Source organism: Xanthomonas arboricola pv. populi, assembly GCF_002939945.1.
In the GTDB taxonomy this organism is placed as follows: Bacteria; Pseudomonadota; Gammaproteobacteria; order Xanthomonadales; family Xanthomonadaceae; genus Xanthomonas; species Xanthomonas arboricola_A.
Map to the genome: position 1 here is coordinate 109917 of NZ_MDEB01000004.1, position 227205 is coordinate 337121.

A 227205-nucleotide genomic window follows, 5' to 3' on the forward strand; every position below is an offset into this window, starting at 1 on the left:
GCATGCCCGGCATCGCGCAATGCCTGCACCAGCGCCGGATCAAAGCGGTCTTCCAGCTTCAGTGACGTGCTGTCTTCGCCCCATGTGCGGCCGAGCAACCAGCGCGGTGCACTGATGGCCTGTTGCAGCGGCATGCCGAAACGCGCGTAGCGGGAGAAGATGGCGGCCTGGGTTTGTGGTTGGCCTTCGCCGCCCATGGTGCCGTAGGCCATGACGCGGCCATCGTCGAAGGTGGCCAGGGCCGGGTTGAGGGTGTGGAAGGGTTTGCGGCCCGGGGCGAGCGCGTTCCAGCCGTCGGGAGCGAGGCGGAAGCTGCAGCCACGGTTCTGCCAGGTGATGCCGGTACGCGGCAGCACCAGGCCGGAACCGAATTCGAAATAGGTGGACTGGATGCAGCTGACCGCGCGGCCGTGCGTGTCGATCGCGCCGAACCAGACGGTGTCGCCGGCCTGCGAGGGCTGCGGCCAGGGCAGTGCGCTGCGCATGTCGATACGTGCGGCGAGCGCGTCGAGTGCGGCGCTGTCGTCGAGTAGCGCCTGTGCGTCCAGCGTCATCCAGGCGGGGTCGCCGAGGTGTGCGTCGCGGATCAGAAAGGCGTGTTTGGTCGCTTCGATCAGGCCGTGGAGGTGCGCGTAGCTATCGGGGTGTTCGGCATGCAGGCGATCGAACAAAGCGAGAATCAACAGAGATGCCAATCCTTGCGTGGGCGGCGCGTGGTTGTAGAGGCGCGCGCCGTGGATGGCGACCGAGAGCGGCACGCTGGCTTGGGCATGATGGCTTGCGAGGTCGTGTGCGTTGAGCGGGCTGCCGAGCGCCTGCAGGTCGGCGGCGATGTCGTCGGCCAGTGCGCCGCGATAGAAACCGTCCAGGCCCTGGTCGGCCAGCCGCTGCAGGGTGCGTGCGAGTTGCGCTTGTTGCAAGAGTGCGCCTTCTTGCAGCGGCGCGCCGTGCGGTTCGAAGATGTCGGCGTAGGCGCCGGGTTGCGCGCGTAGTTCGGCACTCTTGCTGGCGGCGATGTGCGCACCGCCCAGCGTGACCGGCACGCCGGCGCTTGCGTGGTGGATGGCGTCCTGCAATACGCGCTGCAGCGACACGCTGCCGCCTGCGTGCTGCAGCGCGAGCGCCCAGCCGGAGACGGTGCCGGCGACGGTATTGGCCGCGCCCGGGCCGCGCCACGGAATGCTGGCGTGGCCGCGATAGAAGTCCAGGGTTGCGGCCTGGGCGGCGCGGCCGCAGGCGTCGATGGCGTGCACGCGGCCGTCCGGGTCGTGGATCAGCCAGAAGCCGTCGCCACCGATGCCGGTCATGTGCGGGTAGACCACGGCCAGACAGGCGGCGGTGGCGACGGCCGCTTCGATGGCGTTGCCGCCGTCGCGCAGGACATCGCGCCCGGCCTGCGCGGCAAGGTGGTGCGGGGCCACGACCATGCCGCGGCGTGCGCGCAAGGTATGCAGCATCAGCGTGTCTCCGCCGGTGGGCTGAAGGCGAGCAGCCCGTCGCGTTCGAGTTGCGCGGCGAGCGCGAACAGGCGGTCTTCGCGGCCGGGCGCGGCGATCAGCTGCACGCCCAGCGGTAGGCGGCCGGGGCGCGGCAACGGCGCGGCCAGCACCGGGCAGGCGGCCAGGCCGAGCGGCTGGGTGAAGACGCCTAAGTTGGCGCGTGCGGACACCGGCAGGCCATCGATCTGGATGGTGTCCTGGTCGATGCGTGGTGCCACGCACGGTGTGGCCGGCGCGATCAACACATCCACCGCGTCCCAGAGGCGTTGCATGGCGGTGCCAAACCACTGCGCGAAGCGATGCGCATCGGCCACTGCGCTGGCGGGCAGCTGCAGGCCGGCGAGCAGGCGGTCGCGGGTGGCCGGGTCGAACTGCTCGGCCTGCGTGCTCAGGCCGGCGCGATGGCGGTGGCCGCCCTCGGCAGCGGTGAGCACGAAGGCGGCGGCGCGGGCGCGCTGCGCGTCGGGCAGGTCGATGCTGGTGAGGCTGTTGCAGGCGGTCAGCAGCGTGCTGAGGCCGGCGTCCAGTTCGGGATCCAGGTTGCGCTGGAACCAGCCGCCCAGGCGCGCGATGCGCAAGCTGCCGGCGTTGCAGGACGCCAGCGGGCGACCAAGCATGACTTCATGGACACGGCGCAGATCGGCGATGGAGGTGGCGAACGGGCCGACCACATCCAGCGCATCGACGAAGCCGAACACGCCATCCAGCGGCAACGCGCCGTGCGTGGGGCGCAGGCCGTACACGCCGCACAGCGCGGCCGGGACGCGGATGGAGCCGTTGGTGTCCGAGCCCAGCGCGAACGGCACCAGCCCGGCGGCCACCGCGGCGGCCGAGCCGCCCGACGAGCCACCGGCCAGATGCCGGTGATCGTGCGGGTTGGCGGTGGTGCCGTAGTGCGCGTTGACGGTGGCGAAGCCGTAGGCGAATTCGTCCATGTTGGCGGTGCCCACCAGCACCGCGCCGGCGTCGCTCAGCCGTTGCACCACGGCCGCGTCGCGGCCGGCGGGCGCGCACTGCGCGCGCACGACGGCGCCGGCGGTGGTGACCTGGCCGGCGACGTCGAACAGATCCTTGACCACGAACGGCACGCCGGCCAACGCACCGCCGTCGCTGCCACCGGCCAGCGCGGCCTGCACGCGCGCGGCGTCGGCGGCGGCGCGTGCGGGCAGCAGGCGGGTGATCGCGCGCAGGCTGTCGTTGGCCTGATGGATGCGCGTCAGCGTCTGGGTGGCATGGCGTGCGGCCAGCGTGGGCTGGCTGCGGGTGGTGCTGACGATGGAGGCGATCAGCCCGCGCGGGGTGGTGGTGTCCGGCGCGGCGGGATGCGGGGCGTTGAAGCTGGCGAGCAGCTGCGCGTGGCCGCGCAGCACCTCGGTATTGTGATCGATGCCGGCCTGCCACTGCGCTGGGAGTTGCATGGGGTCACCTTGTTGGGAGCTGGGATTCGTTATTCGGGATTTGGGAGTCGGGATTCGATGTCGCGGCCTGCGGGTGGTGCGAATGCGCCGCTGCTGAACCGGCTAGTGGGCTGCGGCGGACCTGGCAGGATGCACAGACGCGTCAAGTGAGCTGCGGTTGGTGCTACGACCAAGGTGGATGACAGGCGCGGCGTTTCAGCATTGCCAGTCAATCGCCATGGCTCGGGGGCGCAGCCTCATCCGCGCCTTGGGCATCTTCTCCCGAGGGGAGACGGGGGAGCGGCACCCCGACTGCTGGCGGTTGCGGCGCAGTGAGGTGATCGATCAACAACTGCTCGAACGCCGGTACGTCCACCGCGTGCACCACGGTCTGCGCCTGCTCGCCCAGCCCCGGCTGGTACCCCGGTGCCCACGACAGGATGTCGCCGTAGCCGGCATCGAAGGCGGTGTTGGTATCGACGTAGAGCGTCTCGGTCCGTGTCGCCAGCTCGGGGCGCAGCCATACCGCGGTGGCCAGCTCGTCCCACAGCGGAAGACCCGGTTCGCGGCGCCGCAAGGCATGGCCGATGCTGGTATCGGCCGCGCTCATGCGCGCCAGCAGGTCGGGCGTGAGTTCGGTCGCTGTCGACGGATCCACCGGCACCATGGTGATCTTGCGCCAGGGCGCGCGCATGACGATGCTGGCCGCTTCCGGATCCCAGCGGATATTGAATTCGCGGCGTGGCGAGTTGACGAACTCGCGTGCGAACTGCTGCGCGCTGACGCTGTTGCGTTGCTGCCGCGGGTTGAGGCTGCCGCCCATGTAGACCAGCTCGCGTGCCAGCGTGGCGAAGGCCGGATCCAGCGATTGCGCGAGTGCCAGGTTGGTCAACGGGCCTGTGGCAATGATGCTCACCTCGCCCGGATACTGGCGCACCATGCGCAGCATAAATAACGCGGCCGGCTCGTCGCACGCGCGCACCACGCTGGGGTTGCCCAACGCCAACTCGGGCACCACGTCGTGCGCGTGATAACGCGGCGCGCTCTGCACGGTGTCGCCATCCACCCAGTGCTTGGTCCACGCACCTTTCCAGACCAGCTTGCCGTACAGCGCTTCCCAACGCTCGGTGGCGAGCTCGCTGTTGAGCAGCGGATGCACCGGGCCGGGTAGCACCGGAATCTGCGGCTGGCCGGCCAGTTCCAGCAGACGGCAGCTATGCGCCAGCACTTCGTCGCGCCAGATGTTGCCGCTGACCGCGCTGATGCCCAGCACCTCGACCTCGGGCGACTGCAACAGCAACAGCTGTGCAGGCGTGAAGCCATCGATGTCGTCTTCGAGAATGACGCGGCGTCTGGATGAGGTGGGGTGCGGGTCGGTCATTGCGCTTTGGTCAGGGAGGGAAGGGAATGCATTGCAGCGGAAGTCGCATTTGTAGGAGCGTGCCTGCGCGCGACAGGGCGTTACCGGGAAAGCCCGTTCGCGCTCGGGCGCGCTCCTACATGCAACAGCGTGCGCTCGTATTGGGCCAGGTCGGTTTCCAGCTGCCATTGCAGCCGTGCCTTCTCGCTGCCCTGGCGGAATGCCCGACAGGCAGCATCATCGGTGTCGCGCTGCAATGCGGTGGCGCAGGCCTGCGCAGCTTTACCGTCGGTATCCCACAGGCTGGCGCCCGGCAGGAAGCTGTAGGTCAGGCCGTTGCGGGCCAGCTGCTTGAGCGTGGGGTAATCGAGGCCTTGTTCCTGCATCGCGCGTTGATATTCGTGGGTCATGTCCGCGCGGGAGACGCCGGCATCGTCGGTGGACAGCACCACCGGTACACCGGCGCGCAGATACATCGCCAGCGGATGTGCGGGGCCTTTGATGCCGAGGATCACATCGTTGCTGGTGAGGTTGATCTCCACCGCGACCTGCTGGCGGCGCATGCGCTGCAGCAGCCCATCGGCGTCGTCTTCATAAGGCAAGTCCACGCCATGACCGATGCGGCGTGCCCCGGCGTCCACCGCCTGGCGGATATGCGAGCGCAGTTGTGCCGGCGGCACCAGACCCAATGCCAGCTCGCCGGCATGCAGGGACAGCGGCACAGCGGGATAGCGCGCGGCGAAGAAGCGGAACATCGCCATATGCCGCGCGTAATCGGCCAGCGCCACCGGGTTGTCTTCGGGCGCGACGATGTTCAACGCCACCGCGTGGCTGCCACCGGCGGCGATCAGCGCATGCGCCAGCGCCATCTGCCCGAACACCATCGGCTGCGGCAACACGCGCAGCACATAAGGCACGTACCGATACGTCACCTGGCAGCCGGGACGCGCCGTGGGCTGGTCGCATTGCAGCACGCGGCGCACCTGCGCATCGGTGTCGGCAAGCGCGCGTTGTGCGGCCTGCACCAGCGGCGGCAAGGCATCCTGCAAGGCGCGCAGGTTGGCCGCGTCGTCGTCGCCCTTCCAGGGCAGGGACTGCATCTGTTTTGCCGCCTGATCCATCTGCGGCGGGTTGGCGATGATTTCCACATAGGGCACGCGGTCGCGTGCGGCCTGTTCCAGCACTGCGGCCACGGTGTCGGCAACGTGCGCGCGCACCACCGCGTCGAACTTGCCGAAGGTGCTGAAGAACTGATCGTGTCCGGTGGGCTGCGACTGGCTGGGCAGGAACTTGCGCATCGACAAGGCATCCACCACCCGGTCATACAGCGCGGCATTGCGCGTCGCCAGGTCGCGTGCGGGCTCCTGGTCCTTTCCGCACGGCGGTGCGCGCAGGCTCAGGTCGTCCAGTTGCACGCAGGCGCCATCTTCGCTGGCCCACTGCAGGTAATCCTCGGCATACACCGAGCCGGACAGATGGTTGTGCAGGTCGCCGCCCTTGGGCATGGCCTGCAGCCAGGCGCGCAATTGCGCAGGTTGCGCGGCCGCGTCGTGAAACAGCTGCGCCACCTGCTGCTCGCGTTGTTGCGCAGGCGCCTGCGCCGGGCGTGCGAGCGTCATGCCCGGTAACAAGGTGCACAAGCTGAGGATCAGACAGCGATAACGATGTGGCATGTGGTGAGCTCTGAGAATGAGACAGCACGTGGCGCTGCCGGTTGCGGTGCAGCTTGCCGCGCGACGCGGTGGGTGACCAGGGGGCAGGAGATGAAATAGCTGCGGCGACTCGCTCACTCCAAGGCATAGCGCAGCACGAACAGGCCGGCAATCGCCCAGGTGGCCGGATGCACGGCGCGCCAGCGGCCGCTGCCCAGCTTGAGTGCCGCATAGGTGATGAAGCCGAAGGCAAGGCCGGTGGCGATGGAATAGGTGAGCGGCATGGCCAGCATGCAGATCGCAGCCGGTAGCGCGTCGCCGACATCGTCCCACTGGATCTGCGTGCACTCGCGCAGCATCACCGATGCCAGGTAGATCAGCGCTGGTGCGGTGGCATACGCCGGCACCATCGCCGCCAATGGCGAGAACAGCAGCGCCAGCAGAAACAGCGCTGCCACCACCAGCGCGGTGAGCCCGGTACGCCCACCCACCTGTACACCGGCAGCGCTTTCCACGTATGCGGTGGTGCTGGAAGTGCCAAGCAGCGAGCCGGCCAGGATGGCGGTGCTGTCGGCGAGCAGGGCGCGGTCGAACTGGCGACGGTGCGCCTGTGTGTGCAACAGGCCGGCGCGCTGGGCCACGCCCATCAAGGTGCCGGTGGCATCGAACATTTCCACCAGCACGAACACCAGCACCACGTGCAGGACGGCGGTCAGTGCGCCGCTGCCACCATGGCCTTGCAAGGCGCCGGCAATATCCAGCTGCAGCAGCGTAGGCGCCAGGCTCGGCGGCAGCGACAGCACGCCCTGATAGTGCACCAGACCCAGCGCCAGCGCAGCGACGGTGACCGCCAGGATGCCCAGCAACATCGCCCCGCGCACGCGGCGCACCTCCAGTACGCCGATCAGCAGCAGCCCAGCCAACGCAAGCAATGGCTCGGGCCGATGCAAGTCGCCCAGGGTCACCAGCGTCTGCGGATGCGCCACCACCAGCCCGGCTTTTTGCAAGCCGATCAACGCCAGGAACAGGCCGATGCCCGCTGCAATCGCACTGCGCAAGGTGGGTGGGATGCCATCCACCAGCCAGCGTCGCGCGCCGGTGACGCTGAGCAGCAGGAACACGCAGCCGGACACGAACACCAGCCCCAGCGTCTGCTGCCAGCTGTAACCCAGCGTGCCCACCACAGAGAAAGCGAAAAACGCATTCAAGCCCATGCCCGGTGCCATGCCGATGGGATAGTTGGCCAGCACGCCCATCAACAGCGAGCCAAGCGCGGCGGCCAGACAGGTCGCCACGAACACCGCGCCGTGGTCCATGCCGGTGGTGGCCAGGATGTCGGGGTTGACGAAGACGATGTAGGCCATCGTCAGGAAGGTGGTGGCACCGGCCAGGACCTCGGTACGCACGCTGCTGCCATTGTCGGACAGCGCAAATCCGGGCCAGCGCATCAGCGTGCGCCCCGGCACGGGCGGGCGAAGGCGATCACACAAACAACCATCGGCAGGCATCTCATCGGCACAGAGGGGCACGCGCGATTGAGGTGGACGCGCGCGGGCCAAATATCTTGCACTGTGCGACGGCGGTTGCCACGGACCCTTCGCACGGATTGCGCTGCAAGTGCAATGCGTGTTGCGCGGTGTAATGGCATAACCGCAGGCTTTGTCTGTATCTGCGCCGGCGGCGCCTTGTGCACCCATCGATCAAACCGTGAAAGAAGATGCGGGGCTCACGTCCGTCCACAGGTGTCGTGCGACGTTGGCCGCCGCTTCGCGCTGCAGCGTGACCGGCGTCAGCCACCTGCGCGCCCGCTGTCGTCCTGTCTGCGCAGGCGCACGACATACGGAGCGCTCAAAGATCCAGCACCAGCCGCGGCGAGCGGCTACGCGAACAACACAGCGTGATCTGGGTATTGGCGGCGTGCGCGCTGTCGCTGAGCACACTGTCGCGGTGATCCGGCGTCCCGGCAATCACGCCGGTCAGGCAGGCGCCGCACATGCCTTGCTCGCAGGACAGCGGCACCTCGATGCCGGCATCCAGCAGGGCGCTGGCGATGCTGCAGTCGGCCGGCACCTGCACCACGCGACCGCTGGCGGCCAGCTCCACTTCGAAGGCGCTGTCGGCATCGTGGGCCAGGCTGGGTGCGGCGGCGGCGAAGTGTTCGCGGTGCAGTCGCTCCGCGGTCCAGCCATGCGCGTCGGCAAGCAGCGTGAAGTGGTCCATGAAGGCGGCCGGTCCGCACAGGTACAGCTGGTCGTGCGCACGCGCCTGTGCCAGTTCGTCCGGCACATGCACGCGTGGGCTTTCGCCGCCGTCGCTCAGGTGCACCTGCACCTGGCCATGCGTGAAGCCCTGCTGCAGCCGCTGCCCGAACGCCACATCGGCGTGCCGGCGTGCGTAGTAATGCAGCACGAAGGGTTCGCCGCGCGCTTCCAGCGCTTCGGCCATCGACAGCAGCGGGGTGATGCCGATGCCGGCGGCCAGTAAGACGTGGCGCTCGCCCGGATGCAGGGGAAACAGGTTGCGTGGTGTGGAGATGCGCAGGCGGTCGCCGGTGCTCAGCTGCTCGCACAGGTGCCGCGAGCCGCCGCGCGAGGCATCGGCCAGTTTCACGCACAGCAGATAGTGGTCGCGCACATGCGGTGCGCTGGCGATCGAATACTGGCGGATCATGCCGTCTGGCAGGTGCAGGTCCACGTGCGCGCCGGCCTCGAAGGCCGGCAATTCCGCGCCGACCGGCTCCAGCCGGATCGCGCGCTGGCGATGGCCCTGGTCGACGACCTCGGCAACGCGGACCTCGTGCAACTGCATGGCGTGCTCCTTGGCGGTCAGCGCAGGAAGAAGTCGCTATAGCCCTGGCTGCGCAGGCCACGGCGATAGGCGATGGAACTGCGGTCGGCCGGGATATGCACTTCCAGCAGCGGGTCCAGCGGCAGGTATTCGGGGCGCTGCGCCTCGACCATCGCGCGGTCTTCCTCGAATACGCGCAGGTTGAAGGCGTGCACGTCCTCCACTGGCAGATGGGTGTCGAAATTGCGCGCGATCGGCACCAGCAGGCGCGTCTTGTGCTTGGACACCGGGCTGGCCGCGTTCATGATCACCAGCCGCTTGCCCGGTACCGGGAAATGGATGGTGAGGGTGGCGGTGAACGGCAGGTGCACCTCGAAATGGCGCAGCCATTGGAAGTTGGGGTCCACGTCCGGCAGCGGCATGTCCACCGAATAATTGGCCACCGAGCTCAGATAGTCGGCATTGAAGCCGGTCGGCGTTTCGGTGGTGGTGTAGGCCGGCACCTCGCGCTTGTCCGGCTGGGCGAAGGTCGCGGTGTGCACGAAGGCGAAATGCGCCACGTCGATGAAGCCTTCCAGCTGGCGCGCAGCACTGCCGCCGATATCGAAGGCCGGGCAGACGATCTGCTGAAAACCTTCCTCGTCCCAGCCGGGCATCGGCGGGATCTGCACCTCGGCCGCGCTGACGCCGGCCGGTTTGGTCAGGCACACCCAGATCAACCCGTAGCGCTCGGCCGCCGCGTAGGTGTGCAGACGCATCTTGGCCGGAATGTTCTGATTGGGACTGGCGGGGATATGGTTGCAGCGCCCGCCCGCGCCGAAGCGCAGCCCATGGTAGGCGCAGACCACGCCGCCGCCATCGGCGGTGCCCATGCTCAGCGGCACGCCACGGTGCGGGCAGACATCGCGCGCGGCCACCAGCTCCTCGCCCAGCCGGTACAGCACCAGCGGCTCGTCCAGCAGGGTGGCCTTGAATGGCGCCTCGCCCACCTCGCTGCTCAGCGCCACCGCGTGCCAGTGCTGGGCCAGGCGCTGCCAGTCGGCGGCGGCGAAGGTGCAGTGCAGCGGCAGGGCGGGGACGGCGACATCCATGGGTCCAGTCTCTGGCGGAGGGCGGGAGCGGTGCCGGATTGACTCTAGGAAGCCGGGGGTGTGTTATCAAACATCGATTTTCAGCCAAGCCATTGCAAAAAATGCAACGCCAACCGAGCCCCGCCGCATGCTGACCTTTTCCCGCTTCACCCGTTACTTCATCGAAGTGGCCCGCTGCGGCAGCATCCGCAAGGCCTCCGACGTGCTGCACGTGTCGGCCTCGGCGATCGACCGGCAGATCCTCAAGGCCGAAGAAGAGCTGGGCGCGCAGTTGTTCGAGCGCCTGCCCGGCCGGTTGCGGCTGACCGCCGCCGGTGAGCTGCTGCTGGTGGACGTGCGCGGCTGGGAGAAGGCCTACGCGCGCACGCTGGAGCGCTTCGACGAGCTCAAGGGACTGCGCCGCGGGCATGTGGAGATCGCCATGATCGACGCGCTCAGCGAGGGCGTGGTGCCGGCGGCGGTGGCGGCGCTGGTGCAGGAGTACCCCGGCATCACCTTCAACCTGTCCACCGCGCGCAACCAGCGGGTGATGGAAATGGTGACCTCGGCCGATGTGGACATCGGCCTGCTGCTGGACCCGGTGAGCAGCGTGGACCTGGAGGTGCGCGCATTTGCCGACATCCCGTTGGGGATTGCGATGCCGGTCGGCCACCCGCTCAGCACCCGCACCGAGCTGCAGCTGAGCGAGACGCTGGAGCATCGCCTGCTGCTGCCGGCCGCCCCGTTGATCGTCGGCGAGCACGCCAAGGTGCTGTACCAACGCCAGCACATCGACGTGAAGCGGCTGACGCATTGCAACGATGTGCGCACCCTACGCGGGCTGGTGCGTGCCGGTGCCGGCGTGGGCCTGATGTCCTGGCTGGACGCGGCACCGGATGTGGCCGACGGCCGGCTGGCGTTCGTGCCGTTCCGCCGCCACCTGACCAAGCCGATGACGCTGGCGGTGTGCGTGGCCCCGCAGCGGCAACTCTCGCGCTCGGCGCAACTGGCGATCCAGGCACTGGCGGCGAAGATCGATGCGATGGTGGTGCCGGTGGTGGGGTGAGTGTGCTGCGCAAGCGGCCCTCACCCCTGCCCCTCTCCCGCGGGCGGGAGAGGGGAAAGGCCGTGCGTTCGTGCAGGCCGATGGCATGCAGGTACTGCCATTCGCATGCAGGTACCGCCGATACACGCAGCTGGCGCCGTGCGTTTCCCTTCTCCCGCCTGCGGAAGAAGGTGCCCGCAGGGTGGATGGGGGCATACCGGTACTGCCATTCGCATGCAGGTACGCCGATAACACGCAGTTGACGCCGTGTGTCTCCCTTCTCCCGCCTGCGGGAGAAGGTGCCCGCAGGGCGGATGAGGGCAACGTCCACCCAGTACAATTACATCTGCTCTTTCAGGCGGCACCCGTAGCATGCAGTTGATCGATATCGGCGCCAACCTGACCCACGACTCCTTCGACCGCGACCGCGACGCAGTGCTGCAACGTGCACGCGAGGCGGGCGTTGCGCAGCTGGTGATCACCGGCGCCAGCCGCGAGCATTCGCCGCTTGCACTTCAGCTGGCCCAGCAGCACCCCGGATTCCTCTACGCCACCGCCGGTGTGCACCCGCACCACGCAGTGGAATTCACCGTCGAATGCGAGGCCGAAATGCGCACGCTGCACGCGCATCCGCAGGTGGTGGCAGTGGGTGAATGCGGGCTGGATTATTTCCGCGATTTCGCCCCGCGCCCGGCCCAGCACAAGGCCTTCGAGCGCCAGCTGCAAGTGGCTGCCGATAACGGCAAGCCCCTGTTCCTGCACCAACGCGAGGCGCACGACGATTTCATGTCGATCATGCGCAGCTTCGATGGCCGGCTCGGCCCGGCCGTGGTGCATTGCTTCACCGGCACACGCGAAGAACTGTTCGACTACCTGGACCGCGATTACTACATCGGCATCACCGGCTGGCTGTGCGATGAGCGCCGCGGCGTGCATCTGCGCGAGCTGGTGCGCAACATCCCGGCCAACCGGTTGATGATCGAAACCGATGCACCCTACCTGCTGCCGCGCACGCTCAAGCCGATGCCCAAGGACCGCCGCAACGAGCCGATGTTCCTGTCGCATATCGTGGAAGAACTCGCGCGCGATCGTGGCGAGGACGTGGCGCTGACCGCGGCCAACAGCACGGCGGCCGCGCGGGCATTTTTCCGTCTGCCCGCGCCTGCAGCCGCGGCATGACGTGTGCGGCGTGGGCGATCACGCCGCCAGCAACTCCCAGCCCTGCGCATCGCGCAGGCGCAGCCCCGGTTGCGGTGCATCCACGCTGACCCGTACACCACTGGCCCACGGCAACTGCCGTTGCTGCGGAAACCAGCGCCGCGCCTGATCGACGACGATCAACAGGCCATCATCGTCGCCCAGCGCGGCAAAGCCTTCGACCGTCGGCGCAAACGGGCGCACGCCGAAGTGATGGGCGACGCTGCTGGTCACCGCCGCGACATCGTTGCTGGGTAATCCGATTTCGCTGACACACAGCAACTCTTCGCCGTGAAACGCACCGTCGCCGGTGACCACGTCCTGCAGCGCCCGACGCGCGATCAACTCGAGTACCGCGCCATCGGGGCCGGCGAAATACACCGAGTGCGATTGCCATACGCCGTCCAGTTGGAACTGCCGACGGCCGTGTGGATCGGCAAGCAGGTTGCTGCGTGCGCCGATCCATTGCGCAGCGGCGTCGAAGCGCGACGGCGCCACGTTGAACGCCAGATGCACGCTGCCCACCGGCTGCTGTGTCTGCACGCATTCCAGGGTGCTCCAGCCGATGCGAACGCTGTTGCCGTGTTGCGGCAGCTTCAGCACGTCGCGATAGAAGCGCAGGCTGATGTCGGGATCGAGGCAGGGCAACAACAGATGGCGAAGATGCATGGCAGGCGCACGTGGTGGAAGGAGCAGGCATTGAACGACCTCAACCGCGGTTGAGGTCAAGCCATGTGTTCGGATTCGGCAGGGCACTTGCGCGCGCTGGCAACGGGCATGATGTCTGCAGCGGAGGCCTTCGCCGCGACGAGGCCGCCACGCAAGCATCGCGGGCATGTGCGCTTCCACACGACCAACGGCTTCTGGTGTGGCTGACAGGGTGCGTTGATCAGACCTCGGCTCAAAAAGACAGCGCCATCGCTGGTTGCGGGCAAAGCAATCCAACATCTTTCAGCTTGTTGGCAGGTAGGAGCGCACTCGTGCGCGAGGGCGTTACCGGGACAGCCACATCGCGCACGAGTGCGCTCCTACAGCAACCGTGGTGCCGTCGGCTCAAGATCACCCTCGCTCAAAGCACTTCCGCCAGCGCCCACAGATGCCGCACCAACGGCGCGGTGTCCAATGCGCCTGGCGCTACCGCCAGGGCGAGCCGGGCCAGCGGCATCTGCCCTTCGATATCCAGATAGCGCACGCCGGGCAGCTGCAGCTGCGCGGTGGAGGCCGGCACCACCGACACGCCCAGTTCGGCGGCGACCAGATTGACGATGGACGACATCTGCGGCGCCTCCTGGGTGATGCGCAGGGTCACGCCGGATTGCCGGCAGGCGGCGAGGATCTCGTCGTACAGGCTGGAACCGAAGCTGCGCGGGAACAGGATGAACGGCTCGCCCGCCAGCGCCGCCAGTGGCGCGCTGTTGCGTTCGGCCAGACGATGCGCGGTCGGCACGGCGATCTTCATCGGTTCGTCGGCAAAGCGCAGCAGTTGCAGGTCGGGCGGCGTGCTCAGGCCGTAGCGCACGAAGGCCGCGTCCAGGCGGCCATCGGCCAGGGCCACCAGCAGTCCGGCGGTGTTGGTTTCTTCCAGCAACAGCTCGACCTGCGGCCATTGCCGGCGAAAGTCGCGGATCAGGTGCGGCACCACCGGGTTGAACGCGGCCGAGGCGGTGAAGCCCAGGCGCAGCCGGCCGGATTCGCCACGCGCCACCCGCCGTGCGGTTTCCGCGGCGCGCTCCACATCGGCAAGCACGCGGCGCACCTCGACCAGGAAGGCCTCGCCGGCCGGGGTCAGCTCGGCGCCGCTGTGGGTGCGCCGGAACAGCGGGGTGTCCAGATCGCGCTCCAGCGCCTGGATCTGCTGGCTCAAAGGCGGCTGGCCGATGCCGACCCGTGCCGCAGCGCGGGTGAAGTTGCCCTCCTCGGCGACGGCCAGGAAGTAGCGCAAATGGCGAAGTTCCATGCTATCTGTTCTGCATATGGCAACTGCCAGAATCATATATTGGACAGGGGGTCATGGCGGGCGAATACTCGCCGTCCCATGTCTCGATGCTGCTCCCTTGTCTTCTCCTGATCACCGCGCCGGCAGCTTGCCGGGCACCACCGACGGCCTTGCCAACAACGCACCCGCTGCCGACGCGCCCGCCAGCGGCCGCATCCGGTTGGCGCTGTTCCTGGCCGGCTTTGCCACCTTCTCGCTGCTGTACAGCGTGCAGCCGGTACTGCCCGAGTTTGCGCGCGCCTTCGGCGTGGACGCGGCCACCGCTTCGCTGCCATTGTCGCTGGCTACCGGCGCGCTGGCCCTGGCGATCTTCTGCGCCGGCGCAGTGTCGGAGAACCTGGGCCGGCGCGGGCTGATGTTCGTGTCGATCGCGCTGGCCGCGCTGCTCAATCTGATCGCCGCATTCCTGCCGCACTGGGGCGCGCTGGTGCTGGTGCGCACCTTGTCCGGTATCGCGCTGGGCGGAGTGCCGGCGGTGGCGATGGTGTATCTGGGCGAGGAACTGCCGGCCAACAAGATGGGCGCGGCCACCGGGTTGTATGTGGCCGGCAATGCCTTTGGCGGCATGAGCGGACGCATCGTGATGAGCGTGCTGACCGATCACTACGACTGGCGCACCGCACTGGCGATGCTGAGCGTGTTCGACCTGCTGTGCGCGCTGGCGTTCTTCTGGTTGCTGCCGCCGTCGCGCAACTTCGTGCGCCGGCACGGCATCAACCTGCGCTTCCATCTGCGCGCCTGGGCCGGGCATCTGCGCGATCGCAACCTGCCGTTCCTGTTCGCGCTGCCGTTCCTGTTGATGGGCGTGTTCGTCTGCCTCTACAACTATGCCGGCTTTCGACTGGGCGGGCCGGAATTCGGCTTGAGCCAGAGCCAGATCGGCATGATCTTCAGCGCCTATGTGTTCGGCATCGTCAGTTCGTCGGTGGCCGGTGCGGCGTCGGATCGCTTCGGGCGCGGCCCGGTGGTCACTACCGGCATCGTGCTGTGCGTACTCGGCGTGGCGCTGACCCTGGCGCATGTGCTGGCGCTGGTGGTGGGCGGCATCGTGTTGCTGACGATCGGCTTTTTCATTGCGCATTCGGCGGCCAGCGCGTGGGTGAGCCGGCTCGGCGGTGCGCATCGCAGTCACGCCGCGTCGCTGTATCTGCTGGCGTATTACGCCGGCTCCAGCGTGATCGGCGCGCTCGGCGGCTGGTTCTGGCAACACGGTGGCTGGGGCGCGTTGGTCGGCATGTGCCTGACCTTGCTGGCGCTCGCCTTTGCGGCGGCCTACGTGCTGCGCCAACGCGCCGACAACGCGCGGCCGTACGGTCGCTTTGCGCCGCATCCTGCACGCGGCGAGTGACGCAGATCGACCGACGCGGCGGGCTAAGGGGCGTGCTTGCGGCGCTTGCTTGGAATCACCAAGAAGGCCCCCAGACTATGTGCCAACCATCCGTGTGTACATTCGCATTCGTGAGCACCTCATTCCCCCTGCCAGCACCGCGCAAGGCCCCGCAGCAAGCGCGCTCGCGCGCCACCGTGGAGGTCATCCGCCAGGCCAGCATTCAGGTGCTGGTGGCCGACGGATTGCAGGGCTGCACCACCACGCGGGTGGCCGAGCGTGCCGGCGTGTCGGTCGGCAGCGTGTACCAGTACTACCCCAATCGTCAGGCGATGTTGATCGCGTTGCTGCAATGGCATCTGCAGACGGTGATCGATGCGGTGGAACGGGCCTGCGCACAACAGCACGGGCGCGCCCTGGCGCAGCAGTGCGAGGCCATGGTGCATGCCTTCGTGCAGGCCAAGCTGCAGCACGTGGATGTCGCGCGCGCGCTGTACGCCATTGCCGAACTGCATGGTGGCGCCGCGCTGGGGTCGCAGGCGCGCAAGCGCTCGCAGCAGGCGTTTGCCGCCGCGCTCGCCACCGCCGCCGATGTGCGCTTCGACGATTGCGAGGCGGTGGCCGAGATCGGCATGGCGGCCATCACCGGGCCGGTGAAGAGCCTGCTCGACGATGGCGCGCCTGCTGCGCGGATTGCGCCGCTACAGGCGCAACTGGTGGTGTTGCTGCACAGCTACCTCATGGCCACCGGAGTTGCCCGATGACGGCGGCACCGGTTCAGGACGGCAACGCGCTACAGGACTTCATCGAACGTCATCGGCGCCTGTTCGTGCTCACCGGCGCCGGCTGCAGCACCGATTCGGGCATTCCCGATTACCGCGATCTGCAAGGTGGCTGGAAGCGTCCGCAGCCAGTGACGTTTCAGGCCTTCATGGGCGAGCTGTCCACGCGGCAGCGCTATTGGGCGCGCAGCCTGGTCGGCTGGCCGCGTTTCGGCTTGGCGCAGCCCAATGCCACCCACCACGCACTGGCCGCACTGGAAGCGCGCGGCCAGCTGGAACTGCTGCTGACGCAAAATGTCGACCGCCTGCATCAGGCGGCCGGCAGTGGTGCGGTGATCGATCTGCATGGCCGGCTCGATGTGGTGCGCTGCATGGGGTGCGAGCGGCGCATGCCACGTACCGAGTTCCAGCTGCTGCTCGAACAGGCCAATCCCGGCTGGGCCGACCTGGACGCCGCGCAGGCGCCCGATGGCGATGCGGATCTGGACGAGGTGGCCTTCGACAGTTTTGCAGTGCCGCCGTGCCCGGTCTGCGGCGGCGTGCTGAAGCCGGATGTGGTGTTCTTTGGCGAGAACGTGCCGCGCGAGCGCGTGGAGCGTGCGTTTGCGCATCTGCAGGCGGCCGATGCGGTGTTGGTGGTGGGTTCGTCGCTGATGGTGTATTCGGGCTTTCGTTTCGTGCAGGCCGCTGCACGCAACGGCCTGCCGATCGCCGCACTCAACTTCGGGCGCACCCGTGCGGACGAATTGCTCAGCCTGAAGGTCGAACAGTCGTGCGCGCAGGCGTTGGCCTTCCTGCACGCGCCGTTCGATCCGGTGCGTGCACGCAGCATCAATGACGCCAGTGCGCGCTCGGCATGACGCAGTGATCCATCGCAGCGGTTGTACTCACGCGCGTGGCGCAGTGCAATGGGCCTCCCCGTGTCATCTGTGGATGCCCCCTTGAGCCAGCTGTTCTCCCCCATCCGCTTCGGTCCGCTTGCGCTCGCCAACCGGATCGTCGTCGCCCCGATGTGCCAGTACTCCGCACAGGACGGCCGCGCCAGCGACTGGCACCGCATCCATCTGGGCACCTTGTCGCAATCCGGTGCCGGCCTGCTGATCCTGGAAGCGGCCGCAGTGCAGCCGCAGGGGCGCATCTCCTACGCCGACCTTGGCCTGTACGACGATGCCACCGAGCAGGCGCTGGATGAGGTACTGCAATCGGTGCGGCGCTGGTCGCCGATGCCGATCGGCATTCAACTGGCACACGCCGGACGCAAGGCCTCCACCGATCTGCCGTGGAACGGCGGCGAGGCGATTGCGCCGGATCATACGCATGGCTGGCAGACCGTGTCCGCATCGGCGCTGGCGTTCCGTGACGGTCAGCCGTTGCCGCAGGCACTGGACGAGGCCGGCATCTATGCGGTGGTGCAGGCCTTTGTCGATGCGGCACAGCGCGCCGAGCGCCTGGGCCTGGCGCTGGTCGAGCTGCATGCCGCGCATGGCTATCTGATGCATCAGTTCCTGTCGCCGCTCAGCAATCAGCGCAGCGATGCGTATGGCGGCTCGCTGGAAAACCGTATGCGGCTGACGCTGCGCATCTTCGACGCGGTGCGCGCGGCGGTGTCGGACAGGATCGCCATCGGCGTACGCATCTCGGCCACCGATTGGGTGGAGGGCGGCTGGGATCTTGCGCAGAGCATCGCCTTGTCCAAGGCGTTGGATGCGCGCGGTGCGCACTACATCCATGTCTCCAGCGGCGGGCTGGATCCGCGCCAGCAGATTCCGGTGCAGGCGGGCTATCAGATTCCGTTTGCGCAGCAGATCAAGGCGCAGGTCAACACGCCGGTGATCGGTGTGGGACTGATCACCGAGCCGGCGCAGGCCGAGGCGATCCTGCAGGACGGCCAGGCCGATGCGATCGCCCTGGCGCGCGGCATCCTGTACGACCCGCGCTGGCCGTGGCATGCCGCCGCCGCACTGGGCGCCTCGGTCACGCCTGCGCCGCAATACCTGCGCTGCGAGCCGCGTGAGGCGCGCGGCGTGTTCGCCAGCTGATTGACGCTGGGAGTGGTAAAGAAGCAGAGCGGGCCGGTGTTTGGATTGCCGCTCTTGACGCAAGATCGAATAAGGAAAACAGATGCCGATAGGATTTCTGGGCTTGGGCACGATGGGCCTGCCGATGGCGCACAACCTGCTGCGCGGCGGTTTCGAGCTGAGCGTGTGGAATCGCTCGCCCGGGCGCGCGCAGTCGCTGCGGCAGGCCGGCGCCACGGTGGTGGATGCACCGCGCGACGCCGCACACGGCCCGTTGCTGTTTTCGATGCTGGCCGACGACAACGCGGTGCGCGCGACCGTGCTGGAGCAAGGTGTGCTGGACGCGCTGCCGGCCGGCAGCGTGCACGTCAACATGGCCACCATCTCGGTGGCATTGGCGCACGAGTTGACCGCCCTGCATGCCGAGCGCGGTGTGGCCTACGTGGCCGCACCGGTGCTCGGCCGCGTCGATGTGGCCGAAGCCGGCAAGCTCAACATTCTGGCCGCCGGCGACGAGGCGGCGTTGGCGCGCGTGCAACCGATGTTCGATGTGCTCGGCCAGCGCACCTGGGAGATCGGCCGCACCCCCGAGCAGGCCAATGCGGTCAAGCTGGCGGCCAACTTCTGCCTGGCCAGCGCGATCGGCGCCATGGCCGAAGCCAGCGCGCTGGCACGCGGCCACGGCGTGGATGCCACCCAGTTCCTGGGCATGCTCACCAGCACCTTGTTCGCCGCGCCCGCGTACCAGGGCTACGGCCGCCTGATCATGCAGCGCGAATACCTGCCGGCCGGCTTCACCGCCACCCTGGGTCGCAAGGACGTGGATCTGGCGATCCAGGCCGGCGCCGACAAGCAGGTACCGATGCCGCTGGGCGAGTTGCTGCGCGTCGGCCTGGACGAGGCGATCGCGCATGGCGACGGCAACGCTGACTGGGCCGTGCTGGCAGAGGTGTCGGCGCGGCGGGCAGGGCAGGTGGCCTGATCGCAACGCAGGGGCGCGTGTGGGTTGCGCGCATCGCGCTTCGCTTGAAGACGACGCGCGATGCGTCTTGCTCACCTCAACATGCGGCAGACCTTCTAAAATGCCGGCTCGTGACAGCCGCCGCTCCAGGGAGGATGCGATGCGACACCTGCATATCACGCTCGGTTCGACCGAGCGCACACCGCGCGCACTGACCTGCGCCGGTGGTACACGATGACCGCCGTACCGGTCGTCGACCAGGGCCCGGTGGGCCCGGACCATCCCGAGCATCCGGACCACTATCTGTTCGCGCAGATCCGCGAAGCGGTGGCCGTGCTCGATGCCGAATTGAACAAACCCACTGACGAGGCCAGCGTCCGCATGGCTGCGCGCCTGCTGCCGCTGGCCAAGCAGCATGGCTTTGACCAGGTGGATTACGTGGTGCTCAGCCGGCACGTCGGCGAGATGGGCGAAAACGTGTTTCTGGTGCGTGGCGAACTGGCCGACCCCGCGCATCTGCGTGCGCACATCACCACCCAGGAAGCGATGGAGACCTCGGTGGAGGCATCGATGGCGCAACTGGACGAGATCAATCGGCGACTGATGCTGCGCCTGCCGCCGCGCTGAGTCGCACCGGAAAGTTACGGGCGCAAGCACTGCGCCCGCAGCCGGGCGCATTGGCTATCATTGTGCCGATGCGCTCCGACTACATTCTTACCCTGTCCTGCCCCGACCGCACCGGCATCGTCTATCGCGTGACCGGGCTGCTGTTCGATCTGGCCTGCAACATCCTCGACGCACAGCAGTTCGGCGACGACGAAAGTGGCCGCTTCTTTCTGCGCGTGCACTTCGACAAACCGCCGGGCACCGACATTGCCGTGCTGGAACGCCGCTTTGCGCTGTTGGCCGATGAATTCCAGATGGACTGGCAGCTGCACGATGCGCGCCGTCGTGCGCGGCTGCTGGTGCTGGTGAGCAAGCAGGGGCATTGCCTCAACGATCTGCTGTTCCGCATGCACAGCCGGCAATTGCCGGTGGATATCGCGGCGGTGGTGTCCAACCACGCCGACTTCGCGCCGCTGGCCGCCTCCTATGGCATCGCCTTCCACCATCTGCCGGTGAGCGCTGACACGCGCGCTGCGCAGGAAGCGCAGCTGCTTGCCCTGGTCGAGGCGCTGCAGGTCGATCTGGTGGTGCTGGCGCGCTACATGCAGATTCTTTCGCCCGAGTTGTGCCGCGCATTGGCAGGGCGGGCGATCAATATCCATCACAGCTTCCTGCCCAGCTTCAAGGGCGCGCAGCCGTATCACCAGGCGCACGCACGCGGGGTCAAGATCATCGGTGCCACCGCGCACTACGTCACCGAAGACCTGGACGAAGGCCCGATCATCGAACAGGACGTGGCGCGCGTGGATCATGCGATGACGCCGCGCGATCTGGTGCGGCTGGGCAGCGATACCGAATCGCTGGTACTCGCGCGTGCGGTGCGTCGCCATGTCGAGCACCGTATCGTGCTCAATGGCCATCGCACGGTGGTGTTTCGCTAGCGATCGCCGTCGCGCATTCCCAGGGACGGTTGCGGCACGCGCAGTGGAGCAGTGGTCGGGCCACGTCCTGCCAGCGAGCGCGCCGGCCTGGCGCCCCTGTCGCACTCTCCTCGCCGCTCCCTCCCGGAATTGTTTGCATGTCGCTAATCCCCGGCTCCAGCGCTCGCGCGCAACAGCACGCCACCCGCGCGGCGTTCTTCATTCCCGGCTTTGCTGCCGCGGTCTGGGCGGTGCTGGTGCCGTTCGCCAAATCCAGGACCGGCGTGGACGATGGCGCGCTCGGCCTGATCCTGCTGTGCCTGGGGGCAGGCTCGTTTCTGGCGATGCCGCTGGCGGGGGCCTTGTCGGCGCGCTTCGGCTTCCGTGCGGTCATGGCGGTAACAGCGGTGCTGATCTGCATCAGCCTGCCGTTGCTGGCCGTTGTCGCCAATCCGTGGATGCTGGGCGCGGTGCTGTTCGTGTTCGGCGCCGGCGTGGGCGCGATGGATTGCGCGATGAACATGCAGGCGGTGGTGGTCGAGCGCGATGCCGGGCGCGCGATGATGTCGGGATTCCACGCGTTTTTCAGCATCGGCGGTTTTGTCGGTGCCGGCGCGATGACCTTGCTGCTGTCGGCGCAGGTTTCCCCGCCGGGCGCGGCGGTCGCCGGGGTGATCGCCATGCTCGTTGTCGGCGTGCTGTCGGTGCGCCACTGGCGGACCGAGCGCGTGGCGCAACAGGGGCCGTTGCTGGCGCTGCCCAGGGGCATCGTGCTGTTCATCGGCATCCTGGCGTTTGTGGTGTTTCTGGCCGAAGGCACCATTCTGGACTGGAGCTCGGTGTTCCTGGCCGATGTGCACCAGGTCGCCCCGAGCACCGCCGGCATGGGCTATGTGGTATTTGCATTGACCATGACGGTGACGCGTCTGCTGGGCGATGCGGTGGTGGAGCGCCTGGGGCGCATCCGTTCGATCGTGCTGGGCGCGCTGCTGGCCGGCGCGGGCTTCTGCGTGCTCACGCTGGTGAGCCCGTGGCAGGCCTCGTTGGCCGGCTACGTGTTGGTCGGCCTGGGCTGCGCCAACATCGTGCCGGCCCTGTTCTCGTTGGCCGGCAACCAGACGCGCATGCCGGAGAGCATCGCCATCACTGCGGTCACCACACTGGGCTATGCCGGCATCCTGGCCGGGCCGGCCCTGATCGGTTTCGCCGCGCATGGCATCGGCCTGGTCGGCGCCTTGCTCGGTGTTGCGGTGCTGATGGTGGGTGTGGCGATTTCGACGCGTTGGTTGAAGGTGTGAGTGTTGGGGATCGCGCCTGTGGTTGCTGGGGTGTCGGGAGTGCGTCGCGCGCAGGCACGCTCCTACGAGTGGATATTGATTACGCTTCGGTGGGTAGATACTCGAAGCGATAGCCCACGCCGTACACCGAGCGCACCCATTCTTCGCCGCCCACCTCGGCCAGCTTGCGGCGCAGGTTCTTGATGTGGCTGTCCACGGTACGGTCGGTGACGATGCGGTGGTCCACATATACGTGGTCCATCAACTGTTCGCGCGAGTAGACACGCCCCGGAGCCGCGCACAGCGTGCGCAGCAGGCGGAACTCGACCTGGGTCAGATCCAGGTCGCGCCCGGCCACGCTGGCGCGGCAGGCGGCATCGTCGATCAGCAATCCGTGCGTGGGCACCGCGTTGGGATCGTGCCGGTGGCGGCGCAGCACCGCACGCACCCGTGCGATCACCTCGCGCGGGCTGAAGGGCTTGCAGATGTAGTCGTCGGCACCGATCTCCAGCCCGAGCAGGCGGTCGATCTCTTCGGCGCGCGCGGTCACCATGATCACCGGCACCGCGCCGAGGCTGCGCAGCTCGCGGCAGATGTCCATGCCGTCGCGATTGGGCAGCATCAGGTCCAGCAACACCAGGTCCGGCGACTGCGCGCGAAACGCAGCGATCGCCTGCGCACCATCGGCCACCCAATGATGCGAATAGCCGGCCGCGTGCAGGTACTCGCCCAGCACCGCGGCCAGGCGCGGTTCGTCTTCGACGATCAGCACGTGCGCGTTCGGTGCTGCGGTGGTGGCGGCGTCGTCCATCAGGCCTCCAGGGCCGGCAGCCGCAGCGTCACGCGCAGGCCGCCCAAGGGCGAAGGTGTGGCGTGGATCTCGCCGTCGTGCGCGCCGACGATATTGCGGCAGATCGCCAGGCCCAGCCCGCTGCCGCCGCTGGCGCGATTGCGCGAGCCTTCCACGCGATAGAAGCGCTCGAACAGGCGATCGAGCTTGTCTGCCGGCACGCCGGGCGCGCTGTCTTCGATCACGATCTCCACCAGGTGCGCGCGCCGTGCGCACTGCACCCGCAACTGGCCGCCGGCATCGGTGTAGCGCAAGGCGTTTTCCAGCAGGTTGGACAGCAGCTGCTGCAGGCGACGCTCGTCGCCGTCGACATGCACCGGCGCGGTGATGCCGTGGGCCTGCAGCGTGAGCCCGGCTGCGGCAATGCGCGTGCGCATGCCGGCCAGCGTGGACTGCAGCACCACGCTCAGATCGATCGGCGCGCGCCGGTAGGCCAGCGCGCCGACATCGGTCAGCGACAGATCGTAGAGATCCTCGATCAGCTTGCCGAGCTGGCCGACCTCCTGGTGCAACGAGGTCAGCGACTCGCGCGTCATCGGCCGGATGCCGTCCTGCAGCGCTTCCAGCTCGGCGCGCAGCACCGCCAGCGGCGTGCGCAACTCGTGCGAGACATCGGCCATGAAATCGCGGCGCGCGCGTTCGTTGTTGTCCAGCGCCTGCGCCAGTTGGTTGAAGTCGCGCGCGAGCTGGTCGAGCTCATCGCGCATGCCGGCCTCCAGGCGCGTGCCGTAGTCGCCGGCCGCCAGGCGATGGGTTGCCGCGGTCAGGCTGCGCACGCGGCGCAGCAAGGTGCGCGACAGCAGCCAGCCGAACAGCGCGGCCACCATGATGGATGCCGCGCCGACGGTCCACCACAGACGTTGCTGGGCCTGGTAGAAACGCGCGTCGTTGGCGGTCAGCACCTTCTCGAAGGGCAGCATGCCCATCCAGCCCACCGTCTGCCCGTGCACCACCACCGGGCGCAGCGTGTCGGTGCGGCTGACGTCGGGGTTGCCGATGATCACCCGGTAGTCGCGATCCAGCAGCGCGAAACGAAACACCGCGCCGGTCTGATCGGAGATCGGTGGGGCGCGCAGCGGCAGGTTCTGCGGCAGCTCCGGGCGCATCAGCACGAACCAGGCATCGGGATTGTCGCGGATGAAGTTCCAGTCGCCGTGCTTGGCGTAGTCGGCCTGCACGCGCGGCAACACTTCCAGCATCCGCTCGATGCCCTGCTCGCTGAGATAGTCGAGAAACTGCTTTTTGAGCAGCAGCTGCCCGGCCAGGCCATTGATCAGCAGCACTGCAATGCAGGCGCTGAGGATGGCGAGGAAGAGTTTGGCGGTGATTCCGAGTTTCATCGACGTGGGGAAAACCTTGTTGCGAATGAGGTCATGCACGCGCGCCTGCTGCAATGACTGCCTGCATCGACTGGGTAGTGGGGCGCCGGCGGCTGCCGGCACGGATGCGGCGCCGGTCTTGCACAACCGTATTGGGACTTCATTAAACCCCGAAAGCAAGCGCCTGCTGTCTGTCGATGCGAATCTTCAAATTTGCTCCATATTCGCGGCGTAGCGTGCGCATCCTCCGATCACTCCCGAGTGCGCCGTATGCGTTGCGTTGCTTCCTCCCGTTCTGCCGTGGTGCCGCGTCAATGGCTGCTGGCCGCCATGATCACCGTCGTGCTGGCGGCGTGTTCGCCTGCGCAAGCGCCGCAGCAGCGGCAAGTGGAAGTGGGCGTGCAACGCGTGGACGTGCAGCGCCTGGCGCTGGACCAGACACTGCCCGGGCGCACCGTGGCCTATCAAAGTGCGCAGGTGCGCCCGCAAGTGGGCGGCATCCTGCGCAAGCGGCTGTTCACCGAAGGCGAGCAGGTGCAAGCCGGGCAGGTGCTGTACCAGATCGAGCCCGCACCGTTCCAGGCCGCCTACGCGTCCGCGCAAGGCGAACTGGCGCAGGCCGAAGCGGCGGTGCTGTCGGCCAGGCCCAAGGCGCAGCGGTATCAGACGCTGGTCAAGCTCGATGCGGTCAGCCAGCAGGACGGCGACGACGCCGCCGCCACCTTGCGCCAGAACGAAGCCGCAGTCACCGCGGCCAGGGCGGCGTTGCAGACCGCAAAGCTCAATCTGGATTTCACCCGCATCACCGCGCCGATCAGCGGCCGTATCGGCACTTCGAGCTTCACCCCGGGCGCGCTGGTCACCGCCGACCAGACCGATGTGCTGACCACCATCAACCAGCTCGATCCGATCTATGTGGATGTCAGCCAGTCCAGCGCGCAGCTGCTGCAGCTGCGGCGCAAGCTCGCTGCCGGTCAGCTCAAGGCGGTCGATGGCAAGGCCGAGGTCAAGCTGTTGCTGGAAGACGGCACTGCCTACGCGCGCACCGGCACGCTGGAAGTGGTGGACACCGCAGTGGATGCCACCACCGGCACGGTGAAACTGCGTGCAGTGATTCCGAACCCCGATCATCTGCTGCTGCCCGGCATGTACGTCAAGGCGGTGCTGTCGATGGCGGTCAACGAGCAGGCGATCCTGGTGCCGCAACAGGCCGTCACCCGCAACAGCAAGGGCGAGGCGGTGGCGATGGTGGTCGGCGCCGACGGCAAGGTGGCGCAGCGCGTGCTCAAGACCGGCGATGCGGTCGGCGACCGCTGGGTGGTCAGCGAAGGATTGTCCGCAGGCGAGAGCGTGATTGTGCAGGGCCTGCAGAAGATCCAGGTCGGCATGCCGGTGAAGACGCGCGAGGTGAGCGCAGCTGCAGCAACGCCGGCGGCAGCTGTGCCCAGTGCAGCTGCTGCAGTCGCACCGAGCGCACCCGCCGCCGCTACGCCTGAGGCCATGCCGACGCCTGCAGCGCCGGCCAGCGCCACGCCCAAGGCCGACTGAGGAACTCCCATGGCTCGTTTCTTCATCGACCGCCCCATCTTCGCCTGGGTCATCGCCATCGTCATCACGCTGGCCGGCGCGATCTCGATCTTCTCGCTGCCGCTGGAGCAGTACCCGGACATCGCACCGCCCTCGGTCACGGTCAGTGCGACCTATACCGGCGCCTCCGCAGAGACCGTGCAGAACTCGGTCACGCAGATCCTAGAACAGCAGATGACAGGCCTGGACAATCTGCTCTACATGTCCTCCAGCAGCAGCTCGGCAGGCACTGCGCAGATCACGCTGACCTTCGACTCCGGCACCGACCCGGATACCGCGCAGGTACAGGTGCAGAACAAGGTGTCGCAAGGCGAGGCGCTGCTGCCCGACGAGGTCAAGACCAACGGCGTGACCGTGACCAAGTCGGCCAGCGGCAGCATGTTCATGGTGCTGGCCTTCACTTCCGAAGACGGCAGCATGGACAGCACCGACATCGGCGACTACATGGTGTCCGCGTTGCAGGACCCGATCAGCCGCCTCAACGGCATCGGCAGCGTCAACGTGTTCGGGGCCGAGTACGCGATGCGCGTCTGGCTGGATCCGGAGAAACTGCACACCTACGCACTGATGCCCTCGGATGTCAGCACCGCGATCGCCGCGCAGAACGCCGATGTCTCGTCCGGCGCGCTGGGTGCATTGCCAGCGCTGCAGGGCCAGCAGTTGAATGCCACGGTGACCTCGCGCAGCAAGCTGCGCACGCCGGCGCAGTTCGAGAACATCGTGCTCAAGTCCGATGCCGGCGGCGCCACGGTCTACCTGCGCGATGTTGCGCGGGTGGAGCTGGGCTCGGAATCCTACGGCTCCAGTTCCAAGTTCAACGGCAAGGCCGCCTCGGGCATGGGCCTGCAGCTGGCAACCGGCGCCAATGCGCTGGATGCGGCCAAACTGGTGGAGGCCAAGCTGGATGCGCTCAAGCCGTACTTCCCGGCCGGCCTGAAATACGAGGTGGCCTACGACACCACGCCGTTCGTGCGCATCTCCATCGAGGAAGTGGTCAAGACCCTGATCGAAGCGATCGTGCTGGTGGTCGTGGTGATGTACCTGTTCCTGCAGAACTGGCGTGCCACGCTGGTGCCGGTGATCGCGGTGCCGGTGGTGCTGATGGGCACGTTCGGGGTGTTGTCGCTGCTGGGCTTTTCGATCAACACGCTGACCATGTTTGCCATGGTGCTGGCGATCGGCCTGCTGGTGGACGATGCCATCGTGGTGGTGGAAAACGTCGAGCGGCTGATGGCCGAGCAGGGCATGTCGCCGCGCGAAGCCACGCACACCTCGATGGGCCAGATCACCGGCGCCCTGGTCGGTATCGCGCTGGTGCTTACTGCGGTGTTCCTGCCGATGGCCTTCTTCGGCGGCGCCACCGGCGAGATCTATCGGCAGTTTTCGGTGACCATTGCCGCGGCGATGATCCTGTCGCTGGTGGTCGCACTGACCCTGAGTCCGGCGCTGTGCGCCACCTTGCTCAAGCCCATCGACAAGGGCGGCCATGTCTCGCGCAAGGGCGTGCTGGGCAGGTTCTTCACCTGGTTCAACACGCGCTTCGATCGCGGCACCGAGCGCTATGGGCGTGGCGTGGAGCGCATCGTCGGCCATCGCAAGCTCGGCTCGCTGATCTATGCGGTGCTGCTGGTGGTGCTGGGCCTGCTGTTCTGGCGTCTGCCCAGCGCGTTCCTGCCCGAAGAAGACCAGGGCATGCTGATGGTGATGTTCAGCGCGCCGGCCGGTGCCACCCAGCAGCGCACCCAGCAGTCGATCGACCAGGCCACCGCGTTCATCCTCAAGCAGCCGGAAGTGCAGGGCATCATGACCATCTCCGGTTTCAGCCTGGCCGGCAGCAGCCAGAACTCGGGCATGGGCTTCATCCGCCTGAAGGATTGGGCCGACCGCGAAGGCTCGGCGCAGGAGGTGGCCCAGCGCATCACCGGCGCGATGATGATGACGCTGCCCGACGCGCAGGTGTTTGCGCTGACCCCGCCGGCGATCAACGGGCTGGGCACCAGTTCCGGTTTCACCCTGCAGTTGCAGGATGCCGCCGGCAACGGACACGAGGCGCTGGTGGAAGCACGCAAGCGGTTGCTGCAGCTGGCCAACGGCAACCAGAGCCTGAGTGCGGTGCGCTTCAACGGCCTGGACGATGCGCCGATCTACCGCGTGCAGATCGACGATGCCAAGGCCGGTGCGTTGGGCGTGGCCGCAGCCGACATCAACACCACGCTCTCCACGGTGATGGGCGGGCGTTACGTCAACGACTTCCTCAACAACAACCGGGTCAAGCGCGTGTACGTGCAGGGCGAAGCGTCCGCACGCATGTTGCCCGGCGATATCGACCGCTGGTACGTGCGCAACAGCGACGCCGCGATGGTGCCGTTCTCGGCGTTCGCCAGCAGCGCCTGGGCCTATGCGCCGCAGGTGTTGACCCGCTTCAACGGCAGCGAATCGATGGAAATTACCGGCAGCGCCGCATCCGGCATCAGCTCGGGCGATGCGATGACCGCAGTTGCCGGCGAAGTGGACGGCATGGGCAAGGGCGTGGGCTACGCCTGGTCGGGCATGTCGTATCAGGAACAGGCCGCCGGCACCCAGACCTGGATGTTGTATGCGGTGTCGCTGGTATTCGTGTTCCTGTGCCTGGCCGCGTTGTACGAGAGTTGGTCGATCCCGATCTCGGTGATGCTGGCGGTGCCGGTGGGCATCGTCGGCGCACTGCTGGCGACCTGGATGCGCGGGCTGTCCAACGACATCTACTTCCAGGTCGGCCTGCTGGCGACAATGGGCCTGGCCGCCAAGAACGGCATCCTGATCGTGGAGTTCGCCAAGGAGCTGGAAGAAAAAGGTCAGCCGCTGATCGAGGCCACCCTGCACGCCGCACGCATGCGCCTGCGCCCGATCCTGATGACCTCGCTGGCCTTCATGCTCGGCGTGCTGCCGATGGTGATCAGCAGCGGCGCCGGCTCCGGCGGACGCCACTCGCTGGGCACCGGCGTGTTGGGCGGCACGCTGGCCTCCACCGTGCTGGGCATCTTCTTCGTGCCGTTGTTCTACGTGATGGTGCGCAGCCTTTTTCCCGGCAAGGCTGCCGCGCACACCACCGTCGTTTCCACCTCCGAGGTGACTCCATGATGCGCACGACATCCCTCAGCCTGGCGGTGGCCTGCGCCATCGCCTTGAGCGGCTGCGTCAGCATGGCGCCGCAGTACGCGCGCCCGGATGCACCGGTGCCCGGCGTAGTCGGCGACACCGGCAGCGTGACCCATGGCGACAGTGCCGATGGCCGCACTACCGCTGCGGCCCAGCTGGATTGGCGGCAGGTGCTGGTCGATGCGCGCCTGCAGCAGGTGGTCGCACTGGCGCTGGACAACAACCGCGACCTGCGTGTGGCCGTGCTCAATATCGAGCAGGCGCGCGCGCAGTACCGCATCCAGCGTGCGGACCTGTTTCCCGCGGTGGATGCCACCGTCTCGCACACGGCGCAACGTGCTGCAGCGGCGACCAGTTTCACCGGCGCGCCGCAGATCATCCGCAGCGCCACCGGGCAGGTGGGGATCAGCAGCTGGGAGCTGGACCTGTTCGGGCGCATCCGCAGCCTCAAGAACGAAGCGCTGGAAACCTATCTGGCCAGCGAGCAGACCCAGCGCAGCACGCGCCTGAGCCTGGTGGCCGAAGTGGCCAGCGACTGGCTCACCGTGGCCGCCGATCAGCAGCGGCTGGCACTTGCCCAGCAGACCCTGGAGAGCCAGCGCAAGACGCTGCGCCTGACCGAAATGCAGCACGACAACGGCATCGTCTCCGGGCTGGATCTGGCGCAGATCCAGACCAGCGTGGAAAGCGCGCGCGCCGATGTCGCCAACTTCACCACCCAGCTTGCGCAGTCGCGCAATGCGCTGAACCTGGTCGTGGGCACGTCGATACCGGCAGCGTTATTGCCGGCTGCCGATGCGATCGAGAGCGGCGTTGCATTGGCACCGTTGCCGGCGCAGCTGGAATCGCGCGTGCTGTTGCAGCGCCCGGACGTAGTGTCGGCCGAGCACACGCTCAAGGCAGCCAACGCCGACATCGGCGCGGCGCGTGCGGCGTTCTTCCCCACCATCTCGTTGACCGGCAATGTCGGGCGCGGCAGCGATGCCTTGTCCAGCCTGTTCGGTGGCGACCACACCTGGTCGTTCACGCCCAGCGTGAGCCTGCCGATCTTCCGCGCCGGCGCGCTGAAGGCCGAACTGGATGTGGCCAAGCTGCAGAAGGACATCACCATCGCCCAATACGAACTGGCGATCCAGACCGCCTTCAGCGAAGTGGCCGACGCGCTGGCCGAGCGCACCCAGCTGGACGAACGCATGGACGCGCAGCGCGCCCTGGTGGATGCGGCACAACGCGGTTTCACCCTGTCGGATGCGCGCTACCGCAATGGCGTGGACAGTTATCTGGTGGCACTGGACGCGCAGCGTTCGCTCTACAGCGCACAACAGACCTTGATCAGCCTGCGGCTGACCGAAGCAAGCAACCGGGTGACCTTGTACAAGGTGCTCGGCGGCGGCGCCGATGCGCAGTCGCAACCACTGGCGCAACAGTAGCCCTGCACGGATGCGCGAGCGCAAGCACATCCGCCAGATCCGCAATGGCAGTGACAGTGCCAGGATCAAAAGAAGCTGACCAGATCGCACCTCATCGGACAGCGCGTAGCGTGCTGCTCGCAATCATGCACCCACCATCCCGACTGGTCCTTGCCCGTCCACCGTCGCGGGACCTTACGCGGCATGGATGCCGCGTAAGAGCTACAGGGACGTACTTGCGGCGTGTCCTGCGATGGTGGGCGGGCAAAGGCCTTGCAGCCCAGCCGCAGATCATCCGCCTTACAACCGACGCATACGCACGTTTGACCAGCTTCATGCCGCCAAGTGTCCCGCAAGCGCGAAGGACATCGCGCCGGCCAAGGTGGTCGTGTGCGGGCGGGAAACACAAAAAAGGCCGCACCCACCGATCGGTGAGCGCAGCAGTTTCTCCGCAGCTCTGACTGCAGGCAATAGGCAGGTGTTCCCATCCATGTTGCGATGGCCGACGCAGACGCCGGTCATCGCATTACACACCGCTAAAATCGCATCACTTCGCCGCGTTGGCGTTCATCACCGCATTGCGGTTTGCGTCCAGATACTGCGCCGGGTCGCGCATGCCGGTGGTGTGGCATTGCCCGGTGGTGTGGCCGCGGTTCACGCCGCCTGGCAGCTGCGCGTTGACCTGCTCCACGGTGCCGTCTTCCGGATCGTTCAAGACCAGGTCCGAAGCGGCGTTGCAGTAGTCGTTGGTGTACCAGTTGGTCTTGGCGAACGAGGTGGTGTAGTAGTTGACCTTGGCGCGCGCATCGGCCGGAATACCGGCCAGCCAGGCCTTGGCGCCGTCATAGGTCATGTCGGTATTGGTGCCGCAACCTACGCCGAACCACGAGCCCACAGCCGCCAGAATGCCCGACAGGTTGGTGCCCTGGTACGGCGTGCCCACCGACTGCATCACCCGCCCACCCGTGGCGTTATCCAGCCCGCTCCAGTAGTAGGTGTACAGATGCAGCGCGGCCATGCCACCCTGGCTGTGCGCCACCGTCGCGAACGAGGACCACTGACTGGCAAACTGCGCCAGCCGCTGTGCGAACTGGTCGTTGCTGCGGTTCTGTTTGGCATCGATAAACGAGGACGCATTGGTGAACTGCGCCTGCGGCCACACGCCGTTGGAGCAATAGCCGTGCACCAGCACCAATTGCGAGCCAACCGCCTGCGGTTGCGTCATCGCACTGGCACTGGCCAGCGCGGTTGGGCGCGGCCCCATGCGCATGCTTTCGTCGATCGCAGCGGCAGATCGCGCGATGCTGGCACGTCGCAACGCGGGCAGCTGCAACGGCAGCGTGTCGGCCTGCACCAGCGGGATGTAATGGTCCGGGTCTTCGATACGCAACCCGCGCAGCGTAAATGGCGCACGCGCACCGGCACGCGCGATCCAGCGTTCGTCCAGGCTCAGCGGCAGCTGGCCTTGCTGCGGCGTCAGCATGCCGCCGATCCACGCCACCGGCACCTGCTTGCCCTTGGCATCGGTGCCCCAGACCTGGCCGAACACGCGGTAATGCGATGGTGCCTTGCCGCGCGCGGCGACCGGCAAGGCAATGCTGAGCCGGGTGCCGTCGGCAGCGCGTGCGCTGAGCGCGTTGCCGAGCAGACGCAGGGAGGTATCCAGCACCGGCAACACATGCTCGCTGGTGCGCACGAACGGCTGCCCGGCCTGATCGCGACCGTGCACGATCACCTGCGCGATCCAGGTGCCTTCGGCTGTCGGTTGGAACGTGCCGCCATACACGCCATCGCCGGCAGCACCATCGTCGTGCTGCCCGTCATCGGCCATCGGCAGCGTGCGGATGCCGCCTTGCGGGTCGATCACACGCAGGCTCGCTGTTTCGATCTGCCCCGCCTGCGCGGCCAGCAAGCTCGCGCCGCCTGCATCGTTGCCGCTGAGCAAGGCGTTGAGCGTCAGCGACTGGCCGACCTGCTGCCGACGATGGCCCGGGTACGAGGCCAGCTGCGTGCGTGCATCGCCTTCCATCAATACATAGCCGCGTTGCGCCACTGGCGATGCCGACTGCAGGGTCAGCGACCATGTGCCGTTCTGTGCCGATTCCACCGCGTAACGCATGCCGCTGGTGCCATTCTCTGCGGTGCCCAGCAGTGTGCGTTGTGCCTGCAGTTGCGGTGCAACGGCCGCTGCGCGCGTGCCGGCAACGCGTGGTGCAGTCACCGCCGCCTCCCACGGCTGATCGCCGGCCAGCACCATGAAACGCAGGTGGCCGTTTTCCACCGGCAAGGTGCCTTGCCAACGCGCGGAGTGACCCGCCGGCGCCAACTCCACCGGCAGCAAGGCGCTCTTGGACAGGATGGCCGACTCGGCCGGATCGGGTGCGCGCATCTGCACGAACTCCTCCGGTGGGCCAGCCAGTTGTTTGGGCTGCAGCTCGGCCGCCGCAAGCGGCATCGACACGAGCGACAGGGTGCACAGCAATGACAGCAGCGACGGCTTCGGCATGGCGACATCTCTCCTTGAACGTTGCAGAAGCGATGCCGCTGCGCATGGCAACGACATCGGATGCAGCGCCCCCCCGCCGCGATTCGCCGATGGTTATACCTCGCGCGTGTGACAGGTCTGCTGTGCGCTGCAGCACCTCACGCGCAGCAAACAAAACGCCAGCAATAAACAATACAGACTGTGATCGGGGTCGTGGACATGGCGAGGCCCGCAACGCATTGCTTGATAAAAGTCAGAGGTCTACGGTCGATGTGCAGCGCCGAAGTCGGCGCGTCTCAGCCCACCCAGTGGCGCGCCGAACGGGAGCGGTATTGCTCCACCCAAGCGACAGTCTGTGCGATGCCGCCGAAGGGATAGAAGTGCATGCTGACCTCACCATGCGCTTCGGTGAGGCCAGTGGCGAGGCGATCCACAAAACGATCCGGCCCCGCGCTGCCCAACAGCTTGCCGAGGGAGATGCCGTACTTGGACAGCATTGACGCGCATGCGCCGACGCCGCAGCTGGCGGCATAGCGTGCAAGCACCGCCACGCCTGCAGGGCCGGGAACGCCCACACGCACGGGATGTTCAATGCCGTGCGCGCGCAGCGCTTTCAGCCACGTCAACACGATGTCGGCATCGAAGGCGAATTGGGTGACGATCAGCGGCGCCATGCCGCGCTCGGCGATGCTGCGACACTTGCGTTCCAGCACCTCCCATCGATCGGTTGCAGACATGCTCTGGTGCCCTTCCGGATGCCCCGCCACGGCGATGGTCTGGATGCCGGAGCGCTCGAAAACCCCGGTGTCGATCAGCGACAAGCTGTCCGAAAACGGCCCGAGCGGAGCAGGCGGATCGCCCGCAATCACCAGGCAGCGCTCGACGCCGGTTTCTTCGACGGCGCGCCTGACGAAGGTGTGGAGCTCCTCGCGCGAGGCGATGCGGCGCGCGGACAGGTGCGGCATCGGCTGAAAGCCGAGTGTGCGCACCATCCGTGCCGCGGCCAGCCGCGCGTCGTTGTCCTGGCTGGGCAGGTAGGGGATGGCAATGGTTGAGCCACGCATGATCCCAGGCGCCGCTGCCGCCAGCCCGGCCATGTCCTTTGCGCTGACCTCCAGCGAATAGGCGTCGGTGATGGTGCTGGCGAGGCTGGGCGTCTCCGGACCAATCAAAGGTGTTTCCGTCCTGTGGTGGTGATTGGGCGGCGCCGTTACGTCAGCCCTGATCGAGCGGAAAGGGAGGCAGGGAGCACATTGAGATCCCGGCCGCGTCACACGACCGGACGGCACTCAATCGTCCTGTTGCCCATCGCCGTAGAATTTCACGCCCAGTTGAATGCGATTGCGCCCGCTTTCCACGCGGTGCCGATTGGTGTCGCGTAGCGAGTAGACGCAGCCGCAGTATTCCTGCTGATAGAAGTTCTCGCGCTTGCTGATCTCGACCATGCGCGAGGAACCACCGCCCTTGCGCCAGTTGTACTCCCAGTACATCAGGCCGGGATACCTGGCCGCAGCGCGGACGCCGCAGTCGTTGATCTGCTGCATGTTCTTCCAGCGCGAGATGCCCAGGGAGCTGGTGATCACCGGGAAGCCGTGCTCGTGGGCATACAGCGCGGTGCGTTCGAACCGCATGTCGAAGCACATGGTGCAACGCACGCCGCGCTCCGGCTCGTTTTCCATCCCGCGTGCCCGCTCGAACCAGTTGTCCCGATCGTAGTCGGCATCGACGAAGGGCACGCCGCACTGCTCGGCAAAGCGGATGTTCTCGTCCTTGCGCAGCTCGTATTCCTTGCGCGGATGGATGTTGGGGTTGTAGAAAAAGATGGTGTAGTCGACCCCGGACGCCAGCATGGCCTCCATCACCTCGCCGGAGCACGGCGCGCAGCAGGAATGCAGCAAGACCTTGTCGTGGCCGGCAGGCAGGGGAAGTGGCGTGCGCGTGGCGGTGGTGTCCATCAGTGGGCTCCCGGCGTATTGGAATGTGGGTTGGCGGTGCCATTGGCAGGCTGGCGGGCCAGTTCGATGAAGGCACGCAGGTAGTCGACGGCGATATCTGCCTCGCGTGCGCCCAGGAAGATCTGCTTGGGGATGCCGCGTGCACCCAGCCGCACCGGCACCACGTCCATCCTGGCGGCGTATTCCTCCACCAGCCAGCGTGGCATGGCGGCGACGCCGCGGCCACTGGCCACCATCTGCATCATGATATCCGTGGTTTCGATGGCCTTGTGGCGCCTGGGCGTGACACCGGCCGGCAGCAGGAACTGGCTGTAGATGTCCAGGCGCTCGAGGTCCACCGGATAGCTGATGAGCACCTCCCGCGTCAGCTGCTGGGGCTTGACGTAGGCCGCCGACGCCAGCGCATGGCCGCTGGCCACGACCAGCACCTGCTCGTAGTCGAACACCGGCTCGAACCGCAGCCCGGGCTTGTACAGCGGGTCGGGCGTGACCAGCAGATCGATCTCGTAACCGAACAGCGCGCCGATGCCGCCGAACTGGAACTTCTGCTTGACGTCCACATCCACATCCGGCCAGGTGGCCAGATAGGGCGCCACCAGCTTGAGCAGCCACTGGTAGCAGGGATGGCATTCCATGCCGATGCGCAGCGCGCCGCGTTCGCCCTGCGCGAACTGCCCCAGGCGCTCTTCGGCCAGATCCAGTTGCGGCAGCACCCGGTTCGCCACCGCCAGCAGGTACTGGCCGGCCTGGGTCAGGCGCAGGCTGCGCCCCTCGCGCAGCCACACGTCGGTGCCCAGCTGTTGCTCCAACTTTCTCATGCTGTGGCTCAGCGCCGACTGGGTCAGGTTCAGCACGCCGGCGGCGGCAGTCAGCGAGCCTTGCTGCTCGACCTGCTGGACGATGGTGAGATGGATGCGCTCAAGCATTCAGATGATCCGAATTCATGGATTGTTGAAATAACACCATTTTACTTCATTGAATGCGAGCCCTAGCATCGGGGTTCGTCGTTTCAGGTCGACCCGCATGACTGTCAACGTGCCACACCCACTCCGCGTCGTCGCGGTCTCCGGCGGGCTGCAGCGCCCCTCCAAGGCCGTCGCCCTGGCCGAACACCTGCTGGCCCTGATCGCCGATGCCGTGCCGTGCGAGCAACGGCTGGTCGAACTCGGGGCGTTGGCACCGCAGTTCGCCGGTGCGGTCTGGCGCTCCCAGCTTCCCGCAACGGTGGAGCAGGAACTTGCGGCCGTGGAGCAGGCGGACGTCGTGGTGGTGACCACGCCGGTCTATCGCGGCTCCTTCACCGGGCTGTTCAAGCACTTCTTCGACTTCATCCATCAGGATGCCCTGATCGACACGCCGGTCCTGCTGGCGGCGACCGGCGGCAGCGAGCGCCATGCGCTGGTGATCGATCACCAGTTGCGGCCGCTTTTCAGTTTCTTCCAGGCACGCACGTTGCCGCTGGGCGTCTACGCGACCGACCGCGACTTCCTGGACTACCGCGTGCACAACGAAGCCCTGGCCGAGCGGGCCAGGCTGGCGGTGCAGCGGGCACTGCCGCTGATCGCGTTGACGCGGCATGCAAGTGCCATCGCCGCAGAAAACGTGGCCGCAGCCTGATGGCCACCCAGCCACGGTTGCTCGGCGGCCACCGCCGCGCGCCCGCCACAGGATCCGTTGGCGACCTCCCGCCGATCCGGAGCTCCGGCTTCCATCCAGCAGGCATCCACACCTGCGCTGAGACGAGCGCTCGTATTCAATCTCGGAAACAAGGCGTCAGCTTGCAATGACTCAAGACTTTACCTTCAGCATCAAAAGCCTTCGGTTCGATGAGGACTACCGTCCCGCGGCCAATACGCGCAACACGACGAACTTTGCCAACCTGGCCAGAGGGCAGCGTCGGCAGGAAAATCTGCGCAACACGCTTGCGATGATCGACAACCGCTGCAACGACCTGGCGCATTGGGACAACCCCGAGCGCGTCCGCTACGCTGTCGAACTGGACATCATCTCTGTCGAGATGAACATCGACGGGAGCGAAAAGGACGATGCATTTCCGCTGATCGAGATATTGAAAACCAGCATCCTCGACAAGACGACCGGCGCGCGCATCGATGGCATCGCAGGGAATAATTTTTCCTCCTACGTGCGCGACTACGATTTCAGCGTGCTGCTGCCAGCGCACAATCAGGATACGTCCGGCTTCAGCATCCCGAATGATTTCGGCACCCTGCACGGAAAGCTGTTCAAGCACTTCGTGGACTCGGACGCTTACAAAGCGCGTTTCGCCAAGCCGCCGGTCATCTGCATCAGCGTCTCCAGCAGCAGGGTCTATCACCGAACCGGCAACCGGCACCCCGTCCTGGGCATCGAATACAGGCAGGACGAGTTTTCCCTGACCGATCGCTACTTCGAGAAGATGGGCCTGCAGGTGCGCTATTTCATGCCTCCGAACAGCGTCGCCCCGCTGGCGTTTTACTTCCTAGGCGACCTGCTGAACGACTACACCAATCTGGAGCTGATCGGCACCATCAGCACCATGGAGACGTTCCAGAAGATTTACCGGCCGGAAATCTACAACGCCAATTCCGCGGCGGGGGCCATTTATCAGCCGAGCCTGAAGCATCAGGATTATTCCTCTACCCAGATCGTCTACGACCGCGAAGAGCGCAGTCAGCTCGCGGTGACGCAGGGGAAATTCACCGAGGAACACTTCATCAGGCCCTACGGCAAGATTCTCGCGCAGTGGGCCTCCCACCACGCTGTCTAATCAACAAGAACGCAAGACACCACTCATCATGAAAAAGCTGCTCCCTACCTCCACCGCCGGTAGCCTGCCCAAGCCGTCCTGGCTCGCGCAGCCGGAGAAACTCTGGTCTCCCTGGAAGCTGCAGGACGAGGAACTGATCGAAGGCAAGCAGGACGCATTGCGCCTGTCGCTGCAGGAACAGCAGCACGCCGGCATCGATATCGTCAGCGACGGCGAGCAGACCCGCCAGCATTTCGTCACCACGTTCATCGAACACCTCAGCGGCGTCGATTTCGAAAAGCGCGAGACCGTCAGGATCCGCGATCGCTATGACGCCAGCGTCCCGACCGTCGTTGGCGCGGTGAGCCGCCCCAAACCTGTCTTCGTGGACGATGCCAGGTTTTTGCGCCAGCAGACCCGGCAGCCGATCAAGTGGGCGCTGCCCGGTCCCATGACGATGATCGATACCCTTTACGATGCGCACTATAAAAGCCGCGAAAAGCTGGCATGGGAATTTGCCGGGATCCTCAACCAGGAAGCCAGGGAGCTCGAAGCAGCCGGCGTGGATATCATCCAGTTCGACGAGCCGGCCTTCAATGTCTTCTTCGACGAGGTCAACGACTGGGGTGTTGCCACCCTCGAACGCGCGGTCGAAGGGCTCAAGTGCGAGACCGCCGTCCATATCTGCTATGGCTACGGCATCAAGGCCAATACCGACTGGAAGCAGACCCTGGGGTCGGAGTGGCGTCAGTACGAAGAGTCGTTTCCCAAGCTGCAGACATCCACGCTCGACATCATCTCGCTGGAGTGCCACAACTCGCACGTGCCGATCGACCTGATCGAACTGGTGCGTGGCAAGAAGGTGATGGTCGGAGCCATCGACGTGGCGAGCAATACGATCGAAACAGCGGAGGAGGTGGCCGATACGCTGCGCAAGGCGCTTCGCTTCGTCGATGCCGACAAGCTCTACCCGTCCACCAACTGCGGGATGGCGCCTCTGGCCCGGGACGTCGCAAGAGGCAAACTCAAGGCGCTCAGTGCAGGCGCAGACATCATTCGTGCAGAACTGGCCGCCCGCTAGCGCGCCGGTACTGGCGCTGGATCGTCGGCCGACGCAATAGGGCCGACACGCGCTCCATCCTGCCGTCGCCACGGCTGACCACGACCGGTGCCGCAATCACAAACAAGCCCCCGCACGCGGGGGCTTGTCAGTTTTCCATCGTGGTGCAGGGATCAGTAATTGACCTGCAGCTGCAGCCGCAGCAGATCGCCTTCCACCACCGGATACGGCGCAGTGGTGACGTCGGTGCGCTTCATCTTCGAATAGGCGAATACCAGTTCCAGCGCATCCATCGGCTGCCACTCGACGCCGGCTTCCACTTCGTCCAGCCGCATGCGCGGTGCATTGGTGTCGAACTTGGAGCCGCCGCGGTAGGTCTGCCACTTCAGGTACGGCAGCAAGGTGCCGTAGCTGCCATCGTGCTTGTACATCGCCTGCACGTAACCGCCGCTCAGCGAACGGGTCCGGATGCGCCGCTGTGCGACATCCAGCTCCGGGCCGCGGCCCACCGTCCACTCGGCCTGCAGGCCGAACGGTTGTGGGTAGTAAATGATGTGCGCGGCCACGCGTTGGTCGGTGTAGCCGTTCGGGTCGGTGATGGCCGGGGTGAAGCTGCGTCCGCCGATGTTGACCGCCGCCGCCGTCGGCACGAAGCGGCCGCTGTAGGCGTCGGCACCCACTTCCAGATACTGGCCGTTGGCGAATTTGAACGGGTAGGTGGCGTGCACCACCGCATGCATGCCGTCGTTGCGCTCGGTGCGGTTGGCGCCCTGGCCGTTGTACACGCCGGCACCGATCACGCCGTAGTCGCCCGAGCCCTTCAAACCCGACTTGACCAGGTCCTGGAAGCGGCCCTTGGCCACGGTGGGGCTGTAATAGAACACCGCACCGATATCGCGTTCGTCGCGCAGGCCGGAGTTGAGTGCGTCGGCGCGGTCCAGGGTGAGACGGTTCTGGCTGGACTGCAGGTTCTCCCAGCCGTACGGCATCTTCGACTGGCCCACACGCACGCGGTATTCGCGCTTCTTGTCGAAATAGATGTCGGCATACGCATCGCGCAGCTGCGCGAAGTTGGAGGTGGTCGAACCGGTCGGCGTGCTCGCAAAGTCCGGCTGGAAGTACAGCGACACGTGCTCGTTGAGATCGCCGCTCAGCACCAGGCGCGCGCGGCGGATGCCCAGGCTCTGGTCGTTGCCGATAAAGCGGTCGCCCGGTGCGCGCAGATCCTGCGCGTCGCCGCCGATGCCCTGGTTGTAGCGGATCTGCGTGTAGCCGCGCAGGCTCAGCTTGTCGTACCACTTCTTGCCGGCTTCCCCGGCCTTGGCCGGTGCAGCTGCCGGTACGGGCGCAGGTGCGGCCTGGGCGATGGCGGTGTCGGTTGGCACCGACGCCGCGGGGGCGGGTGGCAGCGCCGGTGCGGCCGGCATCGCCGACGCCGGCAGCTTGCCGTTCTCGTCCACCTGCACGAACTTGCCCAGCTTGTCGCGCCCCGGTGCCGGCTCGGCGAAGATCTGCTTGGTCTTGCGATCGACGTACAGCTCCAGCTCGGCGGCCAGCGTGCTGCCGCTGGCGGTTGCGCTGAGGGCGCACAGGACGGTGGCGAGATTGCGTTTTTTCATTGGTCCGGCTCGTGCAAGGGAAACGGGTCGGCGGCAGCATCAGGACGGCGCTGCCTGGCGGGGCGGCGAACACGGCGCCGGCGCGCCCGCCGAGGCGCCCGGTCGTCCTGACGGTGCGGCAGTGCGTGCAGTTATATTTAGATTTGATGTCAGTTTGGTGACATCGGCAGTCCCGCGCAGCGCAACGCCGTGTCAGCTGCATGTCCGGCGCGCAGAAGGCGCGCCCATCTGAGCGCGGACGGGGCAGGGGGCGCCTATGTACCACCTTGGTTGCTGCCGCCCGCCATCGGGCTGTGGTGCCATGCGGAGATAGTGCTGACAGATGGCAAGTGCCGACGCAAGGCCGAAGGCGCGTGCCGTGCCACAGCGCGACTGTCGCCGTCTCCGACGAGTGGGCGGGGGACGATTGGAAGAATGAGGCGAAGGCGGGTCATTGCCCGCCTTCGCCGGATCACGCACCGCGTGGCGTATCGTCGGGCCGGCGCTGCCGCAGGTTGTCGAGCGGCACGGTGCCAGGGTTCGCCTCAGCCGGCCGGCGTCGCCTGCAATGCCGCAGCCACCGCATGGCGCAGCGGCGTGGTCGGGCGGCCGATCAGCTGGCCCAGCGTGTGGCTGTCGTCGAACAGGCTGCCGCCGCGCGAGGATGCCGAGCACTGCGCCAGCACCTGTGCGAATGCGGCCGGCAGGCCGATCTGCACCAACGCCGCCGCGTAGTCGGCTTCGGGCAGGTCGTGATAGGCCACCGGCCTGCCCGACTGCTGCGCCACCTCGGCGGCATACTCGGCCATCGTGAAGGCGGTATCGCCGGCCAGCTCGTAGACCTTGCCTGCCTGCGGCGTGTCGGCGGCCAGCACCGCTGCAGCGGCCTCGGCGTAGTCGGCGCGCGTGGCCGCACTGATCCTGCCCTCGCCGGCGCTGCCGATCACCGCGCCATGCGCTACCTCGGCCGCGATCGAGCCGGTGTAGTTCTCGGTGTACCAGCCATTGCGCAGCAGCACGTGCGGCACGCCGCTCTCGCGCAGCAGCGCTTCGGTGGCGACATGCTCGTCGGCCAGCGACAGCGTGCTGGTGTCGGCGTGCAGCACGCTGGTATAGGCCAGCAGATCCACGCCGGCGCGCTTGGCCGCCTCGATCGCGTTGCGGTGCTGCGGCACGCGTTCACCCACCGCATTGGACGACACCAGCAGCACCCGGCCCACGCCCGCGAAGGCCCGATCCAGGCTCTGCGGGTCCGCGTAGTCGGCGCGACGCACAGCGATGTCGCGTTTTGCGAACTGCGCGAGTGACGCGGTATCGCGGGCGGTTGCTACGATCCGTACAGCCGGCACACGCGTCAGCAGTGCTTCGACCACCAATGCGCCCAGCTGCCCGCTGGCGCCGGTGACGAGAATCAGGGGGGAGGCGTGTGCCATGGTGAACTCCAGTAGGTATTGATAAGAGGTGTGGTCTACTATCTAGACTATTGGTCCGCGTCCCTATTGTCAGGCCCGTTCGAACCTCCGCAAGGAGGCAGTTTTCCACCCCCTGGTTACCGCGAGATATCCCAGTGAACGCGATTGCTCTGTTTCCACCGCCGCCGTCCCTGCAAGGCATGCCATTCGACGCCACCAAGTGCCCGGTGCGCGACGTGCTCGATCAGATCGGCGACAAATGGACCATGCTGATTCTGCTGACGCTGATCCCTGGCCCCTCCCGCTTCAGCGCCATCCAGCGCGCCGTGCCGGACATCTCCAAGCGCATGCTGACCCAGACCCTGCGCAACCTCGAGCGTAACGGCATGATCACCCGCAAGGTCTACGCGACCAAGCCGCCCAGCGTGGAATACGCCTTGTCCAAGCTCGGCGTGGCGCTGCTCGGCCCGATCTCGCAACTGCTCAACTGGGCAGGCGAAAACCATGCGGCCATTCGCTCCGCACGCGAACGCTTCGATCATGCCCAGCAGGCGGCGGTTGCGCTGGACGCCGACGAAGCGATGGCGTAGGCGTCCGCTTGCAGCGTTGCTGAGGGAGCCGATGGCGCTGGCTGCCAGGTGGTCCAGTCAGCGCGTTGGCCGATCGCGTGGTCATGTGAACGCGTGCTCACAAAATCCCGTGCCGGATAAACGCCAGGTAGCGCAATCGCGGCGGCCGTAGCCGCAAACCCTTGCGGGATAACGCACGTGCCGCGCGCTATCGCGGCCATCGCAAATTTCAATCGCAAGCCGGCTCAAGCGTCTGCAGCGGCATCCGATAAGGGCTCACCTGATCTCGCGAATCCGCTGCGCCATGCCCGTCTTCGGCACCTTGTCCGCCTCAACGCGACGCACCCTGGGCGCTGCCCTGCTTGCGCTGTGGTGCGGCTGGATCGCCGTGGCCTGGACCACGCCACCTGCGCAAGCCAGCGATGTGGCCGCTGCGTGGACACAGGTCCAGGCCAGCCTGCCGGCTGCGCAGCAGACGCCGACGCTGATCGGCGTCGCAGGTGCCTGCGCCTGCACCGATCTGGCCGCCGATCGCGCCTGGGCATTGCTCAGCAGCGCGGTACGTGCGCGTGGCGGCCAGGTGCGCATGCTCGACACCCCCGCGTTGCGTGGCAGCGGCTATGCCGTGTGGCTGCTCGGCGCCGACGGCCAACCGCGCTATGCCGGCCCCGCAGATGGCGGCGCCGTGTGCGGCACGGCCGGCGCGGCGGAGTGGTCGCGCTGGTTACCCGATGTCCTGGCGCGCACCCCCGGTGCCGCGCTGGTGTCCCCTTGTTCGTGTGCCGTGGAGTCGCTGTCATGATGGAACTGTCCGCATCGGCACCGCCGACCTCCACCTACGCTACCCGCCTGGCGATCAAGGCCGACCGGCTGTTTCTGTGGCTGGCCGTGCTGCAGAGCGTCGGCTCGCTGGGCCTGGCCTGGTACCAGGGCCAATGGACCACGTTCTTGGCCGTCACGCTGCCCAGCCTGTTGCTGATGGCTTGGCAAGTGCAGGCCAACCCGGGCACGCGCCTGACGCGCATCACCAGTGCGCTGGTGCTGATGGCCCTGGTCGCCGCCACCATCCAGCAGGCGCATGGCCTGGTGGAAATGCACTTCGGCGTATTCGTGATCCTGGCGCTGCTGCTGTACTACCGCGACTGGCTGCCGGTGGTGGTCGCCGCAGGCGCCATCGCCGTGCATCACCTGGCGTTCTACTGGCTGCAATCGCGTGGCATGCCGGTGCAGGCGTTCACCGTCGGCAGCGGCTTCGGCATCGTGGTGCTGCACGCCGGTTATGTCGTCGTCGAAACCGCCTTCGTCTGCGTGATGGCCATCCAGCTGCGCCGCCAGGTCGATGCCCTCGACCACGAGGCAGAAGCATTGGTCGAACTGGCCGACACCCTGGCCACCGGCGCCACCTTGCCGCCAGCCATCCTGCAGCAGCCCTTCCGCAGCGGCTCGCTGGCGCAGGCGCTGGTGCGCATGAGCGTGCAGGTGGAAGAGCGCATCGCGCAACAGCAGCAACTGCTGCTGGAAAATCGCCGCATCCGTCTGGCGCTGGATGCATCGGCAATGGCCGTTGCCATCGTCGACGGCCAGGGCGCTGCCATCTATCGCAATCAGTCGTTCCAGCAACTGAGTACGCAGGTCGACGCAAAGGTGCTGCACAGCGCACTGGCCGATGCGGTGCAGGCCGGGCATGCCGCCGGCACCAGCAGGACACGCGCGCTGGCGGCGCTGCAGCTGCAGGAAAACATCACCCCCGTCCGCGATCACGACGGCGCCTCGCTGGGCGTGGTGGTGGAGTGGCAGGACCGCACCCAGGACCTGGCGCTGGAAGAGCAGCTGGCCACGGTCATTGCACAGGCGACGCGTGGCGAGCTCGGCGCCCGTCTGCAGGGGCACGCCAGCGGCGGCACGCTCGGCCAGCTGGCCGAGGGCGTTAACCAGTTCCTCGCCATCACCGACGACAGCCTGCAGGACATGCGTCGCATGCTGGCGGCGATGTCGCGTGGCGATCTGACCCAGCGCATCGATCGCCACTGCGAAGGCGTGTTCGAGCAGATGAAGCGCGACGCCAATGCCACCGCCGACGAGCTGGCGCGCATCATCGCGCAGATCCGCAGCTCCAGTACCGCCATCAATCGCGCCGCCGGGCACATCCTCACCCGCAACGATGCGCTGGAGCAGCAGGTGCAGCGGCAGTCGGCCACCCTGGGCCGTACCGCCACCCAGATGCAGGCCGTGCTCGGCACCATGCAGCAGCACACCGCGCAGGCGGCCGACGCCGACAAGCTCACCGCCGCCGCATCCGAGGCCGCGCGCAGTGGTGGCGACACCATGCATCAGGCGATGGGCACCATGCAGCAAATGGAACAGGCCTCGCGGCGCATCCAGGACATCGTCTCGGTCATCGACAGCATCGCGTTCCAGACCAATATCCTGGCCCTGAATGCCGCCGTCGAAGCCGCACGCGCCGGCGACGAAGGCCGCGGCTTTTCCGTCGTCGCCAGCGAGGTGCGCGCGCTGGCATTGCGCTCGTCCACCGCCGCCAGCCAGATCAAGATCCTGATCGGCGAATCGGTCACGCATATGCAGGCCGGCGTGCAGCAGGTGCGCCACGCCGGCGAGGGCATGCAGCACATCGTCGCTACCATCGGCCAGGTCAGCAGCACGCTCAGCAGGATTGCGGTGGCCTCACAACAGGAAGCCGGCAGCATCGCGCAGGTGCATCACACCCTCGCCGGTGTGGATACGGACATGCGCGACGGCGTCACCCGCATGCAGGACGCCAGCGCCGCCGCACGCGCCATGGGCGACCATGCCGCGCAGCTGCAGGATGCAGTGAGCGCGTTCGTGGCGGATGAACGCGTTGGCAGCGCTAAGGCAGTGCAGAGGCTGCGCGTCGCCTGATCAACGCTGGCCTATCTTTGGCGCGCGATAATGCCTCGGGCGATCTTGCCCGATCGCTGGAACTGACGCCGGGTTTTCCAAAGCCGATCGTGCAGCCATCGCTTCGACCCGCCGGGTCACAGAAGCTGTCCAGCGGCAGTTGCCAACGCCTACATCCGACGACGCTGCAAAGCAGATGCAGCGCAGACCTGGTGCTGACGCCCGCCGATTACTTGCGCAGCTCCCGCAGCTCCCGCAGCTTGCCAGTGAACCAGGATTGGCTCGATACCGGCGCAGCACCGCCGCAACGCACCTGATACGGCGTGCCCGACATGCTGCTCTTTGTGGCAGCAAGCTCAATGAATGACTCGGTGGAGGTCACCAGCCCTTTCTTCTGCAGGTACGCGTACTTGCGCTGCAAATGTTCGCTGGCTTTCGGCGCCGCGTACCACGACCCATTGCGCGAAAACTCGCAGTTGGATTGCGCAAGGACCTTGAAAAGCTGACCGACCTCTCGCGTGCTGGCGGGCGAAACACCTTGGGCTGAAACCGATGCACAGGCACCGAGCAGGAACACCGCAAGAAAAGATCTAACGTTCATCGACCCAATGGTAACGCATGACAGCGCCTTGCCGACCGGCATCGAGTGGCGGTACCGAGACAACTGCGGATCCGCTGCCAAGGCTGCATTTCACAGCTGTCACAAGGCGGCATCAGAGTCGGCCCCGGCGAAAAAGCGCAGTCGGCCGAGCGACATGCGCGTGTCACGTCATGCAGGAGTCAGATGGCACCACGCCGGCGCGCCAAGGCAATGCCGAACACGGAACCAAGCGACAGACCCAGGCCGATGCCTTGAGGCAGGTTGCCCATTGCTATCCCGAGGGCCGACCCCACGCCTGCGCCGATGGCAATGCTGGTGCCGACCAACTTGGAATAGAGCTTGGTATCTGCTGGCTTCAACATGAGCATTCCTTCGTTGATAGTTGAACCGATCCACCTGGCGATAGCGTTGGACTGCGCAGGCGGGAACTGACGCGCACTACGGCCCTGATTTTAATGTCTTGGGCTTGCGTTGCAACTCCGGAACTCCGCGCTGCATCGGCAGTAGCGTGACATCACGACCACAGAAATGGCTGATTTTCAGCACATGAGACGGCAATGGACGTTTGCTCAAGCGCACTCACATTCGTTATAAAAGTGTTGCTTTGCGACCTGGGACAGACCAGCGTCAACGTAACAATGGAGTTATGAAGAAGGATGCTGAACATCGGGCGGCGCGTATCGCAGCAGCGTCGAACCCTCGAAGTAATTCCCGTAGTACTCGCTCGCCCTCAACCCCGGGCTCGCTTCAAAATCGATGTAAGACTTGGAACAATGCGGGCAGCGAAAGGGATTGAGATAGGCGTAGCGGGACCCATCCGGCGCCAACGGCAGTGCGTCTTCCAGCGCAGCAAGCGCTTCGGCATCGGGCTCGGACAGCGCTGCAGGGCTGCCGGGCAGATGGCTATCGACGGTGATGGTGTACTTGCCGGACCCCGAGTAGAAGTATCCCGCGTTGCTGAAACCCGCGTGATAGGAGCGGATCAGGAATGAACGCTTGCAATGGTCGCATTCGCAGGAAAGCACCACGTTGCTATTTGTGACCAAGCCGTTGAAGTGCAGACCCCTGGCAAATAGGCCCTTGCCTGCAAGGGCGGAACTGCTGACGCTGGCGCCCGGCAGGAAGAACGGCTGAAACCTGATCCCGGACGCCTTGCCGGTCGCAAACGCCTCTGGATCGAGCTGCTCGGTCTGCGAAATGACGCAGTCCGCCTGGCACCCGAGGTTGGGATGTACGCGAACCGAGAAGTGGAACCACCCGGTCGCAGCACCAAGGTCATGCCGGTGTACCTCTCCCGCCGAGTCGGCAAACTCCAGGATGCTATCGGCTTTCAACCACGCAGAAGGCTTGATCTCACACGGAGCATCGCTCTGGTCAACGCGACACAACTCCTGTCCATTGGCTCGAACGATCAGTAACGGAGCGGCTTTCTTCTTGAAGATGGAGAACATGCTTTCCTTGGCGGTAAGGCGTGAGTGACGGATGGAGCGCTGAGCGCGAGCGCAGCAGAACAATGGTAGCTCTACCGAAGGTTCGGCGCCGCGCTCGCGCTCGACGTGTTCCTCCTGAAAGCCATGCCTACACTGGCAGGCGCAGTCAACACGAAACCGAACTGCTGATAGAGCCTGTACGCCTGACCATCTGCAATCAGGCTGACATACGCGGACGCGGGTACTTCCCGTTCTATGTAGCCTGCGATCTCACCCATGACAGCCTTACCCAGACCACGGCCCTGATGCTCTGGCAAAACGGCAATGTCCACCACCTGATAAAAACAGCCACCATCGCCGATGACACGCCCCATCGCCACCGGCTCGCCATCGCAAAGCACCTGCACGCTGAAGAGCGAGTTGGGCAGCCCGCGCTCGGCGGCTTCCAGTGCCTTGGGGCTCAAGCCGCTTGCTTGCCTAAGATGCCGATACGCTTCGACAGTCGGTGTTTGATGCACAACGCGATAAGGCGTTGAATGAGTCATTGCAAAGTTTCCTGTCGCACTGAATGCCTGTGCTCATGCTAGCCGCGATGTCGATGTCGATGTCGATGTAGACGAAGCGTTGCGCGGGGACGGTGAGCGGGCACTGTGTGGGAATAAATGCGATGCGTGCGTGCTGCGTGGCATACCTGCTAGTCCTTGGGCGCCACGGTCACGACCAGCTCACCGTTGCGCATGCGGATGTTGAGTTTGCTGCCGATGGTGAAGCCGAGTTGTTCCAGCCAGCGGCCGCGTAGGCGCAGCGTGGGGATGCGTTGGTGGCTGTCGGGGTAGTAGCCGTAGCCGACGGTGCAGTGTTGCGGGGCGCGCGGGTGGCCTGGGCGGCGCGGCTTGGTGGGATCGGGGCGGGGCTCCGGGATGGAGGGGCGATCGAGATAGGGCCGCGGCGTGATCGTTGGGTCGAGCGAGCGCCAGACGATCTCGGTGGGCGGTGGCACCGTGGCGCGCTTGCGCGCGGGCTTGGGACGGGACGTGGATCGACGCATGGCAAAGCCCTCCTTGACGAACAGGCCCCGCCACCGGGTGGCGACGGGATGTCGGGAGGTTAGAAACCGCTAACAGTCGGCGGGCGTATTTCCCCGAAGGGTGTTGTATTAGCCGCCCTCCCGACGCAGGCATCGCGTCGGCTGCGCCAGCAGGAAGCTGCAGGCACAAAAAACCCACCGGTTTGACGGAGGTGGGTACCGCTGTTAGGGGAGTTTCTACGCTCCTTGCCGAGGAGACTGCTACGCGCTGCGTGACATGTCAACCGGTTGATGATGGCGCTCTGGATAGCGTCGATAGAAGATCTGCGCGTTGGCGCTTCACTCGGCAAAGTCAGAGCAGGGCATTGGTCAAGAGCGAGTTAGTCGATGCACATCCGCCACACTCCGATAAAGGATCTTCCAGCTGCACAACCGATGGTCTTAGATTTTGTCCAAGGTTCAGTAGCTGCTTCGTGGGTGCCGGATGGCTGATGATAGGTCTTTGGTTTGCAGTCACTGCGACTCAGGCCGTACCGCAATCACATGTCAGATTTCCCCTACCCCCATTAGCAGCATTCTTTTGTTTGCGGTGACAGAGAGCAGTGGGTCGCTGTGGATGGTCGGGGTGTGATAGAAATTTTAATTTCACTGTGCCAAAGTCCTTAAAAATCTCCTTAAATTTTCACGAAACTTATGACGCAGCAGGTCCCCTGGCATCGCAAACTTTGGCGTCGGTCCACGCGGATGCTCATGTCCCCCAAAAGCTGCCTTCCGGCAGGTCGTTCGCTCCCAACTCTAAACGCGCAGGACACCGAGGTGGCATGAACGTGTATTTCAAAATCAAGATTGTCGGATGTCTTTTCCTAGTTCTTTTGACAGGGTGCAACCCAATGAATGCTGCGTCTGAGAAGTACGAAAAAAACGGCGAGACCACGGCTGACGGAGACCCGGTCTATCGGAAAAATCAACATCCGACGGAAGCCTACAAGCTCACCATGACGATCGAGGATGCGCCGGGTCCGTTTGAGTGGATATCGGGCACCGCCTTTTATCAAATGACGAACCATGAGCAATGCACGCCGATAGAGCCTATTGCGGGTGTTTGGAGTAAGTCAAAGGAAGATGGGATACCCATCAATTTTCAAAAAATAGATCCGACGACATATGTGGCGACAATCTATGCAGACGGCATGGTCGATGCGGATTATTACGGAAAGGGTGTGTGTAATTTTGAACTCAATGGTGTTGGTATCTCGCTGAAAGCAACCGGAAAAAAAGAAGAGACGCGTTTCCAGCCGGCGCTCTTTAAGGCGCAAATATACGATTCAGCACCCGTTAAATTTTATTTTTGGAAAGGAGGCTATCCGCGAAGTCAGATGGATAACTATCCCGACACCGGTGAATACAGTGTGGATAAATATGCTGAGTCAAATCGTGGAAGTTTATTTAAGGTAACGCTAAAGTCTGAGAAGGTGTCCAAATGAGCCTGACCGAACAGCAAAATGCCTTTCTCGCAAATGATGTGTATGCGCGACCTGGCGAGACTGGGTTCGACAGTAAGCCAGTCAATATGGGTGGCGTCTCTTTCAGGCGTCTGGAATATATGGACCGCCCGTCTGGCTATCAGGGGATCATCTACGAGGAAATAGGAACAGGCGAAATTATCGTCGCCCATCGCGGTACCGAGTTTGATCGTCAACCAAAGCAAGATGGTGCTTATGCTGACGGTGGCATGGTTGCAGCACGTCACAATCGTCAGGTCGATGATGCGATCGAATTGACTCAGACTGCATTGAAGTACGCAGAACAAAAGCACCTCAAGACCGGCCAACCTGCTCCTGATGTCACCGTCACCGGTCATTCTCTGGGCGGCAACCTCGCCCAGGTCACTGCCCACCACTTCGGCCTCAAGGGAGAGACCTTTAACGCCTATGGTGCAGTCAGCCTGGATCGGCGCATTCCGGAAGGTGGCACCGACGTGATCAATCACGTGATGGCAGGCGATGCCGTGAGTGCTGCAAGTAAGCACTATGGGCAGGTGAAGGTATATGCCGCGTCGCATGAGATCACTGCGTTGGATAGGGCTGGTTACGCAAACGACAGCAGTCTTTTCGATTCACGTAATCCGATGGTCGAAACGGACTTGGGAGATTCGCATCGCATCCACAACTTCCTGCCGTTGGACGCCAACGGCAAACCGGACCACTCGGTATTGGAAGATCCTCAAACGCAGCTGCTGGCCCGGCAACATGCGCCGATGATCGACAAGTATCGCGGCGATGTCGAGACGTTGAGGATGGGCGTGACCTTCAATGCGAGGGGCACCCAAGGGATGAGCCTGGCGGACGGCATCGATCACTTGCGCGATCCGCTTCCCCCAGGTGCTGGACGCACGGAAATGGCTGCGACACGGTGGCAGGAGGTGATGCAGCGCATGCAAAGCGAGGATGCGCCAGCGTATGTGCCGCCGGGCTGGAAGATGCCAATGGGTGGGTCGTTGGAGCGCTGCGTTGCGCCTGCACCTGCGATGGTCTCAAGCGATCCTCTGTATCGATCGATTCACAGCAAGCTGCCAGAGGGCACCTCTGATGAGGTTGCAATGCATGCCACCGTCGAAGCCAAGCGCGCGGGCATCCTTCGTGACGATCAGCTGCAGAGCGTGACCCTACACCAAGGAAGCATTTTTATTTTTGGCCAGACGCCGGGCTTCCGGGCCAAGGTGGATCTGTCTGAGGCCGTGCCTCCACTGCAGGAAAGCGCCCGCCAGTCTCAGGCCTTGGATGCGCAGCGGTCGCAGCAGGAGACGGTTGAGCAAGCACCTACACGATCAATGTAAAAGTCAAGCAGCGACGTGGCTTCGGCTTGAATGAATGGTTAGGCCGCGTCCGCGACAATCTTGATTGCAAAGCAAGATTCATCTGGAACACACCTAAGTAGTTTGATGTGTGACATTGCGCTGTTGCCGGAAATTGCCAGCCGGGCTTGATCTGCAAGTGTGGTTGATACCCTTGCGCCAAGAATAACCGCCTTAATTGAGTCGGGCGGCAACTGGAATAGATGAATTTCCTCGCCGTTTGCATTAACCATGTTGTGCGCATCTTTGAGCGGGCGAAGAACCCTCCACTCTCGCTCATACGACCACTCTTTGCTTTTGACCAAGAACATCTCTGTCCCGTCCAGGTCGATGAGAGACGCACTAGGGCGGATATCTCGATAGCGAACCTGGCGCAGGTGGCCAAACTCATCTTGATCTGTTCGGCGGGCGTTGAAGTATGGATGTCCTGGATCTAGCTCCAACACAAACCCTGTATGGCTCATTCCGTAGTGAGCCCACATGAGAAGGCTATCCGAAATCTCACACAGTGAAAGGACGCCCAAGACTTCATCCATCTTGACAGGGATCGTCGGGATGAGTTGGTTTGATACAGCGCCGAGCATGGCCAGAAACTGTCCTTGCTGCTGTTGCATCAATGGGGTTGCAAACTGCACCCACTGCTGAAGGGAAAATTGGGCCCTCAGTGCCGCGGGGAGGCTGCTATATGCGACCTCAAGTTCACCGGGAATTGCTGCAGTAAAAGAGGCAAGTGCTGCTTCCTTCGAGGCAAGCCCCGTAATCTCGGGTCTTCCTTCGAACGGGTCGTTGAATGCCCCTAATGGCGTGTAGCGAACCAGTCGGTCGGACAGAATTCCGATGCGGGTTGGCGAAAGGTACTTGAATAGCCTTTCTGGTGCGCCGTGATCTTTCATAGCCGCCTAACGCCTGAGTTAAGCCGCCCCGCAGCGGGGCGGCGACTGCATGTTAGCGTAGCGTATAGCACCCTGGCACCGCCACGATGAGGGGTCGGCTTGAACGAATTGTTAGGCCTGTGCCTGCGAGTTGACCGCTAGCTCGCATCCGGCTAAATTATCAGTAGGTGCTGAACACACCTTCTCGAAGCGGCAACCGCGCCCGAAAGCCATGCGGTTTTTTTGTGCCCATTGTTTTCATGGCCGGGCGGCGCGCAGCTATACAACACCCGAAAGGGGAAATCTGCGGGCCGTCTTCGAGCGGTGTTCAAGCGCCCGGCCGCCTCTCTGAACAGGAGGCGAAAATTGGACAATCTCGAAGGATGCCATCATGGCTAAGCAACACCGGACAGCGCCGAAGCCGCGCTTTTTGACAATTGGCTATCAGTATTACGAAAGCCAGCACAAAGACATAGAGCGTCGCACCCAGCCGCGACAAGTTCCGTTTTTACGCTTGAGCGGAGATTGGTTGCAAGCGGCAGGGTTTAGGGTGGGCCAGAAAGCACGAGTTCAAGTTACTAAACGTGGCATCACGATCGTTGCCGAAGAGTAATGCGAACGATGCTGTGAGTGGACAAACATCCGCTCACGGCATTCTGATTTTTACGGGCCTAACGCCTGAATTAAGCCGACACGCGAAGCGTGTTCGGCTTGAATGAATTGTTAGACGTGCGCATTGACGGCGCTACCGGGAGACGCAACGGAACGTGATGTCTACTCGCGGAAAGTTGCCGAGTACGAAAGGTGGTTTTGCATCAACTGTGTCCGTGACCTCGACGGACTGGCCGCTTTTCTTGCACTGGGCGAAAGCGTCTCTCATGGCCTCACCTCTAAGGCTTCCTAGTCCGGTGAAGCCTGTCGCGGCTTGCTTGGAGATGAAGTAAGTGTCATTGCCCATCTCTACGACGCCCGAATTGGATGCGCATGAAGTAAGAGCAAGTAGGGAAAGCGCAGCAACCACTAGGCTTTTCATCTCAGATCCCCAAAGAGTGTATTGCACGTCTAACTACTATTGGACCGCCTAAATGCGGTGTTGCACGGAGTATCTTCGATCGCTGGCGCTTTGTGAATGGGGTAACTCTTATCCCAAGTCAAGGGATCGCACGATAGTAAGCGGCCGCGAGCAAGCGGATGCTTGCGGTGTTATCCAGCAAGGACGCAGGCGTATGAAATACACACCCCGACACGACGGCGTAACAGCACGTCCACCGGTCCGGTTGCTCGATCAGGTGCGCGACCGCCTGCGGGTACGGCATTACAGCCTGCGCACCGAGCAGGCCTATCTCAGTTGGATACGGCGCTTCATCCTCGCCAGCGGCAAGCGCCATCCGGCGCAGATGGGGCAGGCGGAGGTCGAGGCGTTCCTGACGCGGCTGGCCACCGATGGGCAGGTGTCTGCGGGCACACAGAACCAGGCGCTGGCAGCGTTGCTGTTTCTCTACCGCGAGGTCTTGCGCATCGAGCTGCCGTGGATGGAAAACCTGGTGCGTGCCAAGCGGCCGAGGCGCATTCCGGTGGTGCTCGCGCGCGCGGAAGTTGCACGGCTGCTGGCAGTGCTGGAGGGTCCGTGTTGGTTGATGGCCAGCCTGTTGTATGGCAGCGGGGTGCGGTTGATGGAATGCCTGCGGCTGCGCATCAAGGACGTGGACGCCGCGCGCGGCGAGATCGTGGTGCGCGATGGCAAAGGCGGCAAAGACCGCCGGGTGCCGCTACCGCTCAGCCTGCGAGAGGCGCTGCAACGGCAACGCGAACGGGCGCTGGTGGTGCATGCCGCCGATCTGGCGGCCGGTACCGGACGGGTCTTCCTGCCGCATGCCCTGGCACGCAAGTATCCCAATGCCGACGCCGAGCCCGGGTGGCAATACCTGTTTCCGTCGGCGTGCCAGTCGCGCGATCCGCGCAGTGGCCGGGTCGGTCGCCATCACGTGTCCGAGGAAGTCCTGCAGCGTGCGGTGCAGGTGGCGCGGCGGCGTGCCGGCATCGCCAAACCTGCCACCTGCCACACGTTGCGGCATTCGTTCGCCACCCATCTGCTGGAGGATGGCCACGACATCCGCACGGTGCAGGAGCTATTGGGTCACAAGGACGTGGCCACCACGCAGATCTATACGCATGTCCTGGGCCGCGGTGCGTCTGCGGTGCGCAGTCCGCTGGATGGGCTCGGCCGCGTGGTTGGTGAGGAGTGAGGCTGCCATGCCGGTGATAGGCGCTTGCCGCTTTGGCTTGCAAACGCCGCTCCGCTGCCGGTGCGTTTCACGCATGCGGCGACAGGTGCCGCCGCCGGTGCAACGCTGCAACAGCTCAGCCGTCCAACAACGCCTTATCCCGCACCGCACCCTTATCCGCACTGGTCGCCAGCAACGCGTACGCCTTCAACGCCGTGGTGACCTTGCGCGGGCGCACTTCCACCGGCTTCCAGCCCTTGGCATCCTGCTCTGCGCGACGAAGAGCAAGTTCCTCGTCCGAGATCAGCAGGTTGATCGAGCGGTTGGGGATGTCGATCAGGATCTTGTCGCCGTCGCGCACCAGGCCGATCGCGCCGCCTGCGGCGGCTTCCGGCGAGGCGTGGCCGATCGACAGGCCCGAGGTGCCGCCGGAGAAGCGGCCGTCGGTGAGCAGGGCGCATTGCTTGCCCAGGCCCTTGGATTTGAGATAGCTGGTGGGGTAGAGCATTTCCTGCATGCCGGGGCCGCCCTTGGGGCCTTCGTAGCGGATCACCACGATATCGCCGGCTTTCACTTCATCGGCGAGGATGCCCTTGACCGCCGAATCCTGGCTCTCAAAGACACGCACATTGCCTTCGAACACGTGGATGGATTCGTCCACGCCTGCGGTCTTCACCACACAGCCGTCGCGGGCGATATTGCCGTACAGCACGGCCAGGCCGCCTTCCTGCGAGAACGCATGCGCGACATCGCGGATGCAGCCTTCGCTGCGGTCCGTGTCCAGGGTGTCCCAGCGCGTGGCCTGGCTGAAGGCGATCTGCGTGGGGATGCCGGCCGGGCCGGCCTTGTAGAACGTGTGCACGGCTTCGGTGTCGGTTTGGGTGACGTCCCACTGCGCGATGGCGTCGGCCAGCGTGCGTGCGTGCACCGTGGCGGCGTTGGTGTGCAGCAAACCGCCGCGTGCCAGCTCACCAAGGATGGCCATGATGCCGCCGGCGCGATGCACGTCTTCGATGTGGTACTTCGGCGTGTTCGGCGCGACCTTGCACAGCTGCGGCACGCGCTTGGACAGGCGGTCGATGTCGCGCATGCCGAATGGCACGTCGCCTTCCTGCGCCGCTGCAAGCAGATGCAGGATGGTGTTGGTGGAGCCGCCCATGGCGATGTCCAGCGTCATTGCATTCTCGAACGCTTCGAAGGTGGCGATGCCGCGCGGCAGGGCGGTGGGGTCTTCGCCGCCGTACCACCGGTGACACAGCTCCACCGCCACGCGGCCGGCGCGCAGGAACAGCTGCTCGCGGTCGGCATGCGTGGCCACCACGGTGCCGTTGCCCGGCAGCGACAGGCCCAGCGCCTCGGTCAGGCAGTTCATCGAGTTGGCGGTGAACATGCCCGAGCACGAGCCGCAGGTGGGGCAGGCGCTGCGCTCGAACTCGGCCACCTTTTCATCGGAGGCGCTGTCGTCGGCGGCAATCACCATGGCGTCGATCAGGTCGAGCTTGTGTTCGGCCAGCTTGGTCTTGCCGGCTTCCATCGGCCCGCCGGAGACGAACACGGTGGGGATGTTGAGCCGCAGCGCGGCCATCAACATGCCGGGGGTGATCTTGTCGCAATTGGAAATGCACACCAGCGCGTCGGCGCAATGCGCGTTGACCATGTATTCGACCGAGTCGGCGATGATCTCGCGGCTGGGCAGTGAATACAGCATGCCGTCGTGGCCCATGGCGATGCCGTCGTCCACGGCGATGGTGTCGAACTCCTTGGCCACGCCGCCGACGCGTTCGATCTCGCGCGCGACCAGCTGGCCGAGATCCTTCAGGTGCACGTGCCCGGGCACGAATTGGGTGAACGAGTTGGCGATGGCGATGATGGGCTTGTGGAAGTCGCCATCGCGCATGCCGGTGGCGCGCCACAGTGCGCGGGCGCCGGCCATATTGCGGCCGTGGGTGGAGGTCTTGGAGCGGTACTCGGGCATGGCGATGTCGACGGCTGATCAGCGAGCGGTGGCTGGCAATTAGACCGCGTCGTGACTGTTGCTGCTGCAACGGTCGCGGCGCGCTCCGGTGATCCGGCACGGTAGCATGCAGCCGCTCGGCGCGTTCCTCACTGCCGCGTGCGTGTTGATCGGGGACCAGGTCTGCAACGGCCCAGCTTCCGGCGGGCGTGGAGCGGGGAGCGCGCGGTTGGCGGCGCTTCCGGGCACGAAGCCAGGCGCGCAGGGCTCTTTCGCCAGCATCGGGCCTGCGCCGCGCCGCTACACTGTGCCGATGTCTTCCGCGCTCTCATGCCGCCTGGGCTGCGCCGCCTGCTGCATCGCGCCCTCGATCAGTTCGCCGATCCCCGGCATGCCCAACGGCAAGCCGGCCGGGGTGCCCTGCGTCCAGCTGGATGCGCAGCTGGGTTGCCGCCTGTTCGGCGCACCGACGCGCCCGGCGGTGTGCGGCAGCTTGCGCCCGTCGCTGGAGATGTGCGGGTCATCGCGTGAGCAGGCATTGGGCATGCTCGCGGCGCTGGAGCGTGCGACCCAGCCTTGAGTGCCGCACCGTCGGGTGGCGCTCAGCCGCCGTTGGGCACACCCAGATACTGATCCTTTAGCCGCACGTAATGCTGTGCGGAGTAATGCAAGCTCTCGATCTCCTTGTCGCTGAGGGTGCGCGCCAGGCGCGCGGGATTGCCCAGCCACAATTCGCCTTCGCCGACGATCTTGCCGGGGCCGACCACCGCCCCGGCACCGACAAAGCCGTAGCGCTTGACGGTGGCGCCGTCGAGCACGCAGGCGCCCATGCCGATCAGGCACAGGTCTTCGATGGTGCAGGCATGCAGGATGGTGCCGTGGCCGACCGTGACGTCGCCGCCGATCATCGTCGGGTAGCCGGCCTTGTTGAACGGGCTGTGGTGGCTGACGTGGATGATGGTGCCGTCCTGCACGTTGGTGCGTGCGCCGATCTGCACATGATTGACGTCGCCGCGAATCACCGTGCCCGGCCACACCGATACGTCGTCGCCCAGGCTCACCTTGCCGATGATGGTGCAGGCAGGATCGACATAGACGCGTGCGCCCAGTTGCGGGGTGTGTTCCAGGAACGAGCGAATCGGGGTCACGATGATCTCCGGCATGTCGGCGTGCCGCCCGGTGCGGGCACTGCCTGCATGATAGCGGGCGACCGTGGGCATGCGGCAGGCGCTGACGTGGCAGATGACATATCTGGCTGTGGCCGTGCATGACGCAGCGGCTATGCGTGTTGAAACAGCCGACGCCAGAACCTGTGGGGCTGCCTCTGCGCTTTCGCCGCTGCTTCGACTGGATCGAGTTGCGGCACTGCGCGTCGAGGCGTGCAGTCGTACGCATGCTGCGTCGTTCAACCTCGCTGCCACCACATGTTGCATCCATGCCTGCACTGCGAGTGCGGCATTGCGCTTCGCAAGCCGGACCAGACGAAACTTGATGGTTGCCCGCTCCGATCGCACTGCAGGTCACGCACTGCAGCGATACGCGCGAGGTCGATCGCTTCCGCGCAGGCAATGCGCACACCCCAGATGCGGCCATGCAGACACGTCAACGAATGCATGGAGAGCCAGGCGAAGTGCTCTGCCGGTTTGTTCGATAAGCGCACGCCCGTGCAGCCCATCGTCTTGAAAGCCCCCTGCGATCGGCCTAGCGTGCCGGTGACGTTTTGCAACGCGGCAGTCGTTGCTGCGTTGCAGTGCCGGTGCGCTGTCGAATGCCGTCGCAGGTTCGAGCGTGCTCGCGTCTTCGTCGTGGTGGCGCTGCGTGGTCGCATGACCACCCGTGAGGCTGCCGACGCACCTGCCATCCCTACAACAGGATCGTCCGATGACCCATGGCGCCATGACACCTGCAGGCTTCGTGCTGGAGCGCATGACGCCGTTCCAGTGGAGAGCGGTGGCGGTGTGCGTGTTGCTGACCATGCTCGACGGCTTCGATGTGATGGCGATGGCCTTCACCGCCCCGCATGTGTCGGCGCAGTGGCAGTTGTCGGGCAAGCTGCTCGGGGCCTTGTTCAGTGCCGGCCTGGTGGGTATGGCGGTGGGGTCGTTGGTGTTGGCGCCGTTGGCCGACCGCATCGGGCGGCGCGCGACGATCCTGGCATGCCTGGCGATATTGACCGTGGGCATGGGCGCCTCGGCACTGGCCACCGGCGTGTGGCAGCTCGGCGCGTTGCGTGCCTTCACCGGCATCGGCATCGGCGGCATGCTGGCCTGCGTGGCAGTCATCGCTGCTGAATATTCCACCGCCCATTGGCGCAGCACGGCACTGGCGTTGCAGGCCACCGGTTATCCGATTGGCGCGACGCTGGGCGGTGCGATCGCGGCAGTGGTGTTGCAGCATTGGTCATGGCACGCGGTGTTTGTCCTTGGTGCGCTCGGGTCGCTGCTGTGCGTGCCGTTGGTGCTGGCGTTCCTGCCCGAGTCGTTGGAATTTCTGATCGCGCGTCGCCCGCCCGCAGCAAGCGCGCGCTTCAACGCGGTGCTCGCGCGCATGGGCATGCCGCCGCATGCGGTACTGCCGTCACCGCCGCCGCATGGCTCCGATCGGGCGCAGGGCTATGCGGCCCTGTTCGTGCCGGCATTGCGGCGGCAGTCGCTGTTGATCGCACTGGCGTTCTTTCTGCTGATGTTCGCGTTCTATTTCGTGCTCAGCTGGACCCCGAAGCTGCTGGTCGTGGCCGGGTTGTCGGCGGAGCAGGGTGTGACCGGGGGCGTCTTGTTGAATCTGGGCGGCATTGCCGGCGGCGCGATCTTCAGCGCGCTGGCCGCGCGTGCGCGCCTGTCGCGGCTGACCGCCGGCGCGATGGGAGTGTCGGCGCTGGCGCTGCTGGCATTTGGTCTCTACAGCACGGTGCTGAGTTGGGCGTTCGTCATCGCGGCGCTGAGCGGCGCGGCGCTGTTTGCCGCCATCGCCGGGCTGTATGCGGTGGCGCCGGTCGTCTTCACGGCGGCGGTGCGTTCCACCGGCATGGGCTGGGCGATCGGGGTGGGCCGTTTCGGCGCGATCGCCTCGCCGCTGTGCGTGGGCGTGCTGGTGGACGCGGGCTGGTCGCCGGCAGCCCTCTATCTGGCCTGCAGCGTGCCGCTGCTGCTTGCGGCCATCGCCGTGCTGGGCATGCGCCTGCCGGCGCGCTGAACTGCTGAGCGGGCGGTCGCCGCGCGGCGCTAGCGAGGTCGACCGGACCAAAGAAATCCTGCGCACTGCCGATACCTCGACAGACCCACCATCGTCGTGGCGGGCTCTTCCGCGGACCATTTGCAGATCAGCGCCGGCATGCTCAGAACCATCGACTCAGATCAGCTCCGCCCCGGCATGTATGTCTACAAGCTGCTGGGTGCGTGGGTGCACCATCCGTTCTGGAAGACCTCGTTCCTGGTCGATTCGGACGACGTGGAGAAGATCCATGGCAGCCGGATCGAGCAACTGGTGATCGACACCGCGCGTGGCCTGGACCTGGACACGGCGGCGCCGAACGCCCCCGATCCGGAGCCCGGGCCGGCGGTATCGCCGCCGCCGCCCGAACCACGCGAACCGGCCGTCACCGCGCGCACCAATAGCGTCACCGCGCAGGTCGGCATCGAGTCCGAAGTGGTGCGCGCACGCAAGATCTTCGAAGACGGCCGCGACATGGTCGAGGCGATGTTCCGCGATGTGCGGCTTGGACGCACCGTCGATACCGAGGCGGTGATGCCGCTGGTGGAAGCCATCAACGATTCGGTCCTGCGTCATCCGCAGGCCTTGATCAGCGTGGCAAGGCTCAAGACCGCCGACGACTACACCTATCTGCATTCGATGGCGGTGGCCGGCCTGATGAGCGGGCTGGCGCGCCAGCTCGGTCTGCCCGAAGAGCTGGTCGTCGAGGCGGCCATGGGCGGCCTGCTGCACGACATGGGCAAGGCGGTGACGCCGCTGGACATCCTCAACAAGCCCGGCAAGCTCACCGACGAAGAAATGGAGATCATGCGCCAGCACCCACTGGACGGTCATCGCCTGCTGGTGGCCGGCGGCGTGCAAAACGCGGTGGTGCTGGAGATCGCGTTGCACCATCACGAGAAAATGGACGGCAGCGGCTATCCGAATCGGTTGGCGGGCGAGAACATCTCGCTGATGTCGCGGATGGGCGCGGTGTGCGATGTGTACGACGCCATCAGTTCGGACCGTCCCTACAAGCGTGGCTGGGATCCGGCCGAATCGCTCAAGCGCATGGCGTCGTGGCAGGGGCATTTCGATCCGGCGGTGTTCCAGGCCTTCGTGCGCCGGCTGGGTATCTATCCGGTCGGCTCGTTGGTGCGCCTGGAGTCGCAGAAACTGGCGGTGGTGATCGAGCAGACCCCCGATGCGCTGCTCAAGCCCAAAGTGCGCGTGTTCTATTCGGCCAAGCTGCGCAGCCATGTGCTGGTGCAGGACATCGATCTGTCGCGTCCGGACTGCCAGGACCGCATCGCGCAGATGGAAAGCCCCACCGACTGGGGCTTCCGCGATCTTGAGAAGCTCTGGTTGCCGTAATCCGCAGGCTGCAAGCGTGCACGCGGCCTACGTGGCACGGATTTTCTGCTGGGCGAGTGGGATGGATGCGCAAGCGTCGTGCGACGACAACCGCAGCCGTGTCGTGCTGGTTGCCACTATCGCTGCCAGGTCCGGCATGCCGCGCGCGCCTCTGCCCGGCTTGCCGGTCACAAGCAGTTGCCGTCACGACCACCAGGCCCATCGGCCCCCTAGTCAGCCTGGCGAGCGCGGCCATGCTGCGCTGCAGCTTGGCAATGTAGTTATGATCAATAACTATTCCGGAACGCAATCACTTGCCCACCCCGGATCCCATGTCCCAACCGTGCCTGGATGACCATCGCTTCCCACGCCTGCCTGCCGCGGCCTGCCTGCGCGTGCACGGCGGGGCCACGCCGTTGGCGGCCACGCGCACATCGGCATGCCTGACCGCGTCTACAATGCAGCTCACGCCGCGGACCGGCGTTGCGGGCGGTGAGCGCTGCGCGCCCCGGTCCGCCCGTCGTCTTCGCTGCGAGAACCGTCATGTCCGTCACTGCCACTGCCGTACCGCTGCCGGATGCCGTCACCACGGTGGATCAGGCGCGCCTGCTGCAGCTGCTGGGCTACCGCATCACCCGCACCGAGTTGCTGGTGCGGCGGATGTTTCAGGACTGCGTGGCGGCGTTCGATCTCAAGCCGGTCGACTTCTCGTTGCTGATGCTGGTGGACGGCAATCCGGGCATCAACCAGCGCCAGATCGGCGACGTGCTGCACGTATCGGCGCCCAACCTGGCGATCGTGGTGGCACGCCTGGTCAAGCGCCGCCTGCTGCGGCAGGTGCGGGGACGCCAGGACCGACGCATGCAGCATCTGTCGCTGACCGCCGCCGGCGTGACCCTGCTGAGCGCCGCCGAGGCCGAAGTGCTGCGCATGGAACAGCAACTCAGCGCGGTGCTTGGCAGCAGCGAGGCGCCGTTGCTGCGCGCACTCGACCGGCTGGACCGTCTGGACAACGCGTAATCCGCAGCTGCCGTGCCGGCGCACGGACAGCTTTCCACCTGACCTGCGCACGCGCCGTCGCCGGCGTGTCGATCGCGCCTGCCCGACCGTTGTCCCGCCGCAGTTCCCGCTGTCCCTCCCAATGCCGGAGATGTTTGCAGTGAACTATCGATCGGTCCTGTCTGGGGTGTCTTCCCGTGCGTCGGCGCTGCGCCGCGCAGCGCTTGGTATGGTGTCGCTGCTTGCTGTCGGCACGGCCGGCGCACAAAACCTGCCGCAGAGTACGACGCTGACCAACGGCATCAATACCGGCGGTACCAGCTATCTGGATGGCTTCACGCGCACCACGCCCGGCTGGGCGGTGATCACCTATCTGCGTCAGAGCTCACTGGATGCGATCAAGGATTCCCGCGGCAACGACGTGCCGGTGTTCGACCGCCCACGCATCGATTCGACGCTGCTGCTGACCCAGGTCGCCTATGTCACGCCGTACAAGCTTTTTGGCGGCGCACTGGGCATCAACACGCTGCTACCGCTGATCAATCTGGATGCCTCGTTCGGGCCCAACAGCATTGCCACCTTGCGCGACAACGGCGCCGGCGTGGGCGACCTGACCTTTGGGCCTTATCTGCAGATGCTGCCGGTGATCCGCAATGGCAGGCCGGTGTTTTCGCAGCGCTTCGAAATCGATGCGATCGCGCCGATCGGCAAGTTCGACCGCGATCGCGATCTCAATCAGGGCGCCGGCTACTGGTCGCTGGTGCCGCAATATGCATTCACCGTGTTCCCGACGGCCAACTGGGAAGTCAGCGCACGCATCAACTACATCTACAACTTCCGCAGCGAGCGGCGTCCAAACCTGCCGCCGGGTGTTGAGTTCCGCAACGGCCAGGCCGGCGATGCGGGCTGGATCAACGTCGCCACCTCCTGGGACGTGGCACCCGCCATCCGCCTCGGCGTGAATGCCTATTACCTCACCCAGTTCCGCGACAACCGCACCAATGGGCAGCGCGTGGCCGACACCCGCCAACGCGTGTTCTATGCCGGCCCCGGCGGTGTGTGGCGGATGGATGCCAACAACATGCTGTTTGCCAATGTGTATCTGCCGGTGGAGGTCAAGAACGCGGCCTCCGGCACCAATGTCAACCTGCAGTACGTCCATGTGTTCTAGCGCCGGCGCAGTCGGCCTCTTCGGAGAGTGGCAATGAATTTGCAGAACAAGACGATCGTGGTCACCGGCGTGGCGTCGGGCATCGGTGCCGAAGTCGCGCGCCTGGCCCGTTTCCATGGCGCCAAGGTGATCGGCATCGATCGCACGCCGGTGCAGATGTCGCTGCATGGGTTCCACCAGGCCGATCTGGGCGATCCGGCGTCCATCGATGTGCTGGTAAAGGCATTGCCCGAGCGCATCGACGCGCTGGCCAACGTGGCTGGCGTACCCGGTACCGCACCGCTGGAACTGGTGGCACGCGTCAACTATCTGGGCCTGCGTCATTTAAGCCAGGCGCTGCTGCCGCGCATGACTCCCGGCGGGTCCATCATCAACGTGGCCTCCATTCTGGGTGCCGAATGGCCGCAGCGCCTGGAGCTGCACAAGCAACTGGCCGCTACCGACAGCTTCGCGGCCGGCACTGCATGGTTGCAGGCGCATCCGGTGACGCACGACACCTGCTACCAATACTTCAAGGAAGCCTTGATCGTGTGGACCCTGCTGCAGTCGCGGCCCTGGTTTGCCGAGCACGGCGTGCGCGTCAACAACGTTTCGCCGGGACCGGTGTTTACGCCGATTCTTGGCGATTTCGTCACCATGCTCGGCGAGGAGCGCGTCAAGGACGATGCCACGCGCATGACACGACCGGCGTACGCCGACGAAGTGGCCGAGGCCATCGTCTTTCTCGCCTCCGATGCTGCGCGCTGGATCAACGGCATCACCCTGCCGGTCGACGGTGGGCTGGCATCCACCACGCTATAAACCCCCACAACTGTCCTTAGCAGGAGGCTAGACCATGAATGCTCTCCCCACCACCGCAGTATCCGCGCCCACGACTCCGGCGTGGCATGGCTGCATCTTCAATGGCGAATGGGTGCCCGGCAATGGCGGCACCCTGGAAATCGTCGAGCCGGCCACTGGCCGGTTGCTGCACGAGGTCGGCAAAGCCGACTTGGCCGATGTCGCCGTAGCGGTGGCGCAGGCCAAAAAAGCGCAGCGTGCGTGGGCCGCCACCGGGCCGCGCGAACGTGCCGCCGTCTTCCACCGTGCCGCGCAGTTGATGCAGGCGCGCAGTGCGGAAGCGGCCTTGCTGATTGCGCGCGAGACCGGCGGCATCCTGCCCAAGGCCGAGCGCGAAGTGAACGAGGCCGTGGTGTTGTATCAGCAGGCTGCCGGCATGCCGCTGCAGGCGATGGGACAGGCGCTGCCGACGGCAGCCGGGCAACTCAGCCTGGCGCGGCATTTGCCACTGGGTGTGATCGCGGTGATTTCCCCGTTCAATTTTCCATTGATTCTGTCGCTGCGCTCGGTCGCACCGGCGCTGGCCATGGGCAATGCGGTGGTGATCAAGCCCGATCCACGTACGCCGTACACCGGTGGCGTGGTCATCGCGCAGGTGCTGGAAGAAGCCGGCCTGCCCAAGGGCTTGCTGCATGTGCTGCACGGCGACGCAGCCATCGGTCAGGCGCTGGTCGAATCACCGGATGTACCGATGATTGCCTTTACCGGTTCAACCGCCGCGGGCCGGCGCATCGGCGAGATCGCTGGCCGGCACTTGAAGAAGGTCTCGCTTGAGCTGGGCGGCAACAACGCGGTGATCGTGCTCGACGACGCCGATCTGGACAAGGCGGCATCTGCAGTAGCTTTCGGCGCCTACATGCATCAAGGACAGATCTGCATGGCCACCGGCCGCGTGCTGGTCCAGCGCGGGATTGCCGATGCATTCACCCAGCGGCTGGCCGAAAAAGCCAGGCACCTGCCGGTCGGCGATCCGGTCAGCGGTACGGTGGCACTGGGTCCGATCATCGACCAGCGCCAGCTGCAGCGCGTGATCGATATCGTGGACGACAGCGTCGCTGCCGGTGCGGTGGTGGAAGCCGGTGCCAGCAACGAAGGCCTGTTCTATGCGCCGACGGTGTTGTCCAACGTGCGTCCGGGCATGCGTGCATTCGACGAGGAAGTCTTCGGCCCGGTGATCAACATCAGCGTGTTCGACACCGACGAAGAAGCTGCGGAACTGGCCAACCACGGTGAGTACGGTCTGGCTGCAGGCATCCTGTCGGCGTCGGTGTCGCGCGCGATGAGCTTGGGCGACAAGCTCCATATCGGCCTGTTGCACATCAACGATCAGACCGTGGTCGATGAAGTCATCAATCCCTTCGGCGGTACCGGTGCGTCGGGCAACGGCACCAGTGTCGGCGGACCGGCCGATTGGGAGCAGTACACCCACTGGCAGTGGTTGACCATCAAGAACGAAGTGCCGCAGTACCCGTTCTGACCGACGTGGGGCAATCGACTGAGCCAATGGCCCTGCAGCAAACCTCGCAGCGTCGAGTGCGCGGTGCCCTCACCGCTTGCGGGACACGCCGTGAACCCGTCCCCGGGGGCTCGGTGGCGGCATCCATGCCGCCACACGGTCCCGCAACCGGCAAGGACACCGCATCAGACAGTGTGCTGGTTGCTTTGTTGAAAACCATGCATACCGACCATCCCGACTGGCTCTTGCCCGCGCGCCGTCGCGGGACCTTACGCGGCATGGATGCCGCAACAGGGACGTACTTGCGGCGTTTCCCGCGATGGTGGGTGGGCAGGGGCCCTGCAACCGAGTCACAGATCTGCCACTCTGCGACCGACGCATCCGCACCTTTCATCACTTTTCAAGGCGATCGAGGGCTTGAGCTTCAGGAGTTTTTGTCAGCCGCTCTTACTCGCCAGCGCGGAATTGCGTCGGCGAGCAGCCTGCGTGGCGGGCGAAGTAGCGGCTGAAGTACGCAGCGTCGAAAAATCCAAGGCTGGCGGCGATCTGCTGCACGCTCAGGCCGGTGTAGCGCAGGCTGCGTCGTGCTTCGAGCATGATCCGGCGCTGCAGTAATTGCAGTGCCGAGGCGCCGGCCAGTCGCTGGCACAACGCGTTGAGATGGCCCGGAGTCAGGCCCAGGCGTTCGGCATAGCGGGAGATTGGCCAATGCGCACGGTAGTGCTGGTCGATCAAGGCCTGATAGCCGCGGAGATGGCGCAATGCCGGATCGGCCTGTGGGCTTACCGCAGCTGCATCTTGTGCGCGTTCCAGTGCGGTGCGGGCGGTCCAGATCAACAGCTGCGTCGCAGCCGCCTGCAGCGCGGCCTCGTGGCCGATGCGCTGGCGCGCGTGATCGATGGCGATGGTGGCGAACAACACGTCGAGCAATGCGCGTGATCGATTGACTTGCAATACCAAAGGCGCCGCCAATGCGCGCTGCAGCAAGGGTGCACAGCTCAGCGCACTGCGCACCAACGGCATGCACAAGGTGATGATGTGTCCGCGCACCTGTGGATCGAATCCGAAGCCGTGCACGCATAACGGTGGCAGCCACACCACGGTTGCGCCGCGCACGCGCTGGCTGCGGCCATCCAGCTGCAGCGTCGCCGGCCCGCGCTGCACGTAGAGCAGCTGCGCCAGGTCTTCGTGGCGGTGCGGCACGATATGCCAATCATGCAACCGGCTACGTGCGGCGATCGACTCCCAGTGCAATAACTCCGGCGCGTCGGCATCGTGCTCGCCGTACAGACCGAAGGCCGGAACATGGGTGGCTGCAGCAATGTCGGTTGTGTGTGGGGGCATCGTTGAAAAGTCCAAGCACTGCGCGCAATCATCCCTTCAAAGCGCAGGCTTGGCTACCGACACTGGCTGTATCAGCCGGCTGAGGCAGGAGCAGTGCATGCGAACCCAGATTGCGATCATCGGCGCAGGTCCCTCCGGCCTGCTACTTGGCGAGTTGTTGCTGCGCGCCGGTATCGACACCGTCATGATCGAGCGGCAGACACCGGAGCATGTGCTCGGCCGCATTCGTGCCGGCGTGCTGGAGCAGGGCAGTGTGGAGCTGCTGCAGCGCGCAGGCGTCGGCGAGCGCCTGCAGCGCGAAGGCTTGCCGCATCACGGCTTCGAACTGTCGCTGGACGGCCAGCGTGAGCGCATCGATCTGTTGCGCGGCTGCGGGCGTGGCGTCACCGTCTACGGCCAGACCGAGGTCACCGCCGATCTGATGCAGGCACGTGCGCGCAGCGCTGCGCCGACGTACTACAGCGCGCAGGACGTGACGCTGTGCGGAGTCGACAGCGACGCACCCGCGGTGGAATTCAGCCACGACGGCGGGTGTCAGCGCATCGACTGCGACTATATCGTCGGCTGCGACGGCTTCCATGGCATCAGCCGCGCGAGCATCCCGCCCGAGCGGCTGCGCCTGTTCGAGCGTGTGTATCCGTTCGGATGGCTGGGCGTGCTTGCCGACACACCGCCAGTGCACGATGAGCTGATCTACGCACGTCATCCGCGCGGGTTTGCGCTGTGTTCGATGCGCTCGCCCACACGCACGCGCTATTACGTGCAGGTGCCGGCCGATGCGCAGGTACAGGCATGGAGCGATCAGGCGTTCTGGGATGAGTTGCGTGCGCGGCTGCCCGAGACGTTGGCTGCGCAACTGGTCACCGGGCCATCGATCGAAAAGAGCATTGCGCCGTTGCGTAGCTTCGTCGCCGAACCCATGCAGTACGGGCGCCTGTTCCTGGCCGGCGATGCGGCGCATATCGTGCCGCCGACCGGTGCCAAGGGCTTGAATCTGGCACTTGCCGATGTCGGTCTGCTCGCGCAATTGTTCGAGCGCTGGAACGTACGTGGCGATGCCGAGGTGCTGCAACAGTACTCGGCGCTGGCGCTGCGGCGCGTCTGGAAGGCCGAACGGTTTTCATGGTGGATGACCACCTTGCTGCATACCTTCGACGACCAGGACGCGTTCACCGCACGCATTCATGCCGCTGAACTGGATTATCTGCTGGGCAGCGACGCAGGGCGCACCACCCTGGCCGAAAACTATGCCGGCCTGCCGCTGGTGGAGCTGCCTGATTGAGCGCAGCCATGGACGCTGCCGGACATGCCTCGTGCGTGCGCGAGAGAACATCGACTTCAGCGGTTACCTGCCGATTACCACCAATGCCGGAAGTGCCCTGGTTCACTCCAGGGCGGCTAGCGGGCGAGCGGACCCGGTCGGTAGGCTGGCGGCGACGCGTAGAAATCGTTGTGTGCAAGGACGCGTCATCCCCCAATCAGCGGCGCATCGTGCTGGCGTCCTCAGCGAGCGCAGTGCCCGTCTCCACCCAGGAGTGCTCCATGAAAACCCTGTTCTCCCGCGCCTTGCTACTGGTCATGCTGGTGGCGCCGGTGGCTGCGTTCGCGCAGACCGCAGTAACTGAAAATCCCAACCACCAGAAGATGCTGCTCGGCTCCACCTGGTATGAAACCGCCAACAAGCGGCTGGTCTACGATTTCTGGCGCACCGTGTTCGAAGCAGGCCAGGTGCAGTACGCGCCGATGTACATGGACAAGAACTACATCCAGCACAACCCGAATGTGGCGAACGGCCGCGATGCGTTCATTGCCTTCCTGACCGCGTTCGTGAAGCCGACGCCGGTGCAGCCGCGCGTGCAGTTGCCGTTGGTGGCCATTACGGCCGACGGCGATCTTGTGACGCTGGTGTCGGTGCGCACCTTGCCCAATCCGAACAAGCCGGGCACCACCTACACCACCACGTGGTTCGACATGTTCCGTATCGAAAAAGGCCTGATCAAGGAACACTGGGATCCGGACACGATTGCCGGCCGCGCCAATACCGGCGGCCAGTAATTGCGGCATCACTGCAGGGCTGCACAGTGCCGTCCTGCGTGCGTCGTCCATGCGCGTAGCTGTCATAACCTTGCGCCCACCGGATGGTGGGCGCAGTCGTTTGAGCGCAGCTGTCAGCTGATGCGGAAGCCCATCGTCGCTTCCACCGCCTGCTGCCAGCCGGCATAGAGCTGCTCGCGCTTGTCGTCGGCCATGGTCGGCGCGAAGCGCCGATCCACTGCCCACTGCTTAGCGATCTCTTCGCGGCTGCTCCAGAACCCGGTTGCCAGACCGGCCAGATAAGCCGCGCCGAGCGCGGTGGTTTCGGCCACTTCCGGGCGCAGTACCGGCACGTTGAGCATGTCGCTCTGGAACTGCGCCATGAAGTCGTTGGCGATCGCGCCGCCGTCGGCGCGCAGTTCCTTCAGCTCGATGCCCGAATCGGCCTGCATCGCAGTGAACACGTCGCGGGTCTGGTACGCCATCGATTCGACCGCTGCGCGCACGAAGTGTTCCTTGGTGGTGCCGCGGGTCAGTCCGAACACTGCACCACGGATATCGCTGCGCCAATACGGCGCGCCCAGGCCGACGAAGGCCGGTACCAGATACACCCCATCGTTGTCGCCGGCACGTTCGGCATAGGCCTGCGAGTCGCTGGCCTTGCCGAACATGCGCAGGCCGTCGCGCAGCCATTGCACCACCGAGCCGGCAACGAAGATCGAGCCTTCCAGCGCATATTCGACCTTGCCGTCGATACCCCAGGCGATCGTGGTCAACAGGCCTGCCTTGGACGCAACCGCCTTGTCGCCGGTATTCATCAGCGCAAAGCAGCCGGTGCCGTAGGTGTTCTTGGCCATGCCCGGCTCGAAGCAGGCCTGGCCGAACAGGGCGGCCTGCTGATCGCCGGCGATCCCCGCGATCGGCACCTGCTCGCCGTAGAAATACTGGGTCTGGGTCATGCCGTAGATTTCGCTGGACGAGCGCACCTCCGGCAGCATCTCCTTCGGCACGTCGAGCATCGCCAGCAGTTCGGCGTCCCATTCCAGCGTGTGGATGTTGTACATCAACGTGCGCGAGGCATTGGTGTAGTCGGTGACGTGCACCTTGCCGCCGGTGAGATTCCAGATCAGCCAGCTGTCGATGGTGCCGAAGGCCAGCTCTCCCTTGCGTGCGCGTTCGCGTGCGCCTTCGACGTGATCGAGAATCCACTTGACCTTGGTGCCGGAAAAATACGCATCGATGAGTAACCCGGTCTTGTCGCGCACCATCTGCTCGTGCCCGGCTTCCTTGAGCTGGGTGCAGATGTCCTTGGTCTGCCGCGATTGCCACACGATGGCGTTGTAGATCGGCTGGCCGGTGGCCCTGTCCCACACCACTGCGGTTTCGCGCTGGTTGGTGATGCCGATGCCGGCGATCGAACGCGCATCGATCTGCGCATTGTTGAGCAGCTCGGTGATGGTGGTGTAGACGCTGGTCATGATCTCGCGCGGATTGTGTTCCACCCAGCCCGGCTGCGGAAAAATCTGGCCGAACTCGCGCTGGGCCACGCCAGCCACTTTGCCGTTGCGGTCGAACAGCATCGCGCGCGAGCTGGTGGTGCCTTGATCGATCGCAAGGACGTATTGCTTTTCCATCGGATATTCCTTCAGCAAGGCCGGCGCTGGCGCACGGCGAGAAAGTGGGCAGTGCACGCCCCTGCTCTACAGGCCGATGGAACTCAAGGCCTGCCCGGCAGCGGCGCTGTGCTGTCAGTCGTGCAGCAGTGCGATCAGCGCGGATCGAGCGGTGGTTTGCCGCCCTGCAGATGGCGCACGCGCGCCGGCAGGAACGGCAGGATCAACCACTGGTAGGCGAGCGCGCCGATGGGACCGCCGATCAACGGGCCGACGATGGGAATCCACCAGTAATTGTCCTTGGCCGGCAACGCGGCCTCGCCCCAACCGGCAAGGTAGGCGAACAAACGCGGGCCGAAGTCGCGCGCCGGATTCATCGCCCAGGCTTCCAGATACCCCATCGATGCGCCCAGCGTCGCCACCAGCAGGCCGATCATCAGCGCGCCGGAGTTGGCGGTCGGCGCGGCTTCGTTGAACTGTTCGGTGATGGCGAAGATGCCGAAGATCAGGAACGCGGCGATGATGATCTGGTCGACCAGCGCATGCATCGGCGTGACCGCAAGGCCGGGTGCGGTGAAGAACACCCCGGCGGCGCCGCCGGCTTCGCGGGTGAGCTGCTGCACCTGGTTGTAGTGGTCGATGACCGGGCCGTACATCTGGTAGACGATGGCCGCGCCCAGAAACGCACCGATCACCTGCGCGCCCCAGTACGGCAGCACCTTCTTCCAGGAGAAACCGCGGAACAGCGCCAGCGCCAGCGTCACCGCCGGATTGGCATGCGTGCCTGACACCGACCCGGTGACATAGATCGCCAGCGTCACCGCCAGGCCCCAGGCGATGCACACGCCCCAATAGGCGTTCTGATATGGGCTGGGATCGTAGAGGATGTACATCGCCGCGACCGAATCGCCGAGCGCGATGATGATGAACATCGCTACCGCTTCGGAGATCAGCTCACCCACGAGTTGGCGACTCATGCGCGCGACCTCGTGCCGATGGCGACGACGCAGACAGGGGGATGCGAGGCGCGCATCGGCGCGCAGGGGTCTTCGGTAATACTCATCAGGGGTGCCCTCCACGTGACTCAGGATGATGCGGCGAATGCGCCAGGATACGTTGCCGCGCGACCCGTCCTCGCCGGCAACGCGGTTCGATCAGGCCGACACGACGTCCGCCTGCCGGCTCGATTGCGTCTGCAGATACGCCTCCAGGCGCTCGCGCCCGGCCGCGTCGATGCGCAGGCCGAGTTTGCTGCGGCGCCACAGGATGTCGTCGGCGGTCACGGCCCACTCATGTGCGCGCAGGTAATCCACCTCGGCCTGATACAGATCGGCACCGAAGTGCGTGCCCAAGGCGGCGATGTCCTGCGCCTGGCCCAGCAGTTGCTCCGCACAGGTGCCGTAGTTGCGCACCAGCCGGTGTGCGGTGGGCGCCGGCAGCCACGGGCGCGCGTCGCGCACGCGCTCGAGCAGGCTGGCGATATCGCGTTGTTCGCCGCCGGGCAATGCATCGCCACGCGCGGTCCATGCCGGCTTGCGCGCGCCCAAGGCCTGGGTCAGGCGATCGACCCCTTCTTCGGCCAGCTTGCGATACGTGGTCAGCTTGCCGCCGAACACGTTGAGCAACGGTGCGCCTTCGTTGAGCACTTCCAGCTGATAGTCGCGGGTGACTTCGGCGGCGTTGTCTTCGGCATCGTCGAGCAGCGGGCGCACGCCGCTATAGCTCCACACCACATCGGCGGGGCTGATCTGCTGCTGGAAATACAGGTTCACCGCCTCGCACAGGTACTGCACCTCGGCCGCATCGATGCTGGGCGCGGCGGGGTCGGCCTGGTAATCCACGTCGGTGGTGCCGATCAGGGTGAAGTCGTGCTCGTAGGGGATGGCGAACACAATGCGCCGATCCGGTTGCTGGAAGATGTACGCGTGATCGTGGTCGAACAATTTGGGCACCACGATGTGGCTGCCCTTGACCAGGCGCAGCGCATGTTTGTGCGGCACCGCGGCGACCTTGTCCAGGAACGACACCGCCCACGGGCCGGCCGCATTGGCCAGCGCGCGCGCCTGCACGGTGCGACGGTGGCCATCGCGGTGTTCCAGTTCGGCATACCAGAAGCCCGCATCGCGCCAGGCACCGACGCAGCGCGTGCGGGTATGGATGTGCGCGCCACGCCTGGCGGCATCCATCGCATTGAGCACCACCAGGCGCGCGTCCTGCACCCAGGCATCGGAGTAGACGAAGCCGGTGCGCAGCGATTCCTGCAGCGGCTGGCCGACCGGGTGCGTGCGCAGCGACAGCCGGCGCGAGCGCGGCAGACTGCGCTTGCTGCCGCCGAGATGGTCGTACAGGAACAGGCCGGCGCGGATCATCCAGGCAGGGCGCAGGTGCGGCTGGTGCGGCAGCAGGAAGCGTAACGGCCAGATGATGTGAGGGGCCAGCCGCAGCAGCACTTCGCGCTCGGCAAGCGCCTTGCCGACCAGCGCGAACTCGTATTGCTCCAGGTAGCGCAGGCCGCCGTGAATGAGCTTGGTGCTGGCGCTACTGGTATGTGCGGCCAGATCGTCCTGCTCGCACAGGCACACCGACAGGCCGCGCCCGGCCGCATCGCGGGCGATGCCGACCCCGTTGATGCCGCCGCCTATCACCAGAAGATCGTATGTCTCGCCCATCGGTGTCTCCGTCCGGGCGCGCCTAGAGCGAACCCAAGTTGTCATGTTCGAACATATTCGAACATCACACCTTTTCGGAACGTGAAGAGCCGTGAGTCCTGAGCTTCAAGCGTCTGCGACGTTGAAAAGCTATTGAAGCCAGGATTTCGATCGCCTGAGTAGATCGTTTGAGGCGATCCAAATGGTCTGTTCGCACCGTAAACGCACAAAAACGAACAATCGGCTCAGCCGGCGTCGCCAGGCTTGGCCAGATGCACGCGGGTGCCGGCCTCGGCCAGCACTGCAGCCAGCTCCTGCGGCGGCGGCCGGTCGGTGAACCAGTCGTGCACCTGGGCGATCGCGCCCAGTCGCACCATGGCGTTGCGGCCGAACTTGCTGTGATCGGCGGCCAGCAGCACCTGCCGCGAGTGCTCGATGATGGCCTGCGCCACACGCACTTCCTGGTAGTCGAAATCCAGCAAGGTGCCGTCCAGATCGATGCCGGAAATGCCGATCACCCCGAAGTCCACCTTGAACTGCCGGATCAGCTCCACCGTCGCCTCGCCGGTTACGCCCTGGTCGCGCCCGCGCACCACGCCGCCGGCCACGATCACCTCGAAGCTGGGGTTGGCGCTGAGCATCACCGCCACGTTGAGGTTGTTGGTGATCACGCGCAGGCCGCGATGCTGCAGCAAGGCACGCGCGACCTCTTCGTTGGTGGTGCCCAGGTTGATGAATAACGAGGCATCGTCGGGAATGAAGCGGGCGACCTGCGCGGCGATATGCTGCTTCTCGCGCGCCTGCAGCGCCTTGCGCGCGGTGTAGGCCAGGTTTTCCACGCTCGAAGGCATGCTGACGCCGCCGTGGTAGCGGCGCAGCACGCCGGCATCGCACAGCAGGGTCAGATCGCGACGGATGGTCTGCGGCGTCACCTCGAAGCGCGTCGCCAGCCCTTCCACCTCGGCGAAGCCCTGCTGCCGCACCAATGCCACCAATTGTTCCTGACGCGGGTTGAGCGCCGGCGCCGGGATCGTCCTGTAGTGAGTCGACTCCATGCGCAGATGATCGCGCATGTGCGTGAGGATGCAAACACGGCTGCTTGCAAGCCGTAGCGAGCAGTCGTCAGATGGGCGTGGACGGCACGCGCAGAAACCGCAGTGTGCGAGTGGCACACGCCGCAGCGAGCGCCGGCCGCGCCTGCCTGATGGTTGGCGTAGCAGTTTTGACGCGCTCTCAGCCCAGCTCGCCGCGGTAGCCGGTATCGATGCTGATGCTGCCGCCCACTGCGCGCGAGACGCAGGCGCACAGCTTGCGGTTCTCGCGGCGCTGTTCGTCGCTGAGGAACACATCGCGGTGATCGATATCGGCGGCGCTGTCCAGTACCTCGACCGCGCACAGCCCGCATTCGCCACGCCGGCATTCGGCGATCAGTTCCACCCCGGCATCGGCCAGGGCATCCAGCATCGATTCGTTCTCGGCCACCGGCACTTCCAGGCCGAGCCCGGGCAGCTTGACCACGAACGCCTGCGCCGGCACCCGCCCGCTATTGCCGAAGGTTTCGAAATGCAGTCGCGCACGCGAACGCCCGGCGGCGTGCCAGTGCTGACGCACCGCTTCGAGCATGCCCAGCGGCCCGCACACATACACCTCGGCATTGGGCGACAGGCGTGCCAGCTCGGCGGCAAGATCCGGCGGGCCAGCGCTGTCGTCGCATTGCAGTTGCAAACGCTCGCCGAGCAGCGCTTCCAGTTCGTCGACATAGGCCATCGCACTGCGCGTGCGGCCGGCATAGAGCAGGCGGAACGCGCGGTGGCGGCGCGCCAGCCGCTGCGCCATGCCGATGATCGGGGTGATGCCGATCCCGCCGGCAATCAGCAGGATCTCCTCGCCGCCTTCATCCAGCGCGAAGTTATTGCTGGGCGGGGAGATCTCCACCACATCGCCGGGCTGCAGCGTCCACATATGCCGCGAGCCGCCGCGGCTGTCGGGCATTTGCCGCACCGCGATCTGGTAATGGCCATCGGCACGCGGTTCGCCCACCAGCGAGTACGAGCGCACATCGGCGCGGCCATGCAACTGCACGCGAAAATCCAGATGGCTGCCGACCTCGAAGCCGCGCGCCGCGGTGCCGGGATCCAGCACGATTTCGCGTACGCCTTCGCAGGCATCGGCAATGCTGACGACGTGGGCGCGGTGCCACTGGGTGTCTTTACGCATGGGGAACTCCGGGCAGAAGGGTGTGCTGGCTGCTGCCAGCGTTGGATGTATGGGCGCGGCCGATCAAGGCGCCACCGCGCACCTGGGTGATCGCCGCCGGGGTTTGCAGCGCGTGGCGCAGATTGCGATGGGCCAGCCGTGCGTGTTCGCGCATCAGCGCTTCGGCACGCGTGCCCTGGCGGTCTTCGATGGCGGCGATGATCTCGCGGTGCTGGTCCTGCGCCAGGGTCAGGATCAGTCGCGCCTCGGCGCTGGTGGTCTGCGCCATGACCAGACTGTTGGGCGAGGCGAACGGCAGCTGCAGCACGCGGGTGAGCTCACGGCCCAGGACATCGCTGCCGGCCATGGCCACCAGCAACGCGTGGAACTGCGCGTTGGCCTGCACGTACGCGCTGAAGTCGATGGCGTGCAGCGGCGAGCCGACGATGCGGTCGAGGGTGTCCAGCAACTGGCGTGCCTGGGCCAGCGACGCGGCGGACGCTCCGCGTTCGGCCGCCATGCGCGCGGCCAGGCCTTCGAGCGTGCCGCGCAGTTCGATCGCATCGTGCACATCGCGTTCGCTGAAGGCCTGCACCGCATAGCCGCCGCCCGGCAATGCGCTGGCCAGGCCTTCTTCGCACAGCCGCTGCAACGCGGCGCGCACAGGGGTGCGCGACATGCCCAGCCGCTGCACGACCGCCAGCTCGGACAGCCGCGCGCCGGCCGGCAGGGTACCGTCGAGTATCAGTTCGCGTAGCGACAGCAGCGCGCGCGTGGTCTGCGCGGCACTGCTGCGAAACGGGGTGGTGGGTGACATGCGGACCTCCGGCGCGGTGCCTAGCCCACCATGCGCAGCGACAGTTCCTGCGCGCGCTGCTCTTGTGTGATCAGCCGATCGATCACACGGCGCGCCCACATCCCGCCGGCATCGACATTGAGGTTGTAGAAGGTGTGATCCGGATGCGCGTCGATGGCGCGCTGCTGCGCTTCCAGCACCGCCTCGTCCTCGCCGAACACGCCGGTGACGCCTGCACGGGTCAGCGTGGTCAGGGACTGATCGTGCAGCGCGTAGTTGCGCATGAACGCCCAGAAGTAGTGACAGGTGGTGTCGGTTTCGGGCGTGATGGTATTGAGCACGTAGCCGTTGACGCCCTGGCTGCGATCGCCCTCCGGCGCACCGGTGCCGGCGATGGCCACACCCACGTCGATGGCGATGGTGCCGGGCGCTTCGAAGCGGATGATCTGCCAGCGATCGACCTTGCCGCGGTAATCCAGATGGCGCGCGATCTGGCTGGCCCAGAACGGCGGCGCGTCGATATTGCGCATCCAGCGCGACACCACCACCGAGCGGTCGCCATGCATCACCTCGAACGGCGCTTCGGCGATCTCGTCCTGGCCGATGCTGGAGCCATGCACGAAGGTCTCGTGGGTCAGGTCCATCAGGTTGTCCAGCACCAGCCGGTAGTCGCACTTGGCATAGATGGTGCGGCCATCGCCGGCCCAGGCCGGGTCGTGCGCCCAATGCAGATCGGGAATCAGGCGGGTGTCGGCCTGCGCCGGGTCGCCTGGCCAGATCCACACATAGCGATGCTTCTCGGCCACCGGAAAATTGCGCACGCACGCGGAGGGATTGATGGTCTCCTGCGAGGGCATGTGCACGCAGCGGCCCTGGCTGTTGTAGACCAGCCCGTGATAACCGCACACCAGATCGTCGCCGCGCAGCTTGCCCATCGACAGCGGCACCAGGCGATGCCAACACGCATCTTCGAGCGCGATCACCGCCCCGGCAGTGGTGCGATAGACCACCACATCCAGGTTGCAGACCTTGCGCGGGGTCAGCGCGTGCTTGATCTCGTGGTCCCAGGCGACGGCGTACCACGCGTTGAGGGGAAACAGCTGCTTGGACTGGGACATGACCGTGGCTCCTGGGGTTTGTATACAACCTGGGGTGCGGACCGGCAGCGGTGTGCCGGCTGGCGACCAGTTGACGCGCATGCCGGCGCTGGCGTCTGCTTGCAAGCGAAGTTATGTATACACCGGAGACAATGTTGAAGCGTCAGTCGCCTATCGAAATTGTGCGATTATCGAATGTGTACACCGATAATCGCATTGACCGGGCTGTGCAGCTGCGCCTAACGTGACGGCACGCTCGCTGCGCAGGACCCTAAGCCATGGCCCAGATCGTCTCCCTTTCAGAAGCGGTGTCCCAGTTGATCTCAGACGGCGACTGCGTCGCGATGGAAGGCTTCACCCATCTGATTCCGCATGCGGCCGGCCATGAGGTGATCCGCCAGCGCAAGCGCGGCCTGCACCTGGTGCGCATGACCCCGGACCTGATCTACGACCAGCTGATCGGCGCCGGCTGCGCGTCGGCATTGCGGTTTTCCTGGGGCGGCAATCCCGGCGTCGGCTCGTTGCACCGGCTGCGCGATGCGGTCGAACATGCCTGGCCGCAACCGCTGCAGATCCGCGAACACAGCCATGCCGACATGGCCAATGCATACGTGGCCGGGGCATCGGGCCTGCCGTTTGCGGTGCTGCGCGGTTATGTCGGCTCGGACCTGCCGCGCGTCAACGACAGCATCAAGTTCCTGCAATGCCCGTACACCGGCGAGACGCTGGCCACCACGCCGGCAGTCAACCCCGATGTCACCGTGATCCATGCGCAACAGGCCGACCGCCGCGGCAACGTGCTGCTGTGGGGCATCCTGGGCGTGCAAAAAGAGGCCGCGCTGGCCGCGCGCAAGGTGATCGTGACAGTGGAAGAGATCGTCGACACGCTGGAGGCGCCGCCCAACGCCTGCATCCTGCCGCGCTGGGTGGTCGATGCGGTCTGCCACGTGCCCGGTGGCGCGGCGCCGTCGTACGCGCATGGCTATTACGCCCGCGACAATCGCTTCTATCTAGCCTGGGATGCGATCGCCCGCGACCGCGCACGCTTCCAGGCCTGGATCCAGGCGCACATTCTCGACACCGAGGACTTTGCAGCCTTCCAGCGCGTGCACGCGCACTCGCTGCTGCAGGTGGCCGCATGAGCGACTACAGCACCAACGAGATGATGACCGTGGCGGCTGCGCGTCGCCTGCCCGATGGCGCGGTGTGTTTCGTCGGCATCGGCCTGCCATCCACCGCCGCCAACCTGGCGCGGCTGACGCATGCGCCGGATGTCACCCTGATCTACGAATCCGGGCCGATCGGCGCGCGTCCGGAGGTGCTGCCGTTGTCGATCGGCGACGGCGAACTGGCCGAAACCGCCGACACCGTGGTCTCCACGCCGGAGATCTTCCGCTACTGGCTGCAGGGTGGTCGCGTGGACGTGGGCTTTCTGGGCGCGGCGCAGATCGATCGCCATGCCAACCTCAACACCACGGTGATCGGCCCGTACGACGCGCCAAAAACGCGGCTACCCGGCGCCGGCGGTGCGCCGGAGATCGCGGCCAGCGCCAGACAGGTGTTCATCATCATTCGCCAATCCACACGCAGCTTCGTGCCCACGCTGGACTTCGTCACCACGGTCGGGCATCTGGACGGTGGCGACGCGCGGCAACGTGCCGGCCTGCCCGGTGCCGGCCCCACCGTGGTCGTCACCGACCTGTGCGTGATGGAGCCCGACCCCCTGACCCGTGAACTCACCGTCACCACCTTGCATCCAGGCACCACCCGCGAACAGGTGAGCGCGGCCACTGGCTGGCCGATCCGCTTCGCCGACGATCTGGCGCAGACCACCCCGCCCAGCGCTGCGGAATTGCAGGCACTGCGCGCGCTGCAGGCACGTACCGACGCAGCGCATGGCAAGCAGGCAGCCGGAGCCGAGGCATGAGCGAGGTCTATCTGGTCGACGGCATCCGCACGCCGATCGGCCGCTACGGCGGTGCACTGGCCGGCGTGCGTGCCGACGACCTGGGCGCGATACCGATCGCCGCGTTGATGGCACGTAATCCGCAACTGGATCCGGCGCTGATCGAAGACGTGTATCTGGGCTGCGCAAACCAGGCCGGCGAAGACAATCGCAATGTCGCGCGCATGAGTCTGCTGCTGGCGGGGTTGCCCAGTTCGGTGCCGGGCAGCACGCTCAATCGCCTGTGCGGTTCCGGGCTGGATGCAATCGGCACGGTGGCGCGCGGCATCCGTGCAGACGAACTGGGGCTTGCGATTGCAGGCGGTGTCGAATCGATGTCACGTGCGCCGTGGGTGATGGGCAAGGCCGAAAGCGCCTTCGCACGTACCCAGCAGCTGGAAGACACCACCATGGGCTGGCGCTTCGTCAATCCGCGCATGCAAGCCCAGTACGGCGTGGAACTGATGGGCGAAACTGCCGAAAACGTTGCGCAGCGTCATGCCGTCGCGCGCCAGGATCAAGATGCTTTTGCACTGCGCAGCCAGCAACGCACAGCCGTTGCACAGGCAGCTGGTTTCTTCGATGGAGAAATCGTCCCGGTGACCGTGCCTGGACGCAAGGGGGGCGAGGCGCTCATTGTCGATCGCGACGAGCACCCGCGCGCCAACACCACCGCCGAGATGCTGGCCAAGCTCAAGCCGGTGTTCCGCCAGCCCGGCACGGTGACGGCCGGCAATGCGTCCGGTCTCAACGATGGTGCTGCCGCCGTGCTGCTGGCCTCCGCTCAGGCGGTACGGACGCACGGGTTGACGCCACGCGCACGCGTGCTCGGTTTCGCCTCTGCCGGTGTGGAGCCGGCCTACATGGGCATTGGCCCGGTGCCAGCCACGCAGCGCCTGTTGGCGCGGCTGGGCCTGACCATCGAGCAGTTCGATGCGATCGAACTCAACGAAGCCTTCGCCGCGCAGGCGCTGGCCTGCACGCGCGCGTTCGGCCTGGCCGACGATGCCGCACACGTCAACGCCAATGGCGGCGCCATCGCGCTGGGTCATCCCCTGGGCATGAGTGGCGCGCGGCTGGCGTTGACCTTGTTGCGGCAACTGGAAGCGGGCAACGGGCGGCTTGGTCTGGCCAGCATGTGCATCGGGGTCGGGCAGGGCGTGGCGCTGGCGATCGAGCGCGTGTAATGCGCCTGGTGCAACCACTACTGCCGTTACCGCACGCCCACAGTGTTCTCGCCCCCGCCGTAGAGCGACCGATGGAGATGCAGCATGCGCGATCCCACGTCTGACACGCCAATCGATCCGCTGCTCGGCTATCGCCGGCCGCGGATCGGCTCGCAGCCGGCCTACCTGCATCTGCCCTACGCATCCACCGCATTGCGCGGCCCCACGCGCGCGCCGATCGATATCCCGGCCACGCTGTCGGAAGTCACCGGACCGCAATTGAATCGGCTCACCCTGGGCGAGCATGCCGCCGATCTCACTGCCGGCTTTGCGGGCGAGCCGTTGGGCGAGCGCATCATCGTGTCCGGGCGCGTGCTCGACGAAAACGGCAAGCCGGTGCGCAACAGCGTGGTGGAAGTGTGGCAATGCAATGCCGCCGGCCGTTATCAACATGCCGGCGATCGGCATGATGCACCGCTGGACCCCAACTTCCGCGGCACCGGCCAGGTGCTCACCGACGACCACGGCCGCTACGCGTTCAAGACCATCAAGCCGGGCGCGTACCCGTGGCGCAATCACTACAACGCCTGGCGGCCGGCGCATATCCATTTTTCGCTGCATGGCGATGGCATCGGACAGCGGCTGATCACCCAGATGTACTTCCCCGGCGACCCGTTGCTGGCGCACGACCCGATCTACAACTGCGTGGACGATGCGCAGGCGCGCGAACGCATGGTGTCCAGCTTCGACTGGGAAAACGCGGTGAGCGAATATGCGCTGGCCTACCGCTTCGACATCGTGTTGCGCGGTCGCAAGCAAACGGTCTGGGAGTGAATCGATGAGCCTGTACACGACACCGTCGCAAACCGTCGGCCCTTACTACCGGCTGGGGCTGGAGCCGCTGTATCGCGAGCAACTGGCTCCTGCACAGGCTGCGGGAACCCACGTGCGGGTCAGTGGCTGCGTCTTCGACGGCGCCGGCAGCCCAGTGGCCGACGCGGTGCTGGAACTGTGGCAGGCCGATGCGGCCGGCATCTATGCGCATGCCGCCGATGCCCGCTGCCAGGCGCACGATCCCGGCTTCGATGGCTGGGGCCGCGTGCCGACCGACGCGCAGGGGCGTTTTTCCTTCAGCACCGTCAAGCCAGGCCAGGTCGCCGGCCCGGATGGCAAGCTGCAGGCAGCGCATCTGACCGTGCTGGTCTTCATGCGCGGGCTGTTGCGCGGTGTGTCGACGCGGCTGTACTTCGCCGACGATCCGCAGCTGGGCAGCGACCCCCTCCTGGCCCTGGTGCCTGCCGAGCGCCGCAGCACGCTGCTGGCCCAATCGCGCGGTGGCGGCGACTACGTGTGGGACATCCATATGCAGGGCGATGCGGAAACCGTGTTCTTCAACTATTGAGCGCATCGTCAGTGCTGGGGTTGCCATGCATGGATGTGTCCGCGTGAGCAGCACGCCTGTACCTGCGTGCAGATGCTGCGCACCTATCGCCGCGCGCCGAGCAAGCACATGCCGGCGCGCGATGCCATCGGCGATCCATCGTGAGTGCGTGGTACCCGTGTGCGATGCCGTGACCCGCAGCGACACGCGCAGGGGCGAAACATGCACTACACCGCGCATGGCCAATCCCGGCCCCGATGACCGCGTGTGCGGACCACGCGCCATGGCAGACACCAGTTGGCACTCCCGCACATCGGTGCCATGCTGCCGGCACGCCACCAGAGGCCATGCATGACTGCGACGTCTTCCCTGTTGGGATCCTTGTTTGGCGAGCCCGCCTGCGACGCGTTGTTCGATGACGCGGCGCGCGTGCAAGCGATGCTGCAATTCGAATCCGCGCTCGCCCGCGCACAGGCGCAGTGCGGCGTGATTCCCGCCGGGGCCGCGCATGCCATTGCCATTGCCTGCGATGTGCAGCATTACGATCTGGCCGCGTTGGCCCAGGCCACCGCACTCGCCGGCAATCCCGCCATTCCACTGGTCAAGGCGCTGACCGCACGCGTGGCCGCCCACGATGCGCAGGCCGCGCGCTGGGTGCACTGGGGTGCCACCAGCCAGGACGTCATCGATACCGGCACGGTGCTGCAGCTGCGCGCCGCGCTCGACCTGCTGCTGCCGCGCCTGCAAGGCCTGTGCGCCGCGCTGGCCGCGCTGGCCGCGCGCGAACGCAACACCGGCTTGCCTGGGCGTACCCTGTTGCAGCAGGCGGTGCCGGTCACCCTTGGGCTCAAGGTCGCCGGTTGGCTGGATGCGCTGCAGCGCGCGCAACACCGCCTGCAGGCCTTGCGGCGGGATGGGCTGGTGCTGCAGTTCGGGGGTGCGGCCGGCACGCTGGCGTCGTTGCAGGAGCGCGGCCTCGATGTCGCCCAAGCACTGGCAACGACGCTGGCGTTGCCGTTGCCCGCGTTGCCGTGGCATACCGCACGCGATCGCTTCGTCGAGGTCGGCTGTGCGTTTGGCCTGCTGGCCGGCACCCTGGGCAAGATCGGTGGCGACGTGGTGCTGCTGATGCAGTCGGAAGTCGGCGAAGTGTTCGAGCCGGCCGCGGACGGCAAGGGCGGCTCCTCGGCGATGCCGCACAAGCGCAATCCGGTGTCCAGCGTCGCCGCGGTTGCTGCTGCCACACGCGTGCCCGGCCTGGTCGCGACCTTGTTCAGCGCGATGGCGCAGCCGCATGAACGCGCCGCCGGGCAATGGCATGCCGAATGGGAGACATTGCCGCAGATCGTGTGCCTGACTGCCGGCAGCCTGGCGCAGATGCAAGGCTGCCTGGCCGACCTGCAGCTGGATCGCGAGGCCATGCGCGCGCACCTGCACAGCCATGGCGGCGTGCTGTATGCCGAAGCGGCGGTGTTGGCGCTCGCAGCGCAGCTCGGCAAGCCGCAGGCGCATGCGCTGGTCGAACAGGCGGTGGTGCGCGCACAGGCGCAGCAACGCCATCTGCGGGAGGTGCTGGGCGATGACGCGCAGGTGAGCGCGGTACTCACGCAGGCGCAACTGCAGGCGGTGTTCGATGTGGACAGCTGGCGCGGCATGTCCTCGGTCTGGATCGACCGCGTGCTGGCCGATTCTTCATCTCGCTAACGGTGCTCCGATGGCTTATCTCCAGTTGCCCACGCATCGCCTGCATTACCGCCTCGACGGCACCGAAGGTCGCCCCTGGTTGACCTTCTGCAACTCGCTGGGCACCGACCTGCACATGTGGGACGTGCAGATCGCCGCGTTTGCGCCGCATTACCGCATCCTGCGCTACGACCGCCGCGGCCATGGCGATTCGGATACGCCGTCGGGCCCGTATCGCGTTGCCGACCTGGGCCAGGACGTGCTGGCGCTGTGGGATGCATTGCAGATCGCGCAAAGCGACTTCTGCGGTCTGTCGATCGGCGGGCTCACCGGGCAATGGCTGGGCCTGCATGCGCCGCAGCGCCTGCGCCGGCTGGTGGTGTGCGCCACTGCGCAGAAGATCGGCAGCGTCGACAACTGGAACGCGCGCATCGAACAGGTGCGCAGCGAAGGCTTGCAGGAGCTGGTCGATGCCACCTTGCAGCGCTGGTTCACGCCGGCATTTGCGATCAGCCATGCGCAGCGCCTGGACATGATCGTGGCCGCCTTCGTATCGACATCGCCGCAGGGCTATATCGCCTGCTGTCAGGCGGTGGCCGACGCCGACTTCCGTGGCGCGCTGGACGCGCTGGAACTGCCGCTGCTCGCACTGGCCGGCGACGACGACCCGGTCTGTCCGCCGGCCGATCTGCGCGAGATCGCCTACGCGGCCCCGCACGGCCACTACGCACAGGTGCCGGGCCGGCATATCTGCAACCTGGAGTCGCCGGCCGCGTTCAACGACAGCGTGCTGGGCTTTCTGCAGGCCGACCACGTGTGATCCTCCACCCGGCCAGGCAGCTGCCGGGTGCGTGGAGCCGGTACCTCGATCCGGCACGCACGGCGCTCGGCATTACCGCTCATGCGCTGTATCTGCGCCCCGCTGGCCACGGCCGCCTGCCTGTTGTCGGCGATGTCAATCGCGACCAATGCACCTGATCCCAGCGCTTGTCCTGCGATCGCCGCCAGCACCCGATTCCCGATTCCCGATTCCCCATTCCCCATTCCCCATTCCCACTCAGGAGAGATTCCGATGCAGGAAGACGAGCGTTACCAGGCGGGTTTGCGCGAGCGCCGACGCGTCCTGGGCGATGCGCATGTCGAGCGCTCGCTGGCCGCACGTACCGAGTTCACCGACGAGTTCCAGGCGCTGATCACCCGCTATGCCTGGGGCACCATCTGGACCCGCGATGGACTGCCCGCGCACACCCGCTCGCTGCTCACCCTGGCGATGATGGTGGCGCTGGGCCACGACGAGGAATTCAAGCTGCACGTGCGCGCCGCGCGCAACAACGGCGTCGCGCCCGAGCAAATCAAGGAAGTGTTGCTGCAAGCCGCGGTCTATTGCGGCGTGCCTGCCGCCAACCATGCCTTTGCGCTGGCCAAACCCATCCTCGAAGAGCAGGCAGGCGAAGAAGAGCCGGTGCGCGAAGGCTGACGGCCACGGCTGCACACGAATGCAGCAGGCGCGCTGCGCTGACGCGCCATGCGGCAATGCAATGCGACCGGTTAGGTAGGCACGCCCTGGTCGTCCAGCATCGCATGCGGCGGCAAGAATGCAGACGCAATGCCCCTGGTTGCAAGCCGGCGGCGCCGTATGCACGCCAGCCGGTGATGACATCATCCAGCGACGGCGGGATGATGGACGTGCGTCAACGGACAACCGGTTCCGTTCGCATACGACATTCCCCACGAGGTTGCCGATGCCGCTGCGTAACGTCTGTGTGCTTTTGCTGCTGCTCACCGCATCCGGGCTGCAGGCACAACCGCATCCCGGCCCCGGCACCCAGCTGGCGCAGGTGCGCAGCGACGATGGCCAGACGCTGGCAGTGTGGTCGCGCGTCCCGGCGCAGCCGCGCGGCGCGATCCTGCTGGTGCATGGGCGTACTTGGAGTGCGTTGCCCAATTTCGATCTGCAGGTTCCCGACGAACCGCGCGATGCGCGCTCGGTGCTGGCGGCATTGGCGCAGGCCGGTTATGCGGCCTATGCGGTCGATCTGCGCGGCTACGGCGGCAGCGCGCGCGATCGCAGCGGCTGGAACACGCCCGCGCGCGCAGTGGCCGATGTCAGTGCGGTGCTGAGCTGGGTCGCCCGCCAGCACCCGCAGCTGCCGCCGCCGGCGTTGCTCGGTTATTCCAATGGCGCGCGGGTGGCGCTGCTGCTCGGCCAGCAACATCCGCAGGCGCTGTCGGCGCTGGTGCTGTACGGCTTCCCGGACGATGTCGACGCAGCTGCCGACGCCACCCCGGCGCCCGCGCAGCCATTGCGCGCGCGCACCACGGCCGCAGCGGCCGGCGAGGATTTCATCACCGCCAACGCCGCACCGCCCGGCGTGCGTGCGGCCTATGTGGCACAGGCGGTGTCGGCCGACCCGGTGCGCACCGACTGGCGCGCGATGGAGCAGTTCGCCTTCCAGCCCGAGCAGGTGACGACGCTGCCGGTATTGCTGCTGCGTGGTGTCGACGATCCCATCGCGACCCAGTCGGACAACGCCCACCTGTACGCACGTCTGCGCAGCGAAGATCGCAGCTGGGTCACGCTGCCGCACGCCGATCACGTGGCGCACGTCGAGGACACCCATGCGGCCTGGGTGGATGCGGTGGTGAGCTTCCTGCGCCGGCCGCGCTGAGCACGCCCGCCACCCACTAACTCAACAACGCACCCAGCCGCTGCGCCGCCTGCTTCAACGGCTCCAGCAGCGTCTGCATCGTCTGCAGGCTCACGCGCCCGGCCTGGGCGCCGATGTTGAGCGCGGCGATCACCTCGCCGCGCAGGTTGCGCACCGGCACCGCGATCGAGCGCAGGCCGATTTCCAGTTCCTGGTCGGTCAGGCACATGCCTTCGCGGCGCGTGCGTGCCAGCACTTCCAGCAGTGCAGAGGCCTGGGTCACGGTGCGGTCGGTACGCGGGCGCAGCGTGGTGCGCTCCAGGTACGCCTGCAAGGTGTCGCCGGGCAGGGCGGCCAACAGGACGCGGCCCATCGAGGTGCAGTAGGCCGGCAGGCGTGTGCCCGGGCGCAGCCCGATCGACATGATGCGCACCGTCTCCGCGCGTGCCACGTACAGCAGGTCGTCGCCGTCCAGCACACCCAGCGAACAGGATTCGTGCAACTGGTCGCGCAGGCCGTCCAGCACCGGCTGCGCCGCCGCAGTCATCGACGAAGACGCCGCATAGGCGCCGCCGATCCCCAGCACGCGCGGCAGCAGTACGTAGCCGCGGCCCTGCTCGCCGACATAGCCCAGCCTGGCCAGGGTATGCAGCACCCGCCGCACCGCCGCGCGCGAGATGCCGGTCTCCAGGCTGATCTGCGACATCGTCACCTCGCGCGCGTGCTGGGCGAACACGCTCAGCACCACCAGCCCGCGGCCCAGCGAGGTCATGAAGTCCGGGTCGCCCTGGGCCGCGGCGATCTGCTGCATCAACTCATGCGGCAGGCCGCGTTCGCTACCGGTGGTGGCCACGGCGGCGGGGCGTTTGCGGCGGCTGGAGGCGGGCTCGGGCATCGGATCGCGGGCTGGACGGGTCCATGCATGGTAAGCGCTCACGCCGATGCATGCGCCCGGTCGCAGCTTGTGCCCGGACATGTAAGCGCTTCACCCTGGTTGCCGCATAATCGCTGCTGGTTTGTTTCGGATCGGTCCCCTTAGTCCATGAAAACCCCCAAGGGCCTGCAACCGCTGATCGACGACGGCATCATCGACGAAGTGTTGCGACCACTGAAGAGCGGCAAGGAAGCATCCGTCTACGTGGTCAGCACAGGCGCCGACATCCTGTGCGCCAAGGTCTACAAGGACATGGCGCAACGTAGCTTCCAGGCGCGCGTGCAATATCAGGAAGGCCGTAAAGTGCGTGGCAGCCGCCAGGCGCGCGCGATGGGCAAGGCCACCAAGTTCGGCCGGCGCGAAGCCGAGACCGCGTGGAAGAACACCGAAGCCGAGGTGCTCTACCAACTGATGGACGCCAGCGTGCATGTGCCCAAGCCGCGCGGCTATTTCCACGGCGTGCTGCTGATGGACCTGGTCACCGACGAGGCCGGCCACAGCGCGCCGCGGCTGGGCGAAGTGGACCTGGAGCCGGAGCAGGCACGCAGCTTCCACACCAGCCTGATCGGCGATGTGGTCAAGATGCTGTCGCTGGGCCTGGTGCATGGCGATCTGTCCGAATACAACGTACTGGTCTCGCCCGAGGGCCCGGTGTTGATCGATTTCCCGCAGGTGGTCAGTGCTGCCGGCAACAATGCCGCGCGCGACATGCTGCTGCGCGACGTGCACAACCTGCGCGACTGTCTCGGCCGCTTCGCCCCGGAGTTGCTGGAAACCCATTACGGCGAAGAGATGTGGGCACTGTTCGAAAAGGGCGAGCTGCGCCCGGACAGCGTGCTGAGCGGACGCTTCAAGTTCGACACCCGCCGCGCCGACGTGCGTGCCATCCGTGCCTCGATCGAGGACTCACGTCAGGAAAACCTGATCCGTCAGCAAGGCCGCGAGGCCGCTGCCGAGGACGAAGACTAGACCGCCGTTGCGGTTCGTGCGCTATTCGGCGCGACAGCAGCGCCACGCCTGGAGCGCTGCCGGCATGCACCGCTCATGGTCGTCAGACAGTTGCGCGCGGATGCAAGCACGCAGACGCGATGCAGCGCAGCAAAAAACAAACGGATGCCGTTTGCGCAACTGTTCGCCAAGCGCGCGTCAGGCATCGCCGCTGCAACCGCACGCATCGGCAGCACCGGTTTCTGCGGTGCTGTGGCGCAAATCCGCAACGTCATTGAAATGATTGATGACATTTAATGGTGATTGATCATCAGTATCTGGCAGGCTCAGCCATCGTCTTCCGGAGCGTCCGTCATGTCGTTTGATCCCGATGTCGTGCGCCTGTTTGCCCAGCTCCAACACGCCGCTCAACCACCGATGGAAACCCTGCCGATCGAGGGCGCACGCGCAATGATGCGTGCACTCGGCGCGCAGCTGGGTTTCCCACGTGTAGAGATGGCCGAAGTGCGCGATCTGCAGGCCGGCACCGCTGCCGGCACGGTGCGCCTGCGCCTGTATCGCCCGTCCGGGCTGGCCGCCGGTCCGGCCCCGACCTGCCTGTTCGTGCACGGCGGCGGTGGTGTGGTGGGCGACCTCGACTCCCATGACGACGTCTGCCGGCAACTGGCGGCGCGCGCCGGCTGCCAGCTGCTGGCGATCGACTATCGCCTGGCACCGGAACATCCCGCGCCGGCCGGCGTGGAGGACGTGATTGCGACCCTGCACTGGCTGGTTGCCCGACCCGACGCGGTCAATGCCGATGTACAGCGCCTGGCAGTGGCTGGCGACAGTATCGGCGGGGCCATGGCCGCGCGCGACGCCGGGATCGCGTTGCGCTGCCAGGTGCTGGTGTATCCACGCACCGATGCGCGCGAGGACAACGGGCAGTATCCGTCGCGATTGCACAATGCGGGCGTGCCGCCGCTGACGATAGAGGCGGTGCGCTTCTTCAAAAGTCATCTGTTGCCCGACCCCGCCGTTGCACAGGACTGGCGCGTCTCGCCGATGCTGGCGCCGGAGGTGGCCGGGGTTGCGTCCGCGCTGATCATCGTGGGCGATCGCGACATGCTCTACGACGAAGGACGCAGCTATGCCGAACGTCTGCGCGCCGCTGGCGTGGAAGTCACCCTGCACAGCTTTCCCGGCATGATCCACGGCTTCATCAATATGGGCGGGGTCCTGCGCGCCGCCGGCGAAACGCTGGAGATGGCGGCACTGGTGCTGCGTCAGCGCTTGCTGCCCGCCATCGAGCGCAGGGCGGCGTAAGGGCGTGCGGCAGGCGTGTGCCATGCGCGGCTGCCGCAGCGCTGCAGCCATGGCCTCATGCAGGTCACCGACGCCGGGAAACGACGATCAAGGCCCGCACTCACCGCACGACCGCTCGCTACGTGTTGTTAGCCGCTCTCAGAAGTTGAAGCGGAACGTGGTCATCAGCACGTGGTTTTCGCGGTCCACCGTGCGGGTATTGACGAACTGATTCAGATAGCCGATGTCGACATTGGCGATGTCGTTGAACTTCCAGTTGATGCCGACGAAGACGCGGTTCTGGTCGAGACCGCGACGCGCCCCCCATTCGGTCTGATCGAGATTGACGAACAGTTCGTTGAACGCCACCCACGACAGTTGCGGAGACAAGGCACTGGGCCGGACGGCCCTGATCATCTGGCGCACCCGATACCCTTCGTCGCTGAAACCTTCGCGGTGACGCTGCTCCAGACGCGTGCGACTGGTCATGGTGATATTTGCAATCGGATCGAACTGATATTGAAACTGTCCCCACCAGCGATTCTCGCGGTTGGAGGATTGCCCGGCCGGGTGGCTGATGATGGTGTCGTAGCCCATCCAAACACTGGCCTTGGGATTGAGCCGGTAAAACACCGCAGGGCGCAGGATCAATTGATCGAACTGTTCGCCCTCTTCGCGCCAGCGTGGATGCACATCCATGCTCCAGTACAGGTTTTCGACCGGCAGCTTGCCCTGGGCATACACGCTCAGCCAGTAACGCCCGTCTTCTTCGGTCTGCGCGGCCGCGTGCGAGGTGCCGCCCAGCATCAGCAGGAGGGCGGGACAGGCGATTCGGCAGGTTGGCCTCAGCAGGGCGCGCAGTGGGTTCATGAACAGGACGTCGTCAGTGGTGCCGGAGCATACCAACTCTGTCGCGACCTCCATCAAACTTCCCGGCATCGCCCATGCGATGCCGACGTGTGGGTTCGCATGCGGCGACATGGCGTCGCGCTGTGACATCTGCTGACAATCAGCCACGCGTTTTCAGCGTGTAACCGCAGGGGTTCGAACAGACCGCCGACATTCACCTGCCCGCGCCTGGGCGGGCGCTTACGCCACCTGGCTGCGGCGCGCCCGTTCCAGATGCACCAGCAGCAGCGAGATCGCCGCCGGCGTCATGCCGGGAATGCGTTGCGCCTGGCCGATGCTTTGCGGGCGCACGCGTTCGAGTTTCTGCTGCACTTCGTTCGACAACCCGCGCACGCCGGCATAATCGAATCCTTCCGGGATCGGCGTGGTTTCATGGCGCTGCTGACGCGCGATGTCGCCGCGTTGGCGATCCAGGTAACCGGCGTACTTGACGCTGATCTCCACTTGCTCGGCTACCTGCGCATCGTCCACGCCCGGCCCCAGCGTCGGCACGCGCATCAAGGTGGCGTAGTTGAGTTCGGGGCGCTTGATCAGGTCCAGCGCGTTGGTTTCGCGGCTCACCGACACGCCCAGGGTCTGGGCCACGTCGCGGCCCAGCGCATTGCCCGGGGTCGCCCATAGCGCCGACAAGCGCGCGCTTTCGCGCTGCACCGCCTCCTGCTTGGCGGAAAACCGCGCCCAGCGCGCATCGTCGACCAGACCCATCGCGCGGCCGACGCCGGTCAGGCGCGCATCGGCGTTGTCCTCGCGCAGCTGCAGCCGGTATTCGGCGCGGCTGGTGAACATGCGATACGGCTCGGTGGTGCCGTGGGTGATCAGATCGTCCACCAGCACGCCCAGGTAGGCCTCGTCGCGGCGCGGCGACCATGCCGGTAATCCCTGCACATGCCGCGCGGCATTGAGCCCGGCCAGCAGGCCCTGTGCGGCGGCCTCCTCGTAACCGGTGGTGCCGTTGATCTGGCCGGCGAAGAACAGCCCGCCCACCGCCTTGGTTTCCAGCGAGGCCTTGAGCCCGCGCGGGTCGAAGAAGTCGTATTCGATCGCGTAGCCGGGGCGGGTGATATGCGCCTGCGCAAACCCGTGGATCGAGCGCACCAGCGCCAGCTGCACGTCGAACGGCAGCGAGGTGGAGATGCCGTTGGGATAGATCTCGGCCACCTCCAGGCCTTCGGGCTCGACGAAGATCTGGTGGCTGGTCTTCTCGGCAAAGCGCACCACCTTGTCTTCGATCGACGGGCAGTAACGCGGGCCGATGCCTTCGATCTGCCCCGAATACAGCGGCGAGCGATGCAGCGCGCTGCGGATGATGTCGTGGGTCTGCTCGGTGGTCTGGGTGATCCAGCAGCTGACCTGGCGCGGGTGATCGCTGAGCTGGCCCATGAACGACATCACCGGCAGCGGATCGTCGCCGGGTTGTTCGGCCATCACGCCGTAGTCGAGCGTGCGCCCGTCGATGCGCGGCGGGGTACCGGTCTTGAGTCGGTCGATCGCGAACGGCCGCTCGCGCAGCCGCGCGGCCAGCGTGGTGGCCGGCGGGTCGCCCATGCGTCCGGCCGCGTACTGGGTTTCGCCGACATGGATCTTGCCGGCCAGGAAGGTGCCGGCGGTCAGCACCACCGCCGGCGCTTCGAAGCGCAGCCCGGTCTGGGTGATCACGCCGCGCACGCTGTCGGCTTCGGCAGCGCCGTGGTGGATGATCAGGTCGTCCACCGCCGCCTGGAACACGGTCAGGTTGGGCTGCGCCTCGACGATGCTGCGGATCGCGTTGCGGTAGAGGTTGCGGTCGGCCTGGCAACGGGTGGCGCGCACCGCCGGCCCCTTGGAGGCATTGAGCGTGCGCCACTGGATGCCGGCCTGATCCGCCGCGCGTGCCATCGCCCCGCCCAGCGCGTCGATCTCCTTGACCAGATGGCCCTTGCCGATCCCGCCAATGGCCGGGTTGCAGCTCATCGCGCCCACTGTCTCGATGTTGTGGGTCAACAGCAACGTGCGTGCACCGGCGCGCGCGGAGGCCAGCGCCGCTTCGGTGCCGGCATGGCCGCCGCCGATCACGATGACGTCGTAGCGATAGAAGGTATCGGACATGGGCGTGGACCAGGAGCAGAAGGAAGTTGGCGGCCGCGAAAGTATCGGCTGAAGGGCGGGTTAGGTCACGAAACCACTAAAATTGTGACGTGTATCACATTATTGAACAGTGGCACTCAAGTTGGCATGTTCCGTGCGGATATCCCTACTGCACCCGTCGTGGCATTGCGACATGGGCGCAAGGCTGGAATTGGAACAGGGGCCAGCCACGCGTGCGATGGGGTAGCGTAAGGGTCGGTAGTCGGGGGACTGCCGACCCTTATTTTTTTCTGCGATCCAATGCCAGCACGGCCCAGCCTGCTCGCACGGGTATCCCCAGCTGCGGCACGGCAGACCAGACGACAAAACATAAAGCCCCGGCATGCCGGGGCTTTATGTTTTGGAGGCGCCGATATCCGACAGGGCCGGAACAGGGGGGATCCAGATTTCCCTGTCGGACATCGACATAAGTCGGTCAGTGAAACGGGTCAGGTCAAAAAATGACGTGGCAGGTCACACAGAGCACCTAGCTTGCAACCAAGTGCCGGCTGAACGCAAGCCCCCAACATCCCCATTTGTGGGCCACGTCGCAGTCAGCACCTCAGGGAATCTGCTCACGCGTGTTGCGTGGCGCGGTCTGCCGTTGAATCTCCCGGATCACCCGCGGCGGAGCACCGATGCGGGGCGGCGGCCGCGACGGCGGAGCGCCGGTCGCCGGTGGGCGGTTGGGCTGTTGCGGGCGCGGCCCGTTGGGACGCGGGCCATTGTTGAACGAGCCATTTGGACGTGGTGGCCGGTACTGCGGGCGCCGATCGTTCTGGCGATAGTAATAGCCACCGCCGCCGCGGTAGACCGGATACACCGGGTAGTCGTACAGCCCGATCGACCCTGCGCCATACGGGTTGCCGTACGGGTTGCCGTAGGAATACGGCGAGTACCCCGGCGGGTAGCGATACTGCACCGCAGGCGCGCCGCGGTAATAGCCGCCCGACCCAGCGCCGGTGTAGTCGTAGGTTGCGCAGCCGCCCAGGGCCAACAGCCCGGCGGCGAAGATCAGACGGAATTTCATCGATGGTGCCCTCCTGCAACCATGGTGTCACTTTCGAGCCGATGCATTGAATCGGTCCTTAACTGTGCCGCAATGTGGCGCTTCTGCATCGATCCAGCATGCGCGGGCACTGCGCCTGCAGCCGTGAAGGCGGGGGCGATACGTTAATCTTGCAGGCATGATCGAGACGATCCCTCTTGCCCATTCCGACGTCCTGCAAGCCGCCGCGCGCATCGCGCCGCAGTGTGCGCCGACGCCGCTGCTGACCTCGCACAGCCTGGACGCCCTCTGCGGTGCGCAGCTGTTCTTCAAGGCCGAACACCTGCAGCGCAGCGGCGCATTCAAGTTCCGTGGCGCCTGCAACGCGGTGTGGTCGTTGCCGGCAGAGCTTGCCGCGCGCGGCGTGGTCACCCATTCGTCCGGCAATCACGGCGCTGCGTTGGCACTCGCCGCGCGCACCCGCGGGATCGGCTGCCACGTGGTGGTGCCCGAAGGCGCGGTGGCCGCCAAGCTGGCCAATATTTCCCGTCACGGCGCCACGCTGTGGCGCTGCGCGCCCACCATCGCGGCGCGCGAGCAGATGTGTGCCGAGGTCCAGGCCGGCAGCGGCGCGACGCTGGTGCATCCATATACCGACCCGGCGGTGATTGCCGGGCAGGGCACCGCCGCGCTGGAACTGCTGCGGCAAAGCGGCGGGCTGGATGTGCTGGTGGCACCGGTCGGCGGCGGCGGGCTGGCCGCCGGCACTGCGCTGGCGCTGCGATCGGCGCCGGGCTGCGCGCTGGTGCTTGCCGAGCCGAGCGGGGCGGCCGACACCGCGCGCTCGTTGGCCGCCGGCGAGCGCCTGGTCGACTTCGTGCCCGACACGCTCTGCGACGGCCTGCGCGGCACCCTGGGTGCGCCGAATTTCGCGCTGTTGCAGGCCGCCGACGCGCAGGTGATCACCGTGGACGATGCAGCGGTGGTGCAGGCGATGCGGCTGATCTGGCAGATCCTCAAACATGTCGTGGAGCCGTCCTCGGCGATTGCGCTGGCGGCGGTGCTGGCCGACCCGGCACGCTTTGCCGGGCGGCGGATCGGGCTGATCCTGTCCGGCGGCAATGTCGATCTGGACGTGCTGCCCTGGGCCGCGGCGTGAGCAGGCGGTCGCGCGGGATGGGTCTGTGGGGCTGGTGCTGGCGCCTGTGCATGCTGACGTTGATCTGGCTGGTGGGCGTGGCCGGCTGGATCGTCTGGGTCGGCGATCGCGACCAGGCCGCGCCGGCCGACGTGATCATCGTGCTGGGCGCGGCCGCCTACGACGCGCGCCCCTCGCCGGTGTTCGAAGAGCGCATCCGGCATGCGCTGGACCTGTACGCGCAGGGCTACGCGCCGCGGCTGCTGTTCACCGGCGGCTTCGGCAATGGCGCGCGCTTTGCCGAGTCGCAGGTGGCGCGGCGCTATGCGCTACGCCACGGCGTACCGCCGGAGGCGATCGTGATCGAGACGGTCTCGCGCACCACCCGGCAGAATCTGCAGCAGGCACGCGCGCTGATGGACCGGCACGGCATGCACCGGGCGATCATCGTCAGCGACCCGTTGCACATGGCGCGCGCGCTGCGGCTGAGCGATGAGCTGGGGGTGGACGCGCTGGCCTCTTCCACGCCCAGCACGCGCTTTCGCAGCTTCCACACCAGCTGGCGCTTCCTGCTGCAGGAGGTCTATTACTTCCATCGCGATCTGGTGGTGCAGGGCGCCTGACGCCGGGTGTGCCGCGAGGCAGGCGTGTTGAAGCGCACAACGCGCTCTATGATGCGGCTTTCCCAGCGGCAGGTGCGAGCATGAGCGAGAGCAATCGGCAACACGCCACCGGCCTGGTCCAGGCTTACTACGCGGCATTCAACCGCGGCGATTGGGACGCCATGCTGGCGTTCCTGGCCGACGACGTCGCGCACGATCTCAATCAGGGGCCGCGCGAGATCGGCCGGGCGGAATTTGCCGCCTTCCTGCAGCGCATGAACGACAGTTACCGCGAGCAGCTGCGCGACATCGTGATCACCGCGAACGAGGACGGCACGCGGGTGGGTGCCGAGTACGTGGTGCACGGGGTCTACCACACCACCGACGAAGGCCTGCCGGAAGCCAACGGGCAAACCTATGTGCTGCCGGGCGGTGCGTTCTTCGCTGTGCGCGACGGCACCATCACCCGTGTGACCAACTACTACAACCTGCAGGAGTGGATCGCGCAGGTCTCGCGCTGAGCGCATCGACCGGCACTGCGTAGGAGCGCACCCGGGCGCGATAACGCGTCACCGGTAACGCCTCATCGCGCCCGGGTGCGCTCCTACGTGATTGATGCGGTATTGCGGCCGGACCTCTGCCTATGTAGGAGCGCGCTTGCGCGCGATTGAGCGTCACCGGTAACGCCTCATCGCGCCCGGGTGCGCTCCTACGCTGCGGTCGGGGTTACAGCAACACGATCCCGACCACCACCAGGATGAAGATGCCCCACTTGAGCGTCTGGTACAGCGGATTGTTGCGTTCCTTCAGCGCCTTGGCCTTCAGGCGTGCGGCATAGAAATAGCGGAACACGCGGTTGATGCCGCCGGTCTTGTCGCCTTCCTGATTGGGCGAGGCGCCGGCCGAGAGCAGGCTGCGGCCGACGAAGCGGTTCACCGCCGCCGCCCAGCGCCAGCGCATCGGGCGCTCGATGTCGCAGAACAGGATGATGCGGTCCTGGCCGGTGTCGTTGCGCGCGTAGTGGATGTAGGTCTCGTCGAACATCGTCCACTCGCCATCGCGCCAGCTATGGCGCTGCCCGTCGACATCGATGAAGCAGCGGTCGTCGTTAGGCGTGGCCAGCCCCAGGTGCAGGCGCATGGACCCGGCGAACGGGTCGCGGTGCGGGCGCAGTTCGCTGCCTGGCGGCAACTCGGCGAACATCGCCGCCTTGACCGTGGGGATGGACTTCAGCAGCGCGGTGGTCTGCGGACACAGCTCGGACGCCGACGGGTGCGCGGTGCCGTACCACTTCAGATAGAAGCGCTTCCAGCCGCGGCGGAAGAACGAGTTGAAGCCGATGTCGGTGTAGCCGTCGGCGGCGCGGATCTTCTGCATCTGCTGCAGCGCCACCGCTTCATCGCGGATCAGCGGCCAGTTGGCGCGCAACGGCGCCAGCTCCGGGAACTCCTTGCCGGGATCGATGAACGGTGTGGTCGGCACCCGCGAACACAGATACATCAGCGTGTTGATCGGTGCCATGAAGGTGGAATGGTCCAGCAGCTGCCGGCTGAGCCGGTGCCGCACGCGACCGCGGTAATGGATGTACAGCGCCGATGCGATGAACAGCGCGATGATGAGCCACTTCAACATTGGGAAGGCCGATTGGGGGACGGGGGCCGCAAACCTAAGAGCGGCTATCGAAACGACAGTGCAGCGGCCGGGCGGGGCGCTGCCGGTGCTCGGAACCTGCATGTACCACGTGTACACAGCGGTTCCTGCGCGCCGTCTGCAGCCACCTGACGACTGCTTGCTGCGTCTTGCTAGCCACGCCGGTTGAGGCGTCGAAAAGGCAAACCGCAACAGGAACATGCGGCCGTTGACTGCTGAATTCTACCGGGTGTCGCGACCGAGCCTGACAGGTCCGCATTGGTGTCGTCGCAAAACTGTGTGTCTCGCCGGCAGCGGCTGCGGTGCTGCCGGCGATCTGCACGCGGCTAGTCGATGCGGCGGCGGATCGGGATCGAGGCCACCGGCACGCTGGCGACGTCGTGCCCCTGTTCGCGGATGGGCGCGCCCGGTGCCGGTGCCCAGGCATGGGCGTAGATCACTTCCCAGGAGCTGGGCAAGCTGCCGTCCGGCCGCCGCAAGGGCTCGTAGGCGGCGCTGGCGGCGGCAAAGCGGCCGCGCCCGGTCAGGGTGGCGCGGCGATTGCTGAGTGCGTTGGTGGCGCCCATCGCGCGCAGCTCGCGCATCAAAGCGGGCAGGTCGCTATAGGTCAGCGTGAACAGGTCGCGGTCCAGCACCGGGTCGCGGAAGCCGGACATCAGCAAGGCATCGCCGAATTGGGCGATCGGCGGAAACCGGCTGACGTGCGGGGCCGGGTCGGCCTGGGCGAAGGCCTCGCGCAATTCGATCAGCGTTTCCGGACCGAAGGTGGAGCACAGCAACAAGCCGCCCGGTCGCAGCGCACGGCGGAAACCGGCGAACACCGCTGGCAGGTCTTCCACCCACTGCAGGCACAGGTTGCTGAAGATCACGTCCACGCTGCCGTCGGCCACCGGCAAGGCGCGTGCATCGGCGCAGACCTGTGCGAACGGCTTCCACCAGCCCGCCGCCTTGCGCGCCTGGCGCAGCATCGGCATGGCCTGATCCAGCGCGATCACCTGCGCCTTGGGCCAGCGCTTCTTGATCGCGCCGCTGGCATGGCCGGGGCCGGCGCCGACATCCAGCACCACCTTGGGCACCTGGTCGCCCAGGTAGTCGAGCGATTCGAGCAGGCGCGTTTCCGCTTCGCGCTGTAGCGCGGCGGCGGCGGCATAGCTGCTGGCGGCACGCGCAAAGGCGCGCCGGACGTGGCGGGGGTCGAAAGTACTGTTCATGAGCGGCGCTATTGTCGCCTGTGGCCGGGGCGGAGGGAATCGATGTGTGGCCTGGCATCGGCCTGGAGAGCTCAGCGGTCGGTCGGTCTGCCAGCGGCTGCGCGGCGACCGGCAACGGGTTTCGACGTGCCGAGTCGTGGCCGAACACGAACGGATGCCCGCGGTCGCCACAACCCGCCGCGTGGCCGGCGCGCTCTAGAACGTGCCGGGATAGCTGCCGCCGTCGATCAGCAGGTTCTGCCCGGTGATGTAGCCGGCCTGTGCGCTGCACAGGAACGCGCAGGCCGCACCGAATTCGTCCGGCTCGCCGAAGCGCCCGGCCGGAATGCCCGCGCGCTTGCGCTCGGCGACATCCTCGGCGCCGAGGCCGTGCTGTTGCGCGATCGCCGCGAAGTTGCCGCGCAGGCGGTCGGTGGCGAACTGGCCGGGCAGCAGATTGTTGATGGTGACGTTGTCGGCGACCGTGCTGCGCGCCAGCCCGGCGACGAAGCCGGTAAGGCCGGCGCGCGCGCCATTGGACAGGCCGAGGATGTCGATCGGCGCCTTCACTGCACTGGAGGTGATGTTGACGATGCGGCCGAAGCGCCGCGCGCGCATCGCATCGACGCTGGCGCGGATCAGTTCGATCGGCGCCAGCATGTTGGCGTCCAGTGCGCGCAGCCAGTCGTCGCGGTCCCACTGACGAAAATCGCCGGGCGGTGGGCCACCGGCGTTGTTGACGAGGATATCCACCTGCGGGCAGGCGGCGAGCGCATCGTTGCGTCCTTGCGGAGTGGCGATATCGGCCACCACGCTGCGCACTTCGCCGGCGCCCGGCAATGCGCGCAACGCCTCGGCGGACTGCTCCAGGGCATCGCGGCCGCGCGCGACGATCACCACGTTGGCGCCTTCGCTAACCAGTGCGCGTGCGCAGCCCAACCCCAAGCCTTTGCTGGCGGCGCACACCAGTGCCCAGCGCCCGGCGATTCCCAGATCCATGCGTATTTCCTCTATCAGCGATGCCGCATGATCGACGATCCGCTCACGGCACGGACGCAACGAAGCGTTGCAGCGCCTCGGCGACCTGATCGGCATGGCCAAGAAACGGTGCGTGCCCGCCACCGGCAATGGTCAGCGCCTGCGCGTGCGGCGCCAGCGCCGCGGCGGCCTGCATGCCTGCCGCCGGTACCAGCCGGTCGCGTTGGCCGGCAATCCACAGGCTGGGGCGTGCGAGCTGCGGCAGCGCGCGGCGCAGGTCGCTGCGTTCCAGCAGGTTCAGGCCTTGCTGCAGTGCTTCGGCGGCAGGTTCGCCGCGCGCCACCAGCGTCTCGCGCAGGCTGCGCAACTCGGCGCGGGCATGCGCCGAGCCCAGCGTATCCAGCGCCAGAAACCGCTCCAGCGTGCCGCGATAGTCGCGCGCCAAGTCCTGGCCGAATTGCACGAACACCTCGCGCTCGACTGCGTCGGGCCACTCGTTGCCACGCACGAAGCGCGGCGTGGCCGCGATCATCGCCAGCCCGCGCAGCTTGGGCTGGGTGGCCGCGGCATGCAGCGCGAACAGCCCGCCCAACGACCAGCCGACCCACACCGCCGGCGGCGTGGCGGCGGCGATGCCGGCGACCACGTCCGGCAGCGCCAGCGGCGTGCCGTCGTCGCGGCTGAAACCGTGCCCGGGCAGATCCACCAGATGCAGTTGATGGTGCGCGGCCAGGCGTTCCACCAACGGCGCAAACACGCCGCCGTGCAACGCCCAACCGTGCAGAAGAACCAGTGCAGGCCCGTGGCCGATGACATCGATATGCATGCGGGGATTGTCGCTGATGGCGTTGACCGGCGCATGGGTCGGCGCGTGCGGCGCGAAGTGTCTTGCGCCAGCATGCGCTGCGCGTGCAGCTGATCTGCACTGCGCGCCAGGCCCGTTGCGGGCGTGCATGAGCGCGCCAACACCGGCGATCCGGCGACATCAATGACGCTGCCTCGTCGCGCAGCGGCTGCCGCCGCGCGGCTACTGCGCAATCGTCTTGAGCGCGGCCCTCAAGCAGACGCACGCAACGGCTGCCGACTGACCACATCGCGCGCCTGCACGATGGCCTCGATCAAGGCCTGCACCTGCTGCGGCGTATGCAGGGCGGACAAGGTCACACGCAGACGCGCCTTGCCTTCGGGCACGGTGGGCGGGCGGATCGCGCCGACCAGAAAGCCGGCCTGTTCCAGCGCCACGGACATCGCCATCACCGTGGCTTCTTCGCCGCACAGCAGGGGCTGGATCGGCGTATCGGAGGCCATCAGTTCGAAGCCATGGCGGCGTGCGCCATCGCGGAAACTGCCGATCGACTCGGCCAGCTTGGCACGCCGCCAATCGTCGCGACGCGCCAGGCGCACGGCCGCCAGGGTCGCAGCGACCTGCGCCGGCGGCAATGCGGTGGTGTAGATGTAGGGGCGCGCGGTTTCGGCCAGGTGGCGCACCAGCGTTTCTTCGCCGACAACGACGGCGCCATAGCCACCGAGCGCTTTGCCCAGGGTCACCAGTTGCAGCGGCACCTCGGCCACGCCCAGTCCGGCATCGGCCACGCAGCCGCGCCCCTGCGGCCCGAGCACGCCCACGCCATGTGCGTCGTCGACATAGAACAGCGCCTGCTGCATGCGCGCGACCAGGCTCAGCGCGCGCAGCGGCGCGACATCGCCATCCATGCTGAAGACGCCATCGCTGGCCAGCATCGCCGCGCCCTCGGGCGCGCCCTTGAGCTGACGCATCGCGCCTTCCACATCCAGATGTGGATAGCGGCGCAGCCGGCAGCCGGCCAGGCGCGTGGCATCGAGCAGGCTGGCGTGGTTGAGCCGGTCCTGCACGCAGACATCGTCCTCTTCGCTGAGCAAGGCCTGCTGCACCGCCAGGTTGGCGATGAAGCCGCTGCCGAACAGCAGCGCCGACGGATAGCCGAGCCACTGCGCGATCTCGCGCTCCAGCGTCTCGTGCGCGGTGTGGTGGCCGCAGATCAGGTGCGAGGCGGTGGCGCCGGCCCCATCGCGCGCGGCGGCGTCCTGCAACGCGGCGACCACTCCGAACTGCTGCGACAGGCCCAGATAATCGTTGGAGCAGAAACCGGTCAGCCAGCGGCCATCGACTTCCAGCCGCACGCCATCGCGACGCCCCACCAGCCGCCGCACCCGCACCCGTTCCTGGGCCACACGCAATGTGCGCAGCGACGAAATCCGTTCGTGCAGATCGGGGCGAGCCATGGGGGCATTCAACGGCAGAAGGGGCCGTTAGCGTAGCCTGCCGCGCTCGGCGCGCCCAGCCGGCACCGACGATCGGTGCCGGGCGCTCGATTCGCGGTTAGGCGGCGTGCTCGCAGGCCGGGCTGCGGGTAATCTCCGCATGCACGGTGCCGGGGTGGTCGTGGTCGGCGGCGTCGACGGTGATCTGCATCGGGCGCAGGCCCAGGCGCTGGAACAGGGCCTGGTCGCGTTCGGTGTCCGGGTTGCCGGTGGTCAGCAGTTTTTCGCCGTAGAAGATCGAGTTGGCGCCGGCCAGGAAGCACAGCGCCTGCAGTTCGTCGCTCATCGCTTCGCGGCCGGCGGACAGGCGCACCATCGAATGCGGCATCGTGATGCGGGCGACCGCGATCATGCGTACGAACTCGAACGGATCCAGTTGCTGGGTGCCGTGCAGCGGGGTGCCGGCGACCTGGACCAGCTGGTTGATCGGGACCGAATCCGGATGCGCCGGCAGCGTGGCCAGCGCCAGCAGCAGGCCGATGCGGTGCTCGCGGGTTTCGCCCATGCCGACGATGCCGCCGCAGCAGGTCTTCAGGCCGACATCGCGCACATGCTCCAGCGTGTTCAGGCGGTCCTGATACTGGCGGGTGTGGATGATCGAGTCGTAGTAATCCGGCGCGGTGTCCAGATTGTGGTTGTAGTAGTCCAGCCCGGCGTCCTTGAGCGCGCGCGCCTGGCCGGCGTCGAGCATGCCGAGCGTGGCGCAGGTTTCCAGGCCCATCGCCTTGACCTCGCGGATCATCGCCGCGACCTTGGGGATGTCGCGCTCCTTGGGCGAGCGCCAGGCCGCGCCCATGCAGAAGCGCGAGGCGCCGGCGGCCTTGGCCTGGCGTGCCTTGGCGACGACCTCTTCGGTCTCCATCAGCTTTTGCGCGGTCACGCCGGTGTCGTAGCGCTGCGCCTGCGGGCAGTACGCGCAGTCTTCCGGGCAGCCGCCGGTTTTGACCGACAACAGCGTGGAGACCTGCACCTGCGCCGGATCGAAATGGGCGCGATGCACGCTGGCGGCGCGGTGCAGCAGCTCCGGAAACGGCAGATCGAACAGCGCCTGCAGCTCATTGCGATCCCAGTCATGGCGTACGACAACAGACATCGGGGTTTCCTGACAGTCAGCGGCTTGGAAGCCAGGCAGTCTGGTGAGCATGGAAGAGGCTGTCAACTTCGATGAGGTGCGTTCGGTTTACAGGTGGCCGCGACGGGTGTTGCGGCTGCTGCTGCCGAGCCTGTGCCTGGTGTGCGCTGAAGCAGGCAGCGCCGATTGCGATCTGTGCCCGTCGTGTCGCGCCGCATTGCCGGATCACGGGCACGCCTGCCTGTGTTGCGCAACGCCGGTGTACGCCTCCGATGGCGCGCTGCCATGCGGGCAATGCCTGCAGCATCCGCCACCGCTGCAGCGCGCGCATGCGTGCTTCACCTATCGCTGGCCGGTGGACGGTCTGCTGCGGCGTTTCAAGTTTCACCAGGATCTGGCCGCCGGGCGTCTGCTCAGCGAGTTGATGGCCACAGGTTGTGCGGGCCTGCCGCGTCCGCAGGCGCTGGTGCCGGTGAGTCTGCATCCGCAGCGCTTGCGCCAGCGGGGTTACGATCAGGCCCTGGAGCTGGCCAGACCGCTTGGCCGCGCGCTGCGGTTGCCCTGCCTGCCGTTGCTGCGCCGGGTCCGCGCGACCGCGCCGCAATCGGAGCTGGATGCGGCCGAGCGCCAGCGCAATCTGCGCCAGGCCTTTGTCGCGCGTGGCACCTTGCCGGCGCATGTGGCCTTGGTGGATGACGTGATGACCACCGGTGCGACGCTGCATGCGGCGGCGCAGGCCTTGCGTCGGGCCGGTGTGCAGCGGGTGGATGCGTGGGTATGCGCGCGGGTGCCGTGACGCTTGGTGGGTTGTGAGCTGCACCATGGGGCTTCGCCCGTACCCTCACCCGACCCATCTCCCCCGGGGAGAGGGGCGTAAGCCGAGGCGATTTGCCTGTCTGCGGGTCAGCGCACTGCCAGGGCCGCGGCGATGCCGACGAAGATCGCCAGGCCCACCCAGTTGTTGTGCAGGAAGGCGCGGAAGCAGGGGCCGCGTTCGCGATGGCGGGCGAGGCGGAATTCGTAGGCCACCAGCAGCACTGCAACGCCCAGTCCTGCCCAATATGCGATGCCGAGATCGACGCGCAGGCCGACCAGTGCCAGTGCCGCAAACATCGCTGCGTACAGCAGGCCCTGCGCGATCAGGTCGAACCTGCCGAACAGGATGGCGGTGGACTTGCTGCCCATGCGGATGTCGTCCTCGCGGTCGACCATGGCATACCAGGTGTCGTAGGCCGTCGCCCAGAGGATGTTGGCCGCGTACAGCAGCCAGGCCAGCCATGGCACGCTGCCGTGCACCGCGGCAAAGGCCATCGGGATGCCCCAGCCGAAGGCCATGCCTAGATAGACCTGGGGCAGGTGGGTGTGGCGTTTGAGATAGGGGTAGCTGGCGGCCAGCAACACGCCCGGCACGCTCAATGCCACGGTCAGCCAGTTGAGCGTGAGCACCAGCGCGAACGCCACCAGCATCAGCGCCACGAACACCCACAGCGCCTCGCGCCCGGACACCGCGCCGGTGGCCAGCGGACGCGACTTGGTGCGCTCCACATGCGGGTCCAGCCAGCGGTCGGCATAGTCGTTGATCACGCAGCCGGCCGAGCGGGTCAGCCAGACCCCGGCGGTGAATACGAACAGCGTCCACAGCGGCGGCAGGCCACCTGCAGCCAACCACAATGCCCACCAGGTAGGCCACAGCAATAACAGGCTGCCGATCGGACGATCGCCGCGGACCAACGTCCAGTACTGCCCCAATCGCTGCGGCCAGGTCAGCGCGGGCGCTGCCGGCAGCTGTTCAACACCATGCTTGTTCATGCTGCAAAGGGTAGCAGCGCGGCTCGGCTGCGGTCATGCGCTGGGTGATGCTCGAGCCAGGCATCGTCCAACCTTTCGGGCGGCTGCGCGACGCCGTGCCAACCCGGTTCGCGCGGGCGGTGGATCCGGGCTGGCCCGGCCGGCAACGCGGCGGTGCCCAGCCGTTCGACAGGCTCGCGCTGCGGGGTGTCACGCGCGCGGCAGCGGTTCTGGCATAATGCCCGACCAGGCGCTCGTAGCTCAGCCGGATAGAGTAGTGGCTTCCGAAGCCATTGGTCGGGGGTTCGAATCCCTCCGGGCGCACCAGATCAAAACCCATCGGCCCGCTGCAGTGATACTGCAGCGGGCCGATTGCGTTTCTGGATCAGGGTATGGATGGCGCCTTGAGTGTCGACGCGTCGTGGGCATTGCAACGCCATCAAGGGATCGGTTGTCAGTTGGCAGGGGGCGCCGAGCGCCGCCCTGCCCAGGCCCGGATCAGAGCACTTCCGGCGGCGGTGCGGTGGCCTTGGCGTGCTGCTTGCCACGTGCGTGTTCGATGGCGGTGCGCAGCTTGCGCGCGGCGCCGGTGACGGCCGAAGCGGTGGTTTCGGCGCTATTGGTGGCCGCGATCGGTGGCAGGCCGGCGACGTGCGCCTCGATGCTGCAGGTCCGATCCGCCGCGCCGCCGCGTTGGCCGTTTTCATCGCGCAAATGCACGTCGACGCGGGTGATGTCGTTGGCGAAATGCGCCAGCTGGGCGGAGCAGGTCTTCTCGACATGCTGCACGACAGAAGGGTCATGCGGCACGTGCTTGTCGGTCTGGATCTGAATCTGCATAGAGTGTCTCCTTCGCGGTCATCCGCTGCGTCTGCCGTAGCGGTGACCCGATTCTGCGACAGCGTACCGTTGCCACAAAGTGACAAGCTGCACCGCGTTCATGCGCAGGTCGGGATGGCCGACAGGCGCATCCACTGCGGCGGATGGCGCTGTCACCGCGATCGAAAAAAACTCCAATCGTGCAGCACCAGGCGCTCCCGGCGAGCTCTGCCAGGCTGAACCCTCACGGCAGCTTTGATCCGCCTGGCTGGAAGCAGTGGATTAAGATGCCGGCACCGCGCTGGTGTGCGCCTGTCCGATGTCCGCCTGTGTCCGAATTCCGAGTTGCCCTGGGTGCCCGTCGCGGCGTGTTGCAGCGTGTGCTGTTGTTGGCCGCCTTGTGGGTGGTGTGTGTGGGCACCGCCGTGGCGCAGGACGACGACACGCTGCTGGAGAACGCACAGACGCAGCTCGACAGCATGCAGAAGGTGCTGACCCAGGCCGATGCGGGCATGGAGAAGGCCGACACCGAGCAGCTCGGCAAGCTGACCGATGACGTCACCGGCGCGCAGCGGCAGGCGCAGGATCTGGTCCGCACGCTGGAGCAACCGCTCAAAGAGCTCAACGGGCGATTGGAGGGGCTCGGTGTCGCGGCGCAAAACGAACCGACCGACCTGGCAAAGCAGCGCCGGGCGCTGACCAAGGAGCGCGATCAGCTCAATGCCGAGTTCATCCGGGCCACGCTGCTGGTCTCCAACGCCAAGGACCTGGCCGACCGGCTCGAACGCGAGCGGGTGCAACGCTTCAGCGTAAAGCTCTCCATGCGGGTGGCCTCGCCGTTGTCGCCGGCGTTGTGGAATCAGATCGGCCAACAATGGCCCGACGATCGTGCCCGCCTGCAGGCATTGTCCGACAAGACGGTGCAGATGGTGCAGGCAGGCGTCGCAGCCAACGGTGTGGGCGGGCTGATCACCGCTGCGGTGGTCGCGCTGCTGTTGGCACTCCCGCTACGCATCTTCCTGCGCCACCTGGGGCGTCGCTATGCGGCCTCGCGTGCGCCCGGCGGACGCCTGCGACGCTCGGGGCTGGCACTGTGGTTTCTGCTGGTCGGCACGCTGAGCCTGGGGATTGCGGCATTCGTGCTGGTCGAAGGCATCCGCGCGCTCGGCGAGCTGCCCGACGATCTGGACCAACTGCTGACCGGGTTTATCGCCATCAGTGTGGTGGCTGCCTTCGTCGGTTCGCTCAGTGCCAGCCTGTTGATGAAACACCAGCCCAGCTGGCGCCTGTTTCCGCTGGACGATGCCACCGTCAACCGCCTGCGCGTGCATTGCCTGGCCACCGCGGCGGTGATCTGGTTCAGCGGCATGGCGATGAAGATCAACGAGGTGGCCGGCAGCAGCCCGGCGCTGACCACCGCCACCGATGCGGTGGCGGCGTTGCTGTACGCGGGGCTGATCCTGTCGGCATTGGCCGGGCTTAGTCTGTCCTTGCGCGCGCATGCGGCAAATGCCGGCGTGGCCGATCCGGACAGCGATGCGCCGCCGCCGGTGGTTTCGCGCGGTGGCGGCTTCATCGTGCTGATCCGCCTGTTGGGCCATCTGGCGGTGATCTTCGCGCTGATCGCGGCCTTGTTCGGCTATCTCAATCTGGCCTTGTTCGTGGAGCGGCAGATCATCTGGATCACCCTGGTGTGCAGTCTGCTCGGCCTGCTGGTGGTCTTTACCGACGATCTGATGACCTGGCTGTTCAAGCCCGACGGGCGCTTCAGCCGGGCGTTGTCGCATGCGCTCAGCATCGGCAGCGGACGCCTGGTGCAGCTCGGGCTGCTGATATCGGCGGCGACACGGGTGCTGCTGGTGCTGCTGGGCATCGCGGTGCTGCTGACGCCGTATGGCGCCAACATCAGCGTGGTCACCGACTGGGCGGAGAACATCGCTCACGGCATCACCATCGGCAAGGAACTGGTGATCACCCCGGGCGATGTGTTCAGGGCGCTGTGCGTGTTCCTGCTCGGCATGGGGCTGGTGCACGTGGTGCAGCAGTGGTTGCTCAACACCTATCTGCCCAAGACCGAGCTCGATGACGGTGCGCGCAATTCCATCAGCACGGTGGCGCGCTATCTGGGCTGGCTGATCGTGGTGGTGTGGGGCCTGACCGCATTGGGCCTGGATCTGAAGCGGCTTGCGCTGGTGTTGAGTGCGCTGTCGGTGGGTATCGGTTTCGGTCTGCAGGCGATCACGCAGAACTTCGTGTCGGGTCTGATCCTGCTGGCCGAGCGGCCGGTGAAGATCGGCGATTGGGTGCGCATCGGCGATCAGGAGGGCGACGTGCGCAAGATCAGCGTGCGTGCGACCGAGATCCAGGTCGGCGACCGCTCCACCCTGATCGTGCCCAACTCGGAATTGATCACCAAGAGCGTGCGCAACATGACGCTGTCCAACCCGATGGGCCGGGTGCAGCTGCAGTTCTCGGTGCCGCTGGAAACCGACGTGGCAAAGGTGCGCAACATGCTGCTGGACCTGTTCGCCGAGCACACCAAGGTGCTGGCCGACCCGGCACCCTCGGTGTTCATCGATTCGCTGGCCGGCGGGCACGTCAACTTCAATTCGTTCGCCTACGTGCGCAGCCCGCGCGATTCGTATGGGGTGCGCAGCGAACTGTTCTTCGCGCTGTTGCAGCGGATGGAAACGGCGGGAATTGCGCTGCAGTCGCCGCAGGAAATCCGCTTCAGCCGTGCAGGCGCTGCGGTGGCGCGTGATCCAGCCGATGGTACCCCTGCAGCGGAAGATTGAGTCGACGCGTGCATGTAGTGCGCGGGAAGGGGCGCTGCAGTAGGGCTTCGGATCTGCCACGCTACAACTGAGTTATCCGAACCGTCCAATTGTTCCAAACAACCGAGATTTCGGGTGTTGGCGTTGTTTAGATACGTTCAAACGCCTAGGTCAAAAGCTGGTTGGTCGAGCGTGCGGTGCCCTCACCGCTTGCGGGACACGCCGTGAATCCGTCCATGGAGGCTCTTACGCGGCATCCATGCCGCGTAAGAGCCCGCGAGGGTGGGCGGGCAAGGGCCCTGCAGCCAGACCGCAGATCGCACGCTTCGACGTTGCTCTTAAAGCTTTGCCTTTGCCTCATCCACATCGCCCGTCCCCGGAACAGGACGACGGCCAGACTCAGGAGCGATCCGCGACCTGGGTCTGTTTCACCAGGGCCAGATCGTCCACGCTGACGTCTTCGGTGTAGTCCAGCCAGGCACGGATCTCCAGATCGTCCACCGCATGCTCCAGGCCCACCGGCATGCGGATGCGACCGGCCGCATCGGGCACCACCCATTTCTGGGCCAGCACCACCTTGCGCTCTGACGAGACGGCTTCCACCCAGAACGCCCGCGTCGGCCGGCGCTTGGCGTACAGCTCCAGCATGTAACGACCGGCCTCGGTCTTGCGGGCAGTCTGGGTGAGCATGATCGGTTGGCGCACGCGTGGGCGCGGGCCTTGCTGGCTGGCCTCCAGTGGCGCGTCCACGGCGATGCCGCGGGTCAGGTCAGGATCGCGATACAGCTTCATGCTCTGGTGGCGGTCGACCACCAGCGCGCACCAGTCGCCGTCGGCCGAGCCGTCTTCGAACGCCGTGCAGCGATCCACGTACGCCAGCGTGCCTTCGGTGCGGGTGCGATCGAACTGGCGCGAGGTGTTTTCCAGATAGACCGTCTTCAGATTGGTGTCGTCGTCGTATTCCAGCAGCACCGGCGGGCGCACCTGTTGCACGCCTACCACCACATCGCCATTGCCGTTGATACGCAGCATGCGTGTGCTGCGCCCGGTCCACAGCGTGCGTGCGTAAGCGAGATAGCGCGGGTAGTCCTTGCCGCTGTCGCGGCTGGCCGCGACGCTGGCGCTGGGTGGCGCATCGCTGGTCAGCAGCGAGCGGCCGAAGCCCAGCGAGCGCATGCCCGGTTCCAGCAACTGCAACAGCGTTGCACCCGAATCCAGCGTGCTGCCGGCGCGCGTGACCACCTGCTGTGGCGCGATGTCCTTGCCCAGGAACAGCAGCAGGTTTTCGCGCTTCTGTTTGGCGAGCACGTCGCTGAGATCGTTGGGCATCGCCAGGTGATCGGAAGCGATCACGATGATGGTGTTCTTGCCGTAGCGGCTGTTGCGAATGCGCGCGACCAGCTCGCCGATCAACCGATCGCTGCACTTGATCGCATGCAGCAGACCGATGTCGCCCAATGCGCTGTCGTAGTGCTGGCCCTTGCACGCCAGCGGCAGATGGCCGGCAGGATGGTGGGTGTCCATGGTCAGCGTGGTGAGCATGAACGGCTGGCCGGCGCGCGACAGCGTCTGGAAGCTGTCCCAGGCATCGTCCAGCAGCACATCGTCGTGCACGCCCCAGGCGGAAAAGTGTTTCGGCGCCACGCCCTTGTCGCGGAAGTAGCCGACGTCGTGCACCACATCGAAACCATGGCTGGACAGAAAGCTGCCCTTGCCGGCAAAGCTGGCATCGGCGCCGCCGACATAGTGATTGCGGTAGCCCTGATCCTTGAGATAGTCGCCCAAACAGCGCGCTTCGGGCAGGAACAGGCCCATGCGGCCCATGCTGTTCTCGTCGCCGGGCGCGGTGGTCAGCGGCACGCCGCACATCGAGGCGACCATGCCGGCGATGGTCCAGCCGCTGCCTTCGGTGGAGGTGAGGTTGCGCACATCCACCGCCTCGCTGGCGAGCGCGCGCAGGTTCGGCATCAGGCCGGGGAAGACGTCTTCATCGAAATAGGTGCGCTCCAGGCTCTCACCGTAGATCCACACGATGTTCTTGCGCTTCTGCAAGGGCTGCTGCGGCACCAGATATTCCGGTACCACAGTGGCGTAATCCACCGGGCGTAACTGGTAGTACAGGCGCTTGCCGTCGCGGTACAACGGGCTGACCGCGATGCTCACCAGCAACATCACCACGAAGGCGCCGAACACCGCGGTGCCCCCGCGCGGGCGACGGAAGCGTCGCACCTTGAGCAACACCAGTGGGCTGAGCGACAGCAGCACCATGCCGGTAAACACGGCGATATAGCTGGAGAAATCGCTGACGCCGGCACCGTCCATGTCCGCGCGCAGGTGATACAGCGTGGCGGCGTTGATGCCGTCGCCGCTGAGCCGGTCCACCAGGCCCCAGGCGCTGAGCAACAGCAGCAGCAACGACAACAGTCCGGCCTTCAGCCACGCCAGACGCGGCGAGGCGACCAACAGCCAAAGCAGGAGCAACAGCGAAAACAACAACATCCAATGCATGCGGCAGCGTCCGTGGGGGAATGATGCGAGCGCGTACCGGACGCCTTGCTCGCCATGTCCTGTGCGCCACACCCAATGTGACACCCGGATGACTGACTATGCCGCGCTGAAGCTGACTGAAATGTTTGTTCGAGTCGAGCGCTTGCCGCAGCGCGGCGGATCGCGCGCGCTGCCGATCATCTGGTCGCGGTGGCGCTGGCTAGAGATCTGCGGTATCTGCATTCCGCATTTGGCGCGCCTCTCGCATACCAGCGACGTCGCAATAACCCTGCACCGCCCGATTCACTTTGACAGTTTGACGCGGCTGTCCTGGCAAGCGACGCCGCGTGAAGCGATGTCGCGCCCGGGTGCGCTCCTACGCGGGGGTGTGGGCTGCGTGTAGCGCTATCGATGCCCGCGTTCTTCGCGCGCGCGCACACGGCGGTCGAACAGCAGGGCGCTGAGCACGATGCCCAGGCCCAGCACGACGCCGAGCAGGAACAGCACCATTGCGATCGCCGGATAGCCCCACAGCTTCAAGCCGGTTTCGATGCGCATCATCTGCGCCGAGGCCATGATCAGCGCCGCAGTCACGATGCCGGCCGCCACGCGGTTGGCGATCTTCTGCAGGCTTTCCATCAGATGCGATTCTTCCAGCCCGGTGACGCGCATCTGCAGGCGGTTTTCCGCCGCCAGCGACAGGATCTCGGACATGCGGCGCGGTCCTTCGCGCACCAGATGCTGCAGTTCCATCGCCTCGCTGGCCAGGTTGGCGGCCGACAGCGACTTTTTCAGCCGCGCGCGCATCACATGCTGCAGATGACGTTCGACGATGCGGCGTGTGTCCAGGTGCGGCGACAGCGCGCGGCACACCCCTTCCAGGTTCAACAAGGTCTTGCCGAGCAGGCTCAGCTCCGGCGGCGTGCGCAGGCCGTTGGAGGTGGCGATGCGCACCAGATCCAGCACCACGCGGCCCTCGGAGGTGGTGTCGTGCGCGGCATACCGGGCGATCATCTGCCCGGTTTCGCGCTGGTAGCGGTCCTCGTCGTAGTCCTCCAGGCGGGTGCTGAGCGCGATGGTCTCTTCGGCGACTTCTTCGCCACGCCCGTCGACGGCGGCGAACAGCAGCTTGAGCAAACGCTCGCGCAGGCGCGGCGGCACGTGCGCGACCATGCCCAGGTCGAAGATCGCCAGGCGCCCGTCCTGCAGCACGCGCAGGTTGCCCGGATGCGGGTCGGCATGGATTTCGCCATGCACGAACATCTGATCTAGGTAGCCCTTGACCAGCTCTGCGGCCAGCGTGTCCATCGGCTGCTCGGTGCGGCGCAGGCCGGAGATCTTGTCCACGCGCACGCCTTCGGCCAGCTGCATGGTCAGCACCTTGCGGCTGCTCAGGTCCCACACCGGTTGCGGGATCCACAGCAGCGGAAACGGCTTGAGATGCTTGCCGAAGCGCACCAGCGTCTCGGCCTCGTCTTCGTAATTGAGTTCGGCGCGCAGGGTCTTGCCGAATTCGCCCAGCCAGTCGGCAAAGCGCACGCGCCGGCCGATGCCGGTCAGGCGGTCTGCGGCGGTGGCAAAGCTCTTGAGCACGTCCAGGTCCGAACGGACCTGGGCGGCGACTTCGGGCTTTTGCACCTTGATCGCCACCGGGGTGCCGTCGCGCAAGGCCGCGCGGTGCACCTGCGCCAGCGAGGCGCAGCCCAGCGGCATCGGATCGAAAAACGAGAACGCCTTGTTGACCGACACGCCGAGTTCTTCTTCGATGATCTGGCGGATGCGCTCCACCGGCACCGAGCTGGTGTTCTCCTGCATGCGCTCCAGCGCCGTGGCGAACTCCGGCGGAACGATGTCCGGGCGCGTGGACAGCATCTGGCCGAGCTTGACGAAGGTGGGGCCGAGCGCTTCCAGGTCGGAGACGAACTGGTCGGGCGTGCCTTCGGCGGGCACTTCGTACTCGTTGATCGCGGCCGGATCCAGGTTCATGCCGGCGAACACGCCCGACCCGCGATACCGCAGCAACAGGCGCAGGATCTGGGTGCGACGGCTCATGCCGCCCACCACGGCGGTGTCGGCCGGGATCGCGGCCTGGGCCGGTGTGCGGTACGGGTCGTTCGGACTCAAGGCCATCTCCGGCGGTCGTGCAGGGGGGCGAGTGTGGCCAGCGGCGGGTCGTCAGGCGGTGAATCCAGGCGCGTCGCTACGCCACAGTGGTGTGCCGCTCGAGCCCGGCGGGCACGACCGGATCGCCTGGCCGGCGGGCGTCGGCATCGCACGCCAACGGTCGCCAAGAGCCTGCAACGGTCTGCCATCACCCCACACGGGCGCAGGATCGGCGAGAATTCACCGCCCCTCACCAAGGACCTCCGCATGGCCGGTGCCAGCCTGTTCACCCTGCTCGACGACATCGCCACGCTGCTGGACGACGTTTCCATCCTGACCAAGGTCGCGGCCAAGAAGACCGCTGGCGTCCTCGGCGACGACCTGGCGCTCAATGCGCAGCAGGTCACCGGCGTCACCGCCGACCGCGAGCTGCCGGTGGTGTGGGCAGTGGCCAAGGGGTCGCTGATGAACAAGGTGATCCTGGTGCCGGCGGCGCTGGCGATCAGCGCCCTGGAGGCCTGGTTGCGCGGGCGCGGTTACAACGTGCCGCTGGTGATGCCGCTGATGATGATCGGCGGTGCCTATCTGTGCTTCGAGGGCGTGGAGAAGCTGGCGCACAAGTTCCTGCACAACGAGGAAGACGAAGCGCAGCGGCACGCCGAGCGCACCCGCGCGCTGGCCGACCAGAACGTGGACGTGGTGGCGCTGGAAAAGGACAAGGTCAAGGGCGCGATCCGCACCGATTTCATTTTGTCGGCGGAGATCATCGTGCTGTCGCTGGGCGTGGTGGCCGGGGTGTCGTTCGGACAGCAGGTGGCGGTGCTGGTGGCGATCGCGCTGGCGATGACCATCGGCGTGTACGGCCTGGTCGCGGCCATCGTCAAGCTGGACGACCTGGGCCTGTACCTGAGCAAGAAGGGCGCAGGGTTGGCGGCGCTGGGTCGCGGCATCCTGGTGGCGGCGCCGTGGCTGATGAAGTTCCTGTCGGTGGCCGGCACGCTGGCGATGTTCCTGGTCGGCGGCGGCATCCTGGTGCACAACATCCCGGCGCTGCACCACACCGTGCAGAACCTGGCCAAGTCGGCCGGTAGCATGGGTTGGCTGGTCGATGCGTTGGGCAACATGCTGGTCGGCGTGGTGGCCGGTGCGATCGTGCTGGGCGCGGTGACGCTGTTCCAGAAGCTGCGCGGGAAGAAGCCGGCGCATTGATGCCGCGTCGCGGCCGCCGGGTTGGGAGGGGACTGGGCAACCGGTGTGGCGTCGTCAGCTGACGTCGGTCGAGCGCAAGGGCGATGGCGGTGGCTGCCAACGATCCGCCAGTGATTGTGGGCCGTCTGCGAGCGCCCATCTGCGCAATGGCGCCGCCGTTTCGGGCATTGCGTCACGGCGTCTGCGTACCTGACGAAGCGAGGTGTGTGATTCCGATGTTGCGCGCGCGTTCCGGCGATCGCCATTGCTAGGGTGTACCTCGTGGGTTGTATCGGACTGTGCTGCATGACGGCAGCCGGGCCTGGCGCAGAGACCAGGCCACGACTGCAGCAGCGCGATGCAGGAGGGATGCGTGAAGAAGACGGCTGAAGAACAAGACAGCACGCGTGCGGCGCGGCCTGCCGTGCAGCAGACGGATCAAGCGCCCCGGGCAATGTCTGCAGCGGACCGGGATGCGGCACCGGCCGGCGGCTCCCCCGCGATCGGTCGGCGGCGCTTTCTCGGTTTGGGTTCGGCAGCAATGGCCGCGGCCATGGTGGGGGTTCCAGCCAGCGCAGCCACGCCCTCGAGCGTTCAGATGCGCGCAACCTGGATCACCAGCGTGTTCAATCTCGACTGGCCAAGCGCCGCGTCCGCACGGATCGTCGACCCTGCCGAGCGCGTCGAGGTACAGCAGCGGGAATTGCTGGCACTCGTCGATCAGGCCCAGGCGCTGCATCTGAATACCTTGGTCTTTCAGGTCAAGCCCTGTGCCGATGCGCTGTACCGCTCGCACATCCTGCCATGGTCGCCGGTCATGACCGGCGTTCTAGGCAAAGACCCGGGTTTCGACCCGCTGGCATTCTTGCTGCGGCATGCACATGCGCGGGGCATCCAGGTGCATGCCTGGCTCAATCCCTATCGTGTTTCGACCGGCCTGGACCAGGCCACGCTCGATGCGTTTGCCACTGCGTCGACCGATTCGCCCCAGAGCGTGTATCTGCGCCACCCCGACTGGGTGGGCGTGGCGGCCAATCGGCTGGTGCTCGATCCAGGCATTCCGGCCGTGCGTCGCTGGATCTGTGGTGTGGTCGCGGAACTGGTGGCCTTCTACCACGTGGATGGGGTGCAGTTCGATGATTACTTCTACACCGAATCGGCGCAGTCTCCCCTCGACGACGCACAGAGCTATGCCGCCCATGGGGCCGGATTTGCCGACAAAGGGGATTGGCGCCGCGACAACACCTATCGATTGATGCGAGAGGTGGCCAGGACCATTCGGGCGATCAGGCCAGGGGTGGCATTTGGGGTCAGCCCGGCCGGGGTGTGGCGCAATCGTCGGGATGATCCCTTGGGTTCGGACACACAGGCCGGGGCGCCCGCATTCGATACCAGTTACGCCGACACCCGCCGTTGGGTTCGCGAAGAACTCGTGGACTACATCGTGCCGCAGATTTATTGGCCGCTGGCACGCCAGACAGTGCGCTACGACACCATCGCACGCTGGTGGGCGGACACTGTGCGCGGTCGGCGCGTGCAACTCTATATCGGCATGGCGTTGTACAAGGTCGGCACTGCCAACGCGCTGGAGCCGGATTGGACAGTGGACGGCGGTGTGCCCGAGATCGCTCGCCAGCTGGACGTGAATGCATCGCTGCCTGAGGTTGGCGGCTGCATGTTGTTTCGCCACGGATTTCTCGCTGCGGCCCAGACGCAACAGGTGGTGGACTATCTCACGCTGCGTTGGCAGAGCCCTTGAAGCGATTGGCAAGACGCCTGCCCAGCCAATGAGCCGATGGAGTGCATGGAGTGCGCCGACGCTGCCCGTCCCACGCAGGCGTCCGATCCGGTGCGGGGACGCACCGGTCGGCACGTGCCGCTAATCGGCGCTGATCACGCGATTCTTGCCGGCCGACTTGGCGTCGTACATGGCGCGGTCGGCACGGCGGATGACATCGTCCTGGGCTTCGTCCAGATGGCGCAGCGCCACGCCGCCGCTGAAGCTGATGAACACGCGTACGTCCTCGTGCAGCAGCGAGCGTTGCGCCAATGCGCGCTGCAGGCGGATCACCGCTGCGCTGGCTTCGAAGATGGTGGAGTCCGGCAACAGCAGCACGAACTCCTCGCCGCCGAAGCGGGCGATGGCATCGGTAGTACGCAGCACCGACTTGGCCACGTCCACGGTATGGCGCAGCGCGGCGTCGCCACCGGCGTGGCCATGGGTCTCGTTGAGACGGCGGAAGTCGTCCAGATCCAGCATCGCCACGCATAACGGTTGCCCGCCGCGCTGGGTACGGGCGGCTTCGCGCTGGAACAGTTCCTCGAAACCGCGGCGGTTCAGCGCGCCGGTCAGCTGGTCTTCGCGCACCAGCCCGGCCACGTCCTTGAGTTCCTGTTCGAGCGAGGCGATGCGCTGCTCGGCGTCTTCGACCTGGCGACGTGCGGCGAGCAGCTCGTCGCGCGCGGCCAGCGCTTGCGCCTGCACGCCGGCGGTGTCCTGCAACACGTCCTGCAGCAGGCGACTGAGGTCGGGAATGCTGCGAGCGTCGCCGATCGCCTGCGAATAGCCGGCAACGCGATCGTGGTACTCGGCGGTGCTGGTGGCCATGCCATCGAGCCGGTCGACGAAGGACACCATCATCTCGCGCATGGCCGTCTTGGAGTCGGCAATGCCTTGCTTGAGCAGGCCCTGCTTGTAGATGACCTCGCGCAGGGTGCCGCGTGCCTGTTCGATTGAGCCGACATCCAGCGGCCCGGAGATCAGCTGCCGCACCACCGAGATCTGTCCCTGCAGCCAGCTGCGATCGTCGAGCAGTTCGCCGACGTTCTCCAGCAACAGATCGAACAGGCCGAGCAACAGGTTCTGCTGCTCGCTGGCATCTTCGGCACGCAGGCCGATCTGATGGCTCAGCTCGCGTAAGCGCTGTTCCAGGGTGACCAGCTCATGGCCGGGGCGCCAATGGCGCAGTGCCGATGCCAGGGTCTGCGCTTCTTCGGCCAGCTCCGGGCTACGCTGCAGCAGCGTGGCCAAGGCATTGCCCAGCGCGTGACGCAGCAGGTCGCGCAGTTGCTCGGCTTCAGTGCGCCCTTCGGCCAGCGAATCGCCGGTATCGATGGTGCGGATGTACTTGTCGATCAATTGCCGCAAGGCGCGGCCGTAGCCAGGCCAGTCGCCGGCCGCATAGGCCGCGCTCAGGCGCACGCCCATGTCGCCGAGTTCGCCATGCAGGCTGGTGATGCCTTCGGCAAAGGCCAGCAACAAGGCCTCCGGATGCGCGGCATGCGAGAACAGGCGCATCAGCAGGGCGGTGGCGGCCGCCGGGTCGTGCGCGCCGGACTTGTTCTTGGCCGGCACCAGCTGATGCGCGGCCAGGCCTTGCCCAACGCGCTCGCTGCCGATCACGCTGGGCAGGGCGGCGGCCGGGCGTGCGCTGTCCGCGCCGCCCCAGGGCAGCAGGCGGCGCAGCCCGCCACGCGGGCGGCTTGGAAGTTCAGGCTGGTCTGCCATGCGCCGGGATCTCGAAAAGTCTTGGTGCCATCGCTGGTTATCGGCGCGCAGGCGTTGCGCTTAAGCGGTCTGGACGGGTCTGCGCAGTTCCATCATGCGCGCTCGATGCCGGGCGATGGGCGAAAGCCGATGTAAATGTGTGGCTGAACAAGTCAGGCGGATGATGGCGGGCGCCGCCGCCATCGCCCGCTTTCGGTGCGTTTCAACAACCGCGCACCACGACAGGGATGTCATCGCACGGCAAGGCGCCGCTTATACCAGTAGGCATGCGCGACCATGCGCAGGGGAATGGCGGTGTCGCAGAAAAGTCAGCACGTATTCACGCATATTTTATTTGCCCGGGGTGTAGATTCATCTCAAGGACAACGTGGAGTACGCGCGTTGGCCCCGCTCCTCATTCGTAGCAGGTCGTCTGGCCGAGTCGGCAGATGATGGTTGTCGCTTCGCTGTTTTCCGTCTCCACCCACTTTACGACGGACGTTTAGATGGTTGCCATGATGCCGCTTCACGCCACTACCGCACGTTTCGAGCGCAGCACGATGCTCCCCACTCTGAAGAAGAGCGGGCGACCGCGTGATGCACGCGGCCGCTTCATTCGCCATCACGAGCGTCTGCCGGTGTCGCCGGTCGATACCCGTGGGGCCTTGTTTGTGGTGTCGGAGATGGCGGACTTCATCAAGGCGGGCGGTCTGGGCGACGTGGCTGCGGCGCTGCCACGCGCGCTGCGCCATCGCTACGACGTCCGGGTGCTGATCCCCGGCTACCGCGCAGTGCTGGCGCGCGCGGGCAAGGTGGAGATCGTCGGCCGGGTATTGGCGCATGCGGCACTGCCGGCCTGCGACATCGGCCGCATCGTGCAATCGGACGGTCTGCCGATCTACATCCTGCTGTCCAAGGAATTGTTCGAACGCGACGGCTCGCCCTACGTGAGCACCAGCGGCTCGGAGTTCGAAGACAACGCGATTCGCTTCGCCACCCTGTCGCATGCCGCCGCGCAGATCGCCGCCGGCCATGCCGGACTGGGCTGGAAGCCGCGCCTGCTGCACCTCAACGACTGGCCGTGTGCACTGGCGGCCGCCTATGTGCGCTGGTCCGGCGGCACCACGCCGTGCCTGTTGACCATCCATAACCTGGCCTACCAGGGCCTGGTGCCGTATTCGATGGCCGCTGCGCTGGGCATCCCCGCCGAGCGTGTGGCCGAGCTGGAATTTTATGGGCAGATGTCGTTCCTGCGTGGCGGCATCGTGCATGCCGACCACGTCAACACGGTCAGCGTCAGCTATGCCCAGCAGATCACCGGCCCGGCGCAGGGCTGTGGCCTGGACCGCCTGCTGGCCGGTCGCGCCGCCAAGGGCGCGCTGACCGGCATCGTCAACGGCATCGACGCCAGCTGGGACCCGCGCACCGACGCACATCTGGACACGCATTTCAGCGTGAACCAGTGGCAGGGCCGTCAGGCCAACGCTGCGCAGGTGCGCAAGGCCTTCGGGCTGCGCGAGAACACCGGCCCGCTGTTTGCGGTGGTATCGCGGCTGGTGCACCAGAAGGGCCTGGACCTGATTTGCGAGGTCGCCCCGCAGATCGTGGCGGCCGGCGGCCAGATCGCGGTGATCGGCGGCGGCGAGCCGGAGATCGAGCAGCAGGTCGCCGAGCTGACCCGGCGCTATCCCGGCCAGGTCGGTGCCTTCATCGGTTTCGAGGAAGGCCTGGCGCGGCGCATGTTTGCCGGCGCCGATTTCCTGCTGATGCCGTCGCGCTTCGAGCCCTGCGGCCTGAGCCAGATGTACGCGCAGCGCTTTGGCTGCCTGCCGATCGCGCACGCCACTGGTGGTCTGATCGACACGGTGGATGACGGCGTCACCGGTTTCCTGTTCCAGCATGCCAGCGTCGAGGCGTTGCGCCGTTGCCTGGAGCGCGCATTCCGCACCTTCCGCCTGCCCAGCCTGCTGTCGGCAATGCGCCGCGCGGCGATGTTGCGTCCCAGTGGCTGGGATGTGGCGGGCAAGAAGTACCTCTCGCTGTACGAACGCACCGCCGCAACCGCCCCGGCGCTTGCGACGGTGTCGTGAGCGAACGGTTGGGCGTGCAGGGGCAGGAGACGGAAGCGTCGGCGGTGACCATGGACGGGATGTCGGATTCAGCGCAAAGCGTGCAGGCGCTGGCCGATGGCCTGCCTGCCGATGCATTCGCGGTATTGGGCCCGCATTCCCAGGCCGGCGGCCGCCGGCTGGTGCGCGTATTGGCGCCCGGTGCCGAGGCGATGGGCCTGATCGATCCGCGCGGCAAGTTGCTGGCGCGCATGCAGGCCGGCCCGGTCGATGGTGTGTTCGAGGGCACGCTGGCGGTCGAAGGCCCGTATCGGCTGCGCATCGTGTGGCCGGACGTGGTGCAGGAGATCGAAGACCCTTACGCCTTTGCCGCCACGCTGGACGAATCCATCCTGCTGCAGATCGCTGCCGGCGACGGCCAGGCGTTGCGTTGCGCCCTGGGTGCCCGGCACCTGCGCTGCGACGATGTGCCTGGGGTGCGCTTTGCGGTGTGGGCGCCGCATGCGCAGCGCGTGGCGGTGGTGGGCGATTTCAATGGCTGGGACGTGCGCCGGCACCCGATGCGCCCGCGCATCGGCGGGTTCTGGGAGCTGTTCCTGCCGCGTGTGGAAGCCGGCACGCGTTACAAGTACGCCATCACCGCTGCCGATGGCCGCGTGCTGCTCAAGGCCGACCCGGTGGCGCGCCAGAGCGAATTGCCGCCGGCCACCGCCTCGGTGGTGCCGGGTGCGGCAGCGTTCGGCTGGACCGACGCCGCCTGGATGGCCGCGCGCGATGCCAGTGCCGCACCGGCGCCGCTGTCCATCTATGAAGTGCATGCCGCGTCCTGGCGGCGCGATGGGCACAACCAGCCGCTGGACTGGCCAGGGCTGGCCGCACAACTGATTCCCTACGTGCAGCAGCTCGGCTTCACCCATATCGAGTTGCTGCCGATCACCGAACATCCGTTCGGCGGCTCCTGGGGCTACCAACCGCTGGGGCTGTACGCGCCGACGGCGCGCCACGGCAGCCCGGACGGGTTTGCCCAGTTCGTCGACGCCTGTCATCGCGCCGGCATCGGCGTGATCCTGGACTGGGTCAGCGCGCACTTCCCCGATGACGCCCACGGCCTGGCGCAGTTCGACGGCGCGGCGGTGTACGAGCATGCCGACCCGCGCGAGGGCATGCATCGCGACTGGAATACGCTGATCTACAACTACGGCCGGCCCGAAGTGACCGCCTACCTGCTGGGCAGCGCGCTGGAGTGGATCGACCACTACCATCTCGACGGCCTGCGCGTGGATGCAGTGGCCTCGATGCTGTACCGCGACTACGGCCGTGCCGAGGGCGAGTGGGTGCCCAACGCGCATGGCGGCCGCGAGAATCTGGAAGCGGTCGCCTTCCTGCGCCAGCTCAACAGCGAGATCGCCACGCGCTTTCCCGGTGTGCTGACCATCGCCGAAGAGTCCACCGCCTGGCCGGGCGTGACCGCGCCGATCAGCGCTGGCGGCCTGGGCTTCACCCACAAATGGAACATGGGCTGGATGCACGACACGCTGAGCTACATGCAGCGCGATCCGGCCGAGCGTGCGCAGCACCATAGCCAGCTCACCTTCGGTCTGGTATACGCGTTCTCCGAGCGTTTCGTACTGCCGATCTCGCATGACGAAGTGGTGCACGGCACCGGTGGCCTGCTCGGGCAGATGCCCGGCGACGACTGGCGGCGCTTTGCCAACCTGCGCGCGTATCTGGCGCTGATGTGGGCGCATCCGGGCGACAAACTGCTGTTCATGGGCGCCGAATTCGGCCAGTGGAACGACTGGAATCACGATCAATCGCTGGACTGGCATCTGCTCGACGGGGCCGCGCATCGCGGCGTGCAGCAACTGGTCGGCGATCTCAATGCCGCATTGCGACGGGTGCCGGCGCTGTATCGCGGCACGCATCGTGCCGACGGCTTCGACTGGAGCGTGGCCGACGACGCGCGCAACAGCGTGCTGGCGTTCATCCGCCACGATCCCGAGGGCGGCGCACCCTTGCTGGCGGTGAGCAACCTCACTCCGCAACCGCACCACGACTATTGCGTCGGCGTGCCGCGTGCCGGCGGCTGGCGCGAAATCCTCAACACCGACAGTGCCCATTACGGTGGCAGCAACCTCGGCAACAGCGGTCGCCTGGCGACCGAGCCGATGGGCATGCACGGGCACGCACAACGCCTGCGCCTGACCCTACCGCCGCTGGCCACGATCTATCTGCAAGCGGAGAAATAGCAATGAACGAGCGCAATGACACCACGCCGGCATGGGGCGCATGGCCAGCGGGTGAGGGACAGGTGCGCTTCGCGCTCTGGGCACCGGATGCCAGCAGCGTGGAGGTGGTCTTCGACGACGGCGCGCGCGTCGCGCTGCAGGCCGCGCAGGATGGCTTCTTCAGCGCGGCGATCGCCTGCGCGGCGGATGCGCGCTATCGCTACAGTGTCGATGGCGGCGAACCGGTACCGGATCCGGCCTCGCGCTGGCAGCCCGAGGGCGTGCATGGCCCCAGCGCCGTGCAGCCAACCGATGGCTACGCCTGGCAGAACACCCAGTGGCAGGGACGGCCATGGGACGAGGCGGTGATCTACGAACTGCATGTCGGCACCTGCGGCGGCTATGCCGGCGTGCAGGCGCAATTGCCGCAGCTGGCGGCGATGGGCATCACCGCGATCGAGCTGATGCCGCTGAGCGCATTTCCGGGCGCGCACAACTGGGGCTACGACGGCGTGCTGCCGTACGCGCCGGTGGAAGCCTATGGCACGCCGGACCAGTTGAAGGCGCTGATCGACGCCGCGCACGGACACGGCCTGATGGTGTTGCTGGATGTGGTCTACAACCACTTCGGCCCGGACGGCAATTATCTGCACAGCTATGCCGCCCCGTTCTTCAACGAGGACAAGCCCACTCCGTGGGGCGCGGCGATCGATTTCCGCAAGCCGCAGGTGCAGCGTTACTTTCTCGACAATGCGCTGATGTGGCTGCACGAATACGGTTTTGACGGCCTGCGCCTGGACGCGGTGCATGCGATCACGCCGAACGCGTTCCTGGATACCCTGCGCGAGACCGTGCAGGCCAGCCTGCCGGCCGGCCGCCACGTGCACCTGGTGCTGGAAAACGAGGCCAACCAGGCCTCGCAGCTGCAACGCGGCTACACCGCGCAATGGGACGACGATTTCCACAACGCCCTGCATGTGCTGCTGACCGGCGAGGAGGAAGGCTATTACGCGGCCTTCGCCGACAAGCCCACCGAGCACCTGGCGCGTGTGCTCGGCGAAGGCTTCGCCTACCAGGGCGAGCCGGACCCGCGCGGGCATGTGCGTGGCGAGCCGAGCGGGGCGCTGCCGCCGCACAAGTTCGTGGTCTTCGCGCAGAACCACGACCAGATCGGCAACCGTGCGCGCGGCGAGCGGCTGAGCGTGCTGGTCTCGCCGCAACGCCTGCGCGCTGCGCTGGCACTGACGGCGCTGACGCCGATGATTCCGCTGTTCTTCATGGGCGAGCCGTGGGGCGCCACGCAGCCATTTCTGTTCTTCACCGACTTCGGCCCGCCGCTGGACGATGCGGTGCGCGAAGGGCGGCGTCGCGAATTCGCGCACTTCGCCGCATTCGCCGACGAAGCGCAGCGCGCCACCATTCCCGATCCGAACAGCCACGACACCTTTGCCGCCTCGCGCTCGCCGATCGAAGACGCCGCGCAAGGCGACGGCGCGCAGTGGACAGCCTGGTTCACCGCGCTGCTGGGCGTGCGCCGCCAGTGGCTGGTACCGGCGCTGGCACAGGCGCGCGCCGTGGGCGCCAAGGTGCTGGCCGACGGTGCAGTGACCGCCAGCTGGGAATTGCCTGGCGGGCTGTGGCATATCGCCTTCAACGTCGGGGCCTCTGCGGTGCCGATGCCGCCGCTGCGCGGACGCGTGGCGCATGTCGAAAACGTCGCTGCCGACGCGCAGCAGTTGCCGGTCGATGGCTTCATCGCCTGGCACGAGGCGCGCGCATGAGTACGCACGATCCGAGCAGAAGCGATCTGCATGCGCTGGCCGGCGCGGCCGGGGTGCTGGTGGACTGGGTGGATGCCAGCGACCAGCCACGTCAGGTGTCCGATCAATCGCTGCATGCAGTGCTCACCGCGCTGGAGCTGCCTGCCGGCACCGCTGCGCAACGCGAAGACAGCCTGCGTCGCTGCAAGGCGCAGGCCACCGCGCCGGCGCCGCTGCTGACCGTGCAGGTCGCCGAGCTGTTGCCGGTGTCTGTTGCCGCCAATGCCAGCGGCCGTTGGGTGGACGACAGCGGCGCCACTGAGCCGGCGCGTGCCGATGCGCAGGGCCAGGTGCGTGCGCCGCAGCGTTTCGGCTACTGGACGCTGCAGATCGGCAGCCTGACCCAGCAGGTTGCGGTCGCCCCGCAACGCTGCTTCAGCGTGGCCGATGCCTGTGGCCTGCCGGCACCGCGTGCCTGGGGCATGGCGCTGCAGGTGTATTCGGCACGCAGCATCGACGACGCCGGCATCGGCGACGCAGCGGGCACGGTGGAATGGGTGCGGCATGCCGCACTGGCCGGCGCCGATGCCCTGGCCCTGAGCCCGGTGCATGCCGCGCGCCCGGTCACCGGCGGCTACAGCCCGTATTCGCCCAGCGACCGGCGTTTTCTCGATCCCCTGCATGCCGCACCGGTGCGCGTGCTGGGCGAGCTGGCGCTGGAGGCGATCAACGAGGTGCCCGGCCTGCGCGAGCGCTTCGAGACGCTGCACCGCAGCGCCTTGATCGACTGGCGGGCCTCCGCGCAGGCCAAGTGGCAACTGCTGCGTCATCTCTACACACGCGTCCCCGCCGATCATCCCGATCTGCTTGCCTTCCGCAGCGAGGGCGGTGCTGCGCTGGAAGGCTTTGCACGGTTTGCCGCGCAGGATTTCGGCGATGGCGATCCGCAGCTGCATGTATTCACCCAATGGCTGGCGGCGCGCAGCTGGTCCGATGCGCAACGCCAGGCGTACGAGCGCGGCATGAAGATCGGCTTGATCGCCGATCTGGCGGTCGGCTTCGATCCCAATGGTGCCGAAGCGGCGGCCGCCGCAGACACTGTCCTGCGTGGCCTGGTGCTGGGCGCGCCGCCGGACGCCTTCAATGCGGACGGTCAGCATTGGGGCATCGGTGCGTATTCGCCCACCGCGTTGCGGCGTAGCGGCTATGCGCCATACATCGCGCTGCTGCGCGCGGTGCTGCGCGATCGCGGCGGCATTCGCATCGACCATATTCTGGGCTTGTTGCGGCTATGGGTGGTGCCCGAAGGTGCCAGCTCCAACGAAGGCGCGTATCTGGCCTATCCGCTGCACGACCTGCTCAATCTGCTCGCGCTGGAATCGTGGCGGCATCGCGCGATCGTGATCGGCGAAGACCTCGGGGTGGTGCCGCCGGGCATCCGCGAGGAACTGTCGCGGCGCGGGGTGATGGGGATCGATGTGTTGATGTTCACCCGCGACGAGAGCGGCGCCTTCATGTCGCCGGCGTTGTGGCGGCCGGATGCGCTGGCCACCACCACCACGCACGATCTGCCCACGCTGACCGGCTGGCGCGAAGGCGGCGATATCGACTGGCGACGCAAGCTGGAACTGATCCAGCCCGCGCAGGCCAAGGACGATGCCACGGCCCGCATCCAGGATGTGACGCGTCTGGATGCGGCGGTCGAACACGCCGGCCTCAGCGTTGCGGACGACCCGCTGCTGGGCGCGCTGCGCTTCACCGCCACCAGCGTGTCGCCACTGGCCTTGCTGCCGGTGGAAGACGCGCTGGCGCTGCCAGAACAACCCAATCTGCCGGGCACCGTCGAGGTCCATCCCAACTGGCGTCGACGCCTGCCCGATCCCTTGCCGCATGCGCGCCTGAGTACGGCGCTGCAGGGCTTTGCCGAGGCGCGTCGCGCCGCGGCCGTTTCGGAACCGCATCCATGATCGAGCTTCGCGCCACCGCCCGCCTGCAGCTGCATGTCGGCTTCACCCTGCACGATGCGCTCGCGCAGGTGCCGTACTACGCCGGGCTGGGCATCAGCCATCTGTACCTGTCGCCGATCGGCACTGCGGTGCCCGGCTCGACGCACGGCTACGACAATATCGACCCGACCGTGGTCAATCCCGAACTCGGTGGCGAAGACGCGCTCATCGCCCTGTCGCAGGCCGCGCGCGAACACGGCATGGGCCTGATCGCCGACATCGTCCCCAACCACATGGCCACGCATGCGGATAACGCGTGGTGGTGGGATGTGCTGCGCAACGGCCGCAGCGCAAAGCATGCCGACTGGTTCGATATCGACTGGCGCGCCCCGGGGCGCGACGGCAAGTTGTGGCTGGCGGTACTGGACCGCCCGTATGCCACCGCGCTGGCCGAAGGCCTGATCACCCTGGTGGTCGAGGACGACGGCAGCGCGGCACTGGCGCATTACGACCAGCGTTACCCGATCCGCCCGCAGACGCTGGACGTGCCGGAAAAGGCCGCGCGTACGCAGTGGCTGCGCGACTACAACGACGGCGCCAAGCGCGGCGATGGCCGTCTGCACAAGCTGATCGAACGCCAGCCGTATCGCTTGAACTGGTGGCGCGTGGGCAACGACATGCTCAACTACCGTCGCTTCTTCGACATCACCTCGCTGGTGGCATTGCGGGTGGAGCTGCCGGCGGTGTTCGACGCAGTGCATGCGCTGCCGCTGCGGCTGGTGGCCGAGGGCCATCTGGATGGCTTGCGCATCGACCATGTGGACGGGCTCACCGACCCCACCGGCTACGTGCGCAAGCTGCGCAGCCGGCTGGATGCGGCCGGCCGCACCCGTGGCCTCAAGCCCGGCACGCTGGGCCTGTATCTGGAAAAGATCCTGGCGCCCGGCGAAGCCTTGCCGGCCGACTGGCCCTGCGATGGCACCACCGGCTACGACTTCATGGACCAGGTCGGCGGCGTGCTGCATGACGCCGCCGGCTTCAAGCCGCTGGCGCGTGCCTGGCAGAAGGTGAGCGGGCGCAGTGGCGACTTCGCACAGGAAGAGCGCGCCGCTCGCGACGAGATCCTGCGCGGCCCGCTGCAGACCGAATTCAATCGCGCCGTCGGTGCGTTGTCGGCATTGGCGCGGCTGGACCCGCCCACGCGCGAGTTCAGCCCGCAGATGCTGGCGCGCGGCCTGTGCGTGTTGCTGCGCTGGTTCCCGGTGTACCGCACCTATGCCGGTGCCAAGGGCGTGACCGGCAGCGAAGCCGAGCGCCTGCGCGCCACTGCCGCGCGCGCGCGCGCGGGCATGCCGGAGTCCATCGTTGCGGCCGTCGATGCGATCGAGCGCTGGCTGGTCGACGATGCCGGCGCCGATCGCGCGCAGATCGCCCTGCGGCGCATCCTGCGTCGTCGCGTGGAGCAGTTGTCCGCACCGCTCAATGCCAAGTCGGTGGAAGACACCGCGTTCTACCGGCACGGCGTGTTGTTGTCGCGCAACGAGGTCGGCAGCCATCCGACCCACTTCGCCAACGACCCGGCCGACTTCCACGCGCAGAATCTCGAACGCGCCAAGCACTTCCCGCGTGCGTTGCTGGCCACCGCCACGCACGACCACAAGCGCGGCGAAGACCTGCGCATGCGGCTGGCGGTGCTGTCCGAGCAACCGCGCTGGTGGATCGAGCAGAGCACCCGGTTCGATGCCTTGGCCGAGACGCTGGAGGCGCCGGCATTGGCCGGCGGCGATCAACAGATGCTCTGGCAGACCCTGGTGGCCGCTTGGCCGATCGGCCTGGGCGCCGACCAGACCGAGCCGCTGGCCGAGTACGCCGAGCGCATTGCGCAATGGCTGCTCAAGGCGGTGCGCGAGGCCAAGCTGCACACCAGCTGGACCGACGGCTCGCCGGCCTACGAACAGGCCGTGCAAGCGACCGTGGAGCAGGTGCTGTGCAGCCGCGCCGGGCTTCCGCTGCGGCGGGCGCTGCTACGCGCCAGCAACCACATCGCCGCGGCCGGTGCGCGTAATGCGCTGGTGCAGACCACGCTGCGCCTGACCGTGCCCGGTGTGCCCGATCTGTATCAGGGCACGGAGGGGTGGGATCTGTCACTGGTGGACCCGGACAACCGCCGCCCGGTCGACTACGCGCAGCGCCAGCAGTGGCTGGCGCAGGCGCGCGACTGGAACACGCTGCTGCGCAGCTGGCGCGATGGCGCGGTCAAGGCACGTCTCACCGCGCTGCTGCTGCAGCTGCGTGCCGACCATCCGTCGCTGTTTGCGAAGGGCGACTATCAGCCGTTGAGCGTGGCCGCCAATGGCAATGCGCAGGTGCTGGCGTTCCGGCGTCAGTACCGTGGCCAGTCGCTGGTGGTGGCTGTGACGCGGCTGGGTGCCGGCAACGCGGGCGATGGCGATCTGCCGCTGCTGGTGCCGCCGGCCAGCTGGGGTCAGGCGTCGTTGGCGTTGCCACAGGCCACTTACCGTAATGTGCTCGATGGCAGCACGCTGCAGCCGCAGCACGGCCGCGTGGCGATATCCACGCTGTTTGCACGTGCGCCAGTGGCAGTGTTGTTGACCCCCTAAGAGAACGTACGCAATGAACGACACGGAACGGCAAGCGCGGCTTCGCCAGTTGGCACAGGAGATCTGGGAGGCCGAAGGCCGCCCGGACGGCCACGCAGATCGGCATTGGGCCATGGCCGAGCGCCTGGTGGATGCCGAAGAACGCGCCGCCGAGCAGGCTGGCCCGTCGGCGACTGCACGCCAGTAACGGTGCCTCTGGCACCTTGCATGGTTCACTCTGCAGGCTGCGCCGTGTCAGGGTGAGCCTGCGCAGGCACGCAGGCACCCGCATTCGCTCAGCGTTTTGAGTTCACCGTTCTCAGGAGTTACCGATGGCCACCCGCAAGTTCACTCAGCGCTCGCGCATCCGCGAAGGCCGTCCCAACCCGCTCGGCGCCACCTGGGATGGCCTGGGAGTCAACTTCGCGCTGTACTCGCGCAACGCCACCCGGGTGGAACTGTGCCTGTTCGACGAGCGTGGCCGCGAGCAGGAGCGCTTGGCGCTGCCCGAATACACCGACGAGGTCTGGCACGGCTATCTGCCCGACGCACGCCCCGGCCAGCTGTACGGCTACCGCGTGCACGGACCCTACGCACCCGAGGCCGGGCATCGCTTCAACCACAACAAGCTGCTGCTGGACCCGTACGCCAAGCAGATCGTCGGCGAGCTCAAATGGGCGCCGCATCTGTTCGGCTACACCATCGGCCATCGCGACAAGGATCTGAGCTTCGATCGCCGCGACAGCGCCGCGTTCATGCCCAAATCCGCCGTGATCGATCCGGCCTTCACCTGGGGCCAGGATCGTCCGCCGCAGACGCCGTGGAACCGCACGGTGATCTACGAAGCGCACGTGCGCGGCCTGAGCATGCTGCACCCGGCAGTGCCGCCGGAAAACCGCGGCACCTTCTCGGCCCTGAAGACCGACGAGCTGATCGACCACATCAGCTCGCTCGGCGTCACTGCGGTGGAGCTGCTCCCGGTTCACGCCTTCGTCGACGACCAATACCTGCTGGAAAAAGGCCTGCGCAACTACTGGGGCTACAACACGCTGGGGTTCTTCGCACCGCAGGCGCGCTACATGTCCACGCGCACCGTGGCCGAGTTCAAGCAGATGGTGGCGCGGCTGCATCACGCCGGGCTGGAAGTGCTGCTGGACGTGGTCTACAACCACACCGCCGAAGGCAACGAGCTGGGGCCGACGCTGTCGTTCAAGGGCATCGACAACGCCAGCTACTACCGCCTGGCCGACGATCGCCGCTTCTACATCAACGACACCGGCACCGGGAACACCTTCGACCTGACCAACGTCGGCGCGCTGCGCATGGTGATGGACTCGTTGCGGTACTGGGTGCAGGAAATGCATGTCGATGGTTTCCGCTTCGATCTGGCCACCATCCTCGGGCGCGAGCGTTACGGCTTCGATCCATCGGGCAGCTTTCTCGATGCGGTGCGCCAGGATCCGGTGCTGAGCCAGACCAAGCTGATCGCCGAGCCATGGGACATCGGCCCGGGCGGGTACCAGGTCGGCAATTTCCCGCCGGGTTGGGTGGAATGGAACGACAAGTTCCGCGACAACGTGCGCGCGTTCTGGCGTGGCGAAGGCGGCCAGCTGGCCGAACTGGCCACGCGTTTGACCGGTTCGGCGGATCTGTTCAACCACAGTGGTCGTCGCCCCACCGCATCGGTCAACTTCGTCACTGCGCACGATGGCTTCACCCTGCGCGATCTGGTCAGCTACGAAGGCAAGCACAACTTCGCCAACGGCGAGGAGGGCAGGGACGGCAGCGACCACAATATCTCGGCCAATTATGGCGTCGAGGGCGACACCAACGACCCGGCCATCAAGCAGCTGCGCCGTCAGCAGATGCGCAACCTGCTGGCCACGTTGCTGCTGTCGCAGGGCACGCCGATGCTGCTGGCCGGCGATGAGTTCGGCCATAGTCAGAACGGTAACAATAATGCGTATTGCCAGGACAACGAACTGACCTGGATCGACTGGACTGCCGCCACCAAGGCCGCCGCCGCCGATCAGGCTGCGTTCGTGCGGCGGTTGATCCGCATCCGTCAGCGTTATCCGTTGCTGCATCGTGCACGTTTCTTCGACGGCAAGTTCGACGAAGCGCTGGGCTTGAAGGATCTCACCTGGTTGGCACCGGACGGCCACGAGATGGACGAAGCCAGTTGGCACGACCCGGAAGCGCGCGCGCTGATGTTGCGGCTGGACGGCCGCTCGCCGACCACCGGTCTGCGCGAGATCGCCGCCAACGTGACCTTGCTGATGCTGATCAATGCCGCCTCCACCAGCGTGTCGTTCACGCTGCCGGCGATGCACGACGAGCACTGGCGCGTACTGATCGACACCGCACGTCATGGCGGCCGCGTGGTGGCCGGCGGCAGCGAATGGAAGGCGCCGGCGCACTCGCTGACCTTGCTCGCAGTGGAGCGCGATCGCATCGCCAGCAGCGCGCGTATCGTCTCCGAGGGCGCACGCTGATGGCGGGGGCGGTCTGATGGACGTGTTGTTGGCAGGGGCCACCGGTCTGGTCGGCAGACATGTCCTGCAACAACTGCTGGCCGACGCGCGCTGTACCGGCGTTATGGCGATTACACGCCGGCCGTTGTCGCAGATCCATCCAAAGCTGCGCAACCAGGTGATCGATTTCGAGCGCCTGGACCACTGGACCGCACCGCGCATGGAAGCGGCCATCTGCGCCCTGGGCAGCACCATGAAACAGGCCGGCTCGCGCGAGGCGTTCTATCGCATCGATCACGACTACCCGATGGCGCTGGCACGCGCCGCCTGCGCGCAGGGCACCTCGGTGTTCGTGCTGAATTCGGCCGCCAGCGCCGATGCGCATTCGCGCATCTTCTACAACCGCGTCAAGGGCGAACTGGAACGCGATCTGCGCGCGGTCGGCTTCCCCTCGCTCACCTTCGTGCGCCCGGGCCTGATTGGCGGCGAACGCGAGCAGCGGCGCACCGGCGAACACATCGGCAGCCTCGTGCTGGGCGCACTCGGCCCACTGCTGCCACGCCGCTTCCGCATCAATCCAGCCGAACGCATCGCCGCCGCCATGGTGAGCGCCGCGCTGGCACCGGCGCGTGGGGAGCACAGTGTCGAGGCGGCGGAGTTGGCCGGCTAACGCTGTCTCGTCGCCTCGTCACGAGGAAGTCGGATAGATGTGAGGAGCAGCCGTGTCGTAGGAGCGTGCCTGCGCGAGATGGGGTGTTACCGATAGAGCCTCGTCGCGCGCAGGCACGCTCCTACAGGTTCGCGCGCAGCGGATTGCCATCTACGTCAGCATAAATGTCGTGCTCACACCCCCAACGACTGCCCGCCATCCACCGCCAGCACCTGCCCGGTGATCCAGCGCGCTTGCGGCGAGGCGAGAAACAACGCCGCATCGGCGATGTGCTGCACCTGACCGAATCCGCCGAACGGAATGCTGTCGCGGATGCGGGCATATAGCTCCGGTTCTTCATCGCGGCGCCGGGCCCATAGCCCGTCGGGAAACTCGATCGAACCGGGCGCGATCGCGTTGACACGGATGCACTCACGCGCGAGTTCGGCGGCCAGCGTGGTGGTGTAGTAATTCAGTGCCGCCTTGGCGGTGGAATAGGCGATTGCGCGTGGCGTGGGGCGTTGCGCATTGATCGAGCTGATGTTGAGGATCACCGCCGCAGCGCTGTTGCGCAGGTACGGCAGCGCGGCGCGATTGCAGCGCACGGCGGCCATCAGGTCGACGTCCAGACCGGCCTGCCAGCTGGCATCGTCGTTGCCGTGCCCATAGCCGGAGGCGTTGTTGATCACCACGTCCAGGCCATCCAGCGCCTGTGCTGCGGCCTGCACGTAGGCCTCGATCTGCCCAGCATCCGACAGGTCGCAGGCGAAGGTATGGACCGGTGTGCCATGTGGTGCCAACGCCTGTGCGGCCTGTGCCAGGCCATCGGCATTGCGTGCGCACAGCGAGACCTGCGCGCCGTTGCGCACGAACGCTTCGGCAATGGCCAGGCCGATGCCACGGCTGCCGCCTGCGATCAGCACGCGTTGATTGCGCGGCGAGATTTGCGTGGGTGCTGCGGAAATGGACATGGCGGACACTCGATCGGAAACCGACATTATCGAGCAGCCCGGTCATGACGCGGTGCTCGGTGCCGTTGCAGTGTTGAACGCATCATCGCAATGTCTGCTGTCAGTTCCACTCTTCCACCGCTTCTGCCAACGGCGCGCCGGCCACCGCGCATAGCGGGCTGGCGATCTACTGCGCTCATCCCCAGGCGCGCGCGGCCGGTGCTCGGAATTGCCATGTGCCACTCGTACACTCAGGTTTTGAGCGCGCCGTCCACACGCCCCGAGCGATTGCTCGCCACGTTTTGTCAGTCACCCTAAGTCGCGGCGCGCAGCGCTGCGCTACGCGCCAGGTTGGGAGCCATGCACCGGCACCTGTCTGCGCTCGCGTGCGCTGTCATCTCCCTGCAATGCAGCGCGCGCGCGGCTTGCGACGCAGGCCTCATCACCAAGCATGATCAGCTCATGCGTTTTCGGTTGCTCGCTACTAACCATTTGTTTACACGCTTGCATCGCGCTGCGGGCAAAACGTGCGGGTCATTCAGTGGGAGTTGCACATGGAAACCCATATCACCGTCATCGGTGCCGGCTTTTGCGGCACCGCGCTGGTCCGTGCACTGGCGCAGACGGCCGATGCGCAGGTGCGCATCACCCTGGTCGGCGTGGCCGAGACCTTCGGCAGCGGCATCGCCTATGGCGCCGCACGGCCGGAGCACTTGCTCAACGTACGCGCCAAGGACCTGGGAATCGATGCGCAGGCGCCTGGCGCCTTCGCCGACACCCTGCATCTGGGCGACAGCGGGCGACTGGAATTCCTGCCGCGGCTTGCCTATGGCGACTATCTGCGCAGCGAGCTGGATACTGCGGTCAGTGGCGCGCAGGCGTCGATCGTGCGGCTGTCGCAGGAAGCGGTGGCGGTGGAGCGTGCACGCAAGGGCTTCCGCGTGTTCCTGGCCAATGGTGACGCCTTCCACAGCGATCGTGTGGTGCTGGCGGTGGGCGCATTGCAGCCGCAGGCGCTGGCCGGCATCGGCCCGCGCCTGAGCGTGCATCCGCGCTATATCGGCTGGCCGTGGCAGGGCGATGCCCTGGCGCGCCTGGCGCCGGACGACGACGTGCTGATCGTCGGCACCGGGCTGACCATGGTGGATGTGGCATTGACCCTGCACACGCGCGGGCATCGCGGCCGTCTGCTGGCGATCTCGCGACGCGGCCTGGCGCCGCAGGCGCATCTGCGCCAGCCGGGCGCGGCGCTGGAGTTGCCGCCACATCTGCAGCGCGCGCTCAAGGATGCCGACCTGCGCGGCCTGCTGCGCGGCGTGCGCCAGCTGAGCGCCGTGGTCGACGACTGGCGACGCGTGGTGGATGCCTTGCGCGCGCATCTGCAACCGCTGTGGCAGCGGCTGGAATTGCCGCAGCGTGCACGTTTCCTGCGCCATCTGCGCCCGTATTGGGAAGTGGCGCGGCATCGGGTTGCGCCGGGCGCGGCGGAACAACTGGCGCAATTGCAGCAATCGGGGCAGCTGCAGATCGTCGCAGCGCGGCTGCTGCGTGCGCGTTGGGTACCCGACGGCGTGGAGGCGGTGATCCGCCCGCGTGGATCGGCCGACGCGCAGACCGCTCATTACGATGCGGTGATCCGCGCCACAGGGTTGGATACCGATATCGACCGCACCAGTGACCCGCTGATCGCCGGCATGCGCGAAGCCGGGCTGTTGCGTGCCGACCCGCTGGGCCTAGGCGTGGACACCGATGCGCAACTGCGCGTGCGCGATGGCACCGGGCAGATCGTGCCGGGGCTGTATTGCGTGGGTCCGCTGCTGCGCGGGCGTTATTGGGAAATCACCGCCGTGCCGGAGTTACGCGTGGCCACGCGTGCATTGGCAGAACGCCTGTTGCTGGGTGCGATGCCGGCGTTACAGCCAGAGCCGGAACAGGTGCCGCGCGAGGTCAATGGGCGTTTGTAGCGAGATGTGCGGTCATTCCGACGTCTTTACTGACGGTCGGGCGTTGAAGCTTCGGAGATCGTGGGTTCGAGCCCTTCTCCCATCGGGAGAAGGTGGCGCGCCCGCGCCGGATGAGAGTGCGCGCGCAGCCTGGTGGGGCTGGATGATTCTTTGAAAAAAGTGGTTCCGGTCGACGCGCCAGTCGTAGGAGCGGACCTGGCCGCGACTGGGGCGTGACCTGCACCCCTCGCAGCGCTTTACGCGTGCATCGGACACTTGCGTGATGCGCATATCGTCTGCCGTCTGCCGTCTTTCCCCTGTCATTTTTTCTGGCGCGGAAGACGCCCGATCACGCTGCGAGCAGCCTCTGCGCGCGCAGGCATAGCCCGCATCCGGCAATTTCGTGCGGACTTCGCCAAACAGCGCAATCATGCAGCGTGATGCGTAGCGCAGCGCGCCGGTGCAGACAGGACTAGGTCATGTTGATCGCCCTGGGCTGCGTACAGTCCAGGTCGCTTCATTCCCTCGTCCTGGAGTTCGCCATGCCCCGTCTTGCTCCCGCCACCTTGCTCGCCACGCTGTGCGCCTGTGCGCTGCCCGCCTGGGCCAGCGAATCGCTCAATACCCGTGCTGAAGTGCTTGCAGCCCTGGAATCCGGTTACGACGTCAGCCTGACCACCGACCTTGGCCGCTGCACACCCGAAGAAGGCACGCCGGTCACGCAGACCCGTGGCGGCCGCCATATCGATGCGTATCGCATCACCGAAGACGGCACCGCCGCGTTCTCCGGTTCGCACTTCACCGTGGCCAACGACGGCAAGCCGATCCAGCAGTTCATGCGCTACCAGCTGCGTCCGGATGGCAGCGTGCGTTTCACCACCTACATGTACGACCTGCCGGGTCTGCAGCAACGCGGGCCGGTGCTGGCGTATCAATGCACGATCAATCAAGGCATCCGCTTCCACGCCGATTGAGCGCGTTGCATGTACTGCGCGATGCCACGGGATGCGTGGCATCGCATTGATGGATTCTTCGGTCGACGCGACGACGCGTTTTCCCCAAGGTGCATGACCTTATCGAAGGTGTCCGATCGAACCGGGCATATATCGCAGATCCGACCGTGCGGGCGTGGGCCAGACAGGTGCGCAGCACAGCCGGTATGGCAGCTCTCCCCGGCGGTGCTGGTGCCGGTCAACGCGGCCCCAGCCGATGGCTGCGCTGTCCGGAAGATGCCCCAGCGCCGCCGATTCGCCCAGAACGGCCGTGTGGCCTCACAATAGGCGGCCAGCTCCCAACCGATGTCGCCATGCGCAAGACCTATCAGCTCAACCTCGAAGGCAAGAACCGCGATCGTCTGCTGGAGTCCAGCAAGCACGATATCCGCAAGTACATCCGCCGCGAGCGCCGCAAGGATTTGCCCGAAGGCGCGGATTACTGGGACTTCGCCATGCGCTTCGGGGTGGACGAGGCCAGCGCTACGCCGCTGCCGCCGGCCGAGCTGATCCGCTCGATCAATGCGCTCACCAGTGAGGGCGGCGAGCAGTTCTTCGTGGAAATCCTGCGCAAGCCCGGCAAGCGTACCCCGCGTGCAGATGGCGACAGCGCGCCGGGCGGCGAGCTGGATTTCGAACAGGACTGAGGCTGCGTTTTACTGTGCACCTCGGCGTGACGACAGCGCGTTACGTGTAACTCTCCGCTGTCAGTCCGGCTTGTCTGCCTGTGTCGCCGCCGCTGCGCGTCGCTTGTCCTTCTTGCTCGGCCGTTTGCCCTTGATGCCGCCGTTGTCGTCGGGAGCGCGCGTGCCGGCGTTTGGCATCTGCGTCGCCGGCGCCGCTGTCGTCGGGCTCGGCTCGAACCCGGCAACCACGCTGGTCGGTACGCGCAGGCCCTGGCGTTTTTCGATCAGGCGCCATTGCGGCTGGCTCTCTGCGGTGACGAAGCTGATCGCAAGGCCGCTGGCGCCTGCGCGTGCGGTGCGGCCGATGCGGTGGATGTAGTCCACTGTTGAACGCGGCAGGTCGTAATTGACCACTGCCGGCAGCGCATCGATATCGATGCCGCGCCCGGCCAGGTCGGTGGCTACCAGCACCTGCACCTGGCGCTGCCTGAAGGCATGCAACGTACGCTCGCGGCGGCCCTGGCTCAGGTCGCCATGCAGCGGCTGGGCGTTGATGCCGGTCTTGCCGAGTTTTTCGGCGACTTTCTCGGCGGTGTGCCGGCTGGCGACGAATACCAGCACATGCGACCAGCCGTGTTCCTGCAGCAGGTGGCGCAGCAGTTGCGTGCGTTGGCCGGCATCGACGGCGATCGCGCGTTGTTCGATCGCAGGCGCGGCTTCCGGGGTGGCGGCAACGGTGATGCGTAGTGGGTCGCGCAGGCGACGCTTGGCCAGCGAGGCGATGCCGGGCGGAAACGTGGCCGAAAACAGCACGCTCTGGCGCCGCGCCGGCAGCAGGACCAGGATGCGATCGAGCTCCGCGCCGAAGCCCAGCTCGAGCAGGCGGTCGGCTTCGTCCAGTACGAGCGTGGCGACCTCGCTCAGGCGCAGCGCGTTGTGATCGACCAGATCCAGCAACCGGCCAGGCGTGGCGACCACGATATCGGCACCACCGCGCAGGGCAAGCAGCTGCGGATTGATCGAACTACCGCCGGTGGCCGCAACGATCTTGAGCCGCCGCGGCAGATGCGCGGCCAGCTGGCGCAGCGTGTCGTCGACCTGCGCGGCGAGTTCGCGCGTGGGCACCAGCACCAGCGCACCGAGCACGCGCGGGGCAACATCCGGCGCCAGGCAGCGTTGCTGCAGCAGCGGCAGCGCATAGGCCAGCGTCTTGCCAGAGCCGGTCTGCGCCATCGCAATCAGATCGCGACCCTGCAGCATCGGCGCAATCGCCTGCTGCTGGATCGGCGTGGGCGTGTGGTGGCCGGCGCGCGCCAGCGCGGTGTCGAAGAATGGCTGCAACTGCGGCGACAGCGAAAGATGGGCAAATGACATGGTCCGATTATCCAGGCATTTGCACTGCAATGGTCGGTGAGACTCACGCGGGGTCGTCGCTGGCACTGCGTCGGTGGGCGGGCAGGGGCCCTGCAGCCAAGCCCCAGCGTCGAGGGCGCGGTGTCCTCACCGCTCGCGGGACACGCCGTGAACCCATCCCTGGGGGCTCGGTGGCGGCATCCATGCCGCCACACGGTCCCGCAAGCGGCGAGGCCACCGCACCAGACAGTTGGTCGGCAGCTTTCCTGAAGGTGTGCTCGGCTTGCGTGGCAGACAAGACGTTTGCAGGTTGCGTGTTGGGGCCGGTCTGCCGCTCGGCTTGCGACGGAGCAATGATGGGAATTGAGCGAACGCCTGGTGATCCAACCAGTGCACGTCGTGCGCATCATGTGCTGCTTGCAACTAAACACACCGACCATCTCGATAGGTCCTTGCCCGCTCACCGTCGCGGGACCTTACGCGGCATGGATGCCGCGTAAGAGCCTCCATGGACGGATTCACGGCGTGTCCTGCGATGGTGGGCGGGCGAGGGCCCTGTAGAAAACCCGCAGATCGGCTGCTCTGCAACTGATCCATCCGCAGTGTTCAAGTCTCATCGCGGCATAACGCATAAAGCGGCCAATACTTCGACCAAGGCGCTATTCAGCCGCGGTCAGATGCTTGAAACAAAAAAACGGTGGGTCGACTGCGCGATGCTCTCACCAATCGTGTGACACGTCGCGACTCGATTCCTTGATGGCGACATCGTGGGATGTCGCTATCCGCTCTGGTCCCCAAGCAGCGAGTGCACTGCAACCGCCGACCGGTCGCGTGTGGATGTGATCGACAAGGCCGGCCTGCCTACCTGGCGATAGGTGCGGTCGTCTTGCTGTCCGCGCGTTAGTTGGCCAGCGCCAGATCGTCCAGCAGCGCGCGCAGGAAACGCGCGGCTTCGCCGCCGGTGGCGGCGCGGTGGTCGAAGGTCAGCGACAGCGGCATCACCTTGTGGGTTTCCACCCCGCCCATGACCGGGGTGAGCTGGTAGCGTGCACGGCCGGCGGCGACGATGGCCACGCACGGCGGCACTACCACCGGGGTAGCGTAGCGGCCGGCGAACATGCCGAAATTGGACAGCGAGATGGTGTAGCCGCTGAGTTCCGATGCGGCGATGCTGCGGTTTTCCACCTGCTGGCGCAGCCGGTTGACGCTCTCGCGGATGCCGTGCGCGTCCAGCATGTCGGCATTGCGCAGCGCGGGCACGAACAGGCCTTCTTCGGTATCCACCGCAATGCCGATATCGACCTGGGGGTGCAGGGTACGGCTGAGTGCCTCGCCGTCGAACCAGGCGTTGAGCGCCGGCACCGCCTGGCAGGCACGCACGATGCCGCGCACCAGGCGCACGGTGACGTCGTTGCCGGGCTGCCAGGCGTGGATGTCGGCATCGTCGTTGAGCGTGGTTGGCACCACCTTGCTGTGCGCATCGGCCATGACCCGCGCCATGTTGCGACGCACGCCCTTGAGCTGTTCGGGTTGGCCCTTGACGCTGGTGCCGGGCGATTGGGTGCGCATCGGCTTGCCGCTGGCCGACAGCGGCGAGCGGGCAGTGGTGCCCTCATCCGCCTTGCGGGCACCTTCTCCCGCAGGCGGGAGAAGGGGACGCGCGTTGCCGTCCGAATGGTTCGCGCTGTTGTCCGAATGATGCACGCTGCCGTCCGAGTGGTGCACGTTGTTGCCTGCGGTCGCTCCGCCGCCAGCGACGTTCCCTCGGCCACTGGCCGGAGACGTCGGCACGCTCTGCGCGCCGGCTGAAGACCGCGCGGTGCCCGCGGCTGCGGCCTGCTTCACATCCGCCATCGTCGCCGTGCCGTCCGGGCCGGTGGCGCGCACCTGTGCCAGGTCCACCCGCAGCTTGCGCGCGAGCGCACGCACCGCCGGCATCGCGCGCACGCCGCCCACGGCAATCGCCTGTTCGCTCTGCACGGCGTTGGAGCTCTGCATCGCACCGACCACCGTGCCGGCGTCGTCGCGCTCGCTCTCGCCAGTGGCGTCGGCGTCGGCAATCTCGCCACCGTTGTCGGAGGCGACCACGCGCGCGGTCGGGCCGGCCGCGCTGTCGCCGGTGCTGGGCGTATGCGTGGGTGCAGGGCCATGCGAGTGCCCGGTGTCCTGACCGTCGGCGCGCTGCGGCTGCGAGGCGTCCAGCGCAAACTGCGCCAGCATCGCGCCGGTCACGATCACATCGCCGGCGGCACCGGCGAGCTTGGTCACGGTGCCGGAGAACGGCGAGGGCACCTCGACCACCGCCTTGGCGGTCTCCATCGAGACCAACGGATCGTCCAGACGCACGCTGTCGCCTTCCTTGACGAACCATTCGACGATGGTGGCATCGGGCAGGCCTTCGCCCAGGTCGGGCAGGTGGAAATTCTTGGCTTCGCTCATGGCAGGTTCTCTTGCGCCGCAGGCAGCGGCGGCGTGGTGTCGTCGAGGAGTTCGAGGTCGGCGGCCGGCAACCAGCCCTGCATGCCATCGGCACGCTCGGACCACCACCAACCGCCATGTTCGTAATGCAGCAGCACGTCCTCGCCCTGTTTGGCATCGAGTTCGCGTGCGTCGTAGTCGCGCAGGGCTTCGGCCCTGCCGTCGCCCAGGGGGCGCAGCCAGGCCACCGGGGCCCAGCCGGCATGGCCGTCGCCGGTGTTGACCCAGGCGAAGGCCGGCCATTCCTCGTCGCGCACGCCGATGGTCACCTGTTGGCCAGCGTGGAAGCGGATCGGATTGGCGTACGCGGCGCGGTAATCGCAGAGCAGACGGGCGCGCATGTCAGCCGGCGGCCACCGCGCGACGGGCGGCGGTGACGATGCGCTCCACGCTCGGCAGGTACTTCATTTCCAGCCGGAACAGCGGGATATGCGTGTCGTAGCCGGTGACGCGTTCGACCGGTGCGAGCAGGTCGTACATCGATTTTTCCGCCAGCTGCGCGGCGATCTCCGCACCGAAGCCGGCGGTGCGCGGGGCTTCCTGCACGATCACGCAGCGGCCGGTCTTGGCCACCGATTCGGCGATGGTGTCGAAGTCCAGCGGGCGCAGCGTGGCCACGTCGATGACTTCGGCGCTGATGCCTTCTCCGGCGAGCTTGTCGGCCGCTTCCAGCGCTTCCTTGACCTGCGCGCCCCAGGTGACCAGGGTGACGTCGGTGCCGTCGCGCAGCACGAAGCACACATCCAGCGGCAGCGCTTCGCCGTCGTTGGCGACCACTTCCTTGTACTGGCGGTAGATGCGCTTGGGCTCCATGTAGATCACCGGATCCGGGTCGCGGATGGCGGCCAGCAACAGGCCATAGGCGCGCTGCGGCGAGGACGGCAACACCACGCGCAGGCCGGGCACGTTGGTGAAGATGGCCTCGTTGGCTTCGCTGTGATGTTCCGGCGCGCGGATGCCACCACCCCACGGCACCCGCAGCACCATCGGGCAATGCAGGCGCCCGCGGGTGCGGTTGCGCAGGCGCGCGGCATGGCAGATCAGGTGATCGACCATGGGATACACGAAGCCGTCGAACTGCGCTTCGGCCACCGGCTTCATGCCCTGCGCGGCCAGGCCGACGCTCAGGCCGGCGATGGTGGTTTCGTCCAGCGGCGTGTCCAGCACCCGCGCGCTGCCGAAGCGCTGCTGCAGGCCGGCGGTGGCACGGAACACGCCGCCGTTGACGCCGACATCCTCGCCCAGCACCAGCACCGCAGGGTCGTGTTCCAGCTCCCAGGCCAGCGCCTGGGTGATGGCTTCGATCAGGGTGATGGGCGAACTCATGGCACTCTCTCCGCGCGTGGCTGCGGCGTTGTAAGGGGCACTGGCCTGCTGCGTCGCAGCCAGGTGTGACTGGTTGAGCTCATCCATGGCGGGCCTCCTGCGCCATCACCTCGGCGCGCTGGGCCAGCAACTCGGCCGGCGGGTCGCCGTAGAGGTAATCGAACATCGCTTCGACCGGTTGTACCGGCGTGTTGAGGTAGGCGTTGACCTCTTCGTCCACGCGCGCGCCGCATTCGGCCTTCCATGCGGTTTCCTGCGCCTCGTCCCACAGGCCCTGTGCGGTGAGATAACGGCGCAGGCGCAGCAGCGGCTCGCGCGCCCAGCCTTGCTTGACCTCTTCTTCGCCGCGGTAGCGCCGCGCATCGTCGGCGGTGGTGTGATCGGACAGGCGATAGGTCAGGAACTCGATCACCGTGCCGCCGTCGCCGGCCAGTGCGCGCGCGCGCGCCTGGCGCATCGCTTCGAGCACCGCGATCAGGTCGTTGCCGTCCACCTGCAGGCAATGCAGGCCGCCGGCCAGGCCCTTCTGCGCCAGCGTCTGCGCGCCGGTCTGCGCCGAGCGCGGCACCGAGATCGCCCAACCGTTGTTGATCACGCACAGGATCAACGGCAGCTTGTAGGCGCCGGCCGAATTGAGCGCGGCGTAGAAGTCGGTCTTGGAGCTGCCGCCGTCGCCGCAGCAGGCCACCGCCACCTGCGGCTTGCCCTGCAGCTTGAACGACAGCGCCGAACCGGCCGCGTGCAGGCACTGGGTGGAGATCGGCACGCAGATCGGGAAGTCGATCGCCGCATCGGCATCGCGCGGATAGTCGCTGCCGCGTTCGTCGCCGCCCCAGTACAGCAGCACGTCGCGCGGGCGCACGCCGCGTTCGAACATGGTGCCGTACTCGCGATAGCTGGGCGCGAACACATCGCCGCTGCGCATCGCCGCGCCGATGCCCACGTGGGTGGCTTCGTGGCCGAGGCAGGCCGCATAGGTGCCCAGCTTGCCGGTGCGCTGTAGCGCGACCGACTTGCTGTCGAAGGTGCGCACGAACAGCATGCGCTTGAACAGGGCGAGCAACTGTTGCGGGTTGGCGGCGTCGGCCGGCAGGTCGTCGCGGACGATCTGGCCGTCCGCGTCCATGTATTGCAGATATTCGATCTCGAACTGCGCGGCTACGCTCATTGCGGCGACACCTTCACCAAGAAGTTTCAAATGATATGAGTTGCGATGTTAAGGACCACGCAGCAAAAAGCTGTCCTGCACCGCAGCACACAATGATGCTGGCTTGCACAAAAAAAAGGGCGCGGACCAGGCCGCGCCCTTTGTCGCAGTACAGAACTGCGACGTGTTGCACTGCGATCAGCGGCGGCCGGCGCCTCCACCGATCGGGGTAACGATCAGCGCAGCGTTGTCGGCCGGGGTGGCATCGGGCGAGGTTGAGCTGGCGCTGGCCTGCACTCGCACCGCGCGTTCGGCCGGGATCGGCTTTGCGGCGACGGTCAGCTGGAAGGCGGCCTGCGCGCCCGGCTGCAATGCTGCGGCGGTGCTGCACACGAAGATCGCGCTGCGCAGCGACTGCAGCTGCTTGGCGCAGCGCCAGCCGCCGGGCGGCACCAGCTGCGACAATGCCGACACCGTGTTGCCTTCGATCCGCACGCTGGCACCGGTGGCCGGTGCGTTGCCGCGGTTGTCCAGCACCACCCGGTAGGTGGCGTTGAAGGCGGTGGTCGGCAGCGTGGCGGGGCCTTCCAGGCGCACTGCCAGATCGCTGCGCAGCGCTGGCTGCACGCTCACTGCGGCGGTGTCGGTGTTGTTGTCCGGCTGCGGGTCCGGCGTTTGCGAGGCGACCGACGCAGCCAGGGTCAGGCTGCGTCCAGCCAGTTCCGCGCCAGCGTCGATCTGCACCGCAAAGCGCTGTGCGTTACCGGATGCCAGCGCGGCGATGCTGCAGGTGACCACCGTCCGGGCCGCGGTTTCCGGCGGTTGGCAGCTCCAGCCCGATGCCGCGGTGACCCGTGGGCTCACCGCGGCATCGAAGGCCAGCGCCACCGCTGCAAACGCCGCGCTGTCGGGCCCACGGTTCTCCACATCCACACTGAAGTCGATGCGCTCGCCTTCGGTGACTTGTGCGCGTGCCGCGGTGACCACCACGCTCAGGTCGGCACGTCGCGCTGGCGCCATGCGCAACAGCACCACGGTGGGGTCGTGGTCGGACAGGCGCGTGGGCGTAGTGGCATCGTTGCGCGCGGTGCCGGGGAAGTCGGCATTGATGCGCGCATGGCCCACCGACAGCGAGGCGATGCCGGGTGCGCGCATCAGCGCCTCGTTGGCCAGGATGTGATCCAGCGACTGCACATTGCCGTCGAAGGCGTACGAGTAGCTCTGGTCGGGCGTGTTGAACCAGGTCAGGTCGGTGTAGTCCGGATTGACCAGGTCCACGCCATCGCCGCCCACCACGGTCTGCGCATCCGGCGCCGGCCTGCCGGTGACGGTACCCATCGCATCCACGTAGCCGTCGTTGAACTCGAAGGCGTTGAAGTCGCCCATCACCAGCACCTGTTCGGCCGGATCGAGCTGCTGGCGCGCCTGCAGCAGGCGCGCCAGATACTCGGCCTGGGCCTGACGCTTGGCGCGGATGCGGGTGCCGGCCGCATCGTCGGTTTCGGCACCGTTGAGCGAGCGCTGATGCACCACGATGGCGGTCAGCGGCAGCACGCGGCCATCGGCCTGGTGCACTTTGGCGCTGAGCACCAGCGGCGGGCGATCGTTGAGCAGGCTCACCGCGCCGCCCGGTTCGGTCCAGGTGGTGGTCTTGCCTTCCTGGGCGATGGACACCATTTCCACGCGCGGCACGCCGGCCGACACCGCAGCGGTCTTGACCAGGAAGCCCACATCGATACCGCCCACGTCATTGCCTTCCTGCAGGTACGCCACGTACTGCGGATTGGGCTGGCCGGAAGCGATGGCATCGGCGTTGATGCGCGCAGCCAGGGTCTGCAGCACGCTGATGTTTTCCACCTCCACCGTGCCCAGGATGTCGGGCGTGTGCAGGTAGTTGCGGATCGCCAGCGAGGCCTTGTTGAGGCGGGCCTGGAACGCGGCCGGGGTGAGCACCGGTTCGCCGATCGCCGGGTCGTTCTGGTCGTCGAAGAAGCGCTCCATGTTGTAGGTGGCCACGGCCACGTCGTCGGCCTGCGGCAGCGGTGCCGGGCGCGGTTGGTCGACACCGTTGCAGTTCACCTGCGGGGTGCGTTCCGGATACAGCGTGTAGCGGCGGAAACTGTAGTCCAGCGGGCCGGTGGCGCCGATCACGATACAGCCCGATGCCAGGTCCAGGCGCTCGGCACCGACGCCGGCACTGCCGACCGCGATCACTTCCGGGTTGGTGTTCCAGCGCAGCACCCCCGCGGGCGAGCCTGCCGGCAATGGGTCGGGCAACTGCACGCCGGGCTCGCGAAAGGCGCGCGGCAGGCCGGTGACCAACGCGTGGAAGACGCCATTGCTGGTGGCGGTGGCGTTGGTCTCGTTGACGCTGCCGCCGGTGGGCGCATTGACGGTGAGGCTGGCGGCGGCCACGCGCATGCCTTCCAGCGCTTCGAGCTGATCAAAGGCGCCGTTCGGGTTGGGGAAGTTCGCGCTCAACGCCACCGGCATCGGCAACGGGTTGCCGGTGGAATCCAGCAGCACGGTCAGGCTGCCGCCGATCTCGGTCAGCGGCGGCTGGGTCGGGTCGGCGGTGGGCACGTACTCGAGCACCGTGCCTTGCACGCGCACCCGGTTGCCGATGGCAGCGGCATCCGGCGGCGTGCTGCCGGTGTAGACGTAGACGCCTTCGGAGGTGTCCGGGTCGCCATCGGTTTCGGCATCCGCTGCCTGCAGGAAGAAGCCGGCGCTGCGACGGGCAGTGACGATGCCCGAGGTGGCGACCACCTGGCCTTCCAGCGGCGAGCGTGCGCCCTTGCCCTGGATGGCGTGGATCGGTAGCAAGCTGAAGTCGTCGTTGAGGAGGGTGCCGGTGGCGCTCAGTGTGGCCGGCAACGCGCCGGTGAGGCCGCTGATCTGCAGCGCGAAGGTCTCGTCGGGCTCGGGCGTGGTGTCGCCCAGCACCTCCACGCTGATGCTGGCGCTGCGCTCGCCGGCGGCGATCCGGAAGCTCGAGGCGGGCAGGGCGACATAGTCGCTGCCGGCCGTGGCCGTGCCATTGGCGGTGGCCGCGGTGAAGCTCACCCCGCCCGCGCCGGCCGGCTGGCTCAGGCTCAGCGTGAACACGACGCTGCGGCTGCCGCTGTTGCCTTCGGCCTGGCTGACATCGGCCAGCGTGGCGATCGGCTGGCCGCCGCCGCTGCACAGCCGTGCGGGGCTGGCGGCGTTGCGCGGGGCCGGCGCGCCGGTGGCGAAATCGGCCGCGTTGTTGTCGGTGTCGGTGCAGCCATCGCCGCCGCGCAGCACTGCCAGCGTATTGCTGGGCGCCGGCGTGGGCGCATTGCCTTCGGCGCAGCTGGCGGTGCTGCCATAGCCGACCAGATCGGCATTGCCGGTGGGGCAGGCGCCGCTCAACGCGGAGGCGCTGTTGCTCAGCGCCACCTTGCCGGCGCCGCCGCCCATGGCGATGGTGCCGGTGGCGTCGGGCGTGGGCAGCGCAACGCTGCCGCCGCTGCCGTCGGCCTGCTTGACCAGGTAGTAGCCGCCGGCCGGAACGCTGCCCGCCAACGGGGTGACCTGCCAGCTGCGGCCGGCGGCCGAGGCGTATTGCACCGACCAGCCGTCCAGGCCGACCGTGGTGCTGCCGATGTTGTGCAGCTCGATGAAATCGCTGCGGAAGCTGGCACCGCTGTTGCCGCCACCGCCGTAGACCTGGCTGATGACGACCTGGGCATTGGCGTGGCCGGCAACCGCCAGCGCGCAGAAAAGTAAGGCGGCACGACGCTGCAACACATGCATGAGATGAGAGTCCCCTGATCCATGAGACGTGAAACGCTCCCCTGGTCCGGCCACGTCCCTGGCCGGCAGCGTCGTTCGATTCTGCATGAATTTGCAGACCTGGGTTGACGATACGGTGACACCGGCGCAGCGGCTGCGACTGCACAGTCGAGAGCGGTTGGCTTTTTCAGGTGTGAAGTACCAGACGCGTACGCCACCGCGTTGCCAGGCTGCCAAGTAGGCAGGCCACCCAGGCAAACCGGACGCTGCTACGGCAGTGCGACGCAGCGCAACGCAGCGACATGCATCAAGGCCGCGCGCTGCAACGACTAGGTATTCCGAACCGCGTCGGTCCACCCAGAAGCGCTGCACGGCAGAACGATGCGGCACACACCGGAGATGATGTTTCGAAGACCCAGCCTCCAGCGCCGCCCTCGGCCGCCAGGCCGTCGATGTCCAATCACCGCCTCCCGCCTCCCGATTCCCGATTCCCGATTCCCCCAATCCCCAATCCCCAATCCCCGCCACTGAGCTACCCTGACCGGCCCGATCCATCTGCACTGCCATGCCCGTCGACAAGAACCTGCGTGACCTGGAACCCGGCATCCACACCGATCTGGAGGGGCGGCTGACCTACGGCGGCTATCTGCGGCTGGACCAGTTGCTGTCGGCGCAGCAGCCCCTGTCCGAGCCGGCGCACCACGACGAGATGCTGTTCATCATCCAGCACCAGACCTCCGAGCTGTGGCTGAAGCTGTTGGCGCACGAGCTGCGCGCGGCGATGGTGCACCTGCAGAACGATCAGGTCTGGCAGTGCCGCAAGGTGCTGGCGCGCAGCAAGCAGGTGCTGCGCCAGCTCACCGAACAGTGGTCGGTGCTGGAGACGCTCACCCCGAGCGAGTACATGGGCTTTCGCGATGTGCTGGGTCCCTCGTCCGGCTTCCAGTCGCTGCAGTACCGCTATATCGAGTTCCTGCTCGGCAACAAGAACCCGCAGATGCTGCAGGTGTTCGCGTACGACCCGCAGGGGCAGGCGCGCCTGCGCCAGGTGTTGGAAGCGCCCAGCCTGTACGAGGAGTTCCTGCGCTATCTGGCGCGCTTCGGGCATGCGATTCCGCCGCACTACCAGGCGCGCGACTGGACCTGCGCGCATGTGGCCGACGACAGCCTGCGCCCGGTGTTCGAGCGCATCTACGAAAACACCGATCGCTACTGGCGCGAGTATTCGCTGTGCGAGGACCTGGTCGATGTGGAAACCCAGTTCCAGCTCTGGCGCTTCCGCCATATGCGCACGGTGATGCGGGTGATCGGCTTCAAGCGCGGCACCGGTGGGTCCAGTGGCGTGGGCTTTCTACAGCAGGCGCTGGCGCTGACGTTTTTCCCGGAGCTGTTCGACGTGCGTACTTCGGTGGGCATGGAAAGCCGTGAGCCGATGGGAGGCGGTGAATCGGCGAAGGGCTGAGAGGGATCGTTGGAGCGGCTGGGCCGAACTTGGGTTGCCAGAGCGAGGGGCGGGTGGCGCTCAAGCCGATTCGGGCTAAACCTGGCTGGCAGGGCCAGGATGCAGGGGAGTGCTGGCCCCTCTCCCGTCGGAAGCGGGGTTGGGGTGAGGGTGCGGGCTTCATCCTCGCAGACCAGCCGCCATCAGGCCGGCGAGTCCTGCGAATTTGACGCGTACATGACGTCTAAGTGATCCTCGCGCGTCTCCCGGGGTACGCTCTGGGCACCCAGCCATTCCTGAATACGCAAGGGACATTCCATGAGCGTTGACGCTACCGCGCCGACTTCCACTGCCACTCCGCCGCCGCCCGAGTTCCCCACGCTGCTCGGTCATCCCCGGCCGCTGTGGATGCTGTTCATGACCGAATTCTGGGAACGCTTTGCGTTCTACGGCATTCGTTGGGCGCTGGTGCTGTACATCGTGGCGCAGTTCTTCAACGGCGATGCCACCGGGCAGGCGCCGGCCGGACGCACCTATGGCGCCTATCTGGCGCTGGTGTATGCGGCGGCGATCTTCGGCGGTTACGTGGCCGACCGCGTGCTCGGCTACCAACGCTCGATCCTGGTCGGTGCGGCCGTCATGGCCACCGGCCTGTTCCTGATCGCCGTTCCCGACCACACCATGTTCGAGATCGGCCTGGCCACCGTAGTGGTGGGCAACGGGCTGTTCAAGCCGAATATCTCCACCATGGTCGGCAAGCTGTACTCGGTGGCCGATCCGCGCCGCGACAGTGGCTTCACCATCTTCTACATGGGCATCAACCTCGGCGCGATGATCTCGCCGGTGCTGACCCAGCTGCTGGCCGAAAAGGTATTCGGCACCGACGCCATGCCGTCCTACAAGATGGTGTTCATGGCCTCCGGCGCGGGCATGCTGATCAGCCTGGTGTGGTTCTGGATCGGGCGCGCACAGCTCAAGGGCATCGGCGCACCGGCGCCGAACGCGCAGGGCATCGGCCGGGTGCTGATGGTGCTGGTCGGCTGCGTGCTGGCGATCCCGGTGGTGTACTTCCTGCTCGCCGTCGGTGCGGACGTGCTGCAGATCGTGCTGACCGTGTTGTTCGTCGGCCTGTCGGTGATGCTGCTGGTCGAAGGCATCCGCGAAGGCAAGGTGCAGCGCGACAAGGTGATCGCGATGCTGATCATCTTCGCCTTCAATGTGCTGTTCTGGATGTTCTTCGAGCAGGCTGGCAGCTCGTTCACCTTCCTGGCCGACAACATCGTCGACCGCGGTTTCGGCGACTGGACCTTCCCGACCGCCTGGTTCCAGTCGGTGAACTCGATTGCGATCATCACGCTGGCACCGGTCATCGCCTGGATCTGGGTCAAGGCCGGCCGCTTCAATCCGTCGATTCCGCGCAAGTTCGGCCTGGGCCTGCTGTTCAACGGCCTGGCGTTTCTGCTGTTGATGTTTGCACTGTCGAGCCTGGTCAACGATGCTGGCAAGGTGCCGTTCTGGACCTTGTTCATGGTGTACGTGATCCAGTCGGTGGGCGAGCTGTGCCTGTCGCCGATCGGCCTGTCGATGGTGACCAAGCTGGCACCGGTGCGCCTGGTCGGTTTTGGAATGGGCGGCTGGTTCCTGTCCACCGGCATCGGCAACAACCTGTCGGGCATTTTCGCCGGGCATGTCAGCGGAAGCGAAGGGATGAGCGTGTCCTCGGCCCTGAGCGGGTATACCTTCGGATTTTGGGCGCTCCTGGGCGCTGGCGCGGTGCTGTTCCTGATCGCGCCGTTGATCAACAAACTGATGCACGGTGTGAAGTGAGGAGAACAGCAATGCCGATCAAACCCACTGTCTGTGGCCTGCTGCTGGCAGGTCTGTTGAGCGCCTGCGGGCAGCCCACCGAGCAACAGGAGGCGCCACGGCCGCTGGACACCTCGATGCAGAAGCCGCCCAGCGCCGATCCCAGCCAGCCGGTGTCTTCGGGCAATACGCCCACCGCGGCGGACATCGCCGCGGCGGCGGCGCTCAATGCGCAGTACGACCCCTCGCGCGATCCGGCCGCCGATCTGGAGACCGCCAAGGTCGAGGCCAAGCGCGGCGGCAAGCGCATCGTGCTCAATGTCGGCAATGCGGCCTGCGAGCCGTGCAAGGCGCTGGACGAGCTGATGGGTGGCGATGCGGAGCTGCGCAGCTTCCGCGATGCGCACTTCGTGGTGGTCAAGGTCAATCGCGATGCGGCCAACGAAAACGCCGCGTTCCTGTCGCAGTTCGCCCAGCTCAACGACTATCCGTCGCTGCTGGTGCTGGACAACGACGGCAAGCTGCTGACCATCCAGGCCGGCCCGGACCTGCGCAAGGGCGAGGGCTTCGACCGCCGGAAGCTGTTCGACTTCCTCAAGCAGTGGGCGCCGCCGCAGGCATAACCCGTCATTGCCGCGTCATGCAAACCCCCCCGCATTGCGGGGGGGTGTTGTATCAGTCCTTGCCGGCCATGCGCGGCAGCCCGTCCTTGGCCAGCCGGTCGATCAGCTTTTCCAGGATCTGCTGCTCCTCGGCGCTGAAGACCGACATCAGCCGCTGTTCCATCTCGTTGACCAGCGGGGCGACGGTCTCGTAGACCTGGCGCCCGGCCGGCGACAGCGCCAGCATCGAGCGGCGGCGGTCGTCGCCATGGGTTTCGCGCCGGATGAAGCCGCGCTCCAGCAGACGCGCCACGGCGCGGCTGACTGCAACTTTATCCATCGCGGTGCGGTCGGAGACCTCGCTGGCCGAGGAACCCGGATACAGCGCCAGGATGGTGATCACCCGCCACTCGGGAATGGCCATGCCATAACGATCGCCGTAGACCTTGGCGATGTTGCTGCTGATGCGGTTGGACAGCACGCTCAAGCGATACGGCAGGAACTGCTCGAGGTTGAGCAGCACAGGATGTGGCGGCGGGGTAGGGGCGTCGAGATCGCTCATGTTGCACTGTGTCTTGATTTTGGTTTCATTTGCAACTACAAACCTTGGGTGGCCTGCGCATTCTCGCGGGTCTTCTGCCACCCCGCATAGCCCTGCGGACGGCCTAGCGTGGAGAAACGACGATGAGCGCACAACCGAGCAGTACCGCAACCCGCCCGAACCTGGGCATGCAGGTCACCACCTTCGACAATCCGATGGGGATCGACGGGTTCGAGTTTGTCGAATTCGCCGCGCCCGCCGACCAGGCGAAGCAGCTGCACGACTACTTCCGCAAGATGGGCTTCAGCCCGGTACTGCGCCACCGCAGCCGCGCCATTACCGTCTATCGCCAGGGCGGGATCAACTTCCTGCTCAACGAAGACCCCGATTCGTTTGCCGCCGATTTCGCCGCCGCGCACGGCCCGAGCGCCTGCGGCTTTGCGATCCGCTTCCGCACCCCGGCGCAGACCGTGCTGCAGACCGTGCTGGGCAATGGTGGCGAAGCGGTGCAGGACAAGGCCGACACGCGCGCCGTGCCGGCCCCGGTGGTCAAGGGCATCGGCGACTGCATGCTGTATCTGGTGGACCGCTACGGCGATGCGGGCAGCATCTACGACGTCGACTTCGAGCCGATCGAAGGCGCCGACCAGCACCCGGCCGGCTTCGGGCTGACCTTCATCGATCACCTGACCCACAACCTGTACTTCGGCAACATGCAGCGCTGGTCGGACTATTACGAGCGGCTGTTCAACTTCCGCGAGATCCGCTACTTCGACATCAAGGGCGCCAAGACCGGCCTGGTGTCCAAGGCGATGACCGCCCCGGACGGCATCGTGCGCATCCCGCTCAACGAATCCTCCGACCCCAAGAGCCAGATCAACGAGTATCTGGACGCCTACCACGGCGAAGGCATCCAGCACATCGCCTGCTTCACCGATGACATCTACAGCTCGGTGGAGAAGATGCGCGAGGCCGGCGCGACGTTCCTGGACACGCCGGACACCTATTTCGACGTGGTGGACCTGCGCATCCCCGACCACGGCGAAGACGTCGCACGCCTGCGTCGCAACAAGATCCTGATCGACGCCGACGTGGACACCCAGCAGCGCAAGCTGCTGCAGATCTTCACCACCAACTGCATCGGCCCGATCTTCTTCGAGATCATCCAGCGCAAGGGCAATGAGGGCTTTGGCGAAGGCAATTTCCAGGCGCTGTTCGAGAGCATCGAGCGCGACCAGATGAAGCGTGGGGTGCTGTGAGGGCGGGGATGGGTGATTCGCTGTTCGGGATTTGCTGAAGGCAATACGTTCAAGCGCCACATCATCCGGGCACGGTTGTCTGACAAGACAAACCAGTAAGAACTCACGCAGTTAAAGCCCCTCTCCCCACGGGAGGGGGGCTTAATCCCGGCCCCTTGGGGCCAAAATCCGGACGCATGCCATGCATAACAACGAGCACTACATGACCGGTTTCGGCAACGCGTTCGCGACCGAAGCGGTGGCCGGTACCTTGCCGATCGGGCAGAACTCGCCGCAGCGTGTGGCGCACGGGTTGTATGCCGAACAGTTGTCCGGCACCGCGTTCACCACGCCGCGCAGCGAGAACCGGCGCAGCTGGCTCTATCGCATCCGTCCGGCGGCCGTGCATGGCGCGTTTTCGTTAATCGAGCAATCGACCTTCCACAACGACTTCGGTCGCGGCCCGGTGCCGCCGGATCAACTGCGCTGGAGCCCGTTGCCACTGCCGTCCACGCCAACCGATTTCGTCGATGGTCTCTACACCATGGCCGGCAATGGCGGGCCGGAGGCGATGTCCGGTGTCGCCGTGCATCTGTATGCGGCCAACGCATCGATGCACGATCGCTTCTTCTACGATGCCGACGGCGAGCTGTTGCTGGTGCCGCAACTGGGCCGCCTGCGCATCCATAGCGAGCTCGGTGTGCTGGAGCTGGAGCCGCAGCAGATCGGGGTGATACCGCGCGGTGTGCGCTTCCGTGTCGAGCTGCCCGATGGCGATGCGCGCGGCTATGTCTGCGAAAACTTCGGCGCATTGCTGCGGCTGCCAGACCTGGGGCCGATCGGCTCCAACGGGCTGGCCAATGCGCGCGATGTCGAAACGCCGCATGCGGCCTTCGAACTGCGCGAAGGTGCCTTCGAACTGGTGGCCAAATTTCAGGGCCATCTGTGGCGCGCGGACATCGGCCACTCGCCGCTGGACGTGGTGGCCTGGCATGGCAACTACGCGCCGTATCGCTACGACCTGCGCCGCTTCAACACCATCGGCTCGATCAGCTTCGATCATCCGGATCCGAGCATCTTCACCGTGCTGACCTCGCCCAGCGACACGCATGGCACGGCGAACATGGATTTCGCGATCTTCCCGCCGCGCTGGCTGGTGGCGCAGCACACCTTCCGCCCGCCGTGGTTCCATCGCAATGTGGCCAGCGAGTTCATGGGGCTGGTGCACGGGGTCTACGACGCCAAGGCCGATGGCTTCGCGCCGGGCGGTGCTTCGCTGCACAACTGCATGAGCGGGCATGGCCCGGATGCGGCGACCTTCGACAAGGCCTCGCATGCAGACCTGACGCGCCCGGATGTGATCGCCGACACCATGGCCTTCATGTTCGAAACGCGTGCGGTGCTGCGCCCCACGCAGCAGGCCTTGCAGGCCGCGCACCGGCAGAGCGACTACCAGCAGTGCTGGTCCGGATTGCGCGCGGCATTTCAGGCGCCCAGGTCAGGCGATGCGCAGTAACTCAGGCAGCTAGCTCAGTGTGCTGATCAGGCAGTACGACACTCAAAGGTCGCACTTTTCGGATCGCGTCGTCTGCAACACGCCAGTTGCGGGCGTCTGATCAAGCAGCCTGCAACGTCGGTTGCAACTGTCGGATCAAGCCAACGGCAATGCATCAGTTTCAGTTGGCAGACCAAGTCAACTGCAATGCATCAGTCGCAGCTGGCGGATCAAGCCAACTGCAACGTATCGGTTGCAGCTGTCGGATCACGCCATCTACGACGTATCGGTTTCAGTTGTCCGATCACTCCGCCTGCAGCGAATCCGGCAGCAACTCGCCGAGCCGTGCACGTACGCGCTCGGCATAGCTTGCCGAGGTGATCTGCGGCAACGCGCGCAGCGCCTCGGCAATGGCGGCGCCGATGGCGTCTTCGGCGCGTGCGGCCTGCAGTTGCCGGTGCAGCACAACGGCCGCCGGGTTGCGTTGCAGCTGCAGGATGTCGAGCAGGTACAGCCGCGCGTTGGTGGCCGCGCGACGGCGCTGGCGCTGCAGGTCTTCTTCGCTCGGTGGTGCCGCTGGCGGCGGCACGTGGCTACTGGGCACGCCTGCCGGCGAGGAGGCAGACGCCGGGTCAGTGCGTGTCGCACTCCCTGCCTGCGTACCGGACTCCAGATAGCCCGTCGCGCAGAGCGCATGCACCAATGCGGTGCCGTCGCCGCCCAGCAGCACGGCCAGCGTTGCCAGATCGCGCTGCCCGTCGGCCAGGATCAGCGCGCGTCGCTGCAGCAGGGTGAGTGGGCTGCGGTGCGATTGCAGCGCGGTGAGGGCGAGCGCGGTCTTGCGTGGGGGCATGGCGGCAGTCCTGCGAGGCGCTCAGCTTGCCCGCAGCCAATGAAGCGCCGATGACATCGGCACGCCGCAGGGCGCCCTGGCGTTCTGCACACCGTTGCGATGTGCGCTGTGTAGGCTGTGGCGGACCCGTAAGGAAGGCATGCATGACCACCAGATTGCTCGGTTTGATGGGCGCACTGCTGTTGCTGACCGGCTGCAACCGCGCCGAGGACGCCACCACGGCGGTACCGGCCGACGCGGCGCCTGCGCCGGTGGCGGCCGGCACCGATCAGCCAACCGGCGACGTTCCGCCGGCCACTGCGCCGGCCGGCACGTTTCCGCCGCAACTGCGTCAGCAGCCGGCTGCGCTCGCGCGTCTGGATGGTTACGGCGATCTGCGCCTGGGCATGGATGCGGCGCAGGCACGCGCTGCCTGGGGCGGCGACTTGCGCGGCGAGCCGGCAACCGATGGCGGCTGCTATCTGCTGCGACCGCAGTGGGCCGACGATGCGCGCCGCTTCGGTTTCATGTTCGAAGGCGATCGCCTCGTGCGGTATCAGACCACCGAACCCAAGGAACTCGCACCGGGCGGCGGCAAGGTCGGCATGACGCGGGCGCAGCTGCGCGCGCTGTATCCAACAGGGTTGACCGAGCAGCCGCACAAATACGTCCCTGGCGCGCTCACCTTGCGGACGGCCGATGCGTCCGCCCGGTCCGCGTTGGTGTTCGAGACCGATGCCGACGGCAAGGTCAGCAGCTGGCGGGTCGGGCAGCCGCCGCAAGTGGATGATGTGGAAGGCTGCGGCTGAGGAATCGTGGCTGCCGCTTCCGCTGCGGCGCTGCGCCGCTGCGCCGCAGCGGAAGCGGCATCCGGCAGCGCGCCTTACATGATCAGATCGACTGGCAGGGTGTGCGGTGTAGAGCAACGTGCCGAGACCATCCGTGCAGCCGGTATCCAAGCCGCAGCAAAAAGCCTCAATGCGGATCTTTGTCCGGCTCTGCGTGCTGCCCGGCGTTTTCACCGACATCGCCCTGCGTCTGCGGCGTGGGCAACCCTTCCTTTTTCATGTCGCCGTGGTTGGGCACTTCCGGGCGGTTTTCCATCATCAGCGACAGCGCTGCCTTGGCCATCAGATGGGCGCTGATCGGTGCGGTGATGAACAGGAACACGGTGATCAGCAACTCGCGCGGTTGCGGGTCCACACCCAGAAACAGGTGATAGCCCACCGATGCCAGCAGTACGCAGCCCACCCCCAGGGTGCTGGCCTTGGTCGGCGCATGCAGGCGCTTGAAAAAGTCCGACAGTTTCACCAGGCCAAACGCACCGATCAGGATGAAAAAGGTCCCGACCAGCAACAGCGCGCTGAGCAGATATTCGGTCAGCGCGATCATTCGACGATGTCCCGACGCAGCACGAACTTGCTGAGCACCACGGTGCTGCCGAAGCCCAGCATCGCGATCACCAGCGCAGCTTCGAAGTAGATCGGCGAATCCAGGTACATGCCCAGCAGCATCAGCTCGGCGATGGCGGTGATGGACAGGGTGTCCAGCGCCAGGATGCGATCGGGCACGCTCGGGCCGCGCAGCAGGCGCCACAGCGCCATCAGCATGGCCAGGCCCACCGCGTGCATGCAGATGACGATGGTCGATTCGATGAACATGTGGCCGGTCATGGAAAGATCTCCATCAGGGGCTTCTCGTAGCGTGTCTTGATCTCGGCGATCAAGGCGTCCGGATCGTCAAGATGCAGCACGTGCACCAGCAGATACTTGCGGTCGTCCGAGAGCGCCGCCGACACCGTGCCGGGGGTGAGCGTGATCATGCTGGTCAGCGCGGCGATGCCGTGGATGTTGGCGATGTCCAGCGGCACCCAGATGAAGCCGGGGTGGATGCGCGACTCTGGTCCGAGCACCTGGCCGGCTACCTTGATGTTGGAGCGCACGATGTCGCCGGCGGCCACCAGCAACATGCGCGGCACCGAGCGCAGCGACCCGATGCGGGCGAACTCGCGGTCCAGGCGCGCCGCAAAGATCGGCACCACCCAGCCCAGCAGCACGCCCAGTACCCATTGCTTCGGCCCGAAGCTGTCGCTGAGCAACAGCCAGAAAATGAAGACCGTCACGCTCAGCGACGGCGAGGGCAGCAGCCGGCTGCGCAGCGGCATGCGCATGCTCATGGCTGCCTCCGTTGCGGCGTGGTGGCGCGCACCTGCTCGACGTAGGCGCCGGGATCGCGCAGCTGCATGCCGGCCGCGTCGGCGTAACGCATCAACGGGCCGGCACCGGCGGTCATCGCCACCAGCCCGCCCAGCAACAGTAACGTGGCGGCGGTCTCCACCGGGCGCATGCGCGCACGACGTTGCGGCTGCAACTCGGGGACATCCTGCACCGCTTCGGGCACGCGCCAGAACAGGCGCACGCCGGCACGGGTCAGGCCGATCACCACCAGCAGGCTGCTGCCGAGGATGGCGACCCACACCGGCCCGACCAGGCCGGCGGGCACGTGCTGCAACAACGCGGCCTTGGCCAGGAAGCCGGACAACGGCGGCAGCCCGGCGACCGCGACCGCCGCGACCATGAACATCGCGCCGGGCATCCCGCGCCGCGGCAGCGGCGCGATCACTTCCTTGCGGTCGCTGGCGCTGCCGCGGCGGCGCCGGATCAGGTCCGACACCATGAACAAGGCCGCGGCCACGAAGCTGCTGTGCGGCAGGTAGTACAGGCCCGCACCCAATGCGCCGGCATCGTCCAGCGAGAAGGCGATGAACAGCGTCGCCGCCGAGAACACCACCAGATACGACACCATTACCCGCAACCGCGATGCGGCCATCACCCCGAAGGCGGCCATCAACAGCGTGGCGATGCCCAGCCACAGCAATGCGTGGCGACCGAAGCCCTGCAGCGCGCCGGCACCGGCGCCGAACCACAGCGCCGACACCCGCAACGTCGCGTACAGCCCGACCTTGGTCATGATCGCAAACAGCGCCGCCACTGCCGCCGGCGCGCGCGAATAGGTCTCCGGCAACCACAGGTACAGCGGCAGCAACGCGGCCTTGCTGCAGAACACCAGCAGCAACAGGCCCAAACTGGCCTTGGCCAGCGGCACGTCCTGCGCCGGCAATGCGGCGATGCGTTGCGACAGTTCGGCCATGTTCAAGGTGCCGAACACGCCGAACAGCAGGCCCAGCGCGATCAGGAACAGGGTCGACGCACACACGTTGAACACCACGTAATGCAGGCCCACACGCATCTGCAGCCCGCGCCCGCCGCTGAGCAACAGGCCGTAGGAGGCGATCAGCATCACTTCGAAGAACACGAACAGGTTGAAGATGTCACCGGTCAGGAATGCACCGTTCAAGCCCATCAACTGGAACTGGAACAAGGCATGGAAATGCGGCGCGCGCCGGTCCCAGCCCGCGCAGGCATGCAGCAGGCAGGCCGCGCCCAGGATCAGGGTGGTCAACAGCATCCACGCCGACAGGCGGTCGCCCATCAGCACGATGCCGATGCGCGCCGGCCAATCGCCCAGCAGATATACCAGCACGTTGCCTTCTGCCGCACGCGCGAACAGCGCGAGCACGGCTGCTGCCAGCAATGCCATGCTCGTCCACGCCACCGTGCGCTGCACGCGCGGCCCATAGCGGCGATGTTCGACGAACAGCGAGGCCGATGCGCCCAGCATCGGGATCAGGATCGGCAGGATCAGCAGATGATTCATCGCCGTGCCTCGCGCGTGTCCATGCCGGTGGTGGCGTCTTCATGCGCATCCACATGGTCGCTGCCGTTGTCGCTGCGGCTGCGGATCGCCAGCACCAGGCTCACCGCGGTCATCGCAAACGCAATCACGATCGCGGTCAGTACCAGCGCCTGCGGCAACGGATCGGTGTAGTGCATCAGGTCGGCCGGCGCGCCCTCGCGCAGCACTGGCGCCTGACCGCTACGCAGCCGCCCGCCGGCGAAGATCAGCAGGTTGGTCGCGTAGGACAGGAAGGTCATCCCCAGAATCACATCGAAGCTGCGTGCGCGCAGCAACAGGTAGATCGCCAAGGCGGTGAGAACGCCGATCGCGCTTGCCACTGCCAATTCCATCAATGCTGCTCCGCAGTGCGTATCGAACGTTGGGTGGGGTCGATCTCGCCGCGCTGCGAGCTGCGCGTGCGCGAGGGTTTGATCGTGCCCATCATCGACAGCATCAACATTGCCGCACCGAACACCACCAGATACACGCCGACATCGAAGCCCAGCACGCTGGCCAGTTCCAGATCGCCCAGCAGCGGCAACGGAATCTCCAGATGCCCGCTGCTCAGAAACGGCATGCCGAACACCAGCGCACCGGCGCCACTGACCAGCGCGCACAGCAGGCCGATGCCGATCAGACGGATGTAGTCGAAGCCGAAGCGCGATTCCACCGACGCGGCGCCCTGGATCACATACTGCATCAGCAACGGCACCGCCAGCACCAGCCCGGCGATAAAACCGCCGCCGGGCGCATTGTGACCGCGCAGGAACAGGAACAACGACACCGTCAGCGTCAGCGGGAACATGATCTGCGCCAGATCGGCCGGCACCGGCAATTTGATCGGCGGGCCGGGCATGGTGCGCTCCGGCGCCATGCGCGAGCGCCGCAGCAGCGCGTGCACCACCAGCCCGGCAATGGCGAACACGGTGATCTCGCCGAAGGTATCGAAGCCGCGGAAATCCACCAGGATCACGTTGACCACGTTGCGCCCGTATGCTTCCGGCAACGCACGCTGCAGCAGTTCGCCGGCCACCGTGTGGCTGGGCTGGGTCATCAAGGTATAGGCCAAGGCCGCAAGACCGGCGCCACCGACGACGGCGATGGCCGCATCGCGGAGTTTGCGAAGGCGCGCGGGCTCGGGCAGCGAGCGCTCGGGCAGGTAGTTCATCGCCAGCAGCATCAGCACCAGCGTCACCATCTCCACCAGCAACTGGGTCAACGCAAGATCCGGTGCCGACAGGAACACGAAGGTCATGCTGACGGCCAGGCCGGTACCACCCAGCACCAGCACGGCGAGCAGACGCTGCTTGTACAGGAACAGGCTGCCCAGGGCGCAGGCGATCATCAGCAGCCAGATCGTCCAGCCCAGCAGCGGCAGCGGGGTGGGCGCCGGCCAGGCCGGCAATGCGCCGCCCTGCAGGAACGGCACCAGCGCCACCACGACCGCGCTCAGCACCAGCAACATCAGCATGCGCTGCAGATTGCCGTTGGTGACCGCATCGGTCATGCGCACGGTACCGGCGAACAGGGCACGCAGGTTCCAGTTGAACAGCGCCTTGCCCGGCGAGCGGTTCTGGATCGCGTACATGTCCAGCGTGCGGCGCAGCGCCATGTACAACAGGGTGCCGCCCACCATGCCGGCGATGCTCATCGCCAGCGGCCAGTTCCAGCCGTGCCACAGCGCCAGGCTGTAGTCGGGCAGGCGCTCGCCGAGGATGGCGCTGGCACCGGCGCGCAGCACCGGCGCAATGGTCCAGGCCGGCACGATGCCCACGGCCACGCAGATCAGCACCAGCACATCCACCGGAATCCGCATCCAGCGCGGCGGCTCGTGCGGGGCGGTGTCCAGATCGCGCGGGCCCTGGCCGAAGAAGGTGTCGTGCACGAAGCGCAGGCTGTAGGCCACGCCGAGCAGGCCGGCCAGCAGTGCGGCGATGCTGGCCAACACACGCATGGTCTGCGGCGCGTCGGTTTCCAGCGCCACGGCAAAGAACATTTCCTTGGACAGGAAGCCGTTGAGCAACGGAACGCCGGCCATCGCCAGCGAGGCGGTGATCGCCAGCACGCTGGTGACCGGCATCAGGCGGCGCAGATTGCCCAGCTTGCGCATGTCGCGCGTGCCGGTCTCGTGGTCGATGATGCCGGCGGCCATGAACAACGAGGCCTTGAACACCGCATGGTTGAGGATGTGGAACACGCCGGCCACCACCGCCATCGGCGTGGACAGGCCGAACAGCATCGTGATCAGGCCCAGATGCGAAATGGTCGAGTACGCCAGCACGCCCTTGAGATCGTGCTGAAAGATCGCATGCCAGGCGCCGAGCAGCAGCGTGATCGCGCCGATGCTGGTGACCGTGTAGAAGAACAGATCGGTGCCGGCCAGGGCAGGATGCAGGCGCGCCAACAAGAACACGCCGGCCTTCACCATCGTGGCCGAATGCAGATATGCCGATACCGGCGTGGGCGCGGCCATCGCGTGCGGCAGCCAGAAGTGGAACGGGAACTGCGCGCTCTTGGTGAAGATGCCCAGCAGCACCAGCCCCAACGCATACGGATACAACGCACTGGCGCGGATGAGATCGCGGGCCGCCAGCACCGCATCCAGCTGGAAACTGCCGACGATGCGGCCGATCATCAGGATGCCGCCGAGCAGCGCCAGGCCGCCACCGGCAGTCAGCACGAAGGCCATGCGCGCGCCTTCGCGCGCGTCCTTGCGGTGCGACCAGAAGCCGATCAACAGGAATGAGCTGATGCTGGTGAGTTCCCAGAACACCATCAGCAACAGCAGATTGCCTGACAACACCATGCCGAGCATCGCACCCATGAACAGCATGAGATAGGCGAAGAAGCGCGATGCGCTGTCGCGTGCACTCAGGTAGTAATGCGCATACAGCACCACCAGCGCACCGATGCCCAGCACCAGCAACGCGAACATCCACGCCAGGCCATCGAGCCGCAGCGAGAACATCAAGCCGATCTGCGGCAACCACGCGTACTGGCTGCCGATCACCTCGCCGCGCAGCACGGCCGGTGTGAGCGTCGCCAGGATGACCAGCCCGCCCAACGGCGCAGCCGCAGCCAACCACGCAGTGATCGAACGGGAGGTGCGCCAGGGCAGCGCAGTGGCGGCCGCCATCGCAAATGGCAGCGCGAGCAGGATTTCCAGCGAGAAAGGCATGCAGGGAACACAAGATTCGCGAGCAGGCCAGAGAGCTTAACAAACCGTTGACTGACGCCCGCGTCAACGCCGTGGCCGCGCGCATGCGCAAATCGCCAAAGGATCGGCGTCGCGCCGCTGCCTGTCACTCGCTATGCTGGGATCACCCAGACTGCATCCGAGCCCTGTGACCGCTGCCGATCCCGCTCCGTCCACCGCCGCTTCTGCGCCGCGCGCCCTGGTGTTCGGCGGCAGCGGTCAGATCGGCGAACGTCTGCTGACGCGGCTGCTCAGACGTGGCTGGCAGGTGACGGCATGGTCGCGCCAGCCGCGCGCCGCACGCGCCGGGCTGATCTGGCAGCAAGGCGATCTGGCCGTGCCGGCTGCCGCGGGCGAGTCATTCGAGGTGATCTTCAGCTGCGGTCCGCTGGACCATTTCGCGCGCTGGTATGCCGAAAATCCGGTGCGCGCTCCGCGCATTGTGGCGTTCGGTTCCACCAGTCTGGAGGTCAAGGAACACTCGATCGACGCGGCCGAGCGCGATGTCGCGCAGCGCCTGGCACATGCCGAACAGGCGCTGTTTTCTGCAGCCCAGGCGCGTGGCGCCGCGGCGACGGTGCTGCGCCCGACGCTGGTCTATGGTGCCGGGCGCGACCGCACGCTCACCCAGATCGCCGGGCTGGCGCAGCGCACCGGCGCCTTCGTGCTGCCGGCCAATGCGACCGGGTTGCGCCAGCCGGTGCATGTGGACGATCTGGCCAGCGCCGCGCTGGCGGTGGTCACCCAGCCGGCGACGCAGCAGCGTAGCTATGCCGTGGGCGGTGGCGAAGTGCTGGCCTATACGCAGATGGTGGAGCGCGTGCTGGCGGCGCTGCCACGACCGGCGCGGCTGTACCAGGTGCCGCCCGGCCTGTTCGGTCTTGCCCTCACCGCTGCGCAGCGGCTGGGGCGCCTGCGTGGCATGAATACGGCCGCATTGCAGCGCATGCGCGATGACCTAGTGTTCGACCTGGAACCGGCGCGTCGCGACTTCGGTTATGCACCGCGCGCATTTCGCCCACTGCCCGAAGAGCTCGGCATCGGCGAGTGATACCCATCCGTTGCACGTGTGCGTCATGCCGCGCTGCGTGGCGCGCATCGCGCCACGTGGGTAATGCAGGAGGTGGCGCAATGACCGTCAGCCACTGCAGCGCTCAGGGAGGTGCGCCGCTTTCAAATCATGGCCACGCCGGCGACCGGCGGTGCTTTGCGCTCGTCGGCCGCGTTCAGTACCGCCAACCCAACTGACGATACAGCTTGGCCAACACCCAGATCGGCCCGATCAGCAGATAGGTCAGATCGGTCAGAAAGCTCGGCTTGCGGCCTTCGATCCGGTGGCCGACGAACTGCGCGATCCAGGCCAGCACGAACACCGTCAGCGCCGTGGCGAACAGGCCGGTGAGCCCGAGTCTGCCTTCGATCAACCGGCACAGGCAGCCGAAGAAAAAGAAGATCCCCAGCATGCCCAGGCCGAGCGGACGCGATAAGCGGTTGTAGTACGACCAGGCCGCGAACATCGACAACGCCGCCCACACGCCGCTGCTGAACCAGGTGCCGCCGACCGGGATGCACCACAGCAGGGCCACCACCGACCACAGGATCGCCGGCACCGCCAGCACGTGGATCTGCTGATTGGTCGCGTTGCGGTGATCGTCGGAGTAGCTGGCGAAATAGCGGTCGAGCGGTCGCGCGGTCTTGGTGCGTTCGGTCATGTTCCCTCCCAGGAATGACCCAAGCATACGCGCGCGGATGGCACTGTGGCAGCTGCGCTCCTTGCCACGCGCAGGGCGCGTGACAAGGGCCGGCATCCATCAGTTGACCGACACGGCGCTCCACGCTGCGGCAACCGCGCGGTACTGCGTGGAGGTGCTGCCGTACAGATCGGTGGCCGCACTCAGCGTCGCCCGGCGTGCGGCCGCATAGTTGGTCGAGGAGGTCATGTACACCGTCAACGCGCGGTACCAGATGCGGCTGGCCGCCGCCCGGCCGATCGCCGTCAATGCCGTATTGCCGTTGCAGACCAGTCCGGCCGGCGTCACGTTCCAGCTTGTGCCCGATCCGAAGCCGCTCGGCACCACCGCGCCTTCGGCCAGCAGGTAGTAGAAATGGTTGGCCACGCCCGAGCTGTAATGCACATTGAGCGAGCCCAGGCTGCTGCTGTAGCAATCGGGTGAATCGCCATCCAGGCTGGGCTTGAACATGTAGCGCAAGGCCAGCGTCCCGCTGCTGTTGCCCGGGACGATCTTCTCGCCGATCAGGTAATTGCCCGGCTGCGCGCTGTTGTTGGCGGAGTATTCCACCATCGCGCCCATGATGTCGGAGGTGGCTTCGTTCAAGCCGCCCGACTCGCCCGAATACACCAGGCGTGCGGTGCGGCTGGTCACGCCATGGGTCATCTCGTGGCCGGCCACATCCACCGACACCAGCGGCGTGAATGTGCTGCCGTCGCCATCGCCGAAGGTCATGCAGAAGCAGCTGTCCTGCCAGAATGCGTTGTTGTAGCGGCTACCGTAATGCACGCGGCTGCGTGCACCCACGCCATCGTTGGCAATGCCGTTGCGCGCATGGGCGGTGCGGAAATAGTCCCAGGTCAACGCCACGCCGTAATGCGCATCCACCGCCGCGGTCACCGTATCGCTGCTGGCGCCGCTGCCCCAGGCGTTGTCGGCATCGGTGACCAGCGTGCCGTTACCGGAGATGCTGTTGCGCATGTTGTAGGTGGCGCCGTTGCCGCGGCCCAGATCGGTCAACTCGTAACCGCTGCTGCAACGCGTCGTTGCCAACGCCACGTCGCCCGCATACAGCGAACGCCCGGTACCTGCGGCACTGGTGCCGCCCGCGCAGGCGGTATGCACCGTGTCCCAGGATTCCAGAACGCGTTGATTGACTGCATCGACGATGTAGTGCATTTCGGTCGGCGTCTGATCGGGTTTGACGCCGCTGTAGATCACTTCATAGACCAGCCGCGGTGCGCCCTGGCGCGCATACAACGCCAGACTTGCGCGCGGCGCGGCATCGGGTACCGGATCGAACTGCGTACCGGCCACACGCACTGCCGTGTCCGCATCGATGCCCGGCACGATGCTTGGGCGCACGCTGGTGTCCATGCTCTGGCTCACCTGACGCATCGCTCCGCGCCGCGAATGCACCACCACATCGCCGCCGATGACCGGCAGGCCCTGATACGTGCGATCGAAGCGCACATGCTCGCTGCCGTCGGCATCGACAATGCTGTCACGCGGCACAAACGCATCGGCCGTTGCGCGATTGGCCAGCGCCGCAGCGTGATTGCCCAACAAGGATTGTGCGCGCGACACTGCGGCAGTTGCGGAAAGATCCGCAGCAGCGGCGACAGCAGACAACGATAGCGCGCAGCAGATCGCCGCGCCCAGGACATGAACTTGCATGACGACTCTCTCCCCGAAAACGTGCAATGCGAAGATCGGCGGCGACACGCATCACGGCCGATCGCGACTGGCAACGGGTGCCAGCAGATAAACTTGCACAGTTCATGACAGTGCAGTAGTAAAAATTACAGCTGTGTTGCGTTCTGTGCGCCGCGCCGCTTTGCGATGTGGAGGGCATCGCAGAGCAGCAGGGGCGGCGTTGCGTGCGACATCGCCAGCGCTGCAGGCGTGTCGTCTTGCCGCAGTCTGGAGGGTGCGCCAACGTCCGGCGACGGACAACTCGCCGGCAACGAAAGGCAATCCCTCAGGTGTGTGCAGTCAGGCGAGGCCGCGGCGCCGCTTTCAGCGACGCTGTCGAGAGAGGACAGGCACAAAAAAACCGGCCAGACACCTGGCCGGTTTTTCGTGCTGCAGCGTTGAACCGTCAGCGGCCGCCGATCGCGACCTTCTGCTGCTCATCCTGCGCCTGTTGCTGCGCACCCTGGCCAGCCAGCAGTCGCGCACTGGTCTGCTCCAGCGTGGGAGCGGGCTGGTTCAGATCCACCGCCGCACGGAAGCCCGGCGTGGTCCCCATGACGAACGCCTTGCCATCCTGCACGGTCACGTTCTGCAGCTTGTCTGCGGAATCGATACCGTTCTGCTTTGCCTGCAGGGTGACGTGGGCCGCCGTCTCGTTGGAGATCATGCTCGGCAGCTTGCTGCGGATCGCGTTGTGCAAGGCATGGTCCGGATGCGAGGCATCATTGAGCGACGGCCCCTTGGGCGCTGCAACCTGCGTTTCACCGGCCTGCGTCCGGGTCTGCGCCGGTTGTGCGGACAACGCGGCCTGCGTATTGCGCCCCACCACGCCGTCGGGCTGCAGCCCCTGCTGCTTCTGAAACGCGATCACCGCCTCCCGCGTGTTGTCGCCAAAGCGGCCATCCTCGGCAAGCCGGTTGCCCTGCGCATCGCGCACGCCGAGACGGTTGAGGTCCTGCTGCAGCTTGCCGACATCGCCACTTTGCTCGCCATGCCGCAGCGTGGCGTTGCCGGCCACTGTCGCCGGCTGGGAGTGGCGAGCGCCGGACTCCTGCTGATGGCCCTGATTCCAGAACGTCTCCGGACTGGTCAGCTTGCCGTTGGCATCGCGCAACTGGTAATGCACATGCTGTGCGTACTGGCTATTACCGTTCGGGCCGCGTCCACCCATCGTGCCGATGGCATCGCCTGCGGACAGCGTCTGCCCTTCTTTCACCTTGAGCGCGTCCAGGTGCAGGATCTCGTGCGAGTTACCCTGTGCATCGCGGATCTTGACGGTGCCGTAGTTGCCACCCGCGAAGGTGACGGTTCCGGCGACCGGCGAATGCACCGTCGGGTGCTGCATGTTGCGGCCTGTCTGACCACCCTGGTAGTTGAAGTCGGTACCGCCGTGCGGCCCGTGGCTACCGCGGTGCTCGCCATAATGACCAGTGATATGCGGATCGGTACTGCCTTGACCGGGCAGCATGCGTTCCATCGTTTGCTGGAAATTGCTGCGGGCGCCATGGCTGGATTCGGCCGGGTGCATCGCTGGTGCCGGCCGGCCCACGGTATTGCCCTGCGTCTGGGCGAGACGCTGTTCGACAAACTGGGTGTAGTTGTCCAGATGAGGGGCAATCTCGCGCCGCGACAGAGCAAGGCCGCCATAATCCTTGCTGGGACCATCGTGGTGATATTTGTAGATGTAATCCTCGTCCTGGCCGCGGCTGCGCGCAAGGTCGCGGTTATCGATGAAATGTTGCACCAATGCCTGCGACTGCGTTTGCACGTCGAAGCGGTTGGATGTGTTGACGCCGTAATGCGCGCCGGTGCGGTCAATGAACTGACCCAGGCCCGAGGCGGACGTCGTGCCCGCAGCCGCGTCAGGGTTGAAGCCTGATTCAACCCGGGCGATGGCAAGGACGTAAGCGGTCTCGCGCGATGAAAGCCCGGCATCCCGCGAGGCGTCGATAAGGCTATCGATTACCCGTGATTGGGTGTGTGGACTGGCATCGCCCCAGCGACGCGATTCGCCATGCAGTCGGCCATCTCCGCTGTCGATGGGTTCGCGGTAATGGCTCCAGGGTTTGATCCGGTCGCTGCTGTATGCAGCGCCGCGTGGTTGAAGCATGTCGGTATAAATCGTGGTGTCGGTCATGTCGTGCGTTCCTTTCTATGAGACAGATTCTTCCTTGTAACGGGTACTGCTCCATGTACTGCGTACTGCGTTGGCCATGCACCGCCATCGGCGCACAGGCATCCTTTGCTCAGGGCTGGAAAGGCACCAGTTCCGGGTGCTTCAGTCCCAACTCTTCGAGTTTGTGTTCGTATTGATCGTTATTCGGGCTCTGCTGGCCGTCCTGCGTATGCAGCGGTGGTGTCGCGTGATTCAGCAACTGACCCTTGATGTCATACAGGAAGAACCATTCGCAAAATTCGCAGCCGTAAGGAAGCTCGCCGTACTGGACGACAAAATAGCTGCTCCCTTTGGCGTCTTCCGCGCAACCCAGGCCCACTGCCGTGTAATCCGCCATCTCCGGAGGCGACGCCACTTGCTGGCGCTGGCCCTCACGTTCCATTTCCAGGTGGGTTTTGGTGGAGCCGCCGTTCTCTGATGGCAACGCGCTCAGGTGCAGGCGCACGCCGGAGCATTCCTTGATCATGTCGTTCCGTCCTTGTGTATCTGCTTCTGTGGAAGCTGGGGATGGGGTAGTGGCAGGTGGCGTGCTGGGCGCGCTGGTGGTGGCAGCTGTGGCCCCCGGCTTGTCACCACATGCGGCAAGCACCAGGCTCAGACCAAGAGCGGGTAGGACGGAGATGACACGTCGCATCAGGTCGCCTCTTTGGCTGTTTGAAGGTGTAGGTGAGGATATCCACGCCGGCAGAATCTGCTTCCAGCCGCCCACCGACGTTTACAACGATTGGTCGTCCACCTTGACCAGCATCCAGCAGGGGCGCTGGGCGAAGTGGTAGACCTGCTGATCGCCGGTGTCCGGCGTGCGGACCAGTACCTGGCGGCCATCGGCCTCTTCGGAAATCGTGACCTCGCGGCCGCCGTTGCGGGCTGCCTCCAGGTTCGGGATGACGGGCCATTCGACCTCGGCCAGCGGAACCGTGCGGGTGACCGGCGTCGGCTCGGGCTGTGCGTCGGGGTCGAGTTGGATCATCGTCAGCGGATCGGCGGTGGCCTTTTCCTGTACTCCAATGTCTGCACTGAAGCTTTTCAGAAACGCAGAGAAGTCGGCGCTGGGGCAGGTTGTCGCCTGCGCAGGCGGTGTCGGAGCGGCGGCAGATGCCGAGGCTGCAGGTGCGGCCGTTGCAGCAGGCGTCGCGGCGCCGGCCGGCTCTGCCTGCGGTTTGCAGGCAACCAGCGCCAGGCTCAGTGCGAGGGCGTGCAGGGACGTTCGGAAAAGGGCCAACGGATCCTCCTGATCATAGCGGGGCAACTGGAACGCGGGCGGTATGCTATACGCGCACTGCTTGCCAATGTGTGAAAGCTAGCGGAGCCCGAGTTTACGCAAACTGGCCGGCATGCGGCAGGCCAATACCCTGACAGAATAAGCAGCCTGGCGGTGGCCCGGTGCTCGGGTGAGTCCACGGCCGTTGATTGTTGTCAGCAAAGCCAGGTTATCTCAATCGTGCATGCGCCAGGATCATAATAATTTGATCATGGTTTACCCGGAGATCTATCCGGTGTGGCGCGCGTGACTATGTCCCGTTTGAAAACACATCGAGTGCATCCGCACCCACCCATCCCTGCGCGCAGTCGCCGACATATTGGCCTGGTGCGGCGGCATGACAGCTCTCGCCAGTGGTGGTCTTCGGGCGTTGGATCGGCCTGTCGCCATATGTTCCGCATGCCGGGTTGTTCTTGCAGTGGGCGACACTGTCTGCAGGAATTGCGACGACGTAGTAATACAGTGGATTCTGTCCGGCGCGGCCGATCGCTTGAATGCACACGAGCTGGCCCTGCGCCAGCCTGGCTCTGGCGACCGTACGACTGCCAGTGGTCGGCACCGCATCAAGTGCATCCACCCCGTTTGCCTGCGCCACGCCGGCAAACAAGCCCGCATCGCCACATACCGGCGAGAGCTCTACGTCGTAGAAATCGCCGGCATCCACATTCCCGGCCGTGCAGCCTTTTGCCATATTCGCATCGGCACACTGCACGCCGCTTGCCTGTAGCAACGTCGCGAACCGGTCATTGACGGAAGCGCCAGTAGAAGCCGGTGCATGTACTGATGCAGACGCCGATGTCGTCGATGTGACTGGCGGCGCGACGGGAGTTGCTGATTCGCCGGCGCTGCATGCACTTACTGCAAGCAGCCCGGGCAGCAGTGCGTTGCGTAACGCCGGCAATCTGCGGAACGAAAAGTATGAGAGCGCCATTGCGACTTCCTTGGGCAACCGGCCGCGTCAGGTGCGTCCTTCAACGCTCAATAAAGAGCGCCGCTGCCCGCCATTGTTGCTTTAATACAGCCTCAAAGCCCCGGCAGCGGGGCCTTGAAGATCAATCGACCGAAATACCCGCCAACCGCTGCAGTGCCTCGGCATATTTCGCGCGGGTGCGTTCGATCACGTCTGCCGGCAGGCTCGGGCCGGGCGCGGTCTTGGCCCAGTCCAGGGTTTCCAGATAATCGCGCACGAACTGCTTGTCGTAGCTGGGCGGGCTGGTGCCGAGTTCGTACTGGTCGGCCGGCCAGTAGCGCGACGAGTCCGGGGTCAGCATCTCGTCCATGATGTACAGGCGGCCATCGGCATCGGTGCCGAATTCGAACTTGGTGTCGGCCAGCAGAATGCCGCGTTCGGCGGCAAAATCGGCGGCGAAACGGTAAATGCGCAAGGTGGCATCGCGGACGCGTTCGGCAAGCTCGGCGCCGACGGTCTTGACCATCGCATCGAAGTCGATGTTTTCGTCATGGTCGCCGACCGCGGCCTTGGTCGACGGGGTAAAGATCGGCTCGGGCAGTTTCTCGGCCTGGCGCAGGCCGTCGGGCAGGTCGATGCCGCTGATCTTGCCGGTGCGCTGGTAATCCTTCCAGCCGCTGCCGATCAGGTAGCCGCGTGCGATCGCTTCCACCGGCACCGGTTTGAGCTTGCGCGTGACGACCGCGCGTTTGGCATACAGCGCCGGGTCCACGCCCTCGGGCAAGACCTGCTCCACGGTGATGTCGACCAGATGGTTGGGCATCAGGTGTTCGGTCTTGTGGAACCAGAAGTTGGACACCTGGCACAGCATCTCGCCCTTGCCGGGGATCGGGTCGGGCAGCACCACGTCGAACGCGGACAGGCGGTCGGTCGCCACCATCAACAGGTAATCGCCCGGGGGCGCATCGGCGGGCAGGCGCTCGCGGGGAATGTCGAAGACATCGCGGACCTTGCCACGGTGACGCAACGGCAGGCCGGGCAGATCGGATTGCAACAGCGTGGTCGACACAGGCACTCCTAAGGACGTCGCAATGACGCTGTCCCCGGGACCCGGCGGGCCCGCGGGTGGGCAGCGGGCCGCGTAGTGTACGGCGCTTCGGCGCGCGCCGCTGGATTTATTGGGGCCGGCCCGGCGGCCGGCGTGCATGCCGCGTCAGCCAGCCCGGGCGGGCGTTCGGGTAAGATCGCCAGCCCGCCTTCCCGCCCCGATCGCCCATGTCCTGGTACGGAAAATTGCTCGGCGCACTGGCCGGCGCCTTGCTGTTCCGCGGCGCGCCGATGGTCGGGCTGATGATCGGCCTGGCGATCGGGCATGCGGTAGACGCCGGCTGGTTCAAGCGCCGCGCGGAAAACCCGTACGAAGCGCTGGGACTGGAGCCGAACGCCACCACCGCCGAGATCGACCTGGCCTACCGCCGGCTGATGTCGCGCTACCACCCGGACAAGGTGGCCAACGCCGAGCCGGAAGCACGCCGCCAGGCCGAGCGGAAAGCCAGCCAGATCAATGCGGCCTACGACCGGATCCAGCGCCTGCGAAAACGCTGATCCAGCCCTGCGCTTCGTTATCGCTGCCAGGCGGTATGGCGCCCGCACAGGATCGGCATGCGCGCCATCGCCAATAAAAGCCAATAAAAAACGCCCGACCCGTGACAGGTCAGGCGCGGTCACTCAGACGCCAGGACTCAGAAGCGATAGGTCGCCGTCAGGCGCACTGCATTCGACGAAAAGTCGGTATCGCTGCGGCGCAGATCGGTGCCGGCCGGATTGACGCGCAGGAACGGGTTGGTCGCCGGCGCGGTGCCAGGGCCGACCCGCACGCGGGTGTCTTCGTCCTGCAGGCGGGTGAACAGGTACTCCACACCGACCGAGACGTTGTCGCTCAAGCGGCGCTGCAGGCCCAGGCCGGCCTGGTAGCCGTCGGTGCTGTCGCCACCGCTGCTGGTGAAGCTGTTGGCGGTGTTGCTGCTGGAGAAGCTGTGGTCGAACTCGCCGCGTGCCACGCCGGCGGTGACATAGGCCAGATAATCGCCCTGCGCGCCGAAGGCATAGCCGATACGGCCGCGCAGTGCGGCGGTGCGGTTGAGCTGGCGGGTGAAGGTGTAGAACGCCGGGGTGGTGCTGAAGGCGCTGACGCTGTCGCGCAGGTCGTTGCGGGTGTATTCGGCGACCACGCCGTAGACCCAGTTGCCGGCCTGCCAGTCGTAGCCCAACCGCGCACCGTATTCGGCGCCGCCCTTGTCCTTGCTGCAACCGCTGGCGGGGGTGCGCCCGGCAGCTGCGCCGCCGCAGAACCCGGGCGAGAAGGCATCGGCACCGGTCGGGGTGCTGACCTGGTCGCCATCGCGGCCGTCCAGGTTGGTATCGAAGCCGAAGCGGCCGCCGGATACGCCACTGACGTCGGCGCCGCCGACATTGGCGCCGATCGAGAAACCTGACCAGTCGGCCGGGCCGGTCTGTGCCCAGGCGGACGGGGCGAGGGCCATCAAAACAAGCGCAGCGGAGGCGAGCGGGGTGGTCTTCATGCGGTGTCCTTGGCGAAAGCGCGCGGTGCGCCGGTCTGGTGCATACGCAGGCGGGACCGGCGCGGATGCACTGGCGTTGCGCGCCTGCGACAATGCGCGTCCCGTTCCTTGACGAGCTGCCCATGCGACCGACGGCGATTGCCCCGTCCATCCTGTCCGCCGATTTCGCCCGTCTGGGCGAGGAAGTGAACAACGTCCTGAAGGCCGGCGCCGACTGGGTGCACTTCGACGTGATGGACAACCACTACGTGCCCAACCTCACCATCGGCCCGATGGTGTGCCAGGCGCTGCGCAAGCACGGCATCGTCGCGCCGATCGACGTGCACCTGATGGTCGAGCCGGTGGACCGCATCGTGCCGGACTTCGCCGAGGCCGGCGCCACCACCATCAGCTTCCATCCCGAAGCCAGCCGGCATGTGCACCGCACGATCCAGCTGATCAAGTCGCACGGCTGCCAGGCCGGCCTGGTACTCAACCCGGCCACCCCCGTGGACATCCTGGATTGGGTGCTGCCCGAGCTGGATCTGGTGCTGGTGATGTCGGTCAATCCCGGCTTCGGCGGGCAGGCCTTCATTCCCTCGGCGCTGGATAAATTGCGTGCCATCCGCACCAGGATCGACGCGCTGGGCAAGCCGATCCGGCTGGAGATCGACGGCGGGGTCAAGGCCGACAACATCGGCGCGATCGCTGCCGCCGGTGCCGACACCTTCGTCGCCGGCTCGGCCATCTTCAATGCGCCCGACTATGCGCAGGTGATCGCGCAGATGCGCGCGGCGGTGGATGCGGTGCGATGAGCGTGCCCGCGCTGCAGATCCGCGCTGCCACGCCCGACGATGCGCCGCTGCTGCACGAGCTGATCACCGCACTGGCGGTGTACGAACGCGAGCCCGATGCGGTCAAGGCCAGCCCGGAGGACTTGCGCGCCAGTCTGTTCGGCGACGGCGCCACCGCGCATGCGCTGATCTGCGAGCAGGACGGCCAGGCGCTGGGATTTGCGGTGTATTTCTTCAACTACTCGACCTGGCTCGGCCGCAACGGCCTGTATCTGGAAGACCTGTTCGTGCGTCCGCAGGCGCGCGGGCAGGGCGCCGGCCTGGCGTTGTTGCGGCATCTGGCCCGGTTGGCCGTGCAGCGTGGCTGCGGGCGTTTCGAATGGTCGGTGCTGAACTGGAATCAGCCGGCCATCGACTTCTACCAGGCGGCCGGTGCGCAGCCGATGGACGGCTGGACCGTCTACCGGCTCGACGGCGAGCGGCTGGCCGCCTTCGCCGCTGGCGCCTGAGCGCGGCCTGCCGCGCCGCCGTGGCACGCAAAGAGAAGGCCGCCCCCATGGGAGCGGCCTTCAGGAAAATTGGAGGCTGATCCTGCCTCCGCCCGTCGTCCCTGCTATGGCCTTCCACTCTCCGGGTCATCGGTGACATGCCGATGACAGCCCGGCGACGTTGCGTATTCACGATGCACGCAGCGGGCCGCTGCTAGCCTGCGTCCACTACCCTCACAGCATTGGCAGCGTGCATGGCCGCGTCCCACTGGCATCTGATCCTCAACGGCAAGTCCACCGACAACCTGGACCTGCGTGAGGCGGTGGGAACGCTGCGCAAGCGCGGCATCCGGCTCGAGGTGCGGGTCACCTGGGAAGACGGCGATGCCGAGCGCTATGTCGGCGAAGCGGTTGCCGACGGCGCCCACACCGTGATCGCGGCCGGGGGCGACGGTACCTTGAGTGAAGTGGCCGCCGCGCTGGCGCATCACACCGCCGACGCCGCCACGCTGCCATCGCTGGGCCTGGTGCCGTTGGGTACTGCCAACGACTTCGCCACCGCTGCCAATCTGCCGATCGATCCGCTTGCTGCGTTGACCCTGATCGCCGAGCGCGCCGCCGAATCGATCGACCTGCTGCGCATCGACGCCGAGCACGGCCCGCACTGGTGCGCCAATGTCGCCAGTGGCGGGTTCGGTACCCAGGTCACCGTCGAAACCGACGAAGGCCTGAAGAAGATGCTGGGCGGCCTGGCGTATCTGATCACCGGCATGTCGCGGCTGGGCCGGATCGACCCGATCAGCGCCCGCTTCAGCGGCCCGGAGTTCAGCTGGGAGGGCGAGTTCATCGCACTCGGCCTGGGCAACGGACGCCAGGCCGGCGGCGGCCAGGCGCTGTGTCCGGAAGCCTTGATCGACGATGGCCTGCTCGACGTCACCATCGTGCCCGCGCTCAACGGCGAAGTGGCCGCCACCCTCGGCACCCTGGTCACCGGCGGCAAACAGGCCGCGCTGGAGCGTGTGGCCGTGCGCGCGCGGCTGCCGTGGCTGGAGATCGTCTCGCACCAGCCGCTGACCTTGAACCTGGATGGCGAGCCGGAGACCTCGCTGCATTTCCGTATTGAATGCGTGCCGGCGCGGTTGCGGATGCATTTGCCGGTGGAGTGCCCGTTGCGTAGCGCTTGAGGGCGGGGAATGGGGAATCGGGATTGGGGAATCGGAAGAGCGAAGAGCGTGGTGTTGCGGTGTCTCGGTGTCACGGGCTGTAAGACGCCCAAGCCGGACTGACGCAGCTTCGCGATTTGCGCGGCTTTCGCCTCGCGCCTGCTGCCCTCGCGCAGCAGTTGCGCTACAGTAGCGGCGTGTCCCGCCTGACGACTCCACGCTCCTTCTCTTCCGCTCGCCGCTGGTGGCGATGGTGGCCCGTTGCCGTCGTCCGCCCCGCCACAGAGTCCCGGAAGGAAAGTCGTCTTGATCACTGCAGAGCAGTTCCAGCGCCAGGCCGCTGAAGGTCACACCCGTATCCCCGTTGTCCGCGAAGTGCTGTCCGACCTGGACACGCCGCTGTCGGTCTACCTGAAGCTCGCCGACGGCCCCTACACCTATCTGTTCGAATCGGTCGAAGGTGGCGAACGCTTCGGGCGCTATTCCATCATCGGCCTGCCGGCGCGGCGCGTGTACAGCTTCCGCGGGCATACGCTGGAAGTCAGCGAGCACGGCGAAGTGCTGGAAACCCGCGAGGTCGCCGACCCGCTGGCCGAAGTCGACGCCTTGCGCGCCGAACATTCGGTGCCGCAGCTCGACGGCCTGCCCGGCTTCACCGGCGGCCTGGTCGGCTGGTTCGGATTCGAGTGCATCCAGTACATCGAACCGCGCCTGGGCAGCGGCGACAAACCCGATGAGCTGGGCACGCCGGACATCCTGCTGATGCTGTCCGAAGAGCTGGCGGTGTTCGACAACCTCAAGGATCGTCTGTACCTGATCGTGCACGCCGACCCGCGCCAGCCGCAGGCCTATGTGCGCGCCAACCGGCGTCTGGACGAACTGGCGCATCGCCTGCGTCAGGGAGGCGCCGGTTATCCGCAGGCGCAGATTTCCGATGCGATCGACGAGTCGGACTTCCACTCCTCGTTTACCCGCGAGGAATATCACGCGGTGGTGCGCAAGGCGCAGGAATACGTGCGTGCCGGCGACATCTTCCAGGTGGTGCCGTCGCAGCGGCTGCGCGTGCCGTTCCGTGCGCGTCCGGTGGATGTGTATCGCGCCCTGCGCGCGCTCAATCCCTCGCCGTACATGTATTTTCTCGACGTCGGGGGCACGCAGGTGGTCGGCTCCTCGCCGGAAATCCTGGCGCGCCTGCGCGATGGCGTGGTCACCGTGCGCCCGATCGCCGGCACCCGTCCGCGCGGTGCCACGCCCGAGCAGGACAAGGCGCTGGAAGCCGAGCTGCTGGCCGACCCGAAAGAGCGCGCCGAGCACGTGATGCTGATCGATCTCGGTCGCAACGATGTCGGCCGCGTGGCCGAACCGGGGACGGTCAAGGTGGGCGAGCAGTTCGTGATCGAACGCTACAGCCACGTGATGCACATCGTCAGCGAGGTCACCGGCACGCTCAAGGCCGGGCTCAATTACAGCGACGTGCTGCGCGCGACCTTCCCGGCCGGCACCGTCAGCGGCGCGCCGAAGATCCGCGCGCTGGAGATCATCCGCGAGCTGGAGCCGGTCAAGCGCAACGTCTATTCCGGCGCGGTCGGTTATATCGGCTGGCACGGCGATGCCGACACCGCCATTGCGATCCGCACCGCGGTGATCCAGGACGGATATCTGTACGTGCAGGCCGGCGGCGGCGTGGTCTACGACTCCGACCCGGATCTGGAATGGCAGGAGACCATGAACAAGGGCCGCGCGCTGTTCCGTGCGGTCGCGCAGGCGGCCAAGGGGCTGTGATGGACGGGCAGGGCAACGCTGCGCGCATCAGCTTCCGCAACGATTACAGCGAAGGCGCGCATCCGCGCCTGCTGCAGGCGTTGGCGCAGGCCAGTGCCGAGCAGAACGCCGGCTACGGCACCGATCGGCACACCGCGCGTGCGGCCGCGCTGATTCGCAGCGCGGTCGCGCAAGCGCAGGCCGAGGTGCATCTGCTGGTCGGCGGCACCCAGACCAACCTGACGGCGATCGCCGCGTTCCTGCGCCCGCATCAGGCGGTGATCGCGGTAGACGCAGGGCACATCGCCACGCACGAAACCGGCGCCATCGAAGCGACCGGCCACAAGGTGCTGACCGTCCCCGCGTTGCACGACAAGCTGACGCCGGCGCTGATCCAGCCATTGCTGGACGTGCACGGTAACGAGCACATGGTGCAACCGCGCCTGGTCTACATCTCCAACAGCACCGAAAGCGGCACCATCTACACCCGTGCCGAGCTCGAGGCGCTGTCGCGTTTCTGTCGCGCACACGACCTGCTGCTGTATCTGGATGGTGCACGCCTGGGCGCCGCACTGACCGCCGCTGGCAACGATCTGGATCTGCCCACCATTGCCGCGCTGACCGATGCGTTCTACATCGGCGGCACCAAGAACGGCGCCCTGCTCGGCGAAGCGCTGGTCATCGTCAATCCCGCTCTGCAGGCGGACTTCCGCTATCTGATCAAGCAGCGCGGCGCGCTGCTGGCCAAGGGCATGCTGCTGGGGTCGCAGTTCGCCACCTTGTTCGAAGATGGCCTGTTCTTCGAGCTGGCCGCACATGCCAATGCCATGGCGCAGCGCCTGCGCGTGGGATTGCTGGCTGCTGGCGCGCAGTTCACCAGCGACTCGCCAACCAACCAGCAGTTCATCGCCGTCAGCGCGCAGCGGGCCGCGCTGCTGGCGCAACGCTACGACTTCGAACGCTGGGAAGTGCGCACCGATGGCAGTCACGTGATCCGCTTCGTGACCTCGTGGGCGACCACGGCAGCGTCGGTCGATCGGCTCTGTGCGGACTTCGCAATGCGCGGTGGCCCCGATGCTTGTGCATAACCACGTCTCTTATCAAGGATGAACCCGATGAAGCGAATTGCCGTTTGGATTGTCGCCAGCCTGTTGATGCTGCCGCTCGCCGCGACAGCGCAGGTCAACAGCCTGCCATCGCAGCCGCATTTGCTGGTCAAAGGCCAGGCCTACCGCACGGTCGACCCGGATCGCTTCATCATCGGTCACCTACACCGAAAACATCTATGCGGTCTTCCTGATCGCGCAATGAGTCCCCTGCCATGCTGCTGATGCTCGACAACTACGACAGCTTCACCTACAACCTCGTGCAGTACCTGCAGGCCCTGGGCGCCGAGGTCACGGTGGTGCGCAACGACGCGATGAGCGTGGATCAGATCGCCGCGCTCAGGCCCGAGCGCATCGTGATCTCGCCCGGTCCGTGCACCCCGAACGAGGCCGGTATCTCGCTGCAGCTGATCGAGCAGCTGGGCCAGACCACGCCGATCCTGGGCGTGTGTCTGGGGCATCAAAGCATCGGGCAGGTCTATGGCGGCGATGTGATCCGCGCCGACAACATCATGCATGGCAAGACCTCGCCGATCCGCCACCAGGGCAAGGGCGTGTTCGCCGGCCTGCCGGACAGCTACGAGGCCACCCGCTATCACTCGCTGGTGGTGGACAAGGCCACCTTGCCCGACGCGCTGGAAGTCACCGCCTGGACCGAGAATCCGGATGGCTCGATCGAAGAGATCATGGGCCTGCGCCATCGCCAGTTCCCGGTCGAAGGCGTGCAGTTCCATCCCGAGTCGATCCTGACCCAGCACGGTCACGCCTTGCTGAAAAACTTCCTGCAACGTTGATCGAAATGCGTACCGCGTGCGTCGCCAGTGCCGCTGCAACCTTCGTCAGTCTCGATGCAGTCTTCAGCAACATCGATGCACCGGCGATCGATGCGCACAATGCCCGCAATCACCTGCGCGGCAGCGCGCGGCGGGTTTCCCGCTTCGCTTCGTCCACACCTGCATCCGGATCACGATGAGCACCGCCAGCGACAGCTTCCACTTCTACGAACCAGGCCAGGGCCACGGGCTGCCGCACGATCCCTTCAACGCCATCGTCGGTCCGCGACCGATCGGCTGGATCGGCTCGCGCAGCGCCGAGGGCATCGCCAATCTGGCGCCTTACAGCTTCTTCAATGCGTTCAACTACGTGCCGCCGATCGTCGGCTTTGCCAGCATCGGCCGCAAGGACAGCTTGCGCAATATCGAAGCCACCGGCGAGTTCACCTGGAACCTGGCCACGCGCCCGTTGGCCGAGGCGATGAATGCCAGCGCGGCGATGGTGCCGGCGGAGGTCGACGAATTCGCATTGGCCGGCTTGCAGATGGCGCCGTCGCGGCTGATCGATGTGCCGCGTGTCGCGTCCAGCCCGGTCAGTTTCGAATGCCGGCTCAGCCAGCTGTCGCCGCTGCAGAGCGCAGGCGGTCAGGCCATCGAAACCTGGCTGGTCCTGGGCGAAGTGGTCGGCGTGCATCTGGCGCACGCGGCGTTGCAGGACGGCATCTACGATCCCGCGGCCGTGCAGACGATTCTGCGCGCGGGCGGTGCCGCCGATTATTTCGAAGTGCAGGCGCAAGCGCGCTTCCGCATGCGGCGCCCGGGCCAGTGAGCGCTGCGCGCTACGACGCTGCATGGTATTGCCGCGATGCGCGACTGCAGCGCCAGGATTGATCGATCAACCTCGCTCCCGCACCTCTTTCCTCACGTTTTGCCACGGTCCTCGCTCATGCCCATCACCCCGCAAGAAGCCCTGCAGCGCACCATCGAACACCGCGAAATCTTCCACGACGAAATGGTCGAGCTGATGCGCCAGATCATGCGTGGCGAGGTCTCGGACATGATGGTCTCGGCCATCCTCACCGGGCTGCGGGTCAAGAAGGAAACCATCGGCGAAATCGCCGGTGCAGCCACGGTGATGCGCGAGTTCTCGCGACGCGTGGAAGTAAGCGATCGCCAGCACATGGTCGATATCGTCGGCACCGGCGGCGATGGCTCGCAGACCTTCAACATCTCCACCTGCGCGATGTTCGTGGCCGCCGCCGGCGGTGCCAAGGTCGCCAAGCACGGCAACCGCAGCGTCTCCTCCAAGTCCGGCAGTGCCGACGCGCTGGAGGCACTGGGCGCGGCGATCGAGTTGCAGCCCGAGCAGGTCGCCGCCGCGCTGGCGCAGACCGGTATCGGCTTCATGTATGCGCCGGTGCATCATCCGGCCATGAAGGTGGTGGCGCCGGTGCGTCGCGAAATGGGCGTGCGCACCATCTTCAACATCCTCGGCCCGCTGACCAACCCGGCCGGCTCGCCGAACATCCTGATGGGCGTGTTCCATCCGGATCTGGTCGGCATCCAGGCGCGCGTGTTGCAGGAACTCGGCGCCGAGCGCGCGCTGGTGGTGTGGGGGCGCGATGGCATGGACGAGCTCTCGCTGGGTGCCGGCACCCTGGTCGGCGAGCTGCGCGATGGCCAGGTGCGCGAGTATGAAGTGCATCCGGAGGATTTCGGCATCGCCATGTCGGCCAGCCGCAACCTCAAGGTGGCCGATGCCGCGCAGTCACGCGCGATGCTGCTGCAGGTGCTGGACAACGTGCCCGGCCCGGCGCTGGACATCGTCGCCCTCAACGCCGGTGCCGCCCTTTACGTGGCAGGCGTGTCCGACAGCATCGCCGATGGCGTCGTGCGGGCGCGTGCGGTCCTGGCCGATGGTTCTGCGCGTGCAAAACTGGACGCCTATGTCGCCTGCACCCGGCAGATTGCCCTGCAGGCCTGACCGCTTCCCACCGCACCGGCAAGCACGCGTCGGCATCCTCACAACACCGCTGGCATGCTGCGCGCTGGCGCGTGGCGGTCAGTTGCGGCCGTCTTGACCGATAATGCCCGCCCGCCAGGACCCGATACGATGAGCGACATCCTCAACACCATCCTTGCCCGCAAGGCCGAAGAAATCGCCGAGCGCAGTGTGCGCGTGCCGCTGGCCGAGCTGATCGCGCGCAGCGCCGACCTGCCGCTCACGCGCGGTTTTGCCAACGCCATGCAGGCCAGCATCGCCGCCGGCGAGCCGGCGGTGATCGCCGAAGTGAAGAAGGCCAGTCCGTCCAAGGGCGTGATCCGGCCCGACTTCCACCCGGCCGACATCGCGGTCAGCTATGAATTCGGAGGCGCCAGTTGCCTGTCGGTGCTGACCGACGTGGACTTCTTCCAGGGCGCCGATGCCTATCTGCAACAGGCGCGCGAGGCCTGCACGTTGCCGGTGCTGCGCAAGGACTTCACCGTCGACCCCTACCAGGTCTACGAAGCGCGCGTGCTCGGCGCCGATTGCATCCTGCTGATCGTCTCGGCACTGGACGATGCGCAGCTGGCCGAGCTCTCCGGCCTGGCCATGCAGCTGGGCCTGGACGTGCTGGTGGAAGTGCACGACATCGACGAACTCGAGCGCGCGGTGCAGGTGCCGGTGCCGCTGGTGGGCATCAACAATCGCAATCTGCGCACCTTCGAAGTGACGCTGCAGACCACGCTGGACATGCGCGCGGCCGTGCCGCGCGACCGCATCCTGGTCACCGAAAGCGGCATCGTCACTCCCGCCGATGTGCAGTTGATGCGCAGCCACGGCGTGAACGCGTTTCTGGTCGGCGAGACCTTCATGCGCGCGCCCGAACCCGGCGAGTCGCTGCGTCAGCTATTCTTTGCGCATGACTGAGGCGTATCCCGTACCGCGCGACGACGCACCGCTGGTGGTCTTCGATTTCGACCACACGTTGTATGACGGCGACTCCGGCAGCCATCTGTTCGCCTGGCTGATCAAGCGCAACCCGTTGCGTCTGCTGGTGGCGCTGTTGGCCTCGCCGATCCTCGGTCCGATGGTGGCGACGCTGCCGACCCGCCGCCGCGGCGTATCCGGTTATGTGTGGATCGCCACCTTCGGTCTGCACCGCACGCGCGAGTTCAACCGTTTCATCGATGCGTACGTGCTCAAGCACGAAGTGCAGATCCGGCAGCGCTTGTTGCCGCACGCCTTGAAGGTGTTCACCGATCACCGGGCTGCCGGCGACCGTGTGGTGGTGGCCACCGGCGCGCCGCCGGAACTGGCGCGCGCGATTCTCGGCTTTGTCGCGCATCAGGACGTGCCGGTGATCGGCAGCCTGGTCGGCCCCCGCCTGGGCGCGGTCACCGCGCGGCGTCACTGCCACAACGAAGAGAAGATGCGCATGCTGCGCGAGCGCGGCTATGCCGACATCGCCATCGCCTACTCGGACAGCACCGCGGATCTGCCGCTGTTGAAGGCGGCGCGCGCGCCGGTGGTGGTCAATCCGAAGGCCAATCGCGAAGCGCTGTTCCGGCAGGTGCTGCCGGCGGGCACGCCGATCCTCAACTGGGGGTGTCGCGATCGCGGTGGCAAGGCGCTGTAGCGCCTGGCGCCGGTAGCGGCGCGCATCCTGGCGGGCGCGGCAGGCATTCGAACCCGGCAGCTACCGCGCGGACACACCGCTGGCTTGGCGCGCATCTGGCGGCTGTTCACTGACATTTATTGGTCACGCCAAGCCCGCCGAAGCAGCAGGGAAGGGCAATCCGCTGGCAATGCACAGCGCGCACGCGGCACGTTACAGCGGAGCGCGCCCGGCTGCATCAGTCCGCATGCCGTGCGGCATGCGGTTCAAGCTGCGGCTGGTGCAGCACTGCACCAGCCGCGACCACGACCGCTTAGCGGGTGCCGTAGAGCACGACGGTCTTGCCGCGTGCATGCAGCAGGCCGTCGGCCTGCAGCTTCTTGAGCACGCGCCCGGCCATTTCGCGCGAACAGCCCACCAGCCGTGCCAGCTCCTGTCGCGACACGCGCAGCTGGGTACCCTGCGGGTGACTCATCGCTTCCGGCTCCTTGGACAGATCGTGCAGGGTGCGCACGATGCGGTCGGTCACGTCCAGGAACGCCAGGCGGCTGGCTTTCCTTGTGGTGTCGAGCAGCCGCTTGGACAGCTGAACGCCAATCGCGTACAGGATGCGGGGCGCATCCGGCGACAGGCTGGTCTGGAACAGCTGCTGCAGCCGCTCGTAGCTGATCTCGGCCAGCTCGCACTGGGTGCGGGTGCGCAAGATCACCTCGCGGGTGTCGGATTCGATGAACAACCCCATCTCGCCGACGAACTCGCCGCTACCGAAGTAGCCCAGCACCAACTCACGATCGTCATCTTCCTCGGCAATGATGCTCACCGAGCCACTGATCACGTAGTAAAGGGTGCCAGCCGGGTCTCCTGGCCGGAACACATCGGTCCGGGTCGGATAGCGCCTGCGATGGCTGTGCGCCAGGAAACGCTCGATCGTGCCCGCGTCCAGCGCCAGAGAGGGGGTAGCGTTACGTACCGTCGTAGTCACAACCGTCGTGTTTCCTGGGCTCATGGTAGTTCCGCGTGTAATTTCTGAAGCTTAACGGCATGAGTCATGCAAGGTAAACCATTCTTAACATCGGCATTTCGTTGCTGGGATCTTTGGCTCATAATTGTTTCCTTTCCCGCCTTCCATAAGGACAGACCGACGTGGTCAAGCCGTTGCCTCGCCTGAGGCTACAGGGGTTCAACAACCTCACCAAGGCGTTGAGCTTCAACATCTACGACGTCTGTTACGCGCGTACCGAAGAGGAGCGTCAGCGCTACATCGAATATATCGATGAGCAGTACGACGCCGATCGTCTGACGCAGATCCTGACCGATGTTGCCGAGATCATTGGCGCCAACATCCTCAATATCGCACGTCAGGACTACGATCCGCAGGGCGCATCGGTCACGATCCTGATCTCGGAAGAGCCCGTCATCGACAAAAAGCAGGCCGGCAAGGAGCTGATCTCCGATGCTGTGGTTGCTCATATGGACAAAAGTCATATCACTGTCCATACATACCCCGAGACGCATCCGCAGGAAGGCATCGCCACGTTCCGCGCCGACATCGACGTCGCCACCTGCGGCGTGATCTCGCCGTTGAAGGCGCTGAACTACCTGATCGAGAGTCTGGAGTCGGATATCGTGATCATGGACTACCGCGTCCGTGGCTTCACCCGCGATGTGAAGGGCAAGAAGCACTACATCGACCACAAGATCAACTCGATCCAGCACTTCCTCGCCAAGAACGTGAAGTCGCGTTACGAAATGTTCGACGTGAACGTCTATCAGGAAAACATCTTCCACACCAAGATGCACCTGAAGGACTTCGACCTGGACCAGTACCTGTTCGAGGAGCGCGCCAAGAACCTCTCGTTCAAGGAGCGCATGAAGATCGAAACGCTGCTCAAGCGCGAGATCGAGGAACTGTTTCACGGGCGCAACCTGAGCGAATAAGCGCAGCGAGCGAGCGGTTGCGCGACCTGCCTGCAGGCGCGCGAAAGAACCAAGGCGGGACGGCCCGCCACGCGACGACCTCGCGTTCCACAGCCGACGGCGGCCCAGTGTGCAAGCACTGGGCCGCTTTTTTTTTGTGCGTTTTTCAAGTGAGGAGTGATGCGATGCCCTGGATCTATCTGCTGCTGGCCGGCCTGTTCGAGATCGGCTTTGCCATGGGCCTGAAGTACAGCGACGGCTTCACCCGCCTGTGGCCGACGGTGCTGACGATCGGTCTGGCGGGCATCAGCCTGTGGTTCCTGACCCAGGCGCTGAAGACCATCCCGGTAGGCACCGGTTATGCGATCTGGACCGGGATCGGCGCGCTGGGCGTGACCATCGCCGGTATCGCGCTGTTCGGCGACAGCGCGTCGTGGTCGCGTCTGGCATGCATCGGCCTGATCGTGGCCGGCGTGATCGGGCTGAAGCTGGTTGGGTAGGCGTGGTCAGTCCTGCGTGGTCAGTCCCACTGTGTGGGCCTGACCCCCAAGGTTTGCTACGCAAACCTTGGGCCCCACGCGTAGTCAGTCCCACTGCGTGGGCCTGCCCCCCAAGGTTTGCTACGCAAACCTTGGGCCCCACTCCGCAGCATCCTATCCCCGCGCCTTCGGCGCGCCCCCTTAACAAAGGGGGCTATGCTCCAGTTGGGCGTTGCGAGGTGTGGGGCCTGGGTTGCTAGGTGTAGCCAGCCCCCAATCCTCGCCGGCTACAGCCGGTAGGCGACGGTCTTCATGAGCTTGGAGGCCAGGGCCATGGCGCTGGGGATCGGGGTCGGGAGCCTGCGTGCGCCTGCCTGTTCGGCCTGGTCGGCGTGGCGTGCCTCGTCGATCTTCATCACGCGCAGGATCGCGCGGCTGCGCTGGTCGATCTCCGGCAGGGTTTCCAGATGCTCATCCAGATGGGCTTCGACCTGGCGCTCGGTCTCGACCACGAAGCCCAGGCTCCAGTCGTCGCCGCGCAATCCGGCCAGGGCACCGAGGGCATAGCTGCCGGCGTACCAGAGCGGGTTGAACAGGCTGGGGCGGCTACCCAGCTCGTGCAGGCGGTCGGCGCACCAGGCCAGATGGTCGGTTTCCTCCTGCGCCGCCTCCAGCAGATGGTGCTGGGTGTGGGCATCGCGGGCGACAGCGGCCTGGCCGAAATACAGGCCTTGCGCGCACACCTCGCCGACATGGTTGATCCGCATCAACCCGGCGGCGTGGCGACGTTGGTCCGGTTCCAGTGCGACGTCGGGGGTGTCTGCGGCCGGGTTGGGCCGCTCGGCGGGCGGATTGCCGAATACCGTGTCCAGCGCGCGTTGCGCTTCGACCAGCAGCCGGTCGAGCGGGCCATGCAGTCGGAAAGAGGAGATCTGGGTCATGCGCCGATTCTGGCCCCCGGACCGACCCGCTGCCAACCCGCAGAGCTCCGACCAGCCGGCGACTTGCGTGGCCTTGTGCCGTCCCGTACAATCCCGCCTCTTCTGTTTCGCCTTCACAACGCGTGGCAAAGTTCCAGCGGTCATTGCCGCTGCAATCCGCCCGACCACTCAAGAGTTTTCTCATGACTACGTTCACCGCCAAGTCCGAGACCGTCCAGCGCGACTGGTATCTCGTTGACGCCGCCGGCAAGACGCTCGGCCGTCTGTCCACCGAACTGGCTCGCCGTCTGCGCGGCAAGCACAAGCCGGTCTATACCCCGCACGTCGATACCGGCGATTACCTTGTGGTGATCAATGCCGAAAAGATCGTGGTCACGGGCAACAAGCTGAAAGACAAGAAGTATCACCGCTTCACCGGCTATATCGGTAACCTGAAGACCGAGAGCCTGGAGCAGGCGCTGCAGCGCCACCCGGAGCGCGTGATCGAAATCGCCGTCAAGGGCATGCTGCCGAAGGGCCCCCTGGGCCGCACCATGTACCGCAAGCTCAAGGTCTATTCGGGTGCCGAGCATCCGCACGCCGCCCAGCAGCCGCAAGTTCTGGATATCTAATCATGGCTATCACGCAAAACTACGGCACTGGCCGCCGCAAGTCCTCCACCGCTCGCGTGTTCCTGCGCAAGGGTACCGGCAACATCACCGTCAACGACCGTCCGCTGGACGAGTTCTTTGGCCGTGAGACTGCGCGCATGATCGTGCGTCAGCCGCTGGAACTCACCAAGAACACCGAAAGCTTCGACATCCTGGTCACCGCCTCCGGCGGCGGCACCACCGGTCAGGCCGGTGCGATCCGTCTGGGCATCGCCCGTGCACTGGTCGAATACGACGAAACCCTGAAGTCCGAGCTGCGCAAGGCCGGCTTCATGACCCGTGACGCCCGCGAAGTCGAGCGTAAGAAGGTCGGTCTGCACAAGGCCCGTCGCGCAACCCAGTTCTCCAAGCGCTAATCCATCGCGTTTGCTGCGCCCCGGTTCGCCCGGGCGCCTGCTTCAAAAGCCCGGCCATGCCGGGCTTTTGTCGTTTTGGGGTTTGCGCATTGAGAGCCTGACATCGGCGGCCTGCGACGTGCCGTGTTGCGAGGCAGGTTTTTCCTTGGCCGGGCCTGGTGTTTTCGCAAGCGCTGGATGGCCATCTCGTGCCACGTGCTAGCGGTGGCGGCGCTTGCGCAGCGGCAAGCGTGATGCTTGCGTAGTGGTCAGTTCTGAGGGTAGTGCCTCTCTGCTGGGCGCCTGGCTGACGCAACATCCATTCCCGACGAGGGCGGGGTGGGGTCGTCGCCTGCAGCGATCCCTAGTCCGGCCTCGGGACGGCGTAGTTGCGTGTGCGATACATCCTCGCTGGCTGCGCGGATGCCGGGCAGAGGTGATCGCGCAACAAAAAAGGCCCGATCGTCAGATCGGACCTTCTGTGTTTGGCTGCCCCGGATGGATTCGAACCACCGATGCCTGAGTCAGAGTCAGGTGCCTTACCGCTTGGCGACGGGGCAATAAAACGTGTTGGGCCAAGATTATTGCATGCCTGTGTGTGCATGAACACCTTGGTGGCTATGGGTGGACTCGAACCACCGACCCCAGCATTATGAGTGCTGTGCTCTAACCGGCTGAGCTACATAGCCTAGGGAGCCGGCAATTCTTACCAAGCGCTTGCCTGTTGTCAAGCATTTCGTTTTCAGCTTGTGAGCCGGCCGTCGCCGTGGCAGAGTCGGTGACAGTAGATTTTCAGGAGTCCGCATCGTGATCGATCCGGACGGTTTCCGGCCAAACGTCGGCATCGTGCTGATGCGAGAGGATGGTCAGGTGTTCTGGGCACGACGTGTGCGCAGGGACGGCTGGCAGTTCCCGCAAGGCGGCATGAATACCGACGAGACACCCGTAGAAGCCATGTACCGCGAGTTGCGCGAAGAAACCGGGTTGTTGCCCGAGCATGTCGAATTGCTCGGTGCGACCCCTGGATGGCTGCGCTATCGCCTGCCCAGCCGGGCAGTACGGCGCAACGAGCGTCAGGTCTGCATTGGCCAGAAACAGGTGTGGTTCCTGTTGCAGTTCACCGGCCACGAATCTCATCTCAAGCTCGACCACACCGATACGCCCGAGTTCGATCACTGGCGCTGGGTGGATTTCTGGTACCCGGTCGAGCATGTGGTGATGTTCAAGCGCGGGGTCTATGCGCGCGCGCTGCGCCATCTGGCTCCACTGGCGCAGACCATCGCGGGCTCCGCGGCGGTTGGAGTGATGCCCGAGCGCGCGCTGGAGGCCTGGTTGCCAGGCAGCAGCGCGGCCGGGCACGACAGTCCGCGCAAGCGTCCACGCAAGCGGGGCGGGCCTCGTGCGGTACGGATTAATAATGATTAACGTTTGGAATTGACACCTATTCTCGTTTGCGGTGGAATCAGTGCCGGTCCTCTCCGGATCGCCAGCACCCGACCGATACCGTGTACGTCTGCATCTGTAATGGGGTCACCGACCACCAGATCCGCGAAGCGGCCGAGAATGGCTGCGCCAGCCTGGCCGAGCTGACCATGCGCACCGGCTGTGGTTCGAACTGTGGGTCGTGCCTGGAGATGGCGGGCGACGTGCTGAGCCAGGCCCATGCGAGTCGCGCCCTGCCGCTGCCCATGCTCGGGCTTGCCAGCGCTGCCTGAGCGTTCTCCGGGGCGCTGTTGATAGCTGATGCCGAGAGCGGATTGCCGGGGGGGGCGGCTCCCACTGAAGCCGTCCCCCGCGCCACCAATGCGCTGTCGGTCGGTCGCTTTCCTGGCTGCTGGCGGTCACGTGGTTGGTCAGGATCGACTGCAGTCATGGTTCGCTCCACAGTCTGGAGTGACTGTTCGACGGAGATCGATGGGCGCGTCGTTCCCGCTGCAGGCCGGATGACGGCCCATCCGGGATCGGACAAGCGTCCCGCAACTGATCACGATTCGCGTTCCTTCATGCGCTGCGGCAACACGCTACAGTGCGGCCGGCTCACTGTCTCGGAGACATCGCATGAAGGGCGATACCAAGGTCATCGAGTACCTCAACAAGGTGCTCTACAACGAACTCACTGCGATCAACCAGTACTTTCTGCACGCCAAGATGTTGAAGAACTGGGGCCTGAAAGAGCTGGCCGAGCACGAGTACAAGGAATCCATCGACGAGATGAAGCATGCGGACAAGCTGTCCGACCGCATCCTGTTTCTCGAAGGGCTTCCGAATTTTCAGGCGCTGGGCAAGCTGCGTATCGGCGAGAACCCCACCGAGATGTTCCGCTGCGATCTGGCGCTGGAGCGCGAGGCGGTCGCCGTGCTGCGCGAGGCGGTGGCCTATGCGGAGACCGTCAACGACTACGTGAGCCGCCAGCTGCTGGTGGACATCCTGGAGTCGGAAGAAGAGCACATCGACTGGCTGGAAACGCAACTGGATCTGGTGGCGCGCATCGGCGAGCCGAATTACCTGCTGACCAAGCTGGACGACTGAGGACGCTCAGTGCGGTGCTGGTCAGCGTTGTGTTGAAATCAGCGCAAGAGGGGAGTCAGTAAGCGCTTGCACTGCGGGGGAGCATGCAGGCGCTGTGGGCGGTGCATGGGTGTTGTGCCGTAGCTGTGATTGTCCGCATGTGGCTTCGCGCGCACCCTCACCCCAACCCCCGCGCCCCGGCCCGCGATTGCGACGCGGGCGCTGCAGGGCACGCGCGCCAGTGGCGCGCAAACCGTGCCTTCTCGCCCCGGCGGGAGAGGGGCGAGATTTTTCTTCGCGGAATGTCTTCGACTGCGTCGCCTGGCCGGTTCTTGTCGTCGGCTCCAGGCTTGCGCGGTTCAGCCGGCTGCGCGGGTTCCGGCTTGCAGGCGGGCGACCTGGCCGAGCAGTGCCAGGCGGGCGCGTGCGTATTCGGCGATGACCAGCGCCACCATCACCGAGGGGCGTTCGACGGTGCCGGTGCGCGCGGCCAGTTCGATCCGGCGCGCGGCATTGGCCAGCGCCTGGGCGCCGACGTTGGCGCTGGAGGATTTGAGCGTATGCGCCAGGTCGCGCAGCTGCATGCTGTCGCGATTGGCGGCTGCGGTTTCCAGGTGTTCGATGATGCCCGGCGCATCTTCCAGGAACAGCCGCAGGATGGTGGCGGTGTCCGCGCCCGCCACCTCGTACAGCTCATCGATCACGCTGTTGTCCAGGATCGGCAGGGCGCGCGCCTGCGCGGCGGCGCTGGCGCTTTCGGGATCGACGTCGGCCTGGCTGCCAGTGGCCGGGCCAGGCAACAGCGGTTGGCGTGGCAGCCAGCGTTGCAGGCAGGCGTCGAGCTGCTCGCGCGCGACCGGTTTGGACAGATAGTCGTCCATGCCGGCGGCCAGGCAGCGCTCGCGATCGCCGGCCATGGCGTTGGCGGTCATCGCCACGATCGGGATCGGGCGGCCGCCGCTTTCGGTTTCCATCGCGCGCCAGCGGCGGGTGGCGGCATAACCGTCCAGCACCGGCATCTGGCAATCCATGAAGACCATGTCGTAGCGGGTGGACTCCATGCTGCTCAGCGCGGCTTCGCCATCGGTGGCGGTGTCGGCGTCGAAACCGAGCACGGCCAGCAGTTTCTGCGCGACCAGCAGGTTCACCGGGTTGTCTTCCACCAACAGGATGCGCACTTCGCGCGCGTTGGCCAGCGCCGGCGTGATCGGCTCGGGAATCATCGCCGCGGCCAGCGTGGCCGCGTGGGCCGGCCTTGGATCGGGCGGAAGCACCAGCGAACGCAGGGTTTCGTCCGGACTCTGGCGTGGTACCAGGGTGGCATTGTCCTGCAGCTCGGACGGCACCGGCTCGTCGCCGTACAGCCAGATCAGGCGCGCGCCGCTGAGGTCGTCCGGACGGACAAGTGCGCGATGCAGGGCGCGCGCGCTGTAGCGCAGCGTGTCGTGGTCGGCGATGACGCAGCGAAAGCCTTCGCTGTCGCTGTGGCGACGCAGCCGTTCCAGCGCTTCCTGGGTGGTTTCCATCAGCAGGTGCGACACGCCCCAGCTGTCGAGCAGGTGCTTGAGGCGTTGCGACAGGCGCGTGTCGGAACTGATCACCATCACCGGCGCGGCATCGGCACCGGTGTTCTGCTGCAGATCGCCGATGACCTTGAGCAGTGGAATTTCGAACCAGAACGTGGCGCCGCGCGCGGGCTCGGACTCCACGCCGATGCGACCGCCCATCAAGTCGATGATGCGCTTGCAGATCGCCAGTCCCAGACCGGTGCCGCCGTACAGGCGCGTGGTGGAGGCGTCGGCCTGGGCGAAGGAGCGGAACAGACGTGCCTGCTGATCCGGGGCGATACCGATGCCGGTGTCGCGCACCTGGAAGCGCAGCAGATGCTGGGCGCGGGTTTCGCCCAGGCGACGCAGCTGGATGTCGACGCTGCCGCGCTCGGTGAACTTGATCGCGTTGCCGATCAGGTTGCCCAGCACCTGGCGCAGGCGGATCGGGTCGCCGCGCACCAGCAGGCGTACCGACGGCTCGATATCCAGCCCCAGGCGCAGCTGCTTGCCTTCTGCGGTGCGCTGCAACAGCTGCACGACGCCGTCGAGCAACTCGCGCAGGTTGAAGGTGGTGATCTCCAGTTCGAGCCTGTTGGCTTCGAGTTTGGAGTAGTCGAGGATGTCGTCGACGATGCGCAGCAACTGCAGCGAGCTGCCGGTGGCGGTCTGCAGCATGTCGCGCTGGTCCAGGCTGAGCTGGCCGCTGGAGATCAGTTCCAGCATCGGGATGATGCCGTTGAGCGGGGTGCGGATCTCGTGGCTCATGGTGGCCAGGAATTCGCCCTTGGCCAGCGTGGCGGCCTCGGCGGCCTGCTTGGCCCGCAACAGTTCCTGTTCGAGCTCGCCGTGGCGCCGCAGCTCCTGCTGCAGGCGCTCACGGGCGACGTCGGCTTCTTCCAGCCGTTGCGCCAGTGCGTGCTGCGTGCGCGCGCTGCGGTCGTTGGCAACTGCGGCGCATAGACCGAACACCACTGCCAGTGCTGCAGATACCGTCGTCACTGCGCGCCACGGCCCGTCGATGGCCGACCACTGCAGGCCCACACCCAGCGCTGCAACCAGCGCGGTCAGCACGGCCAGGCTGCTCCAGGCGCGAAGGCCTCCTGCCCGCGCTGTCACTCAGAGCACCGCGTTCGTGAAGTCGAAGTCCAGCTCCTTGCCGACCGTCTGCACCAGGTTGCCCTGGATGAAGTCCACGCCGCTCATCCACATCGCCGCGGCGGCCTGCGGGTCTTCGATGCGCTGGCCGATGATCAGCAGGCCGTGCTGGTGGACGATATTGATCACGCTGCGCAGTTCATCGCGGACTGCCGCGTTGCCGTGGGCATCGGCGAAACGGCTGGCCATGCGCACGAAGCTCAGCGGCAGCTGGCTCAGCAGCGCGTTGGCCTCGTCGCCGGGCTCGAACTGACTCAGGCAGAACTGCACGCCGACCGGCATCAATCTGGCGCAGAACTGCTGCACGGTGACCGCGTGGATCAAGGCATCGTCCAGGCGCAGGTCGACGATCAACGATTGCCCGGCCACGCCGCGCTCGACCAGCGCCTTGAGCAGCCAGTCGGCAAAGGCATCGCGCGCCAGCGTACGCGGCGACTGCGACACGAACAGCCGCAGCGGCGGATGGGCATGCTGGTACAGATGCAGCAGGCCGAGCGCGTGGTCCATGACCTGCTGGTCGAGATCGGCGATGCGTCCGGCCGCTTCGGCGGCGGGAATCACCTGGCCTGCCGACAGCAGCGTGCCGTCGGCCTGGCGCAGCCGCAGCAGCACCTGGTATTGCGCAGTGTCGCCGCCGGCCACCGCCACGATCGGTTGATACGCCAGTTCGAGCTGGCCTTCGACCAGGCGCAGTTGCTCCTGTTGTTCGGCCTGGCTGGGGGCCAGATAGGCCTGCACGCCGTCGCTGCGCAGGCGTGCCTGCAGCGCGGTGCGCTCGACTGCTTCCAGCGCGCTGCCGGTGTCGTCGAAGCCGCGGCCCAATGCTGCCACGCCGATGGCGCAGCGCACGTGCACCGATTCTTCTTCGCGCACCGGGAAGGCATGGGCCGACAGCCGCTGGCGGATTTCCAGCGCCTGTTGTTCCAGGTTGGCTTCGGGCATGTCCACGCCCAGCAGCAGGAAGCTGTTGTCGTTCAGGCGTGCCAGCGGGTACGGGTGCGCGGCACTGGCCAGGCGATGCCCGGCCTGGGTCATCAGGCGCTCGTAGGCGGCATAGCCATAGCGCTCACGCAGGCCGAGCGCGCTGGCGATTTCGATGAAGAACAGCCCGCCGGCCTGCCTGCGCGCCAGCGCATCGGCGAGCAGTTCCATCACGCGACCGCGCGTCGGCAGGCCGGTTTCCGGATTGCTGCGCACGCTGACCTGTTCGCCGGCCTGCTGCAGCGCCTGCTGGCGTGCGCGGCGGATGCGGTTGGACACCGCGGCGATCAGGTGACGTGGGCGGATCGGCTTGGTCAGGAAATCGTCGGCGCCGCTGTCGAGCACTTCGAACTGACGCTCCGGATCCGGGTCGCCGGTGAGAAATACGATCGGCAGCAATTGCTGGCCGGGCTGCTGGCGGATCAGGGTGGTCAGGCGGATGCCGTCCAGCTCGGGCATATGCAGGTCCATCAGGATCAGATCCGGGTGGTAGTCCTGGATCGCCTGCGGCACGCTGGCGGCGGTCATTTCCACCCGCGCATGCATGCCGGCGCCGTGCAGCACGCTCTGCGCAAACAGCGCCTGCGAGCGGTCGTCCTCGACGATCAGCACGCGGTACGGCGCATCGGCGGCGACGTTGTCATCGCCCTCGCGCGGCGTTGAGGTACCCGATGGCGTCGGCGCTGCTGCAGTCGCGTCGGCGCTGCTGCCTGATGCAACGGCTTGCACCGGCGCCATCGGCACGATCGATGCGGGTCCGGCAGCGAGCGCAGGCGCCCGAATGATGGCCGCGCTTACCGGCTCAGCCAGGTTGGACGCCGCTGCGGCCTCGTCGGCCCAGCGGTGCCAATAGTCGGCCGGCGGCGTCTCGGCGCGCAGTGGACGATTACGCGTGGCGGTGTCGTCACGGGTGAAAGGAACCGGATCTCGGGCGGCCATCGATACTCCCTGCAGTCGCGATGATTATGCGATGAACTTCACGATAGCGGAGAGCGACGTGCAGCCGGCGTGGTGGCAGAGCGTATCGGCGCAACCAGCCGACGCATGCCCCGCCACAGCAATCGCCACACCCACCACACCACCAGCGTGGCCAGCACGCTGGAGCCCACCGCAATACTGAGCGCCAGCCATGGGTGCGCCAGTGCCAGCGCCAGTGCGGTGGTGGCGATGGTGTCTTCGGCCAGCGAGGCCACCCAGTTGCTGGCCGGTTCCGGCGAGGTGTTGAGCAAGGCGCGGGTGCCGGCCTTGAGGGTATGGCTGGTCAGCGCCACGCCGGCGCCGGCGGCCAGCACGCCCGTGCTCAGATCGCCATCCGGCGACAGCGTGGCCGCGGCCAGGAAGGCGCCGGCCGGCACGCGTGCCAGCGTCTGCAACAGGTCCCAGCCCGAATCCACGCCGGGGATCTTGTCGGCGAAGAATTCGGCCACCGCCAGTGCACCGGACGTGCCCAGCACCCACCACGACTGCGCCGGATGCAAGGCGGGCGGCAGCTCGATCCAGCCGAGCAGGCCGGCCAGGCCGACACCGAAGACGGTGAGATAGACACGGATGCCGGCCAACCAGGCCAGCAGGATGCCGATCACGAACAGATGGGCTTCGCTCATGGCGTTGCTTCCTGCGAACAATGCGGAACTATCGGATAACCGCCGGTCCAGCGCCAGCGCGGCGGTTGCCGACGCTCTGGCACACTACGCCGCCCATGACTGCGCCGGCCCGTCCGGACCCGATGCCCATGCGACCAGCCGCACGCATTCAGATCGTCCAACGTGACCCCGGCGGTGGCCGTTCCAGCGGCCGCTGGCTGTGGCCGGTGATCGCGCTGGTGTGGCTGGCATCGCTGGGCGGGGCGTGGTGGATGGCCAGCCGGACTGCCGCGCCGCGTCTGGTCGAGGCCGAGGCGGCACTGCAGCAGGCGCAGCGCAGTCAGGCTCAGCAGCGTCGGCAGATCGCGCAGTTGCAGCAGCGTCAGGTCAATCTGGCGATGTCCGACAAGATCAGCCGCGCCGCCAACACCGAGGTGCAGGCGTCGCTGGCCGAGCGCGACGAACAGATCGCCGCACTGCGCGCGGATGTGGCGTTCTACGAGCGCCTGGTGGGCTCCACCGCGCAGCGCAAGGGGCTCAACGCGCACTCGGTGCAATTCACCGCCGAGGCCGGCGGCACCTGGAACTACAGCGTGGTGCTGACCCAGAACCTCAACCGCGGCGCGATCAGCCAGGGCCAGCTGCGTTTTGCGGTGGAAGGCGTGCGTGCCGGCAAGCTGGTCACGGTGAGCTGGAACGAGCTGCATCAGAAGCCTGACGCTGCCGGGCAGCCGTACTCGTTTCGCTATTTCCAGCAATTGGACGGCAGCGTGATCCTGCCGGAGGATTTCACTCCGCAACGTGTCAAAATCTCCCTGAGCGGCGATGGGGCGCCGGTCAATCAGACATTCGATTGGAAAGTCGCCGGGAATGGCGCGGGGGAGTAGCTCATGTTCGGAAACAAATCCAACCGTGGTGCGCAGACCGTGGTCGACACCTTGATCGGGCCGCAGGTGGTCATCCGCGGCGACCTGATGTTCAGTGGCGGGCTGTATGTGGAAGGCCGCATCCTGGGCAAGGTGATTGCGGACGACGGCGCCAGCGCCACCTTGACGGTGGCCGAGCAGGGCAGCATCGAAGGCGAGGTGCGCGCGCCGGTGGTGATCATCAACGGCCAGTTGACCGGCGATGTGCATGCTGCCGAGCGGGTCGAACTGGCCGCCAACGCGCGGGTGCAGGGCAATGTGCATTACCAGGTGGTGGAGATGAGCGCCGGCGCGCAGCTCACCGGCCGCCTGATCCATGCCGCCACCGCCGGGGCGACCGCTGCGTTGCCGGCGCCGGAGGTCGGCCGCGCCGAGCTGGTCAAGGCCTTGCAGGCCGAGCCTGCCGACGCCTGAGGGCGTGGCCTGCGGCTGAAGCGGGGTGTCGGGTTTGGCAGGCAGCGCTTGAAGTGGGCCCGCCTGGCCCCCATGCTGATGCCATGAGCACGCTCGTTTCGCTTCCCACCGCCGCCCCGGCCCCGGACTATCAGTCCATCGACCGGCCGCTGAACTTTTCCGTGGCCGCCGCCAGCAAGGTGCGCGAGCTGATCCAGGAAGAAGGCAACGCCGAGCTGGCGTTGCGTGTCTATATCCAGGGTGGCGGCTGTTCCGGCTTCCAGTACGGCTTCGAGTTCGACGAGAACCGCGCCGAGGACGACCTGGCCGTGGCCACCGACGGGGTGACGTTGCTGGTCGACCCGCTGAGCCTGCAGTACCTGATGGGGGCCGAAGTGGACTACACCGAAAGCCTGACCGGCGCGCAGTTCGTGATCCGCAATCCGAACGCCAAGACCACCTGTGGGTGCGGTAGCAGCTTCAGCGTCTGACGCAACGCGGTTGCCGTCGTTCGGGCGCTTGTGTCTGATGCGGCGGTCGAGTTGCGGCGATCTGCTGCCTGCTGCTTTCTCAGGTTCAACACGGTGTAGCGATTGCGTCAGCGGCGTGAGTGTGGCGATAGGGCCTCACGCTGTGTGTCGCTTGCGCGCGCTGTGTGTTTCGGATGCGAAGTGCGAAGCGTGTCTCGTGACACCGACACCGACACCGTTAGCCGGGCGGATTTTAAAACGCCGATCGATGCGATCCGTGCATGATCGCCAAGGGGTTGGTATAGCGCTACGCGCTATCGATGTGCACGTCTGACGCGCTGTAAACATTTGCGTGCTGCGGGTCTTGCCATGCGCGCGCAAGCTTCGTGCGCGTGAGCTGGAGTGCGTACGGCGACCGCCATGCTGTACGCATGCCCCGCGCTGGTGCCGGGCCGTGTCGACGTCTGAACGCGCGCCGCCAGCCGGGCCCGCATCCGTGGTGCGCTGCTTGCGGGCGATGCCGATTATCGGCAGGCTTGCGCCGATGTCAGAGTCTTCTTTTTCAACCTCCGGTTTTGCCTTCACCCATGCGCCGCTGGATCGTGGCGATCTGCTGCGTGACGATCCCGATGCGCTGGCGCGTCTGTGGCCGCAAGGCCGCGTGCTGCTGCTCGATGCCAAGGGCACTGCGCTGGCCGACGCGGATGGCCGGCCGCTGCTGATGGACGGTGCCGTGCTTGGCGACGGGCCGGACGGAGCGATCTTTCTTGGGCTGCGCGATGACGTGGGCTGGTTCTGCCTGCCGTCCGATGTGCCTGGTGTGGAAGCGCCGCAGCGCATCGACCTGCGCCAGGCTGCCGCCGATTGGCCGGCAGACATGTCCACCGCGTTCGCCTATGCACGCGCGATGCTGCACTGGCAGTCGCGCACGCGCTTTTGCGGTGTCTGCGGCGGGGCGATCGCGTTCCGCCGGGCCGGCTTCATCGCCCATTGCACGCAATGTCAGACCGAGCATTACCCGCGCGTGGACCCGGCGATCATCGTGGCGGTCAGCGATGGCGCGCGCTTGTTGCTGGGGCGTCAGGCAAGCTGGGCGCCGGGGCGCTACTCGGTGCTTGCCGGCTTTGTCGAACCCGGCGAGTCGCTGGAGCAGACCGTGGCGCGGGAGGTGTTCGAGGAAACCCGCGTGCACGTGCAGGACTGCCACTATCTGGGCGCGCAACCGTGGCCGTTCCCGGGCGCGTTGATGTTGGGCTTCAGCGCGCGCGCTGCGGCAAGCGAAGTGCCGCAGGTCACCGGTGAGCTGGAAGATGCGCGCTGGGTCAGCCATGCCGAGGTCACTGCGGCCCTGGACGGCGAAGGCGAGATCGGGCTGCCGCCGCGCATTTCCATTGCGCGTGCGCTGATCGAGCATTGGCATCGCGCGCATGGTTGAGCCGGGGCGAGCGCTGCAGCGCAGGCAGATCGGGCGCGCGTACATCGGCTCGGCTAGACTCGGCTGAGGAGGCCCACCCATGTTCACCACCCTGGTTGCTGTCGTCGTCGCACTTGCGCTGGGCCACCTGGCGCCCGCTCAGGTGGCGCGGCTGCGGCGTTTCGAATGGTTCGGCCAGTGGCTGCGCCGGCTGGACAGTCATGCGGCCGGGCGCGGTGTGTGGCAGGGGCGCTATGGCGTCGCGCTGGCGCTGTTGCCGGCCTTGCTGGTGGTGTTGCTGCTGCAATGGCTGCTGGACGACGTGTGGCGCGGGTTCTGGGCCTTGCTGTTCGGTGTGGCGGTGCTGGCCTGGACCTGGGGGCCGCGCGACCTGGACCGCGATGTGGAAGCGGTGATCGACGCCGACGCGCCGGGCGCGCGCCGCGATGCGATTGCGCAATTGCAGGCAGCCGGCGGCAGCGTGCACGAGGATGCGCCGTCGCTGGTGGAAGCGGTGGTGGTCAACGGGTTGCGGCGCTGGTTCGCAGTGCTGTGGTGGTTTTTGCTGCTGGGGCCGTTCGGTGCGGTGCTGTACCGGCTGACGGCGCTGGCGGTGGAAAGCCCGCTGTCGGTGCTGCTGCCGCCACGCAATCTGGCCGGCGCGCGCTGGCTGCTGGCCGCGCTGGAATGGCCGGTGGCGCAGTTGATCACGGTGTCGATGGCGCTGGTGGGCAATTTCGATACGGTGTTTCGCGCCTGGCTGCAGGCGCATGGCAACCGCTGGTCGCTGGAGCCGCATTTTCTCGGTGCGGTGGCGCGTGCCAGCGTCAGCGCCGAGCTGCGCGAGGAAGCGCACGACTACACCGATTCGGGGCTGGTGCCGGTTTGGCGCCGCCTGCCGGAAGTGCGCGATGCGATGAGCCTGGTCTGGCGCGTGCTGCTGTTATGGATGGTGGTGCTGGCGTTGCTGGTGATTGCCGGATGGGTGCGGTAGGCGCCGTGATGCGTGGCGCGCCGCCGCGCGTTGCAATATCACCGCATCAAGCGGTTGTTCGCGGCTAACCCGGTGCCAGCAGCGTAAAGGGATAGCACGGCAAATTCCGTGCAACCCAATACATCGGCAACGCCCATAACCAGAACTTCGGCTCTGACATGACGGCCACGACGGGTGCGAACCAGCGCGCGCGCCAGCCGGCTTTCCAGGCGATCAGGCCGGGCAGGGTGAACAGGCCGAGCACCGCAGCCGGGTTCATGGCAAAGGCGCCGGGGAGATCGAGGTGCACCAGCGCATACAGCGCGCGGGTCATGCCGCAACCGGGGCAGTAGCAGCCGGTCACGGCACGGAAGACGCAGGGCGGGAACGGGCTGTTGCTCACGTTCGGATCGAAGCGATACAGCAACGACACGCCGAAGGCGGCCACGCTGGTGGCCGCCCCGAGTCCAAGCCAATGGCGTGGACGCAGTTCCATTACCGCATGTGCTGCAACTGCTGCATGTAGTCCATGTAGCCCTGCATGCCGCCGGTGGCCACCATGCCGATGTTGATCAGCAGGCCGATCACGGCCAGCACGCTGGTCACGATGCACCAGGTCTTGGCGGTGTTGGAGGCACGACGTGCGCCGTCGATGTCGCCCTGGTTGAGCAGGCCGTTGACCTTGCTGGAGAACACGATCGCCACGATGCCGCTGATCAGGGCCGGGCAGCACAGGCAGAAGCCGAGCACGGTGGAGACGATCGCCCAGATCAGGTGATTGGGGACCGGGCCGGGTGCGGCGCTGGACGAGGGATGGATCGGCGGTGGGATGGCACTCATGGTGAAGCTCCTTGGGTGGTAAACAACAGCGAGTGGTAAACAACAGCGAGATGGTGCAGCGCGTGGGGAAAGGCAGTGACGGGCCGCGCAGGCAGCGTCCGCCGGTCACGGCGAACGCGTCTGGCACGATGATGTGGCGTACGACGACTTCCCCCGGTCCTTCTTGTCGCGCCCGCTAGGCGAGCGCGGCGGCAATACGTGCAATGGCGCACAGGCTACTCGCGGCACGCGACGGACGCAAAGCCCGCGCGGCCACACTCATGGCTGATCCTGACGCAGTGCGCGGACCTGCTGTTCGAGCAGCGCGGCGGTCGCGGCGTTGCCGGGAACCGCTGCCGCGGCGGCCACTTCGATGTGCGCGCGCATCCGGCGCGGCACGCGCATGCGGGCCAGGCGGGTGTCGCGGCGGCTCCACATGCTCGACCACATGCCACGCAGCGCCATCGGAATCACCGGCACCTGGCGGCGTTGCAGGATCTTTTCCACGCCCGATTTGAACGGCGCGATCTCGCCATCCCGGGTCAATGCGCCTTCGGGGAAGATGCACACCAGCTCGCCGTCGGCCAGCGCCGTATCGATACGGTCGAAGGCCTGCTGCATCAGCGCGGGATCTTCGCGCGCGCCGGCGATCGGGATCGCCTTGGCGGTGCGGAAGATCCAGCGCATGACCGGGATGCGGAAGATCTTGTAGTACATGACAAAGCGCACCGGGCGCGGGATCACCGCCGACAGGATCAGCGCGTCCATGTAGCTGACGTGGTTGCACACCAGCAGTGCGGCGCCTTCGTCGGGCACGTGGCGGTCGATGTCGCGCGCGCGCAGCCGGTACAACACGCTCACCAGCACCCAGCTGAGAAAGCGCATCAGGAACTCGGGCACCAGGGTGAAGATCCACAGCGCCACCAGCGTATTGGCCAGCGCCAGGGCCAGGAACACCTGCGGAATGCTCAGGCCCGGCAGCGGAATGCGCACGCCCAACAGCACCAGCTGCGGCAACTGCAGCGCGATGCCGATGATGGCGGCGGTGACGATGAACAACGAATTCTGGATGTTGAGCCCGGCGATCACGCGCGAGAGTTCGGCCTTGGGCGTGCGGCTCTGGATCAGCGCGAACAACGGCACCACGAACAAACCGGTGAACAGGCCGATGCCGACCAGATCCACGATCAGGCGCACGCTGCCGGCCTGCTGCACGAACTGGCCGATCGACAGATCGGTGGCAGGCGCGGCACCGGGACGCGCGAAATACAGGTCCAGCAGAAATGCGCTGATGCCGAACGCGCCCAGCGGTACCAGGCCGATTTCCACGGTGCGCCCGGACAGCCGTTCGCACAGCAGCGAACCCACGCCGGTGCCGATCGAAAACAGCGCCAGCGCGAACACGTACAGGTCCTGCTGCCCGCCAAGATTGATCTGCGCGTAGGTCGGCAACTGCGCGGTCAGCACGGTGCCGACGAACCAGAACCACGACACCCCGAGCACGGCGTTGCGCACCGCCGGCGTGCGCCGGGTCAGGCGCATGATGGCGCGCGATTCGGGGATGGGGTTCCAGTTGATGGTCAGCTCCGGCGCGCCGGCATCGACCTTGGGCACCAGCCGCGCGACCAGGTTGCCGGTGACGGCAATGGCAATGACCGCGGTGGCCGCGGCCTCCGGCCCGTGGCTGCCGGCGATCTGGAAGATCAGCCCGCCGAAGATCATGCCGCACAGGATCGAGATGGAGGTGCCCATCTCGACCAGGCCGTTGCCGCCGGTGAGTTCCTCCGGTTTGAGCACCGAGGGCAGGATCGAATACTTCACCGGCCCGAACAGCGTGGACTGCAGGCCGGTGCAGAACAGCGCGATCAGCAGGATCACCATGTTCTCGGTGACAAACCCCACCGCCGCCAGCGACATGATCGCGATCTCCATCGTGGTGGTGATCACGATGAGCTTCTGCTTCTCCAGCTTCTCGGCGATCTGCCCGGCCAGCGCGGAGAACAGGAAGTACGGCAGGATGAACAGGGCCGGCGCCAGATTGGTGTACAGCGTGCGCTGCGCCGCATCGATGCCCAGGTAGAACAACAGGCCGATGATGGCCTGCCGGTAGACGTTGTCGTTGAACGCGCCCAACGCCTGCACGGCGAAGAACGGCAAGAAGCGGCGCTGCCTGAGCAGGGCGAACTGACTGTGACCGGACATGCAGTTTCCTTTACGAACGCGCGCAGCCTAGCAGGCTTCCACGGCGCGCTGCTGCATGGCCGATGCGCTCAGCGCGGCACGCGTGCCGATGGCGCACGTCGCGCGGCCTGGGCGCGCAGCAGCGCCATGAAGGCACGGGCGGCCGGGGTGGGATCGGGCCGCCACACCGCATAGGTCGAAAAGCCGAAGCGCTCCTTCAGTGCGACCGTCACCACCCCGCGCATGGCCGCGGCCATGGTCTGCGGCACGATGCCCACGCCCAGGTCGGCGGCGACCAGTTCGCGCATCAGATCGGCGTGGGTGACCTCGTATTGCTGGCGCTGCCGCACGCCGGCCTGCGCGAAGGCCGCATCGACGATGCCGCGCACGCCGGCGCCGGCGATCAGCCCGGCCATCGGCTCGTCGTCCAGTTCGGCCAGCGCCACCCGCTTGCGCGTGGCGAAGCGATGGCCGGGCGCCACGATCAAGGCCAGGGCTTCCTCGTGCAGCAGCAGACGCTGTTCCGGCACCGCGACCTGCGGGCCGACGCCGACCAGCGCCACATCCAGCCGGCCTTCGCTCAGGTCGTGCAGTAGGGCCTCGCTCATGGCGGTGCGCAGGTGCACGTCCACCCGCGCATGCGCGCTGCGAAACGCGCGCAGCAGCATCGGCAGCTGCACGGTGGTGAGCGAGGAGATCTGCCCCAGCGTGAGCCGGCCGCGCACCGTGCCCAGGGCCTGGGCCATTTCCTCGTGCAGGCGCTCGGCCGCGCGCAAGGTGGCGCGGGCGTTGTGCAGAAAGACCTCGCCGGCGGCGGTGGGCCGCACCCGACGGGTGCCGCGCTCGAACAGGCGTGCGCCAAGGGTTTCCTCGATCTTGGCGACCTGGTGGCTGAGCGCCGATTGCACGGTGTTGCAACGGCGCGCGGCGGCGGTGAAGCCGCCTTCCTCGGCCACGGCCACGGCGAACTCCAGTTGGCGCAGGGTCAGCATGCGATCTCAAAACACGATGGACACGGTGAAAACAATACATTGGAAAGATGCCGCGTCGCTGCCCACACTGCGCCCATTCCTTCAGCAGGCACCTGCCATGACCGTCGAACCGATTGCCCCCCCATTGCCGCGCCGGCTGGTGATGTTGATGGCCGCCGCCACCGGGCTGGCGGTGGCGAGCAACTATTACGCGCAGCCCTTGCTGGAAACGCTGGCGCAGGCGTTCGGGATCCAGGTGCGCAGTGCCGGCGCGGTGGTGACCGCCGCACAGCTGGCCTACGCGGCGGGGCTGTTATTGCTGGTGCCGCTGGGCGACCGGCTGGAGCGGCGCGGGCTGATCGTCGGCCTGTTCGTGCTCAGTGCGTTGGGCCTGCTGGTAAGCGCCGCTTCGCACAGCTTCGGCATGTTGCTGGCCGGCACGATCGTGACCGGTGCCAGCTCGGTGGCAGCGCAGATCCTGGTGCCGTTCGCCGCGACCCTGGCCGCCCCGCACGAGCGCGGGCGGGTGATCGGTACGGTGATGAGCGGCTTGTTGCTGGGCATCCTGCTGGCGCGTACCGCGGCCGGGGTGCTGGCCGGCGTTGGCGGCTGGCATACGGTGTACTGGATCGCCTCCGGCCTGTTGCTGGCCACCGCCTGGCTGCTGTGGCGCGGGCTGCCGCGCCATCCTGGCAATGCGCAGCTGTCGTATCCGCAGCTGGTGGGCTCGGTGCTGACGCTGTTGCGCGACGATGCGGTGCTGCGTTCGCGTGCGGTGCTGGGCGGGCTGATCTTTGCCGGCTTCAGCATGTTCTGGACCACGCTGGCGTTCCTGTTGTCCGGGCCTGGGTATGGCTATGGCACGGCGGTGATCGGGCTGTTCGGCCTGATCGGTGCGGCCGGCGCGCTGGCGGCCAATCGTTCCGGTCACTGGTCCGATCACGGCCATGGCGATCGGGTCAGCTGGGGCGGGCTGGTGATGCTGCTGCTGTCGTGGGGATTGCTGGCGTTTGCGCCGCAGTCGCTCGCGCTGCTGATCGTCGGCGTGCTGCTGCTGGATATCGCGGTGCAAGGCGTGCATATCGCCAACCAGAGCGTGATCTACCAGCGCAATCCGGACGCACGCAATCGCATCACCTCGGCCTACATCACCTGCTATTTCATCGGTGGTGCGGTGGGTTCCACGCTGGGCACGGCGGCCTATGCGCAGGCCGGCTGGAACGGTGTGGTGATCGGTGGGGCGGTGCTGGCGGTGGCGGCGCTGGGCTGGGTGGGGCTGAGCGTGGCGCGCAAGCACTGGAAGTAGGCGTGGCTGCCGCAACGACGCTGCGGCCAGCGGATGGAGTGGCCTGCGCGCGCATCGCATGGTTCGGCATCGCCGCTCACGTGGATGCGGCAGTGGATACGCGGCGCGCACACCACCGACGACGCGTTAGGCCTGACCGGTCGCCAGGCGCGGTGCGCCCTCTACCGGCGCGTTGGTAACCGCCAGGGCGGCGGCACGCAGTTTGGGCAACAGCCGCAGGGTCAGTGCCAACTGGTCGCGCACCAGGCGCTGCTTGGGCGGCAGCTGCACGGCGTGCTGCTCCAGCGCTTCGGCGGTGGCGATTTCCTGGCTTTCGTCTTGCACCGGCAGTGGCTGGCGTTCGCGCAGGGCGGTGGCGATTTCGCCCAGCGTGCGCTGCAGGTAGTCGCCGGCCCGCGCGATGACGGGGTCGTGTTCGCCATCGAGCGCGGCGCGATGCGCGCCGAGCGCGGACAGATAGCCGAGCAAGGTGTTGGACAGCGCCAGGAAGCGGAAGCCCGCATCCAGGTTGCGCCGATAGCGGCCCGGTTCGCGCAGCATGTTGGACAACGCCACCGACAACGCGGCATCGGCGTTATGCATGTCGCGGCGGGCGATGCGGTAGGGCAGATCGTCGCGCATGCCGCTGGCGTATTGCTCCAGCACCTGGGCCAGATAGCGCGCGCAGCTGGCCAGTACCGTGGCCATCACCTGGTTGAGGCGGCGGCCCTGCCAGTCCGGCAGGATCAGGAACGAGGCGGCTGCGGCGATTGCGCAACCGATCAGCGTGTCGATCAGGCGCGGCCAGATCAGCACGAAACCATCGCCAAGCAGGTTGAAGCAGAACAGCGCCATCACGGTGATGCCGGCGGTGGCCAGCATGTAGCGATCGGTACGGGTGATGAAGAAGATCAGCGCGGCGGCCAGCGCCAGCAGCAGCTGCACTTCGGTGCCGGGGAACAGCTGCATCAACGCCCAGGTGGCGACCAGACCGATCAGGGTGCCGGCGATACGCTGCACCAGCCGCAGACGGGTGGCGCCGTAATTGGGCCGGCACACGAAGACGGTGGTGAGCAGGATCCAGTAGCCGTTGTCGGCATGGATGGACCGCATGATGGCGTAGCCGACCATCAGCGCGATGGCCATGCGCAGGCCGTGGCGGAACAGCACCGAACCGGGCGTGAGTTGCTGCATCAGACGCGCGGCCATTTCGCGCAAGGTGTGCGGCGAGGAGTCGCGCAGGCGGGTGTCGAGGTTGTCGCTGGTGGAATCGGATTGCGCCGCTTCCGACAGCTTGCGTTCGATGCTCTGCAGGTTGGTCACCAGCAATTCCAGCGCGCCGAGCAGACGCGCCAGTGCGGGGTCGGCACGCGCGTGCAGATAGTCCAGCGATTGCCGCAGGTCTTCGGTGGCCAGGCGGCTGTTGTCGCCGTAGTCGAATGGATGGCGCAGGCGGATCGCCTCGCCCAGGGCCGCGCAGGCCTTGCCTTGCAGCGCGAGCAGGCGCTGGCAGCGGTACAGCACGTCGCTGTGGAAGAACGCGTCGGTCAGCGCTTCGTAGGGATAGTGCGAGGAACTGGCGCGCTCGTGGAATTCCTGCGCCATGTAATACAGCCGGAAATACAGGCCCGATTGCACGCCCGGCCGCCCCGACCGGCCGAAACGGCTCATGATCGCGGTCTTGGCGGCGTTGAGCGCGCCGACCACCTTGGCGTTCTGCTCGGCCAGCGCCAGCCGGCGCGCATGCAGGTCGCTTTGCCGCACCGGTTCGAACAGATCGGCCTTGAGCCTGAGATAACGCCCCAGCTCGAAGAACAGCCGCGACAGCCGCTCGCGCACCGGGCGGTTGGCGAACAGCAGCGTCCACAGGATCGACAGCACGCCGTACCAGGTGGCGCCGATCAGCAGCAGCGCCGCGCCGTGCCAGGCGATCGACGGATCGTGGCTGCCGTGCTGGTCCATGCCGATCATGGCGTAGATCGACAAGGCCACGGTGGCCTGCGCGATCGAGGCGTAGCGCTCGCCCAGCGCGCCGAGCAGGGTCAACGAAAACGTCGCCACCGCCATGCCGGTCACGAACGCCAGCGGATACGGAAACAGCAGCACCACCGACGCGGCGGCGGCGGCGAAACACAGCAGCGACAGCAGCACCGATTTGATGCGGCCCAGCCAGTTGTCGTCGGTCTCGGCGATGGCGCTGGCGATCGCACCCAGGAACAGCGCCGGCACCGCGGTGAGCTGCTGCCAGTGCCAGCACACGCCCATGGCCACCGCCAGCGCGATGAACACGCGCAGGCCATAGCTGGCCTTTTCATGGGCCCACAGGCGGCTAAGGCGGGTTTCGAAGGAGGGAGTGGCCACAGTCTCTGCAAGGCAAGGTGCCCGGGCATTATTGCCGCAGGCACGCGCCATCGGGGTGGAGGGCGGCTAGTCCTTTGTCAGTAGCCGCGTTGTATCAAGTGCCGGAGGCAAGGCGCTCAGGCCTGTGCATCCTGCTCGCGGGCGATCGCACGCCAGCCGATGTCGCTGCGCTGGAAGGCGCTGGCCCAGTGGATCGGCTGCAGGCCTGCATAGGCGTTGCGCTGCGCCTGCTGCACGCTGTCGCCCAGCGCGGCAACGCACAGCACGCGGCCACCGGCACTGACCACCTCACCGTCTGCAGTCAATGCGGTGCCGGCATGGAAGACCTTGGCCGTGGCCGGCACTGCGTCCAGGCCGCTGATGACCTCGCCGGTGATCGGGGCCTCTGGATAGGGCCTTGCGGCGATGACCACGCCCAGCGCCGGGCGCCGGTCCCAGTGCGCCTGCGCGGTGTCGAGCTTGCCGTCGATGGCCGCGTCGAGCAGATCCACCAGGTCCGACTGCAGGCGCAGCATCACCGGCTGGGTCTCCGGGTCGCCGAAGCGCACGTTGAATTCGATCACCTTGGGCGCACCGTGCGCATCGATCATCAGCCCGGCGTACAGGAACCCGGTGAACGGCACGCCGTCGGCGATCATGCCTTGCACGGTCGGCTCGACCACCTCGCGCATGACGCGTGCATGCACTTCCGGCGTCACCACCGGGGCCGGCGAGTACGCGCCCATGCCGCCGGTATTGGGGCCGGTGTCGCCGTCGCCGACGCGCTTGTGGTCCTGGCTGGTGGCCATCGGCAAGGCGTGTTTGCCGTCGACCATGGAGATGAAGCTGGCTTCTTCGCCATCGAGGAATTCCTCGATCACCACGCGCGCGCCGGCATCGCCGAACGCGTTGCCCGAGAGCATGTCGTGCACCGCGTCTTCGGCCTCGCCCAGCGTCATCGCCACGATCACGCCCTTGCCGGCGGCTAGGCCATCTGCCTTGACCACGATCGGCGCGCCTTTCTCGCGCACGTACGCAAGCGCTGCGTCCACGTCGGTATGTACCGCGTAATACGCGGTGGGGATGCCATGGCGCGCGAGAAAATCCTTGGCGAAGGCCTTGCTGCCTTCCAGCTGCGCGGCCTTGGCAGTGGGCCCGAAGATGCGCAGGCCAGCGGCGTGGAAACGATCGACCACGCCCAGCACCAGCGGCACTTCCGGGCCGACCACGGTCAGCGCCACCGCTTCGCGCTGCGCCAGGGCGAGCAGGCCGTCCAGGTCGTCGACCTTGATCGCGACATTGCGGCACTTGGTTTCGGTGGCGGTGCCGGCATTGCCGGGTGCCACCAGCACCTCGCTCACACGCGCGGACTGCGCGATCTTCCAGGCCAGGGCATGTTCACGGCCGCCGGAGCCGATGACGAGGATTTTCATGTGAGTGCCGGGAATGGGGAATAGGGAATGGGGAATAGCAAAGTCTTTGGTTCTGCAGGCCGTACGATGTGGAGTGGCATCCAGGGAACCGCTCTGCCGATTCCCGATTCCCAACTCCCCATTCCCGGCACGTCAGTGCCGGAAATGCCGTACGCCGGTGAACACCATCGCGATGCCGTGTTCGTCGGCGGCGGCGATCACTTCGCCATCGCGCATCGAGCCGCCGGGCTGGATCACCGCCTGGATGCCGGCAGCGGCGGCGGCATCGATGCCGTCGCGGAACGGGAAGAACGCATCCGATGCCATCACCGAGCCGGCCACCGTGAGCCTGGCTTCCTCGGCCTTGAGCGCGGCGATCTTGGCACTGACCACGCGGCTCATCTGCCCGGCGCCCACGCCGATGGTGCGGCTGTCCTTGGCATACACGATGGCGTTGGATTTGACGTACTTGGCCACGCGCCAGGCGAACAGCAGATCGCCCAGTTCGGCCTCGCTGGGCGCGCGCTGGGTGACCACGCTCAGTTCGCCCAACGACATGCCGCGGTTGTCGGACGACTGCATCAGCAGGCCCGAGCCGATCCGCTTGGTGTCGTAGTTGTTGAGGCCGTTGCCGTGCGGGATCTTGAGCACGCGCACGTTGGCTTTCTTGGTCGCGTAGTCGAGCGCGCCGGGCGCGTAGTCCGGGGCGATCAGCACTTCGACGAACTGGCGGTCCAGGATGGCTTTCGCGGTCGCTGCATCGAGCGTCTTGTTGAAGGCCAGGATGCCGCCGAAGGCGCTGGTCGGGTCGGTCGCATAGGCCAGCTCGTAGGCATCGCCGCAGGCGGCGCCCACCGCTACGCCGCAGGGGTTGGCGTGCTTGACGATCACGCAGGCCGGCGCATCGAACTGGCGCACGCATTCCCACGCCGCATCCGCATCGGCCAGGTTGTTGTAGCTCAGCTCCTTGCCCTGCAACTGCTGGAAGGTGGCCAGCGTGCCCGGCACCGGATACAGGTCGCGGTAGAACGCGCCGGCCTGGTGCGGGTTCTCGCCGTAGCGCAGGTCCATCACCTTGACGAAGTTGGAATTGATCTGCGCCGGGAACGGGCTGCGCGTGGGCACGCGTTCGGCGCTGTCGGCCACGGCCGAGAGATAGTTGCTGATCGCCGCGTCGTACTGCGCCACGCGGTTGAACGCGGCCACCGACAGCGCAAAGCGCTTGGCCGCCGACAGCTGGCCGTCGTTGGCATCGAGTTCGGCCAGCAGCTCGGCGTATTGCGCCGGGTCGGTGGCCACCGCCACGCGGGCGAAGTTCTTGGCCGCCGAGCGCAGCATCGCCGGGCCGCCGATGTCGATGTTCTCCACCGCATCGGCCAGCGTGCAGTCTGCCCTGGCGGTCACCGACTCGAACGGATACAGGTTCAGCACCAGCAGGTCGATCGGCACGATGCCGTGTTCGGCCATCACCGCCTCATCGATGCCGGCGCGGCCGAGCAGGCCGCCGTGCACCAGCGGGTGCAGGGTCTTGACGCGGCCGTCCATCATCTCCGGGAAACCGGTCAGCTCGGCAACGTCGGTGACCGGCAGGCCCGCCTCGCGGAGCGCCTTGGCGGTGCCGCCGGTGGACAGCAGCGCGACGTTGCGCGCTGCCAGCGCGCGGGCCAGATCGACCAGGCCGGTCTTGTCGGAAACGGAGAGCAGGGCCCGGCGCACGGGCAGGAAGTCAGAGGCCATCGGTGGGGATATCAAGGCGGGGCAGCCGATATTGTAGGCTGCACCAGCGCTCGAATGGGCTCAACACCCTGCGATGGCATCGATCTGTGCGCTGAAAGGACGCTACCCGGCGCTGCTGCGGCCGATGCTGGGCACGCGCGACATCACCGCCAGCCAGGTGACGCTCGCTGCGGCTGCGGCTGCGGTGTCGTTGCTGGTGCCGCGGTGGTCTGTCGCGCTGGGCATGGCGGCGTGCGCGATCGCCTGGACTCGGTGGGCGTCGCCGCCCCGGTGTTGTTCCTTCTGATCCCCTGCGGCTGGGCGTGAGCGCGTGACGCACTTTGGTGCACGGCTTGCAGCGGCGCCGTGCACCCGATGACGAAGACGACGCACTCCGGCCGGAGCAGTGCCTGGGCTTCGATCGTCATGCGATGCGTCGCAACGAGCGATACGTTCGACGCTGCGGTGTACCTGCCAGGCAGCCCGTCGCAACCGGTTGCTGCTGCTTGCGCGTTGAGGCGCATGTTGCCCGACGCCAGTTATCGCTCCGGGCAGTCATTGCCAGGATGAAACTGCCAACGGTGCATCGTCTGAAAGCGACGATGGATCACGGACATCGAATCAACCGCTCCTCATTTTAAAGCCTCGCACGGCATTGCCACGCTGCGTGGTGTGCATGGCTGCGCACGGTGAGGGTGTTCCACTTCATTCCGGCATGCTGCCGCGACGGGATTCGATGGCTGCGCGAAACTCTTTTTTTTCGGGACGTGCACTGACGAACACAATCCGAAACCGGTCGCAGATTGATCAAAAAAACCGGTCCCCGGGCGTGGGGCAGCTATCTGTTCTTCGGTAATGCGAACCTGTCTTCTGCTGCGGCGACAGTGGCCACGCCGGGCTGACCGACGATCTGTGCTCGCTGACCGATTCGCTCAACCGGTTCACCAGCAACGACGCTCTCGGCGAGGCGTTACGTCGCTACTTGCTGCAACGGCTGTCGCGCAGGAGCCAGCCTTGCCGTCACTCCCCCGCTGCGTCTTGCCGTCACGGCCGTCCATGACCCTGCGATTCAAGCAAGACACCGCAGCGCACGTGCGCCTGGTGGCGTTCGTCGATGACCAACCGTCGCAGTACCGCGACTGCCCTTGCCAATGGGCGGATCCGTCTCGCCATGGCGGCGGGATGATCCGCATCCCTCGATTGGCCAGGGCATGCACGCCGGTTTGCGCGGCTGCCCGGAACATCCCTATGAGAGCAAGCCCATGAATCGCGAAAAAGTCCTGGCCTTACGCACGTGCACGAACAACATGTCCGATCATTGCGGTCTGATCTGGCCGCAGTCAGGCAGTGTCGAATGCCGGCATTGGCAACCCACCATCAAGCAGGAAAACGGTTTGACCGGCCTGTTGTGGGGGCAGGGAACCAATGCGCATCTGAACATGCATGCCGATGCGCATTGGGTGGTCTGCATGGTGGATACCGCCGACATCATCTGGCTGGGCGAGGAGGGAATGATCAAGTTTCCCCGGGCCGAGGTGGTCTACGCCGGCAACCGTGCCGGCGCCATGCAGTGCATTGCTGCGGGCATTGCGCAGCACGCGCCGCCCCCGCCGGAGCTGCCTGCAATCGTTGCCGCGGATTTCATTCCCAAGGCAGCGCAGGCGCAATTCACTGCACCTGTCGTCGAAAGCGGCGCGCCTTCCACCGCGCCACGTCCAGCAGCGGCCAGCGGCATCGATCCACAGGCCGCACAGCCTTCGAATGCGATCTTGCGCACGCGCGAAATCGCCACCTATGGCAGCACGCTCACCGGCGCCGATCAGAGTCAGCTGATCGCAGGCTATGGAAGTACCGAAACCGCAGGCAATGGCAGCGAGTTGATCGCCGGCTACGGCAGCACCGGCGTGGCCGGATCCGACAGCACCATCGTGGCCGGCTATGGCAGTTCCCAGACCGCAGGCGGGGGCAGCACGCTGACGGCCGGCTATGGCAGCACCCAGACCGCGCGGCATGGCAGCGAGCTGACCGCCGGTTACGGCAGCACGGAAACCGCGGGGGCGGACAGTTCGCTGATCGCAGGCTATGGCAGCACGCAAACCTCCGGCGGCGACAGCTCGTTGACGGCCGGTTACGGCAGTACGCAGACATCGGGCAACGACAGCTCGCTGATCGCCGGTTACGGCAGTACCCAGACCTCCGGCGGAGAAAGCTCGCTGACGGCCGGCTATGGCAGCACGCAGACGGCGCAGGACGGCAGTGACCTCACCGCCGGCTATGGCAGCACCGGTACCGCAGGTGCCGACAGCTCTCTGATTGCCGGTTATGGCAGTACGCAGACATCGGGCAACGACAGCTCGCTGACCGCGGGCTACGGCAGCACGCAAACCGCCCGCACCGGCAGCGACCTCACTGCGGGGTACGGCAGTACCGAAATCGCCGGGTTCTCCAGCACGCTGATCGCCGGTTACGGCAGCAGCCAGACCGCCGGTGGCGACAGTACCCTGACCGCCGGCTACGGCAGCACCTTGATCGCGCAGGACAACAGCTCGTTGACCGCCGGTTACGGCAGCACCGAGACCGCGGGGCAGGACAGCTCGCTGATTGCCGGCTATGGCAGCAGCTTGACCAGCGGCGTGCGCAGTTATCTGACGGCCGGCTACGGCAGCAACCAGATCGCCAGCTATGGCAGCTCGTTGATCGCAGGGCACGAAAGCACCCAGATTGCCGGCCATCGCAGCATGCTGATCGCCGGCAAGCTGAGCTCGCAGACGGCCGGTTCGCGCAGCACGCTGATCGCCGGCATGGGCAGCGTGCAGACGGCGGGCGACCGCAGCAAGCTGATCGCGGGCGCCGACAGCACCCAGATCGCCGGCGACCGCAGCAAGTTGCTGGCCGGCAGCAACAGTTTCCTCACCGCCGGGGACCGCAGCAGGCTCACCGCAGGCGACGACTGCACGCTGATGGCGGGCGACCGCAGCAAGTTGACCGCCGGAAAGAACAGCATCCTGACGGCGGGCGCCAACAGCAGATTGATCGGCAGCCTGGGCTCCACCCTGACCGGCGGCGAAGACTCGGTGCTGATCTTCCGCTGCTGGGACGGCAAGCGCTATACCAACATCATTGCCAAGACCGGAGAAGAGGGCGTCGAGGCCGACACGGCCTATCAGATCGACGACGACAAGAACGTGGTGGAGAAGTTCGACGATCCGTTCGACACGCTCGCCACCATCGTGCCGGACCATGGCAGCGGCCCGGCCTCCGCAGCGGATCATGCAGCGATAACGCAATTGCCGAACTGAGCAATCCACTCGCCCAGGCGATCGGCATTGCCGATCCAGCATTGCCGCCAACCGCCGGAGACGCGGCGGTTGGCCCGATCAGATGAAGAAGGCGCGCCAGGCGCGCCACGCTGGGCGACGGAAGTCCTGCGCCTAGGCGTGGGATCAACAGGGAATACTTTGGGCAGTCCTAACCGGCATCAACACACTGCGCATTCCACACCACGCAACGAAGATCGGCCATCGGCCGCGTCATCACCAAGCGTGCCAGCTAGCGCACTGCCAGACCCCAACGCTCCAACGATTCCCCACTCCCGATTCCCGATTCCCGTCCTACGTCAGCCCGTACTCTTTCAGCTTCTTGCGCAGCGTGGCGCGGTGAATGCCCAGCATTGCGGCCGCGCGGCTCTGGTTGCCTTCGCAGTGGTTGAGCACTTCCACGAACAACGGAATCTCCATCTCGCGCAGCACGATTTCGTACACATCGTCGGCGTCGCTGCCGTCCAGGTCGCGCAGATAACGGCGGACGGACTGGGCCACGTGTTCGCGCAGCGGCGACTTCGGGGCGCCACGACCGGTGTCAGGACGAGTGGGGGCTGCGTTCAAAGGAGGTTTCCCAGTGTCACGAAGCCGGGACGCGTGGCCGGCGAGGGAGAGTGAGTCTAACGCGTGACCTCATTGCTCGCCACGCCCGTGTGGCCATCGGTGCAGGTCGTGTTCGCTCAGCGGAAGTCGAAACTGAAGGCGGCCGTGCTCGCAGCCGGTTCGCGCACACGAAACGCCACCTGCACCGCCTGGCCCGGCGCAAGCGTGTCCTGCGCGGCGGGCGGCTGGCCCAGATACTCCTGCGGCGCCAGCACGCGTGTGCCGATCACCCGCCCGTCGGCGTCGGACAGCGACAGCTGCAGCCAAGGCCAGGCCTGCGCCCAGCGCGCCTCGTTGCGAAAGCTGGCCTGGATCTGCAGGACCCCGGGCTCACCGGGCAGCGGGCGCACATCGCGATTGAGCAAGGTCAGCGCGGCCGGTTCGCGCCAGGCCGGCAGCGTGCAGCGCGCCACCGCGCAGGCGGCGCCGACGAGCGGGCGCCACCGCGCATCGGCGGCCAGCTGCGCGCGGTCGGCGATGACGATCTGCAACGCCAGCAGGCCGACCAGCCCGACCAGCAACGCCCACTGGCGGCCGCTGGCGCGCAGCCGTGGCCGGGTCAGCCCGCGGCGTGCGAACGCAGGCGCGGCCTGGGCCGGCAGTGGCTGGAACTGGGCAGGCGCCGCTGCCTTGGCAGCGTCTGCGTCGCTGCCGCTTGGCTCGGTGTCCACGTCAAGATCGGTGCCGGACGCGGGCGTGGCGGCGCGCTCGGATGCTGGCGCCGACACGGAGCTGTGCTGACGCTCCTGGTCCGTGCCTGTCATGCCGCCGGCAGGCACGCCACTCGGATGCGCAGCGGTCGGCTGTGCAGCGGGAGTGCCGGTGAGCGCGGCGTGGTTGTCGCTGGGGCCGGCCGCTGTGCCGTCCACACGATCGCCGGGCAGCTGGCGCATGGTCGATGTGGTCCACGCCAGCCGGTCCGGCCCGGCGGTATCTGCCGCAGTCTCGCCGGCATCGCCGCGTGGCAGGAGGAAGTCCGCCGGCACAGCGTCATCGCTGCGTGGCGCGGCCACCAGTGGCTCAAATGGCAGCGACACGATCGGCGCCGCCGGTGCGGCCACCGGCTCCGCCAACGGCGCCGGCACCAGTGCGCTGGCCGGCACTGGCGGCACGTGCATCGGCGATTCGGCAGCAGGCACCACCGGGGTCGGCATCAGCGATGGGGCGGCCGGCGTCGCACGCAGGAACGTGGCCAGGGGGCGGCGCGGTGGCGGAGTCTCGGACATCGGCAGGCGTGCAGCGGGAAGAGCGCTATTCAACCACGCGCACGCCGATGGGCGAACCCGGGTGCGTCATGCGTGTGCGCGACACGCAATTGCAGGCCCCGATGCCGCTTCCATCGACTGTGGGCACGCATCCGTCGGGTGGCCGGCCGTCGCGCCGCTGTTACCCCCTGTCTCAGCCAAGTGCCGCATTCCAGCAAAGCCCGCAGTCCAGCCAACGTGCAAACGGAATTGCCGGCGCCACGTCATCCGCATCCGATTGGGCTAGCTGCCAACTCCGAGCTTGCCTTGAGAACGACGCCCCAAGCAGCCTGTTCCCGAATCCCGAATCCCGAATCCCGAATCCCGAATCCCGAATCCCGAATCCCGAATCAACGCCTGCGCCGCGTCTTGCCCTCGGCCAGCAACAGATCGAGCAGGCCGCTGCGCTGGCGCGGGGCCAGCGTGTCGAAGCGGGTCAGCAGCACGCGTTGCTGGTCGTCCAGGCGGCGGTACTGCGCGGGTTCTTCGGCGATGGCCGACACCGGTGGGCCGAAGGTCCGCTCGCCGCGGCCGGTGGCCAGGTATTCGAACGCCATGCCGCTGCGCTTGGCCAGGCCGATCAGGTTTTCCACCGAGGGCGCGGTGCCTTCGGCCATCTCCCACTGCGCCACCGCGCTGCGGGTCACGCCCAGCTCGCCGGCCAGGGCTTCCTGGGTCAGCTTGGTCAGAGCGCGGGCTTCGCGGACGCGTTCGTACAACTTGCTCACACGGCACCGTGAATGGGAACGGGCCGGGAGATATAGCCCTAGCAGCAATCAGGGATAGTTCGTATGCCTTTCATATGCCGATATGTTTGCGATACTGTCTAGGCGTCAATGATGACGGGATCACAGCGAACTCAAGGAGGACGTCCATGGTCGAGCCAGCCGCCCCCAAATCCGCCCGCGCCGCCACGCCGGCAACGCCGCCAGCCGCTCCGCCTGCAGACGCATGGCCGGCACATTCGCCGCTGGATCCGGCGATCAATCGCTTTCGTGGCGCGCCGTGTTATCAGGTCTGGCAGCGCCAGGACGCGTGGACCGCCGTGGTCGAGGGCACGCAGTGGTCGGCCGGGCTGGCGCCGCGGTGGTGGGCGCTGCGCCAGCGGCACTGGCGGCTGCTGGCAGCGAGTGTGGGATTGCTGGCGCTGGCCGCCGGCCTGGCGAGCCTGGGCATGCAGACGTGGTCGCTGCCGGTCTGGGCCGCGTTGCTGCTGGCCGAGCTGGGCTTGCGTGTCCATGTGGCCCGGCAGGCCGGGCCATGGCGCAGCGCGGCGCTGCGGCGTGCCGGCTGGCAGGCGGTGACCCGCCTGCGTGCCATCAGCGTGGCCGATGCGGTGACCACCGCGCAGATCCGCGCCGGCCGGCCACCGCACTGACGCGAGGCTGGGTCAGTGGCGGCGCACGCCGTCGATGCGCATCCAGTCTTCGTCGCGTTCGCAGCGCAGTTGCTCGAACCAGGGCGCGTAGCGGTGCAGCAACTCCTGTTCCTGGCCGTGCAGGATGCCCGACAAGGCGATCCGTCCGCCCGGTGCCACGCGTGCGGACAAGGTGTCGGCCAGCGCATCCAGCGCCGACGCCAGGATGTTGGCGACCACCACCGGATAGGTCTGCACCGGCTCGTCCTGTGGCAGGTACACCGCCAGCTGCGCCTGCAAGGCGTTGCGCTCGGCATTGTCAGCAGTGGCCAGCAGCGCCTGCGGGTCGTTGTCCACGCCCACCGCGCTGGCGGCGCCCAGCTTCAGCGCGGCGACGGCGAGAATGCCCGAGCCGCAGCCGAAATCCAGCACGCTGCGGCCCTGCAGCTCGCCGCTGCCGGCCAGGCTGTCCAGCCAGCGCAGGCACAGCGCAGTGGTCTGGTGGGTGCCCGAGCCGAACGCCAGGCCCGGATCCAGACGGATCACCGCCGCGTCGGGCGCCTGCGCGGCCTCGGGCAGCGCGTGATTCCACGGCACGATGAAGGTGCGCGCGCCGAACTGCATCGGCTTGAACTGATCCATCCAGGCGCGTTCCCAATCGTTGTCCTCGACCGTGCGGAACGCGACCTGGCTCCAGTCCAGCCCGGGATCGAACGCCTCCAGCGCGGCGAGCAGCACCAGCGCATCGCTGGCGTCGTCGAACAGTGCATTCAGCACCATCGTGTTCCACAGCGGCGTTTCGCCGACGCCGGGTTCGAGAATGGCGCGCTCGTTGCTGGTGTCGGCATTGGCGTCGAGCAGCGTCACCGCCAGCGCGCCGATATCGTCCAGCGCATTCTGGTAACGGGGCTGGGTGGCGTCGGAGCAGGGCAGGGTCAGTTCAAGAAACGGCATCGTGGCGGTCGGGCAATTCGAAAGCGTGCATCGTAGACCATTCGTGCAGGCGGACTCTTGCGCGACGGAGGCTGGGTGGATGCGTCGAGCGCACGACACGGCGGATGCCGTCGCCTGATCAGCGGAATCAGCGCCGTGCCGCCAACCGCTGCCGGCGCATGACGCGGACGCGCCGGCAACCAAACCCCCGCTGCGCGTCGCTCACGCCACACCCGCGTAGATCACCGTCCTCATGCAGCGCACCTTCCTCATGCAGCGCACCGTCCGCAGTTCGCAACGGCAGCGTCCGCTTGCGCGCCAGCGCGTGCGGAGGCGGGTGCTAGACTCCGCGCCATCGCTGCGGGGCTTTCCGCAGCAGGGTCGCCGCTGTCCATGCCGCTTGCTCGTGCCCGCCATCTCTGGCTGTTGCTGGCTCCCGTCGCGCTCGCGGCGGCGGCCTGGTGGCATGTGCGCGCGCAACCGGGCGATTCGCCCATTGCAACGCCGTCAGCGGCTGCAGGCAGTGCCCGCGCAGGCGCGCTTGCAGCGGTGGCGCACGCGCCCGCCGAACGCAGCGCTGCCTTGCACTTGCCGTACCGCGATGCGGTGGACGCGCAGCCGGACCTGTATCGCTATGCGCAGCAATTGCAGCAGCAGGTGCGCGCCGGCGATGCGCAGGCGCGTTGGCGCCTGAGCCGCGTCTACGATTACTGCGCGCCGTATGCGTCCAGCCCGGCCGGTTACGCCGCCGACAGCGCATGGATCGCCGCACAACACACGCCCGGCGTGGTGGCGATGCACGCCGCGCGCACGCGCGTGGCGCAACGCTGCGCCGGCTTTGCGCCCAGCGATGGCCTGAGCCCGCGGTTGGTGGCGCAGCAACGCCAGGCGGCCGCGCGTGCGGGCAACCTGGCTGCCGAGGCGGCGTTGCTGGCGCTGGGCGAGCCGCTGCAGCGCTCGCCGACCTACCGGCGCGCGCTGGTGCAGCGCGTGCTGGCCTCGCGCGATCCGGAGGCCTATCTGGCGCTGGCGCCGGCAATGGGCGCGCGTGCCAGTGGCGATGACAGCCTGGTCGGCTATGTGGCCGGCGATCAGTTCGCCGAGCTGGCCTGGCAGGTGGCCGCGTGCCGGCTGGGGCTGGATTGCAGCGCAGACAGCACCCTGGTCACCAGTTATTGCGCCAACGCGGGCATCTGCTCGCGCGACAGCGCGCAGGATTTCGTGTCGTTCGTATTCGATGCCGCGGTGCCGCGGCAGGGAGCAGACAGAGTGGATGAGATGGTCGATAGCTTGGTCTCCGAGCCGGGAGCGCAGTCATGAATTACCGTCGCCTGGCGCATGGCGCCAAGTTCTGGTTCTGGGTCGCGTTGTTCGTGGCGTATTCGGCTGCGGCGGTGGGCATCGTGATGATCGACACCGCCGATCACCGCTACCAGCCGCTGTCGGTCAAGTCGACCACGGTGACCGCCGACGAACAGCAGCGACGGCATGGCGCCAGCCAGGTGGCCGCGGTGTACCGCGCCAGCAGCGCGATGCCGTTTTCGACATTGCCGGCCGGCTCCACCTTCCAGGTGGTGTGGCCGGATGGCTCCACCGAAACCATGACCGTGGTCGACCCGGCCTCCTCCAGCGGCATCGTGCCGGTGCCGGGCAGCCAGCAGCCTGCGCCGCGGCGTTGAACGATGCAGCGCATCGCGCTCCGATGCGGGCGCGATGCGCATCCGCGCGGACGACTGGAGATCTGCGCAGCGGATCCGGCAGCACCCAGGATCCCGTAGGAGCGCACCTGGGCGCCACGAGGTTCCACCGATAAAGCGCGGTCGCGCCCGGGTGCGCTCCTACGCATGGGTCGGCTGGCCGCGTGCCTGGTCTGCGTGAGGCACTGCCGGCGCGATGCACCGGGAAACAACGCAAAAAAGCCCGGTTTCCCGGGCTTTTTTGTGCTCTGCCTGCTGCGATCAGGTCAGCGCGATCGACTTGTTCTTGCGCTCGGCCAGGCGCTTTTCCAGATAGTGGATGTTCTGCCCGCCGGCCTGGAAGCCCTTGTCGCGCATGATGCGCTGCTGCAGCGGGATGTTGGTCTTGATGCCGTCCACCACCATCTCGCTCAGCGCCACACGCATGCGCGCGATCGCGGTCTCGCGATCGGGGCCATGCACGATCAGCTTGCCGATCATCGAATCGTAGTTCGGCGGCACCTTGTAGCCGGCGTAGATGTGCGTATCCACCCGCACGCCCGGGCCGCCGGGCGGATGGAACGCGGTGATCAGGCCCGGATTGGGCATGAAGGTCTCCGGGTCCTCGGCATTGATGCGGCACTCGATCGCATGCCCGCGCAGCACGATGTCGCTCTGCTTGATGGTCAGCTTGCGGCCGGCGGCAATGCGCAACTGCTCGCAGACCAGATCGATGCCGGTGATGCGCTCGGTGACCGGATGCTCCACCTGGATACGCGTGTTCATTTCGATGAAGTAGAAACGCCCGCCTTCGAACAGGAACTCGAAGGTGCCCGCGCCGCGATAGCCGATGCGGATGCAGGCATCCACGCAGACCTTGCCGATCTCGTTGCGCAGTTCTTCGGTGATGCCCGGGGCCGGCGCTTCTTCCACCACCTTCTGGTGGCGGCGCTGCATCGAGCAATCGCGTTCGCCCAGATGGATCGCACCGCCCTGGCCGTCGGCCAGCACCTGGATTTCCACGTGACGCGGATTTTCCAGGAACTTCTCCATGTAGACCTGATCGTTGCTGAAAGCGGCCTTGGCTTCGGACTTGGTGGTTTCGATGGCGGCCTTCAACGCGGCCTCCGAATGCACCACGCGCATGCCGCGCCCGCCGCCGCCGCCGGCGGCCTTGATGATCACCGGGTAGCCGATTTCGCGCGCCACCTTGGTGTTGGCGACGATGTCATCGCCCAGCGGGCCGCCCGAGCCGGGCACGCACGGTACGCCGGCGGCCTTCATCGCGCGGATCGCCTCGACCTTGTCGCCCATCAGGCGGATGGTGTCGGCCCTGGGACCGATGAAGATGAAGCCGGATTCTTCCACGCGCTCGGCGAAGTCGGCGTTTTCCGACAAAAAGCCGTAGCCGGGATGGATGGCCTGCGCATCGGTGACCTCGGCCGCGGCGATCAGCGCCGGGATGTTGAGATAACTGTCGCTGGAGGCGGCCGGGCCGATACACACCGACTCGTCGGCCATGGCCACGTGCTTGAGGTTGCGGTCGACCGTGGAATGCACCGCGACCGTGCGGATGCCGAGCGTGTGGCACGCGCGCAGGATGCGCAGCGCGATTTCACCTCGGTTGGCGATGACGACTTTATCGAGCATGGGAATAGGGAGTCGAGAATGGGGAATGGGTAGAAGCGGGCATCATGGTGCGGCTCCACGTCTGCGTAAGGCATTCATCAATGCGGTGAGCTTGGCGAAGACCTGGTCGACCTGCTGGCTGACGATGTCTTCGTCTTCGGTGTTGCTATAGCCCAGTCGTACGGCGATCTGGACCTGTGTATCCAGTTCGGAGAGCGAGCCGCGCGCAATCGAGAGGAACCGCGCGTAATCGGGAGTTGAGCGTCGCGCCGCACCTTCGGCGATATTCGACGGGACGCTGACGGCCGCACGGCGCAGTTGCGCCGTCAGGCCGTAGCGTTCCTGCTCGGGAAAGACCTCGGTGAACCGATAGATCATTTCCACAAGCTCCATGGAATCGCGCCACGCCTCCAGGCGTTCATGAGGCCGCTTTGCCGATTCCCGATTCTCCACTCCCGATTCCCGGCTCTCAGCCAATCACAAACAACGGCTGATCGAATTCCACTGGCTGGCCGGTTTCGCCGAGGATGGCCACGATGGTGCCGGAGACGTCGGCTTCGATCGGGTTGAACATCTTCATCGCCTCGATGATCGCCAGCGTCTCGCCGGCCTTGACCTGCTGGCCGACGGTGACGAAAGCCGGCTTGTCCGGCGAGGGCGAGGTGTAGAACGTGCCGACCATCGGTGCGCGCAGCACGTGGCCTTCCGGCAGGGCGGCAGCCTGCTTTGCGCCGCCGGTGGAGGCCTCGGTGGGCGACTGCATCGGCATGCTGGCCGCGGCCGGGGGCTGCGCGAGCGGGGCAGGTGCGTACTGCTGCATCGGCGCGCTCATCACCGTCGTGCCCTTGGGCACGCGCGCCAGACGCACGCTTTCTTCGCCTTCCTTGATCTCGATTTCGGCGAGATTGGATTCTTCGAGCAGGTCGATCAGTTTCTTGATTTTGCGGAGATCCATACGGGCCTCATGAGGTGAATCGGTGGAGGTTGCCGGCGGCTGCCGGCGGAATGGGGTCAGGCCGTCGGCGCGGGCGCCGGCGTGGGTGATGGGGACGTCATGCGTCGCGTTCCAGCCGCGCGATCACCGCTTCCAGCGCCAGCCGGTAGCTGTCGGCGCCAAAGCCGCAGATCACGCCATCGGCCTTGTCGCTGAGATAGCTGTGGCGGCGGAACGGTTCGCGCGCATGCGGGTTGGACAGATGGATTTCCACGAACGGCAACCCCACGCCCAGCAGCGCATCGCGCAGCGCCACCGAGGTATGGGTGAAGGCGGCCGGGTTGATCAGGATGTAGACGGTGCCGTCCTCGCGCGCGGCGTGGATGCGCTCCACCAGCACGTGCTCGGCATTGGACTGCAGGCAGGCCAGCGTATGCCCGGCCGCCTGCGCACGGTCCACCAGGGCCGCATCGATCTGCGCCAGCGTGGTGCGCCCGTAGACGTCCGGCTCGCGGGTGCCGAGCAGGTTGAGGTTGGGGCCGTGCAACAGCAGCAGGTGGGCCATGACATCCGGGAAAGCGGAAAGGCCGGAAGTCTGCGCGATGTGGCCGATGCTGTCCAGATAGGCGAAGTTAGGGTTGTTTTAAACGTTCGTTTTAAAATTGGGAGTGGCAAGCGGTCGGGCCGGCGGGTGGAGCCTTGCGGGGCCGCCGTTTCGCGGCCGGCACTTGGCGCGGCCAGTCGGTCGATCGCAGGCCGACCACTCGCTGAATCGCCGTCGGGGGCGTTTTGCCGTGTCCGCTCGCGCGGAAGTGGGGCGCTCATTGCCGCAATGACGGTGAGCGCGTTGTCTCAAACTCCGACCTGGTGTCCGCCGCGCTGCTGCTCAACAGGGTCGGCATCGACGTCCTGCCGTTGTTCGACGGTATCCAGCGGCCTCAGCGCTGGCCGCTGCCCGCTGCAGTCGTCATCGCGACATGCCGTCGAAGGATCGGGCCGAGGTGCCAGCCGAAGCGATGGCCAGCGTGCCCGGCCGGCTCACCGCGCCGCGCGCAGCAACGCATCCTCGGTGATCGCGTTGGTCAGCACGGTCGGCAGCACCGCCGGCGGTGCGCCGGGGCCGTAGACCACGTACAGCGGCACGCCGACGGCCTGGTGCTGGTCCAGGAAGGCGCTGATCCTGGGGTCGACGTTGGTCCAGTCGCCTTTCATGTAGACCGCATCGACGCGGCGCAGCGCGTCGCGGAAGTCGGCGCTGCTCAGCACGTTCTTTTCGTTGGCCTTGCAGGTCACGCACCAGTCGGCGGTCATGTTGACGAACACCACGCGGTTGTCGGCGCGCAGGCGGTCCAGCAGCGGCGGCGAGAACGCCACCACACCCTCGGCGGCAGTGGCGGCCGGCAGGCGCAAGCGGGTGACCCCGACCACCGGCACGATGGCCAGCACCAGCATCACCGCAGCCAGGCTCATACCGATGCGGTGGCTTTTCCAGCGGCTGCGCTCGAAGCAGAACAGGCCCAGCGCCAGCAAGGTGGCACCGACCAGCATCAGCGCCAGCGCGTCCACGCCGCGCTGCTTGCCCAGCACCCACAGCAGCCAGATCGCGGTGAGATACATCGGGAACGCCAGCACCTGCTTGAGCGTTTCCATCCATGCGCCGGGCGTGGGCAGGCGCCGTGCCAGCGAGGGAATGAAGCCGATCAGCAGGAACGGCAGCGCCAGGCCCAGGCCCAGCGCCAGGAACACCAGCATCGCCAGTAGCGCCGGGGCGGTGAACGCATACGCCAGTGCGGTCCCCATGAACGGGGCGATGCACGGGCTGGCCACCACACAGGCCAGCACGCCGGTGAAGAAATCGCCCAGCGGGCCATTGCGCGCTGCCAGCGACTGGCCGATGCCGCCCAGACTGCTGCCCAGCGTGAACACGCCCGACAGGCTCAGGCCCACCGCAAACATCAGATACGCCAGCGCCGCGACGAACCACGGCTGCTGCAGCTGGAAGCCCCAGCCGGCCGCCTGCCCGGCCGCACGCAGGCCGATCACCAGCGCGCCGATCGCCGCGAACGACACCAGCACGCCCAGCGAATACCAGATCGCATGGCTGCGCGCGTGGCTGCGGCTCTCGCCGCTGTGGGCCAGGCCCAGCACCTTCAGCGACAGGATGGGCAACACGCAGGGCATCAGGTTCAACACCAGCCCGCCGAGCAGGGCCAGCACCAGCATCGCCAGCAGGCCTTTGTCGGTATGCGGCGGCTGGGTGCGTTGCGCATTGTCGGCCGAGGCATCTGCGGCCGGTGCTGCAGTCGCCGCCGGCGTCGGTGCCGGCGCTGGCTCTGCAGGCAGCTGCCCGGCGGGCAGCGGCGAAATCATCAGCGGTGCCGCCTGCGCCTGATTCTGTGGCGACACCGTGCCGGCGGGCAACTCCAGTGCCACGCGGCGGGTCATCGGCGGGTAGCAGATGCCGTCGGTCTGGCAGCCCTGGAAGGTCGCCACCAGGGTCGCCTTGACCGGGTCGGCGTGCTCGCGCAGCAGCGGCAAGGTGACTTCGGCCTGCTCGAAATACACCACCACATCGCCGAAGTGCTCATCGCGGTGCGCCTTGCCCTGCGGCCAGCGCGGCAGCCCGGGACGCACGCCGCCGGCGCCTTCCAGCGCCAGCGAGGTGCGGTCGCGGTAGATGTAATAGCCGGGCGCGGGGGTGAAGCGCAGCAGCAGGCTGTTGCCGTCGCCGACGATGGCTTCGAAGGTAAATGCCTGCTCGGCCGGCAGCGGCAGTGCGTCCACGCCGGCGGCCTGGCCGGTGCTGCCGAACAGCCGCGGGCCAGCCGGTGCGCGCGGCACCAGTGCGCCCAGGTTCTCGCGCTGGGTGGCGGGCGTCGCGGCGGGAGCCGAGGCATCGGGCAAGGCCACCCGCAATTCGCGACGTTGCGGCGGGTAGCACACGCCGGCGTCGGCGCAGCCCTGGTATTGCACCTGCAGTACGGCGGTCTGCACCCCGGCATCGGCCTTGCCGGCCAGCCTGGCCTGCAGTTGCTTGCGGTAGGTCTGCACCTGGCCGAAGAACTCGTCGTGCTTGCTCTGGCCTTCCGGCAGCGCCAGCTCGCCGGCCGCGAAGCCTTGCCCGGATTTGACGCTGATGCGGTGGCGATACAGGTAGTAGCCCGGCGCGATCTTCCAGCGCAGCGCGATGCTGTCGCGGCTGTCGGCGGTGGCGCTCAGGGTGAAGGCCTGATCCACCGGCAGCAGATCGGCCTCGGTGACCGCGGCCTGCGCGGGCAGGGGCGCCACCAGCGCCAGCGGCGCGGCGAGCAACGGTACGGCCAGCAGTGCGCAGCGGGCGATCCAGCGGGACAGAGACTTCATGGACGTCAGGATTCCTTGCGGGTTTCGGCCCGGACCCAATCGAGATACGCCGGCAGCCCGGCGCTGGCTTGGACCGCGATCGCCTCCGGCAGTTCATACGGATGCAGCGCCTGCAGCCGTGCGATGGCGTCCGGCAGGCGGTCTTCCCAGGTCTTGATCAACAGCTGCACTTCCTGGCTGCGCTCGATCGCCCCGTTCCAGCGATACAGCGACTGCACGCCGGGCAACTGGGTGACGCAGGCAGCCAGGCGTTCGTCCAGCAGCGCGTGCGCAATGCGCTCGGCGCTGGCGGCATCCGGGCAGGTGCTGAACAACAGATGGAGGGACGAGGCGCTCATGTGACCGCGCAGTGTAATCCCCTGTCTGCAGGGGATCGACCGCAGATTCCGGAACAGGGCGTCAACTTCGCCAGGCCTGGCGGCCGGGCGGCCGGGTGGCCGGGTGGCCGGGCGGCCGGGTGGCCGGGTGGCCGGGCGGCGGTGCCCGCGCGCCGGCGGCTCGCGCATGCAAGGACGCGATGGCGATGTGCCGGATGAAGTGCACAACGTCGGACGTCGCGGGCCGGCGGCCGCGCACGTTCGCCGCGCGGGCGATGGTGTGGGTTGCCGCCGCAGGCCGACGACCGGCCCGACGCCTTGCGCGCCGGGCCGGGCTGGATCACTCGGCCAGCTGGCAGCTGGCCGGCTTGGCCGAGGTGAACAGGCTCGAGGTCGCCCATTCGGGGTGATCCACGAACGGGTTGCGGTTGCCCTGGAAGCTGAAGATCACCTGGTTGCGCGCCCGCTCGGCATCGTCCGGCGGGTCGGCCTGGTGCCAGGCCAGCAGCGTGGACAGCAGGCCCATATAGGCCGGCGAGGCCGAGGTCTGCACGATCTTGCTGCGGTCGTCGGTGAGTTCCAGGTCCGGCTCGGACTGCCCGGTGGCCGCGTCGGTACCGCCTTCGTAGCGGATCGCCATGTACATCACCGCACGCGCCATGTCGCCCTTGCGCTTGCCCCACACCTCGAAGGTGCCGCCGTTGCCGTCGGGGGTGCGCACCCAGTTGGAATTGCCCGGGTAGCGCCCGCTGCCGCCGCCGCTGCCGTCGTTGACCTCGGTGACCCGCTCGCCGCAGCTGCTGGTGCAGGCCGCATAGGGCTTGTTGCCGCGGTCGGCGTTGAAGGCGGTGTCGGTCAGATAAAGCATGTGGGTGTCGGTGTAGGGCGCATACGGCAGCCCCTTGTCGCCGCTGGCGCTGCCGAAGCCCAGCGAGTTGGGCCAGGTGTGCTCGCGGTTGTAGGTCAGCCCGCTGCCGGTGCCGGCGCGGTCGCTGCCCTTGGCGTAGCTGCGGTTGCGGTAGGCGTCCAGGATCCGGCCGCTGTTGTTGGGATCCTCGTCGGCCATCTCCAGGATGGTCCAGGTGCTGGTGCCCGAGCCGCTGTACGGATAGACCGTGTGGCCCTTGATCACGGTATGCAGCGAGCAGCGCAACTGGCTGGCATTGGCGGTGTTGACCCGCGCGTAATAGCCGGTACCGCCGCCGCTGGCGGTGGCCACGGTGAAGGCGATGGACTGGTTGGCGGCCGGGCTCAGCCCGCTGGCATCGCGGATGGCGCTGGCGGTGATCGCCAGGGTGCAACGCTCGCCACCGACCAGGGCGGTGTTGGTGGACAGGCTGAAGCGGGTGCCGCTGCTCGGGTAGCTCAGCGCCACCGTGCCGGAGCTGGCGCAGCTCAGCGCGAAGGCGCCGCTGCTCAGCGTCACCGCCTCGCTGAAGCCCACGCTCAGATCGCCCGCGGCGGGGAAACCGGTCGCGCCCTGGGTCGGGGTGGTGCTGGTGATCGTCGGTGCACCGCCGGTCTCGCCGCCACCGCCGCTGCCGTTGAAGCTCTGGCCGCGGTTGCACGCGCCGAAGGTCTGCGCCGAGGAGCCGGCCCAGCTGAAGTTGGCCGCGCTGCTGCCGGTACCGGTCAGTTGCAGCGAACTGCCGACCGCGCTGCTGTTGCTCTCGCTGACCGGCAGGGTCTGGCTGGTCACGCCGGCGGCGGGCCCGCCGCTGGCGGTGATGGCGCCTTCGTAACTGAGGAACTGCACCAGTTGCCCGTTGGGGTCGACCAGCGCCACGCCGTCGTTGGGCCCGTTCTGCACGCCGTTGCTGGCATAGCTGACCGTGGCCACGCGCACCTGGCTGCCGCAGCTGACCAGGCTGCCGGCCGGCACCGCGGTGTTGGCATAGACCGTCGCCGCACCCGGCGCGCTGCCGTTGTACAGATGGATGCGGTAGCCGCTCAGCGACTCGCCGGCGGTGGCCACCACTTCCACCCCTTCGCCGCTGTCGCCGGACGCACCCGCGTCGTCGTAATGCAGTTCGTTGATGAACACCGCCGCGTGGGCGGCAGGGGCGGTCAGCGCGAAGGCACAGGCCAGGGGAAGCGCGCAGCGCAGGGACCAGCTCAGGGGGAAAACACGGGCACGGGACGGCAACCTCATCGACAGCTCCTTGTGATCGGGGAATGCGTTGCCGACTGTAAGACGTGCGCATGACAATCGGTGGAACCTGGTTCCATTTTCAGTGCGGCTGACCCGGCGACTATTTTTGCTGCCCAGTGCCCAGTGCCCAGTGGCGCCAGGCGCAGCAGCCGTTGCGTAGTCCGGTTCTAAATCCGCTCTTTCCGCAGCGACCTGACGAACCGCTCGCCAGCTCTTGGCCGCTGCCCTGCCGCCCTTGGACAAGACTGCTCGGCGAAAAAATTTTTGCCCCCAGCCCTTGAAAGCTGCCCACACAGCACAATCTCTGGCCCGCACCCGCTCTGTCGGGTTTTTTCCGCGCGCTGTGCTGGCAGTCGTCACATGCGAGTGCTAACATCGCCGATAATTTCCAGACCAATCAATCACTTAAGAGGGTCTTTCTCTATGAGCATCAAGCCGCTTCACGACCGCGTTGTAGTCAAGCCGATCGAAGCCGACGAAGTTTCCGCCGGCGGCATCGTGATCCCGGACTCCGCCAAGGAAAAGTCCACCAAGGGTGAAGTCGTCGCCATCGGCGCCGGCAAGCCCCTGGACAACGGCAGCCTGCGCGCGCCGGTGGTCAAGGTCGGCGACAAGGTCATCTACGGCCAGTACGCCGGCAGCAGCTACAAGTCCGAAGGCGTCGAGTACAAGGTGCTGCGCGAAGACGACATCCTGGCGGTCATCGGCTGATCAGGCGCTATGCGCCGGGAATCGGGAGTTGGGAATCAGGAATGGGCAAAGCGGCTAGCGCCCTTCGCCATCCCACCCCGCCCCGATTCACGCTGTTGATCTACCGATTCCCCATTCCCTATTCCCCATTTCCGGAGTTACATACAAATGGCTGCTAAAGACATTCGTTTCGGTGAAGACGCACGTACCCGCATGGTTCGTGGCGTCAACGTGCTTGCCAATGCCGTCAAGGCCACCCTGGGCCCGAAGGGCCGCAACGTCGTGCTCGAGAAGAGCTTCGGCGCGCCGACCATCACCAAGGACGGCGTCTCCGTCGCCAAGGAAATCGAACTGGCTGACAAGTTCGAGAACATGGGCGCGCAGATGGTCAAGGAAGTCGCTTCCAAGACCAACGACAACGCAGGCGACGGCACCACCACCGCCACCGTGCTGGCCCAGGCCCTGATCCGCGAAGGCGCCAAGGCCGTGGCCGCCGGCATGAACCCGATGGACCTCAAGCGCGGTATCGACCAGGCCGTCAAGGCTGCCGTCATCGAGCTGAAGAACATCTCCAAGCCCACCACCGACGACAAGGCGATTGCCCAGGTCGGCACCATCTCGGCCAACTCGGACGAATCGATCGGCAACATCATTGCCGAAGCGATGCAGAAGGTCGGCAAGGAAGGCGTGATCACCGTTGAAGAAGGCTCGGGCCTGGAAAACGAGCTGGACGTGGTCGAGGGCATGCAGTTCGATCGCGGCTACCTGTCCCCGTACTTCATCAACAACCAGCAGAGCCAGTCGGCCGACCTGGACGACCCGTTCATCCTGCTGCACGACAAGAAGATCTCCAACGTGCGCGACCTGCTGCCCGTGCTGGAAGGCGTGGCCAAGGCTGGCAAGCCGCTGCTGATCGTCGCTGAAGAAGTCGAAGGCGAAGCGCTGGCGACCCTGGTGGTCAACACCATCCGTGGCATCGTCAAGGTCGTGGCCGTCAAGGCACCGGGCTTCGGCGACCGTCGCAAGGCGATGCTGGAAGACATGGCCGTGCTGACCGGCGGCACCGTGATCTCCGAGGAAGTGGGTCTGGCGCTGGAGAAGGCCACGATCAAGGACCTGGGCCGCGCCAAGAAGGTGCAGGTCTCCAAGGAGAACACCACCATCATCGACGGCGCCGGCGACTCGGCCACGATCGAAGCCCGCGTTGGCCAGATCAAGACCCAGATCGAGGACACCTCGTCCGATTACGACCGCGAGAAGCTGCAGGAGCGCGTGGCCAAGCTGGCCGGCGGCGTTGCAGTGATCAAGGTCGGCGCTTCGACCGAAATCGAAATGAAGGAAAAGAAGGCCCGCGTCGAAGACGCCCTGCACGCCACCCGTGCAGCCGTCGAAGAAGGCGTGGTCCCGGGCGGCGGTGTGGCCCTGGTGCGTGCGCTGGTGGCCGTCGGTAACCTGACCGGTGCCAACGAAGACCAGACTCACGGCATCCAGATCGCCCTGCGCGCGATGGAAGCCCCGCTGCGCGAGATCGTGGCCAATGCCGGCGAAGAGCCGTCCGTGATCCTGAACAAGGTCAAGGAAGGCACCGGCAACTACGGTTACAACGCCGCCAACGGCGAGTTCGGCGACATGGTCGAGTTCGGCATCCTGGATCCGACCAAGGTCACCCGTTCGGCGCTGCAGAACGCAGCCTCGATCGCCGGCCTGATGATCACCACCGAAGCCATGGTGGCCGATGCACCGAAGAAGGACGAGCCGGCGATGCCGGCCGGCGGTGGCATGGGCGGCATGGGCGGCATGGATTTCTGATCCAGGCCACTCGGCTGTTGCAGCAAAAAGGACCCCGCCGAAAGGCGGGGTTTTTTTGTGGCGATGAAATGGATAGCTCAAGACGCGATCGCCAGTCGATGATCACCGCCGAAGCATGGTGGCCGATGCACGCTTGCCGTCGGTCGCACATGGCCACGCAGCCGTCATAACCTCGTAGGAGCGCACCTGGGCGCGAAGAGGCTTTATCGAGAATGCCCCGTCGCGCCCGGGTGCGCTCCTACGCGGCGCCGGATGCGACGACCAGCCCGCGTATTCGGTTCGCGGACCCAACCGTGTCGCGCCCGGCGCGTGCATGGCCACGCAGATCCCATGACCTCGTAGGAGCGCACCTGGGCGCGAAGAGGCTTCACCGGGAATGCCCCCGTCGCGCCCGGGTGCGCTCCTACGCAGCGCCGATGCGACGACCGGCCCGCGTATCGGCGCGCGGCCCCAACCGTGTCGCGCCCGGCGCGTGCATGGCCACGCAGATCCCATGACCTCGTAGGAGCGCACCTGGGCGCGAAGAGGCTTCACCGGGAATGCCCCCGTCGCGCCCGGGTGCGCTCCTACGCGGCGCCGGATGCGACGGCCAGCCCGCGCAACCGGCTCGCGGCCCCAACCGTGTAGAGGTCTACGCAATTCCGCAGATCGTGAACCCGATCACACTTGCATGGCAATGTGTTGACACCGATGTCATCTCAGCCCTAGCGTCGATGCGCAGGCGCTTGCGCCGAACGGTCGGGGGGCCATCGGACAGGGGGCGGCGATGCGGTGCATCGCTCGCAGGCGTCGTTGCAGTGGAACGCCAC

At 66.5% G+C, this 227205-nt stretch carries 195 protein-coding genes, 3 tRNA genes, 3 other RNA genes and 2 pseudogenes (1 of these 203 cut by a window edge); 106 read left to right on the top strand and 97 right to left on the bottom strand.

Translation table 11 applies throughout. From position 1 onward, the window contains the following. The 7 genes from ggt to XaplCFBP3123_RS12695 form a co-directional block, all read right to left on the bottom strand. Positions 1–1457: the 5' portion of a gamma-glutamyltransferase gene (ggt, locus tag XaplCFBP3123_RS12665; protein ID WP_104534366.1), read on the bottom strand. Its footprint begins 124 nt before the window's first position; only the first 1457 of its 1581 coding nucleotides appear in the window; the start codon lies at positions 1455–1457; its stop codon lies off the left edge, out of view. Then, positions 1457–2917, bottom strand: coding sequence for an AtzE family amidohydrolase (locus XaplCFBP3123_RS12670; RefSeq protein WP_104534367.1), 1461 nt, complete (start codon positions 2915–2917; stop codon positions 1457–1459). Before XaplCFBP3123_RS12670 ends, ggt begins: the two co-directional genes overlap by 1 nt. Positions 2918–3125: 208 nt before the next feature. Next, positions 3126–4277 carry a nucleoside hydrolase gene (locus XaplCFBP3123_RS12675; protein WP_104534368.1) on the bottom strand — a complete coding sequence of 384 codons (1152 nt, stop codon included), beginning with the start codon at positions 4275–4277 and terminating at the stop codon, positions 3126–3128. Positions 4278–4357: 80 nt separating this feature from the next. Further along, positions 4358–5929 (bottom strand): adenosine deaminase family protein, encoded by a 1572-nt coding sequence (locus XaplCFBP3123_RS12680; protein ID WP_104534369.1) that lies wholly within the window; start codon positions 5927–5929, stop codon positions 4358–4360. Between the two features lie 113 nt (positions 5930–6042). Then, a complete protein-coding gene (locus XaplCFBP3123_RS12685; protein ID WP_104534370.1) occupies positions 6043–7356 on the bottom strand; it encodes an NCS2 family permease in 1314 nt (437 codons plus the stop codon). 400 nt (positions 7357–7756) lie between these two features. Beyond that, a complete protein-coding gene (locus XaplCFBP3123_RS12690) occupies positions 7757–8716 on the bottom strand; it encodes a PDR/VanB family oxidoreductase (protein ID WP_172453245.1) in 960 nt (319 codons plus the stop codon). Between the two features lie 17 nt (positions 8717–8733). Further along, a complete protein-coding gene (locus tag XaplCFBP3123_RS12695; RefSeq protein WP_104534372.1) occupies positions 8734–9786 on the bottom strand; it encodes an aromatic ring-hydroxylating oxygenase subunit alpha in 1053 nt (350 codons plus the stop codon). A gap of 127 nt (positions 9787–9913) precedes the next feature. Here XaplCFBP3123_RS12695 and XaplCFBP3123_RS12700 point away from each other — a divergent pair, with 127 nt between their 5' ends. Further along, a complete protein-coding gene (locus tag XaplCFBP3123_RS12700; RefSeq protein ID WP_104534373.1) occupies positions 9914–10831 on the top strand; it encodes a LysR family transcriptional regulator in 918 nt (305 codons plus the stop codon). 351 nt (positions 10832–11182) lie between these two features. After that, positions 11183–11989, top strand: a complete 807-nt coding sequence (locus XaplCFBP3123_RS12705; RefSeq protein ID WP_104534374.1) for a TatD family hydrolase — start codon at positions 11183–11185, stop codon at positions 11987–11989. An 18-nt stretch (positions 11990–12007) separates the two neighbouring features. Here the strand turns inward: XaplCFBP3123_RS12705 and XaplCFBP3123_RS12710 are convergent, their stop codons facing one another. Both XaplCFBP3123_RS12710 and XaplCFBP3123_RS12715 read right to left on the bottom strand, forming a co-directional pair. After that, complete coding sequence (locus XaplCFBP3123_RS12710; RefSeq protein WP_104534375.1) at positions 12008–12676, bottom strand: VOC family protein; 669 nt, start codon at positions 12674–12676, stop codon at positions 12008–12010. Between the two features lie 400 nt (positions 12677–13076). Continuing rightward, positions 13077–13964, bottom strand: a complete 888-nt coding sequence (locus XaplCFBP3123_RS12715) for a LysR family transcriptional regulator (RefSeq protein ID WP_104534376.1) — start codon at positions 13962–13964, stop codon at positions 13077–13079. A 97-nt stretch (positions 13965–14061) separates the two neighbouring features. Here XaplCFBP3123_RS12715 and XaplCFBP3123_RS12720 point away from each other — a divergent pair, with 97 nt between their 5' ends. The 8 genes from XaplCFBP3123_RS12720 to XaplCFBP3123_RS12755 all read left to right on the top strand — a co-directional run bounded on the left by XaplCFBP3123_RS12720 (position 14062) and on the right by XaplCFBP3123_RS12755 (position 21915). Then, the gene (locus XaplCFBP3123_RS12720; RefSeq protein ID WP_172453246.1) at positions 14062–15351 is read left to right on the top strand and encodes an MFS transporter; all 1290 of its coding nucleotides are present in this window, start codon (positions 14062–14064) and stop codon (positions 15349–15351) included. Between the two features lie 77 nt (positions 15352–15428). Next, on the top strand, positions 15429–16094 hold the full coding sequence (locus tag XaplCFBP3123_RS12725; RefSeq protein ID WP_104534378.1) for a TetR/AcrR family transcriptional regulator: 666 nt from the start codon (positions 15429–15431) through the stop codon (positions 16092–16094). Next, complete coding sequence (locus tag XaplCFBP3123_RS12730; RefSeq protein WP_104534379.1) at positions 16091–16972, top strand: NAD-dependent protein deacetylase; 882 nt, start codon at positions 16091–16093, stop codon at positions 16970–16972. Before XaplCFBP3123_RS12725 ends, XaplCFBP3123_RS12730 begins: the two co-directional genes overlap by 4 nt. 60 nt (positions 16973–17032) lie before the next feature. Next, positions 17033–18151 (top strand): NADH:flavin oxidoreductase/NADH oxidase, encoded by a 1119-nt coding sequence (locus XaplCFBP3123_RS12735; protein ID WP_172453247.1) that lies wholly within the window; start codon positions 17033–17035, stop codon positions 18149–18151. 82 nt (positions 18152–18233) lie between these two features. Beyond that, positions 18234–19112 (top strand): NAD(P)-dependent oxidoreductase, encoded by an 879-nt coding sequence (locus XaplCFBP3123_RS12740; RefSeq protein WP_104534381.1) that lies wholly within the window; start codon positions 18234–18236, stop codon positions 19110–19112. Between the two features lie 213 nt (positions 19113–19325). After that, positions 19326–19718 (top strand): XVIPCD domain-containing protein, encoded by a 393-nt coding sequence (locus tag XaplCFBP3123_RS12745; protein ID WP_104534382.1) that lies wholly within the window; start codon positions 19326–19328, stop codon positions 19716–19718. 68 nt (positions 19719–19786) lie between these two features. Further along, positions 19787–20638: a formyltetrahydrofolate deformylase gene (gene purU / locus XaplCFBP3123_RS12750; protein WP_172453264.1), complete on the top strand. Its 852-nt coding sequence runs from the start codon at positions 19787–19789 to the stop codon at positions 20636–20638. 137 nt (positions 20639–20775) lie between these two features. Continuing rightward, on the top strand, positions 20776–21915 hold the full coding sequence (locus XaplCFBP3123_RS12755) for an MFS transporter (RefSeq protein WP_104534384.1): 1140 nt from the start codon (positions 20776–20778) through the stop codon (positions 21913–21915). 79 nt (positions 21916–21994) lie between these two features. Here XaplCFBP3123_RS12755 and XaplCFBP3123_RS12760 read toward each other — a convergent pair whose 3' ends face one another. Further along, positions 21995–22705, bottom strand: a complete 711-nt coding sequence (locus XaplCFBP3123_RS12760; RefSeq protein ID WP_104534385.1) for a response regulator — start codon at positions 22703–22705, stop codon at positions 21995–21997. Further along, a complete protein-coding gene (baeS, locus tag XaplCFBP3123_RS12765) occupies positions 22705–24084 on the bottom strand; it encodes a sensor histidine kinase efflux regulator BaeS (protein WP_104534386.1) in 1380 nt (459 codons plus the stop codon). The genes XaplCFBP3123_RS12760 and baeS overlap by 1 nt, the downstream gene beginning before the upstream one ends. Before the next feature lie 249 nt (positions 24085–24333). Between baeS and XaplCFBP3123_RS12770 the strand changes: the two genes are divergently transcribed. From XaplCFBP3123_RS12770 to XaplCFBP3123_RS12780, 3 genes are read left to right on the top strand one after another with little or no spacing between them, the layout of a single operon-like run. Continuing rightward, on the top strand, positions 24334–25611 hold the full coding sequence (locus XaplCFBP3123_RS12770; protein WP_104534387.1) for an efflux RND transporter periplasmic adaptor subunit: 1278 nt from the start codon (positions 24334–24336) through the stop codon (positions 25609–25611). 9 nt (positions 25612–25620) lie between these two features. After that, a complete protein-coding gene (locus XaplCFBP3123_RS12775; protein ID WP_104534388.1) occupies positions 25621–28770 on the top strand; it encodes an efflux RND transporter permease subunit in 3150 nt (1049 codons plus the stop codon). Then, on the top strand, positions 28770–30218 hold the full coding sequence (locus XaplCFBP3123_RS12780; RefSeq protein ID WP_146091340.1) for an efflux transporter outer membrane subunit: 1449 nt from the start codon (positions 28770–28772) through the stop codon (positions 30216–30218). Before XaplCFBP3123_RS12775 ends, XaplCFBP3123_RS12780 begins: the two co-directional genes overlap by 1 nt. A 526-nt stretch (positions 30219–30744) precedes the next feature. Here the strand turns inward: XaplCFBP3123_RS12780 and XaplCFBP3123_RS12790 are convergent. The 4 genes from XaplCFBP3123_RS12790 to XaplCFBP3123_RS12805 form a co-directional block, all read right to left on the bottom strand. Further along, entirely contained in the window at positions 30745–32703 is a 1959-nt protein-coding gene (locus XaplCFBP3123_RS12790) for a choice-of-anchor X domain-containing protein (protein WP_104534390.1), read from the bottom strand. A gap of 275 nt (positions 32704–32978) precedes the next feature. Next, positions 32979–33851 carry a methylenetetrahydrofolate reductase gene (locus tag XaplCFBP3123_RS12795; RefSeq protein WP_104534569.1) on the bottom strand — a complete coding sequence of 291 codons (873 nt, stop codon included), beginning with the start codon at positions 33849–33851 and terminating at the stop codon, positions 32979–32981. A 120-nt stretch (positions 33852–33971) separates the two neighbouring features. Beyond that, positions 33972–34637: an epoxyqueuosine reductase QueH gene (locus XaplCFBP3123_RS12800; RefSeq protein WP_104534391.1), complete on the bottom strand. Its 666-nt coding sequence runs from the start codon at positions 34635–34637 to the stop codon at positions 33972–33974. After that, entirely contained in the window at positions 34637–35563 is a 927-nt protein-coding gene (locus XaplCFBP3123_RS12805) for a LysR family transcriptional regulator (protein WP_104534392.1), read from the bottom strand. The genes XaplCFBP3123_RS12800 and XaplCFBP3123_RS12805 overlap by 1 nt, the downstream gene beginning before the upstream one ends. Positions 35564–35660: 97 nt before the next feature. Between XaplCFBP3123_RS12805 and msuE the strand changes: the two genes are divergently transcribed. The 3 genes from msuE to XaplCFBP3123_RS12820 all read left to right on the top strand — a co-directional run bounded on the left by msuE (position 35661) and on the right by XaplCFBP3123_RS12820 (position 38464). After that, positions 35661–36254 (top strand): FMN reductase, encoded by a 594-nt coding sequence (gene msuE / locus XaplCFBP3123_RS12810; protein WP_172453249.1) that lies wholly within the window; start codon positions 35661–35663, stop codon positions 36252–36254. A 166-nt stretch (positions 36255–36420) separates the two neighbouring features. After that, positions 36421–37404: a DUF1852 domain-containing protein gene (locus XaplCFBP3123_RS12815; protein WP_104534393.1), complete on the top strand. Its 984-nt coding sequence runs from the start codon at positions 36421–36423 to the stop codon at positions 37402–37404. A gap of 28 nt (positions 37405–37432) precedes the next feature. Continuing rightward, positions 37433–38464 (top strand): methionine synthase, encoded by a 1032-nt coding sequence (locus XaplCFBP3123_RS12820; protein WP_104534394.1) that lies wholly within the window; start codon positions 37433–37435, stop codon positions 38462–38464. 152 nt (positions 38465–38616) lie between these two features. Here the strand turns inward: XaplCFBP3123_RS12820 and XaplCFBP3123_RS12825 are convergent, their stop codons facing one another. Together XaplCFBP3123_RS12825 and XaplCFBP3123_RS12830 are read right to left on the bottom strand one after the other, a co-directional pair. Further along, positions 38617–40062 carry an OprO/OprP family phosphate-selective porin gene (locus tag XaplCFBP3123_RS12825; protein ID WP_104534395.1) on the bottom strand — a complete coding sequence of 482 codons (1446 nt, stop codon included), beginning with the start codon at positions 40060–40062 and terminating at the stop codon, positions 38617–38619. Positions 40063–40586: 524 nt separating this feature from the next. Then, the gene (locus XaplCFBP3123_RS12830; RefSeq protein WP_104534396.1) at positions 40587–41474 is read right to left on the bottom strand and encodes an SDR family oxidoreductase; all 888 of its coding nucleotides are present in this window, start codon (positions 41472–41474) and stop codon (positions 40587–40589) included. Between the two features lie 134 nt (positions 41475–41608). Here XaplCFBP3123_RS12830 and XaplCFBP3123_RS12835 point away from each other — a divergent pair, with 134 nt between their 5' ends. From XaplCFBP3123_RS12835 to XaplCFBP3123_RS12845, 3 genes are all read left to right on the top strand, one after another. Continuing rightward, positions 41609–42043 carry a winged helix-turn-helix transcriptional regulator gene (locus XaplCFBP3123_RS12835; protein ID WP_104534397.1) on the top strand — a complete coding sequence of 145 codons (435 nt, stop codon included), beginning with the start codon at positions 41609–41611 and terminating at the stop codon, positions 42041–42043. Between the two features lie 283 nt (positions 42044–42326). After that, positions 42327–42824: a hypothetical protein gene (locus XaplCFBP3123_RS12840; protein WP_104534398.1), complete on the top strand. Its 498-nt coding sequence runs from the start codon at positions 42327–42329 to the stop codon at positions 42822–42824. Continuing rightward, positions 42821–44920, top strand: a complete 2100-nt coding sequence (locus XaplCFBP3123_RS12845; protein ID WP_253254204.1) for a methyl-accepting chemotaxis protein — start codon at positions 42821–42823, stop codon at positions 44918–44920. Before XaplCFBP3123_RS12840 ends, XaplCFBP3123_RS12845 begins: the two co-directional genes overlap by 4 nt. 208 nt (positions 44921–45128) lie before the next feature. On the opposite strand, the gene XaplCFBP3123_RS12850 is transcribed toward XaplCFBP3123_RS12845, so the two are convergent. From XaplCFBP3123_RS12850 to XaplCFBP3123_RS12870, 5 genes are all read right to left on the bottom strand, one after another. Beyond that, positions 45129–45542 carry a DUF5329 domain-containing protein gene (locus XaplCFBP3123_RS12850; protein WP_253254205.1) on the bottom strand — a complete coding sequence of 138 codons (414 nt, stop codon included), beginning with the start codon at positions 45540–45542 and terminating at the stop codon, positions 45129–45131. A gap of 137 nt (positions 45543–45679) precedes the next feature. Further along, positions 45680–45862: a hypothetical protein gene (locus XaplCFBP3123_RS12855; RefSeq protein ID WP_104534573.1), complete on the bottom strand. Its 183-nt coding sequence runs from the start codon at positions 45860–45862 to the stop codon at positions 45680–45682. A 282-nt stretch (positions 45863–46144) separates the two neighbouring features. Continuing rightward, on the bottom strand, positions 46145–46951 hold the full coding sequence (locus XaplCFBP3123_RS12860) for a hypothetical protein (RefSeq protein WP_104534399.1): 807 nt from the start codon (positions 46949–46951) through the stop codon (positions 46145–46147). 71 nt (positions 46952–47022) lie between these two features. After that, positions 47023–47475: a GNAT family N-acetyltransferase gene (locus XaplCFBP3123_RS12865; protein ID WP_104534400.1), complete on the bottom strand. Its 453-nt coding sequence runs from the start codon at positions 47473–47475 to the stop codon at positions 47023–47025. A 149-nt stretch (positions 47476–47624) separates the two neighbouring features. Beyond that, on the bottom strand, positions 47625–47978 hold the full coding sequence (locus tag XaplCFBP3123_RS12870; RefSeq protein WP_104534401.1) for a SymE family type I addiction module toxin: 354 nt from the start codon (positions 47976–47978) through the stop codon (positions 47625–47627). 800 nt (positions 47979–48778) lie between these two features. Here XaplCFBP3123_RS12870 and XaplCFBP3123_RS12875 point away from each other — a divergent pair. Both XaplCFBP3123_RS12875 and XaplCFBP3123_RS12880 read left to right on the top strand, forming a co-directional pair. After that, complete coding sequence (locus XaplCFBP3123_RS12875; protein ID WP_104534402.1) at positions 48779–49441, top strand: hypothetical protein; 663 nt, start codon at positions 48779–48781, stop codon at positions 49439–49441. Next, on the top strand, positions 49438–50793 hold the full coding sequence (locus tag XaplCFBP3123_RS12880; RefSeq protein ID WP_104534403.1) for a DUF6792 domain-containing protein: 1356 nt from the start codon (positions 49438–49440) through the stop codon (positions 50791–50793). Before XaplCFBP3123_RS12875 ends, XaplCFBP3123_RS12880 begins: the two co-directional genes overlap by 4 nt. 38 nt (positions 50794–50831) lie before the next feature. Here XaplCFBP3123_RS12880 and XaplCFBP3123_RS12885 read toward each other — a convergent pair whose 3' ends face one another. Beyond that, entirely contained in the window at positions 50832–51704 is an 873-nt protein-coding gene (locus XaplCFBP3123_RS12885) for a DUF2971 domain-containing protein (RefSeq protein ID WP_104534404.1), read from the bottom strand. 370 nt (positions 51705–52074) lie between these two features. On the opposite strand from XaplCFBP3123_RS12885, the gene XaplCFBP3123_RS12890 reads away from it, so the two are divergent. Continuing rightward, positions 52075–52296, top strand: coding sequence for a SymE family type I addiction module toxin (locus XaplCFBP3123_RS12890; protein ID WP_003471083.1), 222 nt, complete (start codon positions 52075–52077; stop codon positions 52294–52296). Between the two features lie 613 nt (positions 52297–52909). Then, a complete protein-coding gene (locus XaplCFBP3123_RS12900) occupies positions 52910–53929 on the top strand; it encodes an integron integrase (protein ID WP_104534406.1) in 1020 nt (339 codons plus the stop codon). A gap of 115 nt (positions 53930–54044) precedes the next feature. On the opposite strand, the gene ilvD is transcribed toward XaplCFBP3123_RS12900, so the two are convergent. After that, the gene (gene ilvD / locus XaplCFBP3123_RS12905) at positions 54045–55883 is read right to left on the bottom strand and encodes a dihydroxy-acid dehydratase (RefSeq protein ID WP_104534407.1); all 1839 of its coding nucleotides are present in this window, start codon (positions 55881–55883) and stop codon (positions 54045–54047) included. 292 nt (positions 55884–56175) lie between these two features. Here ilvD and XaplCFBP3123_RS12910 point away from each other — a divergent pair, with 292 nt between their 5' ends. Beyond that, positions 56176–56442: a YkgJ family cysteine cluster protein gene (locus XaplCFBP3123_RS12910; RefSeq protein WP_104534574.1), complete on the top strand. Its 267-nt coding sequence runs from the start codon at positions 56176–56178 to the stop codon at positions 56440–56442. Positions 56443–56464: 22 nt separating this feature from the next. On the opposite strand, the gene XaplCFBP3123_RS12915 is transcribed toward XaplCFBP3123_RS12910, so the two are convergent. Then, entirely contained in the window at positions 56465–57010 is a 546-nt protein-coding gene (locus XaplCFBP3123_RS12915; protein WP_104534575.1) for a gamma carbonic anhydrase family protein, read from the bottom strand. Between the two features lie 733 nt (positions 57011–57743). Here XaplCFBP3123_RS12915 and XaplCFBP3123_RS12920 point away from each other — a divergent pair. The 6 genes from XaplCFBP3123_RS12920 to XaplCFBP3123_RS12945 all read left to right on the top strand — a co-directional run bounded on the left by XaplCFBP3123_RS12920 (position 57744) and on the right by XaplCFBP3123_RS12945 (position 64891). Next, complete coding sequence (locus tag XaplCFBP3123_RS12920) at positions 57744–59054, top strand: MFS transporter (RefSeq protein ID WP_104534408.1); 1311 nt, start codon at positions 57744–57746, stop codon at positions 59052–59054. A gap of 138 nt (positions 59055–59192) precedes the next feature. Continuing rightward, a complete protein-coding gene (locus XaplCFBP3123_RS12925; RefSeq protein ID WP_104534576.1) occupies positions 59193–60425 on the top strand; it encodes an HD-GYP domain-containing protein in 1233 nt (410 codons plus the stop codon). Positions 60426–60947: 522 nt separating this feature from the next. Further along, entirely contained in the window at positions 60948–61424 is a 477-nt protein-coding gene (locus XaplCFBP3123_RS12930; protein WP_104534409.1) for a MarR family winged helix-turn-helix transcriptional regulator, read from the top strand. Positions 61425–61545: 121 nt separating this feature from the next. Next, the gene (locus XaplCFBP3123_RS12935) at positions 61546–62574 is read left to right on the top strand and encodes a SphA family protein (protein ID WP_429001628.1); all 1029 of its coding nucleotides are present in this window, start codon (positions 61546–61548) and stop codon (positions 62572–62574) included. A gap of 33 nt (positions 62575–62607) precedes the next feature. After that, on the top strand, positions 62608–63375 hold the full coding sequence (locus tag XaplCFBP3123_RS12940) for a coniferyl-alcohol dehydrogenase (protein ID WP_104534411.1): 768 nt from the start codon (positions 62608–62610) through the stop codon (positions 63373–63375). 34 nt (positions 63376–63409) lie between these two features. After that, positions 63410–64891: a benzaldehyde dehydrogenase gene (locus tag XaplCFBP3123_RS12945; RefSeq protein WP_104534412.1), complete on the top strand. Its 1482-nt coding sequence runs from the start codon at positions 63410–63412 to the stop codon at positions 64889–64891. 426 nt (positions 64892–65317) lie between these two features. On the opposite strand, the gene XaplCFBP3123_RS12955 is transcribed toward XaplCFBP3123_RS12945, so the two are convergent. Beyond that, the gene (locus tag XaplCFBP3123_RS12955) at positions 65318–66214 is read right to left on the bottom strand and encodes a helix-turn-helix domain-containing protein (protein WP_104534413.1); all 897 of its coding nucleotides are present in this window, start codon (positions 66212–66214) and stop codon (positions 65318–65320) included. Between the two features lie 97 nt (positions 66215–66311). Between XaplCFBP3123_RS12955 and pobA the strand changes: the two genes are divergently transcribed. Both pobA and XaplCFBP3123_RS12965 read left to right on the top strand, forming a co-directional pair. Beyond that, positions 66312–67496, top strand: coding sequence for a 4-hydroxybenzoate 3-monooxygenase (pobA, locus tag XaplCFBP3123_RS12960; protein ID WP_104534414.1), 1185 nt, complete (start codon positions 66312–66314; stop codon positions 67494–67496). Between the two features lie 260 nt (positions 67497–67756). Continuing rightward, positions 67757–68269, top strand: coding sequence for a nuclear transport factor 2 family protein (locus XaplCFBP3123_RS12965; RefSeq protein WP_104534415.1), 513 nt, complete (start codon positions 67757–67759; stop codon positions 68267–68269). 113 nt (positions 68270–68382) lie between these two features. Here the strand turns inward: XaplCFBP3123_RS12965 and glpK are convergent, their stop codons facing one another. From glpK to XaplCFBP3123_RS13005, 8 genes are all read right to left on the bottom strand, one after another. Then, positions 68383–69882: a glycerol kinase GlpK gene (glpK, locus tag XaplCFBP3123_RS12970; RefSeq protein WP_104534577.1), complete on the bottom strand. Its 1500-nt coding sequence runs from the start codon at positions 69880–69882 to the stop codon at positions 68383–68385. A gap of 134 nt (positions 69883–70016) precedes the next feature. Beyond that, entirely contained in the window at positions 70017–70838 is an 822-nt protein-coding gene (locus XaplCFBP3123_RS12975; protein WP_104534416.1) for an MIP/aquaporin family protein, read from the bottom strand. A gap of 177 nt (positions 70839–71015) precedes the next feature. Beyond that, positions 71016–72530 carry a glycerol-3-phosphate dehydrogenase gene (gene glpD / locus XaplCFBP3123_RS12980; RefSeq protein ID WP_104534417.1) on the bottom strand — a complete coding sequence of 505 codons (1515 nt, stop codon included), beginning with the start codon at positions 72528–72530 and terminating at the stop codon, positions 71016–71018. Positions 72531–72754: 224 nt separating this feature from the next. Beyond that, the gene (locus XaplCFBP3123_RS12985) at positions 72755–73582 is read right to left on the bottom strand and encodes a DeoR/GlpR family DNA-binding transcription regulator (RefSeq protein WP_104534418.1); all 828 of its coding nucleotides are present in this window, start codon (positions 73580–73582) and stop codon (positions 72755–72757) included. Positions 73583–73605: 23 nt separating this feature from the next. Continuing rightward, positions 73606–73683: non-coding RNA, sX9 sRNA (locus XaplCFBP3123_RS12990), on the bottom strand. 59 nt (positions 73684–73742) lie between these two features. Then, positions 73743–74726 carry a PDR/VanB family oxidoreductase gene (locus XaplCFBP3123_RS12995; protein ID WP_104534419.1) on the bottom strand — a complete coding sequence of 328 codons (984 nt, stop codon included), beginning with the start codon at positions 74724–74726 and terminating at the stop codon, positions 73743–73745. Then, a complete protein-coding gene (locus XaplCFBP3123_RS13000; RefSeq protein ID WP_104534420.1) occupies positions 74719–75522 on the bottom strand; it encodes a GntR family transcriptional regulator in 804 nt (267 codons plus the stop codon). Before XaplCFBP3123_RS13000 ends, XaplCFBP3123_RS12995 begins: the two co-directional genes overlap by 8 nt. A 20-nt stretch (positions 75523–75542) precedes the next feature. Next, positions 75543–76619, bottom strand: coding sequence for an aromatic ring-hydroxylating dioxygenase subunit alpha (locus tag XaplCFBP3123_RS13005; RefSeq protein ID WP_104534421.1), 1077 nt, complete (start codon positions 76617–76619; stop codon positions 75543–75545). 257 nt (positions 76620–76876) lie between these two features. On the opposite strand from XaplCFBP3123_RS13005, the gene XaplCFBP3123_RS13010 reads away from it, so the two are divergent. The 9 genes from XaplCFBP3123_RS13010 (at position 76877) to XaplCFBP3123_RS13050 (ending at position 85442) form a co-directional block, all read left to right on the top strand. Further along, a complete protein-coding gene (locus XaplCFBP3123_RS13010) occupies positions 76877–77740 on the top strand; it encodes a CoA transferase subunit A (RefSeq protein WP_104534422.1) in 864 nt (287 codons plus the stop codon). Next, on the top strand, positions 77737–78525 hold the full coding sequence (locus XaplCFBP3123_RS13015) for a CoA-transferase subunit beta (protein ID WP_104534423.1): 789 nt from the start codon (positions 77737–77739) through the stop codon (positions 78523–78525). Before XaplCFBP3123_RS13010 ends, XaplCFBP3123_RS13015 begins: the two co-directional genes overlap by 4 nt. Beyond that, entirely contained in the window at positions 78522–79730 is a 1209-nt protein-coding gene (gene pcaF / locus XaplCFBP3123_RS13020) for a 3-oxoadipyl-CoA thiolase (RefSeq protein ID WP_104534424.1), read from the top strand. The genes XaplCFBP3123_RS13015 and pcaF overlap by 4 nt, the downstream gene beginning before the upstream one ends. Positions 79731–79814: 84 nt before the next feature. Further along, positions 79815–80543 (top strand): protocatechuate 3,4-dioxygenase subunit beta, encoded by a 729-nt coding sequence (gene pcaH, locus XaplCFBP3123_RS13025; RefSeq protein ID WP_104534425.1) that lies wholly within the window; start codon positions 79815–79817, stop codon positions 80541–80543. A 4-nt stretch (positions 80544–80547) separates the two neighbouring features. Beyond that, positions 80548–81111 carry a protocatechuate 3,4-dioxygenase subunit alpha gene (gene pcaG, locus XaplCFBP3123_RS13030; protein WP_104534426.1) on the top strand — a complete coding sequence of 188 codons (564 nt, stop codon included), beginning with the start codon at positions 80548–80550 and terminating at the stop codon, positions 81109–81111. 300 nt (positions 81112–81411) lie between these two features. Continuing rightward, positions 81412–82794, top strand: a complete 1383-nt coding sequence (locus tag XaplCFBP3123_RS13035) for a 3-carboxy-cis,cis-muconate cycloisomerase (RefSeq protein WP_429001630.1) — start codon at positions 81412–81414, stop codon at positions 82792–82794. A 10-nt stretch (positions 82795–82804) separates the two neighbouring features. Next, on the top strand, positions 82805–83593 hold the full coding sequence (gene pcaD, locus XaplCFBP3123_RS13040; protein WP_104534428.1) for a 3-oxoadipate enol-lactonase: 789 nt from the start codon (positions 82805–82807) through the stop codon (positions 83591–83593). A gap of 252 nt (positions 83594–83845) precedes the next feature. Beyond that, positions 83846–84250 (top strand): 4-carboxymuconolactone decarboxylase, encoded by a 405-nt coding sequence (gene pcaC / locus XaplCFBP3123_RS13045; RefSeq protein ID WP_104534429.1) that lies wholly within the window; start codon positions 83846–83848, stop codon positions 84248–84250. A 265-nt stretch (positions 84251–84515) separates the two neighbouring features. Beyond that, positions 84516–85442, top strand: coding sequence for an alpha/beta hydrolase (locus XaplCFBP3123_RS13050; RefSeq protein ID WP_104534430.1), 927 nt, complete (start codon positions 84516–84518; stop codon positions 85440–85442). A 16-nt stretch (positions 85443–85458) separates the two neighbouring features. Here the strand turns inward: XaplCFBP3123_RS13050 and XaplCFBP3123_RS13055 are convergent, their stop codons facing one another. After that, positions 85459–86316 (bottom strand): IclR family transcriptional regulator domain-containing protein, encoded by an 858-nt coding sequence (locus tag XaplCFBP3123_RS13055; protein WP_104534431.1) that lies wholly within the window; start codon positions 86314–86316, stop codon positions 85459–85461. Positions 86317–86463: 147 nt separating this feature from the next. Here XaplCFBP3123_RS13055 and XaplCFBP3123_RS13060 point away from each other — a divergent pair, with 147 nt between their 5' ends. The 3 genes from XaplCFBP3123_RS13060 to XaplCFBP3123_RS13065 all read left to right on the top strand — a co-directional run bounded on the left by XaplCFBP3123_RS13060 (position 86464) and on the right by XaplCFBP3123_RS13065 (position 88608). Then, on the top strand, positions 86464–87324 hold the full coding sequence (locus tag XaplCFBP3123_RS13060) for a PA4780 family RIO1-like protein kinase (protein WP_104534432.1): 861 nt from the start codon (positions 86464–86466) through the stop codon (positions 87322–87324). 75 nt (positions 87325–87399) lie between these two features. After that, positions 87400–87600 carry a hypothetical protein gene (locus XaplCFBP3123_RS21235; protein ID WP_146091342.1) on the top strand — a complete coding sequence of 67 codons (201 nt, stop codon included), beginning with the start codon at positions 87400–87402 and terminating at the stop codon, positions 87598–87600. A 57-nt stretch (positions 87601–87657) separates the two neighbouring features. Further along, complete coding sequence (locus XaplCFBP3123_RS13065; RefSeq protein WP_104534433.1) at positions 87658–88608, top strand: alpha/beta hydrolase; 951 nt, start codon at positions 87658–87660, stop codon at positions 88606–88608. A 138-nt stretch (positions 88609–88746) separates the two neighbouring features. On the opposite strand, the gene XaplCFBP3123_RS13070 is transcribed toward XaplCFBP3123_RS13065, so the two are convergent. From XaplCFBP3123_RS13070 to XaplCFBP3123_RS13080, 3 genes are all read right to left on the bottom strand, one after another. Beyond that, positions 88747–89457 carry a DUF2490 domain-containing protein gene (locus XaplCFBP3123_RS13070; RefSeq protein ID WP_104534578.1) on the bottom strand — a complete coding sequence of 237 codons (711 nt, stop codon included), beginning with the start codon at positions 89455–89457 and terminating at the stop codon, positions 88747–88749. Positions 89458–89676: 219 nt separating this feature from the next. Further along, positions 89677–91581, bottom strand: coding sequence for a tRNA uridine-5-carboxymethylaminomethyl(34) synthesis enzyme MnmG (gene mnmG, locus XaplCFBP3123_RS13075; RefSeq protein WP_104534434.1), 1905 nt, complete (start codon positions 91579–91581; stop codon positions 89677–89679). Between the two features lie 580 nt (positions 91582–92161). After that, positions 92162–92629, bottom strand: a complete 468-nt coding sequence (locus tag XaplCFBP3123_RS13080; protein WP_104534435.1) for a hypothetical protein — start codon at positions 92627–92629, stop codon at positions 92162–92164. A gap of 157 nt (positions 92630–92786) precedes the next feature. Here XaplCFBP3123_RS13080 and XaplCFBP3123_RS13085 point away from each other — a divergent pair, with 157 nt between their 5' ends. From XaplCFBP3123_RS13085 to XaplCFBP3123_RS13095, 3 genes are all read left to right on the top strand, one after another. Then, a complete protein-coding gene (locus XaplCFBP3123_RS13085; RefSeq protein WP_104534436.1) occupies positions 92787–93746 on the top strand; it encodes a pyridoxal-phosphate dependent enzyme in 960 nt (319 codons plus the stop codon). Beyond that, positions 93731–94348: a YdcF family protein gene (locus XaplCFBP3123_RS13090; protein WP_104534579.1), complete on the top strand. Its 618-nt coding sequence runs from the start codon at positions 93731–93733 to the stop codon at positions 94346–94348. Before XaplCFBP3123_RS13085 ends, XaplCFBP3123_RS13090 begins: the two co-directional genes overlap by 16 nt. An 80-nt stretch (positions 94349–94428) precedes the next feature. Then, on the top strand, positions 94429–94848 hold the full coding sequence (locus XaplCFBP3123_RS13095; RefSeq protein ID WP_104534437.1) for a nuclear transport factor 2 family protein: 420 nt from the start codon (positions 94429–94431) through the stop codon (positions 94846–94848). A 205-nt stretch (positions 94849–95053) separates the two neighbouring features. Here XaplCFBP3123_RS13095 and lpxO read toward each other — a convergent pair whose 3' ends face one another. Next, positions 95054–95959, bottom strand: coding sequence for a lipid A hydroxylase LpxO (gene lpxO, locus XaplCFBP3123_RS13100; RefSeq protein ID WP_104534438.1), 906 nt, complete (start codon positions 95957–95959; stop codon positions 95054–95056). A gap of 100 nt (positions 95960–96059) precedes the next feature. Between lpxO and XaplCFBP3123_RS13105 the strand changes: the two genes are divergently transcribed. After that, positions 96060–96135, top strand: a non-coding RNA gene (locus XaplCFBP3123_RS13105) — sX9 sRNA. Between the two features lie 168 nt (positions 96136–96303). Here XaplCFBP3123_RS13105 and bioC read toward each other — a convergent pair. The 5 genes from bioC to bioB form a co-directional block, all read right to left on the bottom strand. Continuing rightward, positions 96304–97188 carry a malonyl-ACP O-methyltransferase BioC gene (gene bioC, locus XaplCFBP3123_RS13110; RefSeq protein WP_104534439.1) on the bottom strand — a complete coding sequence of 295 codons (885 nt, stop codon included), beginning with the start codon at positions 97186–97188 and terminating at the stop codon, positions 96304–96306. 195 nt (positions 97189–97383) lie between these two features. Next, positions 97384–98166 carry an SDR family oxidoreductase gene (locus XaplCFBP3123_RS13115; RefSeq protein ID WP_104534440.1) on the bottom strand — a complete coding sequence of 261 codons (783 nt, stop codon included), beginning with the start codon at positions 98164–98166 and terminating at the stop codon, positions 97384–97386. Positions 98167–98209: 43 nt separating this feature from the next. After that, positions 98210–98971: a pimeloyl-ACP methyl ester esterase BioH gene (gene bioH / locus XaplCFBP3123_RS13120; protein ID WP_104534441.1), complete on the bottom strand. Its 762-nt coding sequence runs from the start codon at positions 98969–98971 to the stop codon at positions 98210–98212. Positions 98972–99201: 230 nt separating this feature from the next. Next, a complete protein-coding gene (gene bioF, locus XaplCFBP3123_RS13125; protein ID WP_104534442.1) occupies positions 99202–100407 on the bottom strand; it encodes an 8-amino-7-oxononanoate synthase in 1206 nt (401 codons plus the stop codon). 97 nt (positions 100408–100504) lie between these two features. Then, entirely contained in the window at positions 100505–101539 is a 1035-nt protein-coding gene (gene bioB, locus XaplCFBP3123_RS13130; RefSeq protein ID WP_104534443.1) for a biotin synthase BioB, read from the bottom strand. A gap of 49 nt (positions 101540–101588) precedes the next feature. Between bioB and XaplCFBP3123_RS13135 the strand changes: the two genes are divergently transcribed. Next, a complete protein-coding gene (locus XaplCFBP3123_RS13135) occupies positions 101589–102314 on the top strand; it encodes a ComF family protein (protein ID WP_172453251.1) in 726 nt (241 codons plus the stop codon). A gap of 107 nt (positions 102315–102421) precedes the next feature. On the opposite strand, the gene ubiA is transcribed toward XaplCFBP3123_RS13135, so the two are convergent. Next, entirely contained in the window at positions 102422–103327 is a 906-nt protein-coding gene (ubiA, locus tag XaplCFBP3123_RS13140) for a 4-hydroxybenzoate octaprenyltransferase (RefSeq protein ID WP_104534445.1), read from the bottom strand. Positions 103328–103362: 35 nt separating this feature from the next. Between ubiA and XaplCFBP3123_RS13145 the strand changes: the two genes are divergently transcribed. After that, a complete protein-coding gene (locus XaplCFBP3123_RS13145) occupies positions 103363–103545 on the top strand; it encodes a hypothetical protein (protein ID WP_104534446.1) in 183 nt (60 codons plus the stop codon). Positions 103546–103556: 11 nt separating this feature from the next. After that, a tRNA-Arg gene (locus XaplCFBP3123_RS13150) sits at positions 103557–103633 on the top strand. A 171-nt stretch (positions 103634–103804) separates the two neighbouring features. Here XaplCFBP3123_RS13150 and XaplCFBP3123_RS13155 read toward each other — a convergent pair. Then, positions 103805–104146 (bottom strand): HPF/RaiA family ribosome-associated protein, encoded by a 342-nt coding sequence (locus tag XaplCFBP3123_RS13155; protein WP_104534447.1) that lies wholly within the window; start codon positions 104144–104146, stop codon positions 103805–103807. 350 nt (positions 104147–104496) lie between these two features. Here XaplCFBP3123_RS13155 and XaplCFBP3123_RS13160 point away from each other — a divergent pair, with 350 nt between their 5' ends. Next, complete coding sequence (locus XaplCFBP3123_RS13160; RefSeq protein ID WP_172453267.1) at positions 104497–106920, top strand: DUF3772 domain-containing protein; 2424 nt, start codon at positions 104497–104499, stop codon at positions 106918–106920. Positions 106921–107298: 378 nt separating this feature from the next. Here the strand turns inward: XaplCFBP3123_RS13160 and XaplCFBP3123_RS13170 are convergent, their stop codons facing one another. After that, entirely contained in the window at positions 107299–109407 is a 2109-nt protein-coding gene (locus XaplCFBP3123_RS13170; protein ID WP_104534450.1) for a phosphoglycerol transferase I, read from the bottom strand. Positions 109408–109495: 88 nt separating this feature from the next. Here XaplCFBP3123_RS13170 and XaplCFBP3123_RS13175 point away from each other — a divergent pair, with 88 nt between their 5' ends. Beyond that, positions 109496–109789, top strand: a complete 294-nt coding sequence (locus XaplCFBP3123_RS13175) for a hypothetical protein (RefSeq protein ID WP_172453237.1) — start codon at positions 109496–109498, stop codon at positions 109787–109789. 2 nt (positions 109790–109791) lie between these two features. On the opposite strand, the gene XaplCFBP3123_RS13180 is transcribed toward XaplCFBP3123_RS13175, so the two are convergent. Then, positions 109792–111516, bottom strand: a complete 1725-nt coding sequence (locus XaplCFBP3123_RS13180; RefSeq protein ID WP_104534452.1) for an ABC1 kinase family protein — start codon at positions 111514–111516, stop codon at positions 109792–109794. 240 nt (positions 111517–111756) lie between these two features. Between XaplCFBP3123_RS13180 and XaplCFBP3123_RS13185 the strand changes: the two genes are divergently transcribed. Further along, positions 111757–112698, top strand: coding sequence for a DUF808 domain-containing protein (locus tag XaplCFBP3123_RS13185; protein WP_104534453.1), 942 nt, complete (start codon positions 111757–111759; stop codon positions 112696–112698). A gap of 433 nt (positions 112699–113131) precedes the next feature. Then, complete coding sequence (locus XaplCFBP3123_RS13190) at positions 113132–114436, top strand: glycoside hydrolase family 10 protein (protein WP_172453268.1); 1305 nt, start codon at positions 113132–113134, stop codon at positions 114434–114436. A gap of 120 nt (positions 114437–114556) precedes the next feature. On the opposite strand, the gene XaplCFBP3123_RS13195 is transcribed toward XaplCFBP3123_RS13190, so the two are convergent. Beyond that, positions 114557–116185: a GGDEF domain-containing protein gene (locus tag XaplCFBP3123_RS13195; RefSeq protein ID WP_104534455.1), complete on the bottom strand. Its 1629-nt coding sequence runs from the start codon at positions 116183–116185 to the stop codon at positions 114557–114559. Positions 116186–116670: 485 nt separating this feature from the next. Between XaplCFBP3123_RS13195 and glgA the strand changes: the two genes are divergently transcribed. The 8 genes from glgA to XaplCFBP3123_RS13235 all read left to right on the top strand — a co-directional run bounded on the left by glgA (position 116671) and on the right by XaplCFBP3123_RS13235 (position 129911). Next, a complete protein-coding gene (gene glgA / locus XaplCFBP3123_RS13200; RefSeq protein WP_104534456.1) occupies positions 116671–118254 on the top strand; it encodes a glycogen synthase GlgA in 1584 nt (527 codons plus the stop codon). Next, on the top strand, positions 118251–120482 hold the full coding sequence (locus XaplCFBP3123_RS13205) for a 1,4-alpha-glucan branching enzyme (RefSeq protein ID WP_104534457.1): 2232 nt from the start codon (positions 118251–118253) through the stop codon (positions 120480–120482). The genes glgA and XaplCFBP3123_RS13205 overlap by 4 nt, the downstream gene beginning before the upstream one ends. Positions 120483–120484: 2 nt before the next feature. Further along, complete coding sequence (gene treZ, locus XaplCFBP3123_RS13210; RefSeq protein ID WP_104534458.1) at positions 120485–122242, top strand: malto-oligosyltrehalose trehalohydrolase; 1758 nt, start codon at positions 120485–120487, stop codon at positions 122240–122242. Further along, positions 122239–124188, top strand: coding sequence for a 4-alpha-glucanotransferase (locus XaplCFBP3123_RS13215; protein WP_104534459.1), 1950 nt, complete (start codon positions 122239–122241; stop codon positions 124186–124188). Before treZ ends, XaplCFBP3123_RS13215 begins: the two co-directional genes overlap by 4 nt. After that, positions 124185–126788: a malto-oligosyltrehalose synthase gene (gene treY, locus XaplCFBP3123_RS13220; RefSeq protein WP_104534460.1), complete on the top strand. Its 2604-nt coding sequence runs from the start codon at positions 124185–124187 to the stop codon at positions 126786–126788. The genes XaplCFBP3123_RS13215 and treY overlap by 4 nt, the downstream gene beginning before the upstream one ends. A gap of 13 nt (positions 126789–126801) precedes the next feature. Next, positions 126802–126975, top strand: coding sequence for a DUF2934 domain-containing protein (locus XaplCFBP3123_RS13225; RefSeq protein WP_104534461.1), 174 nt, complete (start codon positions 126802–126804; stop codon positions 126973–126975). A gap of 124 nt (positions 126976–127099) precedes the next feature. Continuing rightward, on the top strand, positions 127100–129262 hold the full coding sequence (gene glgX, locus XaplCFBP3123_RS13230) for a glycogen debranching protein GlgX (RefSeq protein WP_104534462.1): 2163 nt from the start codon (positions 127100–127102) through the stop codon (positions 129260–129262). Positions 129263–129278: 16 nt separating this feature from the next. Beyond that, positions 129279–129911, top strand: a complete 633-nt coding sequence (locus XaplCFBP3123_RS13235; protein WP_104534463.1) for an NAD(P)H-binding protein — start codon at positions 129279–129281, stop codon at positions 129909–129911. A gap of 173 nt (positions 129912–130084) precedes the next feature. Here the strand turns inward: XaplCFBP3123_RS13235 and XaplCFBP3123_RS13240 are convergent, their stop codons facing one another. Further along, positions 130085–130861: an SDR family NAD(P)-dependent oxidoreductase gene (locus XaplCFBP3123_RS13240; RefSeq protein WP_104534464.1), complete on the bottom strand. Its 777-nt coding sequence runs from the start codon at positions 130859–130861 to the stop codon at positions 130085–130087. A gap of 213 nt (positions 130862–131074) precedes the next feature. On the opposite strand from XaplCFBP3123_RS13240, the gene XaplCFBP3123_RS13245 reads away from it, so the two are divergent. From XaplCFBP3123_RS13245 to XaplCFBP3123_RS13260, 4 genes are all read left to right on the top strand, one after another. Next, positions 131075–131151: non-coding RNA, sX9 sRNA (locus XaplCFBP3123_RS13245), on the top strand. A 243-nt stretch (positions 131152–131394) separates the two neighbouring features. After that, positions 131395–132804 carry an FAD/NAD(P)-binding protein gene (locus tag XaplCFBP3123_RS13250; protein ID WP_104534465.1) on the top strand — a complete coding sequence of 470 codons (1410 nt, stop codon included), beginning with the start codon at positions 131395–131397 and terminating at the stop codon, positions 132802–132804. A gap of 521 nt (positions 132805–133325) precedes the next feature. Then, positions 133326–133757, top strand: a complete 432-nt coding sequence (locus tag XaplCFBP3123_RS13255; RefSeq protein ID WP_104534466.1) for a VirK family protein — start codon at positions 133326–133328, stop codon at positions 133755–133757. Positions 133758–134089: 332 nt separating this feature from the next. Then, positions 134090–134422, top strand: coding sequence for a DUF6172 family protein (locus XaplCFBP3123_RS13260; RefSeq protein WP_104534467.1), 333 nt, complete (start codon positions 134090–134092; stop codon positions 134420–134422). A 60-nt stretch (positions 134423–134482) separates the two neighbouring features. On the opposite strand, the gene XaplCFBP3123_RS13265 is transcribed toward XaplCFBP3123_RS13260, so the two are convergent. The 6 genes from XaplCFBP3123_RS13265 to XaplCFBP3123_RS13300 form a co-directional block, all read right to left on the bottom strand. Beyond that, entirely contained in the window at positions 134483–135775 is a 1293-nt protein-coding gene (locus XaplCFBP3123_RS13265) for a DEAD/DEAH box helicase (protein ID WP_104534468.1), read from the bottom strand. 879 nt (positions 135776–136654) lie between these two features. Next, positions 136655–138193 (bottom strand): dihydrolipoamide acetyltransferase family protein, encoded by a 1539-nt coding sequence (locus tag XaplCFBP3123_RS13280; RefSeq protein WP_104534469.1) that lies wholly within the window; start codon positions 138191–138193, stop codon positions 136655–136657. Then, positions 138190–138573: an SH3 domain-containing protein gene (locus XaplCFBP3123_RS13285; protein WP_104534470.1), complete on the bottom strand. Its 384-nt coding sequence runs from the start codon at positions 138571–138573 to the stop codon at positions 138190–138192. Before XaplCFBP3123_RS13285 ends, XaplCFBP3123_RS13280 begins: the two co-directional genes overlap by 4 nt. 1 nt (position 138574) lies before the next feature. Continuing rightward, a complete protein-coding gene (locus XaplCFBP3123_RS13290; RefSeq protein ID WP_172453252.1) occupies positions 138575–139645 on the bottom strand; it encodes an alpha-ketoacid dehydrogenase subunit beta in 1071 nt (356 codons plus the stop codon). Then, positions 139638–140726, bottom strand: a complete 1089-nt coding sequence (gene pdhA, locus XaplCFBP3123_RS13295; protein ID WP_104534471.1) for a pyruvate dehydrogenase (acetyl-transferring) E1 component subunit alpha — start codon at positions 140724–140726, stop codon at positions 139638–139640. The genes XaplCFBP3123_RS13290 and pdhA overlap by 8 nt, the downstream gene beginning before the upstream one ends. A gap of 177 nt (positions 140727–140903) precedes the next feature. Continuing rightward, on the bottom strand, positions 140904–144485 hold the full coding sequence (locus XaplCFBP3123_RS13300; RefSeq protein ID WP_104534472.1) for a lamin tail domain-containing protein: 3582 nt from the start codon (positions 144483–144485) through the stop codon (positions 140904–140906). A 544-nt stretch (positions 144486–145029) separates the two neighbouring features. Here XaplCFBP3123_RS13300 and XaplCFBP3123_RS13305 point away from each other — a divergent pair. The 3 genes from XaplCFBP3123_RS13305 to XaplCFBP3123_RS13315 all read left to right on the top strand — a co-directional run bounded on the left by XaplCFBP3123_RS13305 (position 145030) and on the right by XaplCFBP3123_RS13315 (position 148334). After that, the gene (locus XaplCFBP3123_RS13305) at positions 145030–145926 is read left to right on the top strand and encodes a tryptophan 2,3-dioxygenase (RefSeq protein WP_104534473.1); all 897 of its coding nucleotides are present in this window, start codon (positions 145030–145032) and stop codon (positions 145924–145926) included. 297 nt (positions 145927–146223) lie between these two features. Continuing rightward, the gene (locus XaplCFBP3123_RS13310) at positions 146224–147732 is read left to right on the top strand and encodes a peptide MFS transporter (protein ID WP_104534474.1); all 1509 of its coding nucleotides are present in this window, start codon (positions 146224–146226) and stop codon (positions 147730–147732) included. A gap of 11 nt (positions 147733–147743) precedes the next feature. Then, complete coding sequence (locus tag XaplCFBP3123_RS13315) at positions 147744–148334, top strand: thioredoxin family protein (protein ID WP_104534475.1); 591 nt, start codon at positions 147744–147746, stop codon at positions 148332–148334. A gap of 52 nt (positions 148335–148386) precedes the next feature. Here the strand turns inward: XaplCFBP3123_RS13315 and XaplCFBP3123_RS13320 are convergent, their stop codons facing one another. Then, entirely contained in the window at positions 148387–148875 is a 489-nt protein-coding gene (locus XaplCFBP3123_RS13320; protein WP_024938218.1) for a MarR family winged helix-turn-helix transcriptional regulator, read from the bottom strand. A 122-nt stretch (positions 148876–148997) separates the two neighbouring features. On the opposite strand from XaplCFBP3123_RS13320, the gene hppD reads away from it, so the two are divergent. Further along, positions 148998–150113 carry a 4-hydroxyphenylpyruvate dioxygenase gene (gene hppD, locus XaplCFBP3123_RS13325; protein WP_172453253.1) on the top strand — a complete coding sequence of 372 codons (1116 nt, stop codon included), beginning with the start codon at positions 148998–149000 and terminating at the stop codon, positions 150111–150113. Between the two features lie 181 nt (positions 150114–150294). Next, entirely contained in the window at positions 150295–151608 is a 1314-nt protein-coding gene (gene hmgA / locus XaplCFBP3123_RS13330; RefSeq protein ID WP_104534477.1) for a homogentisate 1,2-dioxygenase, read from the top strand. A 283-nt stretch (positions 151609–151891) separates the two neighbouring features. Here the strand turns inward: hmgA and XaplCFBP3123_RS13335 are convergent, their stop codons facing one another. Further along, positions 151892–152440: a hypothetical protein gene (locus XaplCFBP3123_RS13335; protein WP_104534478.1), complete on the bottom strand. Its 549-nt coding sequence runs from the start codon at positions 152438–152440 to the stop codon at positions 151892–151894. Between the two features lie 167 nt (positions 152441–152607). Here XaplCFBP3123_RS13335 and XaplCFBP3123_RS13340 point away from each other — a divergent pair, with 167 nt between their 5' ends. Next, on the top strand, positions 152608–153228 hold the full coding sequence (locus XaplCFBP3123_RS13340; RefSeq protein ID WP_172453269.1) for a lectin: 621 nt from the start codon (positions 152608–152610) through the stop codon (positions 153226–153228). Positions 153229–153394: 166 nt separating this feature from the next. Here XaplCFBP3123_RS13340 and XaplCFBP3123_RS13345 read toward each other — a convergent pair whose 3' ends face one another. The 6 genes from XaplCFBP3123_RS13345 to XaplCFBP3123_RS13370 are packed head-to-tail and all read right to left on the bottom strand — an operon-like array spanning position 153395 to position 159335. Then, positions 153395–153811: a Na+/H+ antiporter subunit G gene (locus XaplCFBP3123_RS13345; RefSeq protein ID WP_104534480.1), complete on the bottom strand. Its 417-nt coding sequence runs from the start codon at positions 153809–153811 to the stop codon at positions 153395–153397. Then, positions 153808–154092 (bottom strand): K+/H+ antiporter subunit F, encoded by a 285-nt coding sequence (locus XaplCFBP3123_RS13350; RefSeq protein WP_016901330.1) that lies wholly within the window; start codon positions 154090–154092, stop codon positions 153808–153810. Before XaplCFBP3123_RS13350 ends, XaplCFBP3123_RS13345 begins: the two co-directional genes overlap by 4 nt. Then, positions 154089–154595: a Na+/H+ antiporter subunit E gene (locus XaplCFBP3123_RS13355; RefSeq protein ID WP_104534481.1), complete on the bottom strand. Its 507-nt coding sequence runs from the start codon at positions 154593–154595 to the stop codon at positions 154089–154091. The genes XaplCFBP3123_RS13350 and XaplCFBP3123_RS13355 overlap by 4 nt, the downstream gene beginning before the upstream one ends. Continuing rightward, positions 154592–156136, bottom strand: coding sequence for a monovalent cation/H+ antiporter subunit D (locus XaplCFBP3123_RS13360; RefSeq protein WP_104534482.1), 1545 nt, complete (start codon positions 156134–156136; stop codon positions 154592–154594). The genes XaplCFBP3123_RS13355 and XaplCFBP3123_RS13360 overlap by 4 nt, the downstream gene beginning before the upstream one ends. After that, on the bottom strand, positions 156133–156507 hold the full coding sequence (locus XaplCFBP3123_RS13365; RefSeq protein ID WP_104534483.1) for a Na+/H+ antiporter subunit C: 375 nt from the start codon (positions 156505–156507) through the stop codon (positions 156133–156135). Before XaplCFBP3123_RS13365 ends, XaplCFBP3123_RS13360 begins: the two co-directional genes overlap by 4 nt. Next, positions 156507–159335 (bottom strand): monovalent cation/H+ antiporter subunit A, encoded by a 2829-nt coding sequence (locus tag XaplCFBP3123_RS13370; protein ID WP_104534484.1) that lies wholly within the window; start codon positions 159333–159335, stop codon positions 156507–156509. The genes XaplCFBP3123_RS13365 and XaplCFBP3123_RS13370 overlap by 1 nt, the downstream gene beginning before the upstream one ends. 166 nt (positions 159336–159501) lie before the next feature. On the opposite strand from XaplCFBP3123_RS13370, the gene XaplCFBP3123_RS13375 reads away from it, so the two are divergent. Next, positions 159502–160404, top strand: a complete 903-nt coding sequence (locus XaplCFBP3123_RS13375) for an NAD-dependent epimerase/dehydratase family protein (protein WP_172453254.1) — start codon at positions 159502–159504, stop codon at positions 160402–160404. 175 nt (positions 160405–160579) lie between these two features. Here XaplCFBP3123_RS13375 and XaplCFBP3123_RS13380 read toward each other — a convergent pair whose 3' ends face one another. The 7 genes from XaplCFBP3123_RS13380 to XaplCFBP3123_RS13410 form a co-directional block, all read right to left on the bottom strand. Then, positions 160580–161065 (bottom strand): DUF962 domain-containing protein, encoded by a 486-nt coding sequence (locus XaplCFBP3123_RS13380; RefSeq protein ID WP_104534486.1) that lies wholly within the window; start codon positions 161063–161065, stop codon positions 160580–160582. Positions 161066–161164: 99 nt separating this feature from the next. Then, on the bottom strand, positions 161165–162760 hold the full coding sequence (locus XaplCFBP3123_RS13385) for a M4 family metallopeptidase (RefSeq protein WP_104534487.1): 1596 nt from the start codon (positions 162758–162760) through the stop codon (positions 161165–161167). Between the two features lie 424 nt (positions 162761–163184). Continuing rightward, positions 163185–164915: a peptidoglycan-binding protein gene (locus tag XaplCFBP3123_RS13390; RefSeq protein WP_104534488.1), complete on the bottom strand. Its 1731-nt coding sequence runs from the start codon at positions 164913–164915 to the stop codon at positions 163185–163187. 109 nt (positions 164916–165024) lie between these two features. Continuing rightward, a complete protein-coding gene (locus XaplCFBP3123_RS13395) occupies positions 165025–165420 on the bottom strand; it encodes a hypothetical protein (protein WP_172453255.1) in 396 nt (131 codons plus the stop codon). Positions 165421–165669: 249 nt separating this feature from the next. Beyond that, on the bottom strand, positions 165670–166176 hold the full coding sequence (locus XaplCFBP3123_RS13400) for a hypothetical protein (RefSeq protein WP_104534581.1): 507 nt from the start codon (positions 166174–166176) through the stop codon (positions 165670–165672). Positions 166177–166465: 289 nt separating this feature from the next. Further along, positions 166466–167146, bottom strand: coding sequence for a hypothetical protein (locus XaplCFBP3123_RS21520; RefSeq protein WP_172453256.1), 681 nt, complete (start codon positions 167144–167146; stop codon positions 166466–166468). 121 nt (positions 167147–167267) lie between these two features. Further along, positions 167268–168194 (bottom strand): phosphoribosylaminoimidazolesuccinocarboxamide synthase, encoded by a 927-nt coding sequence (locus tag XaplCFBP3123_RS13410; RefSeq protein ID WP_172453257.1) that lies wholly within the window; start codon positions 168192–168194, stop codon positions 167268–167270. Between the two features lie 206 nt (positions 168195–168400). On the opposite strand from XaplCFBP3123_RS13410, the gene XaplCFBP3123_RS13415 reads away from it, so the two are divergent. After that, entirely contained in the window at positions 168401–168730 is a 330-nt protein-coding gene (locus XaplCFBP3123_RS13415; protein WP_104534491.1) for a J domain-containing protein, read from the top strand. A gap of 137 nt (positions 168731–168867) precedes the next feature. Here XaplCFBP3123_RS13415 and XaplCFBP3123_RS13420 read toward each other — a convergent pair whose 3' ends face one another. After that, complete coding sequence (locus XaplCFBP3123_RS13420) at positions 168868–169707, bottom strand: outer membrane protein (protein ID WP_104534583.1); 840 nt, start codon at positions 169705–169707, stop codon at positions 168868–168870. Positions 169708–169829: 122 nt separating this feature from the next. Here XaplCFBP3123_RS13420 and rpe point away from each other — a divergent pair, with 122 nt between their 5' ends. The 11 genes and pseudogenes from rpe (at position 169830) to XaplCFBP3123_RS13480 (ending at position 179391) form a co-directional block, all read left to right on the top strand. Further along, positions 169830–170501 carry a ribulose-phosphate 3-epimerase gene (rpe, locus tag XaplCFBP3123_RS13425; RefSeq protein WP_104534584.1) on the top strand — a complete coding sequence of 224 codons (672 nt, stop codon included), beginning with the start codon at positions 169830–169832 and terminating at the stop codon, positions 170499–170501. Then, a complete protein-coding gene (locus XaplCFBP3123_RS13430; RefSeq protein ID WP_104534492.1) occupies positions 170498–170989 on the top strand; it encodes a GNAT family N-acetyltransferase in 492 nt (163 codons plus the stop codon). Before rpe ends, XaplCFBP3123_RS13430 begins: the two co-directional genes overlap by 4 nt. 233 nt (positions 170990–171222) lie before the next feature. Beyond that, positions 171223–172152, top strand: a complete 930-nt coding sequence (yegS, locus tag XaplCFBP3123_RS13435; RefSeq protein WP_104534493.1) for a lipid kinase YegS — start codon at positions 171223–171225, stop codon at positions 172150–172152. Between the two features lie 285 nt (positions 172153–172437). Continuing rightward, the gene (gene trpE, locus XaplCFBP3123_RS13440) at positions 172438–173913 is read left to right on the top strand and encodes an anthranilate synthase component I (protein WP_104534494.1); all 1476 of its coding nucleotides are present in this window, start codon (positions 172438–172440) and stop codon (positions 173911–173913) included. Then, positions 173913–174980 (top strand): threonine aldolase family protein, encoded by a 1068-nt coding sequence (locus tag XaplCFBP3123_RS13445; RefSeq protein ID WP_104534495.1) that lies wholly within the window; start codon positions 173913–173915, stop codon positions 174978–174980. The genes trpE and XaplCFBP3123_RS13445 overlap by 1 nt, the downstream gene beginning before the upstream one ends. Positions 174981–175007: 27 nt before the next feature. Further along, positions 175008–175154, top strand: a pseudogene (locus tag XaplCFBP3123_RS13450) (SIMPL domain-containing protein); the annotation flags it as partial. 59 nt (positions 175155–175213) lie between these two features. Continuing rightward, on the top strand, positions 175214–175792 hold the full coding sequence (locus XaplCFBP3123_RS13455; protein ID WP_104534497.1) for an anthranilate synthase component II: 579 nt from the start codon (positions 175214–175216) through the stop codon (positions 175790–175792). 175 nt (positions 175793–175967) lie between these two features. After that, entirely contained in the window at positions 175968–176600 is a 633-nt protein-coding gene (locus XaplCFBP3123_RS13465; protein ID WP_104534499.1) for a flavin reductase family protein, read from the top strand. 117 nt (positions 176601–176717) lie between these two features. Beyond that, on the top strand, positions 176718–177755 hold the full coding sequence (gene trpD / locus XaplCFBP3123_RS13470) for an anthranilate phosphoribosyltransferase (RefSeq protein ID WP_104534500.1): 1038 nt from the start codon (positions 176718–176720) through the stop codon (positions 177753–177755). 54 nt (positions 177756–177809) lie between these two features. Continuing rightward, the gene (trpC, locus tag XaplCFBP3123_RS13475) at positions 177810–178682 is read left to right on the top strand and encodes an indole-3-glycerol phosphate synthase TrpC (RefSeq protein ID WP_429001629.1); all 873 of its coding nucleotides are present in this window, start codon (positions 177810–177812) and stop codon (positions 178680–178682) included. Then, the gene (locus XaplCFBP3123_RS13480) at positions 178675–179391 is read left to right on the top strand and encodes a haloacid dehalogenase-like hydrolase (protein WP_104534502.1); all 717 of its coding nucleotides are present in this window, start codon (positions 178675–178677) and stop codon (positions 179389–179391) included. Before trpC ends, XaplCFBP3123_RS13480 begins: the two co-directional genes overlap by 8 nt. A gap of 292 nt (positions 179392–179683) precedes the next feature. On the opposite strand, the gene crp is transcribed toward XaplCFBP3123_RS13480, so the two are convergent. Next, complete coding sequence (gene crp, locus XaplCFBP3123_RS13485) at positions 179684–180376, bottom strand: cAMP-activated global transcriptional regulator CRP (RefSeq protein ID WP_024938194.1); 693 nt, start codon at positions 180374–180376, stop codon at positions 179684–179686. Between the two features lie 137 nt (positions 180377–180513). Here crp and speD point away from each other — a divergent pair, with 137 nt between their 5' ends. Together speD and XaplCFBP3123_RS13495 are read left to right on the top strand one after the other, a co-directional pair. Further along, entirely contained in the window at positions 180514–181308 is a 795-nt protein-coding gene (gene speD, locus XaplCFBP3123_RS13490) for an adenosylmethionine decarboxylase (protein ID WP_005990692.1), read from the top strand. Positions 181309–181472: 164 nt separating this feature from the next. Next, positions 181473–181787 carry a DMT family transporter gene (locus XaplCFBP3123_RS13495; RefSeq protein ID WP_003483069.1) on the top strand — a complete coding sequence of 105 codons (315 nt, stop codon included), beginning with the start codon at positions 181473–181475 and terminating at the stop codon, positions 181785–181787. A gap of 266 nt (positions 181788–182053) precedes the next feature. On the opposite strand, the gene coq7 is transcribed toward XaplCFBP3123_RS13495, so the two are convergent. Beyond that, positions 182054–182707: a 2-polyprenyl-3-methyl-6-methoxy-1,4-benzoquinone monooxygenase gene (coq7, locus tag XaplCFBP3123_RS13500; RefSeq protein ID WP_104534503.1), complete on the bottom strand. Its 654-nt coding sequence runs from the start codon at positions 182705–182707 to the stop codon at positions 182054–182056. Between the two features lie 182 nt (positions 182708–182889). On the opposite strand from coq7, the gene rplM reads away from it, so the two are divergent. Further along, positions 182890–183318 carry a 50S ribosomal protein L13 gene (gene rplM / locus XaplCFBP3123_RS13505; protein ID WP_003483082.1) on the top strand — a complete coding sequence of 143 codons (429 nt, stop codon included), beginning with the start codon at positions 182890–182892 and terminating at the stop codon, positions 183316–183318. A gap of 2 nt (positions 183319–183320) precedes the next feature. Next, entirely contained in the window at positions 183321–183713 is a 393-nt protein-coding gene (gene rpsI, locus XaplCFBP3123_RS13510) for a 30S ribosomal protein S9 (protein WP_016902423.1), read from the top strand. Positions 183714–184178: 465 nt separating this feature from the next. On the opposite strand, the gene XaplCFBP3123_RS13515 is transcribed toward rpsI, so the two are convergent. Together XaplCFBP3123_RS13515 and XaplCFBP3123_RS13520 are read right to left on the bottom strand one after the other, a co-directional pair. Further along, a tRNA-Gln gene (locus tag XaplCFBP3123_RS13515) sits at positions 184179–184252 on the bottom strand. 52 nt (positions 184253–184304) lie between these two features. Continuing rightward, positions 184305–184381: transfer RNA gene (locus XaplCFBP3123_RS13520), tRNA-Met, on the bottom strand. A gap of 118 nt (positions 184382–184499) precedes the next feature. On the opposite strand from XaplCFBP3123_RS13520, the gene XaplCFBP3123_RS13525 reads away from it, so the two are divergent. The 3 genes from XaplCFBP3123_RS13525 (at position 184500) to bfr (ending at position 186221) form a co-directional block, all read left to right on the top strand. Further along, on the top strand, positions 184500–185117 hold the full coding sequence (locus XaplCFBP3123_RS13525) for an RNA pyrophosphohydrolase (RefSeq protein WP_024938192.1): 618 nt from the start codon (positions 184500–184502) through the stop codon (positions 185115–185117). A gap of 80 nt (positions 185118–185197) precedes the next feature. Further along, a complete protein-coding gene (locus XaplCFBP3123_RS13530; protein WP_024938191.1) occupies positions 185198–185407 on the top strand; it encodes a (2Fe-2S)-binding protein in 210 nt (69 codons plus the stop codon). 343 nt (positions 185408–185750) lie between these two features. Beyond that, positions 185751–186221 (top strand): bacterioferritin, encoded by a 471-nt coding sequence (gene bfr, locus XaplCFBP3123_RS13535; RefSeq protein WP_005990707.1) that lies wholly within the window; start codon positions 185751–185753, stop codon positions 186219–186221. 338 nt (positions 186222–186559) lie between these two features. On the opposite strand, the gene XaplCFBP3123_RS13540 is transcribed toward bfr, so the two are convergent. Genes XaplCFBP3123_RS13540 through XaplCFBP3123_RS13550 form a run of 3 tightly spaced genes read right to left on the bottom strand, consistent with a single transcriptional unit; the run spans position 186560 to position 191490 of the window. Continuing rightward, positions 186560–188827 (bottom strand): ATP-binding protein, encoded by a 2268-nt coding sequence (locus XaplCFBP3123_RS13540; RefSeq protein WP_104534585.1) that lies wholly within the window; start codon positions 188825–188827, stop codon positions 186560–186562. A gap of 39 nt (positions 188828–188866) precedes the next feature. Further along, a complete protein-coding gene (locus XaplCFBP3123_RS13545) occupies positions 188867–190825 on the bottom strand; it encodes an EAL domain-containing protein (RefSeq protein WP_172453258.1) in 1959 nt (652 codons plus the stop codon). 38 nt (positions 190826–190863) lie between these two features. Next, positions 190864–191490, bottom strand: coding sequence for a DUF4126 domain-containing protein (locus XaplCFBP3123_RS13550; RefSeq protein ID WP_104534504.1), 627 nt, complete (start codon positions 191488–191490; stop codon positions 190864–190866). A 128-nt stretch (positions 191491–191618) separates the two neighbouring features. Between XaplCFBP3123_RS13550 and XaplCFBP3123_RS13555 the strand changes: the two genes are divergently transcribed. From XaplCFBP3123_RS13555 to XaplCFBP3123_RS13575, 5 genes are all read left to right on the top strand, one after another. Continuing rightward, on the top strand, positions 191619–192356 hold the full coding sequence (locus tag XaplCFBP3123_RS13555; protein ID WP_104534505.1) for a DUF6776 family protein: 738 nt from the start codon (positions 191619–191621) through the stop codon (positions 192354–192356). 3 nt (positions 192357–192359) lie between these two features. Next, on the top strand, positions 192360–192809 hold the full coding sequence (locus tag XaplCFBP3123_RS13560; protein WP_104534506.1) for a bactofilin family protein: 450 nt from the start codon (positions 192360–192362) through the stop codon (positions 192807–192809). An 83-nt stretch (positions 192810–192892) separates the two neighbouring features. Continuing rightward, a complete protein-coding gene (gene erpA / locus XaplCFBP3123_RS13565) occupies positions 192893–193279 on the top strand; it encodes an iron-sulfur cluster insertion protein ErpA (RefSeq protein WP_024938186.1) in 387 nt (128 codons plus the stop codon). A 523-nt stretch (positions 193280–193802) separates the two neighbouring features. Continuing rightward, positions 193803–194693, top strand: a complete 891-nt coding sequence (gene nudC, locus XaplCFBP3123_RS13570) for an NAD(+) diphosphatase (RefSeq protein ID WP_104534587.1) — start codon at positions 193803–193805, stop codon at positions 194691–194693. A gap of 79 nt (positions 194694–194772) precedes the next feature. After that, positions 194773–195666 carry a hypothetical protein gene (locus XaplCFBP3123_RS13575; protein ID WP_104534507.1) on the top strand — a complete coding sequence of 298 codons (894 nt, stop codon included), beginning with the start codon at positions 194773–194775 and terminating at the stop codon, positions 195664–195666. A 64-nt stretch (positions 195667–195730) separates the two neighbouring features. Here XaplCFBP3123_RS13575 and XaplCFBP3123_RS13580 read toward each other — a convergent pair whose 3' ends face one another. The 4 genes from XaplCFBP3123_RS13580 to XaplCFBP3123_RS13595 form a co-directional block, all read right to left on the bottom strand. After that, entirely contained in the window at positions 195731–196141 is a 411-nt protein-coding gene (locus tag XaplCFBP3123_RS13580) for a DUF2752 domain-containing protein (protein WP_104534508.1), read from the bottom strand. Then, positions 196141–196485 (bottom strand): CD225/dispanin family protein, encoded by a 345-nt coding sequence (locus XaplCFBP3123_RS13585; RefSeq protein ID WP_104534509.1) that lies wholly within the window; start codon positions 196483–196485, stop codon positions 196141–196143. The genes XaplCFBP3123_RS13580 and XaplCFBP3123_RS13585 overlap by 1 nt, the downstream gene beginning before the upstream one ends. A gap of 258 nt (positions 196486–196743) precedes the next feature. Beyond that, on the bottom strand, positions 196744–198666 hold the full coding sequence (locus tag XaplCFBP3123_RS13590) for an MFS transporter (RefSeq protein WP_104534510.1): 1923 nt from the start codon (positions 198664–198666) through the stop codon (positions 196744–196746). Between the two features lie 68 nt (positions 198667–198734). Continuing rightward, positions 198735–199637: a LysR family transcriptional regulator gene (locus tag XaplCFBP3123_RS13595; RefSeq protein WP_104534511.1), complete on the bottom strand. Its 903-nt coding sequence runs from the start codon at positions 199635–199637 to the stop codon at positions 198735–198737. A gap of 97 nt (positions 199638–199734) precedes the next feature. On the opposite strand from XaplCFBP3123_RS13595, the gene XaplCFBP3123_RS13600 reads away from it, so the two are divergent. Beyond that, entirely contained in the window at positions 199735–200922 is a 1188-nt protein-coding gene (locus XaplCFBP3123_RS13600) for an MFS transporter (protein ID WP_104534512.1), read from the top strand. A gap of 126 nt (positions 200923–201048) precedes the next feature. Here the strand turns inward: XaplCFBP3123_RS13600 and yccS are convergent, their stop codons facing one another. From yccS to purH, 3 genes are all read right to left on the bottom strand, one after another. Continuing rightward, entirely contained in the window at positions 201049–203262 is a 2214-nt protein-coding gene (gene yccS, locus XaplCFBP3123_RS13605; protein ID WP_104534513.1) for a YccS family putative transporter, read from the bottom strand. A 116-nt stretch (positions 203263–203378) separates the two neighbouring features. Then, entirely contained in the window at positions 203379–204674 is a 1296-nt protein-coding gene (purD, locus tag XaplCFBP3123_RS13610) for a phosphoribosylamine--glycine ligase (protein ID WP_104534514.1), read from the bottom strand. Between the two features lie 132 nt (positions 204675–204806). Then, on the bottom strand, positions 204807–206390 hold the full coding sequence (gene purH / locus XaplCFBP3123_RS13615; protein ID WP_104534515.1) for a bifunctional phosphoribosylaminoimidazolecarboxamide formyltransferase/IMP cyclohydrolase: 1584 nt from the start codon (positions 206388–206390) through the stop codon (positions 204807–204809). A 73-nt stretch (positions 206391–206463) separates the two neighbouring features. On the opposite strand from purH, the pseudogene XaplCFBP3123_RS13620 reads away from it, so the two are divergent. Together XaplCFBP3123_RS13620 and XaplCFBP3123_RS13625 are read left to right on the top strand one after the other, a co-directional pair. Next, positions 206464–206681 (top strand): annotated as a pseudogene (locus tag XaplCFBP3123_RS13620) (hypothetical protein); the annotation flags it as partial. 950 nt (positions 206682–207631) lie between these two features. Further along, the gene (locus tag XaplCFBP3123_RS13625; protein ID WP_104534588.1) at positions 207632–209668 is read left to right on the top strand and encodes a hypothetical protein; all 2037 of its coding nucleotides are present in this window, start codon (positions 207632–207634) and stop codon (positions 209666–209668) included. A gap of 312 nt (positions 209669–209980) precedes the next feature. Here the strand turns inward: XaplCFBP3123_RS13625 and fis are convergent, their stop codons facing one another. From fis to XaplCFBP3123_RS13640, 3 genes are all read right to left on the bottom strand, one after another. Then, complete coding sequence (gene fis / locus XaplCFBP3123_RS13630) at positions 209981–210253, bottom strand: DNA-binding transcriptional regulator Fis (RefSeq protein ID WP_104534516.1); 273 nt, start codon at positions 210251–210253, stop codon at positions 209981–209983. Between the two features lie 116 nt (positions 210254–210369). Next, the gene (locus XaplCFBP3123_RS13635; protein WP_104534517.1) at positions 210370–211518 is read right to left on the bottom strand and encodes a DUF3426 domain-containing protein; all 1149 of its coding nucleotides are present in this window, start codon (positions 211516–211518) and stop codon (positions 210370–210372) included. Between the two features lie 368 nt (positions 211519–211886). Next, complete coding sequence (locus XaplCFBP3123_RS13640; RefSeq protein WP_104534518.1) at positions 211887–212264, bottom strand: helix-turn-helix transcriptional regulator; 378 nt, start codon at positions 212262–212264, stop codon at positions 211887–211889. A gap of 146 nt (positions 212265–212410) precedes the next feature. On the opposite strand from XaplCFBP3123_RS13640, the gene XaplCFBP3123_RS13645 reads away from it, so the two are divergent. Beyond that, positions 212411–212914 (top strand): hypothetical protein, encoded by a 504-nt coding sequence (locus XaplCFBP3123_RS13645; RefSeq protein ID WP_104534519.1) that lies wholly within the window; start codon positions 212411–212413, stop codon positions 212912–212914. Between the two features lie 12 nt (positions 212915–212926). On the opposite strand, the gene prmA is transcribed toward XaplCFBP3123_RS13645, so the two are convergent. Further along, positions 212927–213847 (bottom strand): 50S ribosomal protein L11 methyltransferase, encoded by a 921-nt coding sequence (prmA, locus tag XaplCFBP3123_RS13650; RefSeq protein ID WP_104534520.1) that lies wholly within the window; start codon positions 213845–213847, stop codon positions 212927–212929. 372 nt (positions 213848–214219) lie between these two features. Between prmA and XaplCFBP3123_RS13655 the strand changes: the two genes are divergently transcribed. Together XaplCFBP3123_RS13655 and XaplCFBP3123_RS13660 are read left to right on the top strand one after the other, a co-directional pair. After that, positions 214220–215146, top strand: a complete 927-nt coding sequence (locus XaplCFBP3123_RS13655; RefSeq protein WP_104534521.1) for a hypothetical protein — start codon at positions 214220–214222, stop codon at positions 215144–215146. Beyond that, on the top strand, positions 215143–215505 hold the full coding sequence (locus XaplCFBP3123_RS13660) for a hypothetical protein (protein WP_104534522.1): 363 nt from the start codon (positions 215143–215145) through the stop codon (positions 215503–215505). Before XaplCFBP3123_RS13655 ends, XaplCFBP3123_RS13660 begins: the two co-directional genes overlap by 4 nt. A gap of 279 nt (positions 215506–215784) precedes the next feature. On the opposite strand, the gene accC is transcribed toward XaplCFBP3123_RS13660, so the two are convergent. The 7 genes from accC to XaplCFBP3123_RS13695 all read right to left on the bottom strand — a co-directional run bounded on the left by accC (position 215785) and on the right by XaplCFBP3123_RS13695 (position 223897). After that, entirely contained in the window at positions 215785–217152 is a 1368-nt protein-coding gene (gene accC / locus XaplCFBP3123_RS13665) for an acetyl-CoA carboxylase biotin carboxylase subunit (RefSeq protein ID WP_104534523.1), read from the bottom strand. A 42-nt stretch (positions 217153–217194) separates the two neighbouring features. Beyond that, entirely contained in the window at positions 217195–217524 is a 330-nt protein-coding gene (locus tag XaplCFBP3123_RS13670) for a four helix bundle protein (RefSeq protein WP_253254206.1), read from the bottom strand. Between the two features lie 76 nt (positions 217525–217600). Then, complete coding sequence (gene accB, locus XaplCFBP3123_RS13675; RefSeq protein WP_104534524.1) at positions 217601–218086, bottom strand: acetyl-CoA carboxylase biotin carboxyl carrier protein; 486 nt, start codon at positions 218084–218086, stop codon at positions 217601–217603. 97 nt (positions 218087–218183) lie between these two features. Further along, complete coding sequence (gene aroQ / locus XaplCFBP3123_RS13680; protein WP_104534525.1) at positions 218184–218630, bottom strand: type II 3-dehydroquinate dehydratase; 447 nt, start codon at positions 218628–218630, stop codon at positions 218184–218186. 473 nt (positions 218631–219103) lie between these two features. After that, entirely contained in the window at positions 219104–221428 is a 2325-nt protein-coding gene (locus XaplCFBP3123_RS13685) for a protein-disulfide reductase DsbD family protein (protein ID WP_104534526.1), read from the bottom strand. Between the two features lie 5 nt (positions 221429–221433). Further along, positions 221434–221766 carry a divalent-cation tolerance protein CutA gene (gene cutA / locus XaplCFBP3123_RS13690; protein ID WP_102596499.1) on the bottom strand — a complete coding sequence of 111 codons (333 nt, stop codon included), beginning with the start codon at positions 221764–221766 and terminating at the stop codon, positions 221434–221436. Positions 221767–222085: 319 nt separating this feature from the next. After that, positions 222086–223897 carry an endonuclease gene (locus XaplCFBP3123_RS13695; RefSeq protein ID WP_104534527.1) on the bottom strand — a complete coding sequence of 604 codons (1812 nt, stop codon included), beginning with the start codon at positions 223895–223897 and terminating at the stop codon, positions 222086–222088. A gap of 423 nt (positions 223898–224320) precedes the next feature. Here XaplCFBP3123_RS13695 and XaplCFBP3123_RS13700 point away from each other — a divergent pair, with 423 nt between their 5' ends. Together XaplCFBP3123_RS13700 and groL are read left to right on the top strand one after the other, a co-directional pair. Further along, a complete protein-coding gene (locus tag XaplCFBP3123_RS13700) occupies positions 224321–224608 on the top strand; it encodes a co-chaperone GroES (RefSeq protein WP_003483210.1) in 288 nt (95 codons plus the stop codon). 147 nt (positions 224609–224755) lie between these two features. Next, a complete protein-coding gene (gene groL / locus XaplCFBP3123_RS13705) occupies positions 224756–226396 on the top strand; it encodes a chaperonin GroEL (protein ID WP_011035771.1) in 1641 nt (546 codons plus the stop codon). Positions 226397–227205 lie beyond the last annotated feature (809 nt).

Coding starts and splice junctions, on each gene's coding strand:
- XaplCFBP3123_RS13575 (WP_104534507.1), top strand. CDS start 194,773: ATGTTCACCACCCTGGTTGCTGTCGTCGTCGCACTTGCGCTGGGCCAC.
- XaplCFBP3123_RS13395 (WP_172453255.1), bottom strand. CDS start 165,420: ATGATCAAGGAATGCTCCGGCGTGCGCCTGCACCTGAGCGCGTTGCCA.
- bioC (WP_104534439.1), bottom strand. CDS start 97,188: ATGAACAGTACTTTCGACCCCCGCCACGTCCGGCGCGCCTTTGCGCGT.
- pcaG (WP_104534426.1), top strand. CDS start 80,548: ATGAGCCTGTACACGACACCGTCGCAAACCGTCGGCCCTTACTACCGG.
- XaplCFBP3123_RS13195 (WP_104534455.1), bottom strand. CDS start 116,185: ATGGCAGACCAGCCTGAACTTCCAAGCCGCCCGCGTGGCGGGCTGCGC.
- XaplCFBP3123_RS13495 (WP_003483069.1), top strand. CDS start 181,473: ATGCCCTGGATCTATCTGCTGCTGGCCGGCCTGTTCGAGATCGGCTTT.
- XaplCFBP3123_RS13175 (WP_172453237.1), top strand. CDS start 109,496: ATGACTGACTATGCCGCGCTGAAGCTGACTGAAATGTTTGTTCGAGTC.
- XaplCFBP3123_RS12760 (WP_104534385.1), bottom strand. CDS start 22,705: ATGGACGACGCCGCCACCACCGCAGCACCGAACGCGCACGTGCTGATC.
- XaplCFBP3123_RS13595 (WP_104534511.1), bottom strand. CDS start 199,637: ATGCTGACCCTGCGCCAACTGGAGTTCGCCGTGGCCGTGGCCGAGGAA.
- XaplCFBP3123_RS13670 (WP_253254206.1), bottom strand. CDS start 217,524: ATGGAGCTTGTGGAAATGATCTATCGGTTCACCGAGGTCTTTCCCGAG.
- XaplCFBP3123_RS12710 (WP_104534375.1), bottom strand. CDS start 12,676: ATGCATCTTCGCCATCTGTTGTTGCCCTGCCTCGATCCCGACATCAGC.
- XaplCFBP3123_RS13180 (WP_104534452.1), bottom strand. CDS start 111,516: ATGGCCTTGAGTCCGAACGACCCGTACCGCACACCGGCCCAGGCCGCG.
- XaplCFBP3123_RS13660 (WP_104534522.1), top strand. CDS start 215,143: ATGAATTACCGTCGCCTGGCGCATGGCGCCAAGTTCTGGTTCTGGGTC.
- XaplCFBP3123_RS12840 (WP_104534398.1), top strand. CDS start 42,327: ATGCCCGTCTTCGGCACCTTGTCCGCCTCAACGCGACGCACCCTGGGC.
- XaplCFBP3123_RS12715 (WP_104534376.1), bottom strand. CDS start 13,964: ATGGAACTTCGCCATTTGCGCTACTTCCTGGCCGTCGCCGAGGAGGGC.
- XaplCFBP3123_RS12900 (WP_104534406.1), top strand. CDS start 52,910: ATGAAATACACACCCCGACACGACGGCGTAACAGCACGTCCACCGGTC.
- XaplCFBP3123_RS12995 (WP_104534419.1), bottom strand. CDS start 74,726: ATGCGTAAAGACACCCAGTGGCACCGCGCCCACGTCGTCAGCATTGCC.
- accB (WP_104534524.1), bottom strand. CDS start 218,086: ATGGATCTCCGCAAAATCAAGAAACTGATCGACCTGCTCGAAGAATCC.
- XaplCFBP3123_RS12725 (WP_104534378.1), top strand. CDS start 15,429: ATGTGCCAACCATCCGTGTGTACATTCGCATTCGTGAGCACCTCATTC.
- XaplCFBP3123_RS12740 (WP_104534381.1), top strand. CDS start 18,234: ATGCCGATAGGATTTCTGGGCTTGGGCACGATGGGCCTGCCGATGGCG.
- XaplCFBP3123_RS13235 (WP_104534463.1), top strand. CDS start 129,279: ATGGACGTGTTGTTGGCAGGGGCCACCGGTCTGGTCGGCAGACATGTC.
- XaplCFBP3123_RS12965 (WP_104534415.1), top strand. CDS start 67,757: ATGAAAACCCTGTTCTCCCGCGCCTTGCTACTGGTCATGCTGGTGGCG.
- XaplCFBP3123_RS13135 (WP_172453251.1), top strand. CDS start 101,589: ATGGAAGAGGCTGTCAACTTCGATGAGGTGCGTTCGGTTTACAGGTGG.
- XaplCFBP3123_RS12830 (WP_104534396.1), bottom strand. CDS start 41,474: ATGGCACACGCCTCCCCCCTGATTCTCGTCACCGGCGCCAGCGGGCAG.
- XaplCFBP3123_RS13360 (WP_104534482.1), bottom strand. CDS start 156,136: ATGAATCATCTGCTGATCCTGCCGATCCTGATCCCGATGCTGGGCGCA.
- msuE (WP_172453249.1), top strand. CDS start 35,661: ATGACTGTCAACGTGCCACACCCACTCCGCGTCGTCGCGGTCTCCGGC.
- XaplCFBP3123_RS12790 (WP_104534390.1), bottom strand. CDS start 32,703: ATGCCGAAGCCGTCGCTGCTGTCATTGCTGTGCACCCTGTCGCTCGTG.
- XaplCFBP3123_RS12800 (WP_104534391.1), bottom strand. CDS start 34,637: ATGGACACCACCGCCACGCGCACGCCACTTCCCCTGCCTGCCGGCCAC.
- XaplCFBP3123_RS13305 (WP_104534473.1), top strand. CDS start 145,030: ATGCCCGTCGACAAGAACCTGCGTGACCTGGAACCCGGCATCCACACC.
- XaplCFBP3123_RS13190 (WP_172453268.1), top strand. CDS start 113,132: ATGTCTGCAGCGGACCGGGATGCGGCACCGGCCGGCGGCTCCCCCGCG.
- XaplCFBP3123_RS12755 (WP_104534384.1), top strand. CDS start 20,776: ATGTCGCTAATCCCCGGCTCCAGCGCTCGCGCGCAACAGCACGCCACC.
- XaplCFBP3123_RS13590 (WP_104534510.1), bottom strand. CDS start 198,666: ATGTCCGGTCACAGTCAGTTCGCCCTGCTCAGGCAGCGCCGCTTCTTG.
- XaplCFBP3123_RS13255 (WP_104534466.1), top strand. CDS start 133,326: ATGCCCCGTCTTGCTCCCGCCACCTTGCTCGCCACGCTGTGCGCCTGT.
- XaplCFBP3123_RS12825 (WP_104534395.1), bottom strand. CDS start 40,062: ATGAAAAAACGCAATCTCGCCACCGTCCTGTGCGCCCTCAGCGCAACC.
- XaplCFBP3123_RS13000 (WP_104534420.1), bottom strand. CDS start 75,522: ATGTCACCCACCACCCCGTTTCGCAGCAGTGCCGCGCAGACCACGCGC.
- XaplCFBP3123_RS21520 (WP_172453256.1), bottom strand. CDS start 167,146: ATGGCGCTCTCATACTTTTCGTTCCGCAGATTGCCGGCGTTACGCAAC.
- hmgA (WP_104534477.1), top strand. CDS start 150,295: ATGCATAACAACGAGCACTACATGACCGGTTTCGGCAACGCGTTCGCG.
- XaplCFBP3123_RS13635 (WP_104534517.1), bottom strand. CDS start 211,518: ATGTCCGAGACTCCGCCACCGCGCCGCCCCCTGGCCACGTTCCTGCGT.
- pobA (WP_104534414.1), top strand. CDS start 66,312: ATGCGAACCCAGATTGCGATCATCGGCGCAGGTCCCTCCGGCCTGCTA.
- purD (WP_104534514.1), bottom strand. CDS start 204,674: ATGAAAATCCTCGTCATCGGCTCCGGCGGCCGTGAACATGCCCTGGCC.
- XaplCFBP3123_RS13390 (WP_104534488.1), bottom strand. CDS start 164,915: ATGACCGACACCACGATTTATACCGACATGCTTCAACCACGCGGCGCT.
- cutA (WP_102596499.1), bottom strand. CDS start 221,766: ATGAGCGCCTCGTCCCTCCATCTGTTGTTCAGCACCTGCCCGGATGCC.
- XaplCFBP3123_RS13345 (WP_104534480.1), bottom strand. CDS start 153,811: ATGATCGCGCTGACCGAATATCTGCTCAGCGCGCTGTTGCTGGTCGGG.
- XaplCFBP3123_RS13010 (WP_104534422.1), top strand. CDS start 76,877: ATGGCCCAGATCGTCTCCCTTTCAGAAGCGGTGTCCCAGTTGATCTCA.
- XaplCFBP3123_RS12975 (WP_104534416.1), bottom strand. CDS start 70,838: ATGAGTCGCCAACTCGTGGGTGAGCTGATCTCCGAAGCGGTAGCGATG.
- XaplCFBP3123_RS13170 (WP_104534450.1), bottom strand. CDS start 109,407: ATGCATTGGATGTTGTTGTTTTCGCTGTTGCTCCTGCTTTGGCTGTTG.
- XaplCFBP3123_RS13550 (WP_104534504.1), bottom strand. CDS start 191,490: ATGAGCGAAGCCCATCTGTTCGTGATCGGCATCCTGCTGGCCTGGTTG.
- XaplCFBP3123_RS12780 (WP_146091340.1), top strand. CDS start 28,770: ATGCGCACGACATCCCTCAGCCTGGCGGTGGCCTGCGCCATCGCCTTG.
- XaplCFBP3123_RS13285 (WP_104534470.1), bottom strand. CDS start 138,573: ATGCGCGCCCGTCTGCTCTGCGATTACCGCGCCGCGTACGCCAATCCG.
- nudC (WP_104534587.1), top strand. CDS start 193,803: ATGTCAGAGTCTTCTTTTTCAACCTCCGGTTTTGCCTTCACCCATGCG.
- XaplCFBP3123_RS12930 (WP_104534409.1), top strand. CDS start 60,948: ATGTCCGTCACTGCCACTGCCGTACCGCTGCCGGATGCCGTCACCACG.
- yegS (WP_104534493.1), top strand. CDS start 171,223: ATGGCCGCGTCCCACTGGCATCTGATCCTCAACGGCAAGTCCACCGAC.
- trpD (WP_104534500.1), top strand. CDS start 176,718: ATGCCCATCACCCCGCAAGAAGCCCTGCAGCGCACCATCGAACACCGC.
- XaplCFBP3123_RS13320 (WP_024938218.1), bottom strand. CDS start 148,875: ATGAGCGATCTCGACGCCCCTACCCCGCCGCCACATCCTGTGCTGCTC.
- XaplCFBP3123_RS13465 (WP_104534499.1), top strand. CDS start 175,968: ATGAGCACCGCCAGCGACAGCTTCCACTTCTACGAACCAGGCCAGGGC.
- XaplCFBP3123_RS13625 (WP_104534588.1), top strand. CDS start 207,632: ATGAATCGCGAAAAAGTCCTGGCCTTACGCACGTGCACGAACAACATG.
- XaplCFBP3123_RS13355 (WP_104534481.1), bottom strand. CDS start 154,595: ATGAGCATGCGCATGCCGCTGCGCAGCCGGCTGCTGCCCTCGCCGTCG.
- pcaF (WP_104534424.1), top strand. CDS start 78,522: ATGAGCGAGGTCTATCTGGTCGACGGCATCCGCACGCCGATCGGCCGC.
- pcaD (WP_104534428.1), top strand. CDS start 82,805: ATGGCTTATCTCCAGTTGCCCACGCATCGCCTGCATTACCGCCTCGAC.
- groL (WP_011035771.1), top strand. CDS start 224,756: ATGGCTGCTAAAGACATTCGTTTCGGTGAAGACGCACGTACCCGCATG.
- purH (WP_104534515.1), bottom strand. CDS start 206,390: ATGGCCTCTGACTTCCTGCCCGTGCGCCGGGCCCTGCTCTCCGTTTCC.
- XaplCFBP3123_RS13455 (WP_104534497.1), top strand. CDS start 175,214: ATGCTGCTGATGCTCGACAACTACGACAGCTTCACCTACAACCTCGTG.
- XaplCFBP3123_RS12885 (WP_104534404.1), bottom strand. CDS start 51,704: ATGAAAGATCACGGCGCACCAGAAAGGCTATTCAAGTACCTTTCGCCA.
- glpD (WP_104534417.1), bottom strand. CDS start 72,530: ATGGGCGAGACATACGATCTTCTGGTGATAGGCGGCGGCATCAACGGG.
- XaplCFBP3123_RS12770 (WP_104534387.1), top strand. CDS start 24,334: ATGCGTTGCGTTGCTTCCTCCCGTTCTGCCGTGGTGCCGCGTCAATGG.
- XaplCFBP3123_RS13060 (WP_104534432.1), top strand. CDS start 86,464: ATGAAAACCCCCAAGGGCCTGCAACCGCTGATCGACGACGGCATCATC.
- XaplCFBP3123_RS13080 (WP_104534435.1), bottom strand. CDS start 92,629: ATGAAATTCCGTCTGATCTTCGCCGCCGGGCTGTTGGCCCTGGGCGGC.
- XaplCFBP3123_RS12875 (WP_104534402.1), top strand. CDS start 48,779: ATGAACGTGTATTTCAAAATCAAGATTGTCGGATGTCTTTTCCTAGTT.
- XaplCFBP3123_RS13225 (WP_104534461.1), top strand. CDS start 126,802: ATGAACGACACGGAACGGCAAGCGCGGCTTCGCCAGTTGGCACAGGAG.
- XaplCFBP3123_RS12870 (WP_104534401.1), bottom strand. CDS start 47,978: ATGCGTCGATCCACGTCCCGTCCCAAGCCCGCGCGCAAGCGCGCCACG.
- XaplCFBP3123_RS13215 (WP_104534459.1), top strand. CDS start 122,239: ATGAGTACGCACGATCCGAGCAGAAGCGATCTGCATGCGCTGGCCGGC.
- XaplCFBP3123_RS13050 (WP_104534430.1), top strand. CDS start 84,516: ATGCCGCTGCGTAACGTCTGTGTGCTTTTGCTGCTGCTCACCGCATCC.
- XaplCFBP3123_RS13430 (WP_104534492.1), top strand. CDS start 170,498: ATGAGCGTGCCCGCGCTGCAGATCCGCGCTGCCACGCCCGACGATGCG.
- ubiA (WP_104534445.1), bottom strand. CDS start 103,327: ATGAACAAGCATGGTGTTGAACAGCTGCCGGCAGCGCCCGCGCTGACC.
- treZ (WP_104534458.1), top strand. CDS start 120,485: ATGAACGAGCGCAATGACACCACGCCGGCATGGGGCGCATGGCCAGCG.
- XaplCFBP3123_RS13065 (WP_104534433.1), top strand. CDS start 87,658: ATGTCGTTTGATCCCGATGTCGTGCGCCTGTTTGCCCAGCTCCAACAC.
- XaplCFBP3123_RS12865 (WP_104534400.1), bottom strand. CDS start 47,475: ATGACTCATTCAACGCCTTATCGCGTTGTGCATCAAACACCGACTGTC.
- XaplCFBP3123_RS13420 (WP_104534583.1), bottom strand. CDS start 169,707: ATGAAGACCACCCCGCTCGCCTCCGCTGCGCTTGTTTTGATGGCCCTC.
- XaplCFBP3123_RS13700 (WP_003483210.1), top strand. CDS start 224,321: ATGAGCATCAAGCCGCTTCACGACCGCGTTGTAGTCAAGCCGATCGAA.
- XaplCFBP3123_RS13095 (WP_104534437.1), top strand. CDS start 94,429: ATGAGCGAGAGCAATCGGCAACACGCCACCGGCCTGGTCCAGGCTTAC.
- pdhA (WP_104534471.1), bottom strand. CDS start 140,726: ATGAGCGTAGCCGCGCAGTTCGAGATCGAATATCTGCAATACATGGAC.
- XaplCFBP3123_RS13480 (WP_104534502.1), top strand. CDS start 178,675: ATGACTGAGGCGTATCCCGTACCGCGCGACGACGCACCGCTGGTGGTC.
- rpsI (WP_016902423.1), top strand. CDS start 183,321: ATGGCTATCACGCAAAACTACGGCACTGGCCGCCGCAAGTCCTCCACC.
- XaplCFBP3123_RS13035 (WP_429001630.1), top strand. CDS start 81,412: ATGCTGCCGGCACGCCACCAGAGGCCATGCATGACTGCGACGTCTTCC.
- XaplCFBP3123_RS12945 (WP_104534412.1), top strand. CDS start 63,410: ATGAATGCTCTCCCCACCACCGCAGTATCCGCGCCCACGACTCCGGCG.
- XaplCFBP3123_RS12695 (WP_104534372.1), bottom strand. CDS start 9,786: ATGGATGTCGCCGTCCCCGCCCTGCCGCTGCACTGCACCTTCGCCGCC.
- XaplCFBP3123_RS13560 (WP_104534506.1), top strand. CDS start 192,360: ATGTTCGGAAACAAATCCAACCGTGGTGCGCAGACCGTGGTCGACACC.
- XaplCFBP3123_RS13370 (WP_104534484.1), bottom strand. CDS start 159,335: ATGCCTTTCTCGCTGGAAATCCTGCTCGCGCTGCCATTTGCGATGGCG.
- XaplCFBP3123_RS12985 (WP_104534418.1), bottom strand. CDS start 73,582: ATGCGCGATCATCTGCGCATGGAGTCGACTCACTACAGGACGATCCCG.
- XaplCFBP3123_RS13340 (WP_172453269.1), top strand. CDS start 152,608: ATGGGCGCACTGCTGTTGCTGACCGGCTGCAACCGCGCCGAGGACGCC.
- XaplCFBP3123_RS13380 (WP_104534486.1), bottom strand. CDS start 161,065: ATGACCGAACGCACCAAGACCGCGCGACCGCTCGACCGCTATTTCGCC.
- XaplCFBP3123_RS13645 (WP_104534519.1), top strand. CDS start 212,411: ATGGTCGAGCCAGCCGCCCCCAAATCCGCCCGCGCCGCCACGCCGGCA.
- crp (WP_024938194.1), bottom strand. CDS start 180,376: ATGAGCCCAGGAAACACGACGGTTGTGACTACGACGGTACGTAACGCT.
- baeS (WP_104534386.1), bottom strand. CDS start 24,084: ATGAAACTCGGAATCACCGCCAAACTCTTCCTCGCCATCCTCAGCGCC.
- rpe (WP_104534584.1), top strand. CDS start 169,830: ATGCGACCGACGGCGATTGCCCCGTCCATCCTGTCCGCCGATTTCGCC.
- XaplCFBP3123_RS21235 (WP_146091342.1), top strand. CDS start 87,400: ATGGTCGTCAGACAGTTGCGCGCGGATGCAAGCACGCAGACGCGATGC.
- XaplCFBP3123_RS13005 (WP_104534421.1), bottom strand. CDS start 76,619: ATGTCCCAGTCCAAGCAGCTGTTTCCCCTCAACGCGTGGTACGCCGTC.
- XaplCFBP3123_RS13265 (WP_104534468.1), bottom strand. CDS start 135,775: ATGTCATTTGCCCATCTTTCGCTGTCGCCGCAGTTGCAGCCATTCTTC.
- accC (WP_104534523.1), bottom strand. CDS start 217,152: ATGCTCGATAAAGTCGTCATCGCCAACCGAGGTGAAATCGCGCTGCGC.
- XaplCFBP3123_RS13555 (WP_104534505.1), top strand. CDS start 191,619: ATGCGACCAGCCGCACGCATTCAGATCGTCCAACGTGACCCCGGCGGT.
- XaplCFBP3123_RS13260 (WP_104534467.1), top strand. CDS start 134,090: ATGCGCAAGACCTATCAGCTCAACCTCGAAGGCAAGAACCGCGATCGT.
- XaplCFBP3123_RS13290 (WP_172453252.1), bottom strand. CDS start 139,645: ATGGATGAGCTCAACCAGTCACACCTGGCTGCGACGCAGCAGGCCAGT.
- XaplCFBP3123_RS13545 (WP_172453258.1), bottom strand. CDS start 190,825: ATGGCCGCCCGAGATCCGGTTCCTTTCACCCGTGACGACACCGCCACG.
- XaplCFBP3123_RS13685 (WP_104534526.1), bottom strand. CDS start 221,428: ATGAAGTCTCTGTCCCGCTGGATCGCCCGCTGCGCACTGCTGGCCGTA.
- XaplCFBP3123_RS13250 (WP_104534465.1), top strand. CDS start 131,395: ATGGAAACCCATATCACCGTCATCGGTGCCGGCTTTTGCGGCACCGCG.
- XaplCFBP3123_RS12730 (WP_104534379.1), top strand. CDS start 16,091: ATGACGGCGGCACCGGTTCAGGACGGCAACGCGCTACAGGACTTCATC.
- lpxO (WP_104534438.1), bottom strand. CDS start 95,959: ATGTTGAAGTGGCTCATCATCGCGCTGTTCATCGCATCGGCGCTGTAC.
- XaplCFBP3123_RS13385 (WP_104534487.1), bottom strand. CDS start 162,760: ATGCAAGTTCATGTCCTGGGCGCGGCGATCTGCTGCGCGCTATCGTTG.
- XaplCFBP3123_RS13310 (WP_104534474.1), top strand. CDS start 146,224: ATGAGCGTTGACGCTACCGCGCCGACTTCCACTGCCACTCCGCCGCCG.
- aroQ (WP_104534525.1), bottom strand. CDS start 218,630: ATGGCCCACCTGCTGCTGTTGCACGGCCCCAACCTCAACCTGCTCGGC.
- XaplCFBP3123_RS12935 (WP_429001628.1), top strand. CDS start 61,546: ATGCCGGAGATGTTTGCAGTGAACTATCGATCGGTCCTGTCTGGGGTG.
- XaplCFBP3123_RS12805 (WP_104534392.1), bottom strand. CDS start 35,563: ATGCTTGAGCGCATCCATCTCACCATCGTCCAGCAGGTCGAGCAGCAA.
- XaplCFBP3123_RS13115 (WP_104534440.1), bottom strand. CDS start 98,166: ATGGATCTGGGAATCGCCGGGCGCTGGGCACTGGTGTGCGCCGCCAGC.
- erpA (WP_024938186.1), top strand. CDS start 192,893: ATGAGCACGCTCGTTTCGCTTCCCACCGCCGCCCCGGCCCCGGACTAT.
- XaplCFBP3123_RS13585 (WP_104534509.1), bottom strand. CDS start 196,485: ATGAGTGCCATCCCACCGCCGATCCATCCCTCGTCCAGCGCCGCACCC.
- XaplCFBP3123_RS12675 (WP_104534368.1), bottom strand. CDS start 4,277: ATGACCGACCCGCACCCCACCTCATCCAGACGCCGCGTCATTCTCGAA.
- XaplCFBP3123_RS12745 (WP_104534382.1), top strand. CDS start 19,326: ATGACCGCCGTACCGGTCGTCGACCAGGGCCCGGTGGGCCCGGACCAT.
- trpC (WP_429001629.1), top strand. CDS start 177,810: ATGCTGCGCGCTGGCGCGTGGCGGTCAGTTGCGGCCGTCTTGACCGAT.
- pcaH (WP_104534425.1), top strand. CDS start 79,815: ATGCGCGATCCCACGTCTGACACGCCAATCGATCCGCTGCTCGGCTAT.
- bfr (WP_005990707.1), top strand. CDS start 185,751: ATGAAGGGCGATACCAAGGTCATCGAGTACCTCAACAAGGTGCTCTAC.
- XaplCFBP3123_RS12850 (WP_253254205.1), bottom strand. CDS start 45,542: ATGCCGGTCGGCAAGGCGCTGTCATGCGTTACCATTGGGTCGATGAAC.
- XaplCFBP3123_RS13335 (WP_104534478.1), bottom strand. CDS start 152,440: ATGCCCCCACGCAAGACCGCGCTCGCCCTCACCGCGCTGCAATCGCAC.
- XaplCFBP3123_RS13185 (WP_104534453.1), top strand. CDS start 111,757: ATGGCCGGTGCCAGCCTGTTCACCCTGCTCGACGACATCGCCACGCTG.
- XaplCFBP3123_RS13085 (WP_104534436.1), top strand. CDS start 92,787: ATGATCGAGACGATCCCTCTTGCCCATTCCGACGTCCTGCAAGCCGCC.
- treY (WP_104534460.1), top strand. CDS start 124,185: ATGATCGAGCTTCGCGCCACCGCCCGCCTGCAGCTGCATGTCGGCTTC.
- glgA (WP_104534456.1), top strand. CDS start 116,671: ATGGTTGCCATGATGCCGCTTCACGCCACTACCGCACGTTTCGAGCGC.
- glgX (WP_104534462.1), top strand. CDS start 127,100: ATGGCCACCCGCAAGTTCACTCAGCGCTCGCGCATCCGCGAAGGCCGT.
- bioB (WP_104534443.1), bottom strand. CDS start 101,539: ATGTCTGTTGTCGTACGCCATGACTGGGATCGCAATGAGCTGCAGGCG.
- XaplCFBP3123_RS13600 (WP_104534512.1), top strand. CDS start 199,735: ATGACCGTCGAACCGATTGCCCCCCCATTGCCGCGCCGGCTGGTGATG.
- XaplCFBP3123_RS13280 (WP_104534469.1), bottom strand. CDS start 138,193: ATGAGCGAAGCCAAGAATTTCCACCTGCCCGACCTGGGCGAAGGCCTG.
- XaplCFBP3123_RS12700 (WP_104534373.1), top strand. CDS start 9,914: ATGCTGACCTTTTCCCGCTTCACCCGTTACTTCATCGAAGTGGCCCGC.
- XaplCFBP3123_RS13655 (WP_104534521.1), top strand. CDS start 214,220: ATGCCGCTTGCTCGTGCCCGCCATCTCTGGCTGTTGCTGGCTCCCGTC.
- ilvD (WP_104534407.1), bottom strand. CDS start 55,883: ATGCCCGAGTACCGCTCCAAGACCTCCACCCACGGCCGCAATATGGCC.
- XaplCFBP3123_RS12820 (WP_104534394.1), top strand. CDS start 37,433: ATGAAAAAGCTGCTCCCTACCTCCACCGCCGGTAGCCTGCCCAAGCCG.
- XaplCFBP3123_RS12925 (WP_104534576.1), top strand. CDS start 59,193: ATGCTCAGAACCATCGACTCAGATCAGCTCCGCCCCGGCATGTATGTC.
- XaplCFBP3123_RS12940 (WP_104534411.1), top strand. CDS start 62,608: ATGAATTTGCAGAACAAGACGATCGTGGTCACCGGCGTGGCGTCGGGC.
- XaplCFBP3123_RS12670 (WP_104534367.1), bottom strand. CDS start 2,917: ATGCAACTCCCAGCGCAGTGGCAGGCCGGCATCGATCACAATACCGAG.
- XaplCFBP3123_RS12680 (WP_104534369.1), bottom strand. CDS start 5,929: ATGCCACATCGTTATCGCTGTCTGATCCTCAGCTTGTGCACCTTGTTA.
- coq7 (WP_104534503.1), bottom strand. CDS start 182,707: ATGACCCAGATCTCCTCTTTCCGACTGCATGGCCCGCTCGACCGGCTG.
- XaplCFBP3123_RS12920 (WP_104534408.1), top strand. CDS start 57,744: ATGACCCATGGCGCCATGACACCTGCAGGCTTCGTGCTGGAGCGCATG.
- XaplCFBP3123_RS13070 (WP_104534578.1), bottom strand. CDS start 89,457: ATGAACCCACTGCGCGCCCTGCTGAGGCCAACCTGCCGAATCGCCTGT.
- prmA (WP_104534520.1), bottom strand. CDS start 213,847: ATGCCGTTTCTTGAACTGACCCTGCCCTGCTCCGACGCCACCCAGCCC.
- XaplCFBP3123_RS12910 (WP_104534574.1), top strand. CDS start 56,176: ATGTCTTCCGCGCTCTCATGCCGCCTGGGCTGCGCCGCCTGCTGCATC.
- XaplCFBP3123_RS12815 (WP_104534393.1), top strand. CDS start 36,421: ATGACTCAAGACTTTACCTTCAGCATCAAAAGCCTTCGGTTCGATGAG.
- XaplCFBP3123_RS13580 (WP_104534508.1), bottom strand. CDS start 196,141: ATGGAACTGCGTCCACGCCATTGGCTTGGACTCGGGGCGGCCACCAGC.
- rplM (WP_003483082.1), top strand. CDS start 182,890: ATGACTACGTTCACCGCCAAGTCCGAGACCGTCCAGCGCGACTGGTAT.
- XaplCFBP3123_RS13240 (WP_104534464.1), bottom strand. CDS start 130,861: ATGTCCATTTCCGCAGCACCCACGCAAATCTCGCCGCGCAATCAACGC.
- glpK (WP_104534577.1), bottom strand. CDS start 69,882: ATGGAAAAGCAATACGTCCTTGCGATCGATCAAGGCACCACCAGCTCG.
- XaplCFBP3123_RS13350 (WP_016901330.1), bottom strand. CDS start 154,092: ATGACCGGCCACATGTTCATCGAATCGACCATCGTCATCTGCATGCAC.
- XaplCFBP3123_RS12705 (WP_104534374.1), top strand. CDS start 11,183: ATGCAGTTGATCGATATCGGCGCCAACCTGACCCACGACTCCTTCGAC.
- XaplCFBP3123_RS13300 (WP_104534472.1), bottom strand. CDS start 144,485: ATGCATGTGTTGCAGCGTCGTGCCGCCTTACTTTTCTGCGCGCTGGCG.
- XaplCFBP3123_RS12775 (WP_104534388.1), top strand. CDS start 25,621: ATGGCTCGTTTCTTCATCGACCGCCCCATCTTCGCCTGGGTCATCGCC.
- pcaC (WP_104534429.1), top strand. CDS start 83,846: ATGCAGGAAGACGAGCGTTACCAGGCGGGTTTGCGCGAGCGCCGACGC.
- XaplCFBP3123_RS13365 (WP_104534483.1), bottom strand. CDS start 156,507: ATGGAATTGGCAGTGGCAAGCGCGATCGGCGTTCTCACCGCCTTGGCG.
- XaplCFBP3123_RS12955 (WP_104534413.1), bottom strand. CDS start 66,214: ATGCCCCCACACACAACCGACATTGCTGCAGCCACCCATGTTCCGGCC.
- mnmG (WP_104534434.1), bottom strand. CDS start 91,581: ATGTCCGATACCTTCTATCGCTACGACGTCATCGTGATCGGCGGCGGC.
- XaplCFBP3123_RS13315 (WP_104534475.1), top strand. CDS start 147,744: ATGCCGATCAAACCCACTGTCTGTGGCCTGCTGCTGGCAGGTCTGTTG.
- XaplCFBP3123_RS12860 (WP_104534399.1), bottom strand. CDS start 46,951: ATGTTCTCCATCTTCAAGAAGAAAGCCGCTCCGTTACTGATCGTTCGA.
- XaplCFBP3123_RS12880 (WP_104534403.1), top strand. CDS start 49,438: ATGAGCCTGACCGAACAGCAAAATGCCTTTCTCGCAAATGATGTGTAT.
- XaplCFBP3123_RS13695 (WP_104534527.1), bottom strand. CDS start 223,897: ATGAGGTTGCCGTCCCGTGCCCGTGTTTTCCCCCTGAGCTGGTCCCTG.
- XaplCFBP3123_RS12845 (WP_253254204.1), top strand. CDS start 42,821: ATGATGGAACTGTCCGCATCGGCACCGCCGACCTCCACCTACGCTACC.
- XaplCFBP3123_RS12890 (WP_003471083.1), top strand. CDS start 52,075: ATGGCTAAGCAACACCGGACAGCGCCGAAGCCGCGCTTTTTGACAATT.
- bioH (WP_104534441.1), bottom strand. CDS start 98,971: ATGCATATCGATGTCATCGGCCACGGGCCTGCACTGGTTCTTCTGCAC.
- hppD (WP_172453253.1), top strand. CDS start 148,998: ATGAGCGCACAACCGAGCAGTACCGCAACCCGCCCGAACCTGGGCATG.
- purU (WP_172453264.1), top strand. CDS start 19,787: ATGCGCTCCGACTACATTCTTACCCTGTCCTGCCCCGACCGCACCGGC.
- XaplCFBP3123_RS13445 (WP_104534495.1), top strand. CDS start 173,913: ATGGACGGGCAGGGCAACGCTGCGCGCATCAGCTTCCGCAACGATTAC.
- XaplCFBP3123_RS13145 (WP_104534446.1), top strand. CDS start 103,363: ATGCGCTGGGTGATGCTCGAGCCAGGCATCGTCCAACCTTTCGGGCGG.
- XaplCFBP3123_RS12690 (WP_172453245.1), bottom strand. CDS start 8,716: ATGCAGTTGCACGAGGTCCGCGTTGCCGAGGTCGTCGACCAGGGCCAT.
- XaplCFBP3123_RS12855 (WP_104534573.1), bottom strand. CDS start 45,862: ATGTTGAAGCCAGCAGATACCAAGCTCTATTCCAAGTTGGTCGGCACC.
- bioF (WP_104534442.1), bottom strand. CDS start 100,407: ATGGCTCGCCCCGATCTGCACGAACGGATTTCGTCGCTGCGCACATTG.
- XaplCFBP3123_RS13015 (WP_104534423.1), top strand. CDS start 77,737: ATGAGCGACTACAGCACCAACGAGATGATGACCGTGGCGGCTGCGCGT.
- XaplCFBP3123_RS12685 (WP_104534370.1), bottom strand. CDS start 7,356: ATGCGCTGGCCCGGATTTGCGCTGTCCGACAATGGCAGCAGCGTGCGT.
- XaplCFBP3123_RS13055 (WP_104534431.1), bottom strand. CDS start 86,316: ATGCCCGAGCCCGCCTCCAGCCGCCGCAAACGCCCCGCCGCCGTGGCC.
- XaplCFBP3123_RS13155 (WP_104534447.1), bottom strand. CDS start 104,146: ATGCAGATTCAGATCCAGACCGACAAGCACGTGCCGCATGACCCTTCT.
- XaplCFBP3123_RS13415 (WP_104534491.1), top strand. CDS start 168,401: ATGTCCTGGTACGGAAAATTGCTCGGCGCACTGGCCGGCGCCTTGCTG.